Here is a 230686-nt window from a genome sequence, read left to right as displayed (position 1 = left end):
CACTGCGTGGGAAGCCACACTGCGCGCGCAGCCCGGCTGGCCTGCCAACCTGGTGCTGGCGCAGCCCGGCGATGCCACCCAGCGCATCAGCAACCTGTCGCGCGCCTACCGGGTCAACCTGACGGTGCTGGCGCTGGTGGCACTGTTCACCGGGGCGTTTCTGGTGTTTTCGGTATTGGCCCTCAGCGTGGCGCAGCGCGGGCCGCAGTTTGCGCTGCTGGCCGTGCTGGGCGCTACGCCGCGCCAGCGGCTGGCACTGGTTCTGGCAGAGTCGGCAGCGCTGGGCCTGCTGGGCAGCGTACTAGGCATAACGCTGGGCACCGCGCTGGCGGCCACGGCACTGCAACTGCTGGGCGGCGACCTGGGCGGTGGCTACTTTGCGGGCGTGCGGCCCGCGCTGCAATGGAGCGCCCCCGCCGCCGTGGTGTACGGCGCACTGGGCGTGGCGGCCGCCTTGGCGGGTGGCTGGTGGCCCGCCCGCGCCGCGCAGACCCTGCCCCCGGCCCAGACCCTGAAGGGCCTCGGCGCCGCAGCCAGCCAGGCGGACAAGGGCACTGTTGGTATCGTTTTGATAGCTACCGGGGCAATTTTGACTGGCGCTCCACCCGTATTTGGCATTCCACTGGCCGCGTACGTCGCCATTGCCCTGCTACTGGTGGGTGGCATCGCCCTGTTGCCCTGGGGCATGGCGCGGTTGCTGGCATGGCTGCAGCCCCTAGCCGCACGCCATGCGCTGCCACTGCTGGCGCTGGAGCGCGCGCGGCGCATGCGGGGCAGCGCTGCCATCGCGGTGGGCGGCGTGGTCGCATCCCTCAGCCTGGCCGTTGCGCTGACGGTGATGGTGTCCAGCTTTCGCGGCTCGGTCACACAGTGGCTGGACGCGGTGCTGCCGTCGCCGCTGTACGTGCGCTCGGCCCTCAGTGCGGGCGGCACGGGCGGCGGTGAGGCCGCGTTGCTGCCCGCAGGCTTTGCCGAAGCAGTGGGCCAGTTGCCAGGGTTGGACCGCGTGCAGCCCCTGCGCGCCAGCCCGCTGCAGCTGGCCCCCACCCTGCCCGCCCTCACGGTGCTGAGCCGCCCCTTGGGCGATGAGCCGGCGCAGACCCTGCCGCTGGTGGGCGAGGCCCTGCCCGTGCCCCCCGGCCGCACCGGCGTGTACATCAGCGAGGCCGTGGTGGACCTGTACGGCCTGCGCCCTGGCATGGAGTGGCCTGCACTTTCCAAGGCTTTTAGCCCCCAAGCGCTAGAGAATCATGCGCCAGCAGCTATCTTTTACATAGCAGGCATCTGGCGGGACTACGCCCGGCAAACCGGCGCCGTGGTGATGGACCGTGCGGTGTGGCTGCGCCTGACCGGCGACGCCCGCACCAGCGACCTGGCCCTGTGGCCCAGCGGGGGCACCGATGTGTCTGCCTTGCAGGCGTCCATCCGCGCGCTCGCTGCGACCCAAGCCGGCCGCCAGCTCTCCACTGCGGCGGGCGCCACCACGGGCGACGGCAACGAGGCCCTGGTGGAATTCAGCTCCGCCGCCACCATCCGCGAGCGCTCGCTGCGCATCTTCGACCGCAGCTTTGCCGTCACCTACTGGCTGCAGGCCGTCGCCATCGGCATCGGGCTGTTCGGCGTGGCCGCCAGCTTCAGCGCCCAGGTGCTGGCACGGCGCAAGGAGTTTGGCCTGCTCGCCCACCTGGGCCTCACGCGGCGCCAGATCCTGACCGTGGTGGCGGGCGAAGGCGCCGCGTGGACGGCGGTGGGTGCAGCGGCGGGCGTGCTGCTGGGGCTGGCTGTGTCGGTCGTGCTGGTGCACGTGGTCAACCCGCAGAGTTTCCACTGGACGATGGATTTGGCGGTGCCGGGTTGGAGGTTGCTGGGGCTGTGTGCTGCCGTTGTTGTGTCGGGCACGGTCACCGCATGGCTGGCGGGCCGGGCGGCGGCAGGGCGTGATGCGGTGATGGCGGTGAAGGAGGATTGGTGAAGATACGAGCTACCCCATGGAACACCGCGACAATTCAACTATGTCTTTCCAACCGAACACCTCCGGACCTTGCCACCCTCAAGATCGCGCCCCCTGGCTCCACGAAGCCATCGCTCGCATCGAAGCAGACTACCAGCGCAGCGCTGACACCCACCTGATCCCGCTGCGCCTGCCCGCGTTTGCTGCGCATGGCATTGACCTGTACCTCAAGGACGAATCCACCCACCCCACCGGCAGCCTGAAGCACCGGTTGGCGCGGTCGCTGTTTTTGTATGCGCTGTGCAATGGCTGGGTGCATGAGGGCTCGACCATCGTCGAGTCGTCCAGCGGCTCCACGGCGGTGAGTGAGGCTTACTTTGCCCGGCTGCTGGGGTTGCCGTTTGTGGCGGTGATGCCGCGCAGCACGTCGCCAGAAAAGATCGCTCAGATCGAGTTCCACGGCGGGCGTTGCCACTTTGTGGACAGCGCGGGCGCTGTGTATGACGCGGCCCGTGCGATTGCCGAGGAAACGGGCGGTCACTACATGGACCAGTTCACGTATGCCGAGCGCGCGACCGACTGGCGCGGCAACAACAACATTGCCGAGAGCATGTTCACGCAGATGGCGCACGAGCCGCACCCGGTGCCGCGCTGGATTGTGGTGGGTGCAGGCACGGGTGGCACCAGCGCCACCATTGGCCGCTACGTGCGCTACCAGCGCCATGCCACGCAGGTGTGTGTGGCCGACCCGGCGGGGTCGGTGTTCAGCGCCTACCACCGCACGGGCGATGCGCAGCTGACGGCTCCGGGATCCCGCATTGAAGGCATTGGGCGCCCACGGGTGGAGCCAAGCTTTATCCGCACGCTGGTGGACCGCATGGTGGATGTGGCGGACTGCGAGTCCATCGCCGCCATGCGTGCGCTGTCGCAGTTGCTGGGGCGGCGCGTGGGCCCGTCCACGGGCACCAACTTTGTGGCCATGCTCACGCTGGCCAGCAAGATGCGCGAGCGTGGCGAGCACGGCTCCATCCTGTCGCTGCTGTGTGATGCGGGCGAGCGGTACTTGCCCACGTATTTCGACACCGAATGGGTGGGCCGCATGTTTGGCGACTGCTCAGCCGCGCAGCAGAAGATAGACGCACTGATCGGCTGACGTCCGCTCCCCTCCGCACCATGCCCTTTTCTGCTTTGCCTCCAGGCCTGTTGACGCAACCAAGCGGCCCTCTGGCCACGCGACGCCAGTGGCTGGTAACGCAGATGCCCGCGGGCCTGGCAGCCGTCGGTGCTGCAGGGTGGTTGCCCGAGACAGCGCATGCATTGCCTGCACGGGCGTTGACCTTTCCCCGTGACCACGGCAGCCACCCGGAGCTTCGTACCGAGTGGTGGTACATCACCGGCCATGTGCAAGCGCAGGGACAACCGTGGGGCTTTCAGATCACATTCTTTCGCTCGCGGGTCGATGCGACGCGACAGCTGCAGTCGGCGTTTGCTGCCAAACACCTGCTGTTCGCGCACGCCGCCATCACCGATGTGCGCGGCCAGCGGCTGGTGCATGACCAGCGCATTGCGCGTGCTGGTTTTGGGGTGGCGCAGGCCAGTGAGGCCGACACCCGAATCCGCCTGCAGGACTGGACGCTGGAGCGCAGCGACACCGCACGCGGAAAGCCAGACTTTGCAGCCAGCCGCTACACCACACACATCGTGGGCAGCGAGTTTGGGCTGGACCTGGTGTTTGACAGCACCCAGCCCGTGCTGTTGCAAGGGCAGCAGGGGCTGTCCCGCAAGGGGCCGGACGCCGAGCAGGCCAGTTACTACTACAGCCAGCCACAGTTGGCCGTCAGCGGCACCTTGCAGGTGGGCAACCAACGCATGGCGGTGACGCCCGACACCGGCCGCGCCTGGATGGACCACGAGTGGAGCGAGGCACTGCTGCACCCTGACGCCCAGGGGTGGGACTGGATCGGCATGAACCTGCACGACGGCAGCGCGCTCACAGCCTTTCGCCTGCGGCGGGCTGATGGCACTGCGTTGTGGGCGGGAGGATCGTGGCGAGCGCCCGGGCAGCCGGTGCAGGTGTTTGGGGCGCAGTCTGTGGCGTTCACCCCCTTGCGGTGGTGGACCAGCCCGCGCAGTGGCGCGCGCTACCCGGTGCAGTGGCGGGTGGAAACGCCCGCAGGCAGCTTTGAAGTGAACGCGCTGCTGGAAAGCCAGGAGCTGGACAGCAGCGGATCAACGGGGGCGATCTATTGGGAAGGCCTGTCTGACCTGATGAGCGCCAGAGGCCAACCTATAGGTAGGGGCTACCTGGAGATGACTGGATACGCAAAGCCGCTGCGCCTGTAAAAGCAGCAGCGGCTTGATGTCAGAAAGATACCGCCAGATCGGGCGGTGTCACATCTTCAATGCTTGGCGGAGCTGCCTGCGCGGCGCTGCGCCAGCCAGGCAATGATCTCGCCCATGATGCCGCGGCGGAAAGCCAGCACGCAGATCACGAAAATCAGGCCCGTGACCATGGTGACGGATTCGCCCAGGGTCTTGAACCATTCCACGCTGGTCAAGGCGGCCAACAGGTTGCCGAATTCACCGATCTTGTTCTCCAGCAGCACCACCACGGCCGAGCCAATGAGCGGGCCCGACAGCGTGCCCAGGCCGCCTACCAGCGTCATCAGGATGACCTGACCCGACGCGGTCCAGTGCACATCGGACAGCGTGGCAAAGCCAAGCACCAGGGTCTTGAGAGAGCCTGCCAGGCCCGCCAGAGCCGCCGACAACACAAAGGCCAGCAGCTTGAAGCGGTGCGTGTCATAGCCCAGCGAGATGGCGCGGGGCTCGTTCTCCTTGATGCCCTTGAGCACCTGGCCAAACGGCGAGTGGATGGTGCGCACGATCAGCAAGAAGGCCGCGACCACGATGACCAGCGCGACGTAGTACATGACGAGGTCGCTTTGCAGATCGATCAAGCCAAACAGCTTACCGCGCGGCACACCCTGCAAGCCGTCCTCACCACCCGTGAAGGGGGCTTGGAGACAGGCAAAGAAAAGCATCTGCGCCAACGCCAATGTGATCATGGAGAAGTAGATGCCCTGGCGGCGAATGGCCAGCCAGCCAAACAGCAGGCCCAGCAGCGCGCCACCGGCGGTGCCGAGCAGCAGGCCTACTTCAGGCGTCAGGCCCCACACCTTGATGGCGTGGCCAGCCACATAGGCGGCGCCACCAAGGAAGGCCGCATGGCCAAAAGACAACAGGCCGGTATAACCGAGCAGCAGGTTGAACGCGGAAGCAAACAGTGCAAAGCACATGAGCTTCATCACGAAGACGGGATAGGCGCCGAGAAAAGGCGCGGCAATGAGGGCCAGCAACAGCAGGCCGTAACCAATGGTGGCAGTGTTCTTGGAATTCATGCTGGCGGCCCCTTATTTTTCTTTGCCGAACAGGCCGGCGGGGCGAATGAGAAGAACAATGACCATGATGACGAATACCACGGTGGAAGACGCTTCGGGGTAGAACACCTTGGTGAAACCTTCGATCACTCCCAGGCCCAGCCCGGTCAAGATGGAGCCCATGATGGAGCCCATGCCGCCAATCACGACCACGGCAAACACCACGATGATCAGGTTCTGGCCCATGAGTGGGGTGACCTGGTACACGGGGGCGGCCAGCACACCGGCAAAAGCAGCCAGTGCGGCACCAAAGGCGTAGGTCAGGGTCACCATCACCGGCACGTTGATGCCGAAGGCTTCCACCAGGCGCGGGTTTTCGGTACCGGCGCGCAGATAGGCGCCCAGCTTGGTTTTTTCGATCACGTACCAGGTGCCGATGCACACCACCACCGAGGCCACCACCACCCACGCACGGTAATTGGGCATGATCATGAAGCCGAGGTTGGTCGCGCCTTCCAGCAGCTCGGGAGTGTCGTAGCCCAGGCCCGACACGCCATAGATGGAGCGGAACACGCCTTCGATCAGCAGGGTCAGGCCCAGCGTGAGCAGCAGCCCGTACAGGTGATCAAGCTTGTAGATCCAGCGCAGCAGCAAGCGCTCGATCAGCACCCCAAACAGCCCCACCAAGAGCGGCGCCAGCACCAGCATCAACCAGTAGTTGATGCCGAAATAGTTCATGGCCATCCATGTCAGCAATGCCCCGGTCATGAACAGTGCACCGTGCGCAAAGTTGATGACGTTGAGCAGGCCAAAGATCACAGCCAGCCCCAGGCTGAGGATTGCGTAGAACGATCCGTTGACCAGCCCCAGAAGGAGCTGGCTCAACAGGCCGGGCAATGAGACACCAAAGATTTCCATGGGAGGCAGCAGCAGGTGGAGAGAGTTCAGGTCAGAGGGCCACACCGGGACCGGCGTCCCGCTGGGACAGCCAGGCCGGCGTGGGCCCTCTCAGGGGTTTACTTCCAGAGCGGGCACTTGCTCTCGGCCTTGGTGGTGAACACGGAGTCACCAGGCAGCTTCTTGATCAGCTTGTAGTAGTCCCAGGGCTTGGTGGACTCAGCAGGCTTCTTCACTTCCATCAGGTACATGTCGTGTACGTAACGGCCGTCGGCGCGCAGCTGGCCCGAGCCGAAGAAGTCGTTCATCTTCATGCCGCGCCATGTGGTCATGACCTTGTCGGCGTCCACCGACTTGGCGGCTTCCACGGCCTTGAGGTAATTCATGGTGGCCGAGTAGTCAGCCGCCTGGATTTCGGTTGGCATGCGCTTGGTCTTCTCGAAGAAGCGGGCCGAGAACTTGCGGGTCTCGTCGTTCAGATCCCAGTACCAGCTGGTGGTGAACTGCAGGCCTTCGGTGTTGCGCAGGCCCAGGCTGTGCACATCGGAGATGAAGATCAGCAGGCCGGCGAGCTTCATGCTCTTGCCGATGCCGAACTCCTTGGCAGCCTTGATGGAGTTGATGGTGTCACCACCTGCATTGGCCAGGCCCAGGATCTGTGCCTTGGAGTTCTGTGCCTGCAGCAGGAAGGACGAGAAGTCGGACGCGTTCAGCGGGTGGCGCACAGCGCCCACCACGTTGCCGCCCTTGGCCTTGACCACGGCGGTGGTGTCGGCTTCGAGCGCATGGCCGAAGGCATAGTCTGCCGTCAGGAAGTACCAGCTCTTCCCGCCACCATCCACAATGGCCGAGCCCGTGCCCTTGGCCAGTGCCACAGTGTCATACGCGTAGTGGACGGTGTACGGTGTGCACTGGTCGTTGGTCAGCGCGGAGCTGGCAGCACCGTTGTTGATATAGACACGCTTTTTCTCTGCAGCGACCTTGGCCGAAGCAAGTGCGGTACCCGAGTTGGTTCCCCCAAACAGCATGGTCAGGCCTTGGGTATCGATCCACTCTCGGGCCTTGGAGGCTGCGATGTCGGCCTTGTTCTGGTGGTCTGCTGTCAGCAGCTCGATGGGCATGCCCAGCACCTTGCCTCCGAAGTCGTCAATCGCCATCTGAATGGCCACTGCTCCGTTCTTGCCTTCCACGTCCGCATACAGGCTGGACATGTCGGTGATGAAACCGATCTTGACCTTGTCCTGCGCGTGCGCGGCCGAGGTGGCCAGACCTGCAACGCCCAGCATCAGTGCCAGCACTTTGAGTTGTTTCTTCATGGATTTGTCTCCTGTGGGTGTGGTGGAAGAAAACGGTGGGGAAAGGGTGTGGGCGTGGCTCAGACGCCCAGCAGTTCGTTGAGCACGGGCATCTTGGCCTCCAGCTCGGCGGCGCCAAACTTCTCCACGATGCGGCCGTGCTCCATCACGTAGAACCGGTCGGCCAGCGGTGCGGCAAAACGGAAGTTCTGCTCAACCATGACCACGGTGTAGCCCTTCTGGCGCAGCATGGTGATCATGCGGGCCAGGGCCTGCACGATGACGGGCGCCAGGCCTTCGGAGATTTCATCGAGCAGCAGCAGATTGGCGCCAGTGCGCAGGATGCGGGCCACGGCCAGCATCTGCTGTTCACCGCCCGACAGGCGCGTGCCCTGGCTGTTCTTGCGCTCGGCCAGGTTGGGGAACATGGCGTAGATCTCCTGCACCGACATGCCCGGCGTGCCCGTCTTGAGGGCGGGTGGCAACAGCAGGTTTTCTTCGCACGACAGGCTGGAGAAAATGCCACGCTCTTCAGGGCAGTAGCCCACGCCCAGGTGCGCAATACGGTGCGTGGGCATGTTCACGGTTTCCACGCCGTTGATCTTGACCGAACCCTTGCGCGCACCGGTCAGCCCCATGATGGCGCGCATGGTGGTGGTGCGGCCTGCACCGTTGCGGCCCAGCAGCGTGACCACCTCGCCCGACTGGACGACGATGTCCACGCCGTGCAGCACATGCGACTCGCCGTACCAGGCTTCGAGGTTCTTGATTTCGAGTGCGGGAGCGCCAGCCATCAGTGCGCTCCCTGCAGTTGGCCGTCGGTCGTGCCCATGTAGGCTTCCATGACTTGGGGGTTGTTGGAGACTTCTGCGTAGGGGCCTTCGGCCAGCACGGCGCCGCGCTGCAGCACGGTGATACGGTCTGCGATGGTCGACACCACCTTCATGTTGTGTTCCACCATCAGGATGGTGCGGCCTGCCGAGACCTTCTTGATGAGTTGCGTAACGCGGTCCACGTCTTCGTGGCCCATGCCCTGCGTGGGCTCGTCCAGCAGCATCAACTCGGGCTCCATGGACAGCGTGGTGGCGATCTCCAGTGCGCGCTTGCGGCCATAGGGCAGGTTCACGGTCACTTCATCGGCCAGGTCTTCCAGCCCCACCTCGGTCAGCAGTTGCATGGCACGGTCGTCAAGCTGCCGCAGGGTGCGCTCGCTGCGCCAAAAGTGGAACGAGGTGCCCAGCTTGCGCTGCAGGCCCAGGCGCACGTTCTCGATGAGTGTGAGGTGCGGGAACACCGCCGAAATCTGGAACGAACGGATCACCCCGCGGCGTGCAATCTGTGCGGGCTGCTCTCGCGTGATGTCATGCCCGTTGAAGCGGATGACACCCGAGGTCGGCTCCAGGAACTTGGTGAGCAGGTTGAAGCACGTGGTCTTGCCCGCACCATTGGGACCGATCAGCGCATGGATGGAGCCGCGCCGAACGGCCAGGTTCACATCACTGACGGCGGTGAAGCCCTTGAACTCTTTGGTCAGGCTGTTGGTTTCAAGAATGACGTCGCTCATTGCGCCTTGGCCGCTCCGTAGGGTGCTGAAATGAGGAGCCTTGCAACAAGGTCTCCGGGGAGGTTGGATCGCAACGCATCGTATGTCTCCCTACCCTGCGGTAGATACTGGGACTAATGCCTATGTATAAATGCCTACGTACCCGCCCTGAGGGCGCATGGCGCTGGGGATGTACGGGCGCGGGCAGCGCGCCAATGCTCAATCTGGCGCCGTGGCAGGCACAGAAGACCACACGCGGTGGTGGTGCAGCGCCGCGCCCATCACTGACTTTTTACTGACAAGCCTTGGTATTCACCGCCGTGGGCACCACTTATAACCATAGAGGGGCCTGACCGCGCTCCTTCTGCGGCACCCAGCTGCGCCGCCTACACTGCCACGATGCCCTCCCCCCCCTCCTCCACGCCCACCCGCGGTGCGCCCCGTTCGCTCACGGGACTGCTGCCCTTTTTGCGCCCTTATCGGGCGCGCATTGCACTGTCGCTGGTGTTCCTGGTGCTGGCGGCATTGGCCACACTGGCGTTTCCCATGGCACTGCGCAATCTCATCGATGGAGGCCTGGTCTCTGCAACGGGTGACCGGGGAGCGCAGGCCATGGCCCTTCGCGGGCATTTTGAAGAGCTGTTTGCGGTGGCCATGGCACTGGGCGGGTTTTCGGCCGCGCGCTTTTATATGGTGAGCTGGCTGGGCGAGCGCGTCACCGCTGACCTGCGCAACGCCGTCTACAGCCATGTGCTGCAGCAAAGCCCCCAGTTCTTCGAGACCACCCAAACCGGCGAGGTGCTGTCGCGGCTGACGTCGGACACGACGCTGGTGCAGACCGTGGTCGGCTCATCGCTGTCCATGGGGCTGCGCAATGCGGTCCTGGGCCTGGGTGCCCTGGTCATGCTGGTGTGGACGAATCCCTATGTGATGTCGGTGGTACTGCTGGCCGTCGTACTGGTGGTGCTGCCCACGATGTGGATCGGTCGCAGGGTGCGCCGATTGTCACGCGACAGCCAGGACCGCGTGGCCGACTCCAGCGCCATCGCGGCCGAAGTGCTCAACGCCATCCCCGTGGTGCAGAGCTATACCGCTGAGCCACGCGAGGCCTCAAGGTTTGCGCGGGCCACGGAAGACGCCTTTCGCGCGGCGGTCAAGCGCACCAAGGCACGCGCCCTGCTCGTGGCCTTCATCATCATCGCCAACGCGGCCCTGCTGCTGTGGGGGTTGTACCGGGGTACAGAAGCCGTGCTAGCCGGACAGATGAGTGCGGGCCACCTGGGCCAGACCGTGGTGTACGTGATTCTGCTGGCGAGCGCGGTGGCAGTGCTGGGCGAAGTGTACGGAGACCTGCTGCGTGCGGCCGGTGCCACCGAGCGCTTGATGGAATTGCTGTCGAGCCGGTCCCCCGTGGCAAACCCTGCGACACCCAAGCGGCTGCCCACTTCGGATCAAGGGCTGGAGGTGCAGTTTGACAACGTGCAGTTTCACTACCCGTCGCGCCCGGATCAGCCCGCGCTGCAGAACTTCTCGCTGCACCTGTCACCTGGAGAGACTGTGGCACTGGTGGGCGCCAGCGGGGCAGGCAAGACCACGGTGTTTCAGTTGCTGCAGCGCTTTTATGACGTGGATAGGGGCAATGAAGGGGGTGCTCAAGGTTCACGAGAGAGAGGCATCCTGTTGAACGGCGTGGACATCCGCGACCTGAGCCTGGACACACTGCGCGCCCGTACGGGCACCGTGCCCCAGGATGCCGTGATTTTCTCCGCCGCGGCCATGGACAACGTCCGCTATGGCCGTCCGGATGCCTCCGACGAAGAGGTCATGGCGGCCACCCGGGCTGCCTTTGCGCATGACTTCATCGCAGCCCTGCCCGAGGGCTACCACACGTTTCTGGGCGAACGGGGTGTACGCCTGTCGGGCGGCCAACGCCAGCGGATCGCCATTGCCCGAGCCATGCTCAAAAATCCGCCCCTGTTGCTGTTGGACGAGGCCACCAGCGCACTGGATGCAGAAAGTGAGCGCATGGTGCAGGCCGCGCTGGACATCGCCATGCAGCGCCACACTGGCAGAAGGACCACGCTGGTGATCGCCCACCGCCTGGCCACGGTACAAAATGCCGACCGCATCGTGGTGCTGGACCACGGTCAGATCGTGGAGCAAGGCACCCATAGCGCATTGATGGCACAAGGTGGGGTGTATGCGCGTCTGGCTGCACTGCAGTTCACCAGTTGATCCCGGCACCATTCCGCAAGGTTTACCCCCAGGACCGGGTGCAGTGGCTACTGCAGGGTTTCCTTGACTGCCGCTGGCAGCGGCATGACGGCAATGCCCTCATCCAGCAACTGCAACGCCTCCTGCGCGGTGGCCTGGCCACGAATGGCCCGATCCTGAACCTCGCCGTGGTGCATGCGCCTGGCTTCGTCGGCAAACCGGGAGCCGACATCTTCGGTATTCGCGACGACCTTGCGGGCCAGCTCCAGCCACGCTACCTGTAGTGCTGGGGGAAGCGTTAATGCCTCGACCTGCGCGCTGGAAACAGCATGTGAAACAGAAGTTGTGCCGGGCGGTGCCGCCGCAGCTGCGGCGGGCTCACGGGCGCCCAGATTCAGGCGCGGCGCGCTCAGCCGCTTGTCGATATGGACGTCTGCGCACAAAGGGCACTGCACCAACCCGCGCTGCTTCTGGCTCTGAAAGTCATCTTCAGAACCAAACCAGCCTTCAAACACATGGCCGTGCTGACATTGGAGATCCAGTACCTTCATAAGATGCATCGTACGCTGGTGAGCGCAATCCCATGATTGGCGCTACCAGGCACATCAACGTCCAGGTGCAGAGTTATGTTCAGAAGTGCTCCACCCCATCTGCCGGCCTACAGCTGGCAACGGGGAAGTGCCCTCAAGGCTTTGTCGAATGGCTCTGCCCGGAACCGACCGCTGCTTCAGCCGTGGCGCCGCAGCAGATACCGATAGACAAACCCGGGGAAGGCCAGCGTGAGAAACATGGTGCCGGTGATGGCGTAAAACTCCCAGCCCTGAGGTGCAATTTGGCCTGCACGACGCTCCAACAACAGAGCCATCCCGCCCACCAAGAAGTACAAAACGATCAGTTCGGCCATGCGCCCGACCAGAGGCTTGCCGTTGGCGACGGAGGGGCCCACCACCAGCCAGCGCTGATTGACGAAGGGCAGATTGGCGGCAATCAAAGCCGCCACAATCACAAGCCAAACCGAACCGGTAAGTGACACAGAGGAACTGATCGAGGCAGCAAATTGGGAATGGGAGCAGTAGCCCGCGCGGCGTTTGCGCGCAGGCTACCGATCAGGTCGCCAGTGCGCGGACCACGGCGTCGGCACACAGGGCCATCAAACCGCCTGGCAGCAAGCCCAACACCAGCACCAAAGCGCCGTTGATGGTCAGCACCACGCGCACATCGGCGGGCGCCGATACATTGGTAGCGGTTAGGGGTGCGTCGAAATACATGACTTTCACCACCCGCAGGTAGTAGAACGCACCGATCAGCGACATGATCACGGCAAACACAGCCATCGCCATGTAGATGGTCTGCCCCGAAGCGATCAGGGCTTGAAGAACCGCCAGCTTGGCATAGAAGCCCACCAGAGGAGGAATACCTGCCATGGAGAACAGGCTGACAGCCATCACGCCAGCGTACAGTGGGCTTCGCTGGTTGAGGCCCGCGAAATCGGAAATCTCTTCGCTCTCAAAACCTTCCCGGGCCAGCAGCAGGATCACACCAAAGGCCGCCAGCGTGGTCAACACATAGGTGATGACGTAGAACATCGAGGCGCTGTAGGCGTTCTCCACCGCAGTGGCATCCACGTTGCCATTGATGACCCCGGACATCAGGCCCAGCAACACGAAGCCCATCTGGGAGATGGTGGAGTAGGCCAGCATGCGCTTGAGGTTGGTCTGCGCAATGGCTGCCAGGTTACCCACGAGCAAAGAACCAATCGCCAACACGGCCAGCATCTGTTGCCAGTCGATAGCCAGGGGTAGCAGACCATCCACCAACAAACGGATGGTGATGGCAAATGCAGCCAGCTTGGGCGCACCACCAATCATCAGCGTCACTGCAGTGGGTGCGCCCTGGTAGACATCGGGAATCCACATGTGGAAGGGCACCACCCCCAGCTTGAAGGCCAGACCGGCTACCACAAACACCAAGCCGAACACCAGCACCTGATGCTTGATCTGACCGGAATTGACTGCCTTGAACACCTGGCCAATATCCAGCGAGCCCGTGGCACCGTACACCATGGACAACCCGTACAGCAGGAAGCCACTGGCCATGGCGCCCAGTACAAAATACTTCATGGCCGCTTCTGTGGCGGTAGCGTTGTCGCGACGCAATGCCACCAGGGCATAGCTCGACAGCGTGAGCAACTCAAGCCCCAGGTAGATCACCAGGAAGTTGTTGCCCGAGATCATGATGAACATGCCGAGCAAAGCGAACATGGACAGCGTGAAGAGCTCACCCCCCCGCAACATGTCGCGGTCGGCAGCATAGGGGCGGCCATACACCAGGGTGACCATCATGGCCACGGTGGCAAAACACTTGAGCCAATTGCCCATGGCGTCACTCACCACCATGTTTCCAAAACCGTAGAAGGTATTGCCGCTGCTGGCGTACATGGCCTGCAGGGCAGCCACCACGGCCAGCGTGAGCATGGTCAGCACGTAGGTGCTGGTGCGACGAGGGCTGTGTACGCCCAGATCAACCAGCGCAATCACGCAGGCCATCGTCAACAGCACAATTTCGGGGTAAATCGCTAGCCAGCTGATGTTGTCAATCATCTCGAATCTCTCAGTTCAGTCTGGTCTGTTCAGTTCAGCTTGGTCTGCGCGACATGCTTGAGCAGCTCTGCCACCGAGGTGTCCATCACGTCGGTGAACGGACGGGGGTAGAGGCCCATAGCCAGCACCGCGATGCCCAGCACAGCAAGCACCAGGAACTCGCGGCTGTCGATGTCCATCAAGCCCTTGACGTTGTCATTGCCCACGGGGCCCAGGTACACACGCTTGAACATCCACAGGGTGTAAGCAGCACCAAAAATCAGCGCAGTGGCGGCAGCCAGACCGATCCAGAAATTGGCCTTGACAGCACCCAGGATCACCATCCACTCACCCACAAAACCGGCCGTACCCGGCAGACCGCAGTTGGCCATGGCAAACAGCAGGGCAAACGCCGTGAAGTTCGGCATGGTATTGACCACGCCACCATAGGCGGCAATTTCACGGGAGTGCACGCGGTCGTACAAGACACCGATGGACAAGAACATCGCACCGGACACAAAACCGTGCGCAATCATCTGGACAATACCGCCGGACACGCCCAGGTCGTTGAAGATGAAAAAGCCCAAGGTCACAAAACCCATGTGCGCCACCGACGAGTAAGCCACCAGCTTCTTCATGTCCTTCTGGACCATGGCCACCAGGCCCACATAAATCACGGCGATCAGCGACAAGGCAATCATCAGCCAAGCCCACTGGCGTGCAGCGTCAGGAGCGATTGGCAGCGAAAACCGCAGAAAACCGTAGGCACCCAGTTTCAGCATGATGGCGGCCAACACTGCAGAACCGCCCGTAGGCGCCTCCACGTGCACATCGGGCAGCCAAGTGTGGACGGGCCACATGGGCACCTTCACAGCAAAGGCGGCAAAGAATGCGAAGAACAGCAGGGTCTGCGCACGTCCGCTCAACGGCAGCTGATGCCAGGTCGCAATGTCAAAGCTGCCACCCGACTGGTTGTACAGGTAGATCAGCGCGATGAGCATCAACAGCGACCCGAGCAGCGTATACAGGAAGAACTTGAACGCTGCGTAGATCTTGTTGGGGCCGCCCCAGATGCCGATGATCAGATACATCGGGATCAGCGTTGCCTCGAAGAACACATAGAACAGAATGCCGTCGAGTGCGCTGAACACACCGATCATGAGCCCCGAAAGGATCAGGAAAGCGCCCATGTACTGGTTCACGCGCTCCGTGATCGACTCCCAGGAAGCAATCACCACAATGACGGTAATGAATGCTGTCAGCGGCACGAACCAGAAGGAAATGCCGTCCACCCCAAGGTGGTAGTGGACGTTGAAGCGCTCGATCCAGTCAGCCTTCTCCACAAACTGCATGGCTGCTGTACCCAGCTTGAAGCCATCGTACAAAGGCAGCGTGACCAGGAAGCCGATCAGCGCGCCGACGAGCGCCAGCCAGCGCACGGCACGCGCGTGCTCATCGCGCCCGATGGCGAGCAACAGCACGCCAAACGCAATCGGTGTCCAGATTGCAAGACTCAACAGACCCATTTTTATTCTTCTCCTACTTGTTGAGCCAGACGAAATACGTCATGAGCACGAAAACACCCAGGATCATGACCAGCGCATAGTGGTAGATGAAGCCCGACTGCACCCAACGCACAGCACCGGCAATCCACCGCACCAGCTTCCAGGACCCGTTGACCAGGGCACCATCGATCACAGCCTGATCCCCACCCTTCCAGAGACCCACGCCCAGCGCACGTGCACCACGGGCCAGAATGTTCTCGTTGATCCAGTCGAGGTAGTACTTGTTTTCAAGCAATGTGTAGATGGGCTGTACGCGCGCCTTGATCGCCGTGGGCAACGCAGGATTGACCATGTACATGTAGTACGACAGCGCCACACCTGCCAGTGCGAGCCAGAACGGCGCCGTCTGCAGACCGTGCAATGCCATGGCCCAGGCGCTGTGGAAATGCTCCGCCATGTGTGCCATGGAAGGATGCTTGGCCGCATCCACAAAAATGACGTCCTTGAAGAAGTCCCCAAACAGCATGGGCTGGATGAACAGGAAACCCACCACCACCGAAGGAATGGCCAACAGCACCAGAGGCACCGTTACCACCCAGGGAGACTCGTGCGGTTCGTGGTGATCATCGTGGCCGTGGCCATGGTGATCGTCGTGGTGGGCATCCGGATTCTGGTCGTAACGCTCCTTGCCATGGAAGACCAGGAAGTACATGCGAAAGGAATAGAACGCCGTGATGAACACACCTGCGAGCACTGCGAAATGTGCAAAACCGGCTGCTGGCAGATGGCTGAAGTGCACCGCCTCAATGATGCTGTCCTTGGAATAGAAACCCGAGAACAGCGGCGTGCCGATCAGGGCCATAGAGCCCAGCAGCGAGGTGATCCAGGTGATGGGCATGTACTTGCGCACACCGCCCATCCAGCGGATGTCCTGGTTGTGATGCATGCCCATGATGACCGAGCCTGCGCCCAGGAACAACAAGGCTTTGAAGAACGCATGGGTCATCAGGTGGAACACAGCTACCGAGTACGCCGAGGCGCCAAGCGCTACTGTCATGTAGCCGAGCTGCGAGAGCGTCGAGTACGCCACCACACGCTTGATGTCGTTCTGGATGATGCCCAGGAAACCCATGAACAATGCTGTGATGGCACCGATCACCAGGATGAAGTTGAGCGCAGTGTCCGACAGCTCGAACAGAGGCGACATGCGCGACACCATGAAGATACCGGCGGTCACCATAGTGGCAGCGTGAATGAGCGCGGAGATGGGAGTCGGACCCTCCATCGAATCAGGCAGCCAGACGTGCAGGGGAAACTGCGCTGACTTGCCCATCGCGCCGATGAACAGGCAGATGCAGATCACCGTGACGAGCATCCAGCTGGTGCCGGGGAACGACAGAGAGCCCAGTTCACCCGCCTTGGCGAAGATCTCGCCATAGTTCAAGGTGCCGGTATACGCTGCGATCAGGCCAATGCCCAGAATGAAGCCGAAGTCGCCCACGCGGTTGACCAGAAACGCCTTCATGTTGGCGAAGATGGCAGAAGGCTTGTTGAACCAGAACCCGATGAGCAGGTAGGACACCAGACCCACCGCCTCCCAACCAAAGAACAGCTGCAGCAGGTTGTTGCTCATGACGAGCATGAGCATGGAGAAAGTGAACAGCGAAATGTAGGCAAAGAAGCGGTTGTAGCCCTCGTCTTCTTCCATGTAGCCAATGGTGTAAATGTGAACCATCAGCGACACAAAGGTCACCACCACCATCATCATCGCCGTGAGGCTGTCGATCAGGAAGCCCACTTCCATCTTCAAGCCACCCACCACCATCCAGGTGTACAGGGTTTCATTGAACCGGGCACCATCGAGTGCCACGCTCTTGAGCGTCATCGCCGAGAGGATGAAAGCAACCAGCACCCCGAGGATGGTCAGGGTATGGCTCAGGCGACGACCGATCCAGTTACCACCGAAGGTCGTACCGAAGACGCCGGCCAGTAAGGCGCCTGCCAGCGGTGCCAACGGCACTGCCAGGAGGGTTGAAGCAGAGAGGGTTTGACTCATTCTTGAGAACCTTGGGAATACTCGCGACCCATCAACCCTTGAGGGTGTTGAGGTCTTCCGCGTTGATACTGGATTTGTTGCGGAACAGCAGCACCAGGATGGCCAGGCCAATCGCCGATTCAGCGGCTGCCACGGTCAGGATAAAGAACACGAACACCTGGCCGTGCATGTCTCCCAGGTAGTGGGAGAACGCCACGAAGTTCATGTTCACGGCAAGCAGCATGAGCTCGATCGCCATCAGCAGTACGATCAGGTTCTTGCGGTTCAGGAAGATGCCGATCACAGCGAGCGCAAACAGCATGGCGCCCAGCGACAAAAAGTGGCCCAGAGTCAATGTCATGCTTTTTTCTCCTCGGCAGCAGCTTGCGCAGGCTCTTCAGCAGCAGGCTTTTGGGTGGCGGCCACCTTGACCACTGCCAGACGATCGGCCGCACGCACTCGGATCTGCATTGAAGGATTGATGGCCTTGCTGTCCTTGCGCTGACGCAGGGTCAGTGCGATGGCAGCCACCATGGCCACTAGCAAAATGACTGCAGCGATCTCAACGGGATACAGATACTGGGTGTACAGCAGCTTGCCCAAGGCCTTGGTGTTGGAGTACGGGACCACATGACCAGCGGCATCGACCATGGCAGCGACGGCCTTGGGCTCTTCCATGCCGCGGAATCCCCCCATCAACACGGCCGCCATTTCCAGGGCGATGAGTGCCCCAATGAATGCCGCCAACGGGAAATGCTTCCAGAACCCCTTGCGTACGGTATCGATGTGGATGTCCAGCATCATCACCACGAACAGGAAGAGCACCATGACCGCGCCCAGGTACACCAGCACCAGCGCAATTGCCAGGAACTCTGCCTTGAGCAACAGCCAGACAGCCGCCGCCTGCGAGAACGCAAGGATGAGATACAGCACTGCATGCACAGGGTTGCGCGCAGTGATCACCCGGAAGGCTGCAAACAGCAGCACCACCGAGAAGAGATAGAAGAAACCAGTCTTGGCGTCCATGAATCGGGTCTTTATAGAAAGTCTGGCAAAGAGGCTGAACCCCGTACCGCTCAGCGGTACTTGGCGTCTGCAGCCTTGGCTGCCGCAATTTCACCTTCGTACCGGTCGCCCACAGCCAAGAGCATGTCCTTCGTGAAATACAGGTCACCACGCTTTTCGCCGTGGTATTCAAAGATGTGTGTCTCGACAATCGAATCGACCGGGCAGCTCTCTTCGCAGAACCCGCAGAAGATGCACTTGGTCAAGTCGATGTCATAGCGCGTGGTGCGACGCGAACCATCTGCACGCACATCCGATTCGATGGTGATGGCCATCGCAGGGCATACGGCTTCGCACAGCTTGCAAGCGATGCAACGCTCCTCGCCGTTGTCATAACGGCGCAGTGCATGCAGGCCACGGAAGCGTGGCGACAAAGGCGTCTTCTCTTCGGGAAACTGCACGGTCACCTTGCGGCGAAACGCGTAGCGGCCAGTCAGGGCCATCCCCTTGAGCAACTCCACGAGCATGAAGCTCTTGAAGAAATCCTTGAACGAAAAAGGTGCAGCAGCAGCAACAGCAGTCATTTGTGTCCCCGCTTATTTCCAGATATTCCAAGGCGAGAGCAACCACCCGCCAACAAACAACAAGTACACCAGCGTGACCGGAATGAAGATCTTCCAGCCCAGACGCATGATCTGGTCGTACCGGAACCGCGGGAAGGTAGCCCGGATCCAGATGAACATGGATACCACAAGGAAGGTCTTGAGACCCAGCCAGATCCAGCCTGGAATCCAGTTGAACACCGCGCTATCGATGGGAGACAGCCAGCCGCCCAGGAACATGAGAGCCGCCAGGATGGATACGAGCCACATGCTGGCGTACTCGGCCAGGAAGAAGATCGCGAAGCCCATACCGGAGTACTCGACCATGTGGCCGGCCACGATTTCTGCCTCGCCTTCCACCACGTCGAAGGGATGGCGGTTGGTTTCTGCCACGCCGGAGATCAGGTACACAAGGAAGATCGGCAGCAGGGGCAGCCAATTCCAAGACAGGAACGTCAGGCCCTTGTCTGCGGCCATGCCCCGCCCCTGACCCAGCACGATTTCCGTCAGGTTCATACTGCCCGACACCATGATCACGACGAGGAAACAAAAGCCCATCGCGATTTCGTAGCTCACCATCTGTGCCGAGGCCCGCAGTGCGCCCAAGAATGCGTACTTGGAGTTGGAAGCCCAGCCCGCAATGATCACGCCATAGACTTCGATGGAAGTGATGGCCATCACCAACAACAGACCAGCATTCACATTCGCCAAGGCCACGTCGGGGCCGAAAGGAATGGCCACCCAGGCAGCCAGGGCCGGCATGATGGCCATGACGGGCCCGAGAACAAACAGGCCCTTGCTGGCCGCCGTAGGCTGGATGATTTCCTTGGTCAGCAGCTTCAGTGCGTCAGCAATGGGCTGCAGCAGCCCCATCGGTCCCACGCGGTTGGGACCGTGGCGCACTTGCATGAAGCCCAGCAGCTTACGCTCCCACAAAGTGAGGTAAGCCACGGCACCCATGAGCGGCGCCAAGATGCAGACGATCTTGATCAGGATCCAGAGCACTGGCCAGACGATGCCGGTCCACCACCCAAAGGAGAGCAGGTTCAGGCCCGCGTTGTAGATCGCGTCGATCATGCGGCCACTCCTTCGCGTGCCATGCGTGCGTCGGCAGTGAGCTGCAGCGACGTAGAACGGCGCACCAAGCCGTCCAGTTGATAGATGGATGCCACGACCGGATCACCAGCTGCAGCCGTTGCGGCTGGCGACGCCTTCACTGCATTCGACAACTGTGCGGCGGGCACCTGCGTAACGGCACCGGCAGCGGCGTTCGTCGCACGGGCCAGAACGTCCTGGGAGGTCTCAAAGTCAAAGCCTGGCACACCCAACAGGTTGGCCAGCACGCGCAGAACCTTCCAAGCGGGACGGGTATCGCCCAGAGGGCGCACCACGGCGTGGAAACCCTGTATGCGTCCCTCGGCGTTGACAAAGCTGCCCGAAGTTTCCGTGAACGGAGCAATTGGCAACAAAACGTCACTGAACTCCATGTTGGCCTTGAAGGGGCTCAACGTGACCACCATTTCTGCACCAGCAAGAGCAGTTGCAGCTTGAGCACCCGTCGCAGAATCATGGACGGGCTCGGTGTTCAGCAGCACCGCCGCCTTCAAACCACCGGAGAGCATTTGAGCAGCATTCAGTCCACCGTTGACAGGGTGAGCGCCCGCAAATTGCGCGCCCACCGTATTGGCGGCCTCTGTCAGGTAGCCCACTGTTGCACCGGTGTTCTCTGCAATCCAGTTAGCCCATGCCAGCAACTGCGTAGCTTGCGCGTGGTGCGCCGCCGCATTGCCCAGCAACACCGCCTTGCGCTCCCCGCCCAGCAGCGAGCGGGCGATGGCCTGGGCAGCCTCGCTGGCCGCGCTGGCACCTTGCGGAGCGGGAATGCCCTTTTCATGGGCGATGGCGGAAGCAATGCCTCCGAGCATCTCGACCCACTGGCCGGCACCCTGTGCCACAAATGTCTGCACCGGCATGGCCCAGTCATGGGATACCGAAGCGATGGCACTGACCTGGCAGCCATGGCGGGCCGCCTGACGGATGCGCTGCGCAAACAACGGATGGTCCTTGCGCAGGTTGGAACCCACGACCAGCACGCGCTGGAGCGTGGACAACGAAGCGATGGACGTACCGAGCCAGCGAATACCTTCGGGAGCAGCAAACTCGGCGTTGCGCAGACGATAGTCGATGTTGTCGCTACCAAGTCCGCGCACCAGGGCGCTGGCCAGATACAGCTCTTCCAACGTACTGTGCGGACTCACCAGCGCACCAATGCTGGCAGCGCCGTGGTCGTTCTTGATGTTCTTGAGGCCATTGGCCACGTATTCCAACGCAGTCTGCCAGTCCACTTCCTTCCACACCCCGCCCTGCTTGAGCATGGGCTGGGTCAGGCGGTCGTCACCGTTGAGCGCTTCATAGGAGAAACGGTCGCGGTCGGCAATCCAGCATTCGTTAACAGCCTCGTTTTCAAACGGGACAACGCGCATGACCTTGTGGTTCTTGACCTGAACAATCAGGTTGGCACCGGTGGAGTCATGTGGACTCACCGAGCGGCGGCGCGACAGTTCCCAGGTGCGGGCGCTGTAACGGAAAGGCTTGCTGGTCAATGCACCCACGGGGCAGATGTCGATCATGTTGCCCGACAGTTCAGAGTCCACCGTGTCGCCGGTGACCGTGGTGATTTCAGAATGCTCGCCACGATGGATCATGCCGAGTTCCATCACGCCCGCCACTTCCTGGCCGAAGCGCACGCAACGGGTGCAGTGGATGCAGCGGCTCATCTCCTCCATGGAGATCAGCGGGCCCACGTCCTTGTGGAACACCACGCGCTTTTCTTCCTCGTACCGCGAGGAGGAGCCACCGTAGCCCACGGCCAGATCCTGCAACTGGCACTCGCCGCCCTGGTCGCAGATGGGGCAGTCCAGAGGGTGGTTGATGAGCAGAAACTCCATGACCGACTGCTGCGCCTTGATGGCTTTGTCGCTCTTGGTACGCACGATCATGCCCTGCGTGACCGGCGTGGCGCAGGCTGGCATGGGCTTGGGAGCCTTCTCCACGTCCACCAGGCACATGCGGCAGTTGGCGGCGATCGAAAGCTTCTTGTGGTAGCAGAAATGCGGAATGTAAGTGCCAGCCTTTTCAGCCGCATGCATCACCATGCAGCCCTCGGCGACTTCCACTTTCTGACCGTCCAGTTCAATTTCAACCATATGTTTTCTCGCGATCAGACGGAAGTCGCGGCTTGTGGAGCCTTGTTCCGGATCAGTGCCTCAAACTCGGGACGGAAGTGTTTGATCATGGCGCGCACAGGCATTGCAGCAGCATCACCCAGCGCACAGATGGTGCGACCCTGGATGTTGTCCGCCACCGAATTGAGCAGATCCAGGTCACCCTCACGACCCTGGCCATGCTGGATACGATCGATCACGCGCCACATCCATCCCGTGCCTTCACGGCAGGGCGTGCACTGGCCGCAGGATTCATGCGAATAGAAATACGACAGGCGCAGCAGACTTTCGACCATGCTCCGGGAATCGTCCATGACGATCACGGCACCAGAGCCCAGCATGGAGCCAGCCTTGGCGATGGAGTCGTAGTCCATCGTGCATTCCATGATGACTGATGCCGGCAGGACAGGGGCCGATGAACCACCAGGAATCACCGCCTTGAGTTGACGGCCTTTGCGCACGCCACCGGCCAGTTCCAGCAGCTTGGCAAATGGGGTACCCAACGGCACCTCATAGTTGCCTGGCTTTTCGACGTCCCCAGACACCGAGAAAATCTTGGTGCCGCCGTTGTTGGGCTTGCCGCACTCCAGATAAGCCGCACCGCCGTTGCGGATGATCCAAGGCACGGCCGCAAAGGTTTCCGTGTTGTTGATCGTAGTGGGCTTGCCATACAGGCCAAAGCTGGCGGGAAACGGTGGCTTGAAACGGGGTTGCCCCTTTTTGCCTTCCAGCGACTCGAGCAATGCCGTTTCTTCACCGCAAATGTAGGCACCAAAACCGTGGGCTGCGTGCAGCTGAAAGCTGAAACTGCTGCCCAGGATGTTGTCGCCCAGGTAACCCGCTGCCCGCGCTTCTTCCAGAGCGGCTTCAAACCGTTCGTAGGTCTGGAAGATCTCGCCATGGATGTAGTTGTAGCCCACCGAGATGCCCATCGCATAGGCTGCGATGATCATGCCTTCGATGACGATGTGCGGGTTGAACTGCAGGATGTCACGGTCCTTGCAGGTACCAGGCTCACCCTCATCGGAATTGCACACCAGATATTTTTGGCCTGGGAACGAGCGGGGCATGAAGCTCCACTTGAGGCCCGTAGGAAAGCCTGCGCCACCCCGGCCACGCAAGCCAGACTCCTTGACAGTGGCAATGACCTGATCCTGCGTCAGGCCCTCTTCACCATCCTTGCCCAGGATACGACGCAGCGCCTGATAGCCACCACGCGCTTCATAGTCCTTGATGCTCCAGTTGTTGCCATTCAGGCCCACATAGATTTGGGGGTTGATATGGCGGTCGTGGAAACAGGTCTGAACGCCCGTAGCCTGGAACTGGGAGAGTATTTGTGCTGCCGTGGTCATCACTGGCCCTCCGCGGCCCGCAGGCCATCAACGAGCTGGTCGAGCTTGTCGTTGTCCATGAAGCTGCACATCGTGCGATCGTTCACCAGCATCACAGGCGCATCAGCGCAAGCACCCAGGCATTCGCATTGCTGCAGAGTGAACAGGCCGTCAGGTGTGGTCTCACCCATCGAAACACCCAGCTTCTTTTCCAGGTGATGCAGCGCCTTTTGCCCGTCGCGCAACTGGCAGGGCAGATTGGTGCACACGTTGAGCTTGTACTTGCCCACCGGTTGCTGGTTGTACATGTTGTAGAAGGTCGTGACTTCGTGCACGGCGATCTGCGCCATGCCCAGATAGTCGGCGATCACTGCCTCGCTCTCGGCGCTGACGTAGCCTTGCTCCTGCTGAACAATGGACAAGCACGCCATCACTGCAGACTGCTTCTGGTCTGCGGGGTACTTGGCCACTTCGCGCGCAAACCGCGCCTTGGTCGCTTCGGTAATCATCGGTCAATCTCTCCGAACACGATATCCATGGTGCCAATGATGGCGACAGCGTCCGCGATCATGTGGCCACGCGCCATTTCGTCGAGCGTCGCCAGATGCGCAAAACCCGGCGCCCGGATCTTGAGTCGGTAAGGCTTGTTGGCACCATCACTCACCAGGTAAATACCGAATTCGCCCTTGGGATGCTCCACCGCCGCATAGGCCTCCCCTTCCGGCACGTGGAAACCTTCCGTGAAGAGCTTGAAATGGTGGATCAACTCTTCCATGTTCGACTTCATGGATTCACGCGCGGGCGCAGCCACCTTGTGGTTGTCCGTGATCACAGGACCGGGGTTGGCCTTGAGCCAGTCCACGCATTGCTTAATGATGCGATTGGACTCGCGCATTTCCTGCACACGCACCAGGTACCGGTCGTAGCAGTCACCGGTCTTGCCCACTGGCACATCGAAATCCACACGGTCGTATACGTCGTATGGCTGGGTCTTGCGCAGGTCCCAGGCGATACCGGAGCCACGGAGCATGGGGCCGGTCATACCCAGATTCAGGGCCCGCTCGGGTGGCACCACGCCGATGCCTACCGTGCGCTGCTTCCAGATGCGGTTGTCGGTGAGCAGTGTTTCGTATTCGTCCACACAGCCTGGGAAACGCTGGGTGAAATCGTCGATGAAGTCCAGCAGAGACCCTTGACGATTCTGGTTCAACGCCTCCAGCGCCTTGGCATTCTTGATCTTGCTGACCTTGTACTGCGGCATGCTGTCGGGCAGATCGCGGTAGACGCCGCCGGGACGGAAATAGGCCGCATGCATGCGCGCGCCAGAAACCGCCTCGTACATGTCAAACAGGTCTTCCCGCTCGCGGAAGGTGTAGATCAGGATGGTGGAGCTGCCGCAGTCGTTACCGTGCGAGCCCAACCACATGAGGTGGTTCAGCAAGCGCGTGATCTCGGAGAACATCACGCGGATGTACTGCGCGCGCACCGGCACTTCCAGTCCGAGCAGCTTCTCGATGGCTAGGCAGTAGGCGTGCTCGTTGCACATCATCGACACGTAGTCCAGCCGGTCCATGTAGGGCAGTGACTGGATGTAGGTCTTGTGCTCGGCCAGCTTCTCGGTGGCGCGATGGAGCAGACCGATATGCGGGTCAGCGCGTTGCACAACCTCGCCGTCCAGCTCCAGCACCAGGCGCAACACACCGTGCGCCGCAGGGTGCTGCGGACCAAAGTTCAGGGAGTAGTTCTTGATTTCAGCCATGATGGATCACATGAGACGCGAGGCGGCTCAGTGCAGGCCTCCGTACTTGTCTTCGCGGATGATGCGGGGCGTGATTTCCCGCGGCTCGATGGACACGGGTTCATACACGACACGGCGCTGCTCGGCGTCGTAACGCATTTCGACATGTCCAGACAAGGGGAAATCCTTGCGGAAAGGGTGCCCGATAAATCCGTAGTCCGTGAGAATGCGGCGCAGGTCGTTATGACCATCAAACACGATGCCAAACAGATCGAAGGCTTCGCGTTCGTACCAGTTGGCTGCATTCCACAACTCAGCTACCGAAGCAACGACCGGGAAATCATCGTCTTGGCAGAACACCTTCACGCGCACTCGCTGGTTGAGGCTGACCGACAACAGGTGCGACACCACACAGTAGCGTGCACCCTCGTGGGCTGCATCGCCATATGCAGAATAGTCCACACCGCACAAATCGATCAGCTGCTCGAAACGGCAACCTTCCGAATCGCGCAGCAAGCGCATCGCATCCAGATAGTCCGCAGCAGCGACCACCAGGGTGACCTCATCTAGAGCGACCGAAATCTGGCGCACTTTGGCACCCAGCGCCGCAGAGATATTCTCTTTAAGCTTCTCAGGCCGAATGGCAACAGCTGTCATCATCAACCCTTCAGACACGAGCAATGGTGTTGGTGCGGCGGATCTTCTGCTGCAGCTGGATGATCCCGTAGATCAGAGCTTCTGCCGTCGGAGGGCAACCTGGCACATAAACATCTACCGGCACGATGCGGTCACAACCGCGCACCACCGAATAGCTGTAGTGATAGTAACCACCACCATTGGCACACGAACCCATCGACAAGACCCAGCGCGGCTCGGACATCTGGTCGTACACCTTGCGCAGTGCGGGGGCCATCTTGTTGCACAGTGTGCCTGCCACGATCATCAGGTCGGACTGACGAGGGCTGGCACGGAACACTTCCGCACCAAAACGACCGATGTCATACCGGGCCGCCGCTGCGTGCATCATCTCCACAGCACAGCAAGCCAGGCCAAACGTCATCGGCCACAGAGAGCCGGTCTTGGCCCAGTTCACCACGGAGTCGTAACTCGTGGTGATGAAGCCTTCCTTCATCACGCCTTCAATCATTGCATTGTCCTTGTTGGAGTCCGCTCATTCCCAATCCAGGGCACCCTTTTTCCATTCGTAGGCAAAACCCACGACCAGAATGGCCAGGAAAATCACGACCGCCACAAAACCGGCCACGCCCACCTCGTGCAGCGTGACCGCCCACGGGAAAAGGAATGCGATTTCCAGGTCGAACAGAATGAAGAGAATGGCCACGAGGTAGTAGCGCACATCGAATTTCATGCGCGCATCCTCGAAGGCTTCAAAGCCGCATTCGTAGGGGGAGTTCTTTGCGGCATCCGGGCGGTTGGGGCCCAGTATGTAGCCGAGTACAAGGGGGACAACGCCTACGGCGATGCCGACCAAGATGAACAAAAGGACGGGGAGGTACTGATCGAGGTTCATCTTGAGGATGTGCTCACCGCTGTGGCCTTGCCCGTCAGGACCCAAGCCGGGTCATGCAGGCAGGCCTTTGTTTTGGTGCCGTCGGCGAGACTCGAACTCGCACAGCTTTCGCCACTACCCCCTCAAGATAGCGTGTCTACCAATTTCACCACGACGGCTGATTTTTGCATCTGGATGGCATGAGGAACCTTGCGGCTTTGGCTTTCCAGACAATCCAGAATTCTACTCCGGAAAAACCCTGCTTCGGCCCTGCGGGCCGAAATTCAGTTCAATTATTTGGTCGGGATCTGCGCGGCGCCCGAAGCGGGAGCGGCAGGCGCTGCAGGCACCTCAGAAGCAGGTGCGCCGGCAGGCACGGCAGCGGCTGGCGTTTCCAGAACGCTGCCCGAACTGGCGGGACGAGCGTTACCAAAGTAGGCCAACGCGAGCGTAGAAACAAAGAACACTGCAGCCAGCACGGCCGTGGTACGGGACAGGAAGTTGGCGCTGCCGCTGGCGCCAAAGAGGCTGCCCGAACTGCCGCTGCCGAAAGCCGCCCCCATGTCGGCTCCCTTGCCATGCTGAATCAAGATCAGGCCGATCATGGCCAGGGCCGCCAACATCTGCACCGCCAAAATCACATTCACGATCACGTTCATTCTCTGTTCACTCCTGATTGAATTGTTTGACTCGCAACCGCCTCAACGGGCGGCCGCAATGATTTGTAGAAAGTCGGGCGCCTTCAGCGAAGCCCCACCGACCAGGCCACCGTCGATATCGGGCTGCGCAAGCAATTGGGCTGCATTGGCCGCATTCATGCTGCCGCCGTACAGCAACCGGATGCGGTCCGCATGCTCGCTCGCTGCTGCCAACTGGGTGCGCAGCACGGCATGCACGGCTTGCGCCTGCTCCGGCGACGCAGTGCGACCCGTGCCAATGGCCCACACTGGCTCGTAAGCCACCACGATCTCGCTGATGCAATGACCGTTGAGATGAATTACCGCTGCGAGTTGCCGCTTGACCACCGCCTCGGTCAGTCCCGCTTCACGCTCCTGCAGTGTTTCCCCCACACAGACCACCGGCGTCACACCGGCCGCCAGCGCGCGCTGGGCCTTCTCCGCCACGATCGCGTCCGTTTCACCATGGTACTGGCGGCGCTCAGAGTGCCCCACCAGCGCATAGCGCACACCAAAATCCTTCAGCATGGCCACCGATACCTCACCAGTGTAGGCACCCGCCTCGTGCGAAGACACATCCTGTGCTGCCAACGCAATGGCAGCGCCAGCCGTCAACGCCTGCACCTGCGCCAGATAGGGCGCTGGCACTGCGACGGCCACATCACAAGCCACATCTGCAGCGCCCGCAATCAAGGCCTTCAACAAAGCTTCGTTGGCAGCGAGGCTGCCATTCATCTTCCAGTTGCCTGCGATGAGTTTTTTCTTGTTGTTCATGATTACCACGTCAAAACAATCTTGCCAACGTGCTGGTTCGACTCCATCAGCGCATGGGCTTGTGCCGCATCCGCAGCAGCAAACGTGCTGTGAATGACCGGACGGACCTTGCCCGCTGCCAGCAAGGGCCAGACATGCTCACGCAGCGCCCGTGCAATCGCACCCTTGAAAGCCACGGGACGCGGACGCAACGTGGACCCTGTGATGGTGAGCCGCTTGCGCAGCACCAACCCGGCATTGAAACCACTCTGCACACCCCCTTGCACGGCGATGATGACGATCCGGCCGTCCTCGGCCAGGCATTCGACCTCGCGGGCGACATAGTCACCTGCCACCATGTCGAGCACCACATCAACACCACGCGCCTCGGTGATTCGTTTCGCCTCGGCCACAAAGTCCTGAGACTTGTAGTTGACGGCGTGGTGCGCGCCCAGCGCCAGGCAAGCTGCACACTTGTCATCGCTCCCAGCGGTGGCAATCACGGTAGCACCGAAGGCACGTGCCAGCTGAATAGCCGTCACGCCAATGCCACTCGTACCGCCTTGCACCAGCAAGGTTTCACCGGCTTGCAAACGCGCACGGTCAAAGACATTGCTCCACACCGTGAAGAACGTCTCCGGAAGTGATGCAGCCTCTACGTCACTGAAACCGTCAGGCACCGGCAGGCATTGCACCACCGGCGCCACACACCACTGGGCATAACCACCACCCGCCACCAAGGCGCAAACACGGTCCCCGACACGAATGCCCGCCTCTGCCATCGCCAAAGCATCGCCCGACTCAACCACCCCCGCGACCTCCAGCCCCGGAAGATCCGAGGTGCCAGGGGGCGGCGCATAGTGGCCCATTCGCTGCAATACATCAGGGCGGTTGATGCCACTGGCCGCCACGCGGATCAGCAGCTCACCAGCACCCGCTACAGGAGCGGGGCGCTCACCCAGACGCAGCACCTCAGGCCCACCAAACGATGTGATCTCAACAGCATGCATAACGGGGTTTACCGAAGATGGATTCAGATGATTTAGGCCGCTAGCGCATGATTTATATGCACCAGCAGCTACCAAATCAATAGCAGATCAACAATTTAGCCATTCACCTGAACAGACGCACCATCTGCAGGCAGGGCCTGCTGCTGTTGCTGCTCTGCGGGATGACGGCCGCCATCGCGACCATGATCACGGCGGGGTTCGCGATCGCCACGTTCTGCAGGCGCTGGACGGTCGCTGCCACCGGCGGGACGATCTGCCAACACCTTCATGGACAGCTTGATGCGGCCCTTTTCGTCGGTTTCCATGACCTTGACCTTCACGATCTGGCCTTCGGTCAGGTAGTCAGACACCTTTTCGACGCGCTCGTGAGCGATCTGGCTGATGTGCAGCAGACCATCCTTGCCAGGCAGCAGATTGATCAGCGCGCCAAAGTCGAGGATCTTGGTCACAGGGCCTTCGTAGATCTTGCCGATCTCGACTTCTGCCGTGATCTGCTCGATGCGCTTCTTGGCTTCGTCGGCCTTCGCAGCGTCGGTAGCGGCGATGGTGATGGTGCCGTCTTCCTCGATGTTGATCTGGCAGCCAGTTTCTTCGGTCAGCGCACGGATCACAGCGCCGCCCTTGCCGATCACGTCACGGATCTTCTCGGGGTTGATCTTCATGGTGTACAGCTTGGGCGCGAAGTTCGACACTTCGATCTTGGCTTCACCCATGGCCTCCTGCATCTTGCCCAGGATGTGCATGCGCGCTTCCTTGGCCTGGGCCAGTGCCACTTGCATGATTTCCTTGGTGATGCCCTGGATCTTGATGTCCATCTGCAGGGCCGTGATACCGCCCGTGGTACCCGCCACCTTGAAGTCCATGTCACCCAGGTGATCTTCATCGCCCAGGATGTCGGTCAGCACGGCGAAACGGTTGGCGTCCTTGATCAGCCCCATCGCAATACCGGCCACGTGGGCCTTCATGGGCACGCCGGCATCCATCAGCGACAGGCAGCCGCCGCAAACCGAAGCCATCGACGAGGAACCGTTGGACTCAGTGATTTCCGACACGACACGCATGGTGTAGGGGAATTCTTCCTTGGTCGGCAGCACAGCAACCAGCGCACGCTTGGCCAGACGGCCGTGGCCGATTTCACGGCGCTTGGTCGAGCCCATGCGACCCACTTCGCCGGTGGCGAAGGGAGGCATGTTGTAGTGCATCATGAAGCGGTCTTCGTACTCGCCAGCCAGCGCATCGATGCGCTGTGCATCACGCTCGGTGCCCAGCGTGGTCACGACCAGCGCCTGGGTTTCGCCACGCGTGAACAGGGCCGAGCCGTGGGCGCGGGGCAGCACGCTGTTGCGGATCTCGATGGGGCGGACGGTGCGCGTATCGCGGCCGTCGATGCGGGGCTCGCCAGCCAGGATCTGGCTGCGCACGATGCCCGCTTCGATGTCGAACAGCATGCCTTCAACCTTGACGGCGTCGAACTCAACACCATCGGCCTTCAACGCCGCCATCACGGCTGCATAGGCTTCGCGGCAGGCCTGGGTGCGGGCTTGCTTGTTGCGGATCTGGTAGGCAGCGCGCAGCTTGTCGTCGGCCAGTGCCACCACCTTGGCGATCAGGGCTTCGTCCTTGGCAGGCGCTTCCCATTGCCACACAGGCTTGCCCGCGTCGCGCACCAGTTCGTGAATGGCGTTGATGGCCACATTGCCTTGCTCGTGACCGAACACCACGGCACCCAGCATGATTTCTTCAGACAGCTGCTGGGCTTCGGATTCGACCATCAGCACGGCGGCTTCGGTGCCCGCCACCACCAGATCCATCTGCGAGTTCTTGCGCGCAGTCTGGCCAGGGTTGAGCACGTACTCGCCGTTGATATAACCCACGCGTGCGGCACCAATGGGTCCGTTGAACGGAATGCCAGAGATGGCCAGGGCGGCACTGGTAGCGATCAACGCAGCGATGTCGGCATCCACTTCAGGGTTCAGCGACACCGTGTGGATCACCACGTGCACTTCGTTGAAGAAACCTTCGGGGAACAGCGGACGGATCGGGCGGTCGATCAGGCGGCTGGTCAGGGTTTCGTGCTCGCTGGGCTTGGCTTCGCGCTTGAAGAAGCTGCCAGGGATCTTGCCGGCAGCATACGTCTTCTCGATGTAGTCCACCGTCAGGGGAAAGAAGTCCTGGCCGGGCTTGGCGGACTTGGAGGCGACCACAGTGGCCAGCACCACGGTGTCGTCAATATTCACCAGCACGGCGCCAGAGGCCTGGCGGGCGATTTCGCCGGTTTCCATGATGACGGTCTTGTCACCCCATTGGAAGGTCTTGGTGACTTTGTTGAAAATGCTCATGTTCAGCTCCTGTTTTAATGGCTGGTAGTGCCCTACCAGATTGTCTTGGAGAGCAATTCAGAACACGATGCCATTCCAGGGAAGTTCTGCGCCAGGCAGTAACAACAACTTCATTGGAATGACACAGCTTCGCTCTGTTTTGCGGCTCCGAAGTAAAAAACGCCTGAGCTAGCGGACTAACCCAGGCGTTTTGGCATGCAATGAAGATTACTTGCGCAGACCCAACTTGGCGATCAGCGCGGTGTAACGGTCAGCGTCCTTGGCCTTCAGGTAGTCCAGCAGCTTGCGACGGCGGCTCACCATGCGCAGCAGGCCACGGCGACCATGGTGGTCCTTGGCGTGCGTCTTGAAGTGGGGAGTCAGTTCGTTGATGCGAGCGGTCAGCAGGGCCACTTGCACTTCTGGGCTACCAGTGTCATTGGCAGCACGGGCGTTCGCCTTGACGACTTCGGCCTTGATGGAGGATGCGATCATGTTTTTCCTTGAATGTGGCCTGCCGCAGGCGGAAGACCATGGTTTTTACTTGCGCCAGCAGCTGGAACGGCCGCAGGCGTGCGTCTTGCACCATGCAAAACCCGTGGATTATAACCCGAGGCCCTCAATTCGCCTCTGACCAGCCCACAGGCACCTTGCCAGCCCGATCTCGCCGGACCAGAACACGGGGGCTTGCTGCCGCCCTTCGCCGCCGGTGTAGCGTAGAGGAGACGCCGCAGCACAGGCCTCATCGGCGTGAGCCCGCCTCGACGCATTGCAGCCCAAGCCCACTTTAAGATCACCCGGCGCCCCGGCATCCCAACATTCACTCCCCCGGACCACTCAACATGCCATTCCCCCCGGCCCTCCACCCCTCGACCAACGTGGCACTGCGCAAGGTTATCGCTCCCCTGCTTTTGTGGATGCTGGCCCTTGGCCTCGGGCTGCATACCGGGGCAAGCCACGCCACCACCAAAAATGCGACCCAAAGCGGCCAAAGCGAAGTGAGCAAGAAAAAGAAATCCACCAAGGTGAAACAGGAGCGAAGCTCATCCGAGGAAAGCCGCTCGGAACGCGACCGCCGGCTGTATCGGGAGTGCAAGGGGCGCGCCAATGCGGGCGCCTGCCTCGGATACACCCATAAACCGTGACCCCACACACCACGCTGCCAAGCCTGAAGTCATCCGCATCCCTCAGAGACACCCCGGGGCGTGGCGCCGGCGGTGCGAAAAGGCCGTGGCTTGTTCAGGCGTTGGCCGCCGTGATCCCCCAGCGCGCGAGCGCTGCGTCGTCACTCACCCGTGCATCCACCCAGCGAGCGCCATGTGAGGTTTGCTCCTTTTTCCAGAACGGCGCCTGGGTCTTGAGGTAGTCCATCAAAAACTCGCAGGCCTGAAAACTCTGACCCCGGTGGGCACTGGTCACCGCCACCAGCACGATCTGGTCCAGGGGCTGCAGCAGACCTACGCGGTGAATCACGCGGGCGCCAAAAATATCGAAGCGCCGAAAGGCCTCGTCCACCATGGCTTCGATGGATTTTTCGGTCATGCCGGGGTAGTGCTCCAACTCCATGGAGGACACCTGATCCCCCTCGTTGCGATCACGGACGGTGCCCACGAAGCTGCAGACAGCGCCCACACCCTTGTTCTCACGACGCAAAGTAGCGATTTCGGTGGACAGGTCAAAGTCCTCGGTCTGAATAGAAACGCGGGGCAAGGTCATGACAAAAGGCTCTCAGCAGGGGTGTGGAGTTCAGACAGGAAGTCGCATCAGGGCGAACGATGCAGCCGTGGTGCGGCCAGCAGGGCGCGTTCTTCCTCCACCACCTTGTTCAACTGCGCCAGTGCGGGCGATGGGGGCAACTGCGCCAGCAATGCCTGCAGCCGCGTGACGTCGCCCACGGTCGGCGCCACCTTGATCTGAGCAATGGCAGCGGGCAGGTTGCCGCCCCGAACCAACGCCAGCACCTTGGCGGGCCATTCACTTTTATTGCGTGCCATAGATTGGTAATAACGTTTGTCTGTACGATTCGCCCGCACTGTACCCGCATGCGATCCGGTACGTGATCTTCCAAGCCCTTTCCACCCATGGCCACACAAACGATTCAGACCGATCTCTACAAGCTCTACCCATCCCCGCGCAATACGGTCCGCGATGTGTTCGAGCACCAGGTCTTCGTGCCCCACCCCTACGCCATCATTGACTTGGATGTGATGGAGCTGGCGGGCAAAACGACGCTGTTTGGTGCCTGCCGCCTGTCGGACATGAAAATGGGCCAGGTGGTGACTTTCGAGCTGGCCTCCGATCAGGCCAAGTTCGAACGGCTGTTCACCCCCGACTAAACCACCCCATGGATGACGACAACCAGATCCACGTGCCGCCCTCCTTCATGGCGGTTTACACCGACACCCAAGGGCGCCCGACGGAAAAGGCGGACGGCGTGCGCGCCCGCTACGAGCTGTGCGAAGACCTGGCTGGCCACCTGGTGGAGCACGCGCAGACGCTGTACCACGTGCAGGCGCCTTCCGAAACCGAGATCCTGCAGCGCATCCACGCGGGGCTGTGCACGGCCGAATCTGGCGTGGCGGTGGCCGAAGCGACATGGATCGTCACCCGGCTGGCCGAGCTGCTGGTGTGGCAATGCCCCGTGCTGGTTCCGCCGCAGCCTGAATCTGCAGCCGACGCGGCCCAGCCACCGCAGGCAGGCTGACCAACCTTGGAACACGGTGGGCGCTTGGCTATACTGCGGCCCATGTCCACGCACACCCCCTTTGCCATGACCGCCGCACTTGCGGTGGCGTTGCAGTGCGTGGGCAAAACCAAAAAACCAGAGCTCATCTGACCGGAGCTGTGGTTCCGTCCGGATTAGCGACGGAACCACCTGGTAGAGAAATTTCCTTTTCTCGTTTCACTCCCCGGCATTCCGCGCGCGCTCCCGCCGGACGGTTCTTCCCCTGGTCGAACCCTGAAAGGACGCTTCGCATGTCTGCCACCGATACCGCTACCTCCCACCAGCCGCTGTTCAGCGGGCTCTGGATCGCCTTGGTCACACCGTTCAAGGACGGCGCCGTGGACCACCCGGCCCTTGCCGCCCTCACCACCCGGCTGCGTGCCGACGGCGTTGCGGGCTTCGTTGCCTGCGGCTCGACCGGTGAGGCCGCAGCCCTCGACAAGGCCGAGCAACTGCAGGTACTGAAGACCGTGCTCAGCGCCGCCCAGGGTTTGCCCGTGGTGATGGGCGTATCGGGCTACCACCAGGGCCTGGTGCTGGAACAGGTGCGGACCCTTGCACACTACCCGGTTGCAGGTCTGCTGGTGTCCGCCCCGCACTACATCCGCCCCTCGCAGGAGGGCCTGCTGCACTGGTTCCGCACCCTGGCCGACGCCAGCGCGGTGCCCCTGCTGATCTACGACATTCCGTACCGCACGGGCGCCACGCTCACCACCGAGACGCTGCTTGCGCTGGCGGCGCATCCGCGCATAGAGGCCATCAAGGACTGCGGCGGCAACACGGCCAAGACGCAGGCCCTGATCGCCGATGGACGGCTGCAGGTGCTGACCGGTGAAGACGCGCAGATCTTCCATACGCTGGCCCTCGGCGGCGCAGGCGCCATCTCTGCCTGTGCACACTGGCAGACGCCGCGTTTTGTGGAGTTGATGGCATTGCTGCGTCTGGGTGACCTGCCCGCAGCCCGCCATTTGTGGCAGGCTTTGCAACCCTGGGTGGAAGCGTGTTTTGCAGAGCCCAACCCTGCCCCGCTCAAGGCCATGCTGGCGCATGCAGGGTGGATGCGCAGCGAACTGCGCGCGCCGATGATGCCGGCCTCAAAGGCGCTGCAAGATCGTTTGAAGGCGCTTTGAGGTGACGTGCTGGCGAGCACGGGAGCGCCCCGGTTAACCGCCCGTCACCGGGGGGAAGAAAGCCACCTCGGCCCCATCGGCCAGGGTGGCGGACTCGTCGCTCAAGGTCTGGTTGAGTGCCATGCGCACGGCCCGGCCCCGCGCCAGGCTGCTGGCGTGGGCACCACCGCGTGCGATGAGCTCGTCGCGCAAGGCACCCAGCGTTGTGGCAGCGGTTTCGACCGCCTCGCTGCCTTGCCCAATGGCCTCACGGATCGAGGCGAAGTAGCGCACAGAGACCTTCATCCCAGCAACTCCGAAAACGCGATAAACCGCACCATATCGCCTGGCGCAATCGTCTGGCCCGCCGGGTTGTCCACCACGCCATCCCCCCAGGCGGCCGAAGTAAGCACACCCGAACTCTGGTTGTTGAACAGGTCCAGTCCGCCCGCCGCGTTGTGCCGCACGCGCAGAAATTCGCGGCGTTTATCGGCTTTGGGCCAGGTGAAATCGGCACGCACCGCCACGGCCTGCGGAGTCACGTCCTGCACGCCCTGCAGCCGCAGCACAAAGGGCCGCACCAGCAACGCAAAGGTCAGAAAGCTCGACACCGGGTTGCCGGGCAGGCCCATGAAATGGGCAGCACCGCCTTCACGCGGGATCTGGCCATAGGCAAACGGCTTGCCGGGCTTCATCGCGATCTGCCACAGGTCCAGCGTGCCCAGAGTCTCCACAGCAGGCTTGATGTGGTCTTCCTCACCCACGCTCACGCCGCCGCTGGTCAGGATCAGGTCGTGCGCGCTGCTGGCCTGGCGCAGGGCGTCGATGGTGGCCTCGCGCCGGTCGGGCACGATGCCCAAGTCGGTCACCTCGCAGCCCAGGCGTAGCAGCATCGCACGCAGGAAAAAGCGGTTGCTGTTGTAGATGGCACCGGGGCGCATCTGCTCGGGCGGGACTTCGCCGGGCATGACCAGTTCATCGCCCGTAGAAAACAGCGCCACGCGCGGGCGGCGCGCGACCTGCAGCTGGTGCTGACCGATGCTGGCGGCCAGGCCCAGTTCAGCCGGAGTGAGACGCGTGCCAGCCGACAGCACCACCGCACCCCGGGTGATGTCTTCGCCCGCGCTGCGGATCCACTGCCCGGCTTGGGGAACGGCGTTGATACGCACCGAGCCCAGGCCATCGGCCGCCACAAGGGCTTCACAGTCTTCCTGCATCAGGATGGCATCGGCGCCTGCAGGCACTGGAGCGCCGGTGAAGATGCGCGCCGCCGTGCCGGGCTGCAGTGGGTCGCCCGCACTGCCGGCAGGAATGCGCTGCGACACGGGCAACACCACCCCTGCCGCCGCCACATCAGAGCAGCGCACGGCGTAACCATCCATCGAACTGTTGTCCTGGGGAGGCACTTGCAAAGCCGACACACAGCTTTGCGCCAGCACACGGCCGTCGGCATCAAAAGTAGTGACCGTGTCGGTGCCCGGCAGCGGGTGGGCTTGCGCCAGCAGGTCCGCCAGCGCCTCGTCCAACGGCTTGAGGGGCTTCATTGCGGGGCGCATGGCAGCAGCCCCCCGTGCAGTTCCCAGTTGTACTCAAAGCGGTGTTCGCACTGGATGAGCCAGTCCACCACCTGATCGGGCGCGTTCAGGTCCAGCAAGGGCAATTGCGTGGCGACCGGTAGGCTCTTGGGGGCATCAGTGGCCACAGCCACCACAAAGTCGTCTTCGGGGTAACGCACGGGCTTGGCCACTTGCCCTGGCTCGGGGGCTCGCCAGACTTCGATCTTGAGCAGGTCGCTGTCCTTGAAACCCTCCACCAGCACCCAGTCCACGCCCTGGTACAGCTCCGCCAGCAGGTGGTGCACGCTGAGGGTGGCGGGCTGCTCGAACTCGCGCACCAGCATCAGGCGCTTGTCCGATGCCGCGACCACCTCGAAAGCCCCCGCCTCGCGGTGGCGGTAGGTGTCCTTGCCCGGGTGGTCCACATCAAAACTGTGGTGGGCATGCTTGACCACCGACACTCGCAGGCCCCGCAGCCGCAGCGCGGGGATCAACTGCTCGACCAGCGTGGTCTTGCCACTGCCGGAAAACCCCGCAAAACCGACAACCTTCATCCACTGCTCCTTGATTAGCTATGTTATTTATAGCTTTAAGTGCATACCAGACTAGCGCCCGGGGCAATATTGACCACAAACGACCCTGTCCTGGCCCGCCCGGCATCTGCCGGCCGCTCACGCGGACAGGCAGGTACCGACCGTTCACCCCAACGCTGCAGGGGAGCAATGGCGTTCGATGTAGGCCTTGACCAGGTCCACGTCCGCGGGCATCACCTGTACACGCTTGGGCAGGTCTTCGATGCCTGCAAACTTGGCAGGCCGCTCGGGCGCATGGCCCAGCGCTTCGACGATGGTTTCGGCAAACTTGATAGGCAGCGCCGTTTCCAGCACGATCATCGGTACGTTGGGGTCTTGGTGATGCTCCAGGGCCACCTTCACCCCGTCAGCGGTGTGGGTGTCGATGGTCACGCCATGGCGCTGATAGTTGTCGCGGATCGTGGCCAGGCGGTCGGCGTGGGTGCTCTTGCCACTTTCAAAACCGTATTTGGTGGCGGCATCGGCAAACAGCGGCTCCGCGCTCAAGTCAAAGCGGCCGTAGGTTTGCAATGCAGCGCCGAACAAGGCCTTGGTACGTTGGCCGTTGCGGCCCAGCAGGTCGAAAATGAAACGCTCGAAGTTGCTGGCTTTGCTGATATCCATCGAAGGGCTGGACGTCTCGTGCGTGTCGGCACTGCTGCGCACGCGGTACACGCCGGTGCGGAAGAACTCGTCAAGCACGTCGTTTTCATTGGTGGCCACCACCAGCTTGGCAATGGGCAGGCCCATCATGCGCGCCACATGGCCCGCGCACACGTTGCCAAAGTTGCCCGATGGCACCGTGAAACTCACCTTCTGGTTGTTGGTCTCGGTGGCCTGGATGTAGCCCGCAAAGTAGTACACCACCTGTGCCAGCAGGCGCGCCCAGTTGATGGAGTTGACGGTGCCGATCTTGTACTTGTGCTTGAAGGCATGGTCATTGGAGACGGCCTTGACGATGTCCTGGCAGTCGTCGAACACGCCCTCGATGGCGATGTTGTGGATGTTCTCGTCCTGCAGGCTGAACATCTGCGCCTGCTGAAAGGCGCTCATGCGGCCGTGCGGGCTGGTCATGAAGACACGCACGCCCTCTTTGCCGCGCATCGCGTATTCGGCGGCGCTGCCGGTGTCGCCACTGGTCGCGCCCAGGATGTTGAGCTGCTCGCCGCGGCGCTTGAGCTCGTACTCGAACAGGTTGCCCAGCAGCTGCATGGCCATGTCCTTGAAGGCCAGCGTAGGACCGTTGGACAGGGCTTCGAGCCACAGACTGTTTTCGAGGTGGCGCAGGGGCACGATCTCGCCCGTGCCAAACACTTCGGCGGTGTAGGTCTTGGCGCAGATGGCCTTCAAATCGGCGGCAGGAATGTCGTCGATGTAGAGCGACAGGATCTGGAACGCCAGCTCGGCGTAGCCTTGCTCGTGGTAGGCCTTGCGCAGGCGCGTGAGCATGGCGTCATCCACCTGCGGGTAATGCTCGGGCAGGTACAGGCCACCATCGGGCGCCAGGCCTTCGAGCAGGATGTCGCAGAACTGTTTGCGGTCTGCATGGCCGCGGGTGCTGAGGTACTTCATGAAGGATTCCCGTCGGTATCGGTGAACGTGGTGAACTGGCTAAAAGCTGATGCCGTACACACGGATGTCAATGTAGAGACGCGAGGCGATCAGCAGGAAGAACCCGCCGATCAGGATGAGCCAGTGCAGTGCCCGGTCCTGGCGGTTGTCGGTGCGCTCCAGCAGCACAAAGTACAGCCACGCGGCCAGAAAGCTGCCCACACCGTTGAGCAGGGCCTGCGTGCGCGACATAGCCCCGAACAGGGCCAATGCGACCAGCAGGCCGAACCAGAACGCCAGATGCCAGCGCGGCAGATCGACATGCGCCATCTTGAGCAGCGCCGACAGCGTGAGGGCGGCAACCAGAGTGGGCATGGCGAGGCAGCATCATGGTGTGGCGTGACCCATCATCAGTTGAGTTCTTCCTTACGAATGCGCGTGATGGGTGCCAGCACGGTCGGCAGCGCCTGCATTTGTGCAATGACAGCATCCATCGTGCCTTCGCGGGTGTCGTGGGTCAGGATGATCAGGTCGGTCTGCGTCGATCCCTCGCCGCCCACTTCGTCAGCCTCGCGCTGCAGCACGGCATCGATGCTCACGCCTGCCTCGGCCAGCAGGCCGGTGACCTTGGCCAGCACGCCAGCCTGGTCGGCGACGCGCAAGCGCAGGTAGTAGCTGGTGACCACTTCGCTCATCGGCAGCACGGGCAGCTGGTCCATGGCGCCCTGCAGCGTGTTGGCCTGGAAGGCCAGGTGCGGCACGCGGTGTTCAGGGTCGGCCGTGTGCAGGCGGGCGATGTCTACCAGGTCGGCGATCACTGCACTGGCGGTGGGCTCACTGCCTGCGCCCTTGCCGTAGTACAGCGTGGTGCCCACGGCATCGCCCTGCACCACCACGGCGTTCATCGCGCCTTCGACGTTGGCGATCAGGCGCTTGGAGGGCACAAGGCTCGGGTGCACGCGCAGCTCGATGCCCTTTTCGGCGCGCTTGGTGATGCCCAGCAGCTTGATGCGGTAGCCCAGTTGTTCTGCGTATTTGATGTCGGCGGCGGAGAGCTTGGTGATGCCTTCCACATAGGCCTTGTCGAACTGCACTGGAATGCCGAAAGCGATGGCGCTCATCAACGTCGCCTTGTGCGCGGCGTCCACGCCTTCAATGTCGAAGGTCGGGTCGGCCTCGGCATAGCCCAGGCGTTGCGCTTCCTTGAGAACCACGTCGAAGTCCAGGCCCTTGCTGCGCATCTCGGACAGGATGAAGTTGGTGGTGCCGTTGATGATGCCGGCGATCCACTGGATGCGGTTGGCCGTGAGGCCTTCGCGCAGCGCCTTGATGATGGGGATGCCACCCGCCACGGCGGCCTCGAAGGCCACCATCACACCCTTGGCCGATGCGGCCGCAAAAATCTCGGTGCCATGCACGGCCAGCAGCGCCTTGTTGGCGGTGACCACATGCTTGCCTGCAGCAATGGCTTCGAGCACCAGTGCACGTGCGATGCCGTAGCCGCCGATCAACTCGATCACGATGTCGATGTCGGGGTTGGCGATGATGGCACGGGCGTCGTTGACGACCTGGATGCCGTCACCCACCACAGCCTTGGCGCGCGCTACGTCCAGGTCCGCCACCATGGTGATCTCGATGCCACGGCCAGCACGGCGGCTGATCTCGTCCTGGTTGCGCTGCAACACGTTGAACACGCCGCTGCCGACGGTGCCGATGCCCAGAAGGCCTACTTGGATGGGTTTCATAGCAATGGGAAGAGAAAGAAAAACAATGATTCGGGAGGGATGTAGAGGGCGCGGTGTCGAGCAGCAGATCCCTCAACGCGTGACATAGGTCGGCAACTGCCAGGCGCCACCCGCAAAGCCACGGCACATGCCGTCGCCAGACTCGCTGCGCAGCACAAAACCCTGGCCGTCGAACTGCCACTCACGCACCCACCAGCAGTCGCCAATGCCCCGGCCCTTCATCGCCGAATGCACCGTGCCCGAGGCCGGATCGAAATCGCCGTCCACGTCCTGCAAGGGCTCTGGCTTGTAGGGCGGGCGGTCGTTGGCCACCCACAGCAAGCTGCTGAAGTTGTAAGCGCCCATGCCACAGGGCACGGACAGCAGCACCTTGCGCTCCGTGAGCCGGTAGACCTGCACATTTGCGGGGTTGAACGCATCGTCGCCGTTGCACTGGCCTTCGGTACTGGCGCGGCCCAGCGCAGCCACCAGCGGCTTGGCCAGTGCGGCATCCCCCTTGCGCGCAGGCATCGGGGACACAGCCTTGATGACCGGAGCAGGCAAAGACGGCAGCACGGAAGCCTCTGGCTTCGTGCCCTTGCGCACCAAGGCACCCGGTGTGCCCACCCGGCCCTGGGCCTCGTCCATTTTGAGCAGAACCGCGGTGACACCCGCCAGTGACAGCACCCAACGGTCCTTGCCAGCGGCCACCGTGGCCTCTTCGTTCTTGAGCAGCTCCTGCAGCAGGCGGGGCACCTGCGCTGCAGGCACGCTGGGGGTGTCGCCCTTGAGCCCTGGCAAAGACAGTGTGCCCACCTTGAGGTGCAGCGACGCTGGAGTGGCTTTCTCGGTGGACACCTGCAGGTCCACCAGCACCGGCGTGTCAGGTCCTGCCTCGCGGGTCAGGCGCATGGAGACCGGCTCCGACTCGCCACTCTCCGACTGGTAACCCACGGCCCTGCAAGTGCGGGTGTTGTCGCACTGCAAGGCCCAGTCCTTGTGCTGGAAGCTCACGGGCTCTTTGCCCTTGTCGGCAGCCTGCACCGCAGCGCCGTGCAAGCCCGCCGCCACCAGCCCACAGGCGGCGACATGCCGGGCCAGGTCAAGAACGGGGGGGCTGTGCATGGAGCGTATCGCCTTGTCGTCTGGGCAACGCGACGGATCAGGCCGCGACGGCTGCCGCAGCGGTCTGCTTGCGCTTTCGGTATTGCTCCAGGAAGCGCGCCACGCGGCCAATGGCGTCGCGCAGGTCGTCTTCATGGGGCAGGAACACGATGCGGAAATGGTCCGGAGCAGGCCAGTTGAAACCCGTGCCCTGCACCAGCATGACCTTCGTCTCCTGCAAAAGTTCCAGGAAAAACTGCTGGTCGTCCTCGATGGGATAGACGGCTGGGTCCAGGCGCGGGAACATGTACAGCGCGGCCTGAGGTTTCACACAGGTCACGCCCGGGATGGCCGTGATCAGTTCATAGGCCAGATCACGCTGCTTGCGCAGGCGGCCGCCCTCACAGACCAGTTCGTTGATGCTCTGGTAACCACCCAGCGCCGTCTGCACGGCCCACTGGCCAGGAACGTTGGCACAAAGTCGCATGTTCGAGAGCATGTTAAGGCCCTCGATGTAGTCCTTGGCGGGCTTCTTGTCGCCCGAGACCACCAGCCAGCCAGCGCGGTAACCGCAAGACCGGTAGCTTTTGGACAGCGAGTTGAAGGTGAGCGTGAGCACATCCTCGCTCAGCGAGCCGATGGCCGTGTGCTTGGCGCCGTCGTACAACACCTTGTCGTACACCTCGTCCGCAAAGATCACCAGGCCGTGTTCGCGGGCGATGGCCACGATGCCCTTGAGCAACTCGACCGAGTACAGCGCACCCGTGGGGTTGTTGGGGTTGATGACCACGATGCCTTTGGTACGCGGCGTGATCTTGGCGCGGATGTCCTCGAGGTCGGGCATCCAGCCATTGGCCTCATCGCACAGGTAGTGCACCGGCGTGCCGCCCGACAGGCTGGCCGCAGCGGTCCACAGCGGGTAATCCGGCGATGGCAGCAACAACTCATCGCCCGTGTCCAGCAACGCGTTCGTTGCCATCACGATCAGTTCGCTGGCGCCGTTGCCCAGGTAGATGTCATCCAGCGCCACGCCCTTGATGCCCTGCTTCTGGGTCTCGTGCATCACGGCCTTGCGGGCGGCGAAGATGCCTTTGCTGTCCGAGTAGCCCGCCGAGTTGGGCAGGTTGCGGATCATGTCCTGCTGGATTTCTTCGGGGGCATCAAAGCCAAACACCGCCAGATTGCCGATGTTGAGCTTGATGATCTTGTGCCCATCCTCCTCCATCTGCTTGGCCGCGTCCATGATCGGGCCCCGGATGTCGTAGCAAACATTGGCGAGCTTGGCGGATTTTTGGACGGTTTTCATGCGCTGACAGTAGTGCGGTGGGGTCAGGAGGCCGCCGGAGCCGGCGCCCTCAGGCGAAACCTATAATTTGACCACAGAACCGTTGCCATCCCCTGGCGCCGGGCGCCGCTGCCACACCCCGCAGCACCTGAGGCCCACCACTTCCTGCCATGAAATTCCAGCCCGACCGCTCCAACGCTCAGACCATCAGCGGCTACGGCCCCGGCTGGATCGGCATCGACGCCGACAAGATCACCCACAGCGTCATCATCGGGTCGGCAGGCCTGCGCCAGCCCTGGCCCTGCTCCCGCTTTGAGGATCTGACCCCGGAGCATTTCGCCCAGTTGGCCGGGCTGGAAACCGAACTGGTCATTTTTGGCAGCGGGCTGCGCAATCGTTTTCCCCCGCCCGCATGGCTGGCTCCCCTGATAGCGCGGCGACTCGGGCTGGAGACCATGGACACCCAGGCAGCATGCCGCACCTACAACATCCTGGCGAGCGAAGGACGCAACGTGGTCGCAGCCCTGATTCTGGAAGTCTGAACGCGCGCTCACGGCCTGCCTCAAAGTCGGGCGCACCGGGAATGCCACTTATGCACGGCCGTGCCAAAGTGCCCGCCACCCCACGCAGGACACACTGTCTTACATTTGGCCGGGAACCGATTTCAGGGTAAAATCACCGGTTGCGGTCGGGGGCACCACCAAGAGCAATAACACACCCACTCCCCCGGCTTACCAACGACTACATCCTGAGAGATTGAAGTGATATGGCGATCGTTGTCAACAAACCCCTCCCTGAATTTGAAGCCAACGCAACCGGTGGTATCAAGGTCTCCAACACCTCCCACCTTGGCCAAATTCTGGTTCTCTACTTCTATCCCAAGGACAACACGCCGGGCTGCACCACGGAGGCCATGCAGTTTCGCGACAAGTACAAGGATTTCGTGAAAGCTGGCGCAGCCGTGTTCGGTGTCTCGCGCGACAACATGAAGTCGCACGACGACTTCAAGGAAAAGCTGGAACTGCCGTTCGAGCTGATTGCCGACACCGAAGAAAAGATGTGCCACATGTTCGGTGTGGTCAAGAACAAGATCATGTACGGCAAGAAGGTCAAGGGCATCGAGCGCAGCACCTTCCTGATCGGCCCCGATGGCCTGTTGGTGCAAGAGTGGCGCGGCCTCAAGGTACCAGGCCATGTGGACGAAGTCCTCAAGACCGTCAAATCCCTCAAGGCCCTGAAAAAGGCCGCCTGAGCGGACAACCTGATCGCATCAGCGCTGCTGCGACCGTTGCAATCCACCAAAGGGCACTGGAGCATCCACGCGACACACCACCCGTTTTGCCCTGGCAAGACACATGTAGTGGGCATAATGGATCAATGCCCCTGGTTCTTGCACCGTTAGCACCCATCCAAAAAGCCGCCTTGGCCTCCAGGCGGCTTTTTGCTTTCTGACCCCATCCGTTATCCCTTTACCGACCGAGGCCCTGCCACCATGCCCCTGCCCCCCGCCCCCAGCCGGCGCGCTGCACTCCTCGCGCCAGAAGCCTTTGAAGTCACGGCCCGCCCCCGCGTAGCCACCACCTCGGCCAATGAAGCCGTTGCCATGCCTCAGCGCACCGCTGCAGCCCCAGCCCGCGCGGGACGCAAGGCAGACAGTGTGGCCTCGTCGCTAGCAGCGCCTGACACCGCTCCACTGCTACAGATCGAGACCCGAACCCGTGCAGCCGCCCCCTCTGCCGCTCCCGTGGCTCGCAGCACTGGCACGCGCAAGGCGCGCGGTACAGCCACTCCTCCTGCCGTCACCGCCAGCCCCGCGCCAGCCACCGCAACCACCACACGCAGCCGCAAGTCCGCATCGCACGGCCCGACCAAGCTCTTCGTGCTGGACACCAATGTGCTCCTGCATGATCCGACCAGCCTGTTCCGCTTTGAAGAGCACGACATCTTCCTGCCGATGATCGTGCTGGAAGAATTGGACGGCCACAAGAAGGGCATGACCGAAGTCGCGCGTAACGGCCGCCAAGCCAGCCGCACCCTGGATGCACTGGCGGCCGCCCAGGGCGCCGACATGGCCAAGGGCCTCAAGCTCGACTCCACCGGCCAGCGCGCCGCGGGCGGCCACCTGTTCTTCCAGACCGTACCGCTGGATTACAGCCTGCCCACCAGCCTGCCCCCCGGCAAGGCCGACAACCAGATCCTGGGCGTGGTCGAAGCCCTGCGCAAGCTGCACGCCCCGCGCGAGGTGGTACTGGTATCCAAGGACATCAACATGCGCGTCAAGGCGCGCGCCCTGGGCCTGAACGCCGAGGACTACCAGAACGACAAGACACTGGAAGACGGCGACCTGCTGTACGCCGGTGTGCTGGCCCTGCCCCCAGACTTCTGGGCCAAGAGCGGCAAGAACGTGGAAAGCTGGCAGAGCGGCGCCCACACCTACTACCGCATCGGCGGGCCCATCGTGCCGCAGCTGATGATCAACCAGTTTGTGTACTTCGAGGCCCCCGGCGAGCCCAGCCTGTTTGCGCGCGTGAGCGAGATCCGTGAAAAGACTGCGGTGCTGCAGACGCTCAAGGACTATGGCTCCACCAAGAATGCTGTGTGGGGCGTGACCACGCGCAACCGCGAGCAGAACTACGCCATGAATCTGCTCATGGACCCCGAGATCGACTTCGTGACCCTGACCGGCACTGCAGGCACCGGCAAGACCCTGCTGGCCCTGGCTGCAGGCCTGACCCAGGTGCTGGACGATCGCCGCTACACCGAGATCATCATGACCCGCGCCACCGTGAGCGTGGGAGAAGACATCGGCTTCCTGCCCGGCACCGAAGAAGAGAAGATGGGCCCCTGGATGGGCGCACTGGATGACAACCTGGAGTTTTTGGCCAAGGGCGATGGCGGCAACGCAGGCGAATGGGGCCGCGCGGCCACCAACGAGCTGATCCGCAGCCGCATCAAGATCAAGAGCATGAACTTCATGCGCGGGCGCACCTTCCTGAACAAGTACGTGATCATCGACGAAGCGCAGAACCTGACGCCCAAGCAGATGAAGACACTGATCACCCGCGCAGGCCCCGGCACCAAGATCATCTGCATGGGCAACCTGGCGCAGATCGATACACCGTACCTGACCGAAGGCTCCTCCGGCCTGACGTATGCGGTGGACCGCTTCAAGGGCTGGCCACACAGCGGGCACATCACCCTGGCGCGGGGCGAACGCTCACGCCTGGCGGACTTCGCCAGCGAGGTGCTCTGAGTTGGCGGCAGGCTGGGTTGCAGCACTGAAGCTGGTGCCCTGGGGCGACGTCATCGAGGCGACGCCCCAGATCCTGCAGGCGGCCAAGAAGCTGCTGGGCACCACCCAAAAAGGGAATGCCGAAGCGGCGACGGGTGCACTCGATGGTGCCGCTGGCGAGACCGCCATTCCGGCGGCCTTGCAGCTTCAGCATCTGCGTGACCGCGTGGCGCAATTGGAGCGGGAGCAGCAGGAGTCCGCCATGCTGATCCAGTCCCTGGCCGAACAGCACGCCCAGGTGGTGCAAGCGGTGGAAGTGCAGCGCCGACGCCAGCAATGGTTCACCGTGGCGGTAAGCATGCTGGCAGTGGCATGCGCAGGTTTGCTGGCGTGGGTACTAACTCAATAGTGCAATAGCGATACCGCGCATGCCGGGAGCCTGGAACCACGGGCACTGTACGGCATGGCACCAGAACTTGTTCGCTATAAATTCAATAGCTGCCAGCGCTTATAAAATCGGCGCTAGCAGCTATTTTTATTAGAAATCGTCGCCTGAACCCATCGCCAGGTTCTCAAAGCGCGTCTGGTTCTTCTGGAAGAACAGCTTCACCGTTCCGGTGGGGCCGTTCCGCTGTTTGCCGATGATGACCTCGGCCACGTTGGGCTCCTTGGAGTCCTTGTTGTAGTAGTCGTCGCGGTAGATGAACATGATGATGTCCGCGTCCTGCTCGATGGCGCCCGATTCGCGCAGGTCGGACATCATGGGGCGCTTGTCGGTACGCTGCTCCACCGAGCGGTTGAGCTGAGACAGCGCGATCACCGGGCATTGCAGCTCCTTGGCCAGCATCTTGAGGCCCCGGGAAATTTCGCCCAGCTCCGTCGCCCGGTTGTCCGAGCCCGACGAACCCGAGCCGCTCATGAGCTGCAAGTAGTCCACCACGATCAGACCCAGCTTGCCGCACTGGCGCGCCAGACGGCGCGCGTTGGCACGCAGCTCGCTGGGCGTGAGGCCCGGGGTTTCGTCAATGTGCAGCGACACCGTGCGCAGCTTTTCGATGGCTTCGGTCAGGCGTGGCCATTCATCGTCGGTGAGCTTGCCGGTGCGCAGGTTGCCCTGGTTCACCCGGCCGATCGAGCCCACAATACGCACCGCCAATTGAGCGGCACCCATTTCCATCGAGAAGATAGCGACTGGCAAGCCCTCGTTGAGCGCCACGTGCTCAGCAATGTTCACCGCGAACGAGGTTTTGCCCATGGACGGGCGGGCTGCCAGCACCACCATGTCGCCCGCCTGCAAGCCACTGGTCATGCGGTCCAGGTCGGCAAAGCCGGTGGGGACGCCCGTGACGTCCACAGGGTTGTCCGCCATCTCCTGCACGCGGTCGAGCAGGTCAATCACCAGCGTGTCGAGCGACTGGAAGCCCTGCTTGGTACGCGAACCCTCTTCGCCAATGGCAAAGATCTTGGCCTCGGCCTCGTCCAGGATGCGTTCCACCGTTTTACCCTGGGGGTTGAACGCGTTGGTCGAAATTTCGTCGCTGGCCGTGACCAGCTTGCGCAGGATGGCGCGTTCACGGACGATTTCGGCATAGCGCCGAATATTGCTGGCACTGGGTACGTATTGCGCGAGATTGTTCAGATAGGCCAGCCCGCCCATCTCCTGCGCCTTGCCCTGGTTCTGCAGATGCTCGAACACCGTGATCACGTCGGCTGGCTTGCTGGCATTGATCAGCGCGCCAATGGCCGTATAGATCATCTGGTGCTCGTGGCGGTAGAAATGGCTTTCTACCAGCAGGTCGCCCACGCGGTCCCAGGCGTTGTTGTCCAGCAGCAGACCGCCCAGCACACTGGACTCCGCCTCGATGGAGTGCGGTGGCACACGCAACTGGGCAATTTCACGGTCCGGCACGGGCGTGAATCCATCATCAAGGGGTGGGAAAACGGCAGACATGGAATCCTTGGAGCTAACCCGGCATGCTATCGCCCACGCGGCGTGTCGTCATGGCACAAGTCTATGGATAAGGCGGGGGTAACCCGTGGGCAACCGTGTACAAACTACGGTCACACAAAGACAAAAGCCGCCCAAGGGCGGCTTTTTTGAGAGGTCCTGACGGACGATCAGGCGGTTTCGCCGTAGACCGACACGTTGACTTCCACGACCACGTCGGTGTGCAGAGCCACGCTCACAGCGCTGTCGCTCACGACCTTGATCGGGCCGTTGGGCAGGCGGATTTGCGACTTGGCAACCTTATAGCCTTGCTTGTTCAGCTCTTCGGCAATGTCATGGTTGGTCACGGAACCAAACAGACGGCCATCCACGCCAGCCTTTTGTGTCAGCTTGACAGTGGTACCGGCCAGCTTTTCACCTTGGGCCTGGGCTTCTGCCAGCTTGGCAGCAGCGGCCTTTTCGAGTTCAGCGCGCTTGGCTTCGAACTCTGCCTTGGCGGCTTCCGTGGCGCGACGTGCGCGGCCGGCGGGAATCAGAAAGTTGCGGGCGTAGCCGTCTTTGACCTTGACGATTTCACCGAGGTTGCCGAGGTTCACAACCTTGTCGAGCAGGATGATTTGCATGGGTTGTGCTCCTTAGATCTTGTGCTGGTCGCTGTAAGGCACCAGGGCCAGGAAGCGTGCGCGCTTGATGGCAGTGTTCAGCTGACGCTGGAAGATGGCGCGCGTACCGGTCAGGCGTGCGGGGATGATCTTGCCGTTTTCGGCGATGAAATCGCGCAGCGTATCGACATCCTTGTAGTCGATTTCTTCAACACCGGTCACCGTGAAGCGGCAAAAGCGCTTGCGCTTGAACAGCAGGGACTGGGTGTTGCGCTTTGGGCGCTTGTCTTTGTTGAACTTCTTGAACGTGGCCATTGCGGACCCCTTGAAAATTAATTTTGTTGAATATCCTGGATGTGCAGCACTGCAGTCTTGCCATTGCGCGGTGTGGCCAGAAATCCATGAAAAGTCCAGAGACTTCCGATGTTTTGCCTTGCCAGTCGCTCAGCCATCGCTCCAAAGGCGGTGGCTTTCATGGCGGCCTTGACTTCGCGGGGATGGCCTGCCTCAGTTTGCTGGGACTCGTGTTCGAGGCGCAGCGTGAGGGCAGGCAGTCCGGCGGGCGTGTACCGCAGGGGCTCAGCCTCTGCGATACAGGCGGTCAAGACGACGCGGTTCTCCACTCCAAAGAGAGAAGAGGATCAGCGCTCGCCGGCCGCTGCGTATTCAGCTTGGCTGGCCTTGCGGGCTTCTTCGCGCTCGACGGTCTTCATCATGGAAGAAGGACCGGTTTCAGCCTTCTTCTTTTGCACGGTCAGGTGGCGCAGCACGGCGTCGTTGAACTTGAAGGCGTGCTCCAATTCAGCCATCACAGCCTGGTCGGCTTCGATGTTCACGCACAGGTAGTGGGCCTTGGCCAGCTTGTTGATCAGGTACGCCAGTTGACGACGGCCCCAGTCTTCCACGCGGTGCACCTTGCCACCGCCAGCGGTGATCATGCCCTTGTAGCGCTCCAGCATGGCTGGAACTTGTTCGCTTTGATCCGGATGGATCAACAAAATGATTTCGTAATGACGCATGCAGACTCCTTTTGGGTGAGACCACCCACCGCGTCTAGAAGTGGTGTGGCAAGGGAAAGCCTGCGATTATAACCCGACCGCTTGCGCTTGTACACTCAGCACACCCACTACAGCATCGTCCACACCCCATTTATCCAGCCATGGAAGGTGCGGCCCTTGCAAAAACGGCGGTTGGGCCGACATGCCTTACAACCACTTGCGCCAACCCGGGGCCGTCATAACGACAAATCCCTGGCGCATACCTTGATATTCCCCGGCAAGCCCCCAGATGCCGCGCGTACTGCTTTTTTACCTCTTCAAATCCTGACATGTCAGACCACAGCCAAACCAACCCCGCCCCAAGCGCCCCCGCCCCCGAAGAAGTCGAAGCCGCCATGGCCGCCCACGCCTCCGATGAGCTGGCACGCCTGCAGGGCGAGCTGGCCGAGCTGAAGGCCAAAAGTGCCGATCTGGCGGACCAGTTCCTGCGCGCCAAGGCCGAGGCGGAGAACGCCCGCCGCCGCGCTGAAGAGGAAGTGTCCAAGGCCCGCAAGTTCGGCATCGAGAGTTTTGCCGAGAGCCTGCTGCCCGTGGCTGACAGCCTGGACGCGGCCCTGGCCATCAAGGAGGCCACGCCCCAGCAGCTGCGCGAAGGCGCCGACGCCACCTTGCGCCAGTTGACGTCTGCGCTGGAGCGCAACAAGGTGGTGGCCATCAACCCCGCCGCAGGCGCCAAGTTCGACCCCCACCAGCACCAGGCCATCAGCGTGGTGCCCGCGGAGCAAGAAGCCAATACGGTGGTGGCTGTGCTGCAAAAGGGCTACGTGATCGCGGAGCGCGTGTTGCGCCCGGCCTTGGTCACCGTGACTGCGCCCAAGTAAGCCTCAAAAAAATCGACCTGGAAGACTTGAAGCAAACCAAGTTATCCACAAGTTACTAGCCATCCAAACCATTCAAGCATTCGGAGAAAAATCATGGGAAGAATCATCGGCATTGACCTGGGCACCACCAACAGCTGCGTTTCCATCATGGAGGGCAACACGACCCGCGTGATTGAAAACAGCGAAGGTGCACGCACCACGCCCTCCATCGTGGCCTACCAGGAAGACGGCGAGATCCTCGTCGGCGCCTCGGCCAAGCGCCAGGCCGTGACCAACCCCAAGAACACCCTGTATGCCGTCAAACGCCTGATCGGCCGCAAGTTCACCGAAAAAGAAGTGCAAAAGGATATCGACCTGATGCCCTACAAGATCGTGGCTGCCGACAACGGCGACGCCTGGATCGAAGTGCGCGGCAACAAGCTGTCGGCCCAGCAGGTGTCCGCAGACATCCTGCGCAAGATGAAGAAGACGGCTGAAGACTACCTGGGCGAGCCCGTGACGGAAGCCGTCATCACCGTGCCCGCGTACTTCAACGACGCCCAGCGCCAAGCCACCAAGGACGCTGGCCGCATCGCCGGACTGGATGTCAAGCGCATCATCAACGAGCCCACCGCTGCAGCCTTGGCCTTTGGCCTCGACAAGCAGGAAAAGGGCGACCGCAAGATTGCCGTGTATGACCTGGGTGGTGGCACGTTCGACGTGTCCATCATCGAAATCGCCGACGTGGATGGCGAAAAGCAGTTCGAAGTGCTGTCGACCAATGGTGACACCTTCCTGGGCGGCGAGGACTTCGACCAACGCATCATCGACTTCATCATCGGCGAGTTCAAGAAGGAACAAGGCGTGGACCTGTCCAAGGACGTCCTGGCCCTGCAACGCCTGAAGGAAGCCGCCGAAAAGGCCAAGATCGAGTTGTCGAATTCGGCAGCGACCGACATCAACCTGCCCTACATCACGGCCGACGCCTCGGGTCCCAAGCACCTGAACATCAAGCTGACCCGCTCCAAGCTGGAACAACTGGTGGAAGAGCTGATCGAGCGCACCATCGCTCCTTGCCGCATGGCGATCAAGGACGCGGGCGTGTCGGTGTCCGACATCCATGACGTGATTCTGGTCGGTGGCATGACCCGCATGCCCAAGGTGCAGGAGAAGGTCAAGGAATTCTTCGGCAAGGACCCCCGCAAGGATGTGAACCCTGACGAAGCCGTGGCCGTGGGCGCCGCCATCCAGGGCCAAGTGCTGTCGGGCGACCGCAAGGACGTCCTGCTGCTGGACGTGACCCCCCTGTCGCTGGGTATCGAAACCCTAGGCGGTGTGATGACCAAGATGATCACCAAGAACACGACCATCCCGACGAAATTCGCTCAGACCTTCTCGACAGCCGACGACAACCAGCCTGCCGTGACCATCAAGGTCTACCAGGGCGAGCGCGAAATGGCCACCGGCAACAAGCTGCTGGGCGAGTTCAACCTCGAAGGCATTCCACCCGCAGCCCGCGGTGTTCCGCAGATCGAAGTGTCGTTCGACATTGACGCCAACGGCATCTTGCACGTGGGCGCCAAGGACAAGGGCACCGGCAAGGAAAACAAGATCACCATCAAGGCCAACTCGGGCCTGTCGGAAGAAGAAATCCAGAAGATGGTGAAGGACGCCGAGCTGAACGCTGCGGACGACAAGAAGAAGCTGGAACTGGTGCAGGCCCGCAACCAGGGTGAAGCCGCTGTGCACAGCGTCAACAAGAGCCTGGCCGAACACGGCGACAAGCTCGACGCAGGTGAAAAGGACGCGATCGCTGCAGCCGTGAAGGCCCTCGAAGAAGCCCTCAAGGGTGAAGACAAGGCCGCGATTGACGAAAAGACGACCGCGCTGATGGCCGCCAGCCAGAAGCTGGGCGAGAAGATGTACGCCGAATCGCAGGCAGCGCAAGCCGCCCAGGCGGCCGGTGGTGCAGACGCCGCAGGCGCATCGGCCGGTGCAGCCAACAAGCCCGCAGACGACGACAACGTCGTTGATGCCGAGGTGAAGGAAGTCAAGAAGGGCTGAACGAGCCCCCGTTGACCCGAGCCGCCGCGCAATGCTCGTCAGGGGCTGCGCGGCGTTCCTGTTCCAACCGGGTTCTGAATCACTATGTCCAAACGAGACTTTTACGAAATCCTGGGCGTTCCGAAGAACGCCTCGGACGAAGAAATCAAAAAGGCCTATCGCAAGCTGGCGATGAAGCACCATCCTGACCGCAATCAGGGGGACGCAGCCAAGCCTGCCGAGGAAAAGTTCAAAGAGGCCAAAGAGGCCTACGAGATGCTCTCGGACCCCCAAAAGCGTGCGGCCTATGACCAGTATGGCCATGCGGGGGTAGACCCCAACATGCGCGGCCCCGGTGGCGCAGGAGCAGAAGGATTTGGCGGTTTTGCGGAAGCCTTCGGCGACATCTTTGGCGACATGTTCGGCCAACAAGGCGGGCGCGGGCGCGGCGCCGGTGGACGCCAGGTCTACCGTGGCAGTGACCTCAGCTATGCCATGGAGATCACGCTCGAAGAAGCAGCTCGCGGCAAAGACGCGCAGATTCGCATCCCATCCTGGGACACCTGCGACACCTGCCATGGCAGCGGCGCCAAACCCGGCACCAGCGCCAAGACCTGCGGAACCTGCCAAGGCGCGGGCACCGTGCAAATGCGCCAGGGCTTCTTCAGCGTGCAACAGACCTGCCCCCACTGCCGTGGCACGGGCAAGATCATTCCTGAGCCTTGCACCACCTGCCATGGCCAAGGGAAGCTCAAGAAGCAGAAGACTCTGGAAGTGAAGATTCCTGCCGGCATCGACGATGGCATGCGCATCCGTTCCACCGGCAACGGCGAGCCGGGCACCAACGGCGGCCCACCGGGCGACCTGTACATCGAGATCCGCCTGAAGAAACACGACATCTTCGAGCGCGACGGCGACGACCTGCACTGCCAGGTACCGGTAAGCTTCATCACAGCGGCGCTGGGTGGCGAGATCGAGGTGCCCACCCTGCAGGGCAAGGCGGCCATCGACATCCCCGAAGGCACCCAGGCCGGCAAGCAGTTCCGCCTGCGCGGCAAGGGCATCAAGGGTGTGCGCGCCAGCTACCCGGGTGACCTGTACTGCCACATCGCGGTCGAGACACCCGTCAAGCTCACCGAACACCAGCGCAAGCTGCTGCGCGAGCTGGAAGACTCCCTCAAGAAGGGCGGCGCACGCCATTCGCCCAGCGGCGAGAGCTGGACGGACCGGTTGAAGAACTTCTTCAGCTGATCACGCGCGGGTTTCCCGCCAAAAACCGCCTGCAGCCCCAAGGCCGCAGGCGGTTTTTTCTTGATGCAAGGCAAGAAACCCCCTGGCAACGTCCGCAGGCGCAATCCGACCAGTAGGATGGTCATCATCGATGCTCACCCGGGAGTCTGGACACATGAACGTCAACATCACCTTCCTGGGGGGCTCCGGCACCGTCACCGGCTCCAAGTACCTGGTGCGTTGCAACGGCAAGAGCCTGCTGGTCGATTGCGGCCTGTTCCAGGGCTACAAGCAGTTGCGCCTGCGCAATTGGCAGCCCCCGCCCATCACGCCGCACCAGATCGACGCCGTGGTGCTGACCCATGCCCATCTGGACCACAGCGGCTACCTGCCGCTGCTGGCGCGCGACGGCTACACCCACGCCATCCACTGCACCCCGGGCACACGTGACCTGTGCACCATCCTGCTGCCCGACAGCGGGCACCTGCAGGAGGAGGACGCCGCCTTCCTCAACCGCCACCAGCTCAGCAGCCACAGCCCCGCCCTGCCCCTGTATACCCGGCTCGACGCGCTGCACTGCCTCAAGCAATTCCAGATCCATGCCTTCCACAAGGCGTTCGAGCCCCTGCCCGGCTGGCGCGTGACGTTTTCGCCCGCAGGCCACATCTTGGGTGCGGCCAGCGTGCTGCTGGAGGTCGGAGGCAGGCGAATCCTGTTCTCTGGCGACCTGGGCCGGCCGGACGACTTGCTGATGAATCCACCGGACGCCCCGCCCCAGGCGGACACCGTGCTCATCGAATCCACCTATGGCGACCGCGAGCACCCGCCCGAAGGTCTGCTCGACGAACTGGGCCCCGCACTGCAGCGCCTGGCCGCACGCGGGGGCATCGCCGTGGTGCCCGTCTTCGCCGTGGGCCGCGCGCAGGCCGTGCTGCACGCCATCGGGTTGCTGAAGGCGCAGGGTGTGGTGCCAGCATCGCTCAAGGTATTCCTCGACAGCCCCATGGCCGTGAGCACCACCGGACTGTTCCAGCACCACATGCAGGAACACCGCCTGAGCGGCCGCGAGGTGCAGGCGCTAGAGCATGGCGCCACCATGGTCCAGACACCCGAGCAATCCAAAGGACTGGCCAAACTGCATGGTCCCATGGTCATCCTGTCAGCCAGTGGCATGGCTACCGGGGGCCGCGTGCTGCACCACCTGGCACTGCACGCTGGCGATCACCGCAACATGATCATTCTGACCGGGCACCAGGCGCCGGGCACACGCGGCGCGCGGCTGGCTGAGGGCGAAAAGACCATCCGCATTCACGGCCAGGACGTGGCCGTGCGCGCCGAAGTGGTCAAGTTGTCTTCTGCATCGGCCCACGCCGACGGCAACCAGCTCATCGCCTGGCTGCGCAGCATGGGGCACGCGCCCGACCAGGTGTATGTGGTGCATGGCGAAATGGGCGCCGCCGACCTGCTGCGCCAGCGCATTGAACACGAATTGCGCTGGCGGGCCTCAGTGCCAGAGCACGGCAGCACGTGCGCGGCCTGAGCCCCGGTCTCTTTCTGCACTCCAGGAGTGCCACTCTTGCGCAGAAGGGCATCTCAGCCATCGCGTATCACGATGACAAACCACCGACAATGGGGAGAAAATATGAAACCTTCTCTTTTTGAGAAGTCAAAACCCCATGAAAAGCTCCGAGCGCAGTTTTGCGCGCCGTATTGACCTCACCTCGCTGCAATTGTTTGTGGCGGTGTGCGAGCTGGGCAGCATCGGCCGCGCCGCCGAGCGCGAATTCATTGCAGCATCAGCGGTCAGCAAGCGCCTGTCGGACCTGGAAACGGCTGTAGACACCGCCCTGCTCTACCGCCACAGCCGGGGCGTGACGCTCACGCCCGCCGGCGAGAGCCTGCTGCACCATGCGCGCACCGTGCTGTTTGGCCTGGAGCGCATGCAGGGCGAACTGAGTGAATATGCCGACGGCGTTCGCGGCCATGTCCGCATGCACGCCAACATCTCGGCCATCTTTCAGTTTCTGCCCGAAGACCTGGGCGCCTTTGCGCGCGAGCACAGCCAGATCAAGATCGACCTGCAGGAGCACCTCTCCAGCGATGTGCTGCACGCCGTGCAAGAAGGAGCCGCCGACCTTGGCATCTGCAACATCGGCATGGCGAACGGGGGCGGAGCCCTGGAGCTGCAGAGCCGCCCCTACCGCGCCGACAATTTGGTGCTGGTTGTGCCCCGAGCGCATGATTTATCTGCGCTGGATGCTATCAATTTTGAAGAAGTCCTGGACTGGGACATTGTGGGCCTGCACGCCAACAGCAGCATCAGCCTGGCCATGCGCGCGGCCGCTGCCGCAGCCGGGCGCCCCCTGCGCCAGCGCATCCAGGTGACGGGGCTGGACGCCATGTGCCGCATGATCGACAACGGCCTGGGCGTGGGCCTGCTGCCCGACCGGGCGTTTGCGCTGATGCGCGGCGTGGGCAACCTGCAAGCCATCCCGCTGACCGATGCCTGGGCCCACCGCGAACTGCGCGTGGTAGCCCGCGACTTTGACGCCCTGCCCGTCACCGCGCGTTTGCTGGTGGAACACCTCTCACCCCGGGCAGAACCCGCCCCGGCGCACCCGGCCCCCGACACTAAAATCCAATCACCCACCTGAAAGCAGAAAGAAAGCCACGCCATGGGACGCACCCTGTACGACAAGATCTGGGACGAGCATGTCGTCCACACCGAAGAGGACGGCACCTCCATCCTCTACATCGACCGCCATCTGGTGCATGAAGTCACCAGCCCTCAGGCATTCGAAGGTCTGCGCGAAGCGGGCCGCAAGGTCTGGCGCATGAGTTCCATCGTGGCCACGGCCGACCACAACACGCCCACCACGGGCTGGGAAAACGGCTACGACGGCATCACCGATCCGATCAGCAAGGAACAGATCACCACGCTGAACGACAACATCGCGCAGATCACACCCGCCGCGTTCTTCCCGTTCATGCACAAGCGCCAGGGCATCGTGCACGTCATTGGCCCTGAAAACGGTGCCACCCTGCCCGGCATGACGGTGGTGTGCGGCGACAGCCACACCAGCACCCACGGCGCGTTTGGCGCACTGGCCCACGGCATCGGCACCTCCGAGGTCGAGCACGTGATGGCCACGCAGACCCTGCTGGCCAAAAAGGCCAAGAACATGCTGGTGCAGGTGGACGGCACGCTGGCCAAAGGCGTGACCCCCAAGGATGTGGTGCTGGCCATCATCGGCAAGATCGGCACGGCCGGCGGCACGGGCTACACCATTGAATTTGCAGGCTCCGTCTTCCGCGCCATGAGCATGGAAGGCCGCATGACCGTATGCAACATGGCCATTGAAGGTGGTGCTCGCGCGGGTCTGGTGGCTGTGGACGACAAGACCATCGAATACGTCAAGGGCCGCCCCCTGTCGCCCACGGGCGTGGAATGGGACCAGGCCGTTGCGTACTGGAGGACGCTGCACTCCGACGCCGACGCAAAGTTCGACACCGTGGTCAAGCTTGATGCGGCCGACATCGTGCCGCAGGTCACCTGGGGCACCAGCCCCGAGATGGTGCTGGGCGTGGACGCCCGCGTGCCCGACCCGGACAAGGAAAAGGACACCAACAAGCGTGGCGCCATCGAGCGCGCGCTGACCTACATGGGCCTGCAGCCCGGCAAGCCGATCAATGACATCACCATCGACAAGGTGTTCATCGGCAGCTGCACCAACAGCCGCATCGAAGACATGCGCGAAGCCGCCGCCGTGGTGAAGAACCTGGGTCGCAAGGTGGCCAGCAATGTGAAGCTGGCCATGGTGGTGCCCGGCTCGGGGCTGGTCAAGGAGCAGGCCGAGCGCGAGGGCCTGGACAAGATTTTTGTGGCCGCAGGCTTTGAGTGGCGCGAGCCCGGTTGCAGCATGTGCCTGGCCATGAACGCCGACCGGCTGGAGCCTGGCGAGCGCTGCGCATCCACCAGCAACCGCAACTTTGAAGGCCGCCAGGGTGCTGGCGGCCGCACGCACCTGGTGAGCCCGGCCATGGCCGCAGCCGCTGCCGTGCACGGCCACTTTGTGGACATCCGCCAGTTCACCTGAGCTGATCATTCATCCCATCATCCGCCCGTTGTCCCCTCTACTGCCCCAACCGCCTGAAGGAGCCTTGTCATGAAAAAGACCGCCACCCTCATCGCCCTGTCCCTGGCCTTTGTGCTGGCTGGCTGCAACACCGTCAAGGGTGTGGGCCAGGACATTGGCAAAGCCGGCAGCGCCATCGAGCGGGCCGCCAAGTAACTGATACCGCCATGCAAAAATTCACCTTGCTCAAGGGCCTTGTGGCCCCCATGGATCGCGAGAACGTCGATACCGACGCCATCATCCCCAAGCAGTTCCTCAAGTCGATCAAGAAGACCGGCTTTGGCGTGAACCTGTTTGACGAATGGCGTTACCTGGACCACGGCGAGCCCGGCCAGGACCCCGCCAGTCGCAAGCCCAATCCCGACTTCGTGCTGAACCAGCCGCGTTACCAAGGCGCCAGCATCCTGATCGCCCGCAAGAATTTCGGGTGTGGTTCCAGCCGCGAGCACGCGCCGTGGGCCTTGGATCAGTTCGGCTTCCGCGCCATCATCGCGCCCAGCTTTGCCGACATCTTCTTCAACAACTGCTTCAAGAACGGCCTGCTGCCCATCGTGCTGCCCGAGGCCACGGTGGCCCAGCTGTTCGATGAAGTGCTGGCCTTCCCCGGCTACCAGCTCACCATCGACCTGGAGCGCCAGGTCATCGTGCGCCCCCAGGGCGAAGAGATCCCGTTCGACGTGCAGGCCTTCCGCAAGTACTGCCTGCTCAACGGTTTTGACGACATCGGCCTGACCCTGCGCCAGTCGGACAAGATCAAGGCCTTTGAAGCCCAGCGTCTTGCCACCAAGCCCTGGCTGGCACACACCATGGTGTCGTAACTCAAAAATTCAGCCCAATCGGCCGCAAGCGCCACATCCATATGTGCTAGCAGCTATCAAAAACAAAGCAAAATCAATGAAAATCGCAGTTCTGCCGGGTGACGGCATCGGTACCGAAATCGTGGCCGAGGCCGTCAAGGTCCTCAACGCACTCGACCTGAAGTTCGAGATGGAATCGGCCCTGGTCGGCGGCGCCGCCTACGAGGCCCACGGCCACCCGCTGCCCGAGTCCACCCTCAAGCTCGCCAAGGAAGCCGACGCCATTCTGTTCGGCGCCGTGGGCGACTGGAAATACGACAAGCTCGACAGGCCCCTGCGCCCCGAACAGGCCATCCTGGGCCTGCGCAAGAACCTGGGCCTGTTCGCCAACTTCCGCCCTGCCATCTGCTACGAGCAACTGGTGGGCGCATCGAGCCTCAAGCCCGAACTGATCGCAGGCCTGGATATCCTCATCATCCGCGAGCTGACCGGCGACATCTACTTCGGCCAGCCCCGAGGCCGCCGCACGGCAGTGGACGGCCACTTTCCCGGTGCCGAAGAAGCCTTCGACACCATGCGCTACAGCCGCCCCGAGATCGAGCGCATCGCCCACGTCGCCTTCCAGGCCGCCCGCAAGCGCAACAAGAAGGTCACCAGCGTGGACAAGGCCAACGTGCTGGAAACCTTCCAGTTCTGGAAGGACGTGGTCACCGACGTGCACAAGGAATACCCCGACGTCGAACTGCAGCACATGTACGTGGACAACGCTGCCATGCAACTGGTCAAGGCGCCCAAGGCGTTTGACGTGGTCGTGACCGGCAACATGTTCGGCGACATCCTGTCGGACGAAGCCTCCATGCTGACTGGCTCCATCGGCATGCTGCCCTCGGCCAGTCTGAACAGCAGCAACCAGGGCCTGTACGAGCCCAGCCACGGCAGCGCCCCCGACATCGCCGGCAAGGGCGTGGCCAACCCGCTGGCCACCATCCTCTCGGCAGCGATGATGCTGCGCTTCAGCCTGAACCAGGAAGCCGCCGCCCAGCGCATCGAAGCCGCCGTGCAGAAGGTGCTGGCCCAGGGCCTGCGCACGCCCGATATCTACAGCGAAGGCACCACCAAGGTCGGCACGGCGCAGATGGGCGACGCGGTGGTGAAGGCGCTGCAGGCGTAAACCTCCCCAGCCGTCCGAGCTGCCCACAGCGGCGGCGCGTGGCATCCACAAAAGGCGATCCTCTGTGATCGCCTTTTCTTTGTAATGGGCGAGTACCGACTCGCACACCCGTCCAGCCCGCCAGGGGCGCCGTTGCCGAGCGGACCATGGCGTGCCCGCAACGCTGCAAGCCCCGTGCAAGCCGCTATCTATTACAATCATGCCCATGTTTGCCGCCCGCCCGTTCGATCTGAACACCGCTACTGCCGCCCTGGCAGGCGTGGCTGTGCGCGCAATCACCACCAAAACCACGACCATTATTAAGGGCTGATCCAGCTCCGGTACCGTCGTGCGCCCTCTCCCGGCCAGACGAGCCGGGGCAAACAGTCTGGTCTGGCACTGTTTCTTAATCTGAAAGGGGCGTTGAAATGAGCAAGTTGGTAGGTTTGGTCGGCTGGCGCGGCATGGTCGGCTCGGTGTTGATGGACCGCATGGTCGAGGAAAAAGACTTCGACCTGATTGAGCCATTGTTCTTCTCCACATCCAATGCCGGCGGCAAGGCCCCTGCGCAGGCCAAGAACGAAACCACACTGCAAGACGCCTTCAACATCGACGCCTTGAAGCGCTGCGACATCATCATCACAGCCCAAGGCGGCGACTACACCACCGAAGTCTTCCCCAAGCTGCGCGCCGCAGGCTGGAACGGCCACTGGATTGACGCGGCATCCACCCTGCGCATGGAAAAAGACGCGGTCATCATCCTGGACCCCGTCAACATGCCCGTCATCAAGGACGCGCTGGCCAACGGCGGCAAGAACTGGGTAGGCGGCAACTGCACCGTGAGCTGCATGCTGATGGGCGTGGGCGCACTCTACAAGGCCGGCCTGGTCGAGTGGATGAGCACCCAGACTTACCAGGCAGCCTCGGGCGGCGGCGCGCAGCACATGCGCGAATTGCTCACCCAATACGGCACGCTGAATGCCGAAGTGAAGGCCCTGCTTGACGACCCCAAGAGCGCCATCCTGGAAATCGACCGCAAGGTCATCGCCAAGCAGCGCGCACTGACCGGCGCCGAAACCGCCAACTTTGGCGTGCCCCTGGGCGGCTCGCTGATCCCCTGGATCGACAAGGACCTGGGCAATGGCCAATCCAAAGAAGAGTGGAAGGGCATGGCCGAGACCAACAAGATCCTCGGGTTGGGCGAGGGCTTCAGCTCTGCGGCCATTCCCGTAGACGGCTTCTGCGTGCGCGTGGGCGCCATGCGCTGCCACAGCCAGGCCCTGACCTTCAAGCTCAAGAAGGACGTGCCCGTGGCCGACCTCGAAGCCATGATCGCCGCCGACAACGAGTGGGTGAAGGTGGTACCCAACACCCGCGAAGCCACCATCAAGGACCTGACACCCGTCGCCGTGACGGGCACCATGACCATCCCCGTGGGCCGCATCCGCAAGCTGGCCATGGGCCCCGAGTATGTCGGCGCCTTCACCATCGGCGACCAGCTCCTCTGGGGCGCCGCCGAGCCACTGCGTCGCATGCTGCGCATCTTGCTCGACGCCTGATCGTCTCACTTCATAAAGCGCGCGCAAGCCCCCTTGCGCGCGCTTTTTTACGCCTGAGACATCGACACACTCGGTTACGCGGCGTTGGCAATTGGCAACATCTGCATGCCCCAATTTGGGGCGCCGGGACCCCACTCAAAGCTTCGGAGCCACCTCAGCTTGTCAGTGCAAAACATTGATGCTATGGTGCTTTTTACATATTTTCACGCGCCGGGGCGGGGATCAGACCATGAGAACAAAAGCACCGCTCGTCCGAGCCGCAAAAAATCCTAATCAGTTGTTGGCAAACATGCATCGTTGGAAATTTTCTGTCCTGGCGGCCGCGGCCGTGGCTTGCGCTGGTTTCTACACCAGCGACGCGTCTGCGCTGGCACTGGGCCGCATCACCGTGCAGTCTGCCCTGGGCGAGCCGCTGCGCGCTGAAATCGACCTGCCACAGATCACTCCTGCCGAAGCGGACTCGCTGCGTGCCACAACGGCCACGCCTGAGGTCTTCCGTGCCCAGGGCATGGAATACACGCAGACCATGAACAACCTGCAGATTCAACTGCAGCGCCGCGCCGACGGCACCGCCGTGTTGCGCCTGTCAAGCGACCGGCCTGTGAACGAACCCTTCCTGGACTTGGTGCTGGATGCCAACTGGGGCTCAGGCCGCATCGTTCGCAGCTACACCATGCTGTTTGACCCGCCAAGCATGCGCCGCGCAGCGCCTGCCGTCACAGCAGCGCCCCAAATTTCTGCACCGGTGGCGCCCCAGGTCCCTGCGACGCGCCCCGCAGCCACAGCCCGTGCCAGCGAGGCAACCGCCGCTGCACCCGCACCCCGTGCGGCAGCCCCGCGCCCTGCCCCCGCAGATGGCGTGACGGTACAGGCAGGCGATACTGCCGGCCGCATCGCGAACGCCTACAAGCCTGCAGGCGTTTCGCTCGACCAGATGCTGGTCGCCATGATGCGTACCAACCCGGACGCGTTCATTCAGGGCAACGTCAACCGCCTGAGGGCAGGTGCCGTGCTGCAAATGCCCGACCAGGCCGCAGCGCAGTCCACCACAGCCCCCGAAGCACGTCAGATTCTGGCCGCACAGGCCCGTGACTTCAACGACTTCCGCCGCAAACTCGCAGGTGCGGCCCCTTCGACCGAAGTGGCTGCTGCCCAGCGCTCCGCCTCTGGCACCGTACAGACGCGCGTAGAAGACAAAAAACCCGCGACTGCAGCGCCCGACAAGCTCACCCTGTCCAAGGGGGCCGTCAAAGGCCAGAAGGCAGCCGAAGAGCAAGTCGCCAAGGACAAACAGGCCAGCGAAGCCGCCACGCGGATGGCAGAGTTGTCCAAGAACATCACCGACCTCAACAAGCTGAGCGCAGCCTCTGCAGCCGCCGGAGGCAGCCCTGCGCCCGCCGCAGCGGGTGCAGCCAGCGCACCTGCGGGGGTGGCTGTGCAGGCCCCAGCCGTCCCGGCAACACCGACCGCGCCGCTGGCGCCCGAAGCCCCGGCATCCGCCCCCGCAGCGGCCGCCAGCACCCCGCCAGACACGGCAGTGGCAGCAGAAGCGGCCGCCTCGGCACCCGCCACGGAGGCCTCTGCACCCGCACCGGCCCCCAAACCGGCGCCCACACCCAAACCTGCTCCGGCCCCCGTCGAGGAGCCCGGCTTCCTGTCCACCCTCATGGACGACCCACTGTTGCCTATTGGCGGCGGCATCCTGGTGGCGGGCCTGCTCGGATTTGGCGCTTACCGCCTGGTCCAGCGCCGTCGACAGAACGGTGGGGTGGACAGCTCCTTCCTGGAAAGTCGCATTCAACCCGACTCATTTTTTGGTGCCAGCGGCGGCCAGCGTGTAGACACAGCCAACAGCGACATGACCACCGGCTCGTCCATGGCCTATTCACCCAGCCAACTGGACGCCGGCGGTGACGTGGACCCCGTGGCCGAAGCCGACGTTTATCTGGCCTACGGCCGCGATCTCCAGGCCGAAGAAATCCTGAAAGAAGCCGTGCGCCACAACCCGGGCCGCGTCTCAGTGCACGTCAAGCTGGGTGAAATCTACGCCAAGCGCCAGGACCGCAAAGCCCTTGAGGCCGTCGCAGGCGAAGTGTTCAAGCTGACCCAGGGCGAAGGGCCTGACTGGAACCGCATTGCGGAACTCGGGCGTGACCTGGAGCCCGAAAACCGCCTGTACCAACCTGGCGGCCGCCCCGGAATGGCCGAGGATGAATCGCCTTCGGTGCCACCGGGCGGGTTCCCCAGCACCTTCACTGGTGCAGGCAGCCCTGCCGCAGCCCTGCCACCAGACTTGGACCTCGACCTGGATCTGGACCTGCCCGATGACGCGCTGACAGACGCCCCTCCTGCTGCAGCCGGTGGTTTTGCTGCGGCCGCTGCGGCTGCTGCGGCCAACAACCGCAGTGAAGCCAGCGAACCACAGACGCTGCGCCCCGAGTTGGATCTGCCCAGCATCCCCGACGAGCCCACGGCCGCGTGGAGCAGTCAGGAAACCGCTCCGAGTCCCATGATGGCGCCGCCTCCAGTGGCCAATCTGGACTTCCCCAGCAGCAACGACCTGACCATGGCGCCGTCCGGCCCCATGCCTCTCCATGGCGAGCCCCAAGACTCCGGCCCTATGGAGTTTGATCTGGGCGACCTGTCGCTGGACCTGAACGCCCCCTCCAAGCCGATGGCAGCTCCCGCCGCCAAGGCCCCGTCTGCTCCCGCACCGGAATTCACAGACGATGGATCGGCCGCAGCGCAGGACGACCCGCTGGCCACCAAGCTTGCGCTGGCCGAAGAGTTCAACGCCATCGGGGACACCGACGGCGCTCGTACGCTGATTGAAGAGGTGGTGGCAGAGTCCAGCGGCGCCCTCAAGACCCGCGCCCAGCGCATGCTGGCCGAACTGGGCTGATGCCGCTCGGCCCCTCCGCTGATTTAACCCCCAGCACGTCCCCAGGCCGCCCCGTGACCCGGGTGGCGCTGGGTGTCAGCTACAACGGCCAAGCCTACAGTGGCTGGCAGAGCCAGCTTTCTGGCAACACCGTGCAGGACAAACTCGAAGCGGCCCTGGGCCGCTTTGCTACGCATCCGGTCAGCACCCTTTGCGCAGGCCGTACCGATGCGGGTGTGCACGGCCTGATGCAGGTGGTGCACTTTGACACCCCGCTGGACCGGCCCGCAGCGTCCTGGGTCCGGGGTACCAACACCTTCCTGCCCTCCGACATTGCGGTGCAATGGGCTCAGGCGGTCCCAGACCACTTTCATGCGCGTGCCAGCGCCGTGGCCCGGCGCTATGCCTACGTGCTTCTGCAGTCGCCAGTGCGGCCCAGCGTGGATGCCGGGCGGGTGGGCTGGGTGTTTCACCCGTTAGACCATGACGCCATGCGGCAGGCGGCCGACTACCTGATCGGCGAGCATGATTTCACCTCGTTTCGCGCGTCCGCCTGCCAGGCCAAGACCCCGGTCAAGACCTTGCAACGCATCGACATCGTGCGACGGGGGGCTGATACACCGCACCCCGAACTGGGCTGGAGCCCCTGTTACTGGCGTTTTGAATTCGAAGCCAACGCCTTCTTGCACCACATGATTCGCAACATCATGGGCTGCCTGATCACCATCGGCCAGGGCGCGCAGCCGCCCGAATGGATGGCCGAGGTGCTGGCAGCCCGGTCCCGCAAGGTGGCCGCGCCGACATTCTCGCCAGACGGGTTGTACTTTCAAGGGCCCGTCTACGACGCCGCCTGGGGGCTACCCCAGCGCACGGCTGCGTATGATTGGCTTCCATGAACCAGGCCACTACACCGACCACAACGGCTCCCGCCGTCAGTCAACGCCTCCCCGCCCCTTTCCAGGCGTCTGCCAACGTACGCACCCGCATCAAGATCTGCGGGCTGACCCGCGAGGAAGACGTGGATGCAGCTGTGGCTGCGGGCGCCGATGCGGTGGGTTTTGTGCTCTACGCCCCCAGCCCACGGTCGGTCACCCCCCAGCGGGCCGCGCAGTTGGCACGGCGCCTGCCGCCGTTTGTCACGCCCGTGCTGCTGTTCGTGAACGAATCCACTCCTAATGTGATAGCAGCCAGTGCAATGATTGCTGGCGCTACGGTGCAATTCCATGGTGATGAGACGCCACAGGACTGCATGGCGGCCACCCACCAGGGGGCACGCCCCTACCTGCGAGCCGCCCGAATTCCCCTCGGTGATGGAGCGGCGCAGTTTGACCTCGTAAAATACGCCCACGATTACTCTCACGCCCAAGCCATCCTGCTCGACGCCCATGTCGAAGGGTTTGGCGGCGGCGGCAAGGCATTCAATTGGTCACTCCTTCCACCAAGCGTCAGCTCTCACCTCGTTTTGTCTGGTGGACTCACGCCTGCAAACGTGACAGATGGCATTTTGCAAGTCCGCCCGCGGGGTCTCTCGCTGGCGGTTGATGTCAGTTCCGGCGTCGAAGTCGATGGTCCTGATGGCAAACCCGTCAAGGGCATCAAGGACGCCGTGAAGATCCAATGCTTCGTTGCCGCCGTGCGTGCGGCCGATGCACAACTTGCAAAGAACCCCCATGAATTCCTATCAGCAACCTGATGCTTCCGGCCACTTCGGCCCGTATGGCGGCAGCTTCGTCAGCGAAACCCTGACCCACGCCATCCAGGAGCTGCGCGAGGCTTACGCGCGCTACCAGAACGACCCTGAATTTCTGGCTGAATTCCATTACGAACTCAAGCACTTCGTCGGTCGCCCCTCACCCATCTACCATGCAGCGCGAACCAGCCGCGAGATGGGCGGCGCACAGATCTATCTCAAGCGCGAAGACCTGAACCACACAGGCGCGCACAAGATCAACAACGTTATCGGCCAAGCCATGCTGGCCAAGCGCATGGGCAAGCCCCGCGTGATTGCCGAGACGGGTGCAGGTCAGCACGGCGTGGCCACTGCCACCATCTGCGCGCGCTATGGGCTCGAATGCGTTGTTTACATGGGTGCCGAAGACGTGAAGCGCCAAAGCCCCAACGTGTACCGCATGAAACTGCTGGGCGCTACGGTGGTGCCCGTGGAGTCTGGCAGCAAGACCTTGAAGGACGCCCTGAACGACGCCATGCGCGACTGGGTGGCGAATGTGGACAACACCTTCTACATCATCGGCACGGTGGCGGGCCCGCACCCCTACCCCATGATGGTGCGCGACTTCCAGAGCGTGATCGGCAAGGAATGCATTGAGCAAATGCCCAGCATGCTGGCCGAGCAAAAGGTGCTGGGCGACCAACCCGATGCGGTTATCGCGTGCGTGGGTGGTGGCAGCAATGCCATGGGTATCTTTCACCCTTACATCCCTTTCGAGAAAACGCGCCTCATCGGCGTGGAGGCAGCAGGCGAAGGCTTGGAGTCGGGCAAACACTCGGCATCGCTGCAAAAGGGCAGCGCGGGTGTGCTGCACGGCAACCGCACCTTCATCCTGCAGGATGACAACGGCCAGATCACCGAAACCCACAGCATCAGCGCAGGCCTGGACTACCCCGGCGTGGGCCCAGAGCACGCCTGGTTGCAGGAAATCGGCCGCGCCGAATACGTCGGCATCACCGACCAGGAAGCGCTGGACGCCTTCCACTACCTGTGCCGCACCGAGGGCATCATCCCCGCACTCGAATCCAGTCACGCCGTGGCCTACGCCATGAAGCTGGCCAAAACCATGCGCCCAGACCAGTCGATCCTGGTCAACCTCTCGGGCCGGGGCGACAAGGACATTGGTACTGTGGCCGATCTCAGTGGCGCCGACTTTTACTGCCGACCCAGCTGCCAGGGGCAGTCCGTCAAGGGCGGCGAGCAACCCATCAAGTTGGTGAAATAAATGAGCCGTATCGCATCCACCTTTTCTGCCCTGCAAGCACAGGGCCGCAAGGCGCTGATTCCTTATGTGACCGCCGGTTTCCCGTTTGCCGACATCACCCCCGCGCTCATGCACGGCATGGTCGAGGCCGGTGCCGACGTGATCGAGCTGGGCGTGCCCTTTTCCGACCCCATGGCCGATGGCCCGGTGATCCAGAAGGCGGGTGAAAAAGCCCTCAGCCTGGGCATTGGCATGGTGCAGGTGCTCGACCATGTGCGTGAGTTCCGCAAGCGCAACAGCACCACGCCAGTGGTGTTGATGGGCTATGCCAACCCTGTGGAACGCTACGACCAGAAGTACGGCGAAGGTGCGTTTGTGCGCGACTCTGCCGCTGCGGGCGTGGACGGCGTGCTCATCGTGGACTACCCGCCCGAAGAATGCGAAGCCTTTGCCGCCAGCCTGCGTGCGCACAGCATGGACCTGATCTTCCTGCTGGCCCCCACCAGCACGGATGAACGCATGGCCCAGGTGGCGCGTGTGGCCAGCGGCTATGTGTACTACGTATCGCTCAAGGGCGTGACCGGCTCAGGCGCGCTGGACACGGCGGCCGTGGAGCAGATGCTGCCCCGTATTCGCCAGCACGTGACCATCCCGGTGGGTGTGGGCTTCGGCATCCGCGACGCCGCCACCGCCCAGGCCATCGGCAAGGTGGCCGATGCCGTGGTCATCGGCAGCCGCATCATCCAGTTGATTGAAGACCAGGAGCACGCCAAGGTGGTGCCCCTGACCATCGACTTCCTGCGCGGCATCCGCAAGGCCCTGGACGCCTAGTCGCATAATGCAGCCCGGCGCATCCTGCGGGGTGCGCCGACAGATTCACACCCGGCCTGCCCCGCAAACGCCTACGGGCTTTGTAGCAGGTCGCGCCACTGAAGAGGAGAACACCATGTCCTGGCTCGAAAAACTTCTACCCGCCAAAATCCAGCAAACCGACCCCACCGAGCGCCGTCAGGTGCCCGAAGGCCTGTGGATCAAGTGCCCGAGCTGCGAAACGGTGCTCTACAAGGCCGACCTGGAGCACAACCAGAATGTGTGCCCCCACTGCAGCCACCACCACCGCATCGGTGCGCGCGCCCGACTGGACGCATTTCTGGATGCTGAAGGCCGCTACGAAATCGGCCAGGAAGTGCTGCCCGTAGACGCGCTCAAGTTCAAGGACAGCCGCAAGTACCCCGAGCGCCTGAAGGAAGCCCTGGAGAACACCGGCGAGACCGACGCCCTCATCGTGATGGGCGGCGCGGTCAAGAGCATCAACGTCGTCGCCGCCTGCTTCGAGTTCGACTTCATGGGCGGCTCCATGGGCTCCGTGGTGGGCGAGCGATTTGTGCGTGGCGTGGAAACCGCCATCGAGCAAAAGGTGCCCTTCATCTGCTTTACTGCCACCGGCGGCGCCCGCATGCAGGAAGGTCTGCTGTCGCTCATGCAAATGGCCAAGACCAATGCGGCGCTGACCCGCCTGGCCAAGAAGGGCCTGCCCTACATCAGTGTGCTGACCGACCCCACCATGGGTGGCGTGAGCGCAGGTTTTGCCTTTGTGGGCGACATCGTGATTGCCGAGCCCAAGGCGCTGATCGGCTTTGCTGGCCCGCGCGTGATCGAATCCACCGTGCGTGTGACCCTGCCCGAGGGCTTCCAGCGTGCAGAGTTCCTGCAAACCAAGGGCGCGGTGGACTTCATCTGCGACCGCCGCGAACTGCGCAACACCGTGGCCAGCAGTTTGGCCATGCTGCAACGACTGCCTGCTGACGCGGTGATGTAAATACCCGGTCCCCGAAAAGGGGACTGAATGAGGCCTCACCACGCCATTGCTATATTTTCAATAGCAAACAGAGCATATTTGGCTGACGCATCGGGCCTTTGGGATGCTTAACGCATCACACTCGCCTGCAAATGGCCCAGAACAATCATCACGACCTGCAGCACCACCAGCGCCACCAATGGCGACAGGTCGAAGCCGCCCATCAGCGGAATGACGCGCCGAAAAGGACGCAACACGGGTTCACACAGGCGCGCGATCACATCCGCCAGCGGTGAACGGCCACCCTGTACCCAGGACAGGACGGCATAGACAATCAGCAGGCCGATCAGCCCCGAGACCGCCACGCGCAGCAGCCCGAACAAGGCCAACCAGGGCAACCACGCCCATGCCGATCCCGCACCGAGCAGCAACGTCAACAACGCGTACTGCACCAGCTGCACCAGCATCGCAGCCACCAGACTGGACACATCCCAACGCCCCGCAGGGGAGATCACCCGTCGCAGCGGCATGATCAGCCAGTCGGTCAGGGCAAACACCAGCCCCCCCACCGGGTTGGCAAACGGAACACGTTGCCACTGCATGTACAGTCGTAGCAAACAGGCCCCCGTGAGCAAGCCGCCAACAACATCGAGCAGGAAAGAAGCGATCTGAAAAAGCATGGGCGAAAAAAGGGACGAAGGGAACAAAAAACCACGGCGATACCGAAAGCGGGTTGTGCCGTGGGATGATAGCGGGCCAAGGCGCCCCACCCCGCCCATGCCCCAAGCCCTCACACTGTCATCCCTGCCCCTTTTCCCGCTGAACTCCGTGCTGTTCCCGGGCGGCGTTCTGGCGCTGCGCGTGTTTGAGGTGCGCTACCTGGGCATGGTGCACAAGTGCTACCAAGCAGGTGCGCCGTTTGGCGTAGTGTCGCTCACCCATGGCCACGAAGTGCGCCGGGCGGGCGCACCCGAAGAGCGTTTCAACGACGTTGGCACCGTGGCGATCATCGAACAGCTGGATCACCCCCAGTCAGGCCTGATCACATTGCTGTGCCGCGCCAGCCAACGTTTTCGCATCACCCAGCGCCATCACCTGCCCAACGGCCTGTGGACCGCCGACGTGGATCACGTAGATCCCGACCTCCCGGTACCCGTCCCCGGCGAACTCAAGAAAGCAGCCGCCGCACTGGCGCAGGTGCTGCACACCCTCCGGCAACGCGATCCCGAAACCCCCAACGCCATCACACCCACCGAAGCGCAACTGGACGATTGCGGCTGGGTGTCCAATCGCTGGTGCGAGCTGTTGCCCGTGCCGCTGGAGCTCAAGCAGCGTTTGATGGAACTCGACAACCCTATGATACGGCTGGAGTTGGTGGGGGATGTGCTGGAGAGGACGGGGATTGCACCGTTACAGTAGACGAAAGACCGATGCACACTTCCAGCCTCTTCTTAAGTAGAGTTCTTGAATGGCCCCGGCGTATCAAGCAGATCTTCGTCGTCGGACTCGATGCCGCAATGGGAGTGTTCGCCATGTGGCTTGCATTCACATTGAGGCTAGAAGCCTTGCACACACCCGAAGGAGCGCAATGGCTGGTCTATGGGCTGGCACCAGTGTTAGCTATTCCCATCTTTGTAACGAGAGGGTTGTATCGCGCTATTTTTCGCTACACCGGCATCAAAGCACTGATTACCACGGGAAAAGCCGTGGCTTTGTATGGTGCCCTACTGTTTACAACCCTTCTATTCGCCCAATGGGAGGACGTCCCCCGTAGTGTTGGCCTCCTACAGCCACTCATTTTCCTGCTGCTCGTAGGTGCCAGCCGCGCGCTGGGATGGTTGTGGCTTGCTGGTGCCCCGGGGAAATCTCCGCAGCGCTTGCTAATCTACGGCGCGGGTCGCGCAGGTGCACAAACGGCAGCGGGTCTCGTGAGCACGCCTCAGTATCAATTAGTAGGGTTTATTGATGACGATCCGGCCAAACTCGGACAAAGCATTGACGGAGTTCAGGTATATGGGCTAGCCTCTCTATCAAAGCTGGTACACAAACAGCAAGTTACAGACATATTGCTGGCAGTACCAAGCGCCTCACGCCAACGCCGACACCAAATCATTGAAAGTATTCGGCAGCTTCCTGTGCGCATCCGCACTCTGCCAGGCTTGTCAGACTTGGCCAGCGGGCGCGTCACGATGGCAGATTTTCAGGAACTGGATGTTGAGGACCTCATCGGGCGCGAGCCCGTCGCGCCCAACTCAGAGCTGATTGGACGCAACCTCGCCAATCAAACCGTCATGGTCACCGGCGCCGGAGGCAGCATCGGGAGCGAACTCTGCCGCCAAATCGTAAGAGAGCGCCCCGCCACCTTGCTTCTGGTAGATCACAGTGAGTACGCGCTTTACAGCATCCATCAGGAACTGCTTGCGCTCAAGGAAAAGGGCTTACACAACTGTACCCTGGTGGCTTTGCTTACCAGCGTGGGCGCGGCCGACCGCCTAGACATAATCTTCCGAACACACAGACCTTCGTCTGTTTACCACACCGCCGCCTACAAGCATGTGCCAATGGTGGAATCCAATCCCGGAGAAGGCGTCCTGAACAATGTATTTGGCACACTTAACGTAGTGCGGCTAGCGCTAGCTCATGGTGCTAAACACTTGGTATTGGTATCGACCGACAAAGCGGTTCGGCCCACAAATATTATGGGAGCCAGCAAGCGCATCGCCGAACAGATCTTGCAAGCAGTTTCTGCAGCCAACCAAATGCCTTTTGCAGACTGCGACCAAAAGGAGTCCCAACCGCCATGGCTTTGCCCTACCCGCCTGTCCATAGTCCGCTTTGGCAACGTGCTGGGCTCCAGCGGCAGCGTCATTCCATTGTTTCGCCAGCAAATCGCGGCAGGTGGGCCTATCACAGTTACCCACCCGGAAGTGACCCGTTACTTCATGACCATCTATGAAGCTGCCCAACTCGTATTGCAAGCAGGTGCCATGGCTGAAGGAGGTGATTTATTTTTGCTCGACATGGGTGCGCCCATCCGAATTGAGCAGTTGGCTCGGCGCATGGTCGCCCTGTCTGGTTTGACCGTCAGAGACGACAGCCACCCCAACGGAGACATAAAAATACTCTTCACTGGCCTACGTCCTGGGGAAAAACTCTACGAAGAGCTTCTTATCAGTGACAACCCTCTTGCCACGCAGCATCCACGGATACTGCGAGCACGGGAAGAATACAAACCCTGGCCCGCACTGGCCAAGCTGCTGGAGCAGCTTCAAAATTCAGCTAAAGCAAACGATACTGCGGCTTTAAAAAAAGTGCTGCGAGAGTTGGTGCCGGGTTATGCGCCATTCTCTCATAATGGTGATTGACGCGCACTAATACTACCACTCATAACAGATAACCCCATACCAATCACCCACTTGTAAAACGCCGAAGAATTTTTAAAAGGACAACCCGAATGAAATGGTGGGATCGGAAAATTGCCGTAATAGGGCTAGGCTATGTGGGCCTGCCTCTTGCCGTTGAGTTCGGCAAGCAAAGATCTGTATTGGGCTTCGACATAAACGTAGCCCGCATCGAAGAATTGCGCAGCGGGCATGACAATACGTTAGAAGTATCTTCCGAGGAATTGGCGCAAGCGCACCATCTTCAGTACTCCAACAGTGAAGTAGATTTGTGCGATTGCCAGATATTTATTGTTACCGTTCCCACGCCCATAGATCGCGCCAATCGCCCAGATATGACTTCGCTGATCGAGGCTAGCAAAATAATTGGCCGCCGGATGCAAATCGGCTCAGCCGTAATATACGAATCCACCGTGTATCCTGGTGCCACAGAAGAAATATGCGTTCCAGTGTTAGAAGAATCTTCTGGATTAAAATTCAATCAGGATTTTTTTTGTGGCTATAGCCCCGAGCGCATCAACCCTGGAGACAAAATAAACACTCTCACCAAAATCAAGAAAATAACGAGTGGCAGCACTCCGGAGGTGAGCAACGAAATAGATGCACTTTATCAAACCATCATTAAAGCAGGAACTCACAAGGCATCTAGCATCAAGATAGCCGAAGCTGCCAAGGTAATAGAAAACACGCAGAGAGATCTCAACATTGCACTTATAAATGAGTTGTCGGTGATTTTTTCGCGTCTAGATATTGATACACTTGATGTACTCGAGGCAGCGGGCAGCAAATGGAATTTCCTGCCTTTTCGTCCTGGATTGGTGGGAGGACACTGTATCGGCGTGGACCCGTACTACCTCACACACAAAGCCGAACAGGTCGGGTATCGCCCTCAAGTCATTCTTGCCGGCCGTCGGATCAACGACAACATGGCCCGCTACGTCGCTCGTAACACCATCAAGCTCATGCTCAAAAATGGTATGGACGTGCCGCGCTGTCGCGTAGGCGTGATGGGCATGACGTTCAAAGAAAACTGTCCCGATATCCGCAACAGCAAGGTTATTGATATGGTGCGTGAGTTCGAATCCTGGGGAGTAGAAGTGCGTGTGGCTGACCCATGGGCAAATGCGGATGCAATGCACAATGAACACAAGCTGAAATTAGAAACAATTGATGCTAATAATCCGGTGGATGCACTGGTGGTGGCGGTGGGTCATACCGAGTACAGGCAGGCCAAACTCGCAGAGTTGCGAGCGGCCTGCCGTAGTGAAAATCCCGTGCTTGCCGATGTAAAAAGCTTGTATGACCGGCATGCAGCCAAGGCTGCAGGATTCACGGTCTTCAGGCTGTAAGCGCCTCCGTATGCATTTCGACTCAGCTATCAACCGCAAGATCCGCTTCGCCCTAGTGGGGTGTGGCCGGATTTCCAAGAACCATTTCGACTCCATACGCCAGCACACCGGCCAAGCCGAATTGGTGGACCTCTGCGACACAAATCCTGTAGCCCTGCTGCAGGCTGTCCAGACCACCGGCGCTGCCGGGCACGCCAGCCTCACGGCACTGCTTCAGAAAACTACGGCCGACTGCGTCATCCTGACCACGCCAAGCGGCACGCATCCTCAGCAAGCAGTGGAAGTGGCCCGCGCCGGGCGCCACGTGCTCAGCGAGAAGCCCATGGCCACCAAATGGGAGGACGGCCTGCGCATGGTGCGCGCCTGCGAGGAGGCCGGCGTGCACCTCTTCGTCGTCAAGCAGAACCGCAAGAACGCCACGCTGCAGTTGCTCAAGCAGGCCGTGAGCCAGAAGCGCTTCGGACAGATCTATATGGTGACCCTCAACGTCTTCTGGCAACGCCCCCAGGCGGGCTACTACGACCAGGCCAAGTGGCGCGGCACTTGGGAGCTTGACGGTGGTGCCTTCATGAATCAGGCCAGCCACTACGTGGATCTACTTGAGTGGCTGATCGGCCCCATCGATTCCCTGCATGCTTATACGGCTACTCTGGCGCGTGACATTGAGGCCGAAGACAGCGGCGTGCTCAGCGTGCGATGGCGCAACGGCGCCCTGGGCTCGCTCAATTGCACCATGCTGACCTACCCAAAGAACCTCGAAGGCTCTATCACTATCTTGGGCGAGAAGGGCACGGTGCGCGTGGGCGGCGTGGCCGTCAATGAGATCCAGGAGTGGCAGTTCGCCGACAGCCGTCCCGAGGATGAGCAGATCAAGGCGGCCAGCTATCAGACCACCAGCGTCTATGGCTTCGGCCACCCCCTGTACTACGACAACGTGATCAAGACCCTGCGCGGCGAGGCCGAGGCCGACGTCGACGGCCGCGAAGGCCTGAAGTCGCTGGAAGTACTAATCGCCGCCTACCGTTCGGCGCGCGATGGCGTGCGCGTAGGCTTGCCACTGGAGTTGTGATGGATGCGAACTACACGGTCCACCCCTCGGCCATAGTCGACGAAGGTGCGCAGATCGGCGAAGGTAGCCGTGTCTGGCACTGGGCACACATCTGCAGCGGCGCACGCATCGGCCGCGCCTGCTCATTCGGCCAGAATGTTTTTGTTGGCAACGACGTGATCATTGGTGACAACGTCAAAGTCCAGAACAATGTCAGTGTCTACGACGCGGTAACGCTGGAAGACGACGTGTTCTGCGGCCCCAGCATGGTATTCACCAACGTCTACAACCCGCGCAGCGCAGTGATCCGCAAGGACGATTACCGCCGCACCCTAGTCCGGCGCGGCGCGACGCTGGGGGCCAATTCAACAATAGTCTGCGGCGTGACCGTCGGCGAGTATGCCTTCGTCGGTGCAGGCGCCGTAGTCAACCACGATGTGCCCGACTACGCACTTATGGTGGGTGTGCCTGCGCGCCAGATCGGCTGGATGAGCCAGCACGGCGAACGGCTGAATCTGCCACTGAACGGAAATGCCGAGACCGCCTGCAAGCAGACCGGCAAGCGCTACGAGCTGCGCGACGGCCTCTGCCGGCTCGTGGGCTGAACACAGAACAGAGACCAAATGGAATTCATCGACCTCAAGAGCCAATACCAGATGCTCAAACCCCAGATCGACGCCGCGATCCAGCGCGTGCTGGACCACGGCCAGTTCATCCTCGGCCCCGAAGTGGCCGAGTTGGAAGAGAAGCTGGTCGCCTACACGGGTGCGAAGTACTGCATCAGTGTGGCCAACGGCACGGATGCGCTGCAGATCGCGCTGATGGCGCTGGGCGTGGGGCCGGGTGACGAAGTCATCACCCCCGGCTTCACCTACATCGCCACCGCCGAGACCGTGGTCTTGCTAGGCGCCAAGCCGGTCTACGTGGATGTCGACGCACGCACCTACAACCTCAATCCTGCCCTGCTGGAGGCGGCCATCACGCCACGTACCAAGGCCATCATCCCGGTCAGTCTGTACGGCCAGTGCGCGGACTTCGACGCCATCAACGCCGTCGCGGCGCGCCGCGGCGTCACCGTCATTGAGGATGCGGCGCAGAGCTTCGGCGCGAGCTACAAGGGCCGCAAGAGCTGCAACCTCAGCACAATCGCCTGCGCGAGCTTCTTCCCGAGCAAGCCCCTGGGCTGCTACGGAGACGGCGGCGCCATCTTCACGAGCGACGACGAGCTGGCCAAGGTCATCCGCCAGATCGCGCGTCACGGCCAGGATCGCCGCTACCACCACGTGCGTGTCGGCGTGAACAGCCGCCTGGACACGATCCAGGCGGCGATCCTGCTACCCAAGCTGGCGGTGCTGGACGAAGAGCTCGTGCTGCGCCAGGAGGCGGCGGGCCGCTATGCACGCCTACTGGGCGAGGCGGGCATCGACACCACGCCCTGGATCGAGCCGCACAACATCAGCGCCTGGGCCCAGTACACCATCCGCGCCCCCGGGCGCGACGCGGTGCAGGAGCGTCTGAGCAAGGCCGGCATCCCGACGGCCGTGCACTACCCGATCCCGCTGAACAAGCAGCCGGCGGTGGCGCAGCCCGACGCGAAGCTGCCGGTGGGCGACGCGGTGTCCGCGCAGGTCGTCAGTCTGCCCATGCATCCCAGCCTGTTGCTGGAGGATCAGCAGCGGGTGGCGAATGCCCTGCGGGACGCTTGACGGTCCGCTCGGGCTGTCCGGATCCATCCTCACGTGAGCGCTCCTGCCTATCGTCCGGACATCGACGGCCTGCGAGCGCTGGCCGTCCTGAGCGTCCTCGTCTACCACGCTAATCCGCAGCTGCTGTCCGGCGGGTTTCTTGGGGTTGATATTTTTTTCGTCATCTCCGGCTACCTCATCTCGTTGATCGTGTTTCGCGAGCTGGCGCGCGGCGAGTTCAGCTTCGCCTACTTCTATGCGCGGCGCATCCGCCGGCTGTTCCCGGCGCTGATCGCGGTGTTCCTGGCCTGCCTGGTCTTCGGCGGCTACGCGCTCTTCGCCGAGGAGTACCAGCGTCTGGGGCGGCACGCGCTGGCGGCGATCTCGTTCCTGCTGAATTTCCTGCTCATGCGAGAGGCGGGGTATTTCGACGTGGTGTCCGATGCGAAGCCGCTGCTGCATCTCTGGTCCCTGTCGGTCGAGGAGCAGTTCTACCTGGTGTGGCCCGTGCTGCTGGTGCTGGCGGCGCGCGTGCGCCTGCAGGTGGGCCTCCTGCTGGGCGTCGCGGTCGTCGGCTCCTTCCTGTTTGCGCTGCATCTGGGCGAGATCCGGCTGGATGCGCTGTACTTCCATCCGCTGGCCCGCTTCTGGGAACTGCTGTTCGGGGCGGGGCTGGCCTATGCTCACCATCGCTTCGGCGCGGACGTGCTGCCGGCCCGTATGGACCGGGTCTGGGTCCGGCATCTGCTGTCGCTGGCGGGGCTGATCGCCGTCTGTGCGGCCATGCTGACGTTTGACGGCAAGACGCAGCATCCGGGCCTACCCGCGTTGCTGCCTTTGCTGGGTGCAGTAGCGTTGATCGCTAGCGGCCCCGTCGCGATGGGCAACCGGCTGCTGGCTTTCAAACCGATGGTCTGGGTCGGCCTGATCAGCTATCCGCTCTACCTCTGGCATTGGCCGGTGCTGTCCTATCTGCGCATCATGGAGTCCGGGGCGCCGTCGCTGCTCATGCTCTGGAGCGGGGCGGGCGCTGTCGTGCTGCTGGCGTGGGCGACGTACCGGTTCATCGAGCGCCCCATCCGCCACGCACCGAAAGGCCGTGCGGCCGTGACGGCGCTGGCCTCGGGCATGGCCCTGCTCCTCGTCGTCGCGGGCGTGGTGTGGCAGACCGGCGGGCTGCCCGGGCGCGACAGCGTGCGTCACGCGGCGGATACCTCCGCCCTGATGAAGCGCGAGCCGGCGACGGACGAGCCGTGCCGTCGCGGCTTTGCGCAGAACGCGGCGCCCGTCTATTGCCGTGTGAATGCCTCGCAGGACCGCATCGTGGCGGTGTTAGGCGACTCCCATGCGCATGCGCTGTACCCGGGCATCGCCGAACAGGCCACCGCGTGGGGTTACGGGGCGATGCTGCTGGCCAACTCCGGATGCCCGCCCCTGAGCGGCACCACCTGGGGCCGCAACGAGGCCGAGAAGAAGGCCTGCGCCGCCGGCATCGAAAAGATCCTGAAGGCTGTCGAGGAGGACAGCCGCATCGTCGCCGTGGTGCTGGCCACGCGCGGGCCCCAGTACATCGACGGCACCGGATTCGGACCAGTGGAGGCGCACTACAACTATCCGCCGCTGGCTGCCTGGGGCGCAGGCGCGGCCGGCGGTGACAGCGACGATCCGGCCGAGGTGTTCGCGCGGGGGCTGGGCAACACGGTCCAGCGGCTGGCGCGCCGCAAGGTCCCGCTGGTCTATCTGCTGCAGGTGCCCGAGCTGGGCGTGCCCGCGCACAACTGCATCGACCGGCCGCTGACCGTGACGGGCCGGCATCCCGGCTGCGTGGTCGCGCGGTCCGTCTACGAGGACCGGATGCGGGTGTACCGCCAGCGCGTGGCCCGGGTGGCCGCACGCATGCCCGCGCTCGGCGTGGTCGATCCCCTGCCTGTCTTTTGCGACGCCGCGCAATGCACGGGCATGCGCGAGGGGCGTCTGCTCTATGCCGACGACAACCACGTCAGCCTGGTCGGCGCCGGCAAGCTGGCGCCCCTGGTCTTCGAGAAACTGCGAGGCCTGGGGCTGACGCAGAACCCGCGGACGCTTTAGTCCGCAGGCTCGGCGCATCACATCCAGGCGACACCCCATGACCACAGGTGCTTTCTTCCGCTCGACCCGCGTCGTGCTGCTCGGCATGGTGATCGCCCAGGCGATCCCCTTGCTGGGCTCGCTGGTGATCGCGCGGCTCTATGTGCCGGCGGAGTTCGGCGCCTTTTCCACCTGGCTGGGTGTGGTGATGACGGCGTCCGTCCTGGTCACGGGCCGGCTCGAGATGGCCCTGGTGATCGAAGCCGACGGCGAGCCCCGCCGGTTCGCCATGGCGGCGACGCTGGCGACGATCTGCAGCGCGGCGGCCGTGCTCTTCGTGCTCGTGCTCTGCGCCTACTTGGTCATGCCCGACACCCGTCACTTCACGCCGGGGCTGGCGCTGGCCTTTCTGCCGGCGACCTTGCTGATGGCCGTGGCCCAGACCTGGCAGTCCTGGGCGGCGGCCGAAGGGCTGTACCGTGAGCTGTCCTGGATACGCATCGCGCAGGCGCTGGGCGTGACCGGTGTGCAGGTGCTGGTGGGCTGGCTGGCGCCGAGCGCCCTGGGACTAGCGCTGGGGAATGCCCTGGGCGTGCTGCTGGGGGTGGTCGCCGCCGCGTTCATAATGCCCCTGTCTCTGCGCGCCTTCCTGCCCTGGGCTGGCTTCCGCACGAAGCTGCGGGCCTTCTGGGTCCAGCACAGGCGCTTCCCCCTGTTCGCCCTGCCTGCCGACTTCATCAACACGGCCGCCGGACAACTGCCCCTGTTCTTCATCACCAGCAAGTTCGGCTCGGAAGCCAGCGGGCTCTACGCGCTGTCCGTGCGTATCCTGGGCGGGCCCATCAGCCTGCTAGGCACGGCCGTGCTGGATGTGTTCAAGCGCAGCGCGGCGACGAGCTACCGCAAGCTGGGCCATTGCCGGGACGATTACCTGCGCACCTTCCGGGTGCTGGCGGCGCTGGGTGTGGTGCTGGCCCTGGGCGTGATCGTCGTGGCCGAGCCGTTCTTCGCCTGGGCCTTCGGCGAAACCTGGCGCCAGGCCGGCGTGATCGCGGTGTGGCTGATGCCCATGTTCGCCCTGCGCTTCGTGGCGAGTCCGTTAAGCTATGTCTTCTATATCGCCGGGGGGCAGCGGGTCGACCTAGCGTGGCAGTGCGGTCTGCTGGGCATGACGGTGCTCGCGTTCATGGCGGGGCTGGATTTTGAGTCCTCGGTCAAGGCCTACGCCGCGGGCTATGCGGGCATGTATGTCATTTATCTGCTTCTGTCGTATCGCTATAGCAAGGGTGGCTGTGCATGATCGTTGTGATTGACTATGCGGTGGGGAATCTGGCGGCCGTCGCCAATATGTTCAAGCGCCTGGGCGTGGCCTGTGAGATTACGGCCGATGTCGAGAAGATCCGGCGCGCCGACAAGATCGTGCTGCCGGGCAACGGCGCCTTTGACGCCTGCATGCAGGGCCTGCGTGCCACCGGCCTGATCCCAGTGCTCGAGGAACGTGTGCTGCAGCAGAATACGCCCTTGCTGGGCATCTGCGTTGGCGCTCAGATGCTGGGCCATGGCAGCGAGGAGGGCTCCGAAGCAGGCCTGGGCTGGGTGGACATGCAGGTGCGGCGCTTTCCCGACCTGCCGGGCCTGCTGGTCCCGCACATGGGCTGGTGTCCTGTCGGGCGCGCGGACGCGACGGCACCTATCCTGCAGTCGCTGGACGCGGAGGCACGGTTCTATTTCGTGCACAGCTACTACATGCAGGTGGCCCGCGCGCAGGACGTGCTGCTGACCGCGCACTACGGGCTCGATTTCGCCGCGGCCGTGCAGGTCGACAACATCACCGGCGTGCAATTCCACCCCGAAAAGAGCCACCGCTACGGCAAGCAGTTGCTGGGACAGTTCGCGGGAGGTGCGCGATGACCCTTGTGCGAGTGATACCCTGTCTGCTCTTGCGTGGCCATGGCCTGGTCAAGACGCGTAAATTCAAGGACCCGGTCTATCTGGGTGATCCGGTCAATGCTGTGCGCATCTTCAACGAGAAGGAAGTCGATGAGCTCGTGATCTTGGACATCGACGCCTCTCGGGAGGGGCGGGAGCCGGATTACGAGGTCATCGCCGAGATCGCGGGCGAGTGCTTCATGCCGGTCGCCTACGGTGGTGGCGTCAGGACGCTGGAGCAGGCGCGGCGGCTGATCCGCTGCGGCGTGGAGAAGGTCGTCGTCAACACGTCCGCCACGGAGTCATATGACGTGATCCACGAGACGGCGCAGGTGTTTGGCCGCCAGGCCGTAGTTGGCGCCATCGACGTGAAGAAGACCCTGCTGGGGGGCTACCGCGTGGTGGCCAAGTCTGCTTCAGTCGAGGCCCGCGTGCCGCTGGACGAGCATGTCCAGGCCCTGGTCGCGGCGGGCGCTGGCGAGATCTTTCTCAACAGCGTGGACCGGGACGGCATGATGGAAGGCTACGATCTGCCGCTGATCCGCCGCGTGGCGCAGCAGGTCAACGTTCCCGTCATGGCGTGCGGCGGGGCGGGAACTGTGGAGCATCTAGCGGCCGCGGTGCACGAGGGCGGTGCATCGGCGGTGGCCGCCGGCAGCATGTTCGTGTTCCATGGGCGTCTGCGCGCTGTGCTGATCAACTACCCGCAAGGCCTGGATCTGCAGCGATAAGATCGCTGCCGCACACGAAACGATAACAGTAGACCCCATTAATAGTTCCGTGAAACCTCATCAGATCTGCACGCGTTGCGTGATGGATACCTCCGATACCCACATCTCTTTCGACGCCGACGGGGTATGCAGCCATTGCCACGAATTCGAGGAGCAGACCCGCAAGGGCTGGTTCCCGAACGAGGAGGGCAAAGTCAAACTGGGGCAGATGATCGACCAGATGCGCGCGCGCGGCCGCGGCAAGGAATACGATTGCATTCTGGGTCTGAGCGGTGGCATCGACAGTTCCTACATGGCCCTGAAGATCAAGGACTGGGGGTTGCGCCCGCTGGTTGTGCACGTAGACGCCGGGTGGAACAGCGAGCTGGCGGTCGGCAACATCGAGAAGATCGTCAAGCACTGCAACTACGACCTGCACACGCACGTGGTCGACTGGGAGGACATGCGCAATCTGCAGCTGGCCTATCTTCGCGCTGGAATTCCGAATCAAGACGTTCCGCAGGACCATATTTTCTTCTCGAGTCTGTATCACTTCGCGATCGACAACGATATCCGCCATATCCTGTCCGGTGGAAATATTGCGACCGAGGGGGTCATGGCGGATAGCTGGCTTGAGGGCAGTGCCATGGATTCCATCAACCTGAAGGCCATCTACCGGCACCATGGCGAAGGCAAGCTGCGTTCCTACAAAACCATCAGCTTCCTCGAGTACTATGTCTACTATCCGCTGATCAAAAAGATGCGGACCTTTCGCCCACTGAACTTCATCCCATACAACAAGAGGATGGCGGCGGACGAGCTGCGCGCTGCCATCGGCTGGCGCGACTACGGGCGCAAGCACGGCGAGTCGTTGTTCACCAAGGTGTTTCAGAACGACTATCTCGTGCGCAAGTACGGCTATGACAAACGCAAGCCACATCTGGCCAGCCTGATCGTCTCGGGCCAGATGACGCGTGACGAGGCGCTGGCGGAGTTGGAAGACCCGCTTTATGACCCGGAAGAGCGCGAGCTCGATCTGGATTTCTTCTGCAAGAAGCTGCGCATCACGCGGGCCGATTACGAAGGTTTTATCAACGGCCCCAAGGGCAGCTATCACGACTACGCCAATTGGGAGGGGCGCTACAGGCTGCTCAAGAAGATCCAGTCCGTGGCCGAGCGTGTGCGTGGCAAGCGGATCAATGTGTATTCGTGACCGCGCACATGAAGATCGCACATCTGACGTCGGCGCATCCGCGTGATGACATCCGCATATTCACTAAGGAATGCCGCAGTCTGGCCGCTGCAGGCCATGATTTGATGCTGGTTGTCGCGGACGGCCTCGGGCCGGAAGTCCGCGACGGCGTCAGGATCCTGGACGTGGGGCGCGCGCGCGGGCGCTTCGACCGTATGTTCCGTGTCACCCGGCGCATGCAGGCGCAGGCGCTGGCGCTCGAGGCCGACGTCTACCATTTCCACGACCCGGAGCTGCTGCCGGTCGGCGGGGCCATGCGGCGAGCGGGCAAGCGCGTGGTGTTCGATGCGCATGAAGATGTCCCGAAGCAACTGCTCGGCAAGCACTACCTGGGGCCGATTACCAAAAGCGTGTTGTCGTTCGTGTTCGCCGTATATGAGCGCCTGGCCTGCCGCAGGCTGGACGGGATCATCACGGCCACGCCTAATATCCGGGACAAGTTCCTGCGAATCAACGGGAACACGATCGACATCAACAACTTCCCCATGATCGGGGAGCTGGAAGGCAACATCGGCTGGGATCGCAAGGCCGACGAGGTCTGCTATGTCGGCGGCATCGCGGCCATCCGTGGTATTCGGGAGGTGGTCGCGGCGATGGCCGTGACGCATCCGCGGATCCGGCTCAATCTGGTTGGCGGCTTTGCCGAGGCGGATGTGGAGCAGGAAGTCGGCGCGACACCCGGCTGGCAGCAGGTGAACGCGCTGGGGGTGCGGGACCGTGTCGGCGTGCGGGACGTGCTGGCGCGCTCCAGGGCGGGCATTGTGACTTTCCTGCCGGTTCCCAACCACGTTGACGCGCAGCCCAACAAGATGTTCGAGTACATGTCGGCCGGCGTACCCGTGATCGCGTCGCATTTCCCGCTCTGGCGCGAGATCGTGGAAGGCAACGACTGCGGCCTGTGCGTGGATCCGCAGGATCCCGCGGCCATCGCGGGCGCGGTCAACCGTCTGGTGGACGATTCGGCGCTGGCGCAGCGCCTGGGCGAGAATGGCCGCCGCGCGGTGATGGAGCGCTACAACTGGGCGGCCGAGGAAAAGAAGCTCCTCGCCTTTTACGAACGACTGCAGGGGCGGATGGCATGCGAAAAATCGTGACGGTGATCGGGGCGCGTCCCCAGTTCATCAAGGCGAGCGCTGTTTCGCGGGCGCTGCATTCTTCCGGGCGGCTGGCGGAGGTGCTGATCCATACGGGGCAGCACTTTGACAGCAATATGTCCGAAGTGTTCTTCTCGGAGCTGGCAATGCCGACGCCTAAGTACAACCTGGGTGTGCACGGGGGACAGCATGGCGCCATGACCGGGCAGATGTTGGAAGGCATCGAGCGGATCCTGATAGACGAGAATCCGGACGCCGTGCTGGTCTACGGTGACACGAACTCCACCCTGGCGGGGACGCTGGCGGCCGTCAAGCTGCATATCCCCGTGGCGCATGTGGAGGCCGGCTTGCGTAGCTTCAATATGCGCATGCCCGAGGAGATCAACCGTATCCTGACCGATCGCATCTCGACATGGCTGTTTACGCCGACCGTTGCGGCGGTTAAGCACTTACGCTCCGAGGGCGTCGCCTCCGACAAGATCATTGCTGTGGGTGACGTCATGTACGACGTGGCACTTCACTTCAGCTCGCAAGTGGCCGAGACGGGCGGGGCCCTATCCCGCTTGGGGCTGTCATCCGGCAGGTATGTTTTGGCAACAGTGCATCGCGCCGAGAACACGGGTGATGCCGCACGGCTAGAGGTGATCGTGGCCGCGCTGTCCGACGCGGCCCGGAAACTACCGATGGTCTGGCCGTTGCATCCCCGCACCCGCGGTGTGTTGCAGCGCCACGATCTGCTGGACAAGCTCGCGGCGTCCGGCGTGCGTCTGATCGAGCCTGTGGGCTACCTCGAGATGGTGCAACTGGAGAAGTATGCGGCGCTGGTGGTGACCGACTCCGGCGGCGTACAGAAAGAAGCCTATTTCTTCCAAGTCCCTTGCGTGACGATGCGCGATGAGACGGAGTGGGTTGAGCTGGTCGAGGCCGGTTGGAACCGGCTGGCGCCGCCAGACGATCCAGAAACGGTAACGGCCGCAATCCTCGATGCGTTGGGCACGCGCGGACGGGAGGTGTCGCCCTACGGTAGCGGTGACGCTGCGGATAAGATTGTGGCGAGATTGACCGCAGATCTCGGGAACTGACGATGCGCCGCGCACCGTGGCGGTGTAACGCGGATGATGCGGCTCCGTCTGCAATCCAGGTTTTGTGTATTGATCGACCGGGTAGGCTCTATGTGTGGAATTTTTGGTGTCATTTCCTCCTCGCCGGTGCGCGAGGAAGAGCTAAATGTGCTGGTCAAGCATGCACAGCAGCGCGGCCGGGATTCCAGCGGGCTGGTGACCTTTGTCAACGACAGCTACCAAGTCTATCGCGCCGACTATACGATCACCCGTCTGCTCAAGGAGGTCCGGCCACGGGCTAGCCACCTCGTGTTGGGGCACAGCCGGCTGATCACCAATGGCCTGGGCGACAACCAGCCCGTCGTGCGCGACGGTGTGGCCGTTGTGCACAACGGCATCGTGGTGAATGACGAGGCCATCTGGGCCGAGATCGGCAAGGAACGGACCCTGCAGATCGACACCGAGATCATCGCGGGCATTGCAGCCGCGCACCTGGAATCGGGCGGCGTGCTGGAGCAGCTGCCGGCGCGCATCCTGGGCCTGTGCCGCGGCGTCGTGGCCTGTACCCTCATCATGCCCCGTCTGGGCAAACTCTGTCTGTTCTCGAACAACGGCAGCCTGTATGTCGGTCGCAAGGGTGATACGACCTTCTTCGCTTCGGAGCGTTATCCACTGACCGTCATCGGCTGCGGCGACATCGATCAGGTTCGCGAGGCAGTATTTGTCGATATCCCCGCATCGCAGGCAGCGCTGGATATCTCCGATCGCAAGGAGCGCAAGACCGACCTGATTCCGGCGCTGTCGCTGTCCGGGGCAGCAGAAGAGGAAAGCCTGCTCGGCTACCGCAGATACGAGGGGCGTCGCTGCACCAAGTGCCTGCTGACCGAGACCATGCCCTTCATCAGCTTTGAAGCCGACGGTGTCTGCAATTATTGCCGGCATTACAAGCCGCGCAACAAGCCGCGACCGAAGGAGGAACTGTTCAAGCTGGTCGAGTCCTATCGCCGCGCGCACGGCGACGATTGCCTGGTTCCGTTTTCGGGCGGCCGTGACAGCTGCTTCGGTCTGCACCTGATCGTGAAGGAGCTGCAGATGAAGCCCATCACCTACACCTACGACTGGGGCATGGTGACGGACCTGGGGCGGCGCAACATCAGCCGCATGTGCGCCGAGCTCGGTGTCGAGAACATCATCGTCGCCGACGACATTACCAAGAAGCGGGAGTACATCGCAAAGAACCTGCGTGCCTGGCTCACATCCCCCCACTTGGGCATGATCAGCATCCTGACGGCTGGCGACAAGCATTTCTTCCGCCATATCGAGACCATCAAGAGGCAGACGGGCATCAGCCTGAACCTTTGGGGCATCAACCCCTTGGAAGTGACGCACTTCAAGGCAGGATTCCTTGGCGTGCCACCCGACTTCGAAGAGAAACGCGTCTATTCACATGGCGCAATGAAGCAACTTCGCTACCAGTTTTTGCGACTGCGGGCGATGCTGCTGAGTCCAGGCTACTTCAACAACTCTTTGTGGGACACGTTATCCGGAGAGTACTACCGCAGCTTCACCAAAAAAACCGATTACCACCATATCTTTGACTACTGGCGCTGGGACGAAAAGCAGATCGACGATACCCTGGCCGGCTATGACTGGGAAAAGGCACCTGACACCAAAACCACTTGGCGAATCGGCGACGGAACGGCGGCTTTTTACAACTATGTCTACTACACGGTCGCCGGCTTCACCGAGCACGACACCTTCCGCAGCAATCAGATCCGCGAGGGCGATCTAACACGTGCTGAGGCACTGGAGATGGTCCAAGAGGAAAACATGCCGCGCTATCCCAACATCAAGTGGTATCTGGACGCCCTGGGCATGGACTTCAAAGAAGTCATTCGGGTCGTGAACGAGATCCCGAAACTGTATTGAGTCACCCATGAAACCGTGCATCTGGTACGTTTCCAAGTATGTGGCATCGCCAGCCAAAGTCGGCGCGGGTGGACGTGGCTATCTGATCATGAGCGAGTTCGCGCGCATGGGATATCAGAGCGTGATCATCACTTCGGATTCGAATCAGCTCACCGAGGTGCCGGTGCTGCGGGCACCCTATTTCTTTCAAGAAATTGACGGTATTCTGCTGTGCTGGGTGTGTACTATGAAGTACACGGTGGCCAAATCGCTGCGGCGCATACTAAGCTGGCTGGATTTTGAATGGCGACTCTGGCGCTTGCCCAAGCAAAGATTTCCCGCGCCAGACGTAATCATTGTCTCCAGCTTGTCACTACTCACGGTCCTCAATGGCTTCCTGCTGCGCCGTCGCTACAAATGTCGTTTGGTGCTCGAGATCCGCGACATCTGGCCCCTGACCATCACCGAGGAGGGCGGCTTCAGCCGCTGGAACCCGATGGTACTGGGGCTGGGCTTCATCGAGAAACTGGGCTACGGCCATGCAGACGCTATCGTGGGAACCATGCCCAACCTCGGCGAGCATGTCGCCAACGTACTAGGACGGCCCAAAACAACCCATTGCATTCCTATGGCTGTCAACGAAGCAGTACTCGGCCCGGGCGAAGCGCTGCCAGCTGACTATGTCGAAAAGTACATCCCCCAGGGCAAATTCATAGTAGCGCACGCTGGCACCATTGGGATCACCAACGCGCTGGACACCATGCTCGACTGCGCCGAAGTACTGAAGGACGACTCCAAGATCCACTTCCTGGTCGTTGGCGAGGGCGACCTGCGTACCCAGTACCAGCTCAAGTACGCCCATCTGACCAATCTCACCTTTGCGCCCCGCGTGCCCAAGCAGATGGTGCAATCTGTGCTCTCGCAGTGCGACCTGCTGTACTTCTCCGTTCATGCGTCTAAGGTCTGGAAGTACGGCCAGTCTCTTAACAAGGTGATCGACTACATGTTGGCCGGCAAACCCGTGGTGGCCTCATACAGCGGCTACCCATCCATGATCAATGAGGCGGACTGTGGCACGTACGTGCCAGCAGGCGACGTACCTGCGCTGTGCCGTGAGGTCCAGCGTTTCGCGGCTATGGATACTGGGCAGCGAGAGGCGATTGGCCGGCGCGGCCGAGAGTGGCTCTTGGCGCATCGCCGCTACAAAACGCTAGCGAAAAATTATCTGGATATTCTGTTTGAGCAAGCTGAAGTAAAGGTGCCAACATGAAACGCATGTTCGACCTGCTGCTGTCTCTGGTCAGCCTGATGGTCCTGGCGCTGCCCCTGCTGGCACTGTATGGACTGGTGCGCACCAAGCTCGGCAGCCCAGTGCTTTTTCGACAGATCCGCCCCGGCTTGCACGGGCGGCCTTTCATATTAGTTAAGTTTCGCACAATGACCGACGAACGCAGCTCGGACGGCTATCTTCTGCCCGACGCCCAGCGCCTGACCGCCTTCGGTCGCTTCCTGCGTGCTAGCAGCCTGGATGAACTGCCTGAGTTGTGGAACGTGCTGCGTGGAGAGATGAGCTTGGTTGGCCCGCGCCCTCTGCTCATGGATTATTTGCCGCTCTACTCCTTGGAGCAGATGCGCCGCCATGAGGTGCGCCCAGGTATCACAGGTTGGGCACAAGTAAACGGGCGCAATGCCTTGAACTGGAACGAGCGGTTCAAGCTAGATGTCTGGTATGTCGATCACCAATCGCTCTGGCTGGACCTGCGTATTCTCTGGCTCACCATAAGCAAGGTCATTGGGCGCGAAGGGATCACCGCCCAGAATGAGGCAACCATGCCCCGGTTCACTGGGGAAAAGCAATGAAGCGACTAGCCTTGCTAGGCGCAAGCGGCCACGGGAAAGTCGTTGCCGATGCAGCGCTAAGCGGGGATTGGGACGCCGTGGAATTTTTCGACGATGACTGGCCCCAGCGCCAATTAAATGGCCCGTGGCCTGTCACGGGCGACTCAACCATGTTGAGGGCCCGGCTCAAAGAATTTCAAGGCGTGATTGTGTCCATTGGCGACTGCACCGTACGCTGGAGCAAGCACCAAGCTCTTTCGGCAGCCGGAGCACCTTTGGCCACTGTCGTACACCCAGAAGCGATAGTGAGCAAGTATGCGGTTCTGGGCATCGGTACTGTAGTCATGGCGGGCGCTATCCTGCAAATCGATACCGTTGTGGGCCAAGCCAGCATCATCAATACCGGCGCTACGGTGGACCACGACTGCTACCTCGGGGATGCTGTGCACATCTGCCCGGGCGCCCATCTGTCAGGTAGTGTCCGGGTCGGGCATGGAAGCTGGGTTGGCGTGGGCGCTGCCGTCAAGCAAGGCATTGCTATCGGGGAGCAGGTCATGGTGGGCGCGGGTGCCGTGGTGGTGAGAGCTGTGCCTGACCGACTTACCGTCGTCGGCAACCCTGCTGCCCACGTGAGCACATGCAAGACACGAACGCAGAGTTGTTGATCTCATGCTGAACACACCTTTTTCCCCTTGGCCCAGCTACACCGACGAAGAAGCACATGCTGTACAGCGGGTGCTGCTGTCCAACAAGGTCAACTACTGGACGGGCAACGAGTGCCGGGAGTTTGAACGTGAGTTCGCTACCTGGTGCGGCACGAGACACGCCATCGCACTGGCCAACGGCACGTTGGCGCTGGACCTGGCGCTCAAAGGCTTGGGTATCGGACCTGGCGACGAGGTGGTGGTCACGCCGCGCACTTTCATCGCGAGCGTATCCTGTGTGGTGAACGCCGGAGCGACACCAGTGTTTGCAGACGTCGAAGCCGACAGCGGCAACCTTTCTGCTCGCACCGTCGCACAGGTGCTGACCGCTCGCACCAAAGCCATCATATGTGTACATTTGGCAGGTTGGCCTTGTGACATGGATCCCATCATGAAGCTTGCAGAACAGCACAGTCTCAAGGTGATTGAGGACTGTGCCCAGGCTCACGGAGCACTCTACAAAGGCTGCAATGTAGGGAGCATCGGCCATGTTGGCGCATGGAGTTTCTGCCAGGACAAGATCATGACCACCGGCGGTGAGGGCGGCATGGTCACGGTGAACGACGAACAATTATGGCGTGACATGTGGGCCTACAAAGACCATGGCAAGAGCTATGCCGCCGCCTATGAACGCCAACACCCTCCGGGATTCCGATGGTTGCATGAGAGCTTCGGAACCAACTGGCGAATGCTGGAAATGCAGGCCACTTTGGGCCGCATCCAATTGAAGCGTCTACCCGAATGGACGCGTCAGCGTAACGCCCATGCCAGGGTACTGGCGCAGGCTTTCAGGGAGTTTGCAGACACACACGGGCCAATCCGGCTCCCCGTGTTTGGCGCCTGCAATACTTGTCGAAGTCCCAACGCGTCTACACCCCCCTCTGGCTGCAACTGCTTGCATGCCCAGTACAAATTCTACGTTTACGTGCAACAACACAATCTGGCGTCTGGTTGGAGTCGGGACCGTGTAGTAGCCGCCATTAACGATGCCGGAGTGCCTTGCTACCAAGGCAGCTGTTCTGAGGTCTACCGGGAAAAAGCCTTCGAGGGCATGGAATTGCGGCCTGTCAAGCCAATGGCCACATCGAGGAGTCTGGGAGAGTCCAGCTTGATGTTCCTTGTTCACCCTACGCTCACTGAAGCGGAGATCACAAAGACCGCAGTCATTGCGACTCAAGTGCTTTCCCAGGCGCGAATCGATAGAAACTAAAATCACAGGTTTTTGGTTCGAATAACGCCTCTGAACGCCTCCATTTGCGGGCGGCTCTCCATGTCTGACACCACCACCACCCTCCCCCCTCAGGACGACAACCAGCTCATCGCCGAGCGCCGCGAAAAGCTCCGCGCTCTGCGCGAAGCCCAGGCCAACGGCGGTAGCGTTGCTTTCCCCAACAACTTCAAGCCCGGCCACAAGGCTGCCCAGTTGCACCTGGAACACAGCGCTGCCACGAACGAGTCCCTGGAAGCCACGCCGGTGAATGTGTCCGTGGCCGGCCGCATGATGCTCAAGCGGGTGATGGGCAAGGCCAGCTTCGCCACGATCCAGGATGGCTCGCTGGGCGAAGTGGGTGGGCGTATACAGCTCTATGTGACCCGTGACGCTGTGGGCGAAGAGCTATATGCGGCCTTCAAGCACTGGGATCTGGGCGACATCGTTGGTGCCGAAGGCTTGCTGATGAAGACCAAGACCGGCGAGCTGTCGGTCAAGGTGACCAGCCTGCGCCTGCTCACCAAGAGCCTGCGCCCGCTGCCCGACAAGTTCCACGGCATGGCCGACCAGGAGCAGAAGTACCGCCAGCGCTATGTGGACCTGATCACCGATGAGCAAGCCCGCAAGCGCTTCGTGGCCCGCAGCAAGGCCGTGAGCGGCCTGCGCGAGTTCATGGTGAGCCACGGCTTCCTCGAAGTCGAAACGCCCATGCTGCACCCCATCCCGGGCGGTGCCAATGCCAAGCCGTTCGTGACGCACCACAACGCGCTGGAGCAGGAGATGTACCTGCGCATCGCGCCCGAGCTGTACCTGAAGCGCCTGATCGTGGGCGGCTTCGAGCGCGTGTTCGAGATCAACCGCAGCTACCGCAACGAAGGTATCTCGGTGCGCCACAACCCCGAGTTCACCATGATGGAGTTCTACGCGGCGTACTGGAACTACCTGGACCTGATGGACTTCACCGAGACGCTGATCCGTGAAGTGGCGCTCAAGTCCACGGGCTCGCTGCAGATGACCTACCAGGGCCGCGCGGTGGACCTGTCCCAGCCGTTTGCCCGCCTGACCATCCGTGAAGCCATCTTCCAGTACACCGAGGCCGGTGCCCATGTGGACGATGCCGCCTGGCTCATCAGCGCATTGAAGAAGCTGGGCATGACCGAAGAGAAAGACAAGCTCTCGACCCGCACGCTGGCCAGCCTGCAGGTGTTGTACTTTGAAGAAACGGTGGAAGACAAGCTGTGGCAGCCCACCTTCATCATGGAGCACCCGACCGAGATCTCGCCGCTGGCCCGTGCGAATGACAGCCGCCCCGAGGTGACCGAGCGCTTTGAGCTGTACATCACCGGCCGCGAGTTCGGCAACGGCTTCAGCGAGCTGAACGACGCCGAAGACCAGGCCGCACGCTTCCATGCCCAGGTGGCCGCCAAAGACAGTGGCGACGACGAAGCAATGTTCTACGACCACGACTTCGTGCGCGCACTGGAGTACGGCATGCCACCCACGGGGGGTTGCGGCATTGGTATTGACCGCCTCATGATGCTGCTGACTGACAGTCCCAGCATTCGCGACGTGATTCTGTTCCCTGCGCTGCGCCGCGAGTCCTGAGGCCTGATTTGCGTCGGAGGGCGGTCTGCGACCGCCCCCTCTACCGGTCACCAGGCACCAAGGAGACATACCGTGCCCTTCAGCTCCAGTAACGCGCTCTACCCTGCCAACGAGCCCCTGCCTTCGGGCAATGCTTTTTCGGTATTGGTGGTCGAAGACCAGGGGTCCGTGCGCGCGGCGCTGGTGGCCGAACTGCGGCGGGCGGGGGTGTCAGACATCTTCGAGGCACCCGAGGGCCCGGTTGCGCTGCATCTGTTCAAGACCCACCGGCCCGATCTGGTGCTGCTGGACATCAAGCTGCCAGGCCAGGATGGCTACTGGGTGGCGCAGCAGATGCGTGAGAGCGAGGCGGGGGACTGGACGCCCATCATCTTCCTGTCGGGCCTGGACAATGAACTGGATGTGTGGCGCGGCATTGAGGTGGGGGGCGACGACTACCTGGTCAAACCCGTCAAGCCCATCGTGCTGATGGCCAAGCTGCGCGCCATGCGGCGGTTGCTGGACATGCGCCGACGGCTGGTGTCGATGTCGGCCGAGTTGCATGTCGCCAACCAGCGGCTCAACGAGATGGTGGAAATCGATGCGCTCACGGGCCTCGTCAACCGCCGCGGGTTTGACCGCATCCTGCACAACGAGATCCTGGCCGCGCGACGCGACGGCACGCCGCTCACGCTGATGCTGTGCGATCTGGACCACTTCAAGCTTTTCAACGACGCCAGCGGCCATGTGCAAGGAGACGCCTGCCTGAAAGAGGTGGGCCGCCTGTTGCGCGAGGTCTGTGTGCGCCCCCGGGACGTGGCCTCGCGCTACGGGGGGGAAGAGTTCGCACTTATCCTGCCCAACACGCCCCGCTCCGGCGCCATGACCTTTGCACGCGCCCTCGGGCAGCTGCTCAAGGTGCGCGCCATTGCACACGCAGACTCCCCACTGGGCGACACACTGACCCTGTCGGGTGGCATCACCACCTGCGTGCCCGACGACAGCACCAACGCCGAGAGCATGATCATGCGGGCCGACCAGGCGCTCTATGCCGCCAAGGCCCAGGGCCGCAACCGCTTCTTCAGTTTTGAAATGCAAATGGACACCGTGGAGCAATTGCGCAATTGAGTTTCTTCCACTTCTTCTCGTTCGACGCGACTGAACGCAACGCCCGTACCGCCGTCTCCCGCATGCAAGTTCTGAAAACCCGACTGCCCGAGTGGATGCAGGACTGGCTTGAGGTCATCATTCCTGGCTCGCAGATCCTGCTGATTCTGTTTGTCGCCTGGCTATTGCAGCGCACACTGAGGCGCCTGGTGCGCCGTGCCAGCGCCCACTACCAGTTGCCCAATGAACTGCTGGTGCCCATCAACGGCCTGATCCGCTGGCTCATCATTGCCAGCGCCGCGCTACTGGTGCTGGAGCGCATGGGGGTGTCGGCCACGGTGCTCTGGACCGCCTTCACCGGTTTTGCCACCGTGGGTGCCGTCGCGTTCTTCGCTGCCTGGAGCGTGCTGTCCAACCTGTTTTGTGCGCTGCTGATCTTCACCGTGCGGCCCTTCAAGATCGGCGACTACATCGAGGTGCTGGACACCGCAGAGAAGCCTGGCGCCAAGGGACGCGTGGTGGACATCAACCTGCTTTACACCACGCTGGAAGACCACGGCGCAGCCACCGGTCACACGGCCTGGCTGCAGATTCCGAATGCGCTGGTGTTCCAGCGCGTGGTACGCAGGTTTCAGGGGGTACCGCCGCCCCCTGCCCCGCCTGCGGCCACTGCGGATGCGGTAGCCAATGCCTCACCGGCCGCACCGACACCTGTGACGCCAGGGCCCTTCAACACGCCCTAGTGGGTAACCGCGCGGCACCGCAAGGGGTGGCGCCGTACCGGACACACCACCACACGCAGGTCAGGGCAACAGGTCCAGCGCCTGCAGGTAGGCAGGCTGGTACATCAGTTCATCCCAGGCTTGCGGCAGGGTTTCGGGCAGCAGCGCCAGGCGGCGGGATTCGCTGTCCACACTGGGCTGCCAGCGCCCCTGGTTGCGGGCGTTGTCGAGGCCCGTGATGAGTTCGTCCACCGCCTTGCCATCGCCCACGCTCTGGTTGCACAGCAGCACCAGGTCGCAACCCGCTTCCAACGCCGCCACGGCGGCATCGGTGTAGCTGACCACCTGGCCGTCCAGGCGGCGGGCCCCTTCCATGCTGAGGTCGTCGCTGAAGATCGCGCCGTCAAAACGCATCTGACGGCGCAGGATGTCTTGCAGCCAACGCTTCGAGAAACCGGCGGGACGGCTGTCCACCTTGGGGTAGATCACATGGGCCGGCATCACACTGGTGAGGGTGCTGCTGAGCCAGGGGTAAGGCGCCGCATCGTCGGCCAGGATGGCCTTGAGGCTGCGCTTGTCTACGGGTACCTCGGTGTGCGAGTCCGCCTTAACAAAGCCGTGGCCAGGGAAGTGTTTGCCGCAGTTGGCCATGCCCGCCTGCAGCAGGCCGTGCATGAGGCTCTTGGCCAGCAGCGCCACCACACGGGGGTCGCGGTGGAAGGACCGGTCTCCAATCACTCCGCTTTCGCCCCAATCCAGGTCGAGCACGGGCGTGAAGCTGAAGTCCACACCGCAGGCGCGCAATTCGGTACCCAGCACATAACCCGCCGCCGTGGCCGCATTGGTGGCGCGCAGGGCGCCGCTGCCGGGCACAGCCTTGGCGCCCTTGCCGTCATCCATCCACATCTCTCCCAGCGCGCGCATGGGCGGCAGGTGGGTGAAACCATCGGTGCGAAAGCGCTGCACGCGGCCGCCTTCGTGGTCCACACAGATCAGCAGGTCGTCGCGCACGGCCTTGATGCTGCTGGTGAGCTGCAGCAGCTGTGCGCGGTTTTCCCAGTTGCGGGCAAACAGGATGACACCACCCGTGAGTGGGTGCGCCAGGCGGCGGCGGTCATCGGCACTGAGGGTGGTGCCAGCGACGTCGAGGATCAGGGGTGCATGTTCAGTCATGGGACGTTTCAAGGGTCAATTGCTACTCAATTGATAGCTATCAGCACATATGAATCATGCGCTTCAAGGTAATTTGGTTTGGATTTTTTCTACCACACAGAAGCTGGCGGCGTAGTCGGTTTCGTCGGTCACGCTCAGGTGCGCCTGCAGCCCTTGGGCCTCAAACCATTCCTTGAGCGCGCCGTGCAGCACGATGACAGGCTGGCCGCTGCGTAGCTTGGCGACCTCGCAGTGGCGCCAGGTCATGGGCATGCGCATGCCCAGACCGATCGCCTTGCTGAAAGCCTCCTTGGCCGAGAACCGGGTGGCCAGGTAGCGCAAACCCCGGTCGGGCCAGCGCGCGCTGCGTTCACGCCAGGTGACCAGTTCGCCCTCGGCCAGCACCTTTTCAGCAAAGCGGTCGCCGTGGCGCGCCAGGCTGGCCGCGATGCGGCGCACGTCGCAGATGTCGGTGCCGATGCCGTAGATCATGAAATTTCAATCAAAATGGCTAGAAGCGGTAGTGAAACATGCCTCTGCAGCTATCAAATCAGGAGTTTCCTGCGCCCACAAAGCCCTGGGCAATGCAATCCAGGTACGCCTGCACGGTTGCGGCGTAGCCCAGCTCCAGCGCATCAGCAATCAGCGCATGGCCAATAGAGACCTCCAGGACGCCCGGCACTTCGCGCACAAAAGCCGCAAGGTTGTCCCGGTTGAGGTCATGGCCAGCGTTAACACCCAATCCGACGTCCAGCGCAGCCTGGGCGGCTGCGGCATAGCGTTTGAGCTCGGCCGCCTGCTGCGCCGAGCCCCAGGCGGCGGCATAGGGCTCGGTGTACAGCTCCACCCGGTCGGCTCCCACGGCCTTGGCCGCAGCCATTTGCTCGGGGACCGGGTCCATGAAGAGGCTCACGCGCACACCCAGGGCCTTGCATTCGGCCACCAGGGGCGCCAGGCGCTCGGCATCTTGCGGAAAGCTCCAGCCGTGGTCGCTGGTGAACTGGTCCTCGCTGTCGGGCACAAAAGTCGCCTGCTGGGGGCGCACCTGGCGAATGAAGTCCATCAGGTTCTGCGACGGGTTGCCCTCGATGTTGTATTCGCGGTCGGGCCATGCCTTCATCAGTGTTGCCAGCTCATGCACGTCCTGGCCGCGGATGTGCCGTTCGTCGGGCCGGGGGTGCACCGTGATGCCCTGCGCACCCGCTTGCAGGCACAACTTGGCCGCGCGGGTGACGCTGGGAATGCCCAGGTGTCGCGTGTTGCGCACCAAGGCCACCTTGTTGACGTTGACGGACAAGGCGGTGCGCTGGGGAGAGTGAGAGGATGGATTCATAGGGCCTGCAAATCAATCATGAGCTGGCGGGTGCGCAGCGTCGGGCTGCCGCAATGGTATTGCAGCAGGGCACGCAGCTGCGGCTTGAGTTCGGTCGCCACGGGGGCACATGCGCGCAAGGTGGCGGTGTAGCTGGCCACGTCATCCAGGCCATGCTGCAGGGCCCGCCACTGGCTGCCCAGCAGGCCTGCGCGGTCCGCTGCCGACGCGGCGCGCAAGCCGCCTTCGGGTACCAGGGTGTAGCGGGTGCCCGGCTCCAGGGGGGCGAAGGTCATGGTCTGCACGCCCAGTCCCGGCAAGAGACCGATCTCGCGCAGGAGCAGCAGCTCAAAACTGCGCAGCACCGCCTCGAGCGCATCGCCATGCTCACTGGCCAGCACGCGCACCACTCCTGAATAGGCATCAAACAACGCCGGGTGCGGGTCTGCCCTCGCCAGCAGGCGCAGCAGCAGTTCATTGAGGTACATGCCCGACAGCAAGGCATCTCCCGTGGGCATCACATGCCCCCCCACCCATTCGGCGCCCTTAAGCGTGTGGATGTCGGCATGGCCATCGCCCGTGAGCGTGTAGGTCACCAGCAAGGGCTGCAGCGGCAGCAGCACCGGGCGGAAGTTGGAGCTGGGCTTCTTGGCCCCTTTGGCCACGAGTGCGGTCCGCCCTTGCTGGCGGCAGAAGACCTCCAGGATCAGGCTGGATTCGCTCCAGTCGTAGCTGTGCAGCACGAACGCAGGTTCATCAGAAATGCGCTTGGCTACGGCCACGGTACTGCGGGGATGAATGGTACGGAGGGATCGCCCGTAACGTCTGCTGAGGGGTGTGCGCGCAGGAAGACGGGGAAGTCAGCTTTCGGGGTTATTCGTAGCCGAAGGAGCGGACCCGGGCTTCGTCATCGGCCCAGCCGGAGCGGACCTTGACCCACAGCTCCAGGAACACCTTGGCGTCCATGAGCTTTTCCAGCTCCTGGCGGGCCTCGGTGCCAATGCGCTTCAGGCGCTCGCCCTTGTCGCCAATGACCATCATCTTGTGGTTGTCACGCTCCACCACGATGGTGGCGGCAATCTTGACCAGGCGTTTGTGCTGCTTGCTCTTTTCCTCATCGAACTTGTCGATGACCACGGTCGAGGTGTAGGGCAGTTCGTCGCCCGTGAAGCGAAACAGCTTCTCGCGCACGGTTTCAGAGGCCAGGAACTTCTCGCTGCGGTCGGTCAGTTCATCCTCGCCATACCACCAGGCCTGCTCGGGCAGGAATTTGGCGCAGATGCCAAACAAACGCTCGATGTCGCCCTTGTTCTTGGCCGACATGGGCACGAACTCGGCAAACGGATGGCGCTCCTGCATGCTCTTGAGCCAGGGGGCCAGCTCGGCACGGCGGTGCACCATGTCCAGCTTGTTGGCCACCAGCAGCGTGGGAATGCCCGGCTTGAACAGCGAAAGCACCTTGGCATCCGCCAGCGTGAAGTTGCCGGCTTCCACCACAAAAAGGATCAGGTCCACGTCGCCAATCGCGCCCATCACCGTCTTGTTCAGCGACTTGTTGAGTGCGGTGGCGTGCCGGGTCTGGAAACCAGGGGTGTCCACAAAAATGAACTGCGTCTGGTCCAGGGTGCGAATGCCCGTGATGCGGTGGCGCGTGGTCTGCGCCTTGCGCGAGGTGATGCTGATCTTTTGCCCCACCAGCGCATTGAGCAAGGTGGACTTGCCCACGTTGGGCTTGCCAACAATGGCGATCACACCACAGCGTTGGCCGGGCACAGCCGCCGGAGCCCCCGCAGCAGCCAGCATGGCTTCCAGATCGTTTTGCACCGGGGCGCTTTCAGCACCCTGGTCAGCAGCTACATCTTTGGTAGCGTCATTCATAAATTCTTTGCTTTCAATGTGGCCAGCATGGCCGCGGCGGCGGCTTGCTCGCCTGCCCTGCGGGAACCGCCGATGCCACGCTCGGTCAGGCCCAGTTCGGGAATATCGCACTCGACGTCAAAGGTCTGGCGGTGGGCCGCACCCACCGTCGCGACCACCTTGTACTGCGGCAGCCTCATTTTGCGGCCCTGGAGCCACTCCTGCAACGCGGTTTTGGCGTCCTTGGATGCTGCCTGCATCTGCGGGTTGATCTCCACGCCCTGGAAAAGACGGTGCACCAGCGCTTCTGCGCTGGTGTAGCCAGCATCCAGATACACCGCCCCAATCAGGGCCTCCAACGCGTCCGCCAGGATGGAGGGGCGCTGCTGCCCCCCTGATTTCGCCTCACCCTCTCCGAGGCGCAGTACCTCTGAGACTTTGAGTCGCACCGCCAACTGGTGCAACGTGTCCTGCTTGACCAGATTGGCCCGCACCCGCGACAAGTCCCCCTCGGGCAACGCAGACAAACGCTGGTACAGCAGGCTGGCCACCGCCAGGTTCAAAACGGAGTCGCCCAGAAATTCAAGCCGCTCGTTATGGTCCGCAGAGAAACTGCGGTGTGTGGTGGCACGCTGGAGCAGCGAAGGATCGGTAAACACATGCTGCAGGCGATCCTGCAGAGCTAAAAGACCGGGCTGCACCTAGTTGGTCTGCGCTTCAAGACGGTAGACCAGATAAGCCGGCCCCGCCAGGGGAATTTCACGCGAGTATTTAAAAGACACGACGACCTTGTCGCCGCGTTTTGTAACCTCCAGATCGGCACCTCGGATGGACCGAATGTCATCAATGGTGGCGGCGCGATCAAAGGCTGCGCGAATTCCTGGAACAGTGGTTTCGAGCTTAGCCTTCTCAATGGCCTTCTTCGCAGACGCATACTCCAGAAAAATCGGCACCGACTGTCCGCCAATGGCAAAAGCCGCCACAGCGATCAGCCCCACAAAAATCAGTCCGAAAAACGACAGCCCGCGTTGGCTTGAGCGGCTTGCAGTGCGATATGTCTTCATCAATGACCCCCTCAATGTTATTTGCAATCGCCCGCACTCAATGGAACGAGCCGATGCGCTTGAGATTACCGAAATTCATCCAGACAAAAAAGGCCTTGCCCACGATGTTGCCCTCGGGCACAAACCCCCAGTAACGGGAATCGAGCGAGTTGTCGCGGTTGTCGCCCATCATGAAATAGTGCCCCTCCGGCACCTTGCAAGTGACACCTTCTACACTGTAGCGGCAGTTTTCGCGATAAGCAAAATTGCTGGCGCCTTGCACAAAAGCGGGCACGTCGGGATTGTTCAGCAACCGATGCGGCTGATCACCCAGTTGCTCTTCCAACTGCTTGAAGTAACGCATGGAGTCTTCTTCAAAGAAGTCGGGCAACGCCTTGGTGTCAACAGTTTTACCGTTGATGGTGAGGCGCTTGTTGATGTAGGCCACCTCATCGCCCGGCACCCCTACGACACGCTTGATGTAGTCCATGCTGGGCTGTGGTGGATAGCGGAACACCAGAACATCGCCGCGAACGGGCCTGGATCCCTCGGTCAACCGTGTGTTGATGACAGGCAATCGAATGCCATAGGTGAATTTATTCACCAAAATCAGGTCGCCAACGAGCAGCGTTGGGATCATGGAGCCCGATGGAATCTTGAAAGGCTCGAAAAGAAACGAGCGCAAGAAAAACACCGCAGCGATGACTGGGAACAACCCCGCAGTCCAGTCCAGCCACCAGGGTTGCATGAGGATGCGGCCCTTGGCTTCCTGCACATCCACATCCACCTTCTGGATGCCCATGCGATCCAGCTCTGCACGCCGCTCAGTTGCTGCGTCCTCGATGGCCTGCGCCGCGCGGCGCCGCCGGGGCAGAAAATAAATGCGCTCTGCCAGCCAGTAGATGCCGGTGACGACCGTCGCCAGAAACAAAAGCAGTGCAAAGTTGCCCTCGATAGCTCCGGTATACCAGGCACCGATATAGCCCACGAAGGCCGCCAGCACCAGTGACGTCAAAATTTGCATGAATTGCATCAATCTTCCACCTGCAAAATGGCCAGGAATGCCTCTTGAGGCACCTCGACCGATCCGATCTGTTTCATGCGCTTTTTGCCTGCTTTCTGCTTCTCAAGAAGCTTGCGTTTGCGGGTGATATCGCCGCCATAACACTTGGCCAACACATTTTTGCGCAGTGCCTTGATGGTTTCTCGCGCAATGATGTTGGCGCCGATGGCCGCCTGGATGGCCACGTCATACATCTGGCGGCTGATGATCTCGCGCATCTTGGCAACCACTGCCCGGCCGCGGTACTGCGACTGCGAACGGTGCACGATGATGGACAAGGCATCCACCTTTTCTCCGTTGAGCAGGATATCCACCTTCACCACATCGGAGGCACGGTACTCCTTGAACTCATAGTCCATGGAGGCGTAGCCGCGGGAGACCGATTTGAGCTTGTCAAAGAAGTCGAGCACGATTTCACCGAGCGGCATTTCGTAAGTGAGCATTACCTGGCGACCGTGGTACGCCATGTTCATCTGCACGCCACGCTTCTGATTGGCCAGCGTCATCACCGGGCCTACATAATCCTGCGGCATGTACAGATGGACCGTCACGATAGGCTCGCGGATTTCCTCCAGACGACCCTGGTCAGGCATCTTGGAAGGGTTCTCGACCATGATCACTTCGCCGTCGGCCTTGACCACCTCATAGACCACACTGGGGGCCGTTGTGATGAGGTCCTGGTCGAATTCGCGCTCCAGCCGCTCTTGCACGATCTCCATGTGCAACAGTCCAAGAAAGCCGCAGCGGAAGCCAAAGCCCAGCGCCTGACTCACCTCGGGCTCATAGTGAAGCGAAGCATCGTTGAGCTTGAGCTTTTCCAGGGCGTCACGCAGCGAGTCGTACTCGCTGGCTTCGGTGGGGTAAAGACCTGCGAACACCTGGGGCTGGATCTCCTTGAAACCAGGCAGCGCGTCCGTAGCAGGCCCTGCATTGTTGGGGAGCTTCTTCTCGAGCGTGATGGTGTCACCCACCTTGGCGGCCTGCAGCTCCTTGATGCCGGCAATGATGTAGCCCACCTGCCCCGCATCGAGGGAATTGCGCGGCTCGTTGGCGGGCGTGAACACCCCCAGGTTGTCGGCGTTGTACACCGCGCCCGTGGCCATCATCTTGATGCGCTCGCCCTTGAGCAAGCGGCCATCGACCACACGCACCAGCATGACCACCCCCACGTAGCTGTCAAACCAGCTGTCGATGATCATCGCGCGCAGCGGGCCATCGGCATTGCCACGTGGTGCGGGCACCTTGGCAACAATCGCCTCCAGAATCTCATCGATTCCCATACCGGTTTTGGCAGAACAAGGAATCGCGTCGGTGGCATCAATGCCGATCACATCTTCGATCTCGGCCTTGGCGTTGTCTGGATCAGCGTTGGGCAGATCCATCTTGTTGAGCACCGGCACCACTTCCACACCCAGATCCAGAGCGGTGTAGCAGTTGGCCACAGTCTGCGCTTCGACCCCCTGCGATGCATCCACCACCAACAGCGCACCCTCGCATGCAGACAGCGAACGACTCACCTCATACGAGAAGTCCACATGCCCTGGCGTGTCGATCAGATTGAGGTTGTAGACCTGCCCATCCTGGGCCTTGTACTGCAGCGCAGCGGTCTGCGCCTTGATGGTTATCCCACGCTCTTTTTCGATATCCATCGAGTCCAGAACCTGGGCCTCCATCTCACGATCTGCAAGACCCCCGCACCGCTGAATCAAGCGGTCGGCAAGCGTCGACTTGCCATGGTCGATGTGCGCAATGATGGAAAAATTTCTGATGTGATTCATCAACGGAAAGCGTCAAGTGATTGAATTAAAACAGTGCGCACAAGAAAAAAGGGCGCGTCGAATGGCGACGCGCCCTGAACCAACAATCATTGGCAACTGCGATAGTTGGAGCTTCATTGTAGGCAAAAAGGCCGCCTGAAAAAGCCCGACCCTCGGCATCCAAGGGAAGTTGCCAGGGTGCAACAGGAATTTTATACACAGTTTATACACAGTCTGCACAAGAACAACGCTGGACAACTTGTGGGTGAGCTGTGGATCAATTGTGCATTGCTCAAAAACATCCCACATCGTGAACAGAGCGCCCGTCGATATGCAGATAAGCGTTGAACGCAAGTCTCTATTCTATCGAAACTGGTTGATGGACCTCTGAAAAGTTAGCAAAAGCTAACATCTAGACTGGTGTGGACGCCTCCTACCAACCCCTCAAAAAAAACCAGGCACCGACAATGGCCCCCTTGAAACGTAGGGAATGGCCCGACTCCGGGCCATCCTCGTTCTCGCTTGTGGCGCTTATCTGCCGGGGCGAATCAGCGCGTACTGAGCCCACTCACCACGGCGATACAGCACGTTGATGGACTTGCTCTTATCAGCCTTGGACAACACGGATTCAAACTCTTTCACGCCCGCCACTTCGGTGTTGGCAACCGACAGGATGATGTCCCCTTCCCGGAGGCCAGCGCGTGCTGCCGCGTCCGTGGCGGTCGCCACGACCACCCCGCCCTTGAGCTTGAGTTCCTTCTTCTGGGCATCCGTCAGTTCCGTCACTGACAAACCGATCTGCTGTGCAGCGGCAGAGGCCTTGGGCTTCTCCTCGCGCTCGGCTACTTTGGTGGCGGGCTTGTCAGGTTCGATCTCCGCGATGGTGATGGCCAGATCACGGGATGCACCGCGACGGAACACCGTCAGCGAACTGCGATTGCCTGGTTTGGTGTTCCCCACAAGGCGCGGCAGGTCTGCCACCTTCTCGATGGGTTTGCCATCAAAGCGCGTGATGATATCGCCCGCCTCCACACCCGCTTTGTCGGCGGGCGATCCTGCCTCCACTCCGGTCACCAGAGCGCCCTGCGCCTTGCCCAGGCCAATCGACTCAGCAACATCCTTGGTGACTTGCCCGATCTGGACACCGATACGGCCACGCGTCACACGGCCCGAAGCGCGCAGCTGCTCACTCACACGGATGGCTTCATCCATGGGGATGGCGAACGAGATACCCATGAATCCGCCAGAGCGGGAATAGATCTGGCTGTTGATGCCCACCACCTCACCACGCATGTTGATAAGCGGCCCGCCAGAGTTTCCGGGGTTGATGGCCACATCAGTCTGGATGAAGGGCAGGTAGTCACCCGTATCGCGCTGCTTGGCACTGACGATGCCCGCGGTGACCGTGTTTTCCAGCCCAAAGGGTGAACCGATCGCCATCACCCACTCGCCCACTCGGAGGCGACTCACATCCCCCACTTTCACAGCAGGCAATCCTGACGCCTCGATCTTCACAACGGCCACGTCAGTGCGCTTGTCAGCCCCCACGATGCGCGCCTTGAACTCACGCTTGTCCGTCAAGGTCACAATGACCTCGTCAGCGCCTTCAACCACATGCGCGTTGGTCATCACAAACCCGTCAGAGGTCAGAATGAAACCCGATCCCACTCCACGTGGCTGCGCCTCTTCTTCCTGTTGAGGCCGTTGAGGCCGCTGTTGACGCGGAGCATTGGGGATGGGTACCCCAAATCGGCGAAAAAATTCCAGCATCTCTTCGTCCATGCCATTGGCGTTGGCTCGACTGGACGCTTTCTCGACGGTGCGGATGTTGACCACTGACGGCCCCACCTGATCCACCAGATCGGTGAAATCAGGCAAGCCCCGAACCAGCGGTGCAGGTTGTGCCAACGCCGCATGGGGCGCTACCGAGACCGTGGCCAGACCACCCATCAGGCATGCCACTGCCACCGAACGCAACATACTTCCATCAAACTTCGGCATCTTCGACCTTTCTTGATTCTTGGCGAATGCTGTTCACGAATTGTGTGTGACTGTGAAGAGTGTGACGCCAAATGGTTCCCCGCATTCGTCACGCCCTCCATGCCCACACAAACCGCCAAATGACCGGGTATGGCGGCCCGCAGTCATCGGCAGCGCGGCTGTCAGCGCAGGCGCTCCAGCTGACCTACAAAAAGGCGCAGTGTCTGCAGAGGTACCTCTCCCACTGCGGTCAACCACGTGTCTGACGGCCCACGCTGGGCTACCAGCTGTGTAGCGCCCATGCTGGACACCTGGGGCTGCGCGGGATGACGCTGCGGGTCGAAGGGCTCCAGAAACAACGACACCGAGGCCAGTCCATCGGAGTACAGGCACTGCAAGACACTGGAGGCATCCGGAGCGTCAGACATCGCCCGTCGGTGACAGCTGACAGGCACAAATCCGGCCACGGGCTGGCGCAAGGCCCAACCTTCGGCCTTTGCCGTAGTTTTGACCACTGAGGGTGCCACCACCTTGTAACCCGAAGTCGCGTCCATCAGACGCGTCAGCTGATCAACCTTCACCGGCGCATTGAGATCCAGCTCGGAAAAAGCCGCTTGCTCCAAGACCCGACCATCAGCCGCCAGCGTCTGCAGCTTCACCACCAGCCCGGTTTCACGCTCGCTCCAGAGCCGATAACCGAACCGCAGGGTATCCGCCGGCTGAAACCAGACCACGTCCGACACGAAGCCAGCCACGCGCTCCTGCCCCAGCAGGCGGGGCGTGTAGAACTGGGCGATCGATGTACCACTGACCACAGGTACGCGCGGAAAGAGCCCAGATACATCGCGGCGGTCTGACCGCACAACGCGCGCCTGGGGCAGGAAGGTACGAACTTCGTCGTTACGGCGATAGACCGTGCGCGGAGTGCCACTGAGCGATTCAACCCGCTCCAATTGTTGCTGGCCATCGCATGCGTGCCAGATGCGTGAGCTGGACATGGCGCCGTTGGCCGACAACACCACAAAGGTTCCGGCATAGGCTCGGCTGCACGGTGCGCTGTGCATGCGCTCGATCCACTGCGCCATGTCGCGCTCGGCCACTGCAGTGGTAGTTGACTCAGAGGATGCAGCAGGAGCCCCCGCCACAGGCCCCACGAACAAGCCACACATCGCTGCGGCTATCAGCGAGCCAAGCCATCGAACCCGGGTATTTCCAAAGACCTTCGCAACTCCAGAGGGGTTCATCACACGATCTCAGCGCCAGACATACCGTTCACGATTCAGCGGCCAGGAGTCTCAAAAGTAGCGTTGCGCAAAAAGCCAGCAGGCATCTGCAGGGCCGACGTACTGCCAAACTGCTTATGGGCCGCCAGCAACTCATCCAATCGAGGATCCCGGATCATCACTTGCTGGCCGTCCGCATCAGCAACAGCCACGACAGGCGCGCCTTGCGCCGTCGCACGCTCGGGGGAAGACGCGGCCAGTTGAGCACCCGCTCCACCCGCCCCCTGCAGTTGGGAAAACGAGGTCCAGCCAATGGCCGCCACGGCGGCCAGCGACGCAAAACCCGCAACCATCTTCCAACGGAAAACCGAAGCATTGGCAGCCACAGGCAGAGGGGTGGCTACGATGCCCAGTTGGGCTGGAACATGTGGACGCTGTGGCGGAGCCTCCTTGGCCAGCTCTTCGCGCAAGCGGGACAGAAACGCTGGATTTGCTGGCCGCGCCAAATCAGAAGAACGCAACGCATCGCCCACAAGGTGGTAAACCGCCCATGTGTCGCGTCCTTCGTCTTCCGCCGCCCAGGCCAGCGCATCGGCAAACTCATCGCCGTGCAGCTGACCATCCGCCAGAGCAGATAGCTGTTCGCTCCGTCCGCCGGTCAAGCTGACGTCCGCCGAGGCGGTGATACCTGTTTGTGCCTTGTTCATTCAATCACCTCACCACCGTTTGCCCGACTGGTTTTCGAGCAAGGGTCGCACTTTGGCCGAAATGGCTTCTCGCGCCCGAAAAATTCGAGATCGCACCGTACCAATGGGGCACCCCATCGCGGTAGCAATTTCTTCATAACTGAGCCCTTCGATCTCTCGCAGCGTGACAGCTTGGCGCAGATCATCGGGCAAGGCCTCCATGGCTGCATTCACGACCTGGGCGATTTCCTGGGCCGCAAGGACAGTTTCGGGGGTTTCGTCGCTGGTTAGTTCGTGTCCAAGGCGGGAAGTTTCATCCTCGTCCTCCGAACCCCTGAATGCATTTTCGGAAATGACCGGGTTGCGCTTCATATCCATGAGCGCCTTCTTGGCTGTATTGACAGCAATCCGGTACAGCCAGGTGTAAAACTGGGCGTCGCCGCGAAACTGGTGCAGCGCCCGATAGGCGCGGATGAAGGTTTCCTGGGCAATGTCCTGCACCAGGTCCGTGTCGCGCACCATGCGCCCGATCAGTCGTTCGATGCGGCGTTGGTACTTGATGACCAGCAATTCATAGGCGCGCTGGTCGCCCGCTACCGTGCGCTCCACCAGTTGGAGGTCGCTGTCTTCGGAGGGGGAAGGCGGAATTACAGTCATGGATACTCAGTATTCACGCCCTGGGGCAGCTTGCCGGGCGGTTTCGTCAGCGTTGTCAGCGCCCGATCTGGCGCGCGAATATACCGCACGGCGCAAGTCCATCCAGCGCTCTGGCTGACTGGAACGCTCCAGCCACAACCACAGCGGCGGATGTCCGACGAGCAAGATGCGCACCCACAGATGCGCCTGCAGATCCAGAAGCACCTCCGGGGGCGCTGAAAGCGTCAGCGGCACACTGGTGGGCGGCGCCACTCGGTTCAGCGTCCAGGCTTGGCCGTCGAACTGCAAAACTCCACGGGCTTGGCTCCACCAAAAGTGCATGGCAGCCGCCATCGCTGGCAGCCAGAAACACAGGGCCACTGCGATAGACAGATGCGCAGCACGGCTACCCAAAGCGATCCAGGCAACCAAAACGGCACCACCAGCAAGCACCCAGGCAGCCAACAGCACGCCCAGCACCCGACTGCGACCCAACGGATATTGGACAGAGGGAGGCCGTCTCGAAAGCCGCGTCACAAGACAGCTCCCTTCGACGGATGGATCAAGCGCCAACTCGATGACGGACCGACACCACAGTCAATAACACATCGCCCGCAGGCCCACAAGCGATACGTATTGCCACCGAATCCGAGATTGGTATATGCGCGCAATCAGACGCGTTTGAATACCAGCGTTCCGTTGGTGCCGCCAAAGCCAAAGTTGTTCTTGACGGCCACATCAACCTTCATGTCCCGCGCCGTATTGGCGCAGTAGTCGAGATCACACTCCGGATCCTGGTTGAACAGGTTGATGGTGGGCGGCACTTTTTGTTCATGCAGTGCCAGCACGGTGAACACACTCTCAATTCCCCCCGCACCGCCGAGCAAGTGGCCCGTCATGGATTTGGTGGAGCTCACAACGGTCTTGTAGGCGTGGTCGCCCAAGGCCGCCTTGATTGCGTTGGTTTCGTTGATGTCACCCAGGGGAGTGGACGTGCCGTGGGCGTTAAGGTAATCCACCTGATCGGCATTGATCCCGGCGTTGCGCAACGCGCTGAGCATGGCGCGCCGGGGCCCATCCATGTTGGGAGCGGTCATGTGACCTGCATCTGCGCTCATGCCGAAGCCGCTGAGTTCGGCATAAATCTTGGCGCCTCGCGCCTTGGCATGTTCGTACTCTTCGAGCACCATCACACCGGCGCCTTCGCCCAGCACAAAACCGTCGCGGTCCTTGTCCCAGGGGCGGGATGCCGTCTTGGGGTCGTCGTTGCGAGTGGACAGGGCCCGCATGGCAGCAAACCCGCCGATGCCCAGCGGAGATACCGTGGATTCGGTGCCCCCAGCCACGACCACGTCCGCATCGCCGTATTCGATCATGCGACCGGCCTCGCCGATACAGTGCAAGCCTGTCGTGCAGGCGGTCACCACGGCAAGGTTGGGACCCTTGAAGCCAAAGCGCATGGACACATGCCCTGCCACCATGTTGATGATGGACGCAGGTACAAAAAATGGAGTGATACGCCGTGGCCCGCGGCTGACCAGCTCGGCGTGTGTGTTTTCGATCAGCGGGAGGCCGCCAATGCCGGAGCCGATCACGCAGGCAATGCGTGTGGCGAACTCCTCACTGAGCGCTTCACCCGTGGGAAGCCCTGCGTCCTGGACGGCCTGCGCTGCAGCAGCGATGCCGTAGTGGATGAAGGTATCCATCGCGCGCGCATCCTTGGCGCTGATGTACGACTCCAGGTCAAGACCTTTGACCTCTCCCGCAATCTTGCAGGCGAAGTTCGATGCATCGAACTTGGTGATGAGATCAATGCCGGACTGGCCGGCAAGGAGATTGGCCCAGGACTCGGCCACCGTGTTACCCACGGGGCTGACGCAACCCAGGCCGGTCACGACAACGCGACGACGGCTCATGCGTATAAAACCTTCTGCTGATCGCTTGAGTCAGGCGCAGGGCGCTGCTCAGGCCTTCTGGTGGGTGTTGGCGTAGTCGATGGCGTTTTGCACCGTGGTGATCTTCTCGGCGTCTTCGTCCGGGATCTCGATGCCGAATTCGTCTTCCAGAGCCATCACCAGTTCCACCGTGTCGAGCGAGTCGGCACCGAGGTCTGCCACGAAGGCCTTTTCATTGGTGACTTGGGACTCTTCCACACCGAGTTGTTCGGCAATGATTTTTTTGACGCGTGCTTCGATATCGCTCATGGTTTCCCTCTGGGGGTTGTGAATGAATCCGCGATTCTAGCCGCTTAAGGAGAAGCCCCTAAACGACCCGCCGTCCGGATGAACCGGCGTTAACTTTCAATAACTACATGTACATGCCGCCATTGACATGCAACTCCTGCCCCGTCACATAGCCAGCCTCGCGCGAGGCAAGGTACGCCACGGCGTGTGCGATGTCGGCCGGCTTGCCCATGTGACCCAGCGGGATCTGCGCATTGAGCGCTTTTTGCTGGTCTTCGGGCAACACGGAGGTCATGTCGGTCTCGATGAAACCGGGTGCGACGCAGTTCACGGTGATGCTGCGGCTGCCCAGCTCACGGGCCAGTGCGCGCGTCATGCCCGCCACACCCGCCTTGGCCGCAGCGTAGTTGGCCTGGCCTGGATTGCCCGACGCACCCACCACGCTGGTGATGCTGATGATGCGCCCAAAGCGCTGCTTCATCATCGGCCGGATCGCTGCGCGGCTCGTGCGGAATACCGCCTTGAGATTGGTGTCCAGCACGGCATCCCAGTCGTCGTCTTTCATGCGCATGGCCAGAGTGTCGCGCGTAATGCCCGCGTTGTTCACCAGCACATGCAGGCCACCTTGCTGCTTGACGATGGCGTCCATCAGGGCCTCGACCGCAGCCACATCGTTCACGTTCAGATTGGCACCGCGGCAACCAGGGTAAGCCGACAGCGCCTGGCTGATGCGCGCAGCGCCTTCATCCGTGGTGGCTGTACCCACCACCTGGTAGCCGCGCACCGCCAACTCCAGGGCAATGGCAGCACCGATGCCGCGCGATGCACCGGTCACCAGCGCCACTTGCGCCGCCTGCACTGCTGTCTGGGTCGATTCCGTCATGCCAACAACTCCCGGGTTTCAGCCAGCGTGGCCGAGTCAAACAATGCTGCGCCGACCAGTTCAGGGTCGATGCGTTTGGTGAGGCCTGCCAGCACCTTGCCAGGGCCACATTCAATGATGTGCGTCACACCACGGCCTTTCAGCGCCTGCACGCATTCCACCCAGCGGACGGGGCCAAAGGCCTGGCGGTAGAGCGCTTCGCGAATGGCATCAGCGTCTTGCTGCACCACCACGTCCACGTTGTTGACCACCGGAATCTGAGGGGTAGCAAGCGCAACCTCCGCCAGCGCCATACGCAGCTTTTCAGCCGCAGGCCTCATCAGGCTGGAATGGAAAGGCGCCGACACTGGCAGGGGCAATGCGCGCTTGGCGCCCGCCGCCTTGAGCACCACACAGGCCTTGTCCACACCCGCCTTGGTACCGGCGATCACGGTCTGGATCGGGTCGTTGAAATTGACAGCCTCCACCACCTCAGCCGTACCTGGCCCGAACGATGCCAAAGCCTCGGCACAACCAGCGATGACCTTGGAAGCCTCCATGCCCAGAATGGCCGCCATGGCGCCGGTGCCGACAGGCACCGCCTCTTGCATGGCCGCCGCACGCAGCCGCACCAGCGGGGCCGCCTGCGCGAGCGTCAACACACCAGCCGCCACCAGGGCGGAGTATTCGCCCAGCGAATGCCCGGCAACGGCCACCGGGGCTGCGCCACCTTCTGCGCGCCACACCCGCCATGCCGCCACGCCAGCGACCAGCATCACCGGCTGGGTGTTGGTGGTGAGGGCCAAAGCCTCCTTGGGGCCTTCCTTGATCAGCAGGCCGACATCCTCACCCAGAGCATCCGAGGCTTCCTGCAGGGTCTGCGCCACCACCGGGTGGTCACCCCAACCATCGAGCATGCCAACCGATTGCGAGCCTTGCCCCGGAAAGACAAATGCAAAAGACTTCATGAAAAATCCAGAAATATGATGAAACCGGCCGGTAGCGCTAGTATCTATTGCGCTAGCAGCTACAACTTCAGGAGCACAGCACCCCAGGTAAAACCACCACCCACACCTTCGAGCAGCAGGGTTTCGCCTTTCTTGACCTGACCGGTGCGCACCCCATGGTCCAAAGCCAGCGGAATGGAGGCTGCCGAGGTGTTGCCGTGTTGGTCCACCGTGACCACCACCTTGTCCATGGACATCTTCAGTTTGCGGGCGGTGCTCTGCATGATGCGGATGTTGGCCTGGTGCGGGATCAGCCAGTCGATATCGGCCTCGGTCAGCCCAGCCTTGGCCAGGGCCGCGTGGGCCGCCTTTTCCAGCACACCCACTGCCAGCTTGAAGACCGCCTGTCCGTCCATTTTGAGGACCGGATCCCCAAGCACCTTGCCGCCGGACACATTGCCGGGCACACACAAAATATCGACATGCTTGCCGTCGGCGTGCAGGTCGCTCGACAGAATGCCAGGCGTGTCAGAGGCCTCCAGCACCACAGCGCCCGCACCATCACCGAACAACACACAGGTGGTGCGGTCGTTGAAGTCCAGGATGCGGCTGAAAACCTCTGCACCAATCACCAGCGCGCGGTTGGCAGCACCTGTCTGGATCATGGCGTCCGCCACCGACAGGGCATAGACAAAACCGCTGCACACAGCTTGCACATCAAACGCAGGGCATCCATTGGCACCCAGCTTGTTCTGCAAGATACACGCAACGGACGGGAACACCATGTCCGGCGTGGACGTGGCCACGATGATCAGATCGATATCGGTGGGCTGCAGGCCGGCGGCCTGCAGGGCATTGCGCGCAGCCTCCAACCCCAAGTCGCTGGCGGTCACATCCGGCGCCGCAAAGTGGCGCGCCCGGATGCCGGTGCGCTCCACAATCCATTCATCGGAGGTTTCGATACCGCGCTGGCCCAGTTCGGCGACCAGATCAGCGTTGGTCAACCGGCGGGGAGGCAGGTAGCTGCCGGTGCCGGTAATGCGGGAATAACGTCTCATTATTGTGCGGTCGCCGCAACGCCAGGCTGGGGCTGGGCATCTGCAGGCGCCAGCAGGGGCGCCGCGTGCGCAATCCGGGTCCGGACACGGTCGAGCAGGTTGTTGCGGGCTGCATCATACGCCCGGTTCAACGCCTGCTCGAAAGCCATGGCGTCTGCCGATCCGTGACTCTTGAACACCAGCCCGCGCAGGCCGAGCAACGCCGCGCCGTTGTAACGGCGGTAATCCATGCGCTTCATCAACGCTTTTAAGATCGGATAGGCGACGATAGCGGCCATTTTGGTAAAAATGTGGCGTGAAAATTCGGTTTTAAGTGCTCCGATGATCATCGAGGCCACACCTTCGCTGGCCTTGAGCGCCACATTGCCCACAAAACCATCACAGACCACGATATCCACCGTACCCTTGAAGATATCGTTGCCCTCCACATTGCCATAGAAGTTCAAATCGCCGGAATTAGCGGCAGATCGCAGCAATTCACCCGCCTTTTTGATCACCTCACTGCCTTTGATGACCTCTTCACCAATGTTCAGCAAACCCACCGTGGGCTCGCCACCCTCCTGAAGGACGGATACCAGGGCAGAGCCCATCACGGCGAACTGCAGCAGGTGCTCGGCCGAGCAATCGACGTTGGCCCCCAGGTCCAGCACCGTCGTGGCACCACCGGTGGCGTTGGGCAGCTGGGTAGCGATGGCAGGACGGTCGATACCGTCCAAAGTCTTGAGTAGATAGCGGGCGATGGCCATCAAGGCACCGGTATTGCCCGCAGACACGGCCGCCGAAGCCGTGCCATCCTTGACTTGCTGGATGGCCACGCGCATCGAAGAATCTTTCTTCTTGCGCAAGGCCACTTCCACCGGGTCATCCATAGCGACCACTTCGGTAGCGGGAACGATGGTGGCTCGGTCGTGGGAGAACGATTGCAGGCTGTCCGCCAGGCCAACGAGCAGCAGACGGGCATCCGGGTGGTGGTCGAGAAACTGGCGGCACGCCGCGAGCGTGACGCGGGGGCCATGGTCGCCCCCCATGCAGTCAACAGCCAGTGTGATCATGGGCGACTTGTCCGGCCGGCCCAAAGGGCCGAGAGATGAATACGACGGTCAAAACAAAGGCCCGCGCTACAGGGTTTGTAGCAACGGGCCTTTGGATGGGGTGAAGGTCAGGCTTCAGACTTGTTTTTCAGCACCTGACGGCCACGGTAGAAACCGTTGGGGCTGATGTGGTGACGCAGGTGCGTTTCACCAGTGGTGGGTTCCACGGCAATGCCTGGCACGTTCAGGGCATTGTGCGAGCGGTGCATGCCGCGCTTGGAAGGGGACTTTTTGTTTTGCTGAACGGCCATGATGGCTCCTGATCTGGAATAGGTTGGTAAAAACGCGATCAGCCCAAAAAGACACGATGGGGTTCGCGTGAAGCCCACGATTATAACCCAAATGATTTTTGGGTCGATGAATCAGTCCTTGGCGTCTTTGCGCAAGGCTGCCAGCGCGGCAAACGGGTTGGGTTTTTCGGCGTTGGCTTCTTCAAAATCGTCGTCCGAAGACGCCAGCGGCACCGAGGTCGGGCACTCGTCGTGTTTGGGCACCACGGGCAACGCCATCAACAGCTCGTCTTCGATGAGCTCGTGCAGATCAAACTCGCGGCTCAGGGCCAGCAGGTCTTCTTCGCTCTCATCGTCCAGGGCCTCGGCCGTGGCTTCGTCCGCCACAAAGCGGAACTCACGATCCACCTCCAGGGGCACATCAACCGGCGTCAGGCAGCGCTGGCACTCCATGGGAAAGCTGGCGCGCACCTTGATGTGCAGCCAGACCTGCCCCATGCCTCCCAGGGCAGTGCGCACTTCGCCCGTCGCCTCCCAGTCCACCAACAGGTCGGGGTGCAGGCCTTTGGCCTCTTGCGCCAGGCGTTCGTACTTCAGCAGCGAGTCGTGTCCCGCCAGCCGACCGCCCGCCTGTGCGAAGGCTTTCACGTCGAGGCGCTGTGCGGAGAATTCCTTGGTCATGGCGGCAGTGTAAGAGAATCGGCGCATGCATCAATCCCCCTCCCCGCAACGCCCTCTGGTATTGGGCTCGACCTCGCGCTACCGGCGCGAATTGCTGGAACGGCTGAACCTGCCTTTCGAAGTGACCGCCCCCCACGTCGATGAGACCCCCCTGCCCGGCGAGGCGCCCCGCGCCCTGGCCTTGCGCCTGGCTCTGGCCAAAGCGCAAGCTGTGGCGCGGCAGCACCCCGAAGCCGTGGTGATCGGATCCGACCAGGTGGCCGACCTGGCCGGGGAGCCGCTGGGCAAACCGGGCCAACACGATCGCGCGGTGCAGCAGTTGCGCCAGATGCGCGGCCAGACGGTGGTGTTCCAAACCGCCCTGGCGGTGGTGTGCGCGGCCACCGGCTTTGAACAGGTGGACCTCGCCCCCGTGGAGGTGAAGTTCCGAGACTTGTCGGATGAAGAAATCGAGCGCTACCTGCGCGCCGAGCAGCCCTACGACTGCGCAGGCAGCGCCAAGAGCGAAGGCCTTGGTATTGCCCTGCTGGACGCCATCCACAGCGACGACCCCACGGCACTCATCGGGCTGCCACTGATCCGCACATGCCGCATGCTGCGCGCAGCAGGGCTGGTGCTGCCATGAACGTAAAAACCGGCACGCTGTTTCTGGTGCCCGCCCCCCTCGACTTTGGCTGCGACACCCAGGCCCCACTGCAGGATGCCCTGCCCTCAGCCACCCTGCAGACAGCCGCCCGACTGACCCACTGGGTGTGCGAAAACGCCAAGAGCACGCGCGCCTACCTCAAGCGCATTGACGCGCTGCACCCCCTGGCCCTCTCTTTGCAGCAACAGCAGATCACTGAGTTGCCGCGTGAAGTGCACAAAAAAGGCGACCACGGCGACAAAGGCTCGGCGCCGTTCGACGCCCGCCCGCTGCTGGCTGCGGCCTTGAACGGGCACGACATCGGCTTGGTCAGCGAAGCGGGCATGCCCGCAGTGGCTGACCCTGGCTCGTCGGTGGTGCGGGCTGCGCACGACCTGGGCCTGCGCGTGGTGCCGTTGGTAGGGCCGGTGTCGCTGCTGCTGGCCCTGGCTGCCAGTGGCCTCAATGGACAAAACTTCGCCTTCGTCGGCTACCTGCCACAAGACGGACAAGAGCGCACACAGCGCATCAAGGAGCTGGAAGGCATCGCGCTGCGCACGGGCCAGACCCAGCTGTTCATCGAGACCCCGTACCGCAACCCGGCCCTGTGGCAGGCACTGGTTCAGACCCTGCAGCCGCACACCCGGCTGGCGCTGGCCAGCGGCCTGACCCTGCCCGACGCGCGGGTGCAAAGTCAGCTGGTACGCCAGTGGAAGCAGCAGCCCGCACCGCCGGACAACCGCACCCCCGTGGTGTTTGCGCTGGGGCGTTGAGGCAGCGACGGAGTAACACGCTACGGGCGAGGCGCCTGGAATGCTACATATTCAAGAGCATTCCAGGCATATTCCACTAGCGCAACCGCCCCAAAACACCCCCAAAAACCCTCAGACCGCTGCACAACGGCCCCACACCGGCACCGCAGCACAGCGCAACCAGGCCCCACAAAAAAGCCCCGGCAGATACCTCTGCAGGGGCTTCGAATAGACATCTGCCGTCGATGCAAGGGCTTGCGCGGATGATCACGCCCCCTGCCGACTCCGAGGCGAATATCAGCGCAACTGTGGCCCCGATATGGCCAGCGACTTGACGGCGCCCATGCCCACCGCCGCGCCAAACCGCTTGGCCAGGCGCTCGGCCACGTTGTCGCGGCGGGTGTAGTCGATGATGTCTTCGGCCTTGACCACTTCGCGCGCGACATAGTCCAGGTTGCCCAGCTTGTCCGCCAGGCCCATTTCCACGGCCTGCTGGCCCGTCCAGAACAAGCCGCTGAAGGTATCGGGCGTGGTCTTGAGACGGTCACCGCGCCCTGCTTTCACCACGGCAATGAACTGTTGGTGGATCTGGTCGAGCATGGTCTGCGCGTAGGCGCGCTGCTTCTCGGTCTGCGGGCTGAAGGGGTCCAGAAAACCCTTGTTCTCGCCTGCGGTGAGCAAGCGGCGCTCCACGCCCACCTTCTCCATCACGCCGGTGAACCCAAAGCCGTCCATCAGCACACCAATGCTGCCCACGATGCTGGCCTTGTCCACGTAGATATCGTCGGCGGCAGCTGCAATGTAGTAAGCAGCCGAGGCGCAGGTTTCTTCGACCACGGCGTAGATCGGCTTGTTGTGCTTGGCTTTCAGGCGCACGATCTCATCGTTGATGATGCCGGCCTGCACAGGACTGCCACCGGGCGAGTTGATGAGCAGCACCAGCGCTTGCGAGCCCTCATCCTCCAGCGCGCTGCGCATGGCGGCCACCACAAACTCGGCACTGGCCTCGGCGCCACTGGCGATCTCGCCCTTGATATCCACCACGGCGGTGTGCGGCGTGCTTTTGCTGGTGCTGGGCGACGCCTGACGCAGGGCCACGAACGCAACAGCAGCAAACAACACCAGCCATGCCAGGCGGAAAAAAATCTTCCAGCGGCGGGTGCTGCGTTGTTCGTTGAGGGCGGCAAAGGCCAGCTTTTCCAGCGTGGCGCGTTCCCACCCGGGTTCACGCGATGAATCGCTCACAGGGGCTCCTGAATTAGTAGCTGCTTGCGCCCACAGATCGGGGGCGGAATTGCTTTTGGGGTCAAAGCCCGACGAGGCGGGCTGCTGGGGGTCTGTCATGTCATGCGTCCTGGGCACTGCACCGCTGCGGCCCGCGCGTTGCGGTGGCCCGCGTCGGGCGGCAGCACATCAGGGTAATTCATCTGGATTTTCTAGAACTCTACAGGCTGCAGGTTGTAGGCAGTATGCCAGCGCACCACACCATCGCTCTCCGACAGGGCAATTTTGACCAGCCCACCGCGGCAGGGACCTCCCGCGCACTGGCCGGTATGGGGCAAGTAGGCCGCCCCGTGGGTGGCACACAACAGCCAGTTGCCTGTGTCATCAAAAAAGCGGTTGGGCTGGTAGTCCATCTCCATCGCCACATGGGTGCAGCGGTTGAGGTAAGCGTGCGGCAGGCCTCGGTAGCGAATCGCAAAGGCCCTGCACGTCTGGCCTGCGTACTGCACATCAAACGGCACGGCCAAGCCTCCATCGACAAGGTCGGCACTGTTGCACAGCGCGATAGGCTGATCAGTGGAGAGTATGGTCATGGGCTCGTCCCGCTCCGATACCCGCGTCAAGCGTTGTGCAGCAGCCAGTCGTGCAGCTCGCGCACCGAATGCACAACCGCCAGCGGCTGGAGGGCATGAAAGGCGTCGGGCTCGTGTGCGCCATAGCTCACCCCTACGCTCGCGCAGCCCGCGTTGACCGCCATCTGCAGGTCATGGGTGGTGTCGCCAATCATCAGCAGGCGCTCAGGCGCCACGTCAAATTCGGCCATCAGCTCCTGCAGCATCAGGGGGTGCGGCTTGCCAGCGGTCTGGTCGGCGGTGCGGGAGCCGTCGAACACGCCGCGCAAATCCACCGAATGCAGCGCCTCGTCCAGCCCGCGCCGGCTTTTGCCTGTGGCCACGGCCAGCAGGTGCCCACGTTCACGCAGATCGTTCAACAGCGGCAACACGCCGTCGAACAGGCTCAGGTCGTCCTGGTGCTGGATGTAGTGGAAGCGGTAGCGGTTGCCCAGCTCGGTGTACTTTTCGGGCGGCACGTCGGGGGCGGCATGGGCCAGCGCCTGCATCAGGCCCATGCCAATCACATAGGCGGCCTCCTTGTCTGTGGGTACCGTGCCGCCCACGTCGCGCACCGCTGCCTGGATGCAGCGCACGATGATGGCGGTGGAGTCGAACAGGGTTCCATCCCAGTCAAAGGCAATGAGGTCGAAGCGGCGCGGACGGAAGTTTTTGGCAGACATGGAGGGGGTTCTTCGCGCAGGATCGTCAGGCAGGGGACACAAAATCGGCCAGCTCAGGGGGTAGCTCGGCAATCAGTTGCACACGCTCGCCCGAGGCGGGGTGGTTGAACTGTAACCGCCATGCGTGCAGGAACATGCGCTTCATCGAGAGCTTCTGCAGGCGCTTGTTGAGGTCAAAGTCACCGTATTTATCGTCACCCACGATGGCGTGGCCCTGGCTGGCCAGGTGCACACGGATCTGATGGGTGCGGCCGGTCTTGATGGTCACCTCCAGCAGGGACATCGCCGGCAGGCCTTGAGCGGCGCGCGCGGGCACGGTGCTGCGCACCTTGACCAGCGTGATGGAGCGCATGCCATCCGGGTCATCGGCCGTGGTCACACGCACGCGGCGCTCGCCGTCGGCCTGCAGGTACTTGTGCAGTGGCAGGTCGATGACCTTTTTGTTGGCAGGCCAGGTGCCCGTGACGAGTGCCAGATAGGTCTTACCTGTCTCGCGCTCACGGAACTGGTCTTGCAGGTGAGTGAGCGCTGACCGCTTCTTGGCCACCAGCAGGATGCCCGAGGTCTCGCGGTCCAGACGGTGCACCAGTTCCAGGAACTTGGACGCCGGCCGCGCCTGGCGCAATTGCTCAATCACGCCAAAACTCACGCCGCTGCCGCCGTGCACCGCCACGCCCGCAGGCTTGTCCAGGGCAATCAGGTGCTCGTCTTCGAGCAGGATGGGAAATTCGCGCGCAGGCGCCGGACGCTCGGCCTTCTCGGCCACCTTGTCGGAGATGCGCACGGGCGGCAGGCGCACCACATCTCCTGCTTCCACGCGGGTGTCGGCGCTCACGCGGCCTTTGTTGATGCGGACCTCACCGCTGCGGATGATGCGGTAGACATGCGTTTTTGGCACGCCTTTCAAGTGGCGTATCAAAAAGTTATCGAGCCGCTGGCCAGCGGAGTCAGCATCCACTTCCACCAGGCGGGCTGCGGGAAGCCCCGCAGGGGCTGTGGGCGGTTTGGCCCCTATAATGTGTTTCACCTGCGCGTTGTTATGTAAGTGGTTGATTTGTCTGGAGTTTAGTCCACACAGCCCTTGCCCCTCACGCAGGCAGGTCGATGCCACCGGGCGTCGTGCGCGCAGATTGCAGGCCAGATGCCTGTGGTGGCCAGCACGCCGTGCGGCGGGCTGACAGATTGAAACACTGATACGGAATCCCCCAAGCTGGCAGATGTTCCCTACCCGGGCGCAGCCTGTCAGCGGATCAAAGCGAGCATGTGGTTGTTGATGAGCTGGATGGTGACCTTGTGGCGGTGGCTGATGCCCCCGGCTGCACGCTCCAATTCAGCCCCAACGCCCAGCCAGCAAGCGCAATCAGCTACTCTTTTGCTAGCAAAACTGCGCTCCTACCACTCGCCCCCATCCACGCGCCCCTGCCTCACGATGCTGCGCTAGAGCGCGGCAGATCATTGGCATTCCCGGCAATTCCCTTCGTTTCGATGCGTCAGTCCAGGCATTCACAGCTCCTGTAGAGCTTGTTGTATTGGTTTGGAAACTGTGGGCGGCAGCCCGCGCAGCCCTCCCTGTGGGTCAGGTGGGCTGCACCGCTGCTGTCCGCGAAACACTGAAGGAATCGCATCATGAAGCGGATGCTCATCAACGCCACGCAGCCCGAAGAACGGCGCCTGGCCATCGTCGACGGACAAAAGCTCCTCGACTACGAAATCGAAATCGAAGGGCGCGAACAGCGCAAGGGCAACATCTACAAGGCCGTCGTCACCCGCGTCGAACCTTCGCTGGAAGCCTGTTTTGTGGACTACGGCGAAGACCGCCACGGTTTCCTGCCATTCAAGGAAATCTCGCGCAGCTACTTCACCCCCGGTGTCTCGCCCAGCCAGGCGCGCATCAATGAAGTGATCAAGGAAGGCCAGGAACTGCTGGTCCAGGTCGAAAAAGAAGAACGCGGCAACAAGGGCGCGGCCCTGACCACCTTCGTCTCGCTGGCCGGCCGCTATGTGGTGCTGATGCCCAACAACCCCCGTGGCGGTGGCGTTTCACGCCGCATCGAGGGCGAGGACCGCGCCGAGCTCAAGGAGGCGATGGACCAGCTGGAATACCCGAACGGCATGTCCATCATCGCGCGCACCGCTGGCATTGGCCGCACCGCGCCCGAGCTGCAGTGGGACCTGAATTACCTGCTCAAGCTGTGGAACGCCATCGACGGCGCCGCCAAGGGCGGCAAGGGCGCCTTCCTGATTTATCAGGAATCGAGCCTGGTGATCCGCGCGATCCGCGACTACTTCAACAATGACATCGGTGACATCCTCATCGATACCGACGACATCTACGAACAGGCACAGCAGTTCATGGCGCACGTCATGCCCGAGCATGCCGCCCGCGTGAAGCGCTACCGCGACGACGCCGCCCTGTTCAGCCGCTTCCAGATCGAGCACCAGATCGAATCGGCCTACGCCCGCACCGTGCAGCTGCCCTCGGGTGGCGCCATCGTGATCGACCACACCGAAGCGCTGGTCAGCGTGGACGTGAACTCGGCCCGCGCCATCAAGGGCGGCGACATCGAGGAAACCGCCACCCGCACCAACCTGGAAGCCGCCGACGAAGTGGCCCGCCAGATGCGCCTGCGCGACCTGGGCGGCCTGATCGTGATCGACTTCATCGACATGGAGGAGAGCAAGAACCGCCGCGAAGTGGAAAACCGCCTGCGCGACGCGCTGCGCCAGGACCGCGCCCGCGTGCAGTTCGGCACCATCAGCAAGTTCGGCCTGATGGAGATGAGCCGCCAGCGCCTCAAGCCCGCCTTGAGCGAAGGCTCGTCCATCCCCTGCCCACGCTGCGGCGGCTCGGGCCACATCCGCGATACCGAATCTTCGGCCCTGCAGATCCTGCGGATCATTCAGGAAGAGTCCATGAAGGACAACACGGCCGCTGTGCACTGCCAGGTGCCGGTGGAAGTGGCTTCGTTCCTGCTGAACGAAAAGCGCACCGAGATCGCCAAGATCGAACTCAAGCAGCGCGTGGCCGTGCTGATGGTGCCCAACAAGACGCTGGAAACCCCCAACTACCGCCTGGAACGCCTCAAGCACGACGACCCGCGCCTGGACCACATCGAAGCCAGCTACAAGCTCGCCGAAGAAGTGGAAGACCCCACGGCCGTGACGCGCCGCTCGCAGGAGCCCACCAACAAGCAGACCCCGGTGATCAAGGGCGTGCTGCCTGACGCACCCGCCCCCGTGGCTGAGCCCCGCCCCGAAGGCGCCGCACGCCCACCCCGTGGTGGCCAACGCCCTGCAGCCGCTGCCACCCCTGCACCTGCACCAGTAGCCGCTCCAGCACCCGCCCCTGCCGCACCGCAAGAGCAAGGCTTCTTCGCCTGGCTCAAGAGCCTGTTTGGCTTTGGCAGCGCACCGGCAGCCCCCACCCCGGTCACAACGGCATCGCCCGCAGCCGCACCTGCCGCTGCCGAAACCACCAGCCGTGGCGAACCGCGCCGCGAAGGCCGCAACGGTGAAAGCCGTGGCCGCCGTGGCGGCCGCGATGGCAACCGGGACGGCCAGCGCGAAGGCGCACCGCGTGATGGCAACCGCGAAGGCAGCTCTGGCGAAGGCCGTGGCCGCCGTGGCGAACGCTCGGCCGAAGGCCGCGCACCCCGCGATGCAGACAATCGTCCACCCCGCGACGCAGAGCGCCGTCCCGAAGGCGAAGGCCGTGAAGGGGGCCGCAACGGACGTGGCGAAGGCCGTGAAGGGGGCCGTGGTCGCCGCGACAGCGAGCCGCGCAACCTGAACGCTGGCGTGAATGGTGACAACAACGCAGCTACCACTCCGGTGGAAGGCCCCAACGCAGGCAACACCGGTGGCGCAGAAGGCCAGCCGGCGCAGCAACCCCGTGGCGAGCGCGGTCCGCGCCGCGAACGGGGTGATCGCGGTGGCAACCGTGGTGAACGCGGTGAACGCGCTCCCCGCGCGGTCGAGGCCCAGGAGGCAGGCGCCACAGCCGCCGCTGGTGACTTTGCGGACACCGCTCCACTGGCATCGCTGCCGGACCTGGACCTGAGCGGCAATGACGCACCCGCCAACGGCAATGGCGCCACCGAAGAGCAGCGCCGCGAGCGCCGCTCCCGCGACCGCTATGGCCGTGACCGCCGCGAACGTGGCGAGCGTGGCCCGCGCGACAACAACGGCAACGCCGAAGCAGCTGCGCCAGCGATGCTGGACTTTGACCCCACCCAGGCCGAGCCCGCACCGGCACAGGACGAGGCGCCGCGCCGCAGCTACTTCAGCAACGCGCCCGCCGCCGAGCCTGTGGCACCGGCGGCAACCCCTGTCGCAGCTCCTGTGGCAGCCCCAGCCGCTTCAGCCACTGAGCCAGCCGCAGCGCCTGTTACCACGGCAGCTGTTGCAGCGCCCGTTGCAAACCCTGCAGCCGCACCGGTGGCTGCACCGGCACCTGTCGCAGCACCTGCACCGGCGGTAGCCGCCCAGGCCCCCGTGGCGACAGCTGCACAAGCCAAGGGACTGCCCCGCGTTCAGGCGTTCACGCTGCCCATCGATGAACTGCAGCAAGTGGCTGCCGCATCGGGCCTGCAGTGGGTGAACTCTGACGCGGACAAGATCGCTGCCGTGCAGGCCGCCATCGCTGCCGAGCCCAAGCCCATCCGCGTGCCCCGCGAGCGCCCCCCTGCGGTGGTGCTGGACGAAGGTCCGCTGGTGCTGGTGGAAACCCGCCGCGACCTGTCGGCCATGGCACTGCCGTTTGAGCAGCCCCCCGCAGCCTGATGCGCTGCAATGGCTGCTGCCCCCAGGGCCGCAGCCCACGCAAAGAAGGCGGCTCAGGCCGCCTTCTTTGCGTGGGCAACTGAGCAAGCAACGTGCTGGGCGCCAATACCCGCAAGCGACAGAAGACGGTCGTCCAGCAGGTACCATTTCAGGCCGCTGGTGCTGCCGGCAACCCGCGCTTTCCAGGCCACACTTCACCCCCGAGATCCACGGACCCTTCGCCCCCATGCTGTTCCTGCTGTCTCCCGCCAAATCGCTCGACTACGACACACCCGTTCCCGAAGGCCTGCCGCACACCACGCCCCAGTTTGTGCCGCAGTCCACGGCCCTGATCGACGTCCTGCGGGAGCAGTCGCCGCAGCAGATCGCGTCGCTGATGGAACTGAGCGACACGCTCGCGGCGCTGAACGTGGCGCGTTACCAGGCCTGGCGCCCCCGCTTCACGGCCCACAACTCGCGCCAAGCGGTGCTGGCTTTCAATGGCGACGTGTACGAGGGGCTGCAAGCCCGCAGCCTGAGCACTGACGACCTGCACTGGGCCCAGAGCCATGTCGCCATCCTCAGCGGCCTGTACGGTGTGCTGCGGCCGCTGGACCGCATGCAGCCCTATCGCCTGGAGATGGGCACGCGCCTGGTCACCGAGGCAGGCAGCAACCTGTACCAGTTCTGGGGCCGCCAGATTGCCGAGCACCTGAACACCCGGCTGCGCGCCGACACCACGCCAGTGGTGATCAACCTCGCCTCGCAGGAATACTTCAAGGCCGTGGACCGCAAGGCACTCAAGGCCCGCGTGATCGAATGCGTGTTCGAGGACTGGAAGGGCGGCAACTACAAGATCATCAGCTTCTTTGCCAAGCGCGCACGCGGCCTGATGGCTCGCTATGCCATCACCCACCGCCTTGCCACGCCCCACCAGCTCGAAGGGTTTGACCTGGACGGCTATGCCTTTGCCCCGGCATCATCCGAGCCCGAGCGCCTGGTCTTCCGGCGCAAGACTCCGCCCTCCGCATAAATCCGCCCACCACCCTGCTCTTGTTGAAGGACCGCCATGGCATCGCGTTCTGACCAGCACCCGGACAGCACCACCACCCAGCACGCCAGCGCAGCGCGGCAGGCCATCACCCCCGAGTTGCGCCGCTGGATCATCGAGCAGGCCCAGGCGGGCTACGCTGCGCCCGTGGTGCTGCAGTCCATGCGTGACGCAGGCTGGGACGAAGACGTGGCGGCGGATGCGCTGGAGATCACGCTGCAGGAGCACCTTAACGACCTAGCCGTGCAGCAGGGCCTGCCCTCGGCCGTGCGGGTGCCCGAGCCCCGGCTGGATGAATCCCCCGCCCAGGTGGACTGCGGAGACCGCACCGTGAATGTGCTGCTGGCCATGGCACAGCCGCGCATCGTGGTGTTTGGCAACCTGCTGTCGCCCGAGGAGTGCGATGCCCTGATAGCCGCTGCAGAGCCCCGCATGGCACGCTCGCTCACCGTGGCAACCAAGACCGGGGGCGAAGAGATCAATGCCGACCGCACCAGCGACGGCATGTTCTTCCAGCGCGGGCAAAGTCCCCTGATCCAGCGCATCGAGGAGCGCATTGCGCGCCTGCTCCACTGGCCCATCGAAAACGGCGAAGGCCTGCAGGTGCTGCACTACCGCCCCGGGGCCGAATACAAGCCCCACTACGACTACTTCGACCCCGCCGAGCCCGGCACGCCCAGCATCATCCAGCGCGGCGGCCAGCGCGTGGGCACGCTGGTGATGTACCTGAACACACCTGACAAAGGCGGCGGCACCACCTTCCCCGACGTGCACCTGGAGGTGGCGCCGCAGCGTGGCAACGCGGTGTTCTTCAGCTACGAGCGCCCGCACCCGTCCACCCGTACCCTGCATGGCGGCGCCCCCGTGATCGCCGGGGACAAATGGATTGCCACCAAATGGCTGCGTGAGCGGGAATTTCAGTAAAAACCCCGGCATGCGCTAGTCGAACATGCGCCAGCAGCTATAAAAATAGTAGCAATAGCACAAACTCCCTTGGAACCCACACACCCGAAAGACCATGCCATGAACACGCCAGAACAATCCCAACTCGGCAAGGCATCGGCCTATGTGGACCAGTACGACGCCTCGCTGCTGTTCCCCATCCCCCGCGCGGGCAAGCGGGCCGAGATCGGCATCACCGGCGCGGCGCCCTTCTTCGGGGCCGACCTGTGGACGGCGTTCGAGCTGTCCTGGCTGAATGCGCGTGGCAAGCCGCAGGTGGCGCTGGCGCACATCACCGTGCCCTGCGAGACGCCCAACATCGTCGAAAGCAAGTCGTTCAAGCTGTATCTCAACAGCTTCAACAACACCCGCTTTGCCGATGCGGCCGAGGTGCAGGCCCGCATCCGCGCCGACATCAGCGAAGCCGTGTGGCGTGGCGCCGAGCACCCTGCCACCGTGGGGGTGAAGCTCATCGCGCCCGAGCTGTTCGACCAGGAGCCCGTGCACGAGCTGGACGGCCTGAGCCTGGACCGGCTGGACGTGGAATGCACGCGCTACCAGCCCGCGCCCGACCTGCTGACGGCCACATTCAACGAAGCGCCCGTGACCGAAACCCTCACCAGCAACCTGCTCAAGAGCAATTGCCTGGTGACCGGCCAGCCCGACTGGGGCAGCGTGCAGATCAGCTACAGCGGCCCGCAGATCAACCAGGAAGGGCTGCTGCAGTACCTGGTGAGCTTTCGCAACCACAACGAGTTCCATGAGCAGTGTGTGGAGCGCATCTTCATGGACGTGTGGACACGCTGCAAACCCATCAAGCTCACGGTGTACGCGCGCTACACCCGCCGCGGCGGGCTGGACATCAACCCCCTGCGCACCAGCCACCCGCAGGCCCTGCCGCGCAACGTGCGCACTGCCCGGCAGTAGGCCTGGCCCCGCCACCCGTCAACCGACCGCATCCGTCAGCTACGCGCATCGATCCAGTCGCACCGCAGGGTGTGGCGCAGGTGCGCGCGGGTGCGCCAGGCAACGTACAGGCTGGGGACAAAAATGCCGATGAGGCAGACCGGCGCGGCGCAGGGCTCGCCAAAAGCGCAGATGGGAAACCAGCCCACCCAGCCCAGCATCCAGACCGTCAGCACCAGGTCCCACAGGTGGTATTCGAGCGGGTGGTCGGCCTTGTGTGCCACATGCCACTGCTTGATGCGCTGCAGCTCGTCGAGGGTCATGGTGATCTCCCGGAAAACGGGAAAATCACTGTAAGTTACGAGTAAGAATTCGTCAAGGTGCGAGTATTCCTTGGCGGCTCGTTGCAGCGCCGCTCACCCCAGCCGGAACACATCCACCGAGCGGCCCAGCGACACCGCGCTTTCCTTGAGGCCCTGGGCGGCGGCGGCCGACTCCTCCACCAGCGCGGCGTTCTGCTGCGTCACGGTGTCGAGCTGCGTCACCGCCTCGTTGACCTGGGCAATGCCCTGCGACTGCTCCTTGGTGGCGCTGCTGATCTGCTGGACCAGCGTGCTCACGCGCTCCACGGCGTGCACGACGCCCTCGATGGTGGTGCCCGCATGGTCCATCTGCTGCGCGCCGCTGGCGATCTGGTTCACCGTGACGCCGATCAGGCCGCTGATCTCCTTGGCCGAGCTGGCGCTGCGTTGCGCCAGGGCCCGCACCTCGCCCGCCACCACCGCAAAGCCCCGGCCCTGCTCGCCTGCACGGGCCGCCTCCACGGCGGCATTGAGCGCCAGCAGGTTGGTCTGGAAGGCAATGCCCTCGATCACGCCCACGATCTCGCTGATCTTGGTGGACGACAGCTTCATCTGCTGCATGGCCGCCCCCACCTCCTGCACCGCCTGGCCACCGCGCGTGGCGATGTCGCTGCTCTGTGCGCTCTCGTGCGACACCTTGGCCGCTGTCTCCGACGTCTGCAGCACCGTGCTGGCCAGTTGCTCCATCGCAGCAGCGGTCTCTTCCAGGCTGCTTGCCTGCGACTCGGTGCGGGCCGACAGGTCCATGCCGCCGCGTGCGATTTCGTCGGCCGATTCGATGAAATTGCGCACCTCGGTGCGCACGTCGCCCACCACGGCGCGCAGGTTGACCTGGGTCTGCTGCAGGCGCTGCATCAGCGCGCCCAGGGGTTGGGGGTAGTCGGTGCCCACCGACGTGGCAAGGTTGCAGGCCGAGATGTCGGATGCGAAGCGGGTGGCATCGTGCACGCCCTGAAGCACCGTGGCCTGAAAGCGCCACAGCGTCCACCCCGCCCCCAGCAACAGCAGCACCAGGCGGGCCACCCAGGCGGTGGTGCCTTGCAGCCCCATCACGTCGGGCAACAAGGCCAGCAGCACCGTCATCAGCAGCAGGATCGCCATGCGGGGCAGCAGCGCCATCTGCGCCAGGCGCTGCTGCCAGCCACGCACTCCCCGGTAGCGCACGTTGCCCGAGTCCAGGTAGAAGCTGCTTGCGCCCGAAGCCGCCTCGCTGCGCATCTGGGCATACAGGGCCTCGGCGGCCACCATCTCGGCCGCACTGGGCTTGGTGCGCACCGACATATAAGCGCGTGGCTTGCCGCCCTCCATGATGGGGGTGACGTTGGCTCGCACCCAGTAGTGGTCGCCGTTCTTGCGGCGGTTCTTGACCAAGCCCGTCCAGGGCTCGCCCCGGCCAATGGTGCGCCACATGTCCTTGTAGGCCTCGGCCGGCATGTCGGGGTGGCGAATGATGTTGTGCGGCTGGCCGATGAGCTCGTCGTAGCTGTAGCCACTGACGCGCACAAACGCCGGGTTGCAGTGCGTGATCTCGCCCTTGGTGTTGGTGCTGGACACCAGCAGCTCATCACCGGGGTAGTCAAAATTCTGCTGGGTCACTGGCAGGTTGATGCGCATTCGAGGCTCCTGAAGGGCCTGCGGCAGGGGCAGGCGGCGCGGCTTTTTCTGGCGTGTTGTATGTAACCGCTTGATACGAATCAAGTCTAACTGCTCCCTCCCCTGCTTTGCCCCAAAAAGGTGCCTCCCCACGCCCCTCAAAGCGCAAACACTGAAAGCCTGCTCACCGCCTTTTGGAAATCCGCAGCCTCAATCAAAAAAGCTGCCCGGTTTCCATGGTCGCCTCTGCCCGAGGCCCGCGCCGACGCCCCTCTGCGGCCGCTGTGGCACGCGGCTCTGGCGCTGGTTCTTCCCCCCGCCGCGCCAGTGTGCTGGCCCGCACGCCGAGCAGCCGCAGGCGCTTGTCCAGCGGCACGCGCTTGAGGCATTGCCCGGCCAGCTGCCGGATGGTCGCCCCGTCGGCGGTGTAGCTGTTGGCGGTATGGTCACGCGTCGCGATCTTGAAGTCGTCATAGCGCAGCTTGATACCGATGGTGCGCGCCACATAGCCCTTGCGCTGCAGATCTTCGGCCAGCCGCATGCACAGGTCGGTAAAAATGGTGCCCAGCTCGGCCCGGTCACGCACCGCATGCAGGTCGCGGTCGAAGGTGGTCTCGCGGCTCATGCTCACTGGCTCGCTCTCGGTCACCACCGGGCTGTCGTCGCGGCCCCAGGCCACGCGGTGCATCCATGCGCCGGTGGACTTGCCAAAGTGGCCCATCAGCCATTGCTCATCCTGCGCGGCAAGCTGCCCGATGGTTTCAATGCCCAGCCGCGCCAGCTTCTCGCCCGCCTTGGGACCGATGCCATTGATCTTGCGCACGTTCAAGGGCCAGATTTTGCTCTGCAGGTCTTCCTCGTAAACGATGGAGATGCCGTTGGGCTTGTTGAACTCGCTGGCCATCTTGGCCAGCAGCCGGTTGGGCGCCACGCCGATCGAGCAGGTCAGCCCGGTCCTATCAAAGATGCTTTTCTGGATGAGCCTCGCCAGCACCCGCCCGCCTTCGCGCTGGCCGCCGGGCACGTCGGTGAAGTCGATGTAGACCTCGTCCACCCCCCGGTCCTGCATCACCGGTGCGATCTCGGTGATGGTGCTCTTGAACAGGCGAGAAAAGCGTCGCACCTCTTCAAAATCCACCGGCAGCACGATGGCCTGAGGGCACAGCTTGGCGGCCTTCATCATGCCCATGGCCGAGCCCACGCCGAACTGCCGCGCCGGGTAGGTGGCCGTGGTGATCACACCCCGGCCCACGTAGTCCTTGAGCAGCGGAAAGTCTTCCACCGGTATGAAGCGCCGCTCGCGCTCCTCGGTGCCGTCTGGCCCGCGCAGCAGCAGCTCGTCCACCTTGCGCCGCCCGCCACCGATCACCACAGGCAAGCCTTTGAGTTGCGGGTAGCGCAGCAACTCGACGGACGCAAAGAACGCGTCCATGTCCAGGTGCGCGATGCGGCGCAGCTTGCCGGTAGGGGCAGCCTGCGCAGGAGGTGGTGTCTCAGGAGAATCGGGCTCGGTGGCGGTCACACCCGATATTGTGCGGGGCGGCGCCCTCCTACCGCAGGCGGATGATTAGCGATTGCGCCGCGCGCTGCGCTCCCCGGCCCCGATGGCCCCCAGCATCAGCACCACACCCGCCATTTGCCAACCGCCCAAAGTGTGCTGAAAGTACACCCAGTCCACCACGATGGCGACCGTGGGGTAAGCAAACTGCAGTACCGCCACCCGGGCCGTCGCCAGGCGGGCCATGCCTGCGTACATCAGGGTGTATGCCAGTCCCGTGTGGATCAGCCCCAGCCCGGCCAGCCATGCCCATGGGGCACCCCAGGCGGGCCAGCCTTGGCCCACGGGGGCCACCCACAGCACGGCTGCACCCAGCGCGCATTGCCACCACGCCAGCGCGCCCACCGGCAGCGCCCCCAGGCGCTTGGCAACCACGGTGACGGTGGCTGTGCACAGCGCACCGACCAGACAAAGCCCTACGCCCACCCAGTAGCCAGACGCATGCCCGGCACCTGAGGAAGACAGCCCCCCGGCCACGCCCGTGGCCAGCACCAACCCCACAATCGCGACCAGCACTGACACCACGCGCTGCCGAGGCACGGCTTCTTTGAGCCACCACGCCCCCAGCAGCAACACCCAAAACGGTTGCACATGGAACAGCACCACCGCCACCCCGGTGGGCACCTGCTGGATCGCCGTGAAAAACAGCCACCAGCTCGCCAACATGAGCCCACTGAGCAGCAACACCCACGGCAAAGCCGCCCAGCCCACCCAGAGCCCCCGCCACAGTCCTAGCCACGACCGGTGGCGCCAGGCCATCCATAACGTGAGCCCCACGAGACCAAAAGCGCAGCGGAACCACGTCACTGTCAACGGCGCCGCCTGCGCCTCGTGCACAAACACGCCGATGGTGCCCAGCAGCGCGTTGCCCAGCACGAAGGCGATCCAGCCGTCCAGCCGGTGGGCAGACGACAGCCCACGCGCGCTGCCCGCAGGTGAAGCGGACGCTGGAACCACGGGTGCGGATGTGCCTGAAACGGTAGAGGAAGACTGCTGCATGCCCGCAGTGTGGCTGCCAGCCTTTGCAATCCAAAGCGCATAATTCTCACACCAACCATTCGATCATCGAATACATCATCACTGGGGCAATCCATGAGCTACCGCGATTTGCAATTCGATTGGCTTCAGTGCCTGGTGGCTGTGGTGGATGCAGGCTCGCTCTCCGGCGCGGCGGCCGAGGTGCACCGGTCCCAGTCGGCGGTCAGCATGCAGCTCAAAAAGCTCGAAGACGCTGTAGGCCACCGACTGCTGGAGCGCGATGCCCGCAAGCAGCACCTAACGCCCGAGGGTGAAACCCTGCTGGGCTATGCGCGCCGCATTCTGGAACTGCACGCAGAAGCACATGACGCACTGAACGGCGACGCCCTCACAGGCCGGGTGCGGCTTGGGGTGCCGGATGACTACGCAGCGCGCTACCTCACGCCTGTGCTCAAGCGCTTTGCGCCCCGGCACAGTGCGGTGGAGATTGAGCTGGTCTGCGAGCAGTCCACCGCACTCATCCCGCGTGTGGCCAATGGCGACCTGGACCTGGCCCTGATCTCGCGCGACCACGCACGCCGGGGCACGCTGCTGTTCCATGAGCCCATGGTGTGGGTGGGGTCGGCGCAGTTCGAGTTGTGGAGGCGTGACCCGCTGCCGATTGCGGTGTACGAATCGGCCAGCCTGGCGCGGCGCGGCGCCATCCACGCGCTGGCGCAGCAGGGGCGCCGCTACAAGGTGGTCTATCACAGCTCCAGCCTGGCCGGGCAAATTGCAGCGGTGGAAAGCGGCCTGGCCGTGGCCGCCCTCACCCACTGCAGCGTACCACCGCAACTGCAGGTGCTCGGCACCGAACATGGCCTGGGGCCGCTGGCCCCTATGGAGGTGGCCGTGTACCGCAGCCGCGCATCGCGCGGCTCCAAGGCGATGGACAGCCTGCAGAACCTGCTGGTGCATACCCTGCGGCAGTCGGGCGGCGCCCGCGTGACCGGCTGAGCGCCTAGCGCCTGCTTACGAAACGGGAGCCTACTTCTTGGAGAGTGCTGCGCTGCGAATGCCCTGCAGCGTGCCCGTGGGCGTGATCGCCTCGGGGTCGATCAGGCAGTGCAGCACGCTGGGCAGACCGCTGGCGCGGGCGCGGGCGAGTGCAGGGGCGAAGTCTTCGGTGCGCTCCACCCGCTCGCCGTGGCCCCCAAAGGCCTTCGCGTAGGCCTTGAAGTCAGGATTCTTGAGCTGCGTGGCGCTGATGCGGCCGGGGTACTCGCGCTCCTGATGCATGCGGATGGTGCCGTACATGGCGTTGTCCAGCAGCACCACGATGATGGGCAGGCCGTACTGCACGGCGGTCGCAAACTCCTGACCGTGCATCAAAAAGTCGCCATCGCCCGCAAAGATCACCACCTCGCGCTGCGGCCACAGGCGCTTGCCGCCCACGCCTGCGGGCAGACCGTAGCCCATCGACCCGCTGGTGGGCGCCAGCTGGCTCGCGTAGGTGGTGAAGGGCCAGAAGCGGTGAATCCACGTGGCAAAGTTGCCTGCGCCGTTGCAGAAGATCGTGTCGGCGGGCAGCACGTTTTTGAGGTGCTGCATCACCTGGCCCATTTGCAGGTTGCCAGGGATGCGGATGGGCGCCGTGTCGCTCCAGGCCAGGTACTCGGCATGGGCCGCTTCAGCGTGCGCCTTCCAGGGCACTGCCGCCGTGGGTCGCACAGAATTCAATGCAGCTGTGAAAGCCTGTGGCGTGGCGTGGATGGCCTGGGTGGGGCGATACAGCTTGCCCAGTTCATCCGCATCGGCATGCACATGCACCAGGGGCTGCGCGGGGGTGGGAATGTCGAACAGCTCATAGCCCTGCGAGGGCACTTCAGACAGACGCCCGCCCACCACCAGCACCAGGTCCGACGCCTTGATGCGCGCCAGCAGCTTGGGGTTGACGCCCAGGCCCAGGTCACCGCCATAGCAGGCATGTGTGGCCGGGAACAGCATCTGGCGGCGGAACGAGCAGTACACCGGAATGGACCACGCTTCGGCAAACGCCGTGAACTCGCGCACCGCCTGCTCAGACCAGCGGCTGCCGCCCAGGATGGCCACGGGATTTTTGGCGGCTTGCAAGCGCTGCGCCAGCTCGGCCATCTGCGCTGCGCCGGGGTGGGTCTCCGCCACCTGGTAGGGCAACGCATCGGCCACAGTGGCGGCCTCGGTCAGCATGTCCTCGGGCAGCGCCACCACCACGGGGCCAGGGCGGCCCGAGGTGGCGACATGGAATGCGCGCGAGATCAGCTCGGGCACACGGGCGGGGTCGTCAATCTGCACCACCCACTTGGCCATGGTGCCGAACACCGCGCTGTAGTCCAGCTCCTGAAACGCCTCACGCCCCATGGCGTTGCGTGCCACCTGGCCCACGAACAGGATCATGGGCGTCGAATCCTGGTGCGCGATGTGCACACCGGCCGATGCATTGGTGGCACCGGGCCCACGCGTCACAAAACAGATACCGGGCTGGCCGGTGAGCTTGCCCTGCGCCTCGGCCATCATGGCCGCGCCACCTTCCTGGCGGCACACCGTCACGCCGATGTCGGCATCGTGCAGGGCATCGAGCACAGCCAGGTAGCTTTCGCCAGGCACGCAAAACAGTTGCTGTACACCGTGGGTGATGAGCTGCTGCACCAGGATCTGGCCGCCGGTGCGTGGGGTGAGTGAGGTCGTTTTCATATCAACGGTATCGGATCAAAAATTCAGAACAGGGCCTGGCAGGCGCGTTGGATGCGTGCGCAGGCCTCTTGCAAATCGGCGGTAGATGCGGCGTAGGAGATGCGAAAGTATGGTGCCAGACCCAGCACCCCGCCAGGCACCACGGCGACATGGTGCTCGCGCAGCAGGTAGGCGCAGAAGTCGGCATCGGTGCGCAGCAGCATGCCGCCCGGCGTGGTGCGGCCCAGCACACCTTCGCAGCTGGCAAAGGTGTAGAACGCGCCTTCCGGCACACGGCAGCGCAAGCCTGGCGAAGCATTGAGCGCGGCCACGACCAGGTCACGCCGGTCCTGGAACGCTTGGCAGCGCTCGCGCACCACGTCTTGCGGCCCCGTCAGCGCCGCCACGGCAGCCGCCTGGCTGATGGACGAGGGACACGACGTGGCCTGGCTCTGCACCACCGCCATGGCGGCAATCAGCGCCTTGGGGCCTGCGCCGTAGCCCAGGCGCCAGCCCGTCATGGCATACGACTTGGAGACACCGTTCACCGTCAGCGTGCGATCACGCAGCGAGGGCAACACGGCGGCGGGCGTGGCAAAAGCGCGGCCGTCGTACAGGATGTGTTCGTAGATGTCGTCCGCCAGCAACCACACCTGCGGGTGGCGCTCCACCACCTCCAGCACCGGGCGCAGCTGTTCGGCGCTGTAGGCCGCGCCGCTGGGGTTGGAGGGTGAGTTGATGAACACCCAGCGCGTGCGCGGGGTGATGGCGGCCTCCAACTGCTCGGGTGTGATGCGAAAACCGTTGGCCTCGGTGCAGGGCACCACCACGGGTACACCGCCTGCAATCAGCACCATGTCGGCATACGAGGTCCAGTACGGCGCGGGCAGGATCACCTCGTCGCCAGGGTTCACCGAGGCCATCAGCGCGTTGTAGAGGATCTGCTTGGCACCCGCGCCTGCGGTGATCTCGTTGAGCTGAAAGTCCAGCCCGTTGTCGTGCTTGAACTTGTGCTGGATGGCGGCCTTGAGTTCGGCCGTGCCGTCCAGCACCGTGTAGTGCGTCTCCCCCCGCGCCATGGCCTGCTGCGCGGCCTCCAGGATGTGCGCGGGCGTGTCGAAGTCGGGCTCGCCCAGGCCCAGCACGATCACGGGCTGGCCCTGGCGCTTGAGCTGGTTGGCCTCTTGCGTCAGGCGCACGATTTCCGAGACACCGATGGCGCCGAGGCGGTCGGCCGCGCGGAAGGCCGTGGCGGGGATGGCAGCATTCATTGCTGGTAAGTCTCCAGGGGCTTGTCGTTGGGGGTGGCGAACAGCTGGCGCAGCGTGGTGCCCAGTGGAAGGTTCAGGCTCATGTTCTTGGGCGGAATGGGGTTCACAAACCACTTGGTGTAGATCTTTTCCATCTCGCCGCTTTGCATCAGCTTGGTGAGCACACCATCCACCGCAGCCTTGAAGGTGGGGTCGTCCTTGCGAAACAGTAGTGCAATGGGCTCGGCACCCAGCGGCTCGCCCACGATGCGGTAGGCCGAGGGGTCTTTGGAGTTGGCAATCATCCCGGCCAGCAGGTTGTCATCGAGCACAAAAGCGTCGGCGCGGCCCGTTTCAAGCAGCAAGAAGCTCTCATGGTGGTCCTTGCCCAGCACGGTCTTGATGGGCGCGCCACCCAGCGCGCGCTCTTGCTTGCGCAGCAATTGCACGGCGGTGGTGCCGGTGGATGCCGCAATGGTGCGACCTGCGAGCTGGCTGATGGACTTCAGGTCCGAATCCTTGCGCACCGCCATGCGTACTTCGCTCACATAGGTGGTCACCGCAAACGCCACCTGCTGCTGGCGCGCCGTGTTGTTGGTGGTGGGCCCGCAGCCGATGTCCAGCGTGCCGTTTTGCACCAGCGGCAGGGTGTTTTGCGCCGTCACGGCCATATATTCGAGCTTGGCGTCAGGCGCGATTTCCTTGAGCACGCGCTCGCACAGCTCCACGTGGTAGCCCACGTATTTTTCGTTGGCGCCCAGCGCGTAGGCCATGGGTGGCGAAGTCTCGCGCACGCCCAGCACGGCCTTGCCCGATGCCTTGATCTTCTCCAGCGTCGGCTGGGTGACCGTCTGCGCCAGCGCGGGGGCGGTGGCCATGCAGGCCAGGGCCAAGCCTGCAGCGATCGCAGTGAAGGTCTTGCGGGAAATTGCCATGTCGTTGTCTCCGTATGTTTTGTGGTTGGCAGGTGGATGAATCGGTGAAAGAGAAATCGGGCGGCTTTGGTGACGCTCAGATCACGTTCTTTTCGAGCAGCGGCGCATTGCGCGCAATGCGTTCAATGGACAGCGGCGACAGGTCCAGGCTTTGGTAGCGGCCCGTGAGCAACAACTCGGCCACGCCCCGGCCCACAGCCGGGCACTGCTGCAGGCCGTGCCCCGAAAAGCCGTTGGCAAACACCAGGTTGTCGCACGCCGGGTGCAGGCCCACGATGGCGTTGTGGTCGAAGGTGTTCATCTCGTAGTAGCCCGCCCAGGCGCCCTGCATGCGCAGTGCCTCAAAGCCCGGAATTCGCTCAGCCAGCGTGGGCCAGATGTGGTTGTCAAACGCGTCGTACTCGGGCTCCAGCGGGGCAAAGTCATCATCGTTGTCGGCGTTGGGCGCAAAGCCGCAGATGAAGCCTTTGCCCTCGGGCCGCAGCCAGATGCCACTGGTGTCGATGAGCAGTGGGCACCCTGGCAGCGCTGCTGGGCTGGCGAGGTTGAAGACCGTGCGGCGCTTGCCCACAACGGGCAAATCAATGCCCGCCCAGCCCGCAATGGCTGCCGCCCAGGGGCCACCAGCGTTCACGGCGTAGCGGCAAGGCAGCACGGCGCCGCTTTGCAGGCGTACTGCGTTCACATGCAACACGCCGTCGCTGGCCGCCGTGTGCAGCCCCACCGCATCATCGGCCACATAGCGCACGCCCTGGCTCTGCGCCTTCTTGCGCAGCGCCGTCAGCAGCAGGTAGCCGTCAAACCAGCCCTCGCCCGACAGGCCCAGCGAGCCCAGCGCCACGTCCTGCAGCGCCAGCCAAGGAAAGCGCTCTGCCAGTTGCTGCGGGCTGGGCAGCGCCACATCGGCGCCGTGCTGCTTTTGCAACGCATGGTTCTCGCGCAGCGTGGCCTCGCCCGCCTGGGTGGCCAGGTACAGGTAGCCGCCTTCGTGCAGACCGATGTCGGGCACATCGCCGCTGCAGGCCAGCAGCGTGCCCACGTTGCGCAAGAAGTCGATGCCAAACGCCGAGATCTGGATGTTGATGTCCGTCGAGAACTGCTGGCGGATGGAGCTGGCCGACAGCGCCGACGATGCACGTGCATAGGTCGGATCGCGCTCGACCACCACCACCTCGCAGTCCGGCTGCTGCAGCGTGAGGAAGTACGCAATCGCGCTGCCGATGACACCACCGCCAATGATGACGATGGGGTGTGGGTCCTTAGCGATAGGCATGAACGGGGCAACCAGCGCGTGGCTTACACGTCGAACGTCACGCCCTGCGCCAGCGGCAGTGCGGTGGAGTAGTTGATGGTGTTGGTCGCCCGGCGCATGTAGGCCTTCCAGCTGTCCGAGCCCGCTTCGCGGCCACCGCCCGTTTCCTTCTCGCCGCCAAATGCGCCGCCAATCTCGGCGCCGCTGGGGCCAATGTTCACGTTGGCAATGCCGCAGTCCGAACCAGCGGCCGACATGAACAGCTCGGCCTCGCGCACGTTGAGCGTGAAGATGGACGACGACAGGCCCGCTCCCACGGCGTTGTTCATAGCAATGGCTTCGTCGATGGTGCTGTAGCGCACCACGTACAGGATGGGCGCAAAGGTTTCGTGCAGCGCGGGGCCTTCATGGGCTTTCAGCTCCACCAGAGCGGGGCGCACGTAGTACGCATCCGCACCGCCGATGCCTTCCACGCGGCCACCACCGTGCACCGTAGCGCCCAGCGCGCGGCTTTGCTCCAGCGCTTTTTGCATGCCGTCAAACGCAGGGCGGTCGATCAGCGGGCCCACCAGCGTGCCGGGCGTGCGCGGGTCGCCCACCTGCACGTTGGCGTACACCTTGGCCAGCTGGGGCACCAATTGGTCGTAAATGCTGTCGTGCACAAACAGGCGGCGCAGCGTGGTGCAGCGCTGGCCCGCCGTGCCCATGGCGGCGAACGCAATGCCGCGCAGGGCCAGATTCAGATCGGACGTAGGCGCCACGATGGCCGCGTTGTTGCCGCCCAGCTCTAGAATGCCGCGCGCAAAACGCGCTGCCAGGCGCGGGCCAACGGCGCGGCCCATGGCGGTGGAGCCGGTGGCCGAGAGCACGGGCACGCGGGTGTCATCCACCAGCACCTCGCCAAGGTCGCGCTGGCCCACGATCAGCTCCAGCAAGCCTTCGGGTGCGTCGGTGCCAAAGCGTGCAATAGCGCGCTGTGCAATCGCATGCGTGGCCAGGGCGGTGAGCGGGGTCTTTTCCGACGGCTTCCACACCACCGAATCACCGCACACCAGTGCCAGCGCGGCGTTCCACGACCACACGGCCACCGGGAAGTTGAAGGCCGAAATGACGCCGCACACGCCCAGCGGATGCCAGGTTTCCATCATGCGGTGGCCGGGGCGCTCGGTGGCAATCGTCAGGCCATACAGCTGACGCGACAGGCCCACTGCGAAGTCACAGATGTCGATCATCTCCTGCACCTCACCCAGGCCTTCGGACGGGATCTTGCCCGCCTCGATGGTCACCAGCAGGCCCAGGTCGGCCTTGGCGGCACGCAGCTCCTCGCCCAGCAGGCGCACCAGCTCGCCCCGGCGCGGTGCGGGCACATTGCGCCACGCCTGGAAAGCCGCATGCGCGCGGCCGATGGCGGCCGTGGCATCGGTCGCGCTTTGCTGTGGCACCTGGGCCAGCACCTCGCCCGTGATGGGCGAGCGCGCCGCCAGCGTGCCGCCGGTGTACGCCGTGCGGGGCACGCCCAGGCGTTGCAGCAGTTGATCGACTTCGGACACGAGGGAGGTGGCGACAGGGGTGGCGGACATGGCGGCTCGCTAGCTTGGATGGAGGCAGAGAAAGGGAAACAGCGTGGGAAAACACACGCAGTGAATCCGCCAATATCCGCCAATCGCGCCGCGCTGGATAGCAAAAAAATGGAACTACTTGATCACAAATCAGCATGAAGTACCTGAAAATATCAGGACCGCTACCCTATACCCAATAAGCGACATGGGCTCAAAAGGCTCAATTTTTGGCGTCACCAATCATTCCCCCAACGCATGACCCAGTATGACCCTGCTGCGCCGAACCTTCCTGCCCTCTACCGCCGACCTGCTGGCCTTCGAGGCCGCCGCCCGTCACCAGAGCGTGTCGCGCGCGGCCGAAGAGCTGCACCTCACCCAAAGTGCCGTGTCGCGCCAGATCCGCCAGTTGGAAGAGCAAATCGGCACCGCCCTCTTCCACCGCGTGCGCCAGCGCGTGGTGCTGACCGACGCGGGCCGGGTCTACGCGGCCGACGTGCAAAACGTGCTGCAGCAACTGTCGGCCAGCACACAAAAAGCCATGGCGTTCTCCAGCACCGACGGCCTGCTCAACTTGGCCGTGCTGCCCACGCTGGGCACCCGCTGGCTCATCCCGCGCATGGGCGGCTTCATGGCACTGCACCCCGAGGCCATGGTCAACTTCTCGGCCCGCACCGAGCCCTTTGACTTTGCGGGCACGCCGTTTGACGCCGCCATCCACTTCGGTACCCCGCACTGGGCAGGCGCCGTGTGCGAATACCTCATGCACGAAGAAACCGTGCCCGTGTGCAGCCCCACCTACCGAGACCGCCACAACATCCGCACCCCACAGGACCTGACGCGTGTGGTGCTGCTGCAGCAAAGCACCCGCCCCACGCAGTGGGCCGAGTGGTTTGAACTGGTAGGCGCGCCCACCGCCCTGGCCCTGCGTGGCCCCCAGTCTGAACACTTCGCCATGATTACGCAGGCCGCTGTGTCGCACCTGGGCGCGGCGCTGTTGCCGCGCTTTTTGATCGAGCAGGAGCTGGCGGCCGGGAGCCTGGTGGAGCTGTCAGACCAAGTGCTGACGAGCACCGATGCGTACTACCTGGTGTACCCCGAGGCGCGAGCGCAGACGCCGTTGGTGAAAGCGTTCAGGGATTGGGTGGTGGGGGAGTGTGCAGGGCAGCGGCGGCGAGCAACATGAATCCAGCAATAAAGTGGTCAAAGACAAAATCTAGTCAGGAGTAGCTCTGGCGCTTATCTGTAAAGCGCAAGTAGCTATAAAAATGGAAGCAGCGCTGTCAGTTGTTAGAAACAAGAGCGCAGGAAATATCCCAGCAGGTCTGCACAAAGACACAACACGCAGGAACATCGAATGAGCCAGGTACCCGTCGCCAACGGAATGGGGCTTCTCTGGGGCGACTGTGAGCTAGATTCACTAGGCATCAATGGAAGGCATAGGCAATGGCTCAACCACACGTCACGCGAACCCTCGGACCAATTCACTTCGAGGACCTAGACCCTCACCGATTTGAGGACTTGATTCGCCAGCTCGCATACGACTTCCGATCATGGAAGTCCATTGAGTCCACAGGTCGTGGCGGCGCCGACGATGGTTTTGATGTCCGAGCCTTTGAGGAGGTGAAAACACCAGTGATACCTCTCGAAGACGATGTTGACGCAGAAGATGCACCTCATCCAATGGAAGGCAACCTCTGGATGATTCAGTGCAAGCGCGAAAAAGAAGTTGGCCCCAAGAAAGTCGCCACAATCATTTCGGATGGGGTGACAGCACAGGCTCCACCTTATGGCTACATCCTGGCTGCACCTGTGCACTTCTCCAAAGCTGCGCATGATCGATTTCGAGAGGAACTCCGATCTCGAGGAGTTATGGAGTTTTATCTATGGGGTGCTGGCGAACTTGAGGACATGCTGTTCCAGCCGAAGAACGATCACATCCTGTTTGCGTTCTTTGGCATATCACTGGTGTCCAAGCGACGATCCAGAACGGCTTCCGTTCGCTCTGTGGTGTTGGTCAAGAACAAGCTGATGCGTGTCCTTGGAGAGAACCCAACCGGATGCATTCTTGTCCGCGATCTGGACGACGAAAACTATCCATTTGAGGACAACTATCCAGACTTCGACACGAATCCTCGTTGGAAGACGTACAAGGTCGATTCGTTTGACCCTCTTGGTTTGATCGTGACTGTGGCTAGACACTACGCTTTCCTCGACGGCGATAGCAGGGAATGGGACTACACAAGGGCTGTGAATGAGGACCAGCACTTCTTGCACTATCGGAATACTCAGGAGCAACAGCTGCAAGAGCAGCGGCTCGCAGTCAAGGGTTTCTGGGAGCTACTGCCAAGGGCGAACCGCGCGAATTGGGTGCGCCGCGAGCGAATCCGCTTCGACAAAATCGCTTACATAGACGACAAGGGTGACGTCGAATTCGAGATGCCGCACCTATATGTGCCATACGAGCCGAAGCGCGGCCCTTTTTCCGAATACTACGAATGCCTAGAGATCAATGAGCACACACAGGTATCCCTGAAGGATCTCACCCGCAAGAAAATTTTTCCCAATAAGTTCGCTGCGCCCAGCTTCGGAAAAATCCACGACGACCAACGCTTGGCAATTGATGAAGTGACCCGTTCGATGCTTCAGAACGGGCGCCAGGAAGTCACGCTTTACGGTGTCGGCGCCCAATACAGCCATCTGGAGCCAACCGATGTTGCTGTAGTCGACGAACAAAAAACGCGCTCTACCGAAAAGTTGCTTATCAAGATTACAAGCGTCAAGACAGTAAAAGCAGACATCCTGTTGAAGCAGTCTAAGGACAACCTGACCATGCAACACGACATGGAGCGACAAATCGGGCGCACATTAAAGGCTTCAGAAAAGGTCCGCGTCGTGGAGGCCGTCATCATCTATCAGTGGCAGATTGATCAGAACCGCCCCCTGATCTAAAGCCACTCGGGATAGGAGAACTGCAACCGCTCCTGCAGTGTTTCGCTTGCGCTCTCCGGAATAACTCAATGGCGGGGCCCGCAGTGGCTGCAAACTGCCTCTACTCCCCCACTACCCCAATCACCTGCGCCTCGGCTCGCACGGATGACAAACTCTGTGCCGGCCTTCTCAGCGTTGCATCAAACGGATTGATCTTCGGCCCAATCGCGGCCGCCTCGCGTTTGAGCAACTCCACGACGGTCGGCAGACGGTCATCGTTCAGGCGCGCGGAGATAGTGCCAACGCTCAATGCAGCGACGGCCCGCCCTTCGCGGTCCAGGATGGGTACGGCTACACCGGCCATGCCTTCGAGCAAGCCGGTATTGCGGCCCGCGTACCCCAGCTGGCGCACCCGCTCGATCTCGGTACGCAGATACACCTCGTCAAACACACCGTACTCGCGCACGCGCGAGAGGTTGAAGCGGATGACCTCTTCGCGCTCGGCCTCGGGCAAGAAGGCCAGGATGGCCAGCGCACCCTGCCCAACGCCCAGGGCCACGCGGCCACCGATGTCGCCGGTGAAGGAGCGGATGGGGAACGGGCCTTCGCTGCGGTCCAGGCACACCGCATCGAACCCGCTGCGCACCAACAGAAAGATGCTGTCGCCCAGGCTGGCGCACAGGCGCAGCAGCGCGGGGCGGCACAGGGTGCGCAGGTCGCCTGGGTTGCCCGCTTTGGCGGCCAGGGCGAAGAAGTCCATGCTCAGGCGGTAGAGCTTGCTGCGCTCGTCCTGCTCGACCATGCCCTCTGCCACTAGCGATTGCAGCAAACGGTGCGTGGTGCCTTGCGTGAGGCCCACGGCACGCGCCAATTGGGTGACTCGCCCGCCCTCGGCCTGCACGGCCGACAGGGCCCGGATGACGGCAAACACCCGGGGTACGCCGCCGGTGGCGGTGGATGCGGCTTCCATACCTCGCTCCTGTGGAATTCGTTGATCAAACTGAAGGCAGTATATTCCATTGAACGGAATAAATTTAATAAAAATTCTGATTAATGGAATACCCGAAGCATTCTGGTTTGTTTATTGCAATAGATTCAATTGAATCGAGCGGCTGTTCCAGCCTTTGTGCGGCACTTGCACCACCCCGGTGCAAGCACACCAAAGGCCCGCAGCCCATCCATGCAACTCCACAGCAGGTGACACGCACAGCCCCGAGGCAAACCGTGCGATGCCACCACCGGAAAGGCTTTCGCCATGTCGTTTCTCAAGCTCACGGATGTGACCAAGTTCTATGGCAGCACCTGCGCGGTGCAGTCCATGAACCTCACGGTGCAAAAGGGTGAATTTGTGTCGTTGCTGGGCCCGTCGGGCTGCGGCAAGACGACCACGCTGCAGATGGTGGCGGGGTTTGAAGCCGTGACCAGCGGGCGCATCGAGCTCGATGGCAAGGACATCACCCACGCCAAGGCCAACACGCGCGGGCTGGGCATCGTGTTCCAGAGCTATGCGCTGTTCCCGCACATGACGGTGGCGGCCAACGTGAGCTTTGGGCTGGAGATGCGCAAGGTGCCCAAGGCCGAACGCGCCGAGCGCGTGGCCCAGGCCCTGGCGCTGGTGCATCTGGAGCAGCACGCCACGCGCTACCCGCGCGAGCTGTCTGGCGGCCAGCGCCAGCGCGTGGCACTGGCCCGTGCACTGGTGATCGAGCCGCCCGTGCTGCTGCTGGACGAGCCACTGTCCAACCTCGACGCCAAGCTGCGTGAGGAGATGCAGTTTGAGCTGCGGCAGATTCAGCGCAAGGTGGGCACCACCACCATCATGGTCACGCACGACCAGAGCGAGGCCATGTCCATCAGCGACCGCGTGGTGGTGATGGAGGCCGGCCGCGCCACGCAGATCGATCACCCGCATCGCGTGTACGAGCACCCGCGCACGCGCTTCATCTCCACCTTTGTGGGCAAGGCCAACCTGCTGCCCGGCCAGGTAACGCATGCCAATGGCACGCACACGCAGGTGAAGGTGGGCGCCCTCACGATGGAGGTGGACGGTGCCCGCTACCGCCCCGGCGCCGCCGTGCTGCTGAGCGTGCGGCCTGAAAAAGTGCAACTGGTGCCCGCGGTGCAGGGCCGGATGGATGGCCAGGTGTGCGAGCGGTTCTTCCTGGGCAGCCAGTGGCTGTACCGTGTGGGCACCCCCGTGGGCGACCTGATGGTGCTGGCGCCCAACGACGGCCGCGCTGCGCTGGCCGAGGGCGAGCGCACGGGCGTGGACTGGCCCGACCACTGCATGCGCCTGCTGCCCGCCGATGAAACCGCCATGGCCGAGCTGGAGGCCGAAGACACCGCCGCCGAGGTGGCGCCATGAGCCTGGCCACCACCTTGTTGCACAAAAAGGCCGCGCCCTGGTGGCTGTCGGGCCCGGCGCTGGTGCTGTTCACCGTGCTGTTGCTGGTGCCGTTGGCACTCACAGCCGTACTCTCATTCAACGCCTTTGACCCAGCCACCGGAGTGAAGGCGGATGAGTTCACGCTGGAGCATTACGCCCATGTGTTCACCGATTCGTATTACCACACGATCTTCTGGCGCACGTTCTGGATTGCCGGGCTGGTCACGCTGATCTGCGTGGCGATTGGTGCGCCCGAAGCCTACATCCTGAGCCGCATGGGCAACCCGTGGCGCTCCATCCTGCTGCTGGTGGTGCTCGCGCCGCTGCTGGTGTCCGTGGTGGTACGGGCCTTTGGCTGGAGCATGCTGCTGGGGCCTGAGGGGCTGGTGAATGGGCTGTTCGGGCTACTTGGATTTGGCCCCGTGAAGATGCTTTACACCGAGATCGCCGTGGTGATTGCGCTGGTGCATGTGATGCTGCCCTTCATGGTGATCCCCGTGTGGACCTCGCTGCAGAAGCTGGACCCCGGTGTGGAAAACGCGGCGCTGTCGCTGCAGGCCTCGCCCTTCACCACGCTGCGGCGCATTGTGTTGCCGCAGGTGCTGCCCGGCATCCTGTCCGGCAGCCTCATCGTGTTCGGCCTGGCGGCCAGCTCGTTCGCCATCCCCGGCCTGCTGGGCGGGCGGCGCCTGAAGATGGTGGCCACGGTGGTGTACGACGAGTACCTGCACGAACTGAACTGGCCTTTGGGCGCGGCGATTGCGCTCACGTTGCTGGTGGCCAACCTGGTGGTCATGCTTAGCTACAACCGCTTGGTTGAAGGCCGCTACAAGAAAGCACTGGGCTGAATCTATGCAGAAGAACGGACCTTTGGCCCTCGCATTCAACGCGCTGGTCATCACTTTCATGCTCGCCCCGCTGCTGGTGGTGTGCATCGTGGCGTTCACGCCGCACAACACGCTGACGCTGCCCACCACTGAGTTCTCGCTGCGCTGGTTCAAGGCAGTGTTCGCGCATTCGGACTTTGTGCAGTCGTTCTGGAACAGCCTGTGGCTGGCGCTGGCATCGGCCACGCTGGCCACGGTGCTGGCCGTGCCGGCGGGCATTGCCATCACACGCTACGAGTTTGCGGGGCGCGGCTTTCTCAACGGCCTGTTCCTGTCGCCGCTGATCATTCCGCACCTGGTGCTGGGTGTGGCCCTGCTGCGCCTGTTTGCGCTGCTGGGGGGCACGGGCAGCTTTGGCTGGCTGGTGTTTGCGCATGCGCTCATCGTTACGCCCTACACGCTGCGGCTGGTGGTGGCCGCGCTGGTGGGGTTTGACCGCAGTGCCGAGCATGCCGCGCTGTCGCTGGGTGCCAGCCAGGCCACGGTGTTCACGCGCATCACGCTGCCGATGATCCTGCCCGGCGTGACGGGAGGGTGGATGCTGGCCTTCATCAACAGCTTTGACGAAGTGACGATGTCGATCTTTGTCACCTCGCCCAGCACGGTGACGCTGCCGGTGCGCATGTACATGTACGCCACCGAGTCGATTGACCCGCTGATGGCTGCGGTGTCGGCACTGATGGTGGCCCTGACGGCATGCGCGATGGTGATTCTCGACCGGGTGTATGGACTCGATCGCGTTCTGGTCGGCCGGAAATAAATGAGCACCGCAACCATGAGTTCCAGCCAACCTCTGCTCCACCGCGTGGCCGAAAAAGACCGCACACCCGTGCCCTTCGTGCTCGATGGCGAACCCGCCGCTGCGCTCGAAGGCGACACGGTGCTGACCGCCATCCTCACCCACCGCGCCCAACTGCGCCGCAACGAGTTCAGCCACGAGCCGCGTGCAGGCTTTTGCCTGATGGGCGCGTGCCAGGACTGCTGGGTGATGACGGCTACCGGCGAACGCCTACGGTCTTGCGCCACCTTCATCCAGGCGGGCATGCAGCTGACTACCGGAGGGACCGCATGACCGCCCCCACCTTGCAACCCGTGATCGTGGGCGCAGGCCCTGCGGGCATCCGTGCGGCGCAAACCCTGGTGGCTCATGGTGTGCGGCCTATGGTGATCGACGAGGCCGCGCGCGGCGGCGGGCAGATCTATCGCCGCCCGCCCGCCCACTTTGCCCGTAGCCCGCAAACGCTGTACGGCACCGAAGCATCACGCGCCACGGCATTGCACAGCACGCTGGATGGCTTGGCCGCCCACATCGACTACCAACCCAACAGCCTGGTGTGGAACGCCCAGGGTGGCTTGCTCGATGTGCTGCACGGCCTCACACAGACCACGCACACGGTGCCCTACGGCCAGCTCATCGTGGCCAGCGGCGCCACCGACCGCGTGCTGCCCATGCCAGGCTGGACGCTGCCCGGCGTGTACACGCTGGGTGGCGCACAGGTGGCGCTGAAGTTCCAGGGCTGCACCATCGGCCGCAACGTGGTGCTGATGGGCACCGGGCCGCTGCTGTATCTGGTGGCGTACCAATATGCCAAGGCGGGTGCGACGGTTGCAGCAGTGCTGGACACCGCCCGATTTGCCGACCAACTGGCCGCCCTGCCCGGCATGCTGACGCAGCCCGCCGTGCTGGCCAAAGGGATGTACTACGTGGGCTGGCTGCGGGCGCACGGCGTGGCGGTGCACACCGGCGTGCGGCCCGTGCGCGTGGAAGGCGACACGCGGGCGAACGCCGTGGTGTGGAGCGACGGCCAGACAGAGCACACCGTGCCCTGCGATGCCGTGGGCTTTGGTTACGCCCTGCGGTCCGAGACCCAGCTGGCCGACCTGCTGGGCTGCCGCTTTGCCTGGGCCCCGATGCACCGCGCCCACCTGCCCGAGCGCGACAGCGCAGGGCGCACCAGCGTGGCCGGCGTGTACCTGGCGGGGGATGGCGCGGGCATCATGGGCGCCGATGCGGCCGAGTGGGCGGGTGAGCGCGCTGCGCTGGCGCTGCTGGCTGACCACGGCGTGAAGGTGGACACTGCACGCGCGGCGGAGCTGGAACGCAAGCTCACGGGCTTGATGCCATTCCGCCAAGGGCTGGAGCGCGCCTTCCCCTTCCCCACAGATTGGGCAACGCACGCCCCCGACGCGCTGGTGGTGTGCCGCTGCGAGAACATCACAGCCGGTGAGCTGCGCGCCTGTGCCCGCGATGCGGGCGCAGACGAGATGAACCGTCTTAAAGCCCTGACCCGCGTGGGCATGGGCCGCTGCCAAGGCCGCATGTGCGGTGTGGCCGCTGCAGAAATCCTGGCCCAGGCCACAGGCAAGCCTATCGATCAGGTGGGGCGGCTACGTGGGCAGGCGCCCATCAAGCCCATCCCAATCCACCTGCAAGCCCAGGCAGAGGCACGCGCATGACCGCAACCCCAACGATTGACACCGACGTCGCCATTGTGGGCGGCGGCATCATGGGAGCATCGGCCGCGCTGGCGCTGCGCCGCAAAGGTGTGGCAGTGGTGCTGCTGGAGCGCGACCTGTGCGGCTCGCGCTCCAGCGGCGTGAACTACGGCGGCGTGCGCCGCCAGGGCCGGCCTGTGAGCCAACTGCCCCTGGCGCAGCGCGCCCACCAGGTGTGGGCCGACCTGCCCGCGCTGATTGGCACCGATGGCGAGTACCAGCGCAGCGGGCACTTCAAGATCGGACGCAGTGAGGCGGACATGGCTTCGCTGGAAGCCTATGCCCACTTGAGCCGCGACTTCGACCTGGGCATCCAGCTCATCTCGGGCGCCACGCTGCGCGAGCGCTGCCCTTGGCTGGGCGGGCGCGCCGTGGGTGGCTCGCTGTGCCCCGACGACGGCCAGGCCAACCCGCGCTTGGTGTCGCCCGCGTTTGCGCTGGCGGCCAAGCGCGCGGGCGCGCAGATTCTGGAGCGCACTCCAATGACCTCGGTGGAGCACGACGGGCAGCTGTTCACCGTGCGCTCGGGCACCACCGTGGCGGTGCGTGCACCCGTGCTCATCAATTGCGCAGGAGCCTGGGCCGGTGCGCTGGCCGCGCAGTTTGGCGAGGCCGTGCCCATTCACTCCGGCCATCCGGCCATGGCGGTGACCGAGCCCCTGCCCTTTTTCATGCACTGGAGCCTGGGTGTGGAAGGCGGCGGCATCTACTGCCGACAGGTAGCGCGTGGCAATCTCGTTCTGGGTGGTGGCGCAGGTGTGGCGCTGGATGCCAACCGCGCCCGCTCCGAGCGCAGCGCCATCGCTACCCTGGCAGTGCAGGCGGTGGAGCTGCTGCCCGCCCTCAAGAATGCGCACTTCATTCGCACCTGGAGCGGCACCGAAGGCTACCTGCCTGACCGCCAGCCGGTGCTGGGCAAAAGCCACACCACGCCAGGCCTGATCCATGGCTTTGGCTTTGCCGGTGCGGGCTTTCAGATCGGCCCCGGCGTGGGCGAGGTGCTGGCCGAGCTGGCACGCGATGGCCGCAGCACCACGCCGATTGATGCCTTTGCGATTGAGCGATTTCTCCCAACGACGGTGGCTGACGTGGCCAGCACTGCCGCTGCCCACTGACCCCGTTTGCCACCGAAAAAACTCCCCTCCCTACCAGAAAGGAAACCACCATGACCTTCTCCCCCCGCTTTGCCAGCCGCACCCGCCGCGCCCTTGTGACGGCCGCTGCACTGACCGCCGTGGCCGCCACAGGCACCGCCACCGCGCAGACCAAGACGCTGTACATCGGCATGAATGGCGGCACGATGGAGAAGGCGTACACGCAGTACGTGTTCCCGGCGTTTGAAAAGCTGCACGGTGTGAAGGTGGTGGTGGTGCCCGGCACGTCCTCGGACATCCTGGCGAAGGCCCAGGCCAACAAGGACAAGCCCCAGATGCACGTGATGTTTCTGGACGACGGCATCATGGTGCGCGCCATGGGCATGGGCCTGTGCGAAAAGCAAAAGCCCAACCAGCATCTGAACGACATCTACCCCGCCGCGCGCTTCAAGGACGACCTGGCCAGCGGAGTCAGCGTGGGTATGACGGGCATCGCCTACAACACCAAGATGTTTGCCGAAAAGGGCTGGGCCGCACCCACCTCGTGGATGGACTTTGCCGACCCCAAGTACAAGGGCAAGGTGGTGTTCCAGTCCATGCCCTCCTCATCGTTCGGGCTGCACGGCTTCTTGATGTTCAACCGCATCCAGGGCGGCAACGACAAGAACGTGGAACCCGGCTTTGCCAACTGGGCCAAGACCATCGGCCCGAACGTGCTGGAGTACATCCCGAGCTCGGCCAAGATTTCGGAGATGGTGCAAACGGGCGAGGCCGCGCTCTTCCCGCTCACGCCCACGGCCGTGGCTGCACTCAAATCCAAGGGCATTCCGGTGGAATACGCCCAGCCCAAGGAAGGCTCGGTGGTGCTGATGACAGGCCAGTGCGTGATCGCCAAGAACAGCGAGCCCGAGCTGGCGCAAAAACTGGCCGAATTTCTGCTGAGCCCCCTGGCGCAGGCCAACGTGCTGCAGTTTGGCGCGCAGATCCCCACCAACCCCAAGGCGCCTGCCGTGGGTGAAGGTGCCGCCCAGGTCGCGCAGATCAGCCAGTGGATGAAAAACGCCGTGACGCTGGACTGGGACAGCGTGAACGCCAACCGCCCTGCGTGGAACGCGCGCTGGAACAAGACCATCGAGCGCTGAGAGGATATGGAGCGCGTGTGAACAGGCTACACCTGCTCACACTGGCGGGCCGTTTGTGACAAATGTCACCGGCCCCGCCATACCCTGCGGTGGTGGGGTGCCACAAACCGCTTCTTCGACTTCAGAATCCGGCGCCTGGGCATGCTGATTCGTTCAGCCCGTCCGCCACCATTCGAAGAAGAGGGATACCACCATGAAACGCTGGATCAAATGGACCGCAGGCAGCGCGCTGCTGCTGGGCGTGATCGTTGTCGCCACCGCCGCCAGCGGCCTGTACCTGGCCGAGCAAAAGCGCAACCGCTACATCGACATCAAGCCCCGCCCCGTGGCCTACACCACCGATGCGCAGACCATCGAACGTGGGCGCTATCTGTATGCATCGCGTGGCTGCACCGACTGCCATGGCGCACAAGGCACGGGCCGCGAGTTCGTCAACGATGGCAAGGGCACGCGCATCGTGGGGCCCAACATCACGCCGGCTGGCGTGGTGGCGCGCTACCAGCCCGAGGACTGGAACAGCGTGATCCGCCACGGCGTCAAGCCCAATGGCCGCCCGGTGCTGGTCATGCCCAGCGAGGACTACAACCGCTTCACCAACGAAGACCTGAACGCCCTGGTGTCGTATGTGCGCCAGTTCCCCCCCAAGGAGGGCACGCAGGCCGTGGTCGATCTGCCGCACCCTGCCTGGGTGCTGTATGGGCTGGGTGCGATTCCCGACGCGGCCTCGCGCATTGACCACCAACTGGCTCCCTCGCGGCCGACGGCTGCCGGAGTGACGCTGGCCAACGGCCAGTACGTGGCCAACATGTGCATCGGCTGCCATGGTGCCGACCTGTCGGGCGGAAAAATCCCCGGCGGCCCGCCTGACTGGCCTGCGGCGGCAGACATCCGCCCTGGCACACACAGTGCCGACAGTGCCCTGACACGCTACCCCAACGCCGCAAGCTTTGTGGCCATGCTGCGCACAGGCAAGCGGCCTGACGGCACACCCATCCAGGTGATGCCCTTCGAATCGCTGGGTCAGTTGAGCGATGTGGATGCGCAAGCGCTGTACCTGTACCTGAACGCACCCCCTGGCAGCGTGAAGCAGGACGTGGGCAGTGCAACGGCCGGCAGCCAAAAGAGCAGCGCCAACACCGTGCCCTCCGGCCCGGGCGGGCTCAAGCTGCCGGGTTGACTTGAGAGCCTGTGGACGGCCCCGCAGGGGGACGCCCGCAGACACTCGGACGAAAGAGCAGGCGACGGACCACGCCCCCAAAAATCGCTGCCCTGCTGACCCGCCCCCTTTGGACCACCCGCTGTGGTGGCGGGTCAGCTGCCAGGGTGCTGATGTGCCTGGGGAGGCGAGACGGGCGCCAGGCTGTAAGACCCCATGGGCCCACCGGGGCTGTTGGTAGGGCCGGTGGGTGCAGCCGGCGGTGCGCGGCGCACCCGTGGCACCACGCTGAGCTGCACGGTATCGAGCACCGGGCCGGGCACCACATTCAGCGCCTTGCGAGGCAGGTCCACCAGTTGCTCGGCGTGCCACACGCGCACCTGTGCGGCGCCATCCGGCACGCTGGCAAATCGGGCAATGCCATCGTTGTCGGTCTTGAGTGTCCAGGCCGAATCGGTCACAAACACGTGGCCGCGCATGGAACCGTGCAGGTGGCAGCCCAGCAGCACCACGCCAGGGGTGTCGAGTTTGACGTCCGCAAAGTTGGCGGGCTTGCCGTCGGCCTTGCCGGCCAGGCGCAACTCAAAATTGGAACCGGGCGCAGCAGGGGCCGCTGCAGCGGCTACGCCTGTAGGGTTGCCGCGCACATGGTGATCCCAGCGGTCCTGGTTGGTGAAACGCACGGTGGTGCCGGGCATCACCACGGTGACGGCAGGCACAAAACGCATGCGCTCCTGCTCAATGGTGGGGCTGGGCTGCAGCAGGCTGGGGGCCGCGCCCGCAGTGGCACCGGGGTACACCACCACCACGGCGTCGGGCACGGGCTTGCCCTCGCGGTCCAGCACCTGAATTTGAACATTTCCGGCCCAAGCGCTAGTGAATATTGCGCTAGCAGCTATTAAAAATATAGCGTTTTTCATTGTCTTACCGCTTGGTGATCACGTCACGGTGCATGGGCGCCAACAACGCCAGCAGGCGGTTTTGTTGAGCGAACGGTATGCCCTGGGCATCCATGGCGCTTTGCAGCACCTCCACCAGGGCGTTGAAGTGGCCCTTGTTGATGTCCATGTCGGCATGGGCCGATTTCATGTCAGCGCCTTCATATTTGCAAGGACCCCCGCTCAACTGGCAAAACTGGTCGGTCAGGCTCTCCTTGAGGGCGGCTGGTTTGGTGTCCTTGAAGTGGCTGCCGATGCGTGGGTCCTTGACCACACGGTTCACAAAATCGTCCACCAGGCGGGTGATGCCAGGCTTTTCGCCCAGGGCCTGGTACAGGCCGGCAGGGGCTGCAGTGTTCGCCACCGGAGCCGCAGCGGTCTGCGCAAAGGCCGGGGCAGCCAGCAAGCCGCTCAGGGCGATGGCCAGGGCGATGAGGTTTTTGGAGTGGGTCATGAAAATCTCCTCAGAAAGCGACTTGGGCCGACAGGTAGTAGCCCGTCTGGCGGCGGTTTTGGGTGATGCCGGGCACGATGCGGCCCAGATCCACATAGGCCAACGTGAGCGACACGTTCTTGCTGGGCGCCCAGGCCACAAAGATGTCCTTCCAGTCGTCTTCGCGCAGCGCAGCACCCAGGCCGGCCGCAGCGCCCAGCGCCTGCAGGTTGTTGGGCTTGAAGCGGTATTCGGCGCCCACCGCCAGGTTCTTGCTGATCAGGTACGCCACCGAGAACTCGGGCTGCAGGCTGCGGCTGTTCTTGCCGGGCACGGCCGAGCCAAAGCCCAGCAGGCCGTTCTGGTTGGCGTTGGTGTAGCGCAGCGTGCCATTGACCAGCACGCTTTGCGCCAGCAGCAGCTTGGTGGCGCTCACGTACACATCGGTGCCGCTGGTTTTGGTGCCCAGAAAGTCCAGCACTGACCTGATGGAGCCCGGGTGCACCTGCTTGTGCTCCAGCCCCACCGCAATCTGGGGCATCCAGCTGTCGCTGTTGAGCACCGCGTCGCCCGCCACCTTGAGCTTGATGCCGAGCACATCCATCTTGATGTGCTGGCCGGGTATCACGCCAAACGGCGCAATGCCGTTGAGCGCGATCGCGGGCGAGGCATCAAAGTCCTGGCGCGCCAGCGACAGCTCCAGGCGGTCGTGCAGGCCCAGGGCCACGCCATAGCCGTTCAGGCTGTAATCCTGGGTCGCAGCACGGGTGGCATAGGCGCTGACACCCACCTCGCCCTCGGTGGCGTTGCTGCCAATCACTGCCCAGGGGGTCAGCCCGCCGCCCGCCGATCCGGCGATGGTGCTGACACCACCGGTGAGCAGCAGCTTGCCGGTATCGGCCTGGGCCGCACTACAGGCCAGTGCAACGCCAGCCAGCACGGCGATGGAAAGGGGACTCTTCATGGGGCGCTCCTCGTGTTTGTAAATAATTGCTACGACAGCGTCATTACGCACACGGGCGGCGTCCAGATGTGAATCCAGAGTGCCGCAAAGGGTCTTTAGCGCCTGATCAGGGTCTGGCCCCCACGACGGACCGGGCACCGTTCTCGTCAGCCAGCGAAGGCAAGGCGCTCCACGGTCCAGTACAGCGACAGCACCAGCAACGCGACGGAGCCCCCACGCACCACCACCGAGCGGTACCACGCCCTGCGCGCCAATGCCACCGAGACCGCGCACCACAGGGCGACCACCATCAGTTGGCCCACTTCAACCCCCAGGTTGAACCCCGCCAGGGCCCACAACAGCGAAGCCCCCACCACGCCCGCTTCGACCAGCACCCCGGAAAAACCCAGCCCGTGCACCAGCCCAAAGCCCAGAGCAAGCCAGCTACTGCGCAGGCCTTGGACGGGAAACAGGTTCAGCAACGCCGAGATGCCGATGCTGATGGCAATGGCGGGCTCCACCCAGTTGCCCGACACGGTGACCCAGCCCAGGCCTGCCAGTGCCAGCGTGATGGAATGGCCCACGGTGAAACAGGTCACCGTGAGCAGGAGCGCCTTGATCCCGGCGAAGCGGTCCCTGGCGCCGGAGGCCGGGGTTTCAGCGATCGGCGTTGTGCCGGACTCCGCGTGCAATGGCAGATCGCGGTGGCGGGGCTGCGGCCGCGCCAGGGAGATGGGCAGCAACAGTGCCAGCAAAAAGGCCAGGTGGTCGTAGCCAGACAGGATGTGGTGCACCCCCTCGGTCACAAAGTGCAGCAGCGTGGCCAACCCGCCGCGTGGGGCGCCGGGCTCTGTTGCGTCCGCACCTTGAGCCCCTTCCGCACCGTCTGCCCCCGCTTGTCCTGCGCGGCTGCCCGCAGAGCGCAGGTCGGTGCCCGAGCGCCCGTCAGGGGCCAGCACGGCTGCCAGCGTCTGGCCGCTCAACGCGCCGCCCACCAGCAGGCGGTGTGTGGGGTCGATGCCCTGCAGCAGGCCGTAGCGCAGGGTGACCGCCTGGGCTGGCGCACAGGGCAGCGTGGCAGCCAGCCGCGCGTAACGCCCATCGGTGCGCTGCTCCAGCGCTTCAAAGCGCCAGGCAGGCACCGTCGCCGCTCCGTCGCACTGCCACAACATGCCCTGACCCACCCACTGGACGATGGCGGGCATGGACTGCCGCACCTCGCCCCATGTGAGCTGGCGGTCGCCATCGGCATCGAGCTGCTCCAGCGCGGCATCTACATCCTTCAAGGCCACCGACAGCACAAGGCCTATCGATGCGCCCGCCCCTGCAGTGCCCTGGGGTGCCAGCGCATCCGTCACCTGCAGATAGGCGTCGCTGGCCTTGTGGGCCCAGGCGCTGGGCGCCAGTGCTGCGGCAGTCAACGCGACAGCCACCATGGCCCGCAGGGAACGCCCGTGTGGGCGCAGGAGGCCCGTTATCCAGTGCATGCAGCGCATCATTGGGCTCCCCGGGTCTGCCAGCGCGCCAGACGCAGGTCTTGCAGCCCTGCTTGCTGCAGGGCCTGCCGCACGGCCTGGTGGGCAGCAGCGTCGCCCGACTGCTCAGAGGTCTGCAGTGCAAGCCACCAGTCGAGGGGCTCTTTTTGCAGGGCAAGGTTGGTGCGGGCCGCCTTCCATGCGGCGGCGGGTTGCCCCTGCAACCACAGCGCCAGCAAGGCACGCTCCCGGGCGTGGGCGTCCAGCCCCTCTCCGCGCGCCGCGATGGCGGCAAAACGCGCTTCCAGGTCGCGCACTAGGGGCTGCCACGCGGCGTCCTCCATCAGCCGAAGGGCCTGCGCGCGCCGCAGCAGCACGGAGTCGCTGTCGGGCTGGTGCCGGAGCACCTCCAGCGCGGCGCTCGCACGATTGCGGCGCAACAGCTGGTCGGCATAGGCCAGCGCGGTGTAGCCGTCGGGGGCATCGGCCAGGCTGCGGCGGTAGGCCGCGTCGGCAGCGTCATCGCGCCCTGCGCGCTCTTCGCTCTCGGCCAGCAGCGACCCGATCCAGGCCCGCTGGGCGGCATCCCCCGCAACCTGCTGTCGCAGGGCGGTGAAGCCATTGCGTGCGGCATCGTGCTGGCCTTGCAGTGAACGGGTTTCGAGCAGGCAGGCGGTGGCGTACAGCGCAGCACCATAGCGGGCTACGTTGCGGCAGGCGGCCTCGGCGGCCTCATAGCGCGCGGCCACACGCTCCAGCGTGGCCAGCGTGAGCCAGCCCTGCACCTGTGCGGGGTTGGTTTGCAAGGCGCGCTCCAGCGTGGCGCGCGCGGCTGAAAATTCATGGCGCCCTTGCTCTACGGTGGCCTGCAACACCAGCAGATCGGCCGGGGCGTCTGCCTGGCCCCACCAGCGAGCCAGGGCCGCCTGTGCCCGGCCCAGGTAACGCGGGTCCGCCGTCTCGCGTGACAGCGTGATCCAGCGCCGGGCCGTGGCGGCAGCGGCCTGGGGCGTGACGGGGGCTGCGCTCACACGCTCGGGCAGACGCTCGACCACATCGGCATCGAGGCCAGGTGGCAAGTCCTGCGGCAAGGCCGCCAGGGCCGTGCCCGCCCAGAGCACCAGGCACAAGGCCACGCACACACAGCGATGAGGTTTCTTCATGGGCTCGTGACAACAGCGGATATCGAAAGAGACACAATCAGCCACGCACGCCCTGGCCACACCCCTTCAGGGCGCAGCCAGGACATCGCGCGAGGGTCAGAGCCGCGAATCGGGCTCTTCAGCCTCGGTGCTGGACAGCACCAGCTGGTCCACCGCCTGAGGCTCGGCGGTGTCCGACGCGCCGCTGGCCACAATGGGCTGCACATACGCGAACGCATTCACCATCACGGGGCCCCCATTGCCAGGGTCTGCCGTGTTGTCGCCGCTACCGCCCCCGCCGCAACCGGTGATGGCCAATGCCGCCACCGAAGTAAGGGCCAGGTGCTGAATCCGAAGGTTCTTTTGCATGGTGTGGCTCCTTCGGATCAGAAGTTCTTGGCACCAGGCAGCGGTGGGTTCACATACGGAAACGCCGTACGGTAGTCCGTCGCCTTGGTGCGCGAGCCGTCCACAAACGCTACCCCTCCTGCCGGGGCATCACCCGGCTTGCAGCCCACCTTGAGCGTGTCCGTGGCACCCGTCACCGTGCACAGCGCACCCATGGCCACGCGCAGCGATACGTCCACCACGTCGTCGCCCAAGCGGCGGCCGTTCGGGAAGCCGGCCGCATCCCCTGCCACCACCCCCAGCGAGTTCTGCGCAGCCGCAGCTGTGGCGGCAATGCCCGTGTTCAAGCGCAGCATTTCGGCCAGGGGGCCGCCGGCACCCAGGCCGGTGACGTTGCCGGGGCGATTGACGGTGGGCAGCCCCGTGAGGAAGGCCGTCATCAGGTCGGTGCGCGGGAAGTTCGTGGGGGCCTTGGCGCCAAACAGCGTCTCGACCAGCGCGGGCAGCGTGGGGTGCGTCACGTAGTCCGCAAAGTTGGCCGCATCATCCTTGGGCTTGGATGCGTTGAACTTGTCCTTGTCCTTGAGGCCAATCACCACCTCGTTGACCAGCGGCATGCCCAGGCGCGAGACCTGCGTCCATGCGCCACCGGCCTTCTCGCTGGCCTGCAGGCCCGAGTCTGGCTTGCCATTGAGCAAGCGGGCCTGGCGCAGGCTGGCAGTGGTCCAGCCGCCAATGACCTTCTCGCCCGATGCCGCCGTGAGGCAGTTGGTGGGCACTTCCACCGCGAGCGACGTCACGTTCTTATTGGCAATCTGGCCCGCGCCGAAGGCCGCAGCATTCGACTCGCTGGTGATGACGGCGGCAGGTGCATTCACCAGATCAAAGATGGTGCCCAACGACACCGGGAACGGGTCCTGCCGCTGGCCCACAAACACCTTGCCGGGGGTGGCGCAACCGGGGATGTTGATGCCATACACATACTTGCCGGCATAGGCGTCGTAGGCAGCCGCATTGCCCAGCGATTTTTCACCGATGTAGTCGATGGGCTTGGTAAAGGTGGTGCCCCCACCGGCCATGGTGATCTGCTCGCGCTTGCCGGTACGGCGGTCGCCGCGCACGATGAACATCTCGTACTCTTCGCGGTAGGCCAGCGGGTCGCCCGCTGCGCCGCTGATGCCACCGGCGTTGCGCAGCGGAATGGCCACCTTCTTGCGGGCACCATCAGGACCGATATCGAGCGTGATGCCGTTGCCACCGTTGTTCAGCGTGTTCTTGAAGCGGAACTGAAAGGTGATGTCCTCCGCTGCGTCGCCGTTGTTGTCGATGTGGATCTCGTACAGCGCATTCGAGTCCAGGCTGAAGTAGTTGGGGCCGCCGTAGGCATCCTGCAGCGGCAGGTAGTTGGCGATCATGGTGACAAAACCCGCTCGACCCGGTTCGTAGCTGTTGAACAGGTAGAAGTCACTGCCGTCAACCTTGGGCTGGGTCGTGATGAACGGCGCCTCGCGGTGGCTGGACGCCAGACTGACGCCCGCTGCGCTGGCAGCCAGAACAGCCAGCACGGCCACACTGATTTTTTTCAATGGCATGGGGATCTCCTCGTAGGTGGATGGTGGGGTGCCAAGCACCCCACCTTGAATACGACGAAGAGAAACCCGTGGATTCAATGGTGGCGACTATTCTTTTCTTTTGCCACCGGTTCTTCCAGACCTGTACGCAACTGCCTGAAACCCAGGTGTCAGGTGGCCTTGCGGATCAGAGCGCCCTTGAACAGCACCGGCCCGGTCGGACCTGTGGCGCTGGGCACACCCCCCTTGGGTTCCAGACTGATGGCCAGCGTGGGGACTTCTTTCACATCGCCCTCCTGGGCCACCAGCTTGAGCAGCTTGTCCTGCCCCAGCACGCCCAATGAGCGCGGGCCGCCAGCGGGCGGCAGCGCCCACAGTTGCAAGGACTTGTCCGTCCCCTCCTGGAAACCGCCCACGCGCTGCAGCACGAGCTGGTTGTTCTTGGGGTCGAACGTCACCAGCATCGACGCGTCGGCCTTGTCATCGGCCAGCACCGCCACGTACTGGATCTGGGGCGTGGCCTGCAGTTGTTGCTGCAGTGCGGCGATCTGCGCGCCCGTGGTGGCACGCAGGCCTCCATTGACCTGCACGCCCACCACCACAGCCGCCAGCGTGGCGATGGCGCCCGCAGCCGCCGCACCGCGCCACACCAGCAGGTTGCGCCACCAGCCGCTGGGGGCCACTGCGGCCTGGTGCACACGGGCCGCCTGCATGGCTGCCGCAGCCCGGTCGGCCTGCACCAGGTTGTCGATGCGCGTCCACACGGCGGGCGCGGGGTGGATGGCGGGCTGCAACTCGGTCAGGCCGGACCAGCGGGTCTGCCAGACCAGCGCGGCAGCGCGCACGGTGGCGTGTTCGCGGGCCAGGCTTTCAAATCGGCGGCGGGCGCCGCCACGCAGTGTGCCCAGGGCGTAGCTGGCAGCCAGGCGGTCGAGCAGTTCGGGGTGTTGGGTAATGTTCATGGCAACCTCACGCAAAACGCGCCATGCAGGTGCGCAGCTGTTCCAGGCCCCGGCGGATCCAGGTCTTGACGGTGCCAAGCGGCAGCTTGAGTTGCTCTGCCAGCTCGCCGTGGCTCTGGTCGCGCAGGTAGGCCAGGCTCACTACCTCGCGCTGCTTGTGATCGAGCTTTCCCAGGCAGTGGTGCAGCGCAAAGGCCTGCTCGCTGGCATCGGCGGCGTCCATGGGGTTGGGCATGTCGCCCTCCAGCGTCTGCGCCATCTCGTCATCCAGCTCGTTCATCAGATCGGACCGGTCGGTGGCGCGCTTGCGCAGGGCATCCAGCGCCCGGCTGCGCACGATCAAACCCATCCAGGCCATGGGCGGACTCAGCGATGCGCGGTAGTTGCCCGCGCCGCGCCAGATGGTCAAAAACGCCTCCTGCAGCACATCCTCCGCCGCATCGCGGTTGCGGACGATGCGCAGGGCCAGGCCAAAAAGCTGCGACGAGGTGCGCTCGTACAGCTTTTTCAGCGCGGAGTCGTCCTGCGCGGCGATGCGGTCTAGGAGGTCCATCAGTTCACTGTCTGGGTGGAGGGTGCTCATGCGCCCATTGTCTTGGATTGATCGGGTTGGCAGGCCTTGCGGGGCTTTGCTGTAGGTGAATACGCCACAGCAGGCACTTTGGATGTCGCCGGACACAAAAACAGTGCCCTGGCTCCGTGAATTGGTGTAGTCGAGTACCGGGCACCCCAACCGCGACGGGCATGAATCCAGGCGGCGGGATCGTCCGTACTGCAAGAGTCACCTCTGCCCACAACGCTCGCGCTTTCCACCCCATGCTGCCCGCCATGCCTCTGCCTCGCCCACTGTTCCCTGTTCATTGGGTTGCCGTTGCGGCCACCTTGCTGTGGGGGGCCCACAGCCCCGCTGCGGCCCAGTCGGTGGAGCGTGGCGCTGCGCTGTACGCGGCGCATTGCAGCAGCTGCCATAGCCCGGACCAGCATGGCGACGGCCCGGCGCACCGGGGCGTGGTGGGGCGCCGCGCGGGCGCGCTGAAGGATTTTGACTACTCGCCCGCGCTGCGTGCAAGCAAGCTGCTGTGGACGCGTGCCACGCTCAAGGCTTGGCTGACCGACCCCGAGGCGCTGATCCCCGGACAGGGCATGGACTACCAGCTCGACGATGCACAGGGCCGCGAGGACGTGGTGGCCTACCTGGCCACGCTCAAACGCCTGCCGGCGCCGGCGACGGCCGCCCGGTAAAGGGCTTTCAGCCGCTCAGGCCGTGGGAAAGGTACCGGGCAGCAGGATCGACGAATTGACGTTGTTGATGTTGGTATGGCCACAGAAAGCCATGGTGATGTCCAGCTCTTTCTGGATGATCTGCAGCGCACGCGTCACGCCCGCCTCGCCGTAGGCCCCCAGGCCGTACAAGAAGCTGCGGCCAATCAGCGTGCCCTGCGCGCCCAAAGCGCGGGCTTTGAGCACATCCTGCCCGCTGCGGATGCCGCCGTCCATCCACACCTCGATGTCCTTGCCGGCTGCTGCGGCAATGCCGGGCAGTGCGGCAATGGAGGATGGCGCGCCATCGAGCTGGCGCCCGCCGTGGTTGCTGACGATCAGTGCGTCGGCACCGCTGTTGACGGCCAGGCGCGCATCTTCGGCGTCCATGATGCCTTTGAGGATCAGCTTGCCGCCCCAGCGCTTCTTGATCCACTCCACATCACCCCAGTTGAGCTGCGGGTCGAACTGCTCTGCCGTCCACGACGACAGCGACGACAGGTCGCCCACACCCTTGGCGTGGCCCACGATGTTGCCAAAGCTGCGGCGTTTTGTGCCCAGCATGCCCATGCACCAGCGCGGCTTGGTGGCCAGGTTGATGAGGTTGGCGATGGTGGGCTTGGGCGGGGCCGAGAGGCCGTTCTTGATGTCCTTGTGGCGCTGGCCCAGGATCTGCAGATCGAGCGTGAGCTGCAGCGCCGAGCAGTTGGCCGCCTTGGCGCGGTCGATCAGGCGTTCGATGAAGTCGCGGTCCCGCATCACATACACCTGGAACCAGAACGGGTGGCGGCCCGTGTGTTCGGCCACGTCTTCGATGGAGCAGATGCTCATGGTCGAGAGCGTGAACGGAATGCCGAACGCCTTCGCCGCCTTGGCGCCCAAAATTTCGCCATCGGCATGCTGCATGCCGGTGAGGCCGGTGGGTGCAATGGCCACGGGCATGGCCACGTCCTGCCCCACCATGGTGGTGCGGGTCGTGCGGCCTTCCATGTTCACGGCCACGCGCTGGCGCAGCTTGATGCGCTGGAAGTCGCTCTCGTTGGCGCGGTAGGTGCCCTCGGTGTACGAGCCCGAATCGGCGTAGTCATAGAACATGCGCGGCACGCGGCGCTGGGCAATGACACGCAGGTCTTCGATGCAGGTGATTTTGGACAGATTGGGCACGCAGGCTCTCCAGGATGGGGAATGCGCCGAATGGTAGGCGGTGGCGCGGGGGCCAGCCATCAAAATTTTTTCGACGGCTTGCAACAAATTTCCAGCGACGGACAGCGCCATGCCACCCGGACGCCCGACTTCAGCAGATGGACTACTGGGCCGCAGCCACTTGAGAGGACTCGGGCAACACCACCTCGGGATCGGCATCCGGGCCCTGGTACAGCATGAAGCGCATGCGCCCGCCGCGTTTGGCCGCATACATGGCGCCGTCAGCATGGCGCGACAGCTCATCGAACGTGCTGCCGTGCTGCGGGAACAGCGCAATGCCACCGCTCACGCCCACCCGCACCGGCTGCCCCGCGAGGGCAAACGCCGCGTCACAGGCCGCCAGGATCTTGCGCGCCACCAGGCAGGCGTGCTCCACCCCATCCAGCCCCGGCAGCAGCACCACAAACTCATCGCCCCCCTGCCGGCACACCGTGTCGGATGCACGCACCGCTGCCTGCAGGCGCTGGGCAAACTGCACCAGCAGGACATCGCCCACATCGTGGCCCAAGCGGTCGTTGACCTCCTTGAAGCCATCAAGGTCCAGGTACATCACCGCCAGCGACTTGCCTTCGCGCCGCGCCTGCGCCATGGCCAGCTGTGCTCGGTCCTGCAGCAGCACGCGGTTGGGCAGGTCGGTCAGTGCGTCGTACTGGGCCAGGTGGGACATGCGCTCGGCCATGGCCACGGCCTCGGTCACGTCGCGCAGCACGGCCACTGCGCCGGTCACGGCTCCATGGCGGTCGGCAATGGGGCTGGCCGTCTCCTCCACCTGGAAGCGCTGGCCGCTGGTGCGGTGCACCAGCACGCCCCGCACGGGTTCTGTGGCCGCGCCATGCTGAATCGCAGTGCGCAGCGTGTTGGGCAAGGGCTCGTCGTTGTCGGGGCTGCGCAGGCTGACCACCTCGTCCACGTTGTGTCCGGCCGCATCAAACGCCTGCCAGCCCGTAAGGCGCTCGGCCACGGGGTTGAGGTAGGTCACCATGCCCCTGGCGTCCGAGCAGATCACGGCATCGCCGATGGATTGCAGCGTGAGGCGCACGCGCTCTTTCTCGTCGAACAGCTCGTTCTCCATGCGCTTGCGCTCGGTGATGTCCGTCACTTGCACAAACAGCCCGGTGACCACGCCGCGCTCATCGGTATCGGGTAGATAGGACACGATACAGTGGCGCGGCAGGCCGTCTTGGTCCTCGTCCGTGCGCTCAAAGCGCAGTGGCTTGCCTGCCAACGCCAAGTCGTAGTTGGGCTTGCTGGCCGCGTACCGGGCCTCGCTCAGCAGCTCGCTGATGTGGCGGCCACGCACCGGTGCCGGGTAGGTACCAAACTCCTCGAGCGCTGCGCGGTTGGCAAAGCGGTTGTGCATACCGGCATCCCAGTAGGCAATCATCGAGGGCACGTTGTCGAGGGTGGTGCGCAGGTCGTGCTCGGCCTCGGTCAGGCGCGCCGACACCTGCTGGCGCAACACCAGCTCCCGCACAAAAAGCAGGGCCAGCCCCAGGCAGCCCAACATCAGCAGCACGGCAAAGCCGCCCAGCACCCAGGCGCTGCTCCGCCACTTGGCCAGGATGGTGTCGGTGGACTGGGCGACGTTCAGGATCAGCGGATAGTTGCCCACGGGCCGGAAGGAATACAGGCGCTCAATCCCGTCAAGCGCCGCTACACCGACGAACGATCCCGCGCCCTCGGTCTGGAAGCGCACCAGGTTCGGAGAGCCCGCGATGGATTTGCCAACATCGGCGTCTCCGTAGGGAAAGCGCGATATCACCACCCCGTCCTGCCGGAAGAGGTTGATACCGCTGTTGTTTCCGAGATCCAAAGACCCATACAGCTCTTTGAAATAACTCAGGCGAATGGCACCCACCACCACCCCGGCAAAGCTGCCATCGGGGTGGTAGTAAGCACGAGAGATCGGCAGGATGTTGAGGCCCGTCACCCGCGAAGGTACGGGCTTGCCAAAGAACAGCCCTTGCTTTCCCTGGTCACGAAACGCTTGAAAGTAGTCGCGGTCGGCCAAATTGACCCGACGAGGAACGAGCGAGCCCGAGTCCAGAACGACATTGCCCTCAGCATCCAGGACGAGCACGTCGCCCGCCCCCCCCGCACGCAGCGAGTTGTCGAACACCACCCGTGAACGGAGGTCGGGTGGCAGCGCCCACACCTCGGGTCGCGCGACCTCACGGGCCACGCCCTCCAGGGATTTGTCGAAAGAGTCCAGCGCCCAGGCCAGCCCCTGGTCCAAGGTGCGGACCAGGTTGGAATTAGTCTGGACCGCATAGCTCCACTCGTCATTGCGAATGGTCCAGATGGTGCGGGCGAACAACGCACCAATACCCAGAGCCACCAGCAAAGCCAGCCAGATCAGGCGGTGAGAGAAAAACTGGCGAAGCGAGGGCATAGGGATAGTTTGTAACTATTTTAAACAGTCGCCTTAACCGGGACTTAGCCCGAATTCACACCGTATTCCTCGGGTTTGTCAGCGTCAATGCGCACCTGCCCGGGGGGGCGCTGCCACCACACCGGCACCACGCACCTCCAGCCGGACTTCGTCCAGCACCTTGCCCTGGGCATCCGTGATCTGCACGACATGCCGCCCAGGCCACGGCATCCAGGCCACCCGAGGCCCCCGGCCCAGGGTTTTGCCGTCCAGCCGCCACTGCACTGCATCGCCCGTGGCGGTGAACTGAAGGCGCTGTCGCATCGGCGGGATGTCCGGGTCCAGCGCGATCACCGTGCCGGATGCCGGGGCGGTGATGCGGGCAGAGGCACCTGCAGGAGGCGCCGTAGGGGTCGAGGCAGCGCTTTTGGAGACTTTTTGGCCGGATGTGCTAGTGGAATATGGCTCGGAAGCTATCGAATCAATAGCAAACAAAGACTGCTGCGTGCCAGGCACAAACCATTCGTCGCGCGCAGCCTCCAGTGGCTGGGGCACGCCTGCAGAGGGCGGCTGGCCCGGACCAAACCGCACAGCCGCCCTGACCAGGCCCCCAGGGGCCTTGGGGGCCCGGCTGGGCTCGCGGGCGTGCAGAAAGCCCATCACCGCTGCCCAGATGGGCGCTGCACCACTGGTGCCGCTGACCTCGTGCATGGCCGCGCCACTGGCATTGCCCACCCACACACCCACCGTGTAGCGCTCGGACCAGCCCACCGCCCAGTTGTCGCGCATGTCCTTGCTGGTGCCGGTTTTCACCGCCGTCCAGAAGCGGGTGGCCAACACGCTGTCGGTGCCGAAGGTGCGGGCGCGTGCATTGCCGTCGGACAGGATGTCGCCCACGATGAAGGCGGCGCGTGGGTCGATGGCTGGCGTGAAGCGGGGCTTGGCATCGGCCGGGGCTACGCTGCCCTGTCGCCCGCCGTTGGCGAGCGTGACTGCAACAGGACTGGCACGCCCGCCGGTGGCGAGCGTGCGATAGGCATTGGTCAGATGCAGCAGCGGTACCTCGGGGCTGCCCAGTGCCAAGCTGTAGCCAAAGTAGTCGCCACTTTCGCGCAGCGGCAATCCCATGGCCCCGAGCTGCCGGTGGAACGCATCGGGCGTGACCATGACCAGCGTGCGCACGGCGGGCACGTTGAGCGACGCCGCCAGTGCCGTGCGCACCGACACCCAGCCCTTGAACTGGCGGTCGTAGTTCTGCGGAATGTAGAGCCCGCCCGCCGTGGTGATCTGCGCGGGCGAGTCCTCCACCAGCGAGGCCGCCGTGAGCCGCCGTTCGGCAATCGCCTGGGCGTACAAGAACGGCTTGAGCGTGGAGCCCGGCTGGCGCAACGCCAGCACCCCGTCGACCTCGCTGGCCTGGCTGAGCTGGCCGGATGACCCCACCCAGGCCAGCACCGCGCCAGTGGCGTTGTCCAGCACCAGCACCGCGCCGTCTTCCACATGGCGCCCGCGCAACTCGCGCAGGTGCTGCTGCAGGCTCTGCATGGCAAAACGCTGCAACGGCGCGCGCAGGGTGGTGGCCACCCGCTCGGGCACAACGCTGTCCTTGTCCCGCTGGCGCAGCAGGTAGCGTGCAAAGTGCGGCGCCACCCCCTCGCTCGCCTCGAAGGCACGGCGTTGTAGTGCGGCCGTAGTGAACAGATCCAGCGCATCGCAATCCACGCGCACCGCCGGTGCAGCGGGCGAGGCGGGGGTGGAAGGGCGCTGCTGCATGTCGCGCAGCACGCCGCAGGCACGCTGAGCCACCAGCGCAGGCCTTGCGTTGGGTGCGCGCACCAGGGCCGCTGCCACCGCGGCTTCGCGGTCGTCCAGGCCGTGGGCCGCCTTATCAAACAAGGTGCGGCTCAATGCATCGATGCCCACCAGCTCGCTACGAAACGGCACCAGGTTGAGGTACGCCTCCAGGATCTGGTCCTTGCGCCAGCGCCGGTCCAGCACCTGGGCCGCCACGGTCTGGCCGACCTTCTGCACCACCGTGCGCCCTCCGGGGCCCTGGCGCCAGTCCCCATCCAGCAGACCCGCGAGCTGCATGGTGATGGTGCTGGCCCCGCGTGTACGCTGGTTCCACAGGTTGCCCCAGGCGGCGGCCGAGGCCGCACGCCAGTCCACGCCGCTGTGTTCAAAAAACCGCTTGTCTTCGCTGAGCACGAGCGCCTGGCGCAGCGCGGGCGACACATCGGCCAGTGGCACCCACTGGCCACGCCGCACGGTGGCGTCGGTGCGCAAGCGCTGCAGCACCTCGCCTTCGCGCGAGAGGATCAGGGTGTCCGAGGGCTTGAAGTCCGCGCGCACCTCGTCAAACGTGGGAATGGCCCAGGCGCCCGAGGCGCAGGCCGCCAGCACCAGAGCGGTGGCCTGGGTGCGCATGCGCAAGGTGACGAAGGAAGCGAAGGGAAGGAACACAAACGCACAGAGATAAAAGCGCCATCAGCGCGCTGCGCGCAGGCGCACGGCGTCGCACCAGCGCTGCGCCACGCCCGGTACGGTGACACACACCGCGTCGTGCGTGGCGGTGGTCACGGCGCGCTCCAGCAGCTGGATGTCGGCCTCGTGCTGGCGCGCCACATGCGGGTCCTCAAAAAAAACGGCGCGGTGGCAACGGCGCTCCAACACCAGGTCGGCAATCTGCGCATCGCCACCCAGCGGCCCGCTGTTAAAACGCTGCACCCAGGGCTGCCCTTCGGGCCAGCCCTTGCTCCACGCCAGGGCGTTCAGTCGCTGACCCGTGGTGCCGGTGGCCACCCGATGGCGAAACTGCGACAGCACATCAAAGTTGCGATCCGCAAAGTCGAGCATGGCCTGCTTGCACGCGTCGTGCGCAATCAGGGCCAGCGTCTGGGTGCCATGGTCATGAAACCGGTCGGCCTGCTGATCGGGCGGCAACCCGGCGTGGATGCGCTCCATCTCGATCCAGTCGCGTGCGCTGGCCACGGTGGAGAGAAACGGCTTGCCGTGGATCACACACTGCCGCTTGAGGGCCAGCGCCTCGGGGAAGAAGGAAGAAGGGTCCACGGGGTCGGTGAGGTAGATCGCGCCATCGAGCGTGCGCCCTTCCCCCATGCCCACCACCTCTGCCACCACTTTCATCAGCCCCCCGTCGCGCCCGTAGGGATAGCGCACCAGCGGCCGGTACCCCTGCAACATGCCCGCAGCGACGATGGCATCGTGCGTGCGGCCCACGGCGTGCAGCCCCAGCTGCAGTTCCCGGATGCCCGCCTCGCAGACGCGCAACCAGGAAAAGAGCGCCGCGTCTTCGGTGTGGTGGTGCAGGCGATTGGCAGCGAGACCCAGGATCATGGCGGTTTGACTTTCTGAAAACGAAGGGATCGGAGCATCGTAAGCCCCTCACGACTCAGCGATCGGAGTGCTCACGGTCAAACCGCCCCTCGGCCTCGGTCAGGTGGCGCAGCAGTACATGCGAAATCAGGTTGACGCCGATGCCGCCGAACACCACCGGCAGCAGGTACAGCGCAATCGTCAGCTCGGAACTGAACCACACATCGTCAGCCAGCGACGGCGTGCTCTTGGCCTGTGCTGCCATGGACTGCAGCAGGTACACATCCACACCCGCGATCAGCACCAGGGCCACACCAAACCCCAGCACCGCCCAGCGCGAGATCGACCGCGTGACCAGCAGCAGTGCATAAATGCCCACCGGCAGCACCAGCGAGAACCCCACCAGCAGCCAGAACCGCAGCTCCAGAAAGACGCTGAGGCTCATGGCATGCGCGCCTGGGGTGGGCGACGGGCAAGGCTGTGCATGGCGACGTTATGACGAAGTGGCGTTGGGGTGTGGCGACTTATTTGGCCACCTGCACCTTCACCCGTGCGTTGGGCGACTCGCCAAACATCTCGGGCGCGTACATGGCCTCGACCCGGCTCGGTGGCAGCGCAAAGTCGCCCGCGTTGTTCAGCCGCACGGTGTACTCCATCTTGACGATGCCCTTGGGCAGGTACTCGTAGTAGCTGCGGAAGGACTCAAAGCTGCGCTCCTCGAACGCGGGCCAGCCGGCGCCGCTCTTCTTTTCGCCCTGCGTGGCGATCTCGGAATCGCGACCCAGGCCGCTGCCCAGGATGGTGGCGCCACCCGGGATGGGGTCAGTGATGGCCACCCAGGTCATGTCGGCCGTGGCGTTGACCTCCAGCGTCACGCGCAGCACGTCGCCCCGCGTGTACTGGCCGGCGGGCAGCGACTTGTTGGCCTGCTCCACCGGGGTGATGGTCTTCTTGATCGCATAGCCCGCTGCGAACGGAGCCTTGAGATCAATGGCCGCCACGGATTGCAGCGTGAGCCAGGGCTTGCCCGGGCCCTGGTGCGTGACGGCCAGCTGCTCCTTGCCGCCCGCCTTGCCCGCAGCACTTGCCCAAGGCAGGAACATGCCGTTGTTCTTGAGGTTGCCGGGCGATGCGGGTGCACCAAACCAGGTGATCTGGTTGGGAGCGCCGGTGGCGTCCGACGCCTTCACGCGATCAACCTTGCTCCAGTCCACGCTGGCGGTGTTGCCACCCATGCTGGCCTTGGTGGCGCCCGACACGGGTGTGGCCTCGAATTTGGCGCTGAATTTTTCCAGCGCCAGGCCGCCCCACAGGTTGGCGGTGGTGGTGTGCCAGGCGCCTGCCTGCTGGCGGCTGATGAAACCGTTGGCCAGGCGGCCCATGTCGTCCTTCCAGGCCGGGTCGTCCATCACGGCCAGCATCAGGCGGGCGGTGTTCACGTCGCCGTTCTGCATCAGCCACCACCAGTAGTCGTCCTGCTCGTTGCTGAAGATGAGCTTGGTGCCCTGGAACGACAGGCGGGCGCGCAGGATCTGCAGGGCTTCGGCCAGGCGCTTGTCGCGCTCGGGCACATCGGCCACGCGCTTCAAGACATTGACCCAGTCGATCACCGTGTGGGTGGGCCACTGGTTGGGCGCGATGGTGATGCTGCTCACCATGCGGCCCTGGGCCTTGCCGTAGCGCGACAGCGCTTCGAGCGCAGCTACCTTGCGCATGTCCAGGTCCTTGCGCGGGCTCCAGAAGTTGCGCTGGATGCGGCCTTCCACAAACGCGATCAGGCCACGCTCCATGGGCGCGCGGGCCTCGTCGGGCAAGGCAAACGCGGGGTTGATGCTGGCGGCCTCGTGCGTGGCGGCCAGCACATAAGCCGTCAGGGTGTCACTGCCCCGGTTGGCGTCGCCGTCGCGCGGCGGGAAGTAATTGGCCAGGCCATCGCTGTCGAGGTAGGTGGGCAACTGCGCCACCACGGTCTGCCACAGCGCGCCATCACGCAGGCCCACGGCCTTGCTGGTCTTTTGCTCCAGGCAGGCAAACGGGTAGCGCGCCCACCAGTCGCGCACACCGGGCAGGCCTTCGGCCAGCTTGGGCTGCAGCGACATCTTGAGGCCGCCCCGGCCGGGCAATGCGTCGGCGGGTGGGTTCACATCGAGGTTGTAGCTACCGTCCACCTGCACCAGCGTGGCCTGCTGCACCGTGAGCGGCACCGCCTGCACGATGCGCTGGCGGGCCTTGAGGGCGTCGCGGGCACCACTGACCTGGTCCTTGGCTTCGATCTCCCACAGGATGGCCTCGGCGCGCGTTTGCGCCAGTTGCGCTGGGGCCGTCACGTCCCAAGCCACCTCACGCGCCTCTCCTGGCGGGATGTCGATGGTCTGCGGCTTCAGGTCCAGCAGCGTGGCGCGTGGTGCCACCTCCACCTTCATGGCGGCCTTGGTGGTGTTGCGCAGCGTGATCTGCGCGCGGAACTGGTCGTCCTCACGCACCAGCGGCGGCAGGCCGCTGATGATCTGCAGGTCCTGCGTGGCGCGGATGCTGGTGCTGCCGGTGCCAAACAGCCCGGTGGACGCATCGGCCACCGCCACGATCTTGAAGGTGGTCAGCGCATCGTTGAGCGGCACGGTGACCTTGGCCTGGCCGTTGGCGTCGAGCTTGAGCGCGGGCTCCCACAGCAGCAGGGTGTCCAGCAACTCGCGCGTGGGTGACTTGCCCCCACCACCGCCGGCGGGCACGGCCTTCTTGCCATAGTGGCGCCGACCGATGATTTCCATCTGCGCGGTGGAAGTCTCCACGCCCCAGCTGCGGCGCTGCAGCATGGCTTCCAGCAGGTTCCAGCTGTTGTTGGGCATCAGCTCCAGCAGCGCCTGGTCCACGGCGGCCAGGGCCACTTCGGCGTTGGCGGCGGGCTTGCCGCCCGGCAGCGTGGCGGTGATGGTGACCTGGGCCTTGCCGCGCACGGCGTAGCTCTCCTTGTCAGCCTGCACCTTCACATCAATTTGGTGGGCCTGTGTGCCCACGCGAATTTCAGCCACACCCAGGCGGTAGGCGGGCTTGGACAGATCCACCAGCGCCGTGGGCGCCTGGTATTCCTTGCCTTCGTACCAGAACGAGGTCCACCACTCGCGCGGCGCCTTGAAACCCCAGGTGAAGAAGCTGTACCACGGCACCTCGCGCAGGCGCCCCCGCAAGGCCAGCACGCTCACGTAGACATTGGGTCCCCAGTCGGGCTGCACCTTCAGGCTCACCGTGGGGTCCTGGCCGTTGAGCTGCACCACCTGCGTGTCGATGATGCCCTCGCGCTCCACAGCCACCAGGGCCGTGGCAAAGCGGAACGGCATGCGCACCTGGAACTTGGCGGTCTCGCCGGGCTGGTAGCTCTTCTTCTCGGCCAGCAGGTCGATGCGGTCGTGGTCTTCACCACCAAACCACAGCTCGCCCTGGCGCGTGACCCACACCGACGAAGCGGCCACGCTGGTGTTGCCGTCCTTGTCCGTGGCCGTGACCACCAGTTCCACCTCGCCCGCCTCGTCGAGCTTGGCCTCGCACAGCAACAGGCCGCGCGCGTCGCTTTTGCCGCTGCACAGTGTGCCCAGGTCCTTGGTATCGGTCTGGTTGTCGTAGCTGTAGAAGCCACCCACCATGCGCTTGCGCGTGGTGGTGGTGATGCGGGCCATGGCCTGCACCTGCAGCGCGGTGTCGGCCGCGGGCTTGCCGTTGTGTTGCAGCGCCAGCGCCTGGAAGCGGATCTTCTGGCGCGCAGACACCCAGCCCTCGGTCTTGATGCCTGCCACCACACCGGCGGGCCACAGCGTCTGCGTGCTGCGAAGGGTCTGCACCTCGCCATTGGGGTCGGCGTAGGTGGCCTCCAGCAGCAGTTCCTGCGGCTGGCGGGCCTGGGGGACATTGTCGATGGTGACCTTGCCCGCACCGTTCTTGTCGAGGGTGAGCGGCAGCTTATCGGCAATCACGCGCGCGTCCTGGCTGGCGGTGGCCTCTTCGTCGTCGCTGTTGGCGTTGCTCTGCTCGCGCTTGCGGGGCGGGCTGAAGCGGAAGGTGTCGTAGTCGCTGAACTCCAGGGACTTGCCGCGCACCAGGGCCGACACGCGCACCGGCAGGTTGGCGGCGCCGCCACCGGCCACGTAGTTGATCTGCACGTCGGTGGGCACCGAGCGCACGCGCACCAGCGCCTTTTTATCGACCGGGGCAATGCGGCCTTCCAGCACGGGCAGGCGGAACTCCTCCACGCGGAACGAGCCGGACGCGATGTTGCCGTTCATCGTGCCATTGCCCGCAAACTCGACCTGGTACACGCCCAGCTTGGCTGCTGGCGGAATGGCAAAGGTGCTTTGCGCGCTGAGCCCGCCCGTGGCCGTGCCACGCCACACCAGGGGCTGGGTGAACTGCTGGCCGCTGCCCAGGTGGGTGATGAGGAGGGTGTCAGGACGCGACCCCGGCAGGGCAAAGCCCTGGCGTGTTTCGGCACGCAGCAGGTGCTTCATCGACACCGTTTCACCCGCGCGGAACAGCGTGCGGTCAAAAATCGTGTGGGCACGCTCATCCGGCGACGGTGCCCGGCTGGTGGGCACATTGAAGCGCCAGGGCTCGATGCCCCGCTGCCAGTCGCTCCAGGTGAAGGCCATGTCCTCCACGCCATCCACCCCCTTGTGGCGCGCGCTCACAAAGTACGACTGGCCGACCTCGTCCTCAGAATTGGAATTGCAGCCGGGCGGTTCGGACGAAAGGCCCTCCACACGGGCAATACCCTTTGCGTCGGTCACGGCCTGCGCCAGTTCGTTGCCCCGGCAGTCCGACACGCGCACCATGGCGCCCTGCACGGGCTGGCCCTTGTCCAGCGTGGTGACCCAGGCCATGGCGTTTTCTCGGCCCAGCTTGAAATGCACGCCCAGGTTGGTCACCAGCGCCGAGGTGCGCACGTACATCGTGCGGCCTTCGCCATGGCGGTCGTCCAGCAGCGAGGCGCCGAGCTTTTGCGACGCGATCTCCACCACATGGAAGCCGGGTGTGAGCGGAATGCCCACCACCTCGAACGGGCGCGGGTCGTTGCTCGATGGCTTGGGCAGGTCCAGCGTCTTGACGCCGCCCTTGCCTGCCAGCAGCGACAGCATGCGCGACTGCACGTATTCCTTGTCGTCATCCAGCACCTTGGGCAGGGGGCCGGTCACGTCCTGGCGCGCCTGCTTGCGGTTGACCACGTAACTGTCATAGCGCTGCACCTTGCGAAACCAGGCAATGATGTCCGCGTCGGTGCGGGGCTTGAGCGTGCTCACCTTGCCCGCCGGTACGGTGGCTGTCCCAACACCTGCTTGCAGGCCCTGCACGCGCAGGGCAGCCTCCACGTTGCGCAGCGTCACGGGCAGCAGCGCAGGCGGGTTGTCCGACGCAGGGCCTTCGGCAAAACGCTCCACGATGCCAAAAGGCGCCGCTGCAAACTTGGCCAGCGGCGGCATGCCGCCGGTGGACACCTTGAGCGGGAAGTTGTCCGCATTGCGCAGCGCGCGGCCCGAGGCGTCCTTGAAGTCCTTGGGCAGCTCGATGGTGAAAGCGGTGTTCTCGGCCAGCGGCGCGTTGAACTGCAGGCTGTTGACCAGGGCATCGGCCTGGGCACCTTCTGCGCCGCCATCGATCTGGGGCTTGAGGGTTTCCTTGGCGGACTTGAGGCGAATGGCAGCCGCCAGCTTGCGCGGCACGGGCGCATTGAACGACAGCATCATCGGCCGGATCGGCAGGCAGGCAGCCTGGGCGTTTTCGCGCTCGCAGCTGAACTCGGCCGAGAACGGCTCACGCACCTTGAAGTCAAAGCGTTTTTCCACCGTGTTGGCGACTCCGCTGGGGGTGGCCACCCCCTTGCCGAACACGATCTGCATGCGCGAGCCCGAGGTGAACCGGCGGTTGCAGGCCAGTGTGGCAAAGGACAGGGGCTCGCGTGCTGCGTCTTTCTCCAGGCCCAGGCCCTTGAGGATTTCGGCGCGCTGCGCCCCCTCGATCAAACGCACGGGGATGCGCTCGCCCACGCCTTCGGCCGTGCACCACACGTTGCTCTGCACGCTGGCCGTGGTGGCCGGACCATTGAGGAACAGCACAAAGAACTGCTCTTCGTCGATCTGCTCGTAGGTGCTGGGGCGGAGGTTCTGCACAAATGGCCCGCCGCTATTGAACTGATAGCTCTTGGCGCCCGTCAGTTCTGCGCCAGCGGGCGATTTGAAGCCCGGCTTGACGCTGGCGGTGCAACGCACGCCTGGCGGCAGGTCGCGCTCGAAGTCAAACACCCACTCGCGCTCGCCAGTCCAGCGGCCCGTGCCCTTGGTCACACTGGCGTCGCTGCAGCTCAGGCTCAGCGGCGCGGGCGCCTTGGGGTCCCCAAAATTGACCGCAGCAGCGTCGAACTTGGCCACCGCCTGGCGCACGCGCGCCACCTCGCCCTGGGGCGAGAAGCTGGTGATCTGCAGGGCCTGGGCCCCCCAGGCCACCAGAGACAGGCTGGCGGCCAACATCCATTTTTTTGCGTTCACGCTATCCCCTCCGAAGGAACCAGCAAGCGTAACAAAGTGCCATGTCGCCCGGGTGTGTGTTGCAAGCACTTACGTATCGGCCGGGCAAGCGGTCATCACGCGCGCCCGACGACGCGCCGATGGGGCCATGTCCTACCCGCTGGGAACGCTCAGCGCCCAAAGATGGTGGCTTCGTTTTACCCCACGCACCACCCAGGAGCGCCCATGGCACGACCCCCTACCTCGCGCAGCGCGGCCCACAAATCGCCGTCTGCCCTGCCTTCTTCCACCCAGTCCGATAACTTTCGCGGCAACGCGGGCGAGCTGCAGCAACAGGCGGGCGGCAAACACCCGGTGCTGACCACGCAGCAGGGTATTGCGGTTGCCGACAACCAGAACTCGCTGCGCACTGCGCCGCGCGGCCCCACGCTACTCGAAGACTTCATCCTGCGCGAGAAGATCACGCACTTTGACCATGAACGCATTCCCGAGCGCATCGTGCATGCACGGGGCACGGCAGCCCATGGTTTCTTCGAACTCACGCACTCGCTCAAGAAGTACACCACCGCCAAGGTGCTGACCGACATCGGTGTACAGACCCCTGTATTCACCCGCTTTTCGACCGTAGCCGGGGGCGCAGGCTCGGTGGACACGCCGCGCGACGTGCGCGGCTTTGCCGTCAAGTTCTACACGCCAGAAGGCAACTGGGACCTGGTGGGCAACAACATCCCCGTGTTCTTCATCCAGGACGCGATGAAGTTCCCGGACCTGGTGCACGCCGTGAAGATGGAGCCCGACCGGGGCTTTCCGCAGGCGGCCAGCGCGCACGACACCTTCTGGGACTTTGTCTCGCTGATGCCCGAAACCCTGCACATGGTGATGTGGGCCATGAGCGACCGCACCATTCCCCGCAGCCTGCGCATGATGGAAGGTTTTGGCGTGCACAGCTTCCGCCTGCTGAACGCGGCGGGCGAGAGCACGTTTGTGAAGTTCCACTGGCGGCCCAAGCTGGGCATCCAGTCCACCGTGTGGGACGAGGCCGTCAAACTGCAATCGGCCGACAACGACTACCACCGGCGCGACCTGTTCGAAGCCATCGAGGCGGGGGACTTTCCCGAGTGGGAGCTGTCCGTGCAGCTGTTCACTGAGCAGGATGCCGAACGCTTTCCGTTTGACCATCTCGACCCCACCAAGCTCATCCCCGAAGAACTGGTGCCCCTGCAGCCCATCGGCCGCATGGTGCTCAACCGCTGGCCCGACAACTTTTTCGCCGAGACCGAGCAGGTGGCGTTCTGCCCAGCCAACGTGCCGCCCGGCATCGACTTCAGCAACGACCCCCTGCTGCAGGGCCGCCTGTTCTCGTACCTGGACACGCAGCTGTCCCGCCTCGGCGGGCCCAACTTTGCGCAGATCCCCATCAATGCCCCCAAGTGCCCGTTCCACAACATGCAGCGGGACGGGCACATGCAGATGCAGGTGCCCAAGGGCCGCGTCAACTACGAACCCAGCAGCCTGCAGCCTGACACGCCCCGCGCCTCGCTCGCGCAAGGCTTTCGCCACTTCGCGCAGGCCGACGATGGCGTGAAGGGCCGCGTGCGGGCCGAGAGTTTTGCCGACCACTACAGCCAGGCGCGCATGTTCTACCGCAGCCAGAGCCCGCTGGAGCAGGCCCACATGGCCTCAGCGCTGGTGTTCGAGCTGTCCAAGGTGGGCACACCCCATGTGCGCGAAGCCGTAGTGGGCCATCTGCTGCATGTGGACGCAGACCTGGCCCAGCGCGTGGCCGATGGCCTGGGGCTCCCAGCCCTGCCCCCTGCCCCGGCCACCACCGAGCCGGTGCAGGACCTGCCCCTGTCGCCCGCCCTGCGCATCATCGACCGCATGAAGCCCACGCTGCAGGGCCGCTCCATCGGCATTCTGGTGGCCGACGGCTCCAACGGCGCCTCGGTGGCCAACCTGCGCAAGGCGCTGGAGAAAGTCGGCGCCACCGTGAAGATCGTGGCCCCCAAGGTGGGCGGTGCCGTGCTGAAAGACGGCACGCTGCTGCCCGCCGATGGGCAGCTGGCGGGCACACCATCGGTGGTGTTTGACGCCGTGGCCTCCATCCTGTCGCCCGACATGGGCGCACAGCTGGCCAAGGAGGCGGCGGCCGTCGACTGGTTCCGCGACGCGTTCGGCCACCTCAAAGCCATTGCCGCCTGCAAGGGCACGCGGGCCATCCTGCAGGCCGGTGGTATCGAGCCCGATGCGGGCGTGGTGGACCCGGCCGACGCCCAGGGTTTCATCGCCGCCGCCCAGACCCGCCAGTGGGAGCGCGAACCCAAAGTGCGCACCCTGGCCTGAAGCCCCACCTTTTCGTTCACCCCACCACCCCAAGGAGCACCCATGCCCAAAAGCCACTACGACAGCCATCAACTCGACGACCTCGTCCTGCAGATGATGGAGACCGAACTCGGCGGCGAACAGGTGTACCGCACCGCCCTCACCTGCGCCATCAACACCGACCTGAAGAAGGAATGGCAAGGTTATCTGGAAGAAACACTGGCGCACCAGAACGTGGTGCGCGGCATCTGCGATGCGCTGGGCCTGGACCCTGATACGCAGTCGCCCACGCGGGCCGTGGTCAAGCACATTGGCACGTCCCTGGTGCAGGCGATGCAGCTGGCCAAAAAGTCTGGCAGCCCCGACGCCGCACAGCTGGTGGCATGCGAATGTGTGGTGCACGCGGAGACCAAGGATCACGCCAACTGGGAGCTGCTGGGCCAGGTCGCCAAGGTGGCCACGGGCGATGTGGGCCACACCCTCAAGGTAGCGCACAAGGCCGTGGAAAAAGACGAGGACCACCACCTGTACCACACCAAAGGCTGGTGCCGCGAGCTGGCCATTCAGGCCCTGGGCATGCCCGCCGTGCTGCCCCCGCCCGAGGAGGTCAAGAACGTGGAGACCGCCATTGGCGCATCGCGCGCCGAGCAGCAGCGCACGGCCATGCTGTGACCGGGTTGCGGGGCTGCACGACGACAGGCCCCGTGGCAGAAAACGCTCCTAAAAATATAGCTGCAAGCGCTTTATGTACTAGCGCCTGCAGCTATTTTTACTTGATTTCCACGCAAAACATGCTTCTCAGGCTAACGGCGGCGGGGTCTCCTGCGGCAACTCTGCAGCGCCGGGGGCTTCGGCCAATGTGGCCAGCCCTTTGCCGCTGCGCTTGCTGGTGTACAGCGCCCGGTCCGCCCGGTCCATGAGCGCGGGCATGGATTCCACAGCAGGGCCCTGGAACAAAGCGACCCCAACGCTTGCGCCAGTCAGCACGTGTTGGCCACTGTCGAGTCCGATGGGCGCCACCAGCGCTGCCAGCACCTTGTGGGCCAGTTCCATGGCGGCCTCGGGGGACGCCACAGCGTTCAGCACCAGTGCAAATTCGTCGCCGCCCAGGCGGGCGGCGGTGTCATTGGCGCGGGCCAGCCCGGCCAGACGCTGCGCCACACGCACCAGCACCTGGTCGCCACTGCCATGCCCCAGGCTGTCATTGACCGCCTTGAAACCATCCAGGTCGACCAGCAACAACGCGCCCGCACGGTGGTCACGGTAGGCCGTCAGCACCGCCTGCGACAAGCGGTCTTCAAACAGGCGCCGGTTGGGCAGCCCCGTCAGGCGGTCGTGGCTGGCCAGGGCCAGCACCTGCTGGTGGGCGCGCACCAGCCGAGCGCTCAACAGCCCCAGCACCAGCGCGAACGCGTAGGCCAGCATCACCACCAGCGCGGGTGCACGGCCTGCAGCCCCCCACCCGCCGGTGGGGACCGCGCCCAGGATCCAGCTGCCGCCACCCGGCAAGGGCACATCGAGCGTGGCCGGATCCTCGTCGAACAACTGAGGGCGGCCGATGAACACCGCGCCCTGCGCGCCCATGGCGTCCAGTCCACGTGCCGCCACCTGAAAACCCATCTGGTCGGAGTTCAGGCCCACGTCGGCGAACAGGGTGTCGGCATTGACGGTGAGCGACACGATGCCCCAGTAACGGGGCCCACCCACCGGTGCACGCCCCGGCGGATGCGCCAGAAACACCGGCGTGCGGCTGATGATGCCGAGCCCCCCTTGCACCAGCGGAATGGGACCTGCAACGACGGTTCGGCGGGTCTGGATGGCCCGCTCCACCGCACCACGCTGCTGCGGGTTGTCCAGGTACCGCAGGCCAATCGCTCGCTCATTGCCCACGCGCGGGTACACATCGCTGATGACGTTGTCGGGCGCCAGAGCCAGGTTGCGGATATTGCGCTGGTGCTCCAGCAGGCGGCCCACTACAGTGGCAAAGATGTCGGGCGACATGCTGCCTTGTGCGGCAATGAAGGCGGATACCGTTTCGGGCACCGACAGCGTGCTTTGCAATTGCCTGTCCAGGCGGTCGCGGATCTGCAGCAGGTGGCTTTGCGCCTGCGCAGCAATCTCGGCCCGCGCCTTGGTGTGAGAGATGTCGATGACCATCCAGGCCAGCAAGGCGGCCAGTGTGCTGCTGCACACGCCCACCGCGAGGGGCAGGTACCGGTGATGGATCCAGTTCGAAGGAAGGCGGCTGGTGGGCATGAATGAGGTCCGGGATGGGTGCCGGATGGTGCCATGGTCTGTGCAGACCGGCCAGCACCGAATGCGCTGGGGCTGGCCGCTTTGGAGACACCCAGGCCGGTCGGTGAGACGGCCCCTTGTGGCCACAGCCCCACGGCACGCACAGCACGTACCACACGCACAGCACGCACCGCCGGTGATGCGAATGCGGGCGGGGTCAGGCGGCTTCGCAGCAGCCCTCCCCGTCCTTTATTGCGCTACAAACCCGCTGGTCTTGATGATGCGCGTCCAGGCCTCGGTGTAGGCCTTCTCGCGCGTGGCCAGTTGCTGGGGCGACATGTAGCCCACCGTCAGGCCCATGGCGGTGAGGTGCTCGCGCACATCGGGCTGGGCCACCACCTTGGCCAGCGCGTTCGAGAAGTCGGTGATGAACTTTTGCGGCGTGCCGGTGGGTGCGTAGATGCCGTAGTACGGCAGGTCTTCAAAGCCCTTGAGGCCCATCTCGTCGAACGTGGGCACATCGGGCATGGAGGCCTGGCGCTTGGTGCCCAGCACGCCCACCACGCGCACCTTGCCGGCCTTGTGGTTTTCCATGAAGTCCTGCACCGAGGCCACGCCCGCGCTGATCTGGTTGCCCAGCATGTCAGCCATCATGGGGGCGCTGCCCCGGTACGGTGCCGAGACCAGGTCCAGCTGGTACTTTTGCCCGACCAGCTTGACCAGAAACTCTGGAGTGGAAGCTGGCGCAGGAATACCCACCGCGCCCTTGCTGCCACCGGCCGTCTTGACCCACTGCACGTACTCGGTGAACGACTTGGCCGGCGTGCCGCCCGACACGGCAAACGCATTCACAAACGTGGCAAAACCGCCCACCGCCACAAAGTCGCGCGCGGGTTCGTAGCCGGGGTTCTTCACCACCTGGGGCAGGATGGAGATGGTGTGGTCGTGCGTGAGGAACAGCGTGGTGCCGTCGGGCGCCGAGGCCTTGAGTGCCTGCGCGGCAATCTGGCCGCCCGCGCCGGGGCGGTTTTCGACCACCACAGGCTGGCCCAGCTCATCCTTGAGCTTCTCGGACAGCGTGCGCGCGATGGCGTCCGTACCGCCGCCGGGCGGAAAACCCACAAGCAGGCGGATGGGCTTGGCCTGCTGGGCGGACGCCAGGCCCACGGCCAGCGCGGCCCCCACAAAAGCACCAGTGCGCACAAGGAGGGACAGCAGGCTGCGGCGGGAAGTTGTCATGAAAAAGCTCCAGGGTAGAGGGTCAACAGGCGGTGCAAAGATCAGGCCAGGCGGGCGCGGTGGCGCGCCAGCTGGGCACGCACCTGCGCCGGGGCCGTGCCGCCCAGCGTGTTGCGGGCGTTGAGCGAGCCGCGCAGGCTCAGGCACTCGTACACATCCTTCTCGATGGCGGGGTGAAAGCCCTGCAGCACGGTCAGGGGCAGCTCCGACAGGTCACACGCATGGGTGGTGGCCGCCTTCACGGCGTGGGCCACCGTCTCGTGCGCATCGCGGAAGGGCAGGCCCTTCTTGACCAGGTAGTCGGCCAGGTCGGTGGCCGTGGCATAGCCCTTGAGTGCGGCCTGCTCCATGGCCTGGGCGTTGACGGTGATGCCGCCCTCTTTCTTGCCCGTGGCGGGGTTCAACTGGCCGCCGACCATCTCGGCGAAGATGCGCAGCGTGTCCTTGAGCGTGTCCACGGTGTCGAACAGCGGTTCTTTGTCTTCCTGGTTATCCTTGTTGTAGGCCAGGGGCTGGCCCTTCATCAGCGTGATCAAACCCATCAGGTGACCGACCACGCGGCCCGTCTTGCCGCGCGCCAGTTCCGGCACGTCGGGGTTTTTCTTCTGCGGCATGATCGACGAGCCGGTGGTGAAACGGTCGGCGATCTTGATGAAGCCGAAGTTCTGGCTCATCCAGATGATGAGTTCTTCGGACAGGCGGCTCACGTGCACCATGCACAGGCTGGCGGCAGCGGTGAATTCGATGGCGAAGTCGCGGTCGCTCACGGCGTCCAGGCTGTTCTGGCACACCACGGGGGACCCGTTCGCATCCACCATGCCCAGCGTCTTGGCCACGCGCTCGCGGTCCAGCGGGTAGGTGGTGCCGGCCAGGGCCGCGCTGCCCAGCGGCAGCACATTGGTGCGGCGGCGCACGTCGGCCATCCGCTCGGCGTCGCGCTTGAACATCTCAACGTAGGCCAGCATGTGGTGGCCGAAGCTCACGGGCTGCGCCACCTGCAGGTGGGTGAAGCCGGGCAGGATCACCTCGACGTTCTGCTCGGCCACATCGACCAGCGACACCTGCAGCTCTTTGAGCAGGTCGCCGATCAGGTCGATCTCGCCGCGCAGCCACAGGCGCACGTCGGTGGCCACCTGGTCGTTGCGGCTGCGGCCGGTGTGCAGGCGCTTGCCAGCGTCGCCCACCAGCTGGGTCAGGCGGGCCTCGATGTTCAGGTGAACGTCTTCCAGGTCCAGCTTCCACTCGAAGGCGCCAGACTCGATTTCCGACGTGATCTGGGCCATGCCGCGCTGGATGGAGGCGTGGTCTTCGGCACTGATGATGCCCTGCGCGGCCAGCATTTCGGCGTGCGCCAGGCTGCCTGCAATGTCGGCCTGCCACAGGCGCTTGTCGAAGAAAACGCTGGAGGTGTAGCGCTTGACCAGGTCGCTCATGGGCTCGGAAAACAGCGCCGACCAGGCCTGGGCCTTGGTGTCGAGCTGGTTGTGGGACGGCGCAGAGTCGGCGCTGGTGGCTTGGGCTTTGGACATAAGGAGGGCAATAATCCGGTGGTTCAGACACCCGGACTGTCCGGATGCCGCAATGCAAAACACCCAAATTTTATCGACCCAGCCCCCGCCGCCGGATTCCGCCCTGCCAGACAGGCCAGCGCGCAGCGTGCGGGCCGCTGCGGGCGCCGGGCCGGGCGGGCAGCCGCCACGTGGGCGGGCCCTGGTGTTCGATGCCTGCCAGGTCGGTGTGGTGCTGCGGGCCGTGCTGTTTGTGGAGGTGGTGGTGGGCGTGGGTGCCATGTATGGCGCCGGCAGCCCCGTCGAATGGCTGGCCAGCCTGGCACTGCTGACCGGCGGCGCGCTGCCGGCCACGCTGGTGTGGCTGATCACGGCCTGCAGCCTCAAGACGGTGCTGCAGCGCCTGTCCACCGCGCAGCAATATGCCGCCGGGGTGCTGCTGGGGGCCGTGGCCGGTGCCTATGCCTGCGCCATGCTGGCGCTGGTGGGCCTGTCGGCATCGCCGCCCTGGCTGGCCAGCGCAGCGACAGGCGCGTTGCTGGCTGCCATGCTGGTGGCTGCGCTGGTGCTGCGCGCCCGGGGCCGCACCCCGGCCGCCACCACGGCGCGCCTGACCGAGCTGCAGTCGCGCATCCGCCCGCATTTTTTGTTCAACACACTCAACAGCGCCATTGCGCTGGTGCGTGAGGAGCCGGCCAAGGCCGAGTCGCTGCTCGAAGACCTGTCGGACCTGTTCCGCGTGGCCCTCATCGAGCAGGGCGAATCGACCACGCTGGCCGAGGAGATCACCCTGGCGCGCCGCTACCTGGGCATTGAGCAGGTGCGCTTTGGCAAGCGACTGCAGGTGCAGTGGAACCTGGACCCACGCACCGACAGCGCGCGCCTGCCGCCGCTGCTGCTGCAGCCGTTGGTGGAAAACGCCGTCAAACATGGCGTGGAGCCCAGCGCCCGGGGCGGCAAGCTGCGCGTGCTGACCGAGCAGCGCGGCACCCGCGTGGTGGTGCGCATCACCAACACCCTGCCCCCCAAAGAGGGCAAAACCGGCAAACACGACGAGCCCAGCACGCGGGGCCATGGCATCGCACTGGCCAACGTGCGCGCGCGGCTGGCCTTGCTGCATGACGTGCAGGGCGAATTCACCGCTGGCGTGCAGGACGGGCTGTACCAGGTGCGCATCACCTTGCCCGCCGCCGACCCCACCCCTGCCGCCCGCCCACGTACGCCCTTGCGCGGGCGTGGCGACCTGCGGGGCGGCTACCGCCGAGGCGCGGTGGCCCCGACCGAACCTACCCCCTCCAAACCCCATGAACATCCTGATCGTTGATGACGAAGCCCTGGCGCGCAGCCGCTTGCGCACCCTGCTGTCCGACTGCTCGGACATCCAGCGCTGCACGGTGGCAGAGGCCTCCAACGCCGCCGAGACCATGGCGCTGCTGGGTCCCACCGGGGGGCGTGGGTACGACCTGGTGCTGCTGGACATCCACATGCCCGGCCAGGACGGCCTGGCACTGGCCCATGCACTGCAGGCCCTGCCCCAGCCCCCGGCCGTGGTGTTTGTGACGGCCCACGCCGACCACGCAGTGAGCGCGTTCGAGCTGGATGCCGTGGACTACCTGACCAAACCCGTGCGCCGCGAGCGCCTGCAGCAGGCCCTGGCCAAGGTGCAGCGCACCAGCCGCCCCGCAGGGCCCAGCGCCGTGCCCAGCCTGCCCGAGGGGGAAACCCTGCTGATCCAGGACCGGGGCCGCACCGAACGCCTGCCGCTGACCGAGGTGCTGTACTTCAAGGCCGAGCAGAAATACGTGACCGTGCGCACCACCACGCGCAGCTACATCATGGACGGCTCGCTGAGCGAGCTGGAAGCCAAGTTTGCACCGCGCTTCCTGCGCATCCACCGCAATGCGCTGGTGGCGCGCCGCGCCGTGCGCGCGCTGGAAAAGCACTACGACCCTGAGGAGGGCGAAGGCTGGGCGGTGCGGCTGCAAGGCTCGACCGAACTGCTGGCGGTGTCGCGGCGGCAGGTGGCGGCTGTGCGCGAGGAGCTGGCGCGCTAGCAGCAGAGGTGCACAGGCCTTTGAGGGCCTTGGAACACCCCTACAGATATTTTTTTAGCCATTTTGGCCGCCAGTGCTAGTCCCATATGCCTGAGCAGCTATCAATGAGATAGCAAATCTCCTGTGACTGCAGGCGGTGCGGCCACCAGCCGCCCCAGCGCCTCCACGCCCACAGGCGGCTGTGCCAGCCAGGGCAGCACGTAGGTGCGCTGCGCCAGGCCGCTGGCGATGCGTGCGGCCTGCTGTTGCTCGCCCTCCAGCCGGGCCTGCAGCAAGGGGTCGCTGGTGCCCGTGGCCGCCACACTTTTGTTGATGACCCAGGCCCAGGGCTCAATGCGGGCGCGGCGCAGGTCGTCCTGCAGCGCGGCGGCTTGGCTCACAGGCGTGACCTCGGGCAGCGTGACGATGACCACATGGGTCATGTCCGCGTCCTGAAGGCGCATCAGCGGCGTGATGATGTGCTTGGCGTTGACGTTGCCTTCGTACTGCTGCGTCATCTGCCGGTGGTAGGCGCCGGTGGCGTCCATCAGCAGCAGGCTGTGGCCGGTGGGCGCCGTGTCCAGCACCACAAAGGCGCTGCGGGCCTCGTTGACCACGCGGCTGAAGGCATGGAACACGGCCACCTCTTCGGTACAGGGCGATTGCAGGTCTTCCAGCAGCAGAGCGCGGCCCGCGTCGACCAGCACCTTGCCGCGCGTGGCCATGATCTTGTCGATGTAAGCCTGGGTTTCGGCCTGTGGGTCGATGCGCCCCACTTTCAGCCCCGGCAGGCTGCCATCGAGCTGGCTTTGCACATGGGCCGCCGGGTCGGTGGTGGTGAGGTGCACGCTGTGCCCGCGCTGCACCAGGCCCACGGCCAGCGCGGCGGCGATGGTGGTCTTGCCCACGCCGCCCTTGCCCATCACCATGATGAGGCCGTGGCCCTTGGCGGCCAACGCGTCGGCCAGGGCGGCGAGGGGCTCCGCCTGCAACGGCACACCCGCTGCGGCAGTGGGCGCGCGCAACGTCACATCGCCGCCACCCAGGAGGGCCCGCAACGCGGGCAGGCCCACGGTGTCAAAGGCGCGCAACGGCACCTCGTCGCGCGGCAAATGCGCCAGCGCATCGGGCATCTGGTCCATGGCTTCGCGGCCCAGGGCCTCGATGGCGTCGGCCACCGCGTCCTGCCCCGGTCGGCTGGCATGGAACACGCCGTTGATGGCCAGGCGCTGGTTGGCGAGGCCCAGGGCGCGCAGCTCCCGCGCGGTGCGCGCGGCCTCTTGCATGGGGCGGGGGTCGGGGCGGGTGACCAGCACCACGGTGGTCAGGGCCGGGTCGCTCAGCGCGGCCAGGGCGGCGTTGAAGCGCGCCTCCTGCATCTTGAGGCCCGAGTGCGGCCCCAGGCACGAGGCGCCCCGGTCATTGCCGGCCAGGAATCCGGTCCAGGCCTTGGGAAGGCTCAGCAGGCGCAGCGTGTGGCCGGTGGGGGCCGTGTCGAACACCACATGATCGAACACATGGCCGGTGTCACTGCCCTCGCTGGCCAACAGCGCGGCAAATTCGTCAAATGCAGCGATCTCGGTGGTGCAGGCGCCCGAGAGTTGCTCGCGCACTGTTGCGCGTTCATCGCTGCTGGCGGTGGCCTCCAGCTGCGCCAGCACGCGCTGGCGGTAGGCCTCGGCGGCGGTATCGGGGTCGATGTTGAGCATGTGCAGCCCCGGCACCCCGGGCACGGCCACTGGCTGGTTGGACAGCGGCACGCCCAGCATTTCATCCAGGTTGGAGGCCGCATCGGTGCTGACCAGCAGCACCTGGCGGCCCGCATCCGCCAGGGCAATGGCCGCAGCCGTGGACAGCGATGTCTTGCCCACCCCACCCTTGCCCGTGAAGAACAGGAAACGCGTGGGCTGGGCGAGCAGCCCGAGGGAGATGGGGGTGGCGTGTGGGGCAGTCATGGGCCCAGCATGGCAGAACCGTCCGGCACGGCCTTGAGCCAGGTCAAGTGCTTCAGTGCGCGTGCGCCGCCCCGCTCACCAGCGTGACCACCGCCATGCCGGCAATCAGCCAGGCAATCTGCAACACGGTTTCGCGCGCGGTCAGGCGTTTTTGCAGCTGGGGGATCAGGTCGGCGAGCGCCACGTACACAAAACTGCTCGACGCCACGGCCAGGAAGTACGGCAAAAAGTCTTGCAACTGCCCCACCAGGAAGTAGCCCACCACCCCGCCCAGCGCCGTCACGGCCCCCGCCAGCGACACCTTCACCAGCGCCATGCGGCGGTTGGGGCTGGTCTGGCGCAGCACCACCAGGTCGCCCATGTGGTGCGGCACCTCATGCGCGAGTACCGATACTGCGGCAATCACCCCCAGGCGAATGTCAGCCATGAAGGCCGAGGCGATCAGGATGCCGTCGCCAAAACAATGCACGCTGTCGCCCGTGAGCACCGCCCAGCCTCCCGAGCGCGGGCCGTGGTGGTGGTGCGCGTGGCCGTGGTCATGGCCGGTTTCATGGCCATGGTCATGGTGGGCATGGCTATGGGCTGCAGTCTCTGCGTGGCTGTGCTCATGCCCGTGGTGCCACAGTTCGGCCTTGTCCAGCAAAAAGAAGAACACCACACCCACCAGCAGGGTGGCAAACAGGTCGTGGGCGCCCGCCTGGCTCTCGAACGCCTCGGGCAACAGGTGCATGAAGGCCGTGGCCAGCAAGGCACCCGCGGCCAGGCTGAGCAGGTGCTGCGGCCCCACGCTGTCGCTCCGCCCACCCAGGCCCAGCCGCATGAGCAAGGCGGCCAGCCACACGCTGCCGATACCAGCGGCCAGTGTGGCCAGAATGATTGCTACCAAAGTCATAGCTTTTTACGCTTTATTTGTAAGCCTTGGAGCTTATGTTTGTTCAAATTCTGCACGCCCGATGCAAGATGAAAAAAGCCGCCCCGGGTGTGGGGCGGCTGCGGGTGGCCTGGTGGGCCGGGGGTTTGTGCATCAAACCACACCGTGCGTCTTGAACCAGGCCAGCGCACGCTTCCAGCCGTCTTCGGCCGCTTCCTTGCGGTAGCTGGCGCGGTAGTCGGCATGGAAGGCATGCGGTGCATCGGGGTACACCACAAATTCCGACGCCTTGGCCTGTGGCGAGCCACTGGACAAGGCCGCTTTCATCTTATCAACCGTGTCAAGAGGGATGCCGGTGTCTTTTTCACCATACAGGCCCAGCACCGGCGCCTTGAGGATGGGGGCCAGGTCCACAGGGTGCTTGGGGGTGAGCTCGCTCGCTTGCCCCACCAGCCGCCCGTACCATGCCACGCCGGCCTTGACGGGGCCGTGTGCGGCATACAGCCAGGTGATGCGGCCACCCCAGCAAAAGCCGGTGATCCCCACCCGGGCGCCATCGCCCCCGTTGGCTGCGGCCCATGCCACAGCGCCGTCCAGGTCGGCCATCACCTGGGCATCGGGCACCTTGGACACCACTTCAGCCATCAGCTTGGCAATGTCGGTATAGGTGGTGGCGTCGCCCTGGCGCGCGTACAGCTGTGGGGCAATGGCCAGGTAACCCGCCTTGGCAAAGCGGCGGCAGGTGTCGGCGATGTATTCGTGCACGCCAAAAATTTCCTGGATCACCAGTACCACGGGCAGGCCGGTCTTGCCAGCCGGTGCTGCGCGGTAGGCCGGCACCTTGAAGCCATTGACCGTGAAGCTCACTTCCCCCACCGTCAGGCCGTCTGCCGGCGTGGCAATGGCCGTCTGCGCCATGATGGGGGCGGCCGCCACCGCATAACCCAGGCCCAGCGCTGCCTGCAGCGCAGTACGGCGCGTGGCGCCCGCTTCGGTGGTGCGGCCCGGCAACAGCGCCTGGGCGTCGGCATGGAGGTCGTCATTGAACATCGGTTTTCTCCAAAAAAAAGGGGGGATGGGCCACGGGGTGGAAACTGCCAGCCCCGGAGTCTATGGGGTTTGCACCGCCTCCGCATTTTCGGTTACCGAAAAACGGGGAGCACTGCTAGACTTTCCGCGAGCACCGTCGCCGTGGGCATGCGCCACCAACCCGCTACCGCGCAAACGCCTGCTCGCCCGCCCACATTTGCATTTTCTTTCTTCATCCACCCGCCCACCTCCCTTAGACCATCCGCACCGGCCCGAGCGCATGCCCCCTCATCCCACACCACTCCCCCTGCGCGGACAGCTGCTGGTCCGACTGGTGGTCGGGATTTGCGGCGCGGGGGGCTTGGGGTTGCTGACCTGGGCGCTGGCCCGCCAAAGCATGGACCCGGCCATGCGACTGGCCAGCGCGGGTGCCGGGCTGGCGCTGGTGGCCAGTGCGGTACTGTGCTGGTGGCTGAGCCTCCGGTTGCTGGCGATGCATGCCACCGCCAGGGCCGCCCAGGATGCTGCGCAGCGGGCTACCAACCAGCTGTGCGCCACGCTGGACATCCTGCCCGACGGGCTGGCCATCTACGACGCTGACGACCGCCTAGTGCTGTGCAATCCCCGGTACCGGGAAGTCAGCCCCGGCACCACCATGGCCGTCGATTACGGCACCCGCTTTGAAGACGTGCTGCGCCGCGCTGCCGAATCCGGCCACATCGTGGCTGCGCGGCAGGACACCAATGCCTGGCTGGCCGACCGCATGGCCCGCCATCGCTCGCCCGGCCAGCCCGAGGTGCAGGAGGTCGAGGGCGACCGCTGGATGCTCATCACCGAGCGCCTGCAAGACGAGGGCGGCATGGTGGTACTGCGCGCCGACATCACGGACGCAGTGCACAAGGAACGCGCACTCAAGCAGGCCCTGCACGACGCCGAACGTGCCGAACGCAGCCTGCGCGAGGCCGTCAATGCCATGCCCGCCGGGCTGGACATCTATGACGAGCAAGACCGGCTGGTGCTGTGCAATGACCAGATGGCGCGCCTGCGTCCGCACCTGCCCGTGGCTGAGTCCCTGGGCAAGACGTATGAGGAACTGCTGCGCGAGGGCCTGCGCCACGGCATCCCCGAGGAGGCCAAGGACCAGGAAGAGCTCTGGCTGGCGCATGAGCTGGCCATCCGGGGCCATCGGCCCGGCCCCGAAGTGCGCCACTACCCCAACGGCACGTGGATGCACATGCACGAATGCCGCACCCCGTCCGGCATGACGGTGTGCGTGCGCCTGGACATCAGCGACCTGATCGAACAGCGCCAGAAGGTCGAGACCGCCCGACAGGAAAGCCAGCGCATGCGCCAGCTGCTGGAGCGCGCGGTGGAGGCCCTGCCCGTGGGCATCGAGATCTTCGACGAGCAGGACCGGCTGGTGCTCTACAACCAGCAGCTGTCCCGCATGTATCCGTACATCAACTATGCGGACCACCTGGGCAAGGGTTTTGTGGACATCCTGCGTTATTCGGTCTCGCGCGGCCTGATCCCTTCGGCCAAGGGGCGCGAGGAGGCATGGATCGCAGAGCGCCTGTCAGAGCACGGCAGCAGCACATCCACCCTGGTGCAGCGTCTGAGCGATGGCCGCTGGATCAACATCTACGAAACCCGCACCCCCGAGAACTACGTCGTGGCCGTGCGGCTGGACATCACCAACCTCATCGAGCAGCGTCAGGCCCTGGAGGCCGCGCAGCAGGCGGCGCAGCAGGCCCGCCAGCTGCTGCAGGACGCCGTGGAGTCACTGCCCGAAGGCTTTGCACTGTTCGATGCAGAAGACAAGCTGGTGGTGTGCAACGCCCAGTACCGGCGCCTGTACCCCATCTCGGCCCCCATGATCGTGCCCGGCAGCACGTTTGAACAGATCGCACGCTACGGCGCCGAGCGCGGCCAGTACCCCGACGCCATTGGCAACGAAGAGGCCTGGCTCGCCCAGCGCATGGCCGACCACCGTGCGGCCAACCATGCCGTGCTGCAGCGCCTGCCCGAGGGCCGCTGGCTGCAGGCCGACGAGCGGCGCACCCCCCAGGGTGGCATCGCCGGTGTGCGCACCGACGTGACCCAACTGGTGCGCAAGGAGCAGGAACTGGCCGCCGCCAACGCCAAGCTGGCCCTTCTGTCCACCACCGACGGTGTGACGGGCATTGGCAACCGCCGGCGCTTTGACGAGCGGCTGGCCACCGAATGGATGCGCTGCGGGCGGCACCAGCTGCCGCTGGCCGTGATCCTGATCGATATCGACCACTTCAAGCTCTACAACGACCACTACGGCCATCTGGCCGGTGACGAATGCCTGCGCCGCGTGGCGCAACTGCTGCAGGGCACCATCCGCAGGGCCGACGAGGTGGCCGCACGCTACGGCGGCGAGGAGTTTGTGCTGCTGCTGCCCGATGTGCCCCTGCCCGAGGCAGTGACGGTGGCAGAGCGCTGCATGGCCAGCCTGCGCGAGGCGGCCCTGGCCCACCCCCGCTCCCCCACGGCGCCCTACATCACGCTCAGCATGGGCATTGCCAGCCTGGTGCCACGCCCCGGCGCCAGTTCTGACACACTTGTGCACGCGGCCGATGCGGCTCTGTACCGCGCCAAGTACGGCGGCCGCAACCGCTTCGAGGTCTTCACGCCTGCGCAGTGACGGTGTTGCCTGCGGGGGTGGCGACGGCCTGAGCAGGTCCGCGCCGGGCCTTCCGGTTTTTGCACGCTTCACCTTCTTCGCAGGACAACGCTGATGAACATTTTGCTCACCGGCTCCACCGGTTTTGTGGGCCGCACCGTGGCTGCCGCACTCACCCGTGCAGGACACCAGGTGCACGGCGGCGTATCACCCCGGCACCGGTAACCCGGCGCCTTGCAGGTGCCCATGGACTTTGCGCGCGACACCTCGGCCCAGGCCTGGCTGCCGCGCCTAGCGGGTATCGATGCCGTGGTCAACGCCGTGGGGGTGCTGCGCGACAGCCGTGCGCGCCCCATCGACGCAGTGCACCAGCACACGCCTGTCGCGCTGTTTGATGCCTGCGCCCAGGCGGGTGTGCGGCGCGTGGTGCATGTTTCGGCCCTGGGCATTGAGGGCAGTGCCACCCGCTATGCCACCACCAAGCGCGCGGCAGACACGCACCTGCTGGCGTTGGCCAAACAAGGTGCATTGCACCCCGCCATCCTGCGCCCCAGTGTGGTGTTTGGCAAAGGCGGCGACAGCAGTGCGCTGTTCATGAACCTGGCGCGCCTGCCAGTGGCGCTGTTCCCCGGCCCCATGCTCACGGCGCGGGTGCAGCCCGTGTCGGTGCACGATCTGGCCGCCGCCATCGTTGCACTGCTGGGGCCCGCCATCTCCACCCAGGGCATCGTCGAGTGCGCTGGGCCGGAGGCCCTGACCATGGGCGACTTCATTGCCAGCCTGCGCCAGCAACTGGGCCACGGCAAAGCCCATGTGCTGCGCCTGCCCGACCCGCTCACCCAGCTGAGCGCCCGCCTCGGCGACGCAGTGCCCAGCGTGCCCTGGTGCACCGAAACCCTCACCATGCTGGGCAGCGACAACGTGGGCAACCCTGCGGTGTTCGAGCAGCTGCTGGGCCGCAAGGCGGTGCATTACAGCCAGCTGGTGGCGACCGCCTGGCGCTGACGTGCAACGTCTGTGCCCTCGTCACTGGGGCACGAAGTCCGACGGATACCGTAGCGAATCCACCAGCAGGTGCGACATGCGCATGCCCAGATTGATGCCGTGGGGCGGAATGGGCTGGGTGAACCACTTGTCGTACAGGCGGTGCAGCTCCCGCGTCTGGATGAGCCGCCGCAGCTCCGCATCGACCACGGCCTTGAGCGCAGGGTCGTTGCGCTCGAACGCCACCGCATAGGGCTCGATGGTCATGGGCTTGCCAATCACCTTCAGGTCTTGCGGGCGGGCATGGCTGGCACGCAGGCCATAGAGCAGCACATCGTCCATCGCAAAGCCGTCCACCCTGCCATCCACCACCCAGCCAAAGCCCTCGGCATGGTCACGGGCGGGCTCGATGCGCAGGCGCACTGATTTGTTGGCAGCCTCGCGCGCCAGCGAATCGATGTTGGTGGTGCCCACCGTCGAAGCCACGGTCTTGCCGTCCAGGTCTTCGATACGCTCGAAGGGGCGCTGGCTTTGCACCACGATGCGTGATGACGCAATGAAGTGCGCAATGGTGAAAGCCACCCGCTGCCTGCGCGCAGCCGTGTTGGTGGTGGAGCCGCATTCCAGGTCCACATCGCCGCGCTCGATGGCCTCAAAGCGGTTGCCCGACGTGACCTGACGGTAGTCCACCCGCAGATCGCGCCGCTGCAGATGGCGACCGATGGCCTGTGCGATCTGCAGGCACACGTCCACGCTGTAGCCCAGGGGCACCCCATTGGCCACATAGGACATCGGCAGAGAAGATTCGCGGTGGCCGATGACCACTCTTCCCGTGGCCTGGATGCGCTGCAGCGTCTGGCCCAGAGGCTCCGCTGTGCGCGCCAAGGCGGGGCTTGGCACTTCCGCCTTCGCAGAGGTCGATAAACCCGCAGCGGTCCCCGTGTTCTGCGCGATGACTCCCGCCGTCGCACACGCAGCGCAGGCAGCAGCCAGCGCACGCACCATCCCAAACCTCGCGGGATTCGCTTCACATGTCATGGCTTGCCTCTTCGAAGTTTTCGTGATGCCACCTGGGCAATGGCCTGTGCGCTGGCTGGCGTACCAGGGCGCAGCGGCACCAGGGCTCTACAGCGCTATACCGCAGCCCGCGAAGCTGAAGGCCCAGTGGGGGGCGGGGCTTCCATGCCCGTGTTTCCGTACGCATGCCGCGCCAAGGCAGCCGCCAACACCATGGACGGGTTGACCAGCGTCAGCCCCTCCAGCCGGGGGTGCTCTGACAGTGCGAGTGGAATTTCTGTGCAGCCCATGATGAGCGTGGAGACCCCATAGCGCTGCTGCAGCACCAGCGACACGGACTCGAACCGCTGGCGGGCCAGCGCGTAGTTGCCGGCCTTCACACCGTCGTAGATACCCTGCATCAGCTCATCGCGCTCACGGGGTTCGGGCACAAAGCAGTCGATGTCGCGGTGCTCCAGTTCGCGCTGGTACAAGCCCGCCTCGTAGGCACCCTGCGTGGCCAACAGGCCCACGCCATGCACCTTGTGCAGCGCCAGGTCTGCAGCGACCTCTTGCACACCATGCAGCACCATCAACTGCGGAAAGCGTTGCTGCAGCAGGCCATGCCAGGCATGCGCCGTGTTGCAGGCAATGGCCACCACGCGCGCGCCCAGGGCCGCCAGGCGGCCCGTGGCCTGCAGCATCGGGTCTGCAGGCTGGTGGGCCCCGGGGCGGGTGTCGTGCAAGGCCGCCGTGCGGTCGGGAATGGGCACCTGCGCCAGCCAATGCTCAGGATAAGCCTGGTCGTGCACAGGGATGCCCAGCGCCGCCATGCGGTCGGTGCAGGCCTGCACAAACAGGCGCACAAAGTCGGCACCCGCAGCAGGCCCCATGCCCCCCAGAATGCCCACCACCTGCGGGGCCGGAGGGTGCGGGGTGGACGACAACATGCTCACGCCCATCACAGCGCAGGCTTGTCGCTCTGGGCCACCAGGTTGTCGCGCAGCTCCTTGCTCATGGGCAGGTTGAGGTTCTGGCCGCGCGGGGGCACTGGCGACATGAACCACTTGGTGTAGAGCTTGTCGAACTCGCCCGACTTCATCATCCCGCCGATCACGCCGTTGACCAGCGTCTGGAACTGCGGGTCGTCCTTGCGCAGCATGCAGGCATAGGGTTCGACCTGCAGCGAATCGCCCACCACCACCCAGTCGGCCGGGTTGCGCGTGTTGCCCATCAGTCCAAACAGCAGGATGTCGTCCATGGCGAAGGCCTCTGCACGGCCGGTGTCCACCAGCAGCAGCGAGTCCTCGTGGTCTTTGCCCAGCACGATGTCCATGTCCAGGTTGTTGTCGCGGTTGTACTTGCGGATCACCTGCGCGTTGGTGGTGCCCGAGGTGCTGGCCACTTTTTTCTTGGCGAGATCGGCGTAGTTCTTGACGCCCGAGGCCTTCTTGGTCAGCAGCCGGGTGCCGGTGTAGAAATAGTTGATGGCAAATTGCACATCCTTGCCGCGCGCCGTGTTGTTGGTGGTCGATCCGCACTCGAGGTCCACGGTGCCGTTAGTCAGCAGCGGAATGCGGTTTTGCGAAGTCACGGCCTGCAGCTCCACCTTGATGGCAGGGTTGTTCAACCGTTTCTTCACCGCGTCGACCACAGCGTTGGAGATGTCCACCGACATGCCCACCGGGTTGCCCGGGCCCGCCAGATAGCTGAAGGGCACCGACGACTCGCGGTAGGCCAGCGTGATCTTGCCGGAGTCGGCAATCTTCTTGAGGGTGTCGGCACTGGCCACGGTACTGGCCAGCACACCGGCGACCACGAGGACAGCAGCGGTGACAGCGGAGAGCTTCATGGGAATCCCTTTGCAAAAAAATCAGGTGAACAGACAGTCGGACAGACGAGAAAGCAAGATGCAGGGGCACTGTAAAAATTTGCGGCCGTCTTGAACAATTCATTTGCACGGGTCCACCATGATGAAAAGTTATGGCTCTGTTTCGGTGCACCTCCGCGCACCATCGTGGATCGTCCTGCCTTCTTTGCGGCCCTTGCATCCCGGTGCCCCCACCCCTCTCCCGCCGGCCCATCCTGAAAACACCAGGCGCTGACCAGTGCATAACTTCCTGGCATGGCAAGGCACTGCTTTGGCATTGTTCAGCAGGTGCACTGCCGCCTACATTCGTTGTCATCTCCTCCAACCGTTTCACTCTCTCCGATGCAGGTATGTGTATTGGGCGCAGGCATCGTCGGCCTGGCCACGGCGTATGAACTTCGACAGCGCGGCCTGCAGGTCACGGTCATCGACCAGGCGCAGCCCGGCACTGGCGCCAGCGGTGGCAACGGCGCGCAACTGAGCTACAGCTATGTACAACCGCTGGCGGACGCCAGCATCTGGCGGCAGCTGCCACGGTTGCTGCTCTCGCCCACCTCCCCACTCAAGCTGCGCCTGCAGTGGGATACGCACCAGTGGCGCTGGGGGCTGGAGTTTCTGCGCGCCTGCAACCGACAGACTTCCGAACGCAGCACCGCACAACTGCTGGCCCTGGCCGCCCTGAGCCGCCATCATCTGGAAACCATGCTGCAGGCAGAGTCCCTGGACTGCAACTTCTCCAGCACCGGCAAGCTGGTGCTGTACGACACCGCAGCCGGCCTGGCCGCTGCCCAACGCCAGATGGACCTGCAGCGCCAGTGGGGCAGTGAACAGCAGGCGGTTTCGGCCCAGCGTTGCGTGGAGCTTGAGCCCGCGCTGCAGCACTACCACCCGCGCATTGCCGGGGCCATCTACACCCCCAGTGAATGCGCTGCCGACTGCCTCCAGGTCTGCCAAGGCTTGCAGGCCGTGCTGGCCGCACGGGGGGTGCGCTTCATGCTGGGCGCCACGGTTCAAGGCTTTGTGCACCAGGGATCCCGGATTGCTGCGGTGCAGACCAGTGCAGGAGCCATCGAGTCGCAGCAGTTTGTGATGGCCCTGGGCAGCCGCAGCCACCAGGCGGCGCAGACGCTGGGGTTGCGCTTGCCGGTATACCCTCTAAAGGGCTACAGCATCACGCTCGATACCACCCCCGCACCATCGGCAGCGCCTCGCATCAACGTGACCGATGCTGCACGCAAGGTGGTGTTTGCGCGCATCGGCCAGCGCCTGCGGGTGGCGGGCATGGCCGAACTGGTGGGGCACGATGCCCGTATACCTGCCGCGCGCATCCAGGGCCTGTGCGATGCCACCCGCGCCGTTTTCCCAACCTGCCATCAAGGCGGAGAGCTGCATGCCTGGACCGGCATGCGCCCCGCCACGCCCACCGGGCTGCCGGTGGTGGGCCGTTGGGTGGGCGCACCGGACAACTTGCTGCTCAACACAGGCCATGGCTCTTTGGGGTTCACGCTGGCGTTTGGCACGGCGGCGCAGGTGGCCGAGCTGCTGGCACCCGCCTGACGCTCCCGCACTCCCACGCTCTGCAGCCGCACAAGGCACCACCCGCCTCGGCAGGTGGCGCGTTCACTCCACCTCGGGCTGCAGGCCCACCGCTTCCAGCGTCTCTGCCACCGCCTGGCGCATGCATTGCGTCATGGCACTGGCCAGCAGTGAGCTGGGGCGGTTGACAGTACGCAGCGACTTGATGGGCACGGCAATGTGCGGCGCCAGCGCCAGCACATCCACCTTGCTGCGGTCGGCCGATGCCGCCGTGCAGGCGTCCACCAGCGCCACGGCGTGACCATGGTGCGCCAGCGCCAGCGCCGCATGGTAGGTCTGCACCGTGAACGCCGTCTGCAGGCCCACGCCCGCCTCGCGGCACGCGTGGTTGACCACCGTGCCGATGGGGTCGCGCACATCCAGCCGCACCACCGGCGTGTCTGCCAGGTCGGCCAGATGCACCACACCGGCCGCCACCAGCGCAGCACCCAGCATGCCCTTGGGCGCCACACACACCATGCGCCCATCGGCCAGATGCTCCTGCGTCAGCGCGGGGTGGGCGATGGCGCTGAACACAAAGCCCACATCCGCCTCCTGCAGCACCAGGGCCGAAACGATCTGGGGCGAGTGCAGCGCGTCGATGGTCACCTGCACATCCGGGTGCTTTTTCCTGAAAAAACGCAACGCACGCGGCAGCACCTCGTAGCTCAGCGCCAGCACGCTGAGGATGTGCAACTCACCCTCACGCCGGTCGCTCTTGAGGCTGTTGGCCAGGCGCTGCACATCATCGAGCTGGGTGAACAGGCGCTCGATGTGCGGGTACAGCGTCTGTCCCTCGGTGGTGGGTACCAGCTTGCCCTTGAGCCGGTGGAACAACGGAAAGCCCAGCTGCAATTCAGCATGCGCCAGGATGCGACTGACCGCAGGCTGCGTGACGTTGATGAGGCGGGCCGCCGCGCTCACGCTGCCGGTGAGCATGACCGCGTTGAAGACTTCTATGTGGCGAAGGCGCATATGCTGACGATGCAAGGAATGGGCCGCAAGCGCAATCCTTGCATGTACCCATTGCGAAATCGCGCACTCAAACCGCGCGCCTCGCACGCGCTTGCAGCTAAAGCGACATCGACGGCCGCAGCGCCATGGCCGCACGCCAGCGCAGCAAGTGCGGGTGCTGCTCGCCGGGCTTGTGCTTGACCACACGCGCAAAGTCCACCGCCACCACCGCCGTGATGTCGGCCACGCTGAAGCGGTCAGTGGCAATGAATTCGCGGTCCGCGAGGCGCTCGTTGAGCAGCTGAAAGAACTGCCCCACACGCATCAGTCCACGCTCAGCCAGGGCCGGGATTTGCGGGTAGTCCACCGCGCCGGGCAATGCCCGGTTGGCCATGGCGGGCGCGCTGTTGCGCAGCGCCTCGGCAATGGCCTGCAGGCCCTCGAACTCCATGCGCCAGCTCCAGCTCGCAATCTCGGCCTTTTCTGCAGGCGTCTCACCCAGCAGTGCGGGCTGCGGGTAGCGCGCCTCCACATACGCCGTGATCGCCGCGTTGTCGGTCAGCAGCAGACCCTCTTCAGTGCGCAGCGCGGGCACCGTGCACTGTGGGTTGATCTGGCGGTAGGCCTCGCCCAGTTGCTCGCCATTGCGCAGGTCCACCTGCACGGTGTCGTGGGCCACACCCTTTTCTGCCAGCAGGATGCGCGCACGGCGCGGGCTGGGGGCGGTGGAACAGTCGTATAGGGTGATCATGGAGACGCCTTGCAAAAAACACTCAACGTGCAGGTGAAGAAGCTGCTGCTGCAGCCTCGATCTTGTCCTGCGTCTTGGTGTCAAAGTCGCTCGCATCATGCCGCTCGCGCAATTGGCTGGTCAGGTCGCCCTGCACCCGGTTCACCTTGCGCCCGCGCTGCACCGCCGGGCGCTTGGCAATCTGCTCGGCCCAGCGCACCACATGCGTGTATTCGTGCACCTGCAAAAACTCGCCTGCGTTGTAGGCCTGCCCTTTCACCAGCAAGCCATACCAGGGCCAAATCGCAATGTCGGCCACCGTGTACTCATCGCCCGCCACGTACTCAGTCACCGCCAGGCGCTGGTTCAGCACATCCAGCTGCCGCTTGGCCTCCATCGCATACCGATCAATCGCGTACTCGATCTTGACAGGCGCATAGGCATAAAAATGCCCAAACCCGCCGCCCACAAACGGCGCACTGCCCATCTGCCAGAACAGCCATGACAGGCACTCGGCGCGCGCAGCGCCGTCTTTGGGCAAGAAGGCGCTGCCGAACTTCTCGGCCAGATACATCAGGATGGCGCCGGACTCAAACACCCGCACCGGGTTGGCCGGGTCGGTGCGGTCCAGCAGTGCGGGGATCTTGGAATTGGGGTTCACAGACACGAAGCCGCTGCCAAACTGCTCACCCTCGTTGATGCGAATCAGCCACGCGTCGTACTCTGCCCCGCTGTGACCCAGCGCCAGCAGCTCTTCCAGCATCACGGTCACCTTCACGCCATTGGGCGTGCCCAGTGAATACAGCTGCAGCGGATGGCGCCCTACGGGCAGTTCCTTGTCATGCGTGACACCGGCAACGGGCCGGTTGATGCTGGCGAACTGGCCGCCGTTTTCTTTGTTCCATTGCCAGATGGCTGGGGGGGTGTAGGGGACAGCGTTGGGCATGCAAGGGTTCGGGTGAGTGAGTGGAAATTAGCCGCATTGCCAGCAATCGTTGGCTTAGTCTAGCGACATGGTTTGCGATGTGTATGTAGTTGCGAGTGCGCTATTGGAGACTGGTGGATCGAATTATCACAGCCTGCACTTCTGAAACTCGACGCAAGCCCAGCCTTCTTGAGCCCATCCCCGAGCTCCGCCAGACTGATCTCATCTTTGTTCTTGTGTTGCGCCTAAATTTTTCCTCCCGACGATTCTCTCCAGTTGCGCCACGACTGGGCGAAATGCCTCGACATCACACTTTCGAGCTAATCGTTGTTTTAACAAAATATTGGGAGTTTTGCTCTTAGATATTGTCCGAAATCTCGTAAATAGCAAAGGAAGAATAAAATCCTTACCAGAGACATATGTCGTTATGAAGCAACAATTGGCATCTAGATTTTCATTGACCACTTTTAAGGACTTATTTACCTCCTCATCCCCACATTTTTCCGCCGCATATTTATCTATTTCATAAGCTATTTTTTCTGATTTATCAAAACATACTTCACCCATCGAGTTCGAACAAATCGAATTAACACCCATAGACACGGTTTTAGCTCCAGTATTTAACATATGAGACACCGCAAATGAGGTAAAAAGTCTCCTGAGAGGCTCAACAGCAGAATCACGCCAACCCGTGAAATCAAATTTTTCCTCCAAGATTTTTTTATCCAGATGTGGGCACTCCTCATCTAGTAGCTCATGAAAAGAATTGGCGTCTGCCAAAAAATTCTCAATACAGTAACGAGGAAGTCTGATTGCATTCTCAGGAAGAATTTGTTTTTCACCCCCCAGCAGAAACAAATCTCCATCCACTATAAAAACGGATTTTCTTTTTACCTCTATTTCTAACGCCTTATTTGCCGCCTCTATAACTTTAGCGCGCTCACCCAAAGGAAAAACTCTGGCTATACTTACATGCGATGACAATACTCTACCGAGAATAATCGCGTATAGCTTGCTATATCCCTCCGCAGTATCTTCTACATAAATATCAAAATCATTAAAATTCTCGAAAAATACGCTTGATGCGTATCGAGCAGCCGAACCTCGCTCTAACATAATTCAACCCACCTGAACGCAATTCGCTTTGCGAAATCCGACAATCTCCGGGGAATGAGTAGCAAAAATAAATTGGTTATTTGTTTTACTACTCAACAGGCCATCAACTAACATTTCCTGCCACATCATGTGAAGCGAGAGCTCTGGCTCATCCACAATAAATACGCCTCCACGATTGGGCGAAAAATGAGCGTGTGTAAGCAAAATCAAAAGTTGTTTTTCACCCGACGAAAGATGCTCCAAGGGAATTTGTGCGCCCCTGTGCGACACCTTAATTTTCCCAACCGAATCCACCTCCACAGTTTTTCTCGATTGATTGAAAAATTCATTCAATGTATCGGTAATTTCCTTGATCGGGGCATAGTATTTTTCCGACTGCTTCTTCTGCCTATCCATTTCAGCCAATATCTTCATAATGCGCTGAATCTGGGCTTTATTGAGGAGCAATTCAATATTTACCGCATTTTCAGCCCGGGAATTTTTCTCAAGAATATCCGATATTCTTGAGAAAAAGTTTGAGATTTGGTTATTTGCGCGATCACCTCCACCCAGATCGCTAGAGAATCTTTCAATCTCTTTCCGGCGTTGCACAAGAATTTGGAGCTCTTGCTGCTCACGAACGCCACCCATCATCGAATGATCAAACTCAATGTAGTCAAATAGAGATTCGACAATTACATTGATAAGACGGCTGGAATTCAGATCGTTTGTACGACGAAATTTTCGATATGCTCTCTCAATCAGCATTTGGCAATTATCGATACCTTCGACTACATCACGCGTGCCGCGTCCTATGACACGCTTAGTTCTGAACATGAGCTCATCGTCTATGCCCTCGTCATCATATCTCCCCGTGCGTCGCTCCAGCCCCAAGAAAAGAGGGCGAACTTGATTAGAGAACTCACGAAAACGGGGACTAGACTCCTTTAAGAATCTAATTCTAAGCTCCTCCATGTATTGAGAAAGACGCCCCGTACTTTGATAAACACTACGCTCATCATCGGCGGGCAGAGGAATTTTTGTTTCAGCCTTAGCCCCGTCCAGCTCAAAAGACAAAAATGGGCCGTCGTGATAAATGATGAGATTATGTCTAACCATTTGATCCAGCGTTATTTCTATTTTTGAAAATCGTATAGATGACAAAACCAACAAATCAATTGCCAGAGCGGCTTGTAGCAAACGAAGCGCACTGGTTTTCCCACTTCCGTTTGCTCCAACCAAAAATGTTATATCCGGATTGAAATTAAGGCTTATATTTTGATGCCCGTGCATTCCTTGCACAGAAAAATTTATTATCCTCAAGATAGTTCTCCCAATTATTTCACACGTTAAAATTTGACGATAAAATCGTCAATTAACTCATTTCCCGCAGGGATTCTCAATCCACTCATAATCCATTGCGATGCCCGCCCAAAGCTCTCAACTACCGCAAACACGGAGCTATTTACTCATATAAACGACACTGGGCAGTACGCTAAAAATTTGATAGCGGTCAGCGATGGATGGATAAGCGCTAACGGCCAAAAACACTTCAATATGTTGACCTGCCTCGCTTATCCCTTGGCCTTAATGCGCCTTGTCCCAATTAGCCCCCACCCCCACCTCCGCCAATAACGGCACCTTCAGCGCCGCCACCTCCGCCATCAGGCGTGGGATGTGGGTCTTGAGCCAGTCCACCTCGCTCTCAGGCAGCTCAAACACCAGTTCATCGTGCACCTGCATGATCATTTGGATGCCCGGCTTGTGCGCGTCCAGCTCCTTCTGAACCGCCACCATCGCCAGCTTGATTAGGTCAGCCGCCGTGCCCTGCATGGGGGCGTTGATGGCCGCGCGTTCGGCGCCTGCGCGGCGGGGGCCGTTGGGGGAGTTGATTTCGGGCAGGTACAGGCGACGGCCAAACACGGTTTCGACATAGCCCATGGATTTGGCGGCGGCCTTGGTGTCGTCCATGTACTGCTTTACCCCGGGGTAGCGCTGGAAGTACTTGTCGATGTAGGCGGCGGCTGCTTTGGTCTCTATCCCTAAGTTCTTGGCCAGGCCAAAGCTGCTCATGCCGTAGATAAGGCCAAAGTTGATGACCTTGGCATAGCGGCGTTGCTCGCTGGTGACCTGATCCACCTCCACCCCAAACACTTCGGCAGCGGTGGCGCGATGCACGTCCAGCCCGGCGTGGAAGGCGTGCAGCAGCGAGTGGTCGCCGCTCAGGTGGGCCATGATGCGCAGCTCGATCTGCGAGTAGTCGGCACTCGCAATGACTCGACCTGCGGGGGCCACAAAGGCCTCGCGCACGCGGCGACCTTCGGGGGTGCGGATGGGGATGTTCTGCAGGTTGGGGTCGTTGCTGGACAAGCGCCCAGTCACAGCCACGGCCTGCGCGTAGTGCGTGTGGACGCGGCCTGTGCGTGGCAGCGCCAGCTGGGCCAGCTTGTCGGTATAGGTGCCTTTGAGCTTGACGAGGCCCCGGTGCTCCAGCAGCTTGGCGGGCAGGGGGTAGTCCTCGGCCAGCTTTTCCAGCACTTCTTCGTCGGTGCTGCGGGCGCCGGTGGCGGTCTTCTTCACAACCGGCATGCCCAGCTTGTCGAAGAAGATTTCGCCCAGCTGCTTGGGGCTGCTCAGGTTGAAGGGCTGGCCTGCAATCTCGTACGCCTCGGTTTCGAGCTGCAAGATGCGCTGGCCCAGTTCGTGACTTTGGGCGGCCAGCGTGGGCGCGTCAATGAGCACGCCGTTGCGTTCGATGCGGTACAGGGCCTCGCTGCTTTGCATCTCCAGCTCGTAGATGAAGCGCAGTTTGTCATCCGCCTGCAGCAGCGGCCACAGGGCGTTGTGCACGTCCAGGGTCTGGTCGGAGTCTTCGCACGAGTAGGCAGCGGCCTTGTCCACCGGCACCTGGGCAAACGGAATCTGGTGCGCGCCTTTGCCGCACAGGTCTTCGTAGGTGATGCCTTTACGGCCGGTGTGGCGCTCGGCCAGGCTGGTCAGGTTGTGGGGCTTGTGCACTTCCAGCACATAGCTTTGCAGCATGGTGTCGTGCGCGTAGCCCTGCACCTCGATGCCGTGGTTGGCGAACACATGGCGGTCGTACTTGATGTGCTGGCCCAGCTTGTGGTGTTTGGGGTTTTCCAGCCAGGGCTTGAGGCGGGCGAGCACTTCATCCAACGGCAGTTGCGCGGGCGCATCGGGCCCTTCGTGGCGCAGCGGGATGTAGGCGGCTTCGCCGGGCTGCACGCTGAAGCTGATGCCGACGATTTGCGCGCGCATTTCGTCGAGAGAGTCTGTTTCGGTGTCGATGGCCGCGAGTGGGGCTTTGTGCAGGCGCTCCAGCCACTGGTCGAAGTCCGCCCAGTTCAGGATGGTGTCGTACACCACGGTGCGGTGCTGCGCTTCTTCGGCCACGGTGCTGGCGGAGTGGTCGGCAAACAGATCGCCGCTTTGGCCGGGCATGGCGACGGTGGGGGCAGTAGCCGCTGGAGCCGATGCACCTTTGATGGCGGCGGCCAGGCCCTTGAAGCCGTACTTTTCGTAAAACGGCAGCAGGCCCTCGTTGTCGGGCGCGTCAAGCGTGATGTCGTCAAACGCAGGCAGGCCGGGGATGTAGTCAGCCAGCGCGCAATCGGTCTTCATGGTGACCAGCTGGCGGCTCAAGGCCAGCTGGCCGCTGGCAATCGCCTCGCGCAGGTTGTTGCCCGCCACGCCCTTGATGGCGTCGGCGTTAGCGATCAGGTTGTCGAGCGAACCATATTCTTCCAGCCACTTGGCGGCCGTCTTGGGGCCCACCTTGGCAACGCCGGGCACGTTGTCCACGGTGTCGCCCACCAGCGCCTGGTAGTCCACCATCAGCGTGGGCGGCACGCCAAACTCTGCCGTCACGCCCGCCACGTCGCGGCGCTTGCCGCTCATGGTGTCGATGATGGTGATGTGCTCATTGACCAGCTGGCTCAAATCCTTGTCGCCGCTGGACACGATGACCTCAATGCCCTGTGCGGCTGCTGCGTTGGCCAGGGTGGCGATCACGTCGTCGGCCTCCACGCCGGGCACGGCCACCACCTTCCAGCCCAGCAGGTCCACCACCTCATGGATGGGCTCGATCTGGCTGCGCAGGTCGTCGGGCATGGGCGAGCGCGTGGCCTTGTACTCGGTGTACAGGGCATCGCGGAAGGTGGGGCCCGAGGCGTCGAACACGCAGACGGCGTAGTCGGCCACCACCTCTTTGCGCAGGGCCTGCATCATGTTGATCATGCCGCGAATGGCACCGGTGGCAGGGCTTGTAGGGTCGCCCGGCACGGCCCGCAGGTCGGGCATGGCGTGGAAGGCGCGGTAGAGGTAGCTGGAGCCGTCCACCAGCACCAGGGTCTTTTTGTTGCTCATCCGGCAATTGTGCACGGGCAGCGCCCGCCGGGCGGCGCTCTACAATCGCCCGATGCGCGCTGTTCACCTTCTCCTGCTGCTGGGCATGGCCTGCGGCAATGCCCTGGCCCAAACCCCGTCCCCATCCCCTGCTGCCACCACCGCAGGCGCTGGTAACCAGCGCGATGCGCTGCCCGATCCCGAGCCCCTGTCTGGCCGCACCAACCAGCGCACGGAGCGCATCCAGATCGAAGACGCGGGCACCCGTGTGGACGAGCTGCGGGTCGGCGGGCAAACCCAGAACATCTCGGTGCAGCCCAAGACTGGCAACCTGCCCGCCTACGAAGTGCAGTCGCCTGATGGCGCGCGCAGCCGCGCCGGTGGCAACAATGGCGCTGAAACCACCACGGCGCCCCGCGTCTGGAACGTGTTCAAGTTCTGATGGGTGGCAGGGTGGCGCGCACGCACTGCATTGCCACCGGTTGAGCCCCGCCCGTTGTCCCGCCCCTTCCCCTTCTCTTTTCTTCGACCCCCTGAGCGATGGCCGTTTTTACCGAAGTCTCCAATCCCGAGGCGCGCGAGTTGCTGCGCCGTTTGCAACTGGGCGAGCTGGTGGAGCTGCGCGGCATTGAGGGCGGCATCGAGAACACCAACTACTTTCTGACCAGCGACCAGGGCGAGTTCGTGCTGACACTGTTCGAGCGCCTCACGGCCGAGCAGCTGCCTTTCTACCTGTACCTGATGAAGCACCTGGCGCACGGCGGCGTGCCCGTGCCCGACCCGCGTGCCGACAAGAACGGCGACATCCTGCACACCGTGTGTGGCAAACCCGCCGCCGTGGTCAACAAGCTGCGCGGCAAGAGCCAGCTGGCCCCTCAGGGCGTGCACTGCGCGGCCGTGGGCACCATGCTGGCCCGCATGCACCTGGCGGGCCGCGACTTTGACCGCCACCAGCCCAACCTGCGCGGGCTGCCCTGGTGGAACGAGACGGTGCCGGTGGTGCTGCCCCACATTGACGACGCACAGGCCGCATTGCTGCGGTCCGAGCTGGCCTACCAGAACCATGTGGCCGCCAGCTCCGCCTATGCCGCCCTGCCGCGCGGGCCCGTGCATGCCGATCTGTTCCGCGACAACGTGATGTTTGAGGGGGAAGAGCTGACGGGCTTCTTCGACTTCTACTTTGCAGGTGTGGACACCTGGCTGTTTGACCTGGCCGTGTGCCTGAACGACTGGTGCATCGACCTGCCCACCGGCACGCATGACGCCGAGCGCGCCACGCGCATGCTCGACGCGTACCAGGCCGTGCGCCCGCTGACGGCCGCCGAACGCGAGCTGCTGCCCGCCATGCTGCGCGCCGGGGCGCTGCGGTTCTGGATTTCACGCCTGTGGGACTTCTACCTGCCGCGCGAGGCCTCCATGCTCAAGCCCCACGACCCCACACACTTCGAGCGCGTGCTGCGCGGGCGCCTGGCACTGCCCGTGCACGCGGGCTGATCCCACCACAGTCGAGCAGCCTCTAACCCCTGGCCCAGCCACCGGTTTGGGGCGGTGGGGTAAATTCGGCCTTATTCGCCCACCCGACATCCGATGCTGCTCGGCGCCCCCTGTTGGCGCCAGGGCACACTTGCCAGTGCGGGCCTCTCCTCCTTTCCAACGTATTCATGAAACTCCACATCGTTCCCGCACGCACCGGCATGGCCTGGGTCAAGCTCGGCGTTCGGGCGTTCTGGCGGCAGCCCATGGCGCTGGCTGCGCTGTTCTTCATGACCATGGCGGCCATGTCGCTGGCCACCATGATCCCGCTGGTGGGTCCGGCCATTGCACTGGCACTGCTGCCGTCTGCCACGCTGGCCATGATGGTGGCGGCGGCGCAGGCATCGCAAGGGCGTTTTCCGATGCCCACGGTGCTGCTGGTGGCCTTTCGCACCGGGCGCGAGCGGCTGCGCGACATGCTCACACTGGGTGTGCTGTATGCGGTGGCTTTCCTCGGCATCATGGGGCTGTCGGCCCTGCTGGACGGCGGCCAGTTTGCGCAGGTGTACCTGGGTGGCACGCCTATGACCCGGGAGATTGCCGAGAACCCGGACTTCCAGCGCGCCATGTGGCTGTCGATGCTGCTGTACCTGCCCCTGTCGCTGCTGTTCTGGCATGCACCGGGCCTCGTGCACTGGCATGGCGTGCCGCCGGTCAAGGCGCTGTTCTTCTCCATCGTGGCCTGCGTGCGCAACTTTGGCGCGTTCCTGGTCTATGGGCTGGGCTGGCTGGGGGTGTTTTTGCTGGGCGGGTTGGTGGTCAGCATCGTGTCGGCCCTGCTTGCCGTGGCGGGGCTTGCGGGATCGATGGCCGGTGGCATCATGGTAGGCGCTGCCATGATGATGGCGGCCATGTTCTTCACCTCGGTGGTCTTCACCTTCCGCGACTGCTTCGAGCCCCCCTACACCCCCCAGCAAGAAGAGGCGCCCCATGACAACCCGCCCCCCAGCCCCCCTGGCGCACCACCTGCAGGGCCGCTCTGACGACGAGCTGGTCTGGTTCCAGCGCCGCAGCGTGGTGCAGGCCGCCGCGCTGTGGGTGGCAGGCGGTGGCTGGTCGGCCGCCCATGCGCAGGCGCGCAGCAACATCGTGGAGGTGCGCGGCGACGTACTGCGCAATGGCGAGCCCCTGACGGCGCAGCACACCATCACCGCCAACGACCGCATCGAGACCGGGCCGGGCGCCAGCCTGGTGTTCTCGGTGGGCGACAGCGCCTTCATGGTGCGGCAGAACTCGCGCATGGCGATGGAGAGCGACACCCCCACCGCCGTCAAGCTGCTGCGCCTGCTCAGCGGTGCGGTGGCCACCGTGTGGGGGCGCGGCCCCGACCGGCAGATTGCGCTGCCCACGGCCACGGCGGGCATCCGCGGCACAGGGGTGTATGCCGAGGTATTTGCCGACCAGGACCAGCGCGGCTACCTTTGCAACTGTTATGGCACGGTAGAGCTGACGGCGGGCGGCGAACGCCTGGTGAGCCAGTCCAGCTACCACCAGTCGTTCTGGGCCGAGCCCGCGCCCCGCAATGGCCGGCTGCTGACACCGGCCGGTGCCATCAACCACACGGACGAAGAAATGGAATTTTTGGCGGGGCTGGTCAACCAGCGCACCGCGTGGCAGGTGTCGGGCCGCAAGGGCGTCAAGGACGGCAGCGGCGGCGCGGCCGCACCGGCCAACAGTTACGGAAGCGGCAACTCCTACGGCCCGCCCGGCTCCCGGGACTAGGGCCTGTCCCGCGGCGCACGCGCAGCCATGCCTGCGCGGCGCGCCTTGGGCGGGCGTCACGCGCTGCGCAAGGCACTGCGTCAAACCGTCACACAAACGTCAAACCACTGTCACGGGGCGTTCCTAGGATCGCGGGCTGGATTCCATGCCACCCGCCCCACACGCCTTTCCAACAAGGCTCCTGGTCGGATCAGGGCGTGGCATGCCCGTTCGCATACCCACTTGGAAACACCCCGAAAATGACCCAACCGACGATGCCCACCCGCCGCAAGGCCCTGCAACTGCTGGCCGGCGTTCCCATGCTGCCGCTCAGCGCCAGCGCCTCGGCCGCCCTGCTGACCGCCTGCGGTGGCAGCGACTCCGCCGCGCCCAGCTTTGTGTCGGCCAGCTTCACGTCGATGGCAGCCCCCACCCTGGCCAACGCCGCTGCCATGGCCACCACCACCGTGGGCTCCACGCTCAACATCAAGCTCAGCGACGACTCGGTACGCTCGTACCAGCTGGCTTACCAGCCGTTCTTCGTGACGGGCGACATGGTGTCCGACGGCAAGGGCGGCACCATCCTGTCGGGTGGCTACTACGACATCAACAACAAGCCCATCATCGACGCCACGGTGGCTGGCAAGGAACGCCAGTACTTCTCGGACTCGCCCGACGGCACCTCGCTGCTGACCGTGGCCAACCCCACCGTGACCGGCCTCAAGGGCAAGGCCGTGTTTGCCGTGGTGCAGTTTGAATACACCACCTGGGCACAAGACGGCAAGACCGACATGTACGGCAAGCTGCCCTCGCCCATTGCCGTGCTGACGCTGGACCAGGACCAGACCACCGGCAAGCTGAGCCTGGTGAAGTACCACAACGTGGACACCTCCAAGGTGCACGGCCTGTGGATCACCTGCGGCGCCAGCCTGTCGCCCTGGGGCACCCACTTGTCGAGCGAAGAATACGAACCCGATGCGTTCAGCATCGCCAGCAACGCCATGTTCAAGGCCTACAGCAAGAACCTGTATGGCGACGAAACCAAGGCCAACCCCTACCACTACGGCCACATGCCCGAGGTGACGGTGAACCCTGACGGCACCGCCAGCATCAAGAAGCACTTCTGCATGGGCCGCATCTCGCACGAGCTGGTGCAGGTGATGCCTGACAACCGCACGGCGCTGATGGGCGACGACGCCACCAACAGCGGCTACTTCGTGTTCGTGGCCGACAAGGAAAAAGACCTGTCGTCCGGCACGCTGTACGTGGCCAAGGTGGGCAGCGGCTTCTCCATCGACCCCAAGGTGGGCACGGCGGCGCCCCTCACCTGGATCAAGATGGGGTCGGCCACCAGCGCCGAGATCGAGAACCTGGCCAACACGCTCAAGCCCACGGACATCATGACCGTGAAGACCACCGACCCGGCCGATGCCAGCTACACCAAGATCGTGGCCAACGGCAAGACCGAGTGGATCAAGCTGAACCCCGGCATGGAAAAGGCCGCCGCCTTCCTGGAAACCCACCGCTACGCCGCCTACCTCGGCGCCAGCCTGGGCTTCACCAAGATGGAAGGCACCACGGTCAACGCCAAGGACAAGATTGCCTACTCTGCGCTGCAGAACATCCAGTCGTCCATGGTGGCAGGCAATGCCGCCAACGTGCCGGGCAACGGCATCTCGGTGCCCAAGCAACTGGTGGCAGGCGCCGTGATGGCGCTGAACCTCAAGGGTGGCCAGAAGGACACCGCTGGCGGCACCATCAACAGCGAATGGATGCCCGTGGACACCAAGGTGCTGCTGGCCGGTGAAGACATCACCGCCGACGCCCTGGGCAACACCGCCAACCCCAACAACATCGCCAACCCGGACAACCTCAAGTTCTCCGAAAAGATGCGCACCCTGTTCATCGGCGAAGACAGCAGCCAGCACGTCAACAACTTCCTGTGGGCCTACAACGTGGACACCAAGCAGTTGTCGCGCGTGATGTCGATCCCCTCGGGCGGCGAGTCCACCGGCCTGCACGCCGTGGACGAGATCAACGGCTGGACGTACATCATGAGCAACTTCCAGCACGCCGGTGACTGGGGCGCCATCCACAGCGTGGTCAAGGACACGCTGGACCCGATGATCAAGGCCAACTACAAGAACAAGAACGGCGCGGCCGTGGGCTACCTGACGGCAGCGGCCAAGCAGCCCAGCCTGAACCAGGCCTGAACTCAGCCTGAAACCAGCCTGAGCGAAGGGCCAACAGGGCTGCACCCGGTGCGGCCCGCTTCAAAAACCAACGGGGCCTCAGGGCCCCGTTGTCATTGGCGGCCCCGGTTTGCTATACAAACAATAGCTACCAGGGCATAAGGTACTAGCGCTAGCAGGCGATTTGGCTCAAAACGCGCTATTCGACCACCGTCAGCTTGGCCACCGACAGCGCCAACCACTTGGTGCCGTGGCGCGGAAAGTTGACCTGTGCACGTGCGTCGTCGCCGGTGCCTTCAATGGCCAGCACCTTGCCCTCGCCAAACTTGGTGTGGAACACGGCGATGCCCGCGCGCAGGCCGTGCGAGGGCGCCGCCTTCTGCACAGGCACCGGGGGACTGGCAAACGTCTCAGATTTGAAGCCAAATTGGCCTCTAGCGCTAGATCCATATGCGCTACCAGCTCCTGAATTAGTAGCAAAATTGGGCGTAAACGAGCCAAAGCCCTGCTGCTTGGGCGTGATCCACTTGAGGGCCGCTTCGGGCAGTTCGTCAAAAAACCGGCTCTTGATGTTGTAACGCGTCTGGCCATGCAGCATGCGCGTTTGCGAGTGGCTCAGGTACAGGCGCTTTCGGGCCCGGGTGATGGCCACGTACATCAGGCGACGCTCTTCCTCCAGGCCGTCGCGGTCGCTGGCGGAGTTCTCGTGGGGAAACAGGCCCTCCTCCATGCCGCCGATGAACACGCAGTCAAACTCCAGCCCCTTGCTGGCGTGCACCGTCATGAGCTGCACAGCGTCCTGCCCAGCCTGGGCCTGGTTATCACCGGCTTCGAGCGCGGCGTGGGTCAGGAAGGCGGCCAGGGGCGAGAGGGTTTCGCCGGTGTCGGCGTCCACGATGCCGGGCACGGCGGGTTTCAGAGGTTCGTCCAGCACCGGAGCGTTGGGGTCCAGCCCTTGGCTCACGGCGCTTTGGGTGAGCGGCGTGCCGTGCTCGTCCAGCGGCAGCGCCACCGCGTCACGGCCAAAGCCCTCTTGCGTGACAAAGCTCTCGGCGGCGTTGACCAGTTCCTCCAAGTTCTCGATGCGGTCGGCGCCTTCCTTCTCGGTGCGAAAGTGCTCCACCAGCCCCGTGGATTCAAGCATCTGCTCGATGATGCCGCGCAGGTTCAGGCCCTGGGTCTGCTCGCGCAGCACATCCACCATGGCCACAAACGCGCCCAGGTTGGCCCCCGCCTTGCCGGGCACAGCGCTCACCGCGTCGTGCAACGAGCAGCCTGCGGCGCGGGCCGCGTCCTGCAGCACCTCGATGCTGCGCGCGCCAATGCCGCGCGGAGGAAAGTTGACGACGCGCGTGAAGCTGGTGTCGTCGTGCGGGTTCTCCAACAGGCGCAGATAGGCCAGCGCGTGCTTGATTTCGGCACGCTCAAAAAACCGCAGGCCGCCGTACACGCGGTAGGGCACAGATGCATTGAACAGCGCCGATTCGATCACCCGGCTTTGCGCATTGCTGCGGTAGAGCACGGCGATTTCCTTGCGCTCAAAGCCGTCGTTGCGCACCAACTGCTTGATCTCGTCCACCATCCACTGCGCCTCGGCCAGGTCAGAGCTGGCCTCGTACACGCGCACGGGCTCGCCCGCGCCCTGCGTAGTGCGGAGGTTCTTGCCCAGTCGGCGGCTGTTGTGGCTGATGAGGTGGTTGGCCGAGTCGAGAATGTTGCTGTAGCTGCGGTAGTTCTGCTCCAGCTTGATCTGGCGCTGCACATCGAATTCGCGCACAAAGTCGGTCATGTTGCCCACGCGCGCGCCACGGAAGGCGTAAATGCTCTGGTCATCGTCGCCCACAGCGATCACGCTGCCGCGCGCCTCGTAACGCCCGCCCACCTCATTGCCCGCCAGTTGCTTGAGCCAGGCGTATTGCAGCTTGTTGGTGTCCTGAAACTCGTCCACCAGGATGTGCTGGAACCGGCGCTGGTAGTGCTCGCGGATCGGGTCGTTGTCACGCAGCAGCTCGTAAGACCGCAGCATCAGCTCGCCGAAGTCCACCACGCCTTCGCGCTGGCATTGCTCTTCGTATAGCTGGTAGACCTCGACCTTCTTGCGGGCGTCGCTGTCGTGCGTGGGCACGTCGCCGGGACGCATGCCTTCTTCCTTGCAGCTGGCGATGAAGTACGACAGCTGCTTGGGAGGAAAGCGCTCCTCGTCCACGTTGTGCTGCTTGCACAGGCGCTTGATGGCCGAGAGCTGGTCTTGCGTATCCAGGATCTGGAACGACTGCGGCAGCCCCGCTGCCTTGTGGTGCGCGCGCAGCAGCCGGTTGCACAGGCCATGGAAGGTGCCAATCCACATGCCACGCACGTTGACCGGCAGCATGGCCGACAGGCGGGCCACCATCTCCTTGGCAGCCTTGTTGGTGAATGTGACGGCCAGAATGCCGCCGGGCGTGGCGTAGCCGTTTTGCAGCAGCCAGGCAATCCGGGTGGTCAGCACCCGGGTCTTGCCCGACCCCGCCCCCGCCAGGATGAGCGCATGGCCTGCGGGCAAGGTCACCGCAGCCAGTTGTTCATCGTTCAGGTGGGCCAGAAGGGGGGATGCGGCCGAGGGCGCACCGGAGTGTGGGGGCACCAGGGCATCTGGCACACCCGAAAACGGGTCTTGTGAGAACATCCAGCCATTGTAGAAAGCACCCTGCCCCACGCCGCCTCGCACCATGAAAAACATTGCCCTCACCCTGGCCAGCCTGTGGCTGGCCCTGGCGCACGCCCCCCAGGCGATGGCCCAGGCCAGTTGCAGCAGCGACGGCACACCCAGGCCTGTGGCCGTGTTCGAGCGCTTCATCAGCGCCGACTGCGAGTCCTGCTGGGGCGATGCGGCCGCCCCGGCACCGTCAGCCAAGGCAGGTGCCGTGGTCCTGGACTGGATCGTGCCGGGCAAGGCGGGCGACGACGCCCCCCTGTCGGCTGCGGCCTCGACCGACGCGCTGCCCCGCCTGCAAGCCCTGGGGCGCAAGCCCCCCATCTCCACCGATGTGTACGTCACCCCGGTCGATTTAGCAGCGCGTGGCCGGTTGCGTGTGGCCCATGGGGTGGCGTTCAATGACTATGTGGGCACCGGCATCGCCTTCACCCCCTCCCCTGCGGCGCCACAGCGCACTGCGGCTGCCACGCCCCTCGCCTTTTACCTGTTGCTGATAGAGGCCATACCCGCAGGTACTGACGGCACCGTTGTGCCCCGTTACATCGTACGCAATCAGTTCGAGGGCACCTGGCCCCTGGCCCAGCGGCCCGCACGCAGCAAGGGCAAGCCGTGGGCATGGATGGAAACCCGCTCCATGCGCATCCCCGATGGCGCACAGGCCGACAGGCTGCATCTGGTTGGCTGGGTGCAGGATGCCTCGGGCAGCGTCGTGGCGGCTGCCCAATCCGTATGCAGGTAATACCGGTGCCGTTATGACGGCCCTTTGGCAGGCGGGTAGAATCAATCACCGGGCCCAAGTTTCTTGAAGCCCGGTTTTTTGTGCCTGCGCTCAGCAGGGTTCGGAGTGACTGTCACGTCCACTCCCGCAAAGCCGGTCTGACAGCCAAGCGCCCACCGCCGTCGAAATCGTTTGGCGGCGTCCCTTTATGGAGCTTGGAATCTCATGGAAATCTTCGACTACGACAACATCCTGCTGCTGCCCCGCAAGTGCCGCGTGGAAAGCCGCTCGGAATGCGACGCCAGTGTGGAGCTGGGCGGTCGCCGCTTTCGCCTGCCGGTGGTGCCCGCCAACATGAAGACCGTGGTGGACGAAACCATCTGCACCTGGATGGCGCAGAACGGTTACTTCTACGTCATGCACCGCTTTGACCTGGACAACATCCAGTTCGTCAAAGACATGCATGCCAAGGGCTGCTATGCATCGATCTCGCTCGGTGTGAAGCAACCCGACTACGCCACCGTGGACCAGCTGGTGGCACAGGGCATCACGCCCGAGTACATCACTATCGACATTGCCCATGGCCATGCCGACAGCGTGAAGAACATGATCGGCTACCTGAAAAAGCACCTGCCGCAGTCGTTTGTGATTGCTGGCAACGTGGCCACGCCCGAAGCCATCATCGACCTGGAAAACTGGGGCGCCGACGCCACCAAGGTGGGCGTGGGCCCGGGCAAGGTGTGCATCACCAAGCTCAAGACCGGTTTTGGCACGGGCGGCTGGCAGCTGTCGGCCCTCAAGTGGTGTGCCCGCGTGGCCACCAAGCCCATCATTGCCGACGGCGGCATCCGCAGCCACGGTGACATTGCCAAGAGCATCCGCTTTGGCGCCAGCATGGTGATGATCGGCTCGCTGTTTGCGGGCCACGAGGAATCACCCGGCAAGACGGTGGAAGTGGACGGCGCGCTGTTCAAGGAGTACTACGGCTCGGCCAGTGACTTCAACAAGGGCGAATACAAGCATGTCGAAGGCAAGCGCATCCTGGAGCCCATCAAGGGCAAACTGGCCGAAACGCTCATCGAGATGGAGCAGGACGTGCAAAGCTCCATCAGCTACGCGGGCGGCACCAAGCTGATGGACGTGCGCAAGGTGAACTATGTGATCCTGGGCGGCGACAACGCAGGCGAGCACCTGCTGATGTAACCCCCCGGGCGCGAGCCGCCGCCCGGTTAGGAGAACCTGTTCTCAGGCCCGCAGCAGGTTCTGCGCCATGTGGTGCAGGTCATGCCCGGGCTTGGCCAGGGCATCGACGATGCTGAAGTGGTTCAACCCCGGCAAGGCCACGCTGCGGGGTACAAAATGGCTGCCCCAGGCATCCTGCATGAGCTGGTTCTGGCGCAGGAACTCGGGGCTTTCATCCGCCCCGACGGCGCAATACAGCGTGCCGGTGGGCGGCTCCAGCAAGCGCGCGGGGCTGCATTGCAGCACCTGCTGTTCGGTCAGGTGCAACACCGACTGGTACATGGGCGTGTGCATGATGGGCTCCAGGTCGTGCACCCCCGAGATCGACAGCGCATTGCGCACCAGGCCATCTGGCAAACCCTTTCCGATGAGCGGCCACACGCTGGTCAGCAGCAGCGCCGCCAGTTGCCCGCCGGCAGAATGCCCTGCTACCGTGATCCGCCGGGGGTCGCCACCATGGGCGGCGATCTGGTGCCACACCCAGCCCAGCGCCTTTTCCATCTGCCGCGCGATGTGGGGAATGGTCACCGGCGCATCGGGGGTGCCCGGGCACAGCGCGTAGTTCACCACCACCACACAAAACCCGGCCTGGGTGAAAGGCGGTGCGATGAACGAGTGATCCGATTTGTCGAGTGACCGCCAGTAACCGCCGTGGATGAACACCAGCACCGGCACCAGCCCACCCCCGGCACGGGCGGACGGAAACACGTCCAGGGTTTCCCCGGCACCTGTGCCGTAGGCCATATCCAGCGCACAGGGGACAGTGGCCCGCACCTGGGCAGAGTCTTGAGCCCAACGCTGGAAGTAGTCCATGTGGTCAGGGACCAGGGCGCGATTGTTGTACATGCGCTCCAGCCAGGCAGGGTCGTACAGGGGCAAGGTCATGGGCAAGGGTCTCCGAGTTATGTGGGCTGCCTTCGGTGCCATACCGCAGACCGGCCAACAGGCTCGGCAGACGCAGGAACGGCGCTGGCGCTGCAGAATCATCTGGCCAATCGCCATACGCTGCAAGCTCCGTGACAGACTGGAGCGCCAAAAAGGCACATGATGACAACAGAGACGCCCTTGAATTCCTCTTTGCAGCAGAACAACGCCATGACCACCACACCGCTTCGCATCGCCGTTCTTGGCATTGGCATGATGGGGTTGCCCATGGCCAGGCGGCTCAGCGAAGCAGGCCACAGGGTGCACGCGTGGAACCGCACCCGCGCCAAAGCAGAACCGCTGGCGCAATGGGGTGTCACCGTGCACGGCAACCCTGCCGATGCCGTCAAGGACGCGGACATTGTCATCAGCCTGCTCGAAAACGGCCCGGTCGTGGGCCAGGTCCTGTTTGAGCACGGCACAGCACAGGCCATGCGCCCAGGTGCTCTTTTCATTGACATGGCCTCCATTCAGCCCAGCGAGGCGCGCGACCACGCAGCCCGCCTGGGCGAGCTGGGCCTGACCCACCTGGATGCACCGGTATCTGGGGGCACCGTTGGCGCCGAAGCCGGCACTCTGGCCATCATGGCCGGCGGAAGGCCCGAGGACTATGCCCGCGCCCAGCCCGTGTTTGCCTGCCTGGGGCACGCCACGCATGTGGGGCCACACGGTGCCGGGCAGCTGGCCAAACTGGCCAACCAGATGATCGTGGGCATCACGATTGGCGCCGTGGCCGAAGCGCTGCTGTTTGCCGCCAAGGGTGGTGCCGACATGGCCAAGGTCCGCGAGGCCATTAGCGGCGGTTTTGCCGACAGCCGCATCCTGCAACTGCATGGGCAGCGGATGGTAGAACGCGACTTTGCCCCCAGGGGCCGGATGGCGGTCCAACTGAAGGACATGCGCAATGCGTTGGCCACCGCCCGGGAAACAGGTTTCGACGCCCCCATCACTGCCCTGTTTGAGGCCTTGTATGCCGAAGGTGTGGACCACGGCCTGGGCGAGCTGGACCACAGCGGCCTCTTCGTCGAGCTGGCCAGCCGCAACGCAATGCAATAATTTTTGAGCACGACTTGCAGAGTGTCCAAAAACTAGTGCATAATTCGAGGCTCTGCAGCGATGCAGACAAATTTTAAAGATTTGGGTTCTTAGCTCAGTTGGTAGAGCAGCGGACTCTTAATCCGTAGGTCGAGTGTTCGAGTCACTCAGGACCCACCAAATCAAGCCGCAAGGCACAAAAAGCCTGCTACCCATAAGTAGCAGGCTTTTTTGTTTCCAGACCGATTGTTTCTCCGCTCGCGGCAACCCGGCCCCATGGCCCGGAGAGTCGTCCGCCGGCAGCACCATCGTCTGGCCGCCTGGGGCCCACGGCCCCGGTGTCCACCTTCCACGGGTGGCAACGGATGTGTCTTTGCAAGAACCACCGCGTGTTCTGTCCGCCGTCAGCCCGCCAGGGAGCATGCCATCCGCCATGCCATGGTGACCAGCCAGAGCTACAGACGCGCACCGTTTTTTCGAACCATGAATCCAGGCACTTACTCTTCACGTACCTGCTGCAGTCGGGCAACAACACTGCTGGCAAAGCAATTGCAAACAAATGTCCTGCGGAGCGGCACAACCCGGCCCCATCGATACACTTTGTCATACAAGTGACACCACCCAGGCATGGGTCCGATGCGCCCATCCTTCAGGTACGAGCCAGCAAAAAAGAACACTGTGAAATCCACATCTGCAACCCGCGCGCTCCCTCTTTTTGTCGCGCTGATCACTGCCGGGCTGATCTCAGCCCCCGCCCCGCAAGCCAATGCCCAGACCAGCAAGGCCCGTAGCGCTGTGGCCAAAGAGAAGGCTCTGACCCGCCAGGAGCGCGAGTCAGCCCGGGCAGTGCAGGCCAACGACAGCGCGATCGGAGCCAGCCCATCGGACACTCCTACACTGCCCGCACGGCAATGGAAAGTCAGCCTCAAGGAACTGGGCGTGGGGCGCCCTGTTTCTTTGCGAGGCGTGGAGAGTGAGGCCAGTGTGGGTGTGGGGGTGCGGCGCGACGAGATCGTCGAAGCCGCCAAGCTGCGCCTGACCTTCACACTGTCACCTGCGCTGATCCCGTCACTGTCGCATCTCAAGCTGATGCTCAATGACGAAACCCTGCAGACCGTGGTGCTGGACAAGGAGCGCCTGGGCACCCCGCAGACGGTCGAGCTCAACATCGACCCGCGCTACTTCACGGATTACAACCGGTTCCGCTTCCAGTTCATCGGCCACTACACGATGGAATGTGAGACGCCCACCCACTCCAGCCTGTGGGCCACCATCAGCAACGACAGCCAGCTGGAGCTTTCGTTGCGGCAGATCCCTCTGCGCAATGACCTCGCGCTGCTGCCTGCGCCGTTTTTCGACCCCCGGGACAACCGCCCCGTCAAGCTGCCGTTTGTGTTCGGCAATCAACCCAGCACCGGTACGCTCAAGGCGTCAGGCTCCATCGCCAGCTGGATTGGCATGCTGGCAGGCTACCGAGGCAACCAGTTCCCGGTGCTGGAAAACCAGCTGCCCCGCTCGCACGCCGTGGTGCTGGCCACCAACAGCCACCGTCCCGCGTTCCTGCAGGACATGGCACCTGTGACCGAGCCCACGATCTCGATGGTCAACCACCCCGAAGTGCCAGGCGCCAAACTGCTGCTGGTGCTGGGCAAAGACGATGCTCAGCTGCAGATGGCGGCAGACGCCCTGGCCCTGGGGAAAGCGGTTTTGTCCGGGCAAACCATTGCTGTCAAATCGCTGGACTATCCCGCGCTGACCAAGCCCTATGACGCCCCTCGCTGGATCACCACCCAGAGGCCCGTGAAACTGGCCGAGCTGGTGGGCAGCCCGTCGGACCTGCAACTGCGTGGCACGGTGCTCAACGACACGGTGAACATCTACACCCGCATGGCCCCGGACCTGTTCACCTGGAACGCCAAAGGCGTGCCGCTGGACCTGGCCTATCGCTACACCCCCAGCAGCGTTTCAGACCATGGCAGTCTGAACATCTCTATCAACAACCAGTTCATCCAGTCCTATCCACTGCAGTCGCGAGACGAGCGCACCAGCGGCAAGAACACGGTGATGTTGCCCCTGTTCGATGACGGGAACGCCCAGAACCGTTCGGACCTGAAGATTCCTGCCTTCATGATTGGCGGCGACAACCAGTTGCAGTTCGCGTTCCAGATCCCCCCCAACGACCTGGGCCGCTGCAAGTCCGCGCCGCCGACCGAACTGTTTGCGGCCATCGATCCGCAGTCCACCATCGACCTCACGGGTTTTCGCCACTACCTGGCCATGCCCAATCTGGCGGCCTATGCCAACAGCGGCTTTCCGTTCACCCGGGTGCCCGACCTGGCCCAGACGTCCATCATCCTGCCCAACCAGCCCAGCACCGCAGACATCGAGGTCTTCCTGACCTCCGTGGGCCGCATGAGTGCATCGACCGGTTATCCAGGTACCCGCTTTCAGTTGCTGCGCGCCGCAGACGCCAACAAGGCGGGCGACACGGACATCCTGATCGTGTCGCAGGCCGACGCCGATGGTTTGCTGGAGCAATGGAAGAACCATCTGCCGGCGCTGCTGGCCGCTGGCGCACGGTCCGTCCAGCCCCTGGAGCGGGCCCTGGGATCATTCATTGAGCTGTTCAACCTGGAGTCCGAACACCGCCTCTCCGCGTCCGGCGGGCAAGCCGTGCTGCAAGGCACAGGGCCGCTGGCTGCCGTCACCGGTTTTGAATCGCCCTTGCACAGTGGGCGCAGCGTGGTGGCGCTCACCGCCACCGACAAGGAAGCCATGGGGCTGCTGAGCCAGAGCCTGAACGATGCGGGCAAGATCAAGAGCCTGCGCGGAGATCTGGGCTTGATGCGCGGCGACGCCATCGAAAGCTTCCGCATCAAGCCTGTGTACTACGTGGGCGACCTGCCATGGTGGCAACGCCTGTGGTTCCACCTGCACAGCCACCCCTTGCTGCTGGCCTTGGCGGGCATCGCCACCGGCCTTCTGCTGACCTTTATCGTTTATGGCGCTTTGCGCACCATGGCGCGCCGCCGACTGGCATCCCAGCATGACTGAGTCCCTTCGTCGGCGCACGGCCCTGCAGGCTGGCGGCGGTGCTGCACTGCTGTCCTGGCTGCCAGGCCTTCGCGCGCAACCCCAATCCACGGCAGAACGCCTCGGGTGGCCCGCCTGGGAAGCGTTCAAGGCGCAGTTCATCAACGAAGGCGGCCGCGTCATCTCGGATGATGCGGGAGGAGGACAGACCTACTCCGAAGGCCAGGCATACGCCTTGTTCTTTGCCTTGGTGGCCAATGACCGAACCACCTTCGACAAGCTGCTGCGCTGGACGGAAAACAACCTGTGCGACGGCGATATGACCGCCCGCCTCCCGGCCTGGCTATGGGGTAAACGCCCCGATGGCACTTGGGGTGTCATCGACAGCAACGCCGCCTCGGACGCCGACCTCTGGATGGCCTACGCGCTGGGCGAGGCAGGCCGCCTGTGGAATGTGCGCACCTACCGCGCACTCTCTGCCTTGCTGGCGGCCCGCATCCTGCGTGAAGAAACCGCGCAACTGCCCGGCCTGGGACTGACCCTTCTGCCAGCGCCCCAGGGCTTTGCACAGAAGGACGGACGCTGGCGCCTGAACCCCAGCTACATGCCCATGCACCTCATGCACTGGCTGGCAGCAGTGGACCCACAGCCCGAATGGAAGCAACTGGTGGACAGCTCGCTCAAGGTCATCCAGGGCGCTTCACCCAAGGGCCTCACGCCCGACTGGACCGTGTACGACCCTAAGCAGGGCTTTCTGGTGGATGACCAGGGCAAGGAAAAAGGCCAGGGCAGCTACAACGCCATCCGCGTCTATCTGTGGGCGGGCACGTTGCACGCCAACGCTCCCGGTCGCAAGGCCTTGCTGGATACCCTGCAGCCTATGGCACGCTTCGTGCGCGAACAGGGATACCCGCCTGAGTCCATCGACATCCTGACAGCCCAAGCCTCGGGCCCCGCCCCCTCCGGGTTCTCGGCTGCAGTCCTGCCATTTTTGCGGGCAGTGGGCGACGACCGCACCCTGCAATCGCAGCGCATGCGCCTGGAGGCCCGCCCCTTGCGTCCCACGGCCTACTACGAGCAGGTGCTCGGCTTGTTTGGGCTGGGCGCCATGGAGGGGCAATATCGCTTCACTGCAAACGGCCAACTCACTGTGCGATGGAAACTGTGAAACGCCGCGCACACCGCTGGCTCCCCTCCCTGACCTTGCTCGCCGCCGCCTGCCTGCCCGGGCAGCACGGCGTGCACGCCAGCACCCCACCCGCCATCGAAGCTGAGCTGCTCAGTGGCGCCCGCCTGTGGGCCAGCAAAAACCGGCCGGATATGGCCCGCCAGCTGGTGGACAAGCTGCTGGCCATGGACCCGAACTCTCCCGAAGGGCTGGCAACGCTGGCCGACTTGGCGCTGCGCGAAAAGAAAAGCGACGAGGCCCAGCGCGTGCTGGCCACCTTGCGTGCACGCCACCCCGGCCATGTGCTGACCCAGGAACTGGAAACCCTGGTGCGCGTGTATGGCCCCGACCGCGAAAAACTGGCCCAGATGCGCTTGATGGCACGCGCAGGCCGCAAGGCCGAGGCCGCCGATCTGGCGCGCGAGCTGTTTCCGCAAGGCCCGCCCACGCTCGGCGGACTGGCGCTGGAATACCACCAGATCATGGGCTCCACCGCCAAGCAGAGCACCGAATCCCAGCGCCAGCTGGCCAAGCTGTACCAGCAGACCGGGGAGTCCCGTTACCGGCTGGCACAACTGGAGCTGCGCATGTACCAGGGGGGCAACCCGACGGCCGTGGTGCAGGAGATCGAGGCCCTGGCAAAGCAGCCCGATACCAACGCCCAACAGCTGCAAGACCTTTGGCGTCGCGCCCTGGACCGGCTGGCCAATACCCCGGCCAACCTGCCCCGCGTGCGCGCATTTCTTCAGCGCTACCCGGCCGACAGCGCCATGGTGGAACGACTGGCCGCTATGCAACAGGCGGTCGAGCGCGCAGAGCGCGCGGCCCGTGACCCCGCCAACATCGCCCGCCAGGCAGCGCGCACTGCCCTTGACCAAGGCGATATGGAGTTGGCGGAAGAGCAGATCCAGGCGACGCTGGCTTTGCGCCCCCAGGACGGAGAAAGCCTGGGAAACCTGGGGTTGATACGCCTGCGCCAGGGCCAGCATGCGCAAGCGCAGGACCTCTTCAGCCAGGCCTATGCGCTCACACGCCAGAGCCGCTGGAAGGACCTGCAGGCCACCGCCAGATTCTGGGGACTGCTGCGACAGGCCGACAGAGCCGTCGAACAGAACGAACTGGTCACCGCTGCCAGCCTGGCCGAACGCGCGCTGCAGATGCAGCCCCAAAGTGCTGACGCATTGACCACCCTGGCGAGCATTCGCGACTTGCAAGGGGACCATGCGCTGGCAGAGAATTTCTACCAACAAGCCCTCCAACAGGAGCCCAACAGCACCTCCGCCATCAAAGGCTTGGCAAGTCTCTATGCCCGCACCGGGCGGGTGACCAAAGCGCTGTCCTTACTGGCAGAGGCTGCCGCACGCGACACGACACTTGCCGAAAAACTCGCCAGTGCCCAGGCGGATGTGCTGGTGGCCCAGGCCGAGGACGACCTTCAGGCCCAGCGCCTCGGCCCCGCGCTGCGCGCACTGGAGTCGGCTGTGGTACTCACCCCCGACGATGCGTGGATACGGCACCGCCTCGCACGCGTTTACTTGCGCCTGGGCCGCCCCCAAGAAGCACTGCACGCCATGGATGAGGGTGTGGCGCGTATTCCGTCCGGCACCGTCGGCGCCGAGATGTTGTATGCCCGCGCCCTGATACGTTCGGCCTTGGACGATGACAGCGCTGCCCTCGCAGACATGCAGCGGATACCCTCCGCCGATCAGACAGACGCCATGCGCGCGCTGGTGCGGCGCTCTCAGGTCAAGTCGCTCGTCGCCCAAACCCTGAAGCCCCTGCCTGCAGCAGAGGTCGATGCGCTGCTACAACAAGCGGAACAAGAAGCGGGCAATGCAGCAGACCTGCTCTACAGCGTAGCCAGTGCCTGGTTTCGCCGTGCACAGCCCGCACGGGGCGTGGCAGTCTTCCATCGCCTGGCAGCGCGCGTTCCCACACTGGCGCCAGACACGCAACTGGACTACGCGCTGCTGCTCAACCGGGCGGAGGATGAGGCCGGCCTCGCCGAGCAATTGCCTCGCCTGCTGCAAACCAAGGGCTGGAGCGCCGAGCAAGAAAACCGGCTGGTAGCGCTGTATACCGCGCACCAGGAGCGGCTCATCGAGAAGCAGCGGCAGGCTGGACGCCCCAACGAAGCCTCGCGGCTGGCACGCCAGGCGGCACCTCTGCCAGACACACTCTCCACACCGCGCCAACGCACCCAGGCCCAGGCCAGGTTGCTCATGGCTGCGGCAGAATATGCCGATGCCGCCCAATTGCTCAAACCCCTCGCATCCGCACAACCTAGCGATCTGTCCGTTCGCATGGCGCTGGCTGACGCACTGTCACGACTGCAGGACACTGGCGACCGGCGGGCCGCAGCCGATGAGGCCGACTGGCTGAGAGACCATGTCACTCCGAGCGACGTGGGGCAGCAGCTGGCACTGCTGCGCATCTGGCAACGCATTGGCCGCATGGACGAAGCGCGGGCTTTGGCGACCCGCTTGCTGGACCGCTTTCCGCAAGACAGTGACGTGCTGCTGCATGCAGCGCGCCTGGAGCGGGCCAACCGCAACTACGCGCAAGCCATGGTGTTCTTCCGCAGTGCGCTCATGCTCGAGACGCGCGGAAAGGACACCCCCCCGACTGCAACGGCCCCAGACAGCCAAGCCCAGGCGCTGACCGATTCAGACCGACCATTGGCTCTCCAGCAGAGTTACACACTGTCCCTCCCCGCCGACCCTGCCGTCGTCGCCAAGATTCAAGCCGAAATCGACGCTATCGAGGCACGGCGCCAGCCGCGAATCGAAGCGGGACACCAGGCGCTGAGCAAGCGCTCCACGGACGGAATCTCCAGCCTGCGTGGCTGGGAACGTCCTGTGGTGGCGTGGATGCCGCGTGGCTACGACGGGCACTATTTCTTGCACGTGGATCGGGTGCAGCTGGATGCAGGCGACCTTCCCACCGATGGTCCAGACCTGCTCACTTACGGGCAGGTGGCAGCACTACCACCCGGGTCCTCCTTTGCCACCGAGCGACGCCAACGGGGCCAGGGCACCAACCTGGGTTTCGGCTATGTGGGAGACGATGTCCAGTGGGACATCGGAACCACTGGGGTTGGATTTCCGGTGACCAATGTCGTAGGGGGCCTGTCCAAAACCGGCGATCTGGGCCGCTACAGCTACAAACTCGAAGCGTATCGGCGCCCCATCACTGGCAGCCTGCTGTCGTACACAGGGGCACGCGATCCCATCACAGGCCAGGTATGGGGCGGCGTGGTAGCAACGGGCGCTGCAGGCCGTCTATCTACCGACATTGGGCCCTACAGCACCTCGCTGAGCCTGAGCCTGGCCGCCCTCACCGGCAAAAATGTGGCAACCAACACCCGCGCCCAGCTGCGGTGGGCACTGGACCGCGATGTATGGCGCCACAGCGATAGCGTGGTCAACCTCGGTGTTGCCGTCTCAGCTTGGCACTATGGCAAAGACCTGTCCGAATTCAGCTTCGGCCACGGCGGCTATTACAGCCCACGCAACTACGTATCCGTCGCCCTGCCACTGGAATGGAGTGGACGCCGCGGCGCACTGACCTGGCTGGCACGCGGGTCCGTCTCTGTATCGCGCAGTAGCAGTGGCGACAGCGACTATTTTCCGCAGAGCGCACTCCTGCAGGCACTGGCGCGTGCCCGGCTGGCGGCCGACGGTGGCGTTCCGGTGTACGCGGGCAGTTCGGGCTCGGGTTTCGGGCGTTCGTTCCGGGGGGCACTGGAATACCAGGTCACACCCCATCTCGCACTGGGTGCACAGCTGGAGCTGGATCGCTCGGCCTACTACGCGCCCACCAATTTCATGGTGTATGGCCGCTACCGCTTTGAGCCCGGGAACGCTCCACTGGACAACCGCCCACGGCCGGTGCAGACCTATTCCAGCTTCTGACATGTCCCCCGCCCCTTCATCCCCACGCAAGAGCCTACCTGCAACCAGTGTGCTGCACGCGCTCGCCCAGCACCTTTGGCCCTCTTTGGGTACAGCCAGCGCCATCCAGCGACCGACAAGCATCGGTATCGCAGGCCTGCCAGACGGCATTGGCCAGTTGCCATCCCATGTGCCCGTGTCTCTGGTTGCCGCCGGCAGCAGAAGTGCTGCAGCATGGTTCCCCGCGCTGATCGAAGACGCTTTGGCCGCTGGCCCCTTGGGGCTCGTAGCGTCCAGCACGCAGTGGCTGGACGAGTTGCTGGAGTACCCCGAGCTGCGAGCGGCTTACCGCGCTGGTCGGCTGAAGCTCTGGGTGCTATCGTCTGGGTTGCAGGCGCAAGTACAGCGCCATGGACTCAGTCCACTCGTGCAGGAGCTTGAGCAGACCGGCCTGCTGCCACAGCACGCGCTGTATCTGTGGGACGCACAGAACCTGCTGTCCGGACTGAACGTTGCCCAACTCGCACATGTCAGCGACCAGCTCAGCGCCCTGTGCCGTCAGCGGCAGCGCCCGGTGGTACTGGGGTTCACCCCGCCGCTGGATGCCACCGCCCTTTTGCCAACGCTGCGCAACCTGTGCCAGATGTCCATGCACATCGCCACCTTGCATGCCGACGCTGACCGCTGGCGCCTGAGCCTGGACCGCTGGGGTTCGGACACCGGGGCGCTGTTTCAGACCGGCTTTGGCCTGGTGCAAGACGCCAGCACACACCGACTGACTGCCGACGGCACGCGCACCCAAGGCGCCACCCCCGAACTGGTCACTGCAGCCGACCAATGGGGCGTGCTGGCAACCCGGGCATCGGTGGAGGGGCAACGCGGTATCCCTGGCCACTGGCGCATCGTCGATGGGCTGGAGGACATCGAAGTGGCTGCTGCGACCTGCGTGGCCTCCACGGTGCTGATCGACGCGGGCTCTGCGGGCGATTTTGAATCCCGCGCACGCTTGGTACACCACCTGCGTCTCTCGCGCCCCCCAACGCTCAAGATCGTGGTGCGCGAGAACCTCGGCAAGTTGCGCACCCACAGCGAGCAGGCACTGCTGCAACTGGGCGCCAGCGCGGTGGTCTACAAAGAGGTGGGTTTCTCGCGACTGCTGCAACTGCTGCAGGACATCAACGCTCAGAGCCACACCCGCAAAGTCCACCCCGACTACGCTCAGGCGCTCGACAGCTTCATGCCCCCCCGCGAGCGGGGCTACCAGGCCCCGGGACGATTCTGTACGTTGGTACGCGGCATGCTCGACCGCACCCATGACATTGGCCTGTCGCACAGTCTGGTACGGCTCAACATGCTGGACCGGATGCCGCACCTCGATGCTTTGCGCGCCTGCCACACCTCGCGCGATGGCGACTTGTTCACGGCCGACCACGAAGCGATCTACGTGTTCCTGTTCGCCTGCCGGGAGCCCGATGTAGAGCTGGCACTGCAACGGGTATTCGCGCTGCCGCTGACCCAACTTTTCACTTCGCAAGCTACGGACTGCTCAGCGCCGGGCATACGCGCGATGACTGAACAGTTGCAAGAATCCCTGCGCAAGGGCGTACCTGACTACAGTGCCATCTTGGCAGCAGTCAGCGCCCCCACACCTGCCGCCCTGGAGGCTCCTCCTGCCACGCCCTTGGCGCAGTTAAGAGAGGATGCGCTGGCACTGCCAAAGCACACCAACATAGAGAACCAACAGTCCGCGGCCTCGCCGCTCGTTGTGACAAGACCGCAAATGCGACCACGCCCTATCGGACAGCGCGCCGCGCCACGCCCCCTTGGAAGGACGTCTGCATGACGGCATGGATGCTTGTTTACGTGCTGCTGGGTGTCTTGCTGGCTTGGCCGTGTGGTTGGCTGCTGCGCCGCGTGCTGAAGGCGCGCCAGCCGTTACGCTGCGTGCAGCCCTATCGGCCAAACCTTCCGCAAAGCGAATCGCCCATTACCCCAAAAGGTGGGATGACCAAAGCCCCATGAACAAAGAGTTTGCATGCGCGTGATTGCTGTCGTTTCGCCGCTCGGCGGGTCCGGGCGCACCACCATGGTCGCCCACCTGGCGTCCATTGGTGCCCGTCAAGGCCAGCACACCTTGGCCGTAGAACTCTGCGCCCAGAATCTGCTGGGCATGCACCTGGGCATGCCCCGCCCCGCCAGTCAGGGATGGGCAGCACTTGCTGCCACAGGCTCTTGGTGGGCAGACGTCAGCTTCGACAACACGGACGGCGTCTGCGTTCTGCCCTTTGGCCCAGCGGCACCAGAAACCATCACGACGCTCCACCAGTTGCTCGCTGCCAACCCAGAGTGGCTGCAAGACCAGTTGGAACTGCTCGACGTGCCAGAGGATTGCACGATACTGCTGGACACACCGCAATGGCCTTCGCCGCTGGCCCAGGCGGCGCTGCGCTGCGCAGATGCGGTGTTGGTGGTCATGGAAGCGTCTGCGCGCGGATGTGCCAGCACGGACGCCGTACGCGCCATGCTGCAGGCGTCGCCAGCAACGCCCAACGTGCAGGGCATCGCAGTCACGCGTTTTGACCCGCGCCGCGTATCGCAACGGGAGGCGCTCAGCACATTGCGCCAGCAGTGGGGAAGCCAATTGCTGCCCTATACCGTGCATGAAGACGAGAACCTTTCACGTGCACTGGCCGCATCGCAATGCGTGAACGGCATGGCACCGCATGCACAGTCCGCGCACGATCTCCAGGGCATCTTCCATTGGCTGTCGGCAGTGTCTCCGTTGGCGCCGCTGCCTGCGCCCGCAGCTGGAGTGGTTGCACCATGACAGACCAGGCGCCCTCGGGCACCACCACACCTACCCCGGCCACCGAACAAGCGGACGCACTGGTGCCCACTCGCAAGGCACTGATGTGGCTCGGGCGCCAGCTTGAGGTCGGGCATGAGGCTCCCTGGTGGATGTGGTTGTGGCGCTGTTTCGTTCTGCCACCCTCGCCACAGCGCGCATTGCGCCCCTGGTTGCTACGCCCAGTGCGCGGGCTTTGGGCAGGCCTCGGCTGGGCCATGCGCTGGCTCTGGCGAGTCCTGGCACTGGCGCTGACACTGGTTTTCTGGCCCATCCGGCTTTTCCTGCGTGCCATGGACCGCCTGGCCACCCACGTCAACGTGGGCAAGGGCATGCGACTGGCAGACCAGTGGCTCACACCGGCCCTGGAGATTCCTGGCCTGCGCTGGGTGATCCTCGCGGTGGGGGCGGTCACCGGTCTGGTCGTCATGACCACCCCATTCAACTGGTTCGGGCAACTGTTGTTCATGCTGCTCTGCTGGGGACTGTCCCTGGTGCTCCGGCGCCTGCCAGGCCGCTATCCCTCGCTGGCGCTTGCAGCGATCAGCCTGCTGGCGATGGGGCGTTACGCCTGGTGGCGCCTGACTTCATCGATTGAATTCGACTCGGTCATCGAGTCCTTCCTGGGCTACGGCCTGCTGGCGGCAGAGGCCTACACCTGGTTGGTGGTGGTGCTGGGCTTCATACAGACTGCCTGGCCCCTGCACCGCAGTCCGGCGGAGCTGCAAGGCGCGCCCGCGTCCTGGCCCACGGTGGATGTGTACATCCCCACCTATAACGAGCCGCTGAGTGTGGTGCGCACCACGGTGCTGGCGTCGATGGCACTGGACTGGCCCAAAGACAAGGTCAAGGTCTTCATCCTGGACGATGGGCGGCGCGAGGAATTCCGTGCCTTTGCCGAATCCATGGGCGTGGGCTATATCGTGCGGCCCGACAACAACCACGCCAAGGCTGGCAACCTGAACCATGCGCTGGGCAAGACCGATGGTGAGCTGGTCGCCATCTTCGACTGCGACCACATTCCCACACGCTCCTTCCTGACCACGGCCGTGGGCTGGTTCCAGCGCGACCCGAAGTGCGCCATGCTGCAAACGCCTCACCACTTCTTCTCACCCGACCCGTTTGAGCGCAACCTAGGCACCTTCCGCCGTGTGCCCAACGAAGGTGCCCTGTTCTACGGTCTGATCCAGGATGGCAATGATTTCTGGAACGCCACGTTCTTCTGCGGTTCCTGCGCGGTGATACGGCGCGGCCCTTTGCTAGAAGTGGGCGGCATCGCAGTGGAAACCGTGACCGAGGATGCGCACACCGCCCTCAAGCTGCACCGGCGCGGCTACACCACGGCTTACATCAACGAGACGCAGGCCGCTGGCCTAGCCACGGAAAGCCTGTCGGCCCATGTGGGCCAGCGTATCCGCTGGGCGCGCGGCATGGCGCAGATCTTCCGCGTGGACAACCCCTTCCTGGGCAAGGGCCTCACGATGTGGCAGCGCATCTGCTATGCCAACGCCATGGTGCACTTCTTCTTCGGGCTGCCGCGGCTGGTGTTCCTCACCGCGCCCATGGCCTTCCTGTTTTTTGAATGGCACATCATCAACGCGGGTGCCATCATGATCGCGCTGTATGTGCTGCCATACATCCTGCAGTCCAACATCGCCAATGCGCACGTGCAAGGCGAGCACCGGCACACGTTCTGGGCTGAGGTCTACGAAACGGTGTTGGCCTGGTACGTGGCCCTGCCCACCACGGTGGCGCTGATCAATCCGCGCCTTGGCAAGTTCAACGTGACAGCCAAGGGCGGGCTGGTGGATGAGCCGTACTTCGACTGGGTGATCTCCCGCCCCTACACCGTGCTGGTCCTGCTCAACTTCGCAGCCTTCGGCATGGGGCTGCTGCGCCTGTTCTTCTGGAATACCGAGGAAACCGCCACCGTACTCCTCAATCTGCTATGGACGGTCTACAGCATCCTCATGCTGGGTGCTGCGTTGGGTGTGGCATCCGAAGCACGCCAGGTGCGGCGAATGCACCGCGTGGCCACGCAATTGCCCGCGACCTTGTACCTGGACGACGGAACCGTGCTTCAGGCCCTTTGCCTCGACTTTTCTATGACTGGTGTAGGTCTGCAATTACCTGAAGGCACTCCACTGGCCGTGGGAGACAAGGTGCAGGTGGGACTATGGCGCAACGATACGGAATGCACCTTTCCAGCCACGGTGATGTTGCACAGAGGCCAGAGTGCCACCGGTTTTCAGTTTGATCCCATGACGCGCGAACAACAAATCGACCTGGTGCAGTGCACCTTTGCCCGCCCCGACACCTGGAGGCAATGGAACGACAGCCACGATACCGACCGACCTTTGCATGGCCTGCAGGAAATCGCGCAGCTGGGCGTGCTGGGCTACCGCAAGTTCTGGACTTCTTTGGTGGAGTCGGCACGCAGCCGATGGCCCCTTCGCAAGCAGCGCGGGCAAGAAAGGCTGCCGGCATGAGCTTCTGGCATTTGATTTTCCTTGCCAAGGTGGGCCTGTACTTTGGTGGCTATATCGGCTTGAACTGGTGGCTGAACCTGCTGTTGTGGGCGTCCATGCTGCCCCCCATTGCGCAGAAAGGGTGGCGGCGTGTACGCGCTGCAGTCGCCGTACCGGCTGCCATCGCACTGCTGTATGCCGACTCTTACCTTCCCAGCCCAGGACGCGTGCTGTCGCAGCTCAAAGCGCTGAGTGGCTTCAGCGCGGACTACTGGCTGGAACTTGCCCAGCGGGTGTTCAACCCTGAAATGCTGCTGGTGGGACTGGTCGGCATCGTGCTTTATGCAGCACTGGCCCGGCGGGTCCGTGCGGGGACTTTTGCATTGCTGGCGTTGTTGAGCGTACCGGTGGTAGCGGCCCTGCAGGAGCAGGCGGCTACGCCCCAGGCCACCATGGCCGCAGCAAGCGGATTGAACTCGGCCGCCGCGCCCAACGACAATCAGGACACGTCGCCAGACGCTCTGCTGCAACGCTTTTACGCGAGCGAAAGCCAAAGGCGCGTCCAGTTCACCGCGCCCAATACGCCCCCGGCATTCGACATCATCCTGCTGCATGTGTGCTCCTTGTCGTGGGATGACATGGACTTTGTAGGACAGCGGGACAACCCATTCCTCAAGCGTTTTGATGTGTTGTTCACCAACTTCAACAGCGCTGCCAGCTACAGCGGGCCAGCCTCTCTGCGGGTATTGCACGGCACCTGTGGCCAAACACCACACAACAAGCTGTACGAGGGTATTGATCCGCAGTGCTACGTGTTTCCCAACCTGGAAAAGGTGGGCTACCAGACCGCTGCACTGCTCAACCACGACGGGGTGTACGAAGAGTTTGCCCATGCGCTGGAACAGCGCGGAGGCCTTGCTGGCAAGCTGCAGTCCAATCAGGGCGCGCCCGTGCACATGCAGAATTTTGACGGCTCGCCCATCTATAACGACCACGCCTTGTTGGCGCAATGGTGGAAGAAGCGCAGCACTGACCGCAGCACCGGGCCCGTGGCGCTGTACTACAACACCATCTCCCTGCACGACGGAAATCGCGTGCCAGGCATGGCTTCGCGCAACAGCCTGGAGACATTCAAGCCCCGCCTGGTACAGCTGCTCGCCGACTTCGACAAGTTCATCTCCGAACTAGAGGCAGCAGGCCGCCCTGTGGTCGTGATGCTGGTCCCTGAGCACGGCGCATCGCTGCGCGGAGACAAAATCCAGATGTCGGGCATGCGGGAGATTCCTGGCCCCCGCATCACCCTGGTCCCCGCTGCGGTGAAGCTGGTGGGCATGAAGCCATCTGAGGCATCCGCCCCAGCAGCGCCCGTGGTTGTGAACCAGCCGATGAGCTACCTGGGCTTGTACACCTTGCTAGGCGATCTGATTCGCGACAACCCTTACGTCGACTCCGCGCGCCCGTTGGCGGAGCGGCTCGCAGCCCCGGTCACTACCCCCTTTGTGTCAGAGAACGCCGATGTGATCGTGATGCGCAACATGGAAGGCAAGTACGTGATGCGCTCGGGGAACGGTGAATGGGTTCCCTACAACTATTGACTACGTTGGCTTGAAGCCCGAACGGGGCGTGACGAGGGGTTGCGCGACAGCCCCCTTCTCCGCACCCTGCCGCATGCGTCCCGCATAATCCATCCGCACTGCCGCGCCATCGCGCGATGCCACGGCGGTGCGATGTCCTTAGCGTGCCCGCAACCCCCATCTGCCACCACTCATGAACCCACAAGCCCATCTGCTCTGGAAAGCACCCCGCTGGGCGCTCGCGATCCTGCTGGCTGTGCTGGGCATGCTCGGGCCTTTCTCCATCGACACCTACATCCCCGCGTTCTCAGGCATCGCCGCGGCGCTGGGAGCCACACCGGTGGAAATGCAGCAGACGCTGTCCGCCTACCTGTTCGGCTTTGCGTTCATGAGCCTGTTCCACGGCGCGCTGGCAGACAGCTTTGGGCGCAGGCCCGTGATCTTGTGGGGCATCGCCGTGTTCACGCTCGCTTCCGCAGGGTGTGCGCTGTCGCAAACGATCGGGCAACTGGTCTTTTTCCGGGCACTGCAAGGCCTGTCCACGGGAGCAGGGATCGTGGTCTCCCGTGCGGTGATCCGCGACATGTTCCCTCCAGCACAAGCGCAGAAGGTTATGAGCCAGGTGACCATCTACTTTGGAGTGGCTCCAGCGATTGCTCCCATCATCGGAGGCTGGCTCTTTGTCCACACCGGGTGGCACAGCATTTTCTGGTTCCTGACCTTCGTGGGAGTGGCCTTGTGGACCGCCAACTTCAGGCTGCTGCCAGAGACCTTGCATGTGGAGCAGCGCCAGCCCTTTCATGTGCGCCATCTAATGCGCGGCTACTTGCAGTTGGGCACCAGTGCGCGCTTTGTGCTGCTGGCGCTGGCCAGTGGCGTGCCCTTCAATGGCATGTTCCTGTACGTTCTCTCGGCTCCAGCATTTCTTGGCGATCACCTGTCGCTGGCGCCTACGCAGTTTTTCTGGTTTTTTGTCCTGACCATCTCGGGGATCATGGGCGGTGCGTGGCTCAGTGGACGGCTGGCAGGGCGTATCCCGCCCAAGCGCCAGATCCGCCACGGATTTGTCATCATGTTTTCGGTGGCTGTCTTGAACCTGGTCGCCAATCTGCTGTTCACACCCCACGCCTGGTGGGCTCTGGCGCCCATTGCGGTCTTCTCTTTTGGCTGGGCACTGATGGTGCCGGTGGTGACGCTGCTGGTGCTGGACCTCTACCCGGAGCGCCGAGGCATGGCCTCATCCATGCAGGCGTTTGTCGGCTCTTCGGCCAATGGCCTGGTGGCAGGCGTCATCGCTCCGCTGGTGATGCACTCTACCGTTTTGCTGGCGCTGTCATCACTCCTGATGTTGTGCATTGGCATGCTGTCCTGGATCTGTCTGCACCATCGCTGGCCCGAGATCGGGCGTACGCCGGTCCACCTCTGATCAATACCCGACTGATCAAGGACTGGGCTGCCGCCGGTCCACGCTCTTTTGCTGGTAGTAGCGGTTCTTCTCCGCATACATCGCCTTGTCTGCGCGGTGAATCGCCGCTTCTACCGCATCTCCAGACTGGCAACAGGCAATCCCCATCGCCAGGCTCAGATGCTGGCCAGGGTAGAACTGGTTATTGAGTTCGAGCATCGACAAAATGCGTTCCTGCAAAGCCATGGCTCCGCGCTCATCCGTGCCCGGCAACAACACCGTGAACTCGTCGCCGCCAATGCGTGCTGCACAGGCCGGTGCATCCACAGCCTTGGCCAAGACCTCGCCAACGCGGCGCAGCATGGAGTCTCCCGCCGCATGGCCCTGCTCGTCGTTCACCACCTTGAGCCCATTGAGGTCGATGGCGATGATGGACAAAGGCCAGGGGCCCTTGCGGGTCAGACGGTTGAGTTCCTCGGCGTAAAACGCCCGGTTGCGCAACTGCGTGAGTACATCGTGCTTGCCCAGATACTCCAGATAGGCTTCAGCCTTCTTGCGCGCCGTGATGTCCACCAGCGACAGGAGCACCAGCCCCCAGTCGCTCATGTGATCGGCCAGCACCGAGAATTGCATGTGGATATGCACCGCATCGCCAGACAGTGCGTAATTGACCACTTCGCGCTGCTGGAAGGTCTTGCCCTCCCACAGGTCCAGCAACTGCTCCGCAAAGGACTCGTGCATCTCCCCGCGAAACACCCTGACCTTGCCCCTGTTTCGTGTAGTTCTTAACCCACGATTCACGCGGCCTTTTTGCGCTGTGCTG

Annotated in this window: 201 protein-coding genes, 2 tRNA genes and 1 pseudogene (1 of these 204 cut by a window edge); 92 read left to right on the top strand and 112 right to left on the bottom strand. The window is 63.5% G+C overall.

From position 1 onward, the window contains the following. The 3 genes in view from N4G42_RS08320 to N4G42_RS08310 are tightly spaced (at most 40 nt apart) and all read left to right on the top strand, a layout consistent with a single transcriptional unit that may run on beyond the window. Positions 1–1972 carry the 3' portion of an FtsX-like permease family protein gene (locus N4G42_RS08320; RefSeq protein ID WP_260666831.1) on the top strand. 704 nt of this gene lie to the left of the window's left edge, so 1972 of the gene's 2676 nt are visible here — the last part of the coding sequence; the start codon falls outside the window, past its left edge; its stop codon occupies positions 1970–1972. Between the two features lie 40 nt (positions 1973–2012). Next, complete coding sequence (locus tag N4G42_RS08315; protein WP_260666830.1) at positions 2013–3104, top strand: PLP-dependent cysteine synthase family protein; 1092 nt, start codon at positions 2013–2015, stop codon at positions 3102–3104. 20 nt (positions 3105–3124) lie between these two features. Next, entirely contained in the window at positions 3125–4294 is a 1170-nt protein-coding gene (locus N4G42_RS08310; protein ID WP_409557810.1) for a lipocalin-like domain-containing protein, read from the top strand. A gap of 56 nt (positions 4295–4350) precedes the next feature. Here N4G42_RS08310 and N4G42_RS08305 read toward each other — a convergent pair whose 3' ends face one another. The 5 genes from N4G42_RS08305 to N4G42_RS08285 form a co-directional block, all read right to left on the bottom strand. Further along, positions 4351–5352, bottom strand: a complete 1002-nt coding sequence (locus N4G42_RS08305; protein WP_056061594.1) for a branched-chain amino acid ABC transporter permease — start codon at positions 5350–5352, stop codon at positions 4351–4353. A gap of 12 nt (positions 5353–5364) precedes the next feature. Beyond that, the gene (locus tag N4G42_RS08300; protein WP_056061592.1) at positions 5365–6249 is read right to left on the bottom strand and encodes a branched-chain amino acid ABC transporter permease; all 885 of its coding nucleotides are present in this window, start codon (positions 6247–6249) and stop codon (positions 5365–5367) included. 98 nt (positions 6250–6347) lie between these two features. Continuing rightward, positions 6348–7544 (bottom strand): ABC transporter substrate-binding protein, encoded by a 1197-nt coding sequence (locus N4G42_RS08295; protein ID WP_056061590.1) that lies wholly within the window; start codon positions 7542–7544, stop codon positions 6348–6350. 59 nt (positions 7545–7603) lie between these two features. Then, a complete protein-coding gene (locus tag N4G42_RS08290) occupies positions 7604–8317 on the bottom strand; it encodes an ABC transporter ATP-binding protein (protein ID WP_260666829.1) in 714 nt (237 codons plus the stop codon). After that, positions 8317–9087, bottom strand: a complete 771-nt coding sequence (locus tag N4G42_RS08285) for an ABC transporter ATP-binding protein (RefSeq protein WP_015013285.1) — start codon at positions 9085–9087, stop codon at positions 8317–8319. The genes N4G42_RS08290 and N4G42_RS08285 overlap by 1 nt, the downstream gene beginning before the upstream one ends. Positions 9088–9465: 378 nt before the next feature. Between N4G42_RS08285 and N4G42_RS08280 the strand changes: the two genes are divergently transcribed. Further along, on the top strand, positions 9466–11301 hold the full coding sequence (locus N4G42_RS08280) for an ABC transporter transmembrane domain-containing protein (protein ID WP_260666828.1): 1836 nt from the start codon (positions 9466–9468) through the stop codon (positions 11299–11301). A gap of 47 nt (positions 11302–11348) precedes the next feature. Here the strand turns inward: N4G42_RS08280 and N4G42_RS08275 are convergent, their stop codons facing one another. From N4G42_RS08275 to rpsO, 22 genes are all read right to left on the bottom strand, one after another. Further along, positions 11349–11831: a DUF1178 family protein gene (locus N4G42_RS08275; RefSeq protein WP_260666827.1), complete on the bottom strand. Its 483-nt coding sequence runs from the start codon at positions 11829–11831 to the stop codon at positions 11349–11351. A gap of 176 nt (positions 11832–12007) precedes the next feature. Beyond that, entirely contained in the window at positions 12008–12313 is a 306-nt protein-coding gene (locus N4G42_RS08270; protein WP_056061582.1) for a DUF2818 family protein, read from the bottom strand. Between the two features lie 73 nt (positions 12314–12386). Beyond that, positions 12387–13880, bottom strand: coding sequence for an NADH-quinone oxidoreductase subunit NuoN (gene nuoN / locus N4G42_RS08265; protein ID WP_260666826.1), 1494 nt, complete (start codon positions 13878–13880; stop codon positions 12387–12389). 29 nt (positions 13881–13909) lie between these two features. Next, the gene (locus N4G42_RS08260; RefSeq protein WP_260666825.1) at positions 13910–15385 is read right to left on the bottom strand and encodes an NADH-quinone oxidoreductase subunit M; all 1476 of its coding nucleotides are present in this window, start codon (positions 15383–15385) and stop codon (positions 13910–13912) included. Between the two features lie 13 nt (positions 15386–15398). Beyond that, entirely contained in the window at positions 15399–17420 is a 2022-nt protein-coding gene (gene nuoL / locus N4G42_RS08255) for an NADH-quinone oxidoreductase subunit L (RefSeq protein ID WP_260666824.1), read from the bottom strand. Between the two features lie 31 nt (positions 17421–17451). Then, a complete protein-coding gene (nuoK, locus tag N4G42_RS08250) occupies positions 17452–17760 on the bottom strand; it encodes an NADH-quinone oxidoreductase subunit NuoK (RefSeq protein ID WP_005793248.1) in 309 nt (102 codons plus the stop codon). Beyond that, a complete protein-coding gene (locus N4G42_RS08245; RefSeq protein WP_260666823.1) occupies positions 17757–18425 on the bottom strand; it encodes an NADH-quinone oxidoreductase subunit J in 669 nt (222 codons plus the stop codon). Before N4G42_RS08245 ends, nuoK begins: the two co-directional genes overlap by 4 nt. Before the next feature lie 50 nt (positions 18426–18475). After that, the gene (gene nuoI / locus N4G42_RS08240) at positions 18476–18988 is read right to left on the bottom strand and encodes an NADH-quinone oxidoreductase subunit NuoI (protein ID WP_010463942.1); all 513 of its coding nucleotides are present in this window, start codon (positions 18986–18988) and stop codon (positions 18476–18478) included. Positions 18989–19000: 12 nt separating this feature from the next. Then, a complete protein-coding gene (gene nuoH / locus N4G42_RS08235) occupies positions 19001–20083 on the bottom strand; it encodes an NADH-quinone oxidoreductase subunit NuoH (protein WP_056061569.1) in 1083 nt (360 codons plus the stop codon). Then, positions 20080–22212, bottom strand: coding sequence for an NADH-quinone oxidoreductase subunit NuoG (nuoG, locus tag N4G42_RS08230; RefSeq protein ID WP_260666822.1), 2133 nt, complete (start codon positions 22210–22212; stop codon positions 20080–20082). Before nuoG ends, nuoH begins: the two co-directional genes overlap by 4 nt. Before the next feature lie 14 nt (positions 22213–22226). After that, positions 22227–23582, bottom strand: coding sequence for an NADH-quinone oxidoreductase subunit NuoF (gene nuoF / locus N4G42_RS08225; RefSeq protein WP_056747678.1), 1356 nt, complete (start codon positions 23580–23582; stop codon positions 22227–22229). Further along, positions 23582–24070, bottom strand: coding sequence for an NADH-quinone oxidoreductase subunit NuoE (gene nuoE / locus N4G42_RS08220; RefSeq protein ID WP_056061558.1), 489 nt, complete (start codon positions 24068–24070; stop codon positions 23582–23584). The genes nuoF and nuoE overlap by 1 nt, the downstream gene beginning before the upstream one ends. Next, the gene (locus N4G42_RS08215; protein WP_056061550.1) at positions 24067–25320 is read right to left on the bottom strand and encodes an NADH-quinone oxidoreductase subunit D; all 1254 of its coding nucleotides are present in this window, start codon (positions 25318–25320) and stop codon (positions 24067–24069) included. Before N4G42_RS08215 ends, nuoE begins: the two co-directional genes overlap by 4 nt. Before the next feature lie 27 nt (positions 25321–25347). After that, positions 25348–25956 carry an NADH-quinone oxidoreductase subunit C gene (locus tag N4G42_RS08210; protein WP_108497213.1) on the bottom strand — a complete coding sequence of 203 codons (609 nt, stop codon included), beginning with the start codon at positions 25954–25956 and terminating at the stop codon, positions 25348–25350. A 10-nt stretch (positions 25957–25966) separates the two neighbouring features. Next, positions 25967–26446 carry a NuoB/complex I 20 kDa subunit family protein gene (locus tag N4G42_RS08205; RefSeq protein WP_007849129.1) on the bottom strand — a complete coding sequence of 160 codons (480 nt, stop codon included), beginning with the start codon at positions 26444–26446 and terminating at the stop codon, positions 25967–25969. Between the two features lie 24 nt (positions 26447–26470). Continuing rightward, positions 26471–26830, bottom strand: a complete 360-nt coding sequence (locus tag N4G42_RS08200; protein ID WP_056061547.1) for an NADH-quinone oxidoreductase subunit A — start codon at positions 26828–26830, stop codon at positions 26471–26473. Between the two features lie 73 nt (positions 26831–26903). After that, a tRNA-Leu gene (locus N4G42_RS08195) sits at positions 26904–26988 on the bottom strand. A gap of 114 nt (positions 26989–27102) precedes the next feature. Next, the gene (secG, locus tag N4G42_RS08190) at positions 27103–27468 is read right to left on the bottom strand and encodes a preprotein translocase subunit SecG (RefSeq protein WP_056061544.1); all 366 of its coding nucleotides are present in this window, start codon (positions 27466–27468) and stop codon (positions 27103–27105) included. 42 nt (positions 27469–27510) lie between these two features. Beyond that, complete coding sequence (gene tpiA / locus N4G42_RS08185; protein WP_260666821.1) at positions 27511–28260, bottom strand: triose-phosphate isomerase; 750 nt, start codon at positions 28258–28260, stop codon at positions 27511–27513. A 2-nt stretch (positions 28261–28262) separates the two neighbouring features. Continuing rightward, complete coding sequence (locus N4G42_RS08180) at positions 28263–29249, bottom strand: NAD(P)H-quinone oxidoreductase (RefSeq protein ID WP_260666820.1); 987 nt, start codon at positions 29247–29249, stop codon at positions 28263–28265. A gap of 95 nt (positions 29250–29344) precedes the next feature. Next, a complete protein-coding gene (gene pnp / locus N4G42_RS08175; RefSeq protein WP_260666819.1) occupies positions 29345–31588 on the bottom strand; it encodes a polyribonucleotide nucleotidyltransferase in 2244 nt (747 codons plus the stop codon). A 207-nt stretch (positions 31589–31795) separates the two neighbouring features. Continuing rightward, positions 31796–32062 carry a 30S ribosomal protein S15 gene (gene rpsO, locus N4G42_RS08170; protein WP_005793232.1) on the bottom strand — a complete coding sequence of 89 codons (267 nt, stop codon included), beginning with the start codon at positions 32060–32062 and terminating at the stop codon, positions 31796–31798. A 383-nt stretch (positions 32063–32445) separates the two neighbouring features. Here rpsO and N4G42_RS08165 point away from each other — a divergent pair, with 383 nt between their 5' ends. After that, on the top strand, positions 32446–32712 hold the full coding sequence (locus tag N4G42_RS08165) for a hypothetical protein (RefSeq protein ID WP_233193714.1): 267 nt from the start codon (positions 32446–32448) through the stop codon (positions 32710–32712). A 94-nt stretch (positions 32713–32806) separates the two neighbouring features. Here the strand turns inward: N4G42_RS08165 and N4G42_RS08160 are convergent, their stop codons facing one another. Together N4G42_RS08160 and N4G42_RS08155 are read right to left on the bottom strand one after the other, a co-directional pair. Further along, entirely contained in the window at positions 32807–33283 is a 477-nt protein-coding gene (locus N4G42_RS08160) for a molybdenum cofactor biosynthesis protein MoaE (protein WP_056061533.1), read from the bottom strand. 47 nt (positions 33284–33330) lie between these two features. After that, a complete protein-coding gene (locus N4G42_RS08155) occupies positions 33331–33561 on the bottom strand; it encodes a hypothetical protein (RefSeq protein WP_056061531.1) in 231 nt (76 codons plus the stop codon). 87 nt (positions 33562–33648) lie between these two features. Between N4G42_RS08155 and N4G42_RS08150 the strand changes: the two genes are divergently transcribed. The 3 genes from N4G42_RS08150 (at position 33649) to dapA (ending at position 35422) form a co-directional block, all read left to right on the top strand. Then, positions 33649–33903 (top strand): hypothetical protein, encoded by a 255-nt coding sequence (locus tag N4G42_RS08150; protein WP_056061527.1) that lies wholly within the window; start codon positions 33649–33651, stop codon positions 33901–33903. An 8-nt stretch (positions 33904–33911) separates the two neighbouring features. Continuing rightward, positions 33912–34271: a hypothetical protein gene (locus N4G42_RS08145; RefSeq protein ID WP_260666818.1), complete on the top strand. Its 360-nt coding sequence runs from the start codon at positions 33912–33914 to the stop codon at positions 34269–34271. 272 nt (positions 34272–34543) lie between these two features. Continuing rightward, positions 34544–35422, top strand: coding sequence for a 4-hydroxy-tetrahydrodipicolinate synthase (gene dapA / locus N4G42_RS08140; RefSeq protein ID WP_260666817.1), 879 nt, complete (start codon positions 34544–34546; stop codon positions 35420–35422). 33 nt (positions 35423–35455) lie between these two features. On the opposite strand, the gene moaD is transcribed toward dapA, so the two are convergent. The 8 genes from moaD to N4G42_RS08100 form a co-directional block, all read right to left on the bottom strand. Then, positions 35456–35707, bottom strand: a complete 252-nt coding sequence (gene moaD / locus N4G42_RS08135) for a molybdopterin converting factor subunit 1 (RefSeq protein WP_099729731.1) — start codon at positions 35705–35707, stop codon at positions 35456–35458. After that, positions 35704–36957, bottom strand: a complete 1254-nt coding sequence (gene glp / locus N4G42_RS08130) for a gephyrin-like molybdotransferase Glp (RefSeq protein WP_260666816.1) — start codon at positions 36955–36957, stop codon at positions 35704–35706. The genes moaD and glp overlap by 4 nt, the downstream gene beginning before the upstream one ends. Further along, positions 36942–37511, bottom strand: coding sequence for a molybdopterin-guanine dinucleotide biosynthesis protein B (mobB, locus tag N4G42_RS08125; RefSeq protein ID WP_260666815.1), 570 nt, complete (start codon positions 37509–37511; stop codon positions 36942–36944). Before mobB ends, glp begins: the two co-directional genes overlap by 16 nt. Positions 37512–37655: 144 nt before the next feature. Beyond that, the gene (gene thrC, locus N4G42_RS08120; RefSeq protein WP_056061508.1) at positions 37656–39101 is read right to left on the bottom strand and encodes a threonine synthase; all 1446 of its coding nucleotides are present in this window, start codon (positions 39099–39101) and stop codon (positions 37656–37658) included. Positions 39102–39140: 39 nt separating this feature from the next. Continuing rightward, on the bottom strand, positions 39141–39455 hold the full coding sequence (locus N4G42_RS08115; protein ID WP_056061506.1) for a hypothetical protein: 315 nt from the start codon (positions 39453–39455) through the stop codon (positions 39141–39143). Positions 39456–39490: 35 nt separating this feature from the next. Continuing rightward, positions 39491–40825, bottom strand: a complete 1335-nt coding sequence (locus tag N4G42_RS08110) for a homoserine dehydrogenase (protein WP_056061503.1) — start codon at positions 40823–40825, stop codon at positions 39491–39493. A 72-nt stretch (positions 40826–40897) separates the two neighbouring features. After that, on the bottom strand, positions 40898–41929 hold the full coding sequence (locus tag N4G42_RS08105) for a DUF1176 domain-containing protein (protein ID WP_260666814.1): 1032 nt from the start codon (positions 41927–41929) through the stop codon (positions 40898–40900). Between the two features lie 37 nt (positions 41930–41966). Then, positions 41967–43214 (bottom strand): pyridoxal phosphate-dependent aminotransferase, encoded by a 1248-nt coding sequence (locus N4G42_RS08100; protein WP_056061495.1) that lies wholly within the window; start codon positions 43212–43214, stop codon positions 41967–41969. A gap of 149 nt (positions 43215–43363) precedes the next feature. Between N4G42_RS08100 and N4G42_RS08095 the strand changes: the two genes are divergently transcribed. The 4 genes from N4G42_RS08095 (at position 43364) to N4G42_RS08080 (ending at position 46834) form a co-directional block, all read left to right on the top strand. After that, positions 43364–43735, top strand: a complete 372-nt coding sequence (locus N4G42_RS08095; protein WP_056061493.1) for an Mth938-like domain-containing protein — start codon at positions 43364–43366, stop codon at positions 43733–43735. A 224-nt stretch (positions 43736–43959) separates the two neighbouring features. Beyond that, complete coding sequence (locus N4G42_RS08090) at positions 43960–44445, top strand: peroxiredoxin (protein ID WP_015013251.1); 486 nt, start codon at positions 43960–43962, stop codon at positions 44443–44445. 240 nt (positions 44446–44685) lie between these two features. Further along, a complete protein-coding gene (locus tag N4G42_RS08085; protein ID WP_260666813.1) occupies positions 44686–46446 on the top strand; it encodes a PhoH family protein in 1761 nt (586 codons plus the stop codon). 1 nt (position 46447) lies between these two features. Continuing rightward, positions 46448–46834, top strand: a complete 387-nt coding sequence (locus N4G42_RS08080) for a hypothetical protein (RefSeq protein WP_260666812.1) — start codon at positions 46448–46450, stop codon at positions 46832–46834. A gap of 129 nt (positions 46835–46963) precedes the next feature. Here N4G42_RS08080 and dnaB read toward each other — a convergent pair whose 3' ends face one another. The 5 genes from dnaB to rpsF form a co-directional block, all read right to left on the bottom strand. Then, on the bottom strand, positions 46964–48376 hold the full coding sequence (gene dnaB / locus N4G42_RS08075; protein ID WP_056061481.1) for a replicative DNA helicase: 1413 nt from the start codon (positions 48374–48376) through the stop codon (positions 46964–46966). 167 nt (positions 48377–48543) lie between these two features. Next, on the bottom strand, positions 48544–48996 hold the full coding sequence (rplI, locus tag N4G42_RS08070) for a 50S ribosomal protein L9 (RefSeq protein ID WP_015013247.1): 453 nt from the start codon (positions 48994–48996) through the stop codon (positions 48544–48546). Between the two features lie 12 nt (positions 48997–49008). Further along, the gene (gene rpsR / locus N4G42_RS08065; protein ID WP_005795932.1) at positions 49009–49290 is read right to left on the bottom strand and encodes a 30S ribosomal protein S18; all 282 of its coding nucleotides are present in this window, start codon (positions 49288–49290) and stop codon (positions 49009–49011) included. A 17-nt stretch (positions 49291–49307) separates the two neighbouring features. Next, complete coding sequence (gene priB / locus N4G42_RS08060) at positions 49308–49598, bottom strand: primosomal replication protein N (RefSeq protein WP_056061479.1); 291 nt, start codon at positions 49596–49598, stop codon at positions 49308–49310. Positions 49599–49616: 18 nt separating this feature from the next. Then, on the bottom strand, positions 49617–49994 hold the full coding sequence (rpsF, locus tag N4G42_RS08055) for a 30S ribosomal protein S6 (RefSeq protein WP_015013245.1): 378 nt from the start codon (positions 49992–49994) through the stop codon (positions 49617–49619). A 308-nt stretch (positions 49995–50302) separates the two neighbouring features. On the opposite strand from rpsF, the gene grpE reads away from it, so the two are divergent. The 16 genes from grpE to accD all read left to right on the top strand — a co-directional run bounded on the left by grpE (position 50303) and on the right by accD (position 69381). Continuing rightward, entirely contained in the window at positions 50303–50854 is a 552-nt protein-coding gene (grpE, locus tag N4G42_RS08050) for a nucleotide exchange factor GrpE (RefSeq protein ID WP_056061476.1), read from the top strand. A 93-nt stretch (positions 50855–50947) separates the two neighbouring features. Next, the gene (gene dnaK, locus N4G42_RS08045; RefSeq protein ID WP_056061472.1) at positions 50948–52897 is read left to right on the top strand and encodes a molecular chaperone DnaK; all 1950 of its coding nucleotides are present in this window, start codon (positions 50948–50950) and stop codon (positions 52895–52897) included. Between the two features lie 84 nt (positions 52898–52981). Continuing rightward, positions 52982–54127, top strand: a complete 1146-nt coding sequence (dnaJ, locus tag N4G42_RS08040) for a molecular chaperone DnaJ (protein ID WP_056061470.1) — start codon at positions 52982–52984, stop codon at positions 54125–54127. Positions 54128–54281: 154 nt separating this feature from the next. Then, positions 54282–55646 carry an MBL fold metallo-hydrolase RNA specificity domain-containing protein gene (locus tag N4G42_RS08035; protein WP_260666810.1) on the top strand — a complete coding sequence of 455 codons (1365 nt, stop codon included), beginning with the start codon at positions 54282–54284 and terminating at the stop codon, positions 55644–55646. Positions 55647–55782: 136 nt separating this feature from the next. Next, complete coding sequence (locus N4G42_RS08030; RefSeq protein ID WP_260666809.1) at positions 55783–56760, top strand: LysR family transcriptional regulator; 978 nt, start codon at positions 55783–55785, stop codon at positions 56758–56760. A gap of 21 nt (positions 56761–56781) precedes the next feature. Continuing rightward, on the top strand, positions 56782–58203 hold the full coding sequence (gene leuC / locus N4G42_RS08025; RefSeq protein WP_056061462.1) for a 3-isopropylmalate dehydratase large subunit: 1422 nt from the start codon (positions 56782–56784) through the stop codon (positions 58201–58203). A 69-nt stretch (positions 58204–58272) separates the two neighbouring features. Continuing rightward, positions 58273–58398, top strand: coding sequence for an entericidin A/B family lipoprotein (locus N4G42_RS08020; protein ID WP_005795904.1), 126 nt, complete (start codon positions 58273–58275; stop codon positions 58396–58398). Between the two features lie 11 nt (positions 58399–58409). Beyond that, a complete protein-coding gene (gene leuD / locus N4G42_RS08015) occupies positions 58410–59060 on the top strand; it encodes a 3-isopropylmalate dehydratase small subunit (RefSeq protein ID WP_056061459.1) in 651 nt (216 codons plus the stop codon). A gap of 76 nt (positions 59061–59136) precedes the next feature. After that, positions 59137–60210: a 3-isopropylmalate dehydrogenase gene (leuB, locus tag N4G42_RS08010; protein ID WP_056061457.1), complete on the top strand. Its 1074-nt coding sequence runs from the start codon at positions 59137–59139 to the stop codon at positions 60208–60210. A gap of 407 nt (positions 60211–60617) precedes the next feature. Continuing rightward, positions 60618–61748 carry an aspartate-semialdehyde dehydrogenase gene (gene asd / locus N4G42_RS08005; protein ID WP_260666808.1) on the top strand — a complete coding sequence of 377 codons (1131 nt, stop codon included), beginning with the start codon at positions 60618–60620 and terminating at the stop codon, positions 61746–61748. A gap of 289 nt (positions 61749–62037) precedes the next feature. Continuing rightward, on the top strand, positions 62038–64650 hold the full coding sequence (locus N4G42_RS08000) for a FimV/HubP family polar landmark protein (RefSeq protein ID WP_260666807.1): 2613 nt from the start codon (positions 62038–62040) through the stop codon (positions 64648–64650). Next, entirely contained in the window at positions 64650–65525 is an 876-nt protein-coding gene (truA, locus tag N4G42_RS07995; RefSeq protein WP_260666806.1) for a tRNA pseudouridine(38-40) synthase TruA, read from the top strand. The genes N4G42_RS08000 and truA overlap by 1 nt, the downstream gene beginning before the upstream one ends. Continuing rightward, a complete protein-coding gene (locus N4G42_RS07990) occupies positions 65522–66322 on the top strand; it encodes a phosphoribosylanthranilate isomerase (protein ID WP_260666805.1) in 801 nt (266 codons plus the stop codon). Before truA ends, N4G42_RS07990 begins: the two co-directional genes overlap by 4 nt. Further along, entirely contained in the window at positions 66300–67583 is a 1284-nt protein-coding gene (gene trpB, locus N4G42_RS07985; RefSeq protein WP_056061441.1) for a tryptophan synthase subunit beta, read from the top strand. The genes N4G42_RS07990 and trpB overlap by 23 nt, the downstream gene beginning before the upstream one ends. Beyond that, positions 67584–68393 carry a tryptophan synthase subunit alpha gene (trpA, locus tag N4G42_RS07980; RefSeq protein ID WP_260666804.1) on the top strand — a complete coding sequence of 270 codons (810 nt, stop codon included), beginning with the start codon at positions 67584–67586 and terminating at the stop codon, positions 68391–68393. A gap of 115 nt (positions 68394–68508) precedes the next feature. Next, positions 68509–69381, top strand: a complete 873-nt coding sequence (gene accD / locus N4G42_RS07975) for an acetyl-CoA carboxylase, carboxyltransferase subunit beta (RefSeq protein WP_015013229.1) — start codon at positions 68509–68511, stop codon at positions 69379–69381. Between the two features lie 107 nt (positions 69382–69488). Here the strand turns inward: accD and N4G42_RS07970 are convergent, their stop codons facing one another. Then, positions 69489–70040: a YggT family protein gene (locus N4G42_RS07970; RefSeq protein WP_260666803.1), complete on the bottom strand. Its 552-nt coding sequence runs from the start codon at positions 70038–70040 to the stop codon at positions 69489–69491. Positions 70041–70137: 97 nt separating this feature from the next. Here N4G42_RS07970 and N4G42_RS07965 point away from each other — a divergent pair, with 97 nt between their 5' ends. From N4G42_RS07965 to N4G42_RS07865, 21 genes are all read left to right on the top strand, one after another. Further along, positions 70138–70779, top strand: coding sequence for an LON peptidase substrate-binding domain-containing protein (locus N4G42_RS07965; protein WP_260666802.1), 642 nt, complete (start codon positions 70138–70140; stop codon positions 70777–70779). Positions 70780–70790: 11 nt separating this feature from the next. Then, complete coding sequence (locus N4G42_RS07960) at positions 70791–72725, top strand: polysaccharide biosynthesis protein (RefSeq protein ID WP_260666801.1); 1935 nt, start codon at positions 70791–70793, stop codon at positions 72723–72725. Between the two features lie 89 nt (positions 72726–72814). Further along, positions 72815–74110: a nucleotide sugar dehydrogenase gene (locus tag N4G42_RS07955; RefSeq protein WP_260666800.1), complete on the top strand. Its 1296-nt coding sequence runs from the start codon at positions 72815–72817 to the stop codon at positions 74108–74110. A 10-nt stretch (positions 74111–74120) separates the two neighbouring features. Further along, entirely contained in the window at positions 74121–75179 is a 1059-nt protein-coding gene (locus N4G42_RS07950; RefSeq protein ID WP_260666799.1) for a Gfo/Idh/MocA family protein, read from the top strand. Then, positions 75179–75763: an acyltransferase gene (locus N4G42_RS07945; protein WP_260666798.1), complete on the top strand. Its 585-nt coding sequence runs from the start codon at positions 75179–75181 to the stop codon at positions 75761–75763. Before N4G42_RS07950 ends, N4G42_RS07945 begins: the two co-directional genes overlap by 1 nt. 18 nt (positions 75764–75781) lie before the next feature. Beyond that, on the top strand, positions 75782–76864 hold the full coding sequence (locus tag N4G42_RS07940) for a DegT/DnrJ/EryC1/StrS aminotransferase family protein (protein ID WP_260666797.1): 1083 nt from the start codon (positions 75782–75784) through the stop codon (positions 76862–76864). 33 nt (positions 76865–76897) lie between these two features. Continuing rightward, entirely contained in the window at positions 76898–78931 is a 2034-nt protein-coding gene (locus tag N4G42_RS07935) for an acyltransferase family protein (protein WP_260666796.1), read from the top strand. A gap of 37 nt (positions 78932–78968) precedes the next feature. Further along, complete coding sequence (locus tag N4G42_RS07930) at positions 78969–80210, top strand: oligosaccharide flippase family protein (RefSeq protein ID WP_260666795.1); 1242 nt, start codon at positions 78969–78971, stop codon at positions 80208–80210. After that, positions 80207–80821 carry an imidazole glycerol phosphate synthase subunit HisH gene (gene hisH, locus N4G42_RS07925; RefSeq protein ID WP_260666794.1) on the top strand — a complete coding sequence of 205 codons (615 nt, stop codon included), beginning with the start codon at positions 80207–80209 and terminating at the stop codon, positions 80819–80821. The genes N4G42_RS07930 and hisH overlap by 4 nt, the downstream gene beginning before the upstream one ends. Before the next feature lie 11 nt (positions 80822–80832). Further along, positions 80833–81570 (top strand): AglZ/HisF2 family acetamidino modification protein, encoded by a 738-nt coding sequence (locus N4G42_RS07920; protein ID WP_260666793.1) that lies wholly within the window; start codon positions 80833–80835, stop codon positions 81568–81570. Positions 81571–81619: 49 nt separating this feature from the next. Next, positions 81620–82762 carry an N-acetyl sugar amidotransferase gene (locus tag N4G42_RS07915; RefSeq protein ID WP_260666792.1) on the top strand — a complete coding sequence of 381 codons (1143 nt, stop codon included), beginning with the start codon at positions 81620–81622 and terminating at the stop codon, positions 82760–82762. Between the two features lie 8 nt (positions 82763–82770). Beyond that, a complete protein-coding gene (locus tag N4G42_RS07910) occupies positions 82771–83895 on the top strand; it encodes a glycosyltransferase family 4 protein (protein WP_260666791.1) in 1125 nt (374 codons plus the stop codon). Continuing rightward, entirely contained in the window at positions 83880–84977 is a 1098-nt protein-coding gene (gene wecB / locus N4G42_RS07905; protein WP_260666790.1) for a non-hydrolyzing UDP-N-acetylglucosamine 2-epimerase, read from the top strand. Before N4G42_RS07910 ends, wecB begins: the two co-directional genes overlap by 16 nt. 69 nt (positions 84978–85046) lie before the next feature. Continuing rightward, on the top strand, positions 85047–86885 hold the full coding sequence (locus tag N4G42_RS07900; protein WP_260666789.1) for a glucosamine 6-phosphate synthetase: 1839 nt from the start codon (positions 85047–85049) through the stop codon (positions 86883–86885). A gap of 7 nt (positions 86886–86892) precedes the next feature. Continuing rightward, positions 86893–88134 (top strand): glycosyltransferase family 4 protein, encoded by a 1242-nt coding sequence (locus tag N4G42_RS07895; protein WP_260666788.1) that lies wholly within the window; start codon positions 86893–86895, stop codon positions 88132–88134. Next, entirely contained in the window at positions 88131–88724 is a 594-nt protein-coding gene (locus N4G42_RS07890) for a sugar transferase (protein WP_260666787.1), read from the top strand. The genes N4G42_RS07895 and N4G42_RS07890 overlap by 4 nt, the downstream gene beginning before the upstream one ends. Continuing rightward, positions 88721–89368 carry an acetyltransferase gene (locus N4G42_RS07885; protein ID WP_260666786.1) on the top strand — a complete coding sequence of 216 codons (648 nt, stop codon included), beginning with the start codon at positions 88721–88723 and terminating at the stop codon, positions 89366–89368. Before N4G42_RS07890 ends, N4G42_RS07885 begins: the two co-directional genes overlap by 4 nt. A 4-nt stretch (positions 89369–89372) precedes the next feature. Further along, complete coding sequence (locus N4G42_RS07880; protein WP_260666785.1) at positions 89373–90617, top strand: DegT/DnrJ/EryC1/StrS family aminotransferase; 1245 nt, start codon at positions 89373–89375, stop codon at positions 90615–90617. Between the two features lie 60 nt (positions 90618–90677). Next, entirely contained in the window at positions 90678–92222 is a 1545-nt protein-coding gene (lysS, locus tag N4G42_RS07875; protein ID WP_260666784.1) for a lysine--tRNA ligase, read from the top strand. 72 nt (positions 92223–92294) lie between these two features. Next, on the top strand, positions 92295–93329 hold the full coding sequence (locus N4G42_RS07870) for a diguanylate cyclase domain-containing protein (protein WP_260666783.1): 1035 nt from the start codon (positions 92295–92297) through the stop codon (positions 93327–93329). A 62-nt stretch (positions 93330–93391) separates the two neighbouring features. After that, a complete protein-coding gene (locus N4G42_RS07865) occupies positions 93392–94051 on the top strand; it encodes a mechanosensitive ion channel family protein (RefSeq protein WP_260666782.1) in 660 nt (219 codons plus the stop codon). Between the two features lie 60 nt (positions 94052–94111). Here N4G42_RS07865 and nagZ read toward each other — a convergent pair whose 3' ends face one another. From nagZ to N4G42_RS07755, 22 genes are all read right to left on the bottom strand, one after another. Beyond that, on the bottom strand, positions 94112–95203 hold the full coding sequence (nagZ, locus tag N4G42_RS07860) for a beta-N-acetylhexosaminidase (RefSeq protein ID WP_260666781.1): 1092 nt from the start codon (positions 95201–95203) through the stop codon (positions 94112–94114). 63 nt (positions 95204–95266) lie between these two features. Next, the gene (acpS, locus tag N4G42_RS07855; RefSeq protein ID WP_260666780.1) at positions 95267–95674 is read right to left on the bottom strand and encodes a holo-ACP synthase; all 408 of its coding nucleotides are present in this window, start codon (positions 95672–95674) and stop codon (positions 95267–95269) included. A gap of 58 nt (positions 95675–95732) precedes the next feature. Beyond that, on the bottom strand, positions 95733–96515 hold the full coding sequence (locus tag N4G42_RS07850; protein ID WP_260666779.1) for a pyridoxine 5'-phosphate synthase: 783 nt from the start codon (positions 96513–96515) through the stop codon (positions 95733–95735). Beyond that, entirely contained in the window at positions 96512–97276 is a 765-nt protein-coding gene (gene recO, locus N4G42_RS07845) for a DNA repair protein RecO (protein ID WP_260666778.1), read from the bottom strand. Before recO ends, N4G42_RS07850 begins: the two co-directional genes overlap by 4 nt. Before the next feature lie 91 nt (positions 97277–97367). Further along, positions 97368–98372: a GTPase Era gene (gene era, locus N4G42_RS07840; RefSeq protein ID WP_260666777.1), complete on the bottom strand. Its 1005-nt coding sequence runs from the start codon at positions 98370–98372 to the stop codon at positions 97368–97370. Further along, positions 98369–99052: a ribonuclease III gene (gene rnc, locus N4G42_RS07835; protein ID WP_116749307.1), complete on the bottom strand. Its 684-nt coding sequence runs from the start codon at positions 99050–99052 to the stop codon at positions 98369–98371. The genes era and rnc overlap by 4 nt, the downstream gene beginning before the upstream one ends. After that, on the bottom strand, positions 99053–99415 hold the full coding sequence (locus tag N4G42_RS07830) for a DUF4845 domain-containing protein (protein WP_260666776.1): 363 nt from the start codon (positions 99413–99415) through the stop codon (positions 99053–99055). It lies immediately after the preceding gene. A gap of 37 nt (positions 99416–99452) precedes the next feature. Next, entirely contained in the window at positions 99453–100427 is a 975-nt protein-coding gene (gene lepB, locus N4G42_RS07825) for a signal peptidase I (protein WP_260666775.1), read from the bottom strand. After that, positions 100427–102235 (bottom strand): translation elongation factor 4, encoded by a 1809-nt coding sequence (gene lepA, locus N4G42_RS07820; protein ID WP_056061364.1) that lies wholly within the window; start codon positions 102233–102235, stop codon positions 100427–100429. The genes lepB and lepA overlap by 1 nt, the downstream gene beginning before the upstream one ends. 510 nt (positions 102236–102745) lie before the next feature. Continuing rightward, a complete protein-coding gene (locus tag N4G42_RS07815) occupies positions 102746–104194 on the bottom strand; it encodes a Do family serine endopeptidase (protein ID WP_409557809.1) in 1449 nt (482 codons plus the stop codon). Positions 104195–104376: 182 nt separating this feature from the next. Then, positions 104377–105363: a MucB/RseB C-terminal domain-containing protein gene (locus tag N4G42_RS07810; protein WP_409557808.1), complete on the bottom strand. Its 987-nt coding sequence runs from the start codon at positions 105361–105363 to the stop codon at positions 104377–104379. Between the two features lie 110 nt (positions 105364–105473). After that, positions 105474–106124 carry a sigma-E factor negative regulatory protein gene (locus N4G42_RS07805; RefSeq protein ID WP_082522408.1) on the bottom strand — a complete coding sequence of 217 codons (651 nt, stop codon included), beginning with the start codon at positions 106122–106124 and terminating at the stop codon, positions 105474–105476. Between the two features lie 9 nt (positions 106125–106133). Then, positions 106134–106760, bottom strand: a complete 627-nt coding sequence (gene rpoE / locus N4G42_RS07800) for an RNA polymerase sigma factor RpoE (protein ID WP_015013192.1) — start codon at positions 106758–106760, stop codon at positions 106134–106136. A 6-nt stretch (positions 106761–106766) separates the two neighbouring features. Continuing rightward, positions 106767–107081 (bottom strand): hypothetical protein, encoded by a 315-nt coding sequence (locus N4G42_RS07795; RefSeq protein ID WP_225580908.1) that lies wholly within the window; start codon positions 107079–107081, stop codon positions 106767–106769. 329 nt (positions 107082–107410) lie between these two features. Continuing rightward, positions 107411–108655, bottom strand: coding sequence for a beta-ketoacyl-ACP synthase II (gene fabF / locus N4G42_RS07790; RefSeq protein ID WP_260666772.1), 1245 nt, complete (start codon positions 108653–108655; stop codon positions 107411–107413). A 48-nt stretch (positions 108656–108703) separates the two neighbouring features. Continuing rightward, complete coding sequence (gene acpP, locus N4G42_RS07785; RefSeq protein WP_003058049.1) at positions 108704–108943, bottom strand: acyl carrier protein; 240 nt, start codon at positions 108941–108943, stop codon at positions 108704–108706. A 103-nt stretch (positions 108944–109046) separates the two neighbouring features. Beyond that, on the bottom strand, positions 109047–109805 hold the full coding sequence (fabG, locus tag N4G42_RS07780) for a 3-oxoacyl-ACP reductase FabG (RefSeq protein WP_056061353.1): 759 nt from the start codon (positions 109803–109805) through the stop codon (positions 109047–109049). Then, complete coding sequence (gene fabD / locus N4G42_RS07775) at positions 109802–110752, bottom strand: ACP S-malonyltransferase (RefSeq protein ID WP_260666771.1); 951 nt, start codon at positions 110750–110752, stop codon at positions 109802–109804. Before fabD ends, fabG begins: the two co-directional genes overlap by 4 nt. A gap of 59 nt (positions 110753–110811) precedes the next feature. Beyond that, positions 110812–111789, bottom strand: a complete 978-nt coding sequence (locus tag N4G42_RS07770; protein WP_099729687.1) for a beta-ketoacyl-ACP synthase III — start codon at positions 111787–111789, stop codon at positions 110812–110814. Beyond that, complete coding sequence (gene plsX / locus N4G42_RS07765) at positions 111789–112841, bottom strand: phosphate acyltransferase PlsX (protein WP_099729686.1); 1053 nt, start codon at positions 112839–112841, stop codon at positions 111789–111791. Before plsX ends, N4G42_RS07770 begins: the two co-directional genes overlap by 1 nt. Positions 112842–112948: 107 nt before the next feature. Continuing rightward, complete coding sequence (gene rpmF, locus N4G42_RS07760; protein ID WP_005794249.1) at positions 112949–113131, bottom strand: 50S ribosomal protein L32; 183 nt, start codon at positions 113129–113131, stop codon at positions 112949–112951. Positions 113132–113242: 111 nt separating this feature from the next. Continuing rightward, positions 113243–113791: a YceD family protein gene (locus tag N4G42_RS07755; RefSeq protein ID WP_056061340.1), complete on the bottom strand. Its 549-nt coding sequence runs from the start codon at positions 113789–113791 to the stop codon at positions 113243–113245. 25 nt (positions 113792–113816) lie between these two features. Here N4G42_RS07755 and N4G42_RS07750 point away from each other — a divergent pair, with 25 nt between their 5' ends. Both N4G42_RS07750 and N4G42_RS07745 read left to right on the top strand, forming a co-directional pair. After that, complete coding sequence (locus N4G42_RS07750) at positions 113817–114416, top strand: Maf family nucleotide pyrophosphatase (protein WP_056747581.1); 600 nt, start codon at positions 113817–113819, stop codon at positions 114414–114416. Beyond that, a complete protein-coding gene (locus tag N4G42_RS07745) occupies positions 114413–115189 on the top strand; it encodes an SAM-dependent methyltransferase (protein ID WP_121943435.1) in 777 nt (258 codons plus the stop codon). The genes N4G42_RS07750 and N4G42_RS07745 overlap by 4 nt, the downstream gene beginning before the upstream one ends. Before the next feature lie 276 nt (positions 115190–115465). Here the strand turns inward: N4G42_RS07745 and N4G42_RS07740 are convergent, their stop codons facing one another. The 4 genes from N4G42_RS07740 to N4G42_RS07725 form a co-directional block, all read right to left on the bottom strand. Further along, positions 115466–116512 carry a S49 family peptidase gene (locus N4G42_RS07740; RefSeq protein ID WP_099729682.1) on the bottom strand — a complete coding sequence of 349 codons (1047 nt, stop codon included), beginning with the start codon at positions 116510–116512 and terminating at the stop codon, positions 115466–115468. A gap of 92 nt (positions 116513–116604) precedes the next feature. Further along, on the bottom strand, positions 116605–116985 hold the full coding sequence (locus N4G42_RS07735) for a Rieske (2Fe-2S) protein (protein ID WP_116749293.1): 381 nt from the start codon (positions 116983–116985) through the stop codon (positions 116605–116607). Between the two features lie 26 nt (positions 116986–117011). Beyond that, on the bottom strand, positions 117012–117686 hold the full coding sequence (locus tag N4G42_RS07730; protein ID WP_056747573.1) for an HAD family hydrolase: 675 nt from the start codon (positions 117684–117686) through the stop codon (positions 117012–117014). A 25-nt stretch (positions 117687–117711) separates the two neighbouring features. Next, positions 117712–118713, bottom strand: a complete 1002-nt coding sequence (locus N4G42_RS07725; RefSeq protein WP_116749292.1) for an RluA family pseudouridine synthase — start codon at positions 118711–118713, stop codon at positions 117712–117714. 599 nt (positions 118714–119312) lie between these two features. Between N4G42_RS07725 and N4G42_RS07720 the strand changes: the two genes are divergently transcribed. The 4 genes from N4G42_RS07720 to queF all read left to right on the top strand — a co-directional run bounded on the left by N4G42_RS07720 (position 119313) and on the right by queF (position 125367). Then, the gene (locus tag N4G42_RS07720; RefSeq protein ID WP_260666770.1) at positions 119313–122468 is read left to right on the top strand and encodes a ribonuclease E/G; all 3156 of its coding nucleotides are present in this window, start codon (positions 119313–119315) and stop codon (positions 122466–122468) included. 226 nt (positions 122469–122694) lie between these two features. After that, positions 122695–123480, top strand: a complete 786-nt coding sequence (gene yaaA / locus N4G42_RS07715; protein ID WP_260666769.1) for a peroxide stress protein YaaA — start codon at positions 122695–122697, stop codon at positions 123478–123480. A gap of 36 nt (positions 123481–123516) precedes the next feature. Continuing rightward, positions 123517–124422, top strand: a complete 906-nt coding sequence (locus N4G42_RS07710) for a 2OG-Fe(II) oxygenase (protein WP_260666768.1) — start codon at positions 123517–123519, stop codon at positions 124420–124422. Positions 124423–124521: 99 nt separating this feature from the next. Beyond that, positions 124522–125367, top strand: coding sequence for an NADPH-dependent 7-cyano-7-deazaguanine reductase QueF (gene queF / locus N4G42_RS07705; protein WP_260666767.1), 846 nt, complete (start codon positions 124522–124524; stop codon positions 125365–125367). A 35-nt stretch (positions 125368–125402) separates the two neighbouring features. On the opposite strand, the gene N4G42_RS07700 is transcribed toward queF, so the two are convergent. The 4 genes from N4G42_RS07700 to N4G42_RS07685 all read right to left on the bottom strand — a co-directional run bounded on the left by N4G42_RS07700 (position 125403) and on the right by N4G42_RS07685 (position 129816). Beyond that, a complete protein-coding gene (locus tag N4G42_RS07700; protein ID WP_260666766.1) occupies positions 125403–125669 on the bottom strand; it encodes a hypothetical protein in 267 nt (88 codons plus the stop codon). Positions 125670–125762: 93 nt separating this feature from the next. After that, the gene (locus tag N4G42_RS07695; protein WP_146871252.1) at positions 125763–127322 is read right to left on the bottom strand and encodes a methyl-accepting chemotaxis protein; all 1560 of its coding nucleotides are present in this window, start codon (positions 127320–127322) and stop codon (positions 125763–125765) included. Between the two features lie 193 nt (positions 127323–127515). Further along, complete coding sequence (locus N4G42_RS07690; protein WP_260666871.1) at positions 127516–128733, bottom strand: Y-family DNA polymerase; 1218 nt, start codon at positions 128731–128733, stop codon at positions 127516–127518. 135 nt (positions 128734–128868) lie between these two features. Continuing rightward, complete coding sequence (locus N4G42_RS07685) at positions 128869–129816, bottom strand: DMT family transporter (RefSeq protein WP_260666765.1); 948 nt, start codon at positions 129814–129816, stop codon at positions 128869–128871. A 135-nt stretch (positions 129817–129951) separates the two neighbouring features. Here N4G42_RS07685 and N4G42_RS07680 point away from each other — a divergent pair, with 135 nt between their 5' ends. Further along, entirely contained in the window at positions 129952–130833 is an 882-nt protein-coding gene (locus N4G42_RS07680) for a LysR family transcriptional regulator (RefSeq protein WP_260666764.1), read from the top strand. Between the two features lie 30 nt (positions 130834–130863). Here the strand turns inward: N4G42_RS07680 and N4G42_RS07675 are convergent, their stop codons facing one another. The 5 genes from N4G42_RS07675 to N4G42_RS07655 form a co-directional block, all read right to left on the bottom strand. Continuing rightward, positions 130864–132549 (bottom strand): thiamine pyrophosphate-binding protein, encoded by a 1686-nt coding sequence (locus N4G42_RS07675; protein WP_260666763.1) that lies wholly within the window; start codon positions 132547–132549, stop codon positions 130864–130866. Between the two features lie 23 nt (positions 132550–132572). Further along, entirely contained in the window at positions 132573–133799 is a 1227-nt protein-coding gene (locus N4G42_RS07670; RefSeq protein ID WP_260666762.1) for a pyridoxal phosphate-dependent aminotransferase, read from the bottom strand. Further along, positions 133796–134713, bottom strand: coding sequence for an amino acid ABC transporter substrate-binding protein (locus N4G42_RS07665; RefSeq protein WP_056747551.1), 918 nt, complete (start codon positions 134711–134713; stop codon positions 133796–133798). The genes N4G42_RS07670 and N4G42_RS07665 overlap by 4 nt, the downstream gene beginning before the upstream one ends. Positions 134714–134789: 76 nt before the next feature. Then, on the bottom strand, positions 134790–135986 hold the full coding sequence (locus N4G42_RS07660) for an FAD-binding oxidoreductase (RefSeq protein ID WP_260666761.1): 1197 nt from the start codon (positions 135984–135986) through the stop codon (positions 134790–134792). A 23-nt stretch (positions 135987–136009) separates the two neighbouring features. Then, positions 136010–137545 carry an aldehyde dehydrogenase family protein gene (locus N4G42_RS07655; protein WP_260666760.1) on the bottom strand — a complete coding sequence of 512 codons (1536 nt, stop codon included), beginning with the start codon at positions 137543–137545 and terminating at the stop codon, positions 136010–136012. Between the two features lie 244 nt (positions 137546–137789). On the opposite strand from N4G42_RS07655, the gene N4G42_RS07650 reads away from it, so the two are divergent. Both N4G42_RS07650 and N4G42_RS07645 read left to right on the top strand, forming a co-directional pair. Beyond that, positions 137790–138707, top strand: coding sequence for a LysR family transcriptional regulator (locus tag N4G42_RS07650; RefSeq protein ID WP_260666759.1), 918 nt, complete (start codon positions 137790–137792; stop codon positions 138705–138707). 335 nt (positions 138708–139042) lie between these two features. After that, positions 139043–140473, top strand: coding sequence for a hypothetical protein (locus N4G42_RS07645; protein ID WP_409557807.1), 1431 nt, complete (start codon positions 139043–139045; stop codon positions 140471–140473). Positions 140474–140573: 100 nt separating this feature from the next. Here N4G42_RS07645 and N4G42_RS07640 read toward each other — a convergent pair whose 3' ends face one another. Further along, entirely contained in the window at positions 140574–141422 is an 849-nt protein-coding gene (locus N4G42_RS07640; protein WP_260666757.1) for an IclR family transcriptional regulator, read from the bottom strand. Between the two features lie 285 nt (positions 141423–141707). Here N4G42_RS07640 and N4G42_RS07635 point away from each other — a divergent pair, with 285 nt between their 5' ends. The 8 genes from N4G42_RS07635 to N4G42_RS07600 all read left to right on the top strand — a co-directional run bounded on the left by N4G42_RS07635 (position 141708) and on the right by N4G42_RS07600 (position 149634). Beyond that, the gene (locus N4G42_RS07635) at positions 141708–142817 is read left to right on the top strand and encodes an ABC transporter ATP-binding protein (protein WP_260666756.1); all 1110 of its coding nucleotides are present in this window, start codon (positions 141708–141710) and stop codon (positions 142815–142817) included. Further along, positions 142814–143686 carry an ABC transporter permease gene (locus N4G42_RS07630; RefSeq protein WP_260666755.1) on the top strand — a complete coding sequence of 291 codons (873 nt, stop codon included), beginning with the start codon at positions 142814–142816 and terminating at the stop codon, positions 143684–143686. The genes N4G42_RS07635 and N4G42_RS07630 overlap by 4 nt, the downstream gene beginning before the upstream one ends. A 4-nt stretch (positions 143687–143690) precedes the next feature. Beyond that, entirely contained in the window at positions 143691–144485 is a 795-nt protein-coding gene (locus N4G42_RS07625; RefSeq protein ID WP_218300525.1) for an ABC transporter permease, read from the top strand. A gap of 15 nt (positions 144486–144500) precedes the next feature. Then, positions 144501–144797 (top strand): (2Fe-2S)-binding protein, encoded by a 297-nt coding sequence (locus N4G42_RS07620; RefSeq protein WP_260666754.1) that lies wholly within the window; start codon positions 144501–144503, stop codon positions 144795–144797. Beyond that, on the top strand, positions 144794–146182 hold the full coding sequence (locus N4G42_RS07615; protein WP_260666753.1) for an FAD/NAD(P)-binding oxidoreductase: 1389 nt from the start codon (positions 144794–144796) through the stop codon (positions 146180–146182). The genes N4G42_RS07620 and N4G42_RS07615 overlap by 4 nt, the downstream gene beginning before the upstream one ends. Beyond that, positions 146179–147336, top strand: coding sequence for an NAD(P)/FAD-dependent oxidoreductase (locus tag N4G42_RS07610; protein WP_260666752.1), 1158 nt, complete (start codon positions 146179–146181; stop codon positions 147334–147336). Before N4G42_RS07615 ends, N4G42_RS07610 begins: the two co-directional genes overlap by 4 nt. 50 nt (positions 147337–147386) lie before the next feature. Next, positions 147387–148457, top strand: coding sequence for an ABC transporter substrate-binding protein (locus N4G42_RS07605; protein WP_260666751.1), 1071 nt, complete (start codon positions 147387–147389; stop codon positions 148455–148457). A 193-nt stretch (positions 148458–148650) separates the two neighbouring features. Then, positions 148651–149634 (top strand): c-type cytochrome, encoded by a 984-nt coding sequence (locus N4G42_RS07600; RefSeq protein ID WP_108497835.1) that lies wholly within the window; start codon positions 148651–148653, stop codon positions 149632–149634. 134 nt (positions 149635–149768) lie between these two features. On the opposite strand, the gene N4G42_RS07595 is transcribed toward N4G42_RS07600, so the two are convergent. The 9 genes from N4G42_RS07595 to N4G42_RS07555 form a co-directional block, all read right to left on the bottom strand. Then, positions 149769–150458 carry a plastocyanin gene (locus N4G42_RS07595; protein WP_260666750.1) on the bottom strand — a complete coding sequence of 230 codons (690 nt, stop codon included), beginning with the start codon at positions 150456–150458 and terminating at the stop codon, positions 149769–149771. A gap of 79 nt (positions 150459–150537) precedes the next feature. Then, positions 150538–151005, bottom strand: coding sequence for a group I truncated hemoglobin (locus tag N4G42_RS07590; protein ID WP_056061238.1), 468 nt, complete (start codon positions 151003–151005; stop codon positions 150538–150540). 10 nt (positions 151006–151015) lie between these two features. After that, positions 151016–151948: a DUF3034 family protein gene (locus N4G42_RS07585; protein ID WP_260666749.1), complete on the bottom strand. Its 933-nt coding sequence runs from the start codon at positions 151946–151948 to the stop codon at positions 151016–151018. 146 nt (positions 151949–152094) lie between these two features. Next, a complete protein-coding gene (locus N4G42_RS07580; RefSeq protein WP_260666748.1) occupies positions 152095–153414 on the bottom strand; it encodes a HupE/UreJ family protein in 1320 nt (439 codons plus the stop codon). Between the two features lie 8 nt (positions 153415–153422). Further along, positions 153423–154565 (bottom strand): hypothetical protein, encoded by a 1143-nt coding sequence (locus tag N4G42_RS07575; RefSeq protein WP_260666747.1) that lies wholly within the window; start codon positions 154563–154565, stop codon positions 153423–153425. 96 nt (positions 154566–154661) lie between these two features. After that, positions 154662–154913 carry a hypothetical protein gene (locus N4G42_RS07570; RefSeq protein WP_108499985.1) on the bottom strand — a complete coding sequence of 84 codons (252 nt, stop codon included), beginning with the start codon at positions 154911–154913 and terminating at the stop codon, positions 154662–154664. Between the two features lie 17 nt (positions 154914–154930). Further along, positions 154931–156484 carry a DUF4331 domain-containing protein gene (locus N4G42_RS07565; protein ID WP_260666746.1) on the bottom strand — a complete coding sequence of 518 codons (1554 nt, stop codon included), beginning with the start codon at positions 156482–156484 and terminating at the stop codon, positions 154931–154933. A gap of 149 nt (positions 156485–156633) precedes the next feature. After that, the gene (locus N4G42_RS07560; RefSeq protein WP_260666745.1) at positions 156634–157425 is read right to left on the bottom strand and encodes an anti-sigma factor domain-containing protein; all 792 of its coding nucleotides are present in this window, start codon (positions 157423–157425) and stop codon (positions 156634–156636) included. Between the two features lie 7 nt (positions 157426–157432). Next, positions 157433–158008, bottom strand: a complete 576-nt coding sequence (locus tag N4G42_RS07555) for an RNA polymerase sigma factor (RefSeq protein ID WP_260666744.1) — start codon at positions 158006–158008, stop codon at positions 157433–157435. Between the two features lie 245 nt (positions 158009–158253). Between N4G42_RS07555 and N4G42_RS07550 the strand changes: the two genes are divergently transcribed. After that, positions 158254–158667, top strand: coding sequence for a c-type cytochrome (locus N4G42_RS07550; RefSeq protein WP_099732035.1), 414 nt, complete (start codon positions 158254–158256; stop codon positions 158665–158667). A 15-nt stretch (positions 158668–158682) separates the two neighbouring features. Here N4G42_RS07550 and N4G42_RS07545 read toward each other — a convergent pair whose 3' ends face one another. From N4G42_RS07545 to N4G42_RS07520, 6 genes are all read right to left on the bottom strand, one after another. After that, positions 158683–159849 (bottom strand): alpha-hydroxy acid oxidase, encoded by a 1167-nt coding sequence (locus tag N4G42_RS07545; protein ID WP_313771901.1) that lies wholly within the window; start codon positions 159847–159849, stop codon positions 158683–158685. Between the two features lie 142 nt (positions 159850–159991). After that, a complete protein-coding gene (locus N4G42_RS07540) occupies positions 159992–162280 on the bottom strand; it encodes a diguanylate cyclase domain-containing protein (RefSeq protein ID WP_260666743.1) in 2289 nt (762 codons plus the stop codon). 84 nt (positions 162281–162364) lie between these two features. Then, a complete protein-coding gene (gene pbpC / locus N4G42_RS07535; RefSeq protein WP_260666869.1) occupies positions 162365–164686 on the bottom strand; it encodes a penicillin-binding protein 1C in 2322 nt (773 codons plus the stop codon). 60 nt (positions 164687–164746) lie between these two features. Beyond that, positions 164747–165616, bottom strand: a complete 870-nt coding sequence (locus N4G42_RS07530) for a methylglyoxal synthase (protein ID WP_260666742.1) — start codon at positions 165614–165616, stop codon at positions 164747–164749. Positions 165617–165671: 55 nt separating this feature from the next. Next, a complete protein-coding gene (locus N4G42_RS07525) occupies positions 165672–166040 on the bottom strand; it encodes a hypothetical protein (protein ID WP_056747520.1) in 369 nt (122 codons plus the stop codon). Between the two features lie 79 nt (positions 166041–166119). Continuing rightward, positions 166120–172104, bottom strand: coding sequence for an alpha-2-macroglobulin family protein (locus N4G42_RS07520; protein ID WP_260666868.1), 5985 nt, complete (start codon positions 172102–172104; stop codon positions 166120–166122). Between the two features lie 222 nt (positions 172105–172326). On the opposite strand from N4G42_RS07520, the gene N4G42_RS07515 reads away from it, so the two are divergent. Beyond that, the gene (locus N4G42_RS07515) at positions 172327–174444 is read left to right on the top strand and encodes a catalase (protein ID WP_260666741.1); all 2118 of its coding nucleotides are present in this window, start codon (positions 172327–172329) and stop codon (positions 174442–174444) included. A 42-nt stretch (positions 174445–174486) separates the two neighbouring features. Then, positions 174487–175095, top strand: coding sequence for a hypothetical protein (locus N4G42_RS07510; protein ID WP_099729642.1), 609 nt, complete (start codon positions 174487–174489; stop codon positions 175093–175095). Positions 175096–175221: 126 nt separating this feature from the next. Here N4G42_RS07510 and N4G42_RS07505 read toward each other — a convergent pair whose 3' ends face one another. The 3 genes from N4G42_RS07505 to argH all read right to left on the bottom strand — a co-directional run bounded on the left by N4G42_RS07505 (position 175222) and on the right by argH (position 179426). Continuing rightward, the gene (locus N4G42_RS07505) at positions 175222–176679 is read right to left on the bottom strand and encodes a sensor domain-containing diguanylate cyclase (RefSeq protein WP_260666740.1); all 1458 of its coding nucleotides are present in this window, start codon (positions 176677–176679) and stop codon (positions 175222–175224) included. A gap of 228 nt (positions 176680–176907) precedes the next feature. Next, positions 176908–177897, bottom strand: a complete 990-nt coding sequence (locus N4G42_RS07500; protein WP_260666739.1) for a Bug family tripartite tricarboxylate transporter substrate binding protein — start codon at positions 177895–177897, stop codon at positions 176908–176910. A gap of 41 nt (positions 177898–177938) precedes the next feature. Beyond that, on the bottom strand, positions 177939–179426 hold the full coding sequence (gene argH / locus N4G42_RS07495) for an argininosuccinate lyase (RefSeq protein WP_260666738.1): 1488 nt from the start codon (positions 179424–179426) through the stop codon (positions 177939–177941). A 52-nt stretch (positions 179427–179478) separates the two neighbouring features. Between argH and N4G42_RS07490 the strand changes: the two genes are divergently transcribed. Together N4G42_RS07490 and N4G42_RS07485 are read left to right on the top strand one after the other, a co-directional pair. Next, positions 179479–180729: a sensor histidine kinase gene (locus tag N4G42_RS07490; RefSeq protein WP_260666737.1), complete on the top strand. Its 1251-nt coding sequence runs from the start codon at positions 179479–179481 to the stop codon at positions 180727–180729. Then, positions 180710–181459 carry a LytR/AlgR family response regulator transcription factor gene (locus N4G42_RS07485; RefSeq protein ID WP_056061176.1) on the top strand — a complete coding sequence of 250 codons (750 nt, stop codon included), beginning with the start codon at positions 180710–180712 and terminating at the stop codon, positions 181457–181459. The genes N4G42_RS07490 and N4G42_RS07485 overlap by 20 nt, the downstream gene beginning before the upstream one ends. Before the next feature lie 101 nt (positions 181460–181560). On the opposite strand, the gene arsA is transcribed toward N4G42_RS07485, so the two are convergent. The 3 genes from arsA to N4G42_RS07470 form a co-directional block, all read right to left on the bottom strand. Continuing rightward, positions 181561–183393: an arsenical pump-driving ATPase gene (gene arsA / locus N4G42_RS07480; protein WP_260666736.1), complete on the bottom strand. Its 1833-nt coding sequence runs from the start codon at positions 183391–183393 to the stop codon at positions 181561–181563. A gap of 52 nt (positions 183394–183445) precedes the next feature. After that, entirely contained in the window at positions 183446–184285 is an 840-nt protein-coding gene (locus tag N4G42_RS07475) for a ZIP family metal transporter (RefSeq protein ID WP_056747512.1), read from the bottom strand. A gap of 132 nt (positions 184286–184417) precedes the next feature. Then, positions 184418–185314 carry a dienelactone hydrolase family protein gene (locus N4G42_RS07470; RefSeq protein ID WP_260666735.1) on the bottom strand — a complete coding sequence of 299 codons (897 nt, stop codon included), beginning with the start codon at positions 185312–185314 and terminating at the stop codon, positions 184418–184420. 259 nt (positions 185315–185573) lie between these two features. On the opposite strand from N4G42_RS07470, the gene N4G42_RS07465 reads away from it, so the two are divergent. Beyond that, positions 185574–187964, top strand: coding sequence for a GGDEF domain-containing protein (locus N4G42_RS07465; protein ID WP_260666734.1), 2391 nt, complete (start codon positions 185574–185576; stop codon positions 187962–187964). A gap of 93 nt (positions 187965–188057) precedes the next feature. Continuing rightward, positions 188058–188948 (top strand): annotated as a pseudogene (locus tag N4G42_RS07460) (NAD-dependent epimerase/dehydratase family protein). Positions 188949–188969: 21 nt separating this feature from the next. On the opposite strand, the gene N4G42_RS07455 reads toward N4G42_RS07460, so the two are convergent. The 3 genes from N4G42_RS07455 to N4G42_RS07445 form a co-directional block, all read right to left on the bottom strand. Then, entirely contained in the window at positions 188970–189812 is an 843-nt protein-coding gene (locus N4G42_RS07455; protein WP_260666733.1) for an amino acid ABC transporter substrate-binding protein, read from the bottom strand. 248 nt (positions 189813–190060) lie between these two features. After that, on the bottom strand, positions 190061–190873 hold the full coding sequence (locus N4G42_RS07450; RefSeq protein ID WP_260666732.1) for an aspartate/glutamate racemase family protein: 813 nt from the start codon (positions 190871–190873) through the stop codon (positions 190061–190063). Between the two features lie 11 nt (positions 190874–190884). Then, a complete protein-coding gene (locus tag N4G42_RS07445; RefSeq protein WP_056061154.1) occupies positions 190885–191775 on the bottom strand; it encodes an amino acid ABC transporter substrate-binding protein in 891 nt (296 codons plus the stop codon). 360 nt (positions 191776–192135) lie between these two features. On the opposite strand from N4G42_RS07445, the gene N4G42_RS07440 reads away from it, so the two are divergent. After that, entirely contained in the window at positions 192136–193350 is a 1215-nt protein-coding gene (locus N4G42_RS07440; protein WP_260666731.1) for a D-amino acid dehydrogenase, read from the top strand. Between the two features lie 63 nt (positions 193351–193413). Here N4G42_RS07440 and N4G42_RS07435 read toward each other — a convergent pair whose 3' ends face one another. From N4G42_RS07435 to polA, 6 genes are all read right to left on the bottom strand, one after another. Next, complete coding sequence (locus tag N4G42_RS07435) at positions 193414–194343, bottom strand: LysR family transcriptional regulator (protein ID WP_260666730.1); 930 nt, start codon at positions 194341–194343, stop codon at positions 193414–193416. 97 nt (positions 194344–194440) lie between these two features. Then, positions 194441–195073, bottom strand: coding sequence for a glutathione S-transferase family protein (locus N4G42_RS07430; protein WP_260666729.1), 633 nt, complete (start codon positions 195071–195073; stop codon positions 194441–194443). 22 nt (positions 195074–195095) lie between these two features. Continuing rightward, a complete protein-coding gene (gene yghU, locus N4G42_RS07425) occupies positions 195096–195998 on the bottom strand; it encodes a glutathione-dependent disulfide-bond oxidoreductase (protein WP_260666728.1) in 903 nt (300 codons plus the stop codon). Between the two features lie 201 nt (positions 195999–196199). Beyond that, complete coding sequence (locus N4G42_RS07420; protein ID WP_260666727.1) at positions 196200–197093, bottom strand: DUF4435 domain-containing protein; 894 nt, start codon at positions 197091–197093, stop codon at positions 196200–196202. Positions 197094–197096: 3 nt separating this feature from the next. Next, the gene (locus N4G42_RS07415) at positions 197097–198365 is read right to left on the bottom strand and encodes an ATP-binding protein (protein ID WP_260666867.1); all 1269 of its coding nucleotides are present in this window, start codon (positions 198363–198365) and stop codon (positions 197097–197099) included. Between the two features lie 294 nt (positions 198366–198659). After that, positions 198660–201458, bottom strand: a complete 2799-nt coding sequence (gene polA, locus N4G42_RS07410) for a DNA polymerase I (RefSeq protein WP_260666726.1) — start codon at positions 201456–201458, stop codon at positions 198660–198662. Positions 201459–201510: 52 nt separating this feature from the next. Between polA and N4G42_RS07405 the strand changes: the two genes are divergently transcribed. The 5 genes from N4G42_RS07405 to N4G42_RS07385 all read left to right on the top strand — a co-directional run bounded on the left by N4G42_RS07405 (position 201511) and on the right by N4G42_RS07385 (position 206884). Further along, positions 201511–201879 carry a hypothetical protein gene (locus N4G42_RS07405; protein WP_260666725.1) on the top strand — a complete coding sequence of 123 codons (369 nt, stop codon included), beginning with the start codon at positions 201511–201513 and terminating at the stop codon, positions 201877–201879. 98 nt (positions 201880–201977) lie between these two features. Next, positions 201978–202931, top strand: coding sequence for a homoserine kinase (locus N4G42_RS07400; RefSeq protein ID WP_260666724.1), 954 nt, complete (start codon positions 201978–201980; stop codon positions 202929–202931). A gap of 167 nt (positions 202932–203098) precedes the next feature. After that, a complete protein-coding gene (locus N4G42_RS07395) occupies positions 203099–203953 on the top strand; it encodes a BPSS1780 family membrane protein (RefSeq protein WP_260666723.1) in 855 nt (284 codons plus the stop codon). Continuing rightward, positions 203901–204692, top strand: coding sequence for a FecR family protein (locus N4G42_RS07390; protein ID WP_260666722.1), 792 nt, complete (start codon positions 203901–203903; stop codon positions 204690–204692). Before N4G42_RS07395 ends, N4G42_RS07390 begins: the two co-directional genes overlap by 53 nt. Before the next feature lie 239 nt (positions 204693–204931). Beyond that, the gene (locus N4G42_RS07385) at positions 204932–206884 is read left to right on the top strand and encodes a PhoX family protein (RefSeq protein ID WP_260666721.1); all 1953 of its coding nucleotides are present in this window, start codon (positions 204932–204934) and stop codon (positions 206882–206884) included. A gap of 178 nt (positions 206885–207062) precedes the next feature. On the opposite strand, the gene N4G42_RS07380 is transcribed toward N4G42_RS07385, so the two are convergent. Beyond that, positions 207063–209528, bottom strand: a complete 2466-nt coding sequence (locus tag N4G42_RS07380) for a UvrD-helicase domain-containing protein (RefSeq protein WP_260666720.1) — start codon at positions 209526–209528, stop codon at positions 207063–207065. A gap of 43 nt (positions 209529–209571) precedes the next feature. On the opposite strand from N4G42_RS07380, the gene N4G42_RS07375 reads away from it, so the two are divergent. Both N4G42_RS07375 and N4G42_RS07370 read left to right on the top strand, forming a co-directional pair. Continuing rightward, positions 209572–210297 carry a hypothetical protein gene (locus N4G42_RS07375; protein WP_260666719.1) on the top strand — a complete coding sequence of 242 codons (726 nt, stop codon included), beginning with the start codon at positions 209572–209574 and terminating at the stop codon, positions 210295–210297. 204 nt (positions 210298–210501) lie between these two features. Continuing rightward, positions 210502–211479 carry a GMP reductase gene (locus N4G42_RS07370; protein WP_056061124.1) on the top strand — a complete coding sequence of 326 codons (978 nt, stop codon included), beginning with the start codon at positions 210502–210504 and terminating at the stop codon, positions 211477–211479. A gap of 42 nt (positions 211480–211521) precedes the next feature. Here N4G42_RS07370 and N4G42_RS07365 read toward each other — a convergent pair whose 3' ends face one another. After that, positions 211522–212403, bottom strand: coding sequence for an alpha/beta hydrolase (locus tag N4G42_RS07365; protein ID WP_260666718.1), 882 nt, complete (start codon positions 212401–212403; stop codon positions 211522–211524). Positions 212404–212613: 210 nt separating this feature from the next. Here N4G42_RS07365 and N4G42_RS07360 point away from each other — a divergent pair, with 210 nt between their 5' ends. From N4G42_RS07360 to N4G42_RS07310, 11 genes are all read left to right on the top strand, one after another. After that, the gene (locus N4G42_RS07360; RefSeq protein ID WP_260666866.1) at positions 212614–213498 is read left to right on the top strand and encodes an NAD(P)-dependent oxidoreductase; all 885 of its coding nucleotides are present in this window, start codon (positions 212614–212616) and stop codon (positions 213496–213498) included. An 83-nt stretch (positions 213499–213581) separates the two neighbouring features. Further along, positions 213582–213657 (top strand) — tRNA-Lys (locus N4G42_RS07355). Positions 213658–214155: 498 nt separating this feature from the next. After that, positions 214156–216531: a cellulose biosynthesis cyclic di-GMP-binding regulatory protein BcsB gene (bcsB, locus tag N4G42_RS07350; RefSeq protein ID WP_260666717.1), complete on the top strand. Its 2376-nt coding sequence runs from the start codon at positions 214156–214158 to the stop codon at positions 216529–216531. Beyond that, the gene (gene bcsZ / locus N4G42_RS07345) at positions 216524–217678 is read left to right on the top strand and encodes a cellulose synthase complex periplasmic endoglucanase BcsZ (RefSeq protein WP_260666716.1); all 1155 of its coding nucleotides are present in this window, start codon (positions 216524–216526) and stop codon (positions 217676–217678) included. Before bcsB ends, bcsZ begins: the two co-directional genes overlap by 8 nt. Beyond that, positions 217666–221592 (top strand): cellulose synthase subunit BcsC-related outer membrane protein, encoded by a 3927-nt coding sequence (locus N4G42_RS07340; protein WP_260666714.1) that lies wholly within the window; start codon positions 217666–217668, stop codon positions 221590–221592. The genes bcsZ and N4G42_RS07340 overlap by 13 nt, the downstream gene beginning before the upstream one ends. Before the next feature lies 1 nt (position 221593). Beyond that, a complete protein-coding gene (locus tag N4G42_RS07335; protein WP_260666712.1) occupies positions 221594–223414 on the top strand; it encodes a cellulose biosynthesis protein BcsE in 1821 nt (606 codons plus the stop codon). Next, a complete protein-coding gene (locus N4G42_RS07330) occupies positions 223411–223593 on the top strand; it encodes a hypothetical protein (protein ID WP_133246241.1) in 183 nt (60 codons plus the stop codon). The genes N4G42_RS07335 and N4G42_RS07330 overlap by 4 nt, the downstream gene beginning before the upstream one ends. 13 nt (positions 223594–223606) lie before the next feature. Next, the gene (bcsQ, locus tag N4G42_RS07325; RefSeq protein ID WP_260666711.1) at positions 223607–224398 is read left to right on the top strand and encodes a cellulose biosynthesis protein BcsQ; all 792 of its coding nucleotides are present in this window, start codon (positions 223607–223609) and stop codon (positions 224396–224398) included. Further along, positions 224395–226905 (top strand): UDP-forming cellulose synthase catalytic subunit, encoded by a 2511-nt coding sequence (gene bcsA, locus N4G42_RS07320; protein WP_260666710.1) that lies wholly within the window; start codon positions 224395–224397, stop codon positions 226903–226905. The genes bcsQ and bcsA overlap by 4 nt, the downstream gene beginning before the upstream one ends. Next, positions 226902–228479 carry a cellulose biosynthesis protein BcsG gene (bcsG, locus tag N4G42_RS07315; protein ID WP_260666709.1) on the top strand — a complete coding sequence of 526 codons (1578 nt, stop codon included), beginning with the start codon at positions 226902–226904 and terminating at the stop codon, positions 228477–228479. The genes bcsA and bcsG overlap by 4 nt, the downstream gene beginning before the upstream one ends. A gap of 172 nt (positions 228480–228651) precedes the next feature. Further along, positions 228652–229884 (top strand): multidrug effflux MFS transporter, encoded by a 1233-nt coding sequence (locus N4G42_RS07310; RefSeq protein WP_260666708.1) that lies wholly within the window; start codon positions 228652–228654, stop codon positions 229882–229884. Between the two features lie 15 nt (positions 229885–229899). Here N4G42_RS07310 and N4G42_RS07305 read toward each other — a convergent pair. Continuing rightward, a partial coding sequence (locus tag N4G42_RS07305; RefSeq protein WP_409557806.1) for a GGDEF domain-containing protein occupies positions 229900–230686 on the bottom strand: 787 nt, incomplete at its 5' end.

Origin of the sequence: Acidovorax sp. K2F, assembly GCF_025246485.1 — a bacterium.
In the GTDB taxonomy this organism is placed as follows: Bacteria; Pseudomonadota; Gammaproteobacteria; order Burkholderiales; family Burkholderiaceae_C; genus Acidovorax; species Acidovorax delafieldii.
Note: the sequence above shows the minus strand (reverse complement) of the source record. Positions and strands in the feature narration are given on the sequence as shown.

Excerpts from the sequence above, each read along its gene's own strand:
- N4G42_RS08315 (WP_260666830.1), top strand. The coding sequence starts at position 2,013 with ATGTCTTTCCAACCGAACACCTCCGGACCTTGCCACCCTCAAGATCGC.
- N4G42_RS08310 (WP_409557810.1), top strand. The coding sequence starts at position 3,125 with ATGCCCTTTTCTGCTTTGCCTCCAGGCCTGTTGACGCAACCAAGCGGC.
- N4G42_RS08305 (WP_056061594.1), bottom strand. The coding sequence starts at position 5,352 with ATGAATTCCAAGAACACTGCCACCATTGGTTACGGCCTGCTGTTGCTG.
- N4G42_RS08300 (WP_056061592.1), bottom strand. The coding sequence starts at position 6,249 with ATGGAAATCTTTGGTGTCTCATTGCCCGGCCTGTTGAGCCAGCTCCTT.
- N4G42_RS08295 (WP_056061590.1), bottom strand. The coding sequence starts at position 7,544 with ATGAAGAAACAACTCAAAGTGCTGGCACTGATGCTGGGCGTTGCAGGT.
- N4G42_RS08290 (WP_260666829.1), bottom strand. The coding sequence starts at position 8,317 with ATGGCTGGCGCTCCCGCACTCGAAATCAAGAACCTCGAAGCCTGGTAC.
- N4G42_RS08285 (WP_015013285.1), bottom strand. The coding sequence starts at position 9,087 with ATGAGCGACGTCATTCTTGAAACCAACAGCCTGACCAAAGAGTTCAAG.
- N4G42_RS08280 (WP_260666828.1), top strand. The coding sequence starts at position 9,466 with ATGCCCTCCCCCCCCTCCTCCACGCCCACCCGCGGTGCGCCCCGTTCG.
- N4G42_RS08275 (WP_260666827.1), bottom strand. The coding sequence starts at position 11,831 with ATGAAGGTACTGGATCTCCAATGTCAGCACGGCCATGTGTTTGAAGGC.
- nuoN (WP_260666826.1), bottom strand. The coding sequence starts at position 13,880 with ATGATTGACAACATCAGCTGGCTAGCGATTTACCCCGAAATTGTGCTG.
- N4G42_RS08260 (WP_260666825.1), bottom strand. The coding sequence starts at position 15,385 with ATGGGTCTGTTGAGTCTTGCAATCTGGACACCGATTGCGTTTGGCGTG.
- nuoL (WP_260666824.1), bottom strand. The coding sequence starts at position 17,420 with ATGAGTCAAACCCTCTCTGCTTCAACCCTCCTGGCAGTGCCGTTGGCA.
- nuoK (WP_005793248.1), bottom strand. The coding sequence starts at position 17,760 with ATGACATTGACTCTGGGCCACTTTTTGTCGCTGGGCGCCATGCTGTTT.
- N4G42_RS08245 (WP_260666823.1), bottom strand. The coding sequence starts at position 18,425 with ATGGACGCCAAGACTGGTTTCTTCTATCTCTTCTCGGTGGTGCTGCTG.
- nuoI (WP_010463942.1), bottom strand. The coding sequence starts at position 18,988 with ATGACTGCTGTTGCTGCTGCTGCACCTTTTTCGTTCAAGGATTTCTTC.
- nuoH (WP_056061569.1), bottom strand. The coding sequence starts at position 20,083 with ATGATCGACGCGATCTACAACGCGGGCCTGAACCTGCTCTCCTTTGGG.
- nuoG (WP_260666822.1), bottom strand. The coding sequence starts at position 22,212 with ATGGTTGAAATTGAACTGGACGGTCAGAAAGTGGAAGTCGCCGAGGGC.
- nuoF (WP_056747678.1), bottom strand. The coding sequence starts at position 23,582 with ATGACCACGGCAGCACAAATACTCTCCCAGTTCCAGGCTACGGGCGTT.
- nuoE (WP_056061558.1), bottom strand. The coding sequence starts at position 24,070 with ATGATTACCGAAGCGACCAAGGCGCGGTTTGCGCGCGAAGTGGCCAAG.
- N4G42_RS08215 (WP_056061550.1), bottom strand. The coding sequence starts at position 25,320 with ATGGCTGAAATCAAGAACTACTCCCTGAACTTTGGTCCGCAGCACCCT.
- N4G42_RS08210 (WP_108497213.1), bottom strand. The coding sequence starts at position 25,956 with ATGACAGCTGTTGCCATTCGGCCTGAGAAGCTTAAAGAGAATATCTCT.
- N4G42_RS08205 (WP_007849129.1), bottom strand. The coding sequence starts at position 26,446 with ATGATTGAAGGCGTGATGAAGGAAGGCTTCATCACCACGAGTTACGAC.
- N4G42_RS08200 (WP_056061547.1), bottom strand. The coding sequence starts at position 26,830 with ATGAACCTCGATCAGTACCTCCCCGTCCTTTTGTTCATCTTGGTCGGC.
- secG (WP_056061544.1), bottom strand. The coding sequence starts at position 27,468 with ATGAACGTGATCGTGAATGTGATTTTGGCGGTGCAGATGTTGGCGGCC.
- tpiA (WP_260666821.1), bottom strand. The coding sequence starts at position 28,260 with ATGAACAACAAGAAAAAACTCATCGCAGGCAACTGGAAGATGAATGGC.
- N4G42_RS08180 (WP_260666820.1), bottom strand. The coding sequence starts at position 29,249 with ATGCATGCTGTTGAGATCACATCGTTTGGTGGGCCTGAGGTGCTGCGT.
- pnp (WP_260666819.1), bottom strand. The coding sequence starts at position 31,588 with ATGAGCATTTTCAACAAAGTCACCAAGACCTTCCAATGGGGTGACAAG.
- rpsO (WP_005793232.1), bottom strand. The coding sequence starts at position 32,062 with ATGATCGCATCCTCCATCAAGGCCGAAGTCGTCAAGGCGAACGCCCGT.
- N4G42_RS08160 (WP_056061533.1), bottom strand. The coding sequence starts at position 33,283 with ATGACCTTGCCCCGCGTTTCTATTCAGACCGAGGACTTTGACCTGTCC.
- N4G42_RS08155 (WP_056061531.1), bottom strand. The coding sequence starts at position 33,561 with ATGGCACGCAATAAAAGTGAATGGCCCGCCAAGGTGCTGGCGTTGGTT.
- N4G42_RS08150 (WP_056061527.1), top strand. The coding sequence starts at position 33,649 with ATGGCCACACAAACGATTCAGACCGATCTCTACAAGCTCTACCCATCC.
- N4G42_RS08145 (WP_260666818.1), top strand. The coding sequence starts at position 33,912 with ATGGATGACGACAACCAGATCCACGTGCCGCCCTCCTTCATGGCGGTT.
- dapA (WP_260666817.1), top strand. The coding sequence starts at position 34,544 with ATGTCTGCCACCGATACCGCTACCTCCCACCAGCCGCTGTTCAGCGGG.
- moaD (WP_099729731.1), bottom strand. The coding sequence starts at position 35,707 with ATGAAGGTCTCTGTGCGCTACTTCGCCTCGATCCGTGAGGCCATTGGG.
- glp (WP_260666816.1), bottom strand. The coding sequence starts at position 36,957 with ATGCGCCCCGCAATGAAGCCCCTCAAGCCGTTGGACGAGGCGCTGGCG.
- mobB (WP_260666815.1), bottom strand. The coding sequence starts at position 37,511 with ATGAAGGTTGTCGGTTTTGCGGGGTTTTCCGGCAGTGGCAAGACCACG.
- thrC (WP_056061508.1), bottom strand. The coding sequence starts at position 39,101 with ATGAAGTACCTCAGCACCCGCGGCCATGCAGACCGCAAACAGTTCTGC.
- N4G42_RS08115 (WP_056061506.1), bottom strand. The coding sequence starts at position 39,455 with ATGCCCACTCTGGTTGCCGCCCTCACGCTGTCGGCGCTGCTCAAGATG.
- N4G42_RS08110 (WP_056061503.1), bottom strand. The coding sequence starts at position 40,825 with ATGAAACCCATCCAAGTAGGCCTTCTGGGCATCGGCACCGTCGGCAGC.
- N4G42_RS08105 (WP_260666814.1), bottom strand. The coding sequence starts at position 41,929 with ATGCACAGCCCCCCCGTTCTTGACCTGGCCCGGCATGTCGCCGCCTGT.
- N4G42_RS08100 (WP_056061495.1), bottom strand. The coding sequence starts at position 43,214 with ATGAAAACCGTCCAAAAATCCGCCAAGCTCGCCAATGTTTGCTACGAC.
- N4G42_RS08095 (WP_056061493.1), top strand. The coding sequence starts at position 43,364 with ATGAAATTCCAGCCCGACCGCTCCAACGCTCAGACCATCAGCGGCTAC.
- N4G42_RS08090 (WP_015013251.1), top strand. The coding sequence starts at position 43,960 with ATGGCGATCGTTGTCAACAAACCCCTCCCTGAATTTGAAGCCAACGCA.
- N4G42_RS08085 (WP_260666813.1), top strand. The coding sequence starts at position 44,686 with ATGCCCCTGCCCCCCGCCCCCAGCCGGCGCGCTGCACTCCTCGCGCCA.
- dnaB (WP_056061481.1), bottom strand. The coding sequence starts at position 48,376 with ATGTCTGCCGTTTTCCCACCCCTTGATGATGGATTCACGCCCGTGCCG.
- rplI (WP_015013247.1), bottom strand. The coding sequence starts at position 48,996 with ATGCAAATCATCCTGCTCGACAAGGTTGTGAACCTCGGCAACCTCGGT.
- rpsR (WP_005795932.1), bottom strand. The coding sequence starts at position 49,290 with ATGGCCACGTTCAAGAAGTTCAACAAAGACAAGCGCCCAAAGCGCAAC.
- rpsF (WP_015013245.1), bottom strand. The coding sequence starts at position 49,994 with ATGCGTCATTACGAAATCATTTTGTTGATCCATCCGGATCAAAGCGAA.
- grpE (WP_056061476.1), top strand. The coding sequence starts at position 50,303 with ATGTCAGACCACAGCCAAACCAACCCCGCCCCAAGCGCCCCCGCCCCC.
- dnaK (WP_056061472.1), top strand. The coding sequence starts at position 50,948 with ATGGGAAGAATCATCGGCATTGACCTGGGCACCACCAACAGCTGCGTT.
- dnaJ (WP_056061470.1), top strand. The coding sequence starts at position 52,982 with ATGTCCAAACGAGACTTTTACGAAATCCTGGGCGTTCCGAAGAACGCC.
- N4G42_RS08035 (WP_260666810.1), top strand. The coding sequence starts at position 54,282 with ATGAACGTCAACATCACCTTCCTGGGGGGCTCCGGCACCGTCACCGGC.
- N4G42_RS08030 (WP_260666809.1), top strand. The coding sequence starts at position 55,783 with ATGAAAAGCTCCGAGCGCAGTTTTGCGCGCCGTATTGACCTCACCTCG.
- leuC (WP_056061462.1), top strand. The coding sequence starts at position 56,782 with ATGGGACGCACCCTGTACGACAAGATCTGGGACGAGCATGTCGTCCAC.
- N4G42_RS08020 (WP_005795904.1), top strand. The coding sequence starts at position 58,273 with ATGAAAAAGACCGCCACCCTCATCGCCCTGTCCCTGGCCTTTGTGCTG.
- leuD (WP_056061459.1), top strand. The coding sequence starts at position 58,410 with ATGCAAAAATTCACCTTGCTCAAGGGCCTTGTGGCCCCCATGGATCGC.
- leuB (WP_056061457.1), top strand. The coding sequence starts at position 59,137 with ATGAAAATCGCAGTTCTGCCGGGTGACGGCATCGGTACCGAAATCGTG.
- asd (WP_260666808.1), top strand. The coding sequence starts at position 60,618 with ATGAGCAAGTTGGTAGGTTTGGTCGGCTGGCGCGGCATGGTCGGCTCG.
- N4G42_RS08000 (WP_260666807.1), top strand. The coding sequence starts at position 62,038 with ATGCATCGTTGGAAATTTTCTGTCCTGGCGGCCGCGGCCGTGGCTTGC.
- truA (WP_260666806.1), top strand. The coding sequence starts at position 64,650 with ATGCCGCTCGGCCCCTCCGCTGATTTAACCCCCAGCACGTCCCCAGGC.
- N4G42_RS07990 (WP_260666805.1), top strand. The coding sequence starts at position 65,522 with ATGAACCAGGCCACTACACCGACCACAACGGCTCCCGCCGTCAGTCAA.
- trpB (WP_056061441.1), top strand. The coding sequence starts at position 66,300 with ATGAATTCCTATCAGCAACCTGATGCTTCCGGCCACTTCGGCCCGTAT.
- trpA (WP_260666804.1), top strand. The coding sequence starts at position 67,584 with ATGAGCCGTATCGCATCCACCTTTTCTGCCCTGCAAGCACAGGGCCGC.
- accD (WP_015013229.1), top strand. The coding sequence starts at position 68,509 with ATGTCCTGGCTCGAAAAACTTCTACCCGCCAAAATCCAGCAAACCGAC.
- N4G42_RS07970 (WP_260666803.1), bottom strand. The coding sequence starts at position 70,040 with ATGCTTTTTCAGATCGCTTCTTTCCTGCTCGATGTTGTTGGCGGCTTG.
- N4G42_RS07965 (WP_260666802.1), top strand. The coding sequence starts at position 70,138 with ATGCCCCAAGCCCTCACACTGTCATCCCTGCCCCTTTTCCCGCTGAAC.
- N4G42_RS07960 (WP_260666801.1), top strand. The coding sequence starts at position 70,791 with ATGCACACTTCCAGCCTCTTCTTAAGTAGAGTTCTTGAATGGCCCCGG.
- N4G42_RS07955 (WP_260666800.1), top strand. The coding sequence starts at position 72,815 with ATGAAATGGTGGGATCGGAAAATTGCCGTAATAGGGCTAGGCTATGTG.
- N4G42_RS07950 (WP_260666799.1), top strand. The coding sequence starts at position 74,121 with ATGCATTTCGACTCAGCTATCAACCGCAAGATCCGCTTCGCCCTAGTG.
- N4G42_RS07945 (WP_260666798.1), top strand. The coding sequence starts at position 75,179 with ATGGATGCGAACTACACGGTCCACCCCTCGGCCATAGTCGACGAAGGT.
- N4G42_RS07940 (WP_260666797.1), top strand. The coding sequence starts at position 75,782 with ATGGAATTCATCGACCTCAAGAGCCAATACCAGATGCTCAAACCCCAG.
- N4G42_RS07930 (WP_260666795.1), top strand. The coding sequence starts at position 78,969 with ATGACCACAGGTGCTTTCTTCCGCTCGACCCGCGTCGTGCTGCTCGGC.
- hisH (WP_260666794.1), top strand. The coding sequence starts at position 80,207 with ATGATCGTTGTGATTGACTATGCGGTGGGGAATCTGGCGGCCGTCGCC.
- N4G42_RS07910 (WP_260666791.1), top strand. The coding sequence starts at position 82,771 with ATGAAGATCGCACATCTGACGTCGGCGCATCCGCGTGATGACATCCGC.
- wecB (WP_260666790.1), top strand. The coding sequence starts at position 83,880 with ATGCGAAAAATCGTGACGGTGATCGGGGCGCGTCCCCAGTTCATCAAG.
- N4G42_RS07895 (WP_260666788.1), top strand. The coding sequence starts at position 86,893 with ATGAAACCGTGCATCTGGTACGTTTCCAAGTATGTGGCATCGCCAGCC.
- N4G42_RS07890 (WP_260666787.1), top strand. The coding sequence starts at position 88,131 with ATGAAACGCATGTTCGACCTGCTGCTGTCTCTGGTCAGCCTGATGGTC.
- N4G42_RS07885 (WP_260666786.1), top strand. The coding sequence starts at position 88,721 with ATGAAGCGACTAGCCTTGCTAGGCGCAAGCGGCCACGGGAAAGTCGTT.
- N4G42_RS07880 (WP_260666785.1), top strand. The coding sequence starts at position 89,373 with ATGCTGAACACACCTTTTTCCCCTTGGCCCAGCTACACCGACGAAGAA.
- lysS (WP_260666784.1), top strand. The coding sequence starts at position 90,678 with ATGTCTGACACCACCACCACCCTCCCCCCTCAGGACGACAACCAGCTC.
- N4G42_RS07865 (WP_260666782.1), top strand. The coding sequence starts at position 93,392 with ATGCAAGTTCTGAAAACCCGACTGCCCGAGTGGATGCAGGACTGGCTT.
- nagZ (WP_260666781.1), bottom strand. The coding sequence starts at position 95,203 with ATGACTGAACATGCACCCCTGATCCTCGACGTCGCTGGCACCACCCTC.
- acpS (WP_260666780.1), bottom strand. The coding sequence starts at position 95,674 with ATGATCTACGGCATCGGCACCGACATCTGCGACGTGCGCCGCATCGCG.
- N4G42_RS07850 (WP_260666779.1), bottom strand. The coding sequence starts at position 96,515 with ATGAATCCATCCTCTCACTCTCCCCAGCGCACCGCCTTGTCCGTCAAC.
- era (WP_260666777.1), bottom strand. The coding sequence starts at position 98,372 with ATGAATGACGCTACCAAAGATGTAGCTGCTGACCAGGGTGCTGAAAGC.
- N4G42_RS07830 (WP_260666776.1), bottom strand. The coding sequence starts at position 99,415 with ATGAAGACATATCGCACTGCAAGCCGCTCAAGCCAACGCGGGCTGTCG.
- lepB (WP_260666775.1), bottom strand. The coding sequence starts at position 100,427 with ATGCAATTCATGCAAATTTTGACGTCACTGGTGCTGGCGGCCTTCGTG.
- lepA (WP_056061364.1), bottom strand. The coding sequence starts at position 102,235 with ATGAATCACATCAGAAATTTTTCCATCATTGCGCACATCGACCATGGC.
- N4G42_RS07815 (WP_409557809.1), bottom strand. The coding sequence starts at position 104,194 with ATGTTGCGTTCGGTGGCAGTGGCATGCCTGATGGGTGGTCTGGCCACG.
- N4G42_RS07810 (WP_409557808.1), bottom strand. The coding sequence starts at position 105,363 with ATGTGTGGCTTGTTCGTGGGGCCTGTGGCGGGGGCTCCTGCTGCATCC.
- N4G42_RS07805 (WP_082522408.1), bottom strand. The coding sequence starts at position 106,124 with ATGAACAAGGCACAAACAGGTATCACCGCCTCGGCGGACGTCAGCTTG.
- rpoE (WP_015013192.1), bottom strand. The coding sequence starts at position 106,760 with ATGACTGTAATTCCGCCTTCCCCCTCCGAAGACAGCGACCTCCAACTG.
- N4G42_RS07795 (WP_225580908.1), bottom strand. The coding sequence starts at position 107,081 with ATGCACTTTTGGTGGAGCCAAGCCCGTGGAGTTTTGCAGTTCGACGGC.
- fabF (WP_260666772.1), bottom strand. The coding sequence starts at position 108,655 with ATGAGCCGTCGTCGCGTTGTCGTGACCGGCCTGGGTTGCGTCAGCCCC.
- acpP (WP_003058049.1), bottom strand. The coding sequence starts at position 108,943 with ATGAGCGATATCGAAGCACGCGTCAAAAAAATCATTGCCGAACAACTC.
- fabG (WP_056061353.1), bottom strand. The coding sequence starts at position 109,805 with ATGACGGAATCGACCCAGACAGCAGTGCAGGCGGCGCAAGTGGCGCTG.
- fabD (WP_260666771.1), bottom strand. The coding sequence starts at position 110,752 with ATGAAGTCTTTTGCATTTGTCTTTCCGGGGCAAGGCTCGCAATCGGTT.
- N4G42_RS07770 (WP_099729687.1), bottom strand. The coding sequence starts at position 111,789 with ATGAGACGTTATTCCCGCATTACCGGCACCGGCAGCTACCTGCCTCCC.
- plsX (WP_099729686.1), bottom strand. The coding sequence starts at position 112,841 with ATGATCACACTGGCTGTTGACTGCATGGGGGGCGACCATGGCCCCCGC.
- rpmF (WP_005794249.1), bottom strand. The coding sequence starts at position 113,131 with ATGGCCGTTCAGCAAAACAAAAAGTCCCCTTCCAAGCGCGGCATGCAC.
- N4G42_RS07755 (WP_056061340.1), bottom strand. The coding sequence starts at position 113,791 with ATGACCAAGGAATTCTCCGCACAGCGCCTCGACGTGAAAGCCTTCGCA.
- N4G42_RS07750 (WP_056747581.1), top strand. The coding sequence starts at position 113,817 with ATGCATCAATCCCCCTCCCCGCAACGCCCTCTGGTATTGGGCTCGACC.
- N4G42_RS07745 (WP_121943435.1), top strand. The coding sequence starts at position 114,413 with ATGAACGTAAAAACCGGCACGCTGTTTCTGGTGCCCGCCCCCCTCGAC.
- N4G42_RS07740 (WP_099729682.1), bottom strand. The coding sequence starts at position 116,512 with ATGACAGACCCCCAGCAGCCCGCCTCGTCGGGCTTTGACCCCAAAAGC.
- N4G42_RS07735 (WP_116749293.1), bottom strand. The coding sequence starts at position 116,985 with ATGACCATACTCTCCACTGATCAGCCTATCGCGCTGTGCAACAGTGCC.
- N4G42_RS07730 (WP_056747573.1), bottom strand. The coding sequence starts at position 117,686 with ATGTCTGCCAAAAACTTCCGTCCGCGCCGCTTCGACCTCATTGCCTTT.
- N4G42_RS07720 (WP_260666770.1), top strand. The coding sequence starts at position 119,313 with ATGAAGCGGATGCTCATCAACGCCACGCAGCCCGAAGAACGGCGCCTG.
- yaaA (WP_260666769.1), top strand. The coding sequence starts at position 122,695 with ATGCTGTTCCTGCTGTCTCCCGCCAAATCGCTCGACTACGACACACCC.
- N4G42_RS07710 (WP_260666768.1), top strand. The coding sequence starts at position 123,517 with ATGGCATCGCGTTCTGACCAGCACCCGGACAGCACCACCACCCAGCAC.
- queF (WP_260666767.1), top strand. The coding sequence starts at position 124,522 with ATGAACACGCCAGAACAATCCCAACTCGGCAAGGCATCGGCCTATGTG.
- N4G42_RS07700 (WP_260666766.1), bottom strand. The coding sequence starts at position 125,669 with ATGACCCTCGACGAGCTGCAGCGCATCAAGCAGTGGCATGTGGCACAC.
- N4G42_RS07695 (WP_146871252.1), bottom strand. The coding sequence starts at position 127,322 with ATGCGCATCAACCTGCCAGTGACCCAGCAGAATTTTGACTACCCCGGT.
- N4G42_RS07690 (WP_260666871.1), bottom strand. The coding sequence starts at position 128,733 with ATGGACGCGTTCTTTGCGTCCGTCGAGTTGCTGCGCTACCCGCAACTC.
- N4G42_RS07680 (WP_260666764.1), top strand. The coding sequence starts at position 129,952 with ATGAGCTACCGCGATTTGCAATTCGATTGGCTTCAGTGCCTGGTGGCT.
- N4G42_RS07675 (WP_260666763.1), bottom strand. The coding sequence starts at position 132,549 with ATGAAAACGACCTCACTCACCCCACGCACCGGCGGCCAGATCCTGGTG.
- N4G42_RS07670 (WP_260666762.1), bottom strand. The coding sequence starts at position 133,799 with ATGAATGCTGCCATCCCCGCCACGGCCTTCCGCGCGGCCGACCGCCTC.
- N4G42_RS07665 (WP_056747551.1), bottom strand. The coding sequence starts at position 134,713 with ATGGCAATTTCCCGCAAGACCTTCACTGCGATCGCTGCAGGCTTGGCC.
- N4G42_RS07660 (WP_260666761.1), bottom strand. The coding sequence starts at position 135,986 with ATGCCTATCGCTAAGGACCCACACCCCATCGTCATCATTGGCGGTGGT.
- N4G42_RS07655 (WP_260666760.1), bottom strand. The coding sequence starts at position 137,545 with ATGTCCGCCACCCCTGTCGCCACCTCCCTCGTGTCCGAAGTCGATCAA.
- N4G42_RS07650 (WP_260666759.1), top strand. The coding sequence starts at position 137,790 with ATGACCCTGCTGCGCCGAACCTTCCTGCCCTCTACCGCCGACCTGCTG.
- N4G42_RS07640 (WP_260666757.1), bottom strand. The coding sequence starts at position 141,422 with ATGGAAGCCGCATCCACCGCCACCGGCGGCGTACCCCGGGTGTTTGCC.
- N4G42_RS07635 (WP_260666756.1), top strand. The coding sequence starts at position 141,708 with ATGTCGTTTCTCAAGCTCACGGATGTGACCAAGTTCTATGGCAGCACC.
- N4G42_RS07630 (WP_260666755.1), top strand. The coding sequence starts at position 142,814 with ATGAGCCTGGCCACCACCTTGTTGCACAAAAAGGCCGCGCCCTGGTGG.
- N4G42_RS07625 (WP_218300525.1), top strand. The coding sequence starts at position 143,691 with ATGCAGAAGAACGGACCTTTGGCCCTCGCATTCAACGCGCTGGTCATC.
- N4G42_RS07620 (WP_260666754.1), top strand. The coding sequence starts at position 144,501 with ATGAGTTCCAGCCAACCTCTGCTCCACCGCGTGGCCGAAAAAGACCGC.
- N4G42_RS07615 (WP_260666753.1), top strand. The coding sequence starts at position 144,794 with ATGACCGCCCCCACCTTGCAACCCGTGATCGTGGGCGCAGGCCCTGCG.
- N4G42_RS07610 (WP_260666752.1), top strand. The coding sequence starts at position 146,179 with ATGACCGCAACCCCAACGATTGACACCGACGTCGCCATTGTGGGCGGC.
- N4G42_RS07605 (WP_260666751.1), top strand. The coding sequence starts at position 147,387 with ATGACCTTCTCCCCCCGCTTTGCCAGCCGCACCCGCCGCGCCCTTGTG.
- N4G42_RS07600 (WP_108497835.1), top strand. The coding sequence starts at position 148,651 with ATGAAACGCTGGATCAAATGGACCGCAGGCAGCGCGCTGCTGCTGGGC.
- N4G42_RS07590 (WP_056061238.1), bottom strand. The coding sequence starts at position 151,005 with ATGACCCACTCCAAAAACCTCATCGCCCTGGCCATCGCCCTGAGCGGC.
- N4G42_RS07585 (WP_260666749.1), bottom strand. The coding sequence starts at position 151,948 with ATGAAGAGTCCCCTTTCCATCGCCGTGCTGGCTGGCGTTGCACTGGCC.
- N4G42_RS07580 (WP_260666748.1), bottom strand. The coding sequence starts at position 153,414 with ATGCACTGGATAACGGGCCTCCTGCGCCCACACGGGCGTTCCCTGCGG.
- N4G42_RS07575 (WP_260666747.1), bottom strand. The coding sequence starts at position 154,565 with ATGAAGAAACCTCATCGCTGTGTGTGCGTGGCCTTGTGCCTGGTGCTC.
- N4G42_RS07570 (WP_108499985.1), bottom strand. The coding sequence starts at position 154,913 with ATGCAAAAGAACCTTCGGATTCAGCACCTGGCCCTTACTTCGGTGGCG.
- N4G42_RS07565 (WP_260666746.1), bottom strand. The coding sequence starts at position 156,484 with ATGCCATTGAAAAAAATCAGTGTGGCCGTGCTGGCTGTTCTGGCTGCC.
- N4G42_RS07560 (WP_260666745.1), bottom strand. The coding sequence starts at position 157,425 with ATGAACATTACCCAACACCCCGAACTGCTCGACCGCCTGGCTGCCAGC.
- N4G42_RS07555 (WP_260666744.1), bottom strand. The coding sequence starts at position 158,008 with ATGAGCACCCTCCACCCAGACAGTGAACTGATGGACCTCCTAGACCGC.
- N4G42_RS07550 (WP_099732035.1), top strand. The coding sequence starts at position 158,254 with ATGCCTCTGCCTCGCCCACTGTTCCCTGTTCATTGGGTTGCCGTTGCG.
- N4G42_RS07540 (WP_260666743.1), bottom strand. The coding sequence starts at position 162,280 with ATGCCCTCGCTTCGCCAGTTTTTCTCTCACCGCCTGATCTGGCTGGCT.
- pbpC (WP_260666869.1), bottom strand. The coding sequence starts at position 164,686 with ATGCGCACCCAGGCCACCGCTCTGGTGCTGGCGGCCTGCGCCTCGGGC.
- N4G42_RS07530 (WP_260666742.1), bottom strand. The coding sequence starts at position 165,616 with ATGATCCTGGGTCTCGCTGCCAATCGCCTGCACCACCACACCGAAGAC.
- N4G42_RS07525 (WP_056747520.1), bottom strand. The coding sequence starts at position 166,040 with ATGAGCCTCAGCGTCTTTCTGGAGCTGCGGTTCTGGCTGCTGGTGGGG.
- N4G42_RS07520 (WP_260666868.1), bottom strand. The coding sequence starts at position 172,104 with ATGTTGGCCGCCAGCCTGTCTCTGGTGGCCTGGGGGGCCCAGGCCCTG.
- N4G42_RS07515 (WP_260666741.1), top strand. The coding sequence starts at position 172,327 with ATGGCACGACCCCCTACCTCGCGCAGCGCGGCCCACAAATCGCCGTCT.
- N4G42_RS07510 (WP_099729642.1), top strand. The coding sequence starts at position 174,487 with ATGCCCAAAAGCCACTACGACAGCCATCAACTCGACGACCTCGTCCTG.
- N4G42_RS07505 (WP_260666740.1), bottom strand. The coding sequence starts at position 176,679 with ATGCCCACCAGCCGCCTTCCTTCGAACTGGATCCATCACCGGTACCTG.
- N4G42_RS07500 (WP_260666739.1), bottom strand. The coding sequence starts at position 177,897 with ATGACAACTTCCCGCCGCAGCCTGCTGTCCCTCCTTGTGCGCACTGGT.
- argH (WP_260666738.1), bottom strand. The coding sequence starts at position 179,426 with ATGTCCAAAGCCCAAGCCACCAGCGCCGACTCTGCGCCGTCCCACAAC.
- N4G42_RS07490 (WP_260666737.1), top strand. The coding sequence starts at position 179,479 with ATGCAAAACACCCAAATTTTATCGACCCAGCCCCCGCCGCCGGATTCC.
- N4G42_RS07485 (WP_056061176.1), top strand. The coding sequence starts at position 180,710 with ATGAACATCCTGATCGTTGATGACGAAGCCCTGGCGCGCAGCCGCTTG.
- arsA (WP_260666736.1), bottom strand. The coding sequence starts at position 183,393 with ATGACTGCCCCACACGCCACCCCCATCTCCCTCGGGCTGCTCGCCCAG.
- N4G42_RS07475 (WP_056747512.1), bottom strand. The coding sequence starts at position 184,285 with ATGACTTTGGTAGCAATCATTCTGGCCACACTGGCCGCTGGTATCGGC.
- N4G42_RS07470 (WP_260666735.1), bottom strand. The coding sequence starts at position 185,314 with ATGTTCAATGACGACCTCCATGCCGACGCCCAGGCGCTGTTGCCGGGC.
- N4G42_RS07465 (WP_260666734.1), top strand. The coding sequence starts at position 185,574 with ATGCCCCCTCATCCCACACCACTCCCCCTGCGCGGACAGCTGCTGGTC.
- N4G42_RS07450 (WP_260666732.1), bottom strand. The coding sequence starts at position 190,873 with ATGTTGTCGTCCACCCCGCACCCTCCGGCCCCGCAGGTGGTGGGCATT.
- N4G42_RS07445 (WP_056061154.1), bottom strand. The coding sequence starts at position 191,775 with ATGAAGCTCTCCGCTGTCACCGCTGCTGTCCTCGTGGTCGCCGGTGTG.
- N4G42_RS07440 (WP_260666731.1), top strand. The coding sequence starts at position 192,136 with ATGCAGGTATGTGTATTGGGCGCAGGCATCGTCGGCCTGGCCACGGCG.
- N4G42_RS07435 (WP_260666730.1), bottom strand. The coding sequence starts at position 194,343 with ATGCGCCTTCGCCACATAGAAGTCTTCAACGCGGTCATGCTCACCGGC.
- N4G42_RS07430 (WP_260666729.1), bottom strand. The coding sequence starts at position 195,073 with ATGATCACCCTATACGACTGTTCCACCGCCCCCAGCCCGCGCCGTGCG.
- yghU (WP_260666728.1), bottom strand. The coding sequence starts at position 195,998 with ATGCCCAACGCTGTCCCCTACACCCCCCCAGCCATCTGGCAATGGAAC.
- N4G42_RS07420 (WP_260666727.1), bottom strand. The coding sequence starts at position 197,093 with ATGTTAGAGCGAGGTTCGGCTGCTCGATACGCATCAAGCGTATTTTTC.
- N4G42_RS07415 (WP_260666867.1), bottom strand. The coding sequence starts at position 198,365 with ATGCACGGGCATCAAAATATAAGCCTTAATTTCAATCCGGATATAACA.
- polA (WP_260666726.1), bottom strand. The coding sequence starts at position 201,458 with ATGAGCAACAAAAAGACCCTGGTGCTGGTGGACGGCTCCAGCTACCTC.
- N4G42_RS07405 (WP_260666725.1), top strand. The coding sequence starts at position 201,511 with ATGCGCGCTGTTCACCTTCTCCTGCTGCTGGGCATGGCCTGCGGCAAT.
- N4G42_RS07400 (WP_260666724.1), top strand. The coding sequence starts at position 201,978 with ATGGCCGTTTTTACCGAAGTCTCCAATCCCGAGGCGCGCGAGTTGCTG.
- N4G42_RS07395 (WP_260666723.1), top strand. The coding sequence starts at position 203,099 with ATGAAACTCCACATCGTTCCCGCACGCACCGGCATGGCCTGGGTCAAG.
- N4G42_RS07390 (WP_260666722.1), top strand. The coding sequence starts at position 203,901 with ATGACAACCCGCCCCCCAGCCCCCCTGGCGCACCACCTGCAGGGCCGC.
- N4G42_RS07385 (WP_260666721.1), top strand. The coding sequence starts at position 204,932 with ATGACCCAACCGACGATGCCCACCCGCCGCAAGGCCCTGCAACTGCTG.
- N4G42_RS07380 (WP_260666720.1), bottom strand. The coding sequence starts at position 209,528 with ATGTTCTCACAAGACCCGTTTTCGGGTGTGCCAGATGCCCTGGTGCCC.
- N4G42_RS07375 (WP_260666719.1), top strand. The coding sequence starts at position 209,572 with ATGAAAAACATTGCCCTCACCCTGGCCAGCCTGTGGCTGGCCCTGGCG.
- N4G42_RS07370 (WP_056061124.1), top strand. The coding sequence starts at position 210,502 with ATGGAAATCTTCGACTACGACAACATCCTGCTGCTGCCCCGCAAGTGC.
- N4G42_RS07365 (WP_260666718.1), bottom strand. The coding sequence starts at position 212,403 with ATGACCTTGCCCCTGTACGACCCTGCCTGGCTGGAGCGCATGTACAAC.
- N4G42_RS07360 (WP_260666866.1), top strand. The coding sequence starts at position 212,614 with ATGACCACCACACCGCTTCGCATCGCCGTTCTTGGCATTGGCATGATG.
- bcsZ (WP_260666716.1), top strand. The coding sequence starts at position 216,524 with ATGACTGAGTCCCTTCGTCGGCGCACGGCCCTGCAGGCTGGCGGCGGT.
- N4G42_RS07340 (WP_260666714.1), top strand. The coding sequence starts at position 217,666 with ATGGAAACTGTGAAACGCCGCGCACACCGCTGGCTCCCCTCCCTGACC.
- N4G42_RS07335 (WP_260666712.1), top strand. The coding sequence starts at position 221,594 with ATGTCCCCCGCCCCTTCATCCCCACGCAAGAGCCTACCTGCAACCAGT.
- N4G42_RS07330 (WP_133246241.1), top strand. The coding sequence starts at position 223,411 with ATGACGGCATGGATGCTTGTTTACGTGCTGCTGGGTGTCTTGCTGGCT.
- bcsQ (WP_260666711.1), top strand. The coding sequence starts at position 223,607 with ATGCGCGTGATTGCTGTCGTTTCGCCGCTCGGCGGGTCCGGGCGCACC.
- bcsA (WP_260666710.1), top strand. The coding sequence starts at position 224,395 with ATGACAGACCAGGCGCCCTCGGGCACCACCACACCTACCCCGGCCACC.
- bcsG (WP_260666709.1), top strand. The coding sequence starts at position 226,902 with ATGAGCTTCTGGCATTTGATTTTCCTTGCCAAGGTGGGCCTGTACTTT.
- N4G42_RS07310 (WP_260666708.1), top strand. The coding sequence starts at position 228,652 with ATGAACCCACAAGCCCATCTGCTCTGGAAAGCACCCCGCTGGGCGCTC.